The 227,251-nt window shown below is 60.0% G+C and carries 218 protein-coding genes, 9 tRNA genes, 1 other RNA gene and 1 riboswitch; of the genes, 99 read left to right on the forward strand and 129 right to left on the reverse strand.

Annotation, left to right across the window (positions count from 1 at the left end):
• The first annotated feature begins 80 nt into the window (after positions 1–80).
• The 10 genes from ABNT42_RS10465 (at position 81) to ABNT42_RS10510 (ending at position 11,357) form a co-directional block, all read left to right on the forward strand.
• Positions 81–1,553 (forward strand): hypothetical protein, encoded by a 1,473-nt coding sequence (locus ABNT42_RS10465; protein WP_348696737.1) that lies wholly within the window; start codon positions 81–83, stop codon positions 1,551–1,553.
• A complete protein-coding gene (locus ABNT42_RS10470) occupies positions 1,550–3,031 on the forward strand; it encodes a hypothetical protein (protein WP_348696741.1) in 1,482 nt (493 codons plus the stop codon). Before ABNT42_RS10465 ends, ABNT42_RS10470 begins: the two co-directional genes overlap by 4 nt.
• 38 nt (positions 3,032–3,069) lie before the next feature.
• The gene (locus ABNT42_RS10475; protein ID WP_348696742.1) at positions 3,070–3,489 is read left to right on the forward strand and encodes a hypothetical protein; all 420 of its coding nucleotides are present in this window, start codon (positions 3,070–3,072) and stop codon (positions 3,487–3,489) included.
• An 86-nt stretch (positions 3,490–3,575) separates the two neighbouring features.
• Positions 3,576–7,220 carry a tubulin-like doman-containing protein gene (locus ABNT42_RS10480; protein ID WP_348696744.1) on the forward strand — a complete coding sequence of 1,215 codons (3,645 nt, stop codon included), beginning with the start codon at positions 3,576–3,578 and terminating at the stop codon, positions 7,218–7,220.
• A 297-nt stretch (positions 7,221–7,517) separates the two neighbouring features.
• The gene (locus ABNT42_RS10485; protein WP_348696747.1) at positions 7,518–8,525 is read left to right on the forward strand and encodes a hypothetical protein; all 1,008 of its coding nucleotides are present in this window, start codon (positions 7,518–7,520) and stop codon (positions 8,523–8,525) included.
• Positions 8,526–8,552: 27 nt separating this feature from the next.
• A complete protein-coding gene (locus tag ABNT42_RS10490) occupies positions 8,553–9,269 on the forward strand; it encodes a hypothetical protein (protein WP_348696748.1) in 717 nt (238 codons plus the stop codon).
• Positions 9,270–9,277: 8 nt separating this feature from the next.
• Positions 9,278–9,490: a DUF3820 family protein gene (locus tag ABNT42_RS10495; protein ID WP_348696750.1), complete on the forward strand. Its 213-nt coding sequence runs from the start codon at positions 9,278–9,280 to the stop codon at positions 9,488–9,490.
• A 33-nt stretch (positions 9,491–9,523) separates the two neighbouring features.
• On the forward strand, positions 9,524–9,850 hold the full coding sequence (locus ABNT42_RS10500) for a hypothetical protein (RefSeq protein WP_348696751.1): 327 nt from the start codon (positions 9,524–9,526) through the stop codon (positions 9,848–9,850).
• 134 nt (positions 9,851–9,984) lie between these two features.
• Positions 9,985–11,019: a M4 family metallopeptidase gene (locus tag ABNT42_RS10505; RefSeq protein ID WP_348696753.1), complete on the forward strand. Its 1,035-nt coding sequence runs from the start codon at positions 9,985–9,987 to the stop codon at positions 11,017–11,019.
• 32 nt (positions 11,020–11,051) lie between these two features.
• Positions 11,052–11,357: a protealysin inhibitor emfourin gene (locus ABNT42_RS10510; RefSeq protein ID WP_348696754.1), complete on the forward strand. Its 306-nt coding sequence runs from the start codon at positions 11,052–11,054 to the stop codon at positions 11,355–11,357.
• 17 nt (positions 11,358–11,374) lie between these two features.
• Here the strand turns inward: ABNT42_RS10510 and ABNT42_RS10515 are convergent, their stop codons facing one another.
• The 4 genes from ABNT42_RS10515 to ABNT42_RS10530 form a co-directional block, all read right to left on the reverse strand.
• The gene (locus ABNT42_RS10515) at positions 11,375–11,740 is read right to left on the reverse strand and encodes a glutaredoxin (RefSeq protein WP_348696755.1); all 366 of its coding nucleotides are present in this window, start codon (positions 11,738–11,740) and stop codon (positions 11,375–11,377) included.
• 58 nt (positions 11,741–11,798) lie between these two features.
• Entirely contained in the window at positions 11,799–13,964 is a 2,166-nt protein-coding gene (locus ABNT42_RS10520; RefSeq protein WP_348696757.1) for an EAL domain-containing protein, read from the reverse strand.
• Positions 13,957–14,946: an HDOD domain-containing protein gene (locus ABNT42_RS10525; RefSeq protein ID WP_348696759.1), complete on the reverse strand. Its 990-nt coding sequence runs from the start codon at positions 14,944–14,946 to the stop codon at positions 13,957–13,959. Before ABNT42_RS10525 ends, ABNT42_RS10520 begins: the two co-directional genes overlap by 8 nt.
• A 107-nt stretch (positions 14,947–15,053) precedes the next feature.
• Positions 15,054–15,986, reverse strand: a complete 933-nt coding sequence (locus tag ABNT42_RS10530; RefSeq protein ID WP_348696761.1) for a LysR substrate-binding domain-containing protein — start codon at positions 15,984–15,986, stop codon at positions 15,054–15,056.
• A gap of 141 nt (positions 15,987–16,127) precedes the next feature.
• Here ABNT42_RS10530 and ABNT42_RS10535 point away from each other — a divergent pair, with 141 nt between their 5' ends.
• The 4 genes from ABNT42_RS10535 to ABNT42_RS10550 all read left to right on the forward strand — a co-directional run bounded on the left by ABNT42_RS10535 (position 16,128) and on the right by ABNT42_RS10550 (position 20,155).
• The gene (locus tag ABNT42_RS10535; RefSeq protein ID WP_348696762.1) at positions 16,128–16,829 is read left to right on the forward strand and encodes a pirin family protein; all 702 of its coding nucleotides are present in this window, start codon (positions 16,128–16,130) and stop codon (positions 16,827–16,829) included.
• A 158-nt stretch (positions 16,830–16,987) separates the two neighbouring features.
• Positions 16,988–17,641, forward strand: coding sequence for a GTP cyclohydrolase II (gene ribA, locus ABNT42_RS10540; protein WP_348696764.1), 654 nt, complete (start codon positions 16,988–16,990; stop codon positions 17,639–17,641).
• Between the two features lie 25 nt (positions 17,642–17,666).
• Positions 17,667–19,178 (forward strand): serine protease, encoded by a 1,512-nt coding sequence (locus ABNT42_RS10545; protein ID WP_348696766.1) that lies wholly within the window; start codon positions 17,667–17,669, stop codon positions 19,176–19,178.
• Positions 19,175–20,155, forward strand: a complete 981-nt coding sequence (locus ABNT42_RS10550) for an FHA domain-containing protein (RefSeq protein WP_348696767.1) — start codon at positions 19,175–19,177, stop codon at positions 20,153–20,155. Before ABNT42_RS10545 ends, ABNT42_RS10550 begins: the two co-directional genes overlap by 4 nt.
• A 38-nt stretch (positions 20,156–20,193) precedes the next feature.
• Here the strand turns inward: ABNT42_RS10550 and ABNT42_RS10555 are convergent, their stop codons facing one another.
• The gene (locus tag ABNT42_RS10555) at positions 20,194–20,502 is read right to left on the reverse strand and encodes a hypothetical protein (RefSeq protein WP_348696769.1); all 309 of its coding nucleotides are present in this window, start codon (positions 20,500–20,502) and stop codon (positions 20,194–20,196) included.
• A gap of 128 nt (positions 20,503–20,630) precedes the next feature.
• On the opposite strand from ABNT42_RS10555, the gene ABNT42_RS10560 reads away from it, so the two are divergent.
• Positions 20,631–21,416, forward strand: coding sequence for a transporter substrate-binding domain-containing protein (locus ABNT42_RS10560; protein WP_348696771.1), 786 nt, complete (start codon positions 20,631–20,633; stop codon positions 21,414–21,416).
• A gap of 28 nt (positions 21,417–21,444) precedes the next feature.
• Here the strand turns inward: ABNT42_RS10560 and ispF are convergent, their stop codons facing one another.
• The 23 genes from ispF to ABNT42_RS10675 all read right to left on the reverse strand — a co-directional run bounded on the left by ispF (position 21,445) and on the right by ABNT42_RS10675 (position 41,725).
• On the reverse strand, positions 21,445–21,933 hold the full coding sequence (ispF, locus tag ABNT42_RS10565; protein WP_348696773.1) for a 2-C-methyl-D-erythritol 2,4-cyclodiphosphate synthase: 489 nt from the start codon (positions 21,931–21,933) through the stop codon (positions 21,445–21,447).
• A gap of 13 nt (positions 21,934–21,946) precedes the next feature.
• Positions 21,947–22,666, reverse strand: a complete 720-nt coding sequence (gene ispD, locus ABNT42_RS10570) for a 2-C-methyl-D-erythritol 4-phosphate cytidylyltransferase (RefSeq protein ID WP_348696774.1) — start codon at positions 22,664–22,666, stop codon at positions 21,947–21,949.
• Between the two features lie 5 nt (positions 22,667–22,671).
• Positions 22,672–23,391, reverse strand: coding sequence for a hypothetical protein (locus ABNT42_RS10575; RefSeq protein WP_348696776.1), 720 nt, complete (start codon positions 23,389–23,391; stop codon positions 22,672–22,674).
• The gene (locus ABNT42_RS10580; protein WP_348696778.1) at positions 23,391–23,945 is read right to left on the reverse strand and encodes an NUDIX hydrolase; all 555 of its coding nucleotides are present in this window, start codon (positions 23,943–23,945) and stop codon (positions 23,391–23,393) included. Before ABNT42_RS10580 ends, ABNT42_RS10575 begins: the two co-directional genes overlap by 1 nt.
• 33 nt (positions 23,946–23,978) lie before the next feature.
• Complete coding sequence (locus ABNT42_RS10585; protein ID WP_348696780.1) at positions 23,979–24,284, reverse strand: DUF2818 family protein; 306 nt, start codon at positions 24,282–24,284, stop codon at positions 23,979–23,981.
• Positions 24,284–25,789, reverse strand: a complete 1,506-nt coding sequence (nuoN, locus tag ABNT42_RS10590) for an NADH-quinone oxidoreductase subunit NuoN (RefSeq protein WP_348696782.1) — start codon at positions 25,787–25,789, stop codon at positions 24,284–24,286. The genes ABNT42_RS10585 and nuoN overlap by 1 nt, the downstream gene beginning before the upstream one ends.
• A gap of 16 nt (positions 25,790–25,805) precedes the next feature.
• Entirely contained in the window at positions 25,806–27,311 is a 1,506-nt protein-coding gene (locus ABNT42_RS10595) for an NADH-quinone oxidoreductase subunit M (RefSeq protein ID WP_348696784.1), read from the reverse strand.
• Positions 27,312–27,342: 31 nt separating this feature from the next.
• Positions 27,343–29,442 (reverse strand): NADH-quinone oxidoreductase subunit L, encoded by a 2,100-nt coding sequence (gene nuoL / locus ABNT42_RS10600; protein WP_348696785.1) that lies wholly within the window; start codon positions 29,440–29,442, stop codon positions 27,343–27,345.
• A gap of 48 nt (positions 29,443–29,490) precedes the next feature.
• On the reverse strand, positions 29,491–29,799 hold the full coding sequence (nuoK, locus tag ABNT42_RS10605) for an NADH-quinone oxidoreductase subunit NuoK (protein WP_008450334.1): 309 nt from the start codon (positions 29,797–29,799) through the stop codon (positions 29,491–29,493).
• Positions 29,796–30,425 (reverse strand): NADH-quinone oxidoreductase subunit J, encoded by a 630-nt coding sequence (locus tag ABNT42_RS10610; protein ID WP_155434989.1) that lies wholly within the window; start codon positions 30,423–30,425, stop codon positions 29,796–29,798. Before ABNT42_RS10610 ends, nuoK begins: the two co-directional genes overlap by 4 nt.
• 79 nt (positions 30,426–30,504) lie before the next feature.
• Positions 30,505–30,993, reverse strand: coding sequence for an NADH-quinone oxidoreductase subunit NuoI (gene nuoI / locus ABNT42_RS10615; protein ID WP_155434988.1), 489 nt, complete (start codon positions 30,991–30,993; stop codon positions 30,505–30,507).
• 12 nt (positions 30,994–31,005) lie between these two features.
• On the reverse strand, positions 31,006–32,091 hold the full coding sequence (nuoH, locus tag ABNT42_RS10620) for an NADH-quinone oxidoreductase subunit NuoH (RefSeq protein ID WP_155434987.1): 1,086 nt from the start codon (positions 32,089–32,091) through the stop codon (positions 31,006–31,008).
• Positions 32,091–34,421 (reverse strand): NADH-quinone oxidoreductase subunit NuoG, encoded by a 2,331-nt coding sequence (gene nuoG / locus ABNT42_RS10625; RefSeq protein WP_348696789.1) that lies wholly within the window; start codon positions 34,419–34,421, stop codon positions 32,091–32,093. Before nuoG ends, nuoH begins: the two co-directional genes overlap by 1 nt.
• A gap of 22 nt (positions 34,422–34,443) precedes the next feature.
• Positions 34,444–35,739, reverse strand: a complete 1,296-nt coding sequence (gene nuoF, locus ABNT42_RS10630) for an NADH-quinone oxidoreductase subunit NuoF (RefSeq protein WP_348696791.1) — start codon at positions 35,737–35,739, stop codon at positions 34,444–34,446.
• The gene (nuoE, locus tag ABNT42_RS10635) at positions 35,736–36,215 is read right to left on the reverse strand and encodes an NADH-quinone oxidoreductase subunit NuoE (RefSeq protein WP_155434984.1); all 480 of its coding nucleotides are present in this window, start codon (positions 36,213–36,215) and stop codon (positions 35,736–35,738) included. The genes nuoF and nuoE overlap by 4 nt, the downstream gene beginning before the upstream one ends.
• 19 nt (positions 36,216–36,234) lie before the next feature.
• Positions 36,235–37,488, reverse strand: a complete 1,254-nt coding sequence (locus ABNT42_RS10640) for an NADH-quinone oxidoreductase subunit D (protein WP_155434983.1) — start codon at positions 37,486–37,488, stop codon at positions 36,235–36,237.
• Between the two features lie 3 nt (positions 37,489–37,491).
• Positions 37,492–38,082 carry an NADH-quinone oxidoreductase subunit C gene (locus ABNT42_RS10645; protein WP_161034871.1) on the reverse strand — a complete coding sequence of 197 codons (591 nt, stop codon included), beginning with the start codon at positions 38,080–38,082 and terminating at the stop codon, positions 37,492–37,494.
• Between the two features lie 17 nt (positions 38,083–38,099).
• Positions 38,100–38,576, reverse strand: coding sequence for an NADH-quinone oxidoreductase subunit B (locus ABNT42_RS10650; RefSeq protein ID WP_008450353.1), 477 nt, complete (start codon positions 38,574–38,576; stop codon positions 38,100–38,102).
• Positions 38,577–38,579: 3 nt separating this feature from the next.
• Positions 38,580–38,939, reverse strand: a complete 360-nt coding sequence (locus tag ABNT42_RS10655) for an NADH-quinone oxidoreductase subunit A (protein ID WP_348696794.1) — start codon at positions 38,937–38,939, stop codon at positions 38,580–38,582.
• A gap of 173 nt (positions 38,940–39,112) precedes the next feature.
• Positions 39,113–39,197, reverse strand: a tRNA-Leu gene (locus tag ABNT42_RS10660).
• Positions 39,198–39,391: 194 nt separating this feature from the next.
• Positions 39,392–39,808: a preprotein translocase subunit SecG gene (secG, locus tag ABNT42_RS10665; RefSeq protein WP_348696796.1), complete on the reverse strand. Its 417-nt coding sequence runs from the start codon at positions 39,806–39,808 to the stop codon at positions 39,392–39,394.
• Positions 39,809–39,898: 90 nt separating this feature from the next.
• On the reverse strand, positions 39,899–40,645 hold the full coding sequence (gene tpiA, locus ABNT42_RS10670; RefSeq protein WP_348696798.1) for a triose-phosphate isomerase: 747 nt from the start codon (positions 40,643–40,645) through the stop codon (positions 39,899–39,901).
• A gap of 99 nt (positions 40,646–40,744) precedes the next feature.
• Positions 40,745–41,725 (reverse strand): NAD(P)H-quinone oxidoreductase, encoded by a 981-nt coding sequence (locus ABNT42_RS10675; protein WP_348696800.1) that lies wholly within the window; start codon positions 41,723–41,725, stop codon positions 40,745–40,747.
• A gap of 185 nt (positions 41,726–41,910) precedes the next feature.
• Here ABNT42_RS10675 and ABNT42_RS10680 point away from each other — a divergent pair, with 185 nt between their 5' ends.
• The 5 genes from ABNT42_RS10680 (at position 41,911) to ABNT42_RS10700 (ending at position 46,997) form a co-directional block, all read left to right on the forward strand.
• Positions 41,911–44,280, forward strand: a complete 2,370-nt coding sequence (locus ABNT42_RS10680; RefSeq protein WP_348696802.1) for a TonB-dependent receptor — start codon at positions 41,911–41,913, stop codon at positions 44,278–44,280.
• Between the two features lie 88 nt (positions 44,281–44,368).
• Positions 44,369–45,505 (forward strand): alpha-hydroxy acid oxidase, encoded by a 1,137-nt coding sequence (locus tag ABNT42_RS10685; protein WP_348696804.1) that lies wholly within the window; start codon positions 44,369–44,371, stop codon positions 45,503–45,505.
• Positions 45,489–46,172: a Fe2+-dependent dioxygenase gene (locus ABNT42_RS10690; RefSeq protein ID WP_348696806.1), complete on the forward strand. Its 684-nt coding sequence runs from the start codon at positions 45,489–45,491 to the stop codon at positions 46,170–46,172. Before ABNT42_RS10685 ends, ABNT42_RS10690 begins: the two co-directional genes overlap by 17 nt.
• A gap of 26 nt (positions 46,173–46,198) precedes the next feature.
• Positions 46,199–46,471 carry a PepSY domain-containing protein gene (locus ABNT42_RS10695; protein WP_348696808.1) on the forward strand — a complete coding sequence of 91 codons (273 nt, stop codon included), beginning with the start codon at positions 46,199–46,201 and terminating at the stop codon, positions 46,469–46,471.
• On the forward strand, positions 46,458–46,997 hold the full coding sequence (locus tag ABNT42_RS10700) for a cytochrome b/b6 domain-containing protein (protein ID WP_348696810.1): 540 nt from the start codon (positions 46,458–46,460) through the stop codon (positions 46,995–46,997). Before ABNT42_RS10695 ends, ABNT42_RS10700 begins: the two co-directional genes overlap by 14 nt.
• A 40-nt stretch (positions 46,998–47,037) precedes the next feature.
• On the opposite strand, the gene ABNT42_RS10705 is transcribed toward ABNT42_RS10700, so the two are convergent.
• The 3 genes from ABNT42_RS10705 to ABNT42_RS10715 form a co-directional block, all read right to left on the reverse strand.
• Entirely contained in the window at positions 47,038–47,646 is a 609-nt protein-coding gene (locus tag ABNT42_RS10705; RefSeq protein ID WP_348696812.1) for a tetratricopeptide repeat protein, read from the reverse strand.
• A 20-nt stretch (positions 47,647–47,666) separates the two neighbouring features.
• Positions 47,667–48,434, reverse strand: a complete 768-nt coding sequence (locus tag ABNT42_RS10710) for a DUF2807 domain-containing protein (RefSeq protein ID WP_348696813.1) — start codon at positions 48,432–48,434, stop codon at positions 47,667–47,669.
• Positions 48,435–48,533: 99 nt separating this feature from the next.
• Positions 48,534–48,713 (reverse strand): hypothetical protein, encoded by a 180-nt coding sequence (locus tag ABNT42_RS10715; RefSeq protein ID WP_348696815.1) that lies wholly within the window; start codon positions 48,711–48,713, stop codon positions 48,534–48,536.
• 226 nt (positions 48,714–48,939) lie between these two features.
• Between ABNT42_RS10715 and ABNT42_RS10720 the strand changes: the two genes are divergently transcribed.
• The 9 genes from ABNT42_RS10720 to ABNT42_RS10760 all read left to right on the forward strand — a co-directional run bounded on the left by ABNT42_RS10720 (position 48,940) and on the right by ABNT42_RS10760 (position 62,092).
• Complete coding sequence (locus ABNT42_RS10720; protein ID WP_348696816.1) at positions 48,940–51,060, forward strand: TonB-dependent siderophore receptor; 2,121 nt, start codon at positions 48,940–48,942, stop codon at positions 51,058–51,060.
• 2 nt (positions 51,061–51,062) lie between these two features.
• On the forward strand, positions 51,063–52,682 hold the full coding sequence (locus tag ABNT42_RS10725; RefSeq protein ID WP_348696817.1) for a histidine-type phosphatase: 1,620 nt from the start codon (positions 51,063–51,065) through the stop codon (positions 52,680–52,682).
• A 147-nt stretch (positions 52,683–52,829) separates the two neighbouring features.
• Complete coding sequence (fdnG, locus tag ABNT42_RS10730; RefSeq protein ID WP_348696818.1) at positions 52,830–55,901, forward strand: formate dehydrogenase-N subunit alpha; 3,072 nt, start codon at positions 52,830–52,832, stop codon at positions 55,899–55,901.
• Positions 55,902–55,920: 19 nt separating this feature from the next.
• Positions 55,921–56,832: a formate dehydrogenase subunit beta gene (fdxH, locus tag ABNT42_RS10735; RefSeq protein ID WP_348696820.1), complete on the forward strand. Its 912-nt coding sequence runs from the start codon at positions 55,921–55,923 to the stop codon at positions 56,830–56,832.
• A complete protein-coding gene (locus tag ABNT42_RS10740) occupies positions 56,832–57,485 on the forward strand; it encodes a formate dehydrogenase subunit gamma (RefSeq protein ID WP_348696822.1) in 654 nt (217 codons plus the stop codon). The genes fdxH and ABNT42_RS10740 overlap by 1 nt, the downstream gene beginning before the upstream one ends.
• Positions 57,486–57,568: 83 nt before the next feature.
• On the forward strand, positions 57,569–58,576 hold the full coding sequence (gene fdhE / locus ABNT42_RS10745) for a formate dehydrogenase accessory protein FdhE (protein WP_348696824.1): 1,008 nt from the start codon (positions 57,569–57,571) through the stop codon (positions 58,574–58,576).
• Complete coding sequence (selA, locus tag ABNT42_RS10750) at positions 58,573–60,057, forward strand: L-seryl-tRNA(Sec) selenium transferase (RefSeq protein WP_348696826.1); 1,485 nt, start codon at positions 58,573–58,575, stop codon at positions 60,055–60,057. Before fdhE ends, selA begins: the two co-directional genes overlap by 4 nt.
• Complete coding sequence (gene selB / locus ABNT42_RS10755) at positions 60,054–61,952, forward strand: selenocysteine-specific translation elongation factor (protein ID WP_348696828.1); 1,899 nt, start codon at positions 60,054–60,056, stop codon at positions 61,950–61,952. The genes selA and selB overlap by 4 nt, the downstream gene beginning before the upstream one ends.
• 44 nt (positions 61,953–61,996) lie before the next feature.
• Positions 61,997–62,092, forward strand: a tRNA-Sec gene (locus ABNT42_RS10760).
• Between the two features lie 6 nt (positions 62,093–62,098).
• Here ABNT42_RS10760 and ABNT42_RS10765 read toward each other — a convergent pair.
• Positions 62,099–62,794 carry an alpha/beta hydrolase gene (locus ABNT42_RS10765; RefSeq protein WP_348696829.1) on the reverse strand — a complete coding sequence of 232 codons (696 nt, stop codon included), beginning with the start codon at positions 62,792–62,794 and terminating at the stop codon, positions 62,099–62,101.
• Positions 62,791–63,633: a subclass B3 metallo-beta-lactamase gene (bla, locus tag ABNT42_RS10770; protein ID WP_348696831.1), complete on the reverse strand. Its 843-nt coding sequence runs from the start codon at positions 63,631–63,633 to the stop codon at positions 62,791–62,793. The genes ABNT42_RS10765 and bla overlap by 4 nt, the downstream gene beginning before the upstream one ends.
• 113 nt (positions 63,634–63,746) lie before the next feature.
• On the opposite strand from bla, the gene ABNT42_RS10775 reads away from it, so the two are divergent.
• Positions 63,747–65,213, forward strand: coding sequence for a PQQ-dependent sugar dehydrogenase (locus tag ABNT42_RS10775; RefSeq protein WP_348696833.1), 1,467 nt, complete (start codon positions 63,747–63,749; stop codon positions 65,211–65,213).
• A gap of 56 nt (positions 65,214–65,269) precedes the next feature.
• Here ABNT42_RS10775 and ABNT42_RS10780 read toward each other — a convergent pair whose 3' ends face one another.
• The 3 genes from ABNT42_RS10780 to rpsO all read right to left on the reverse strand — a co-directional run bounded on the left by ABNT42_RS10780 (position 65,270) and on the right by rpsO (position 68,542).
• Positions 65,270–65,698 (reverse strand): DUF29 domain-containing protein, encoded by a 429-nt coding sequence (locus ABNT42_RS10780; protein WP_348696835.1) that lies wholly within the window; start codon positions 65,696–65,698, stop codon positions 65,270–65,272.
• Positions 65,699–65,919: 221 nt separating this feature from the next.
• On the reverse strand, positions 65,920–68,037 hold the full coding sequence (gene pnp, locus ABNT42_RS10785; RefSeq protein ID WP_348696837.1) for a polyribonucleotide nucleotidyltransferase: 2,118 nt from the start codon (positions 68,035–68,037) through the stop codon (positions 65,920–65,922).
• Between the two features lie 235 nt (positions 68,038–68,272).
• Positions 68,273–68,542 carry a 30S ribosomal protein S15 gene (gene rpsO / locus ABNT42_RS10790; protein WP_155434961.1) on the reverse strand — a complete coding sequence of 90 codons (270 nt, stop codon included), beginning with the start codon at positions 68,540–68,542 and terminating at the stop codon, positions 68,273–68,275.
• A 167-nt stretch (positions 68,543–68,709) separates the two neighbouring features.
• Between rpsO and ABNT42_RS10795 the strand changes: the two genes are divergently transcribed.
• Positions 68,710–69,192 (forward strand): hypothetical protein, encoded by a 483-nt coding sequence (locus ABNT42_RS10795; RefSeq protein WP_348696840.1) that lies wholly within the window; start codon positions 68,710–68,712, stop codon positions 69,190–69,192.
• 25 nt (positions 69,193–69,217) lie between these two features.
• Here the strand turns inward: ABNT42_RS10795 and ABNT42_RS10800 are convergent, their stop codons facing one another.
• From ABNT42_RS10800 to ABNT42_RS10810, 3 genes are all read right to left on the reverse strand, one after another.
• Positions 69,218–70,765: a 2-isopropylmalate synthase gene (locus tag ABNT42_RS10800; RefSeq protein WP_348696842.1), complete on the reverse strand. Its 1,548-nt coding sequence runs from the start codon at positions 70,763–70,765 to the stop codon at positions 69,218–69,220.
• 73 nt (positions 70,766–70,838) lie between these two features.
• A complete protein-coding gene (pssA, locus tag ABNT42_RS10805) occupies positions 70,839–71,711 on the reverse strand; it encodes a CDP-diacylglycerol--serine O-phosphatidyltransferase (RefSeq protein WP_348696844.1) in 873 nt (290 codons plus the stop codon).
• 171 nt (positions 71,712–71,882) lie between these two features.
• Complete coding sequence (locus tag ABNT42_RS10810; RefSeq protein WP_348696846.1) at positions 71,883–72,653, reverse strand: SIMPL domain-containing protein; 771 nt, start codon at positions 72,651–72,653, stop codon at positions 71,883–71,885.
• Between the two features lie 173 nt (positions 72,654–72,826).
• On the opposite strand from ABNT42_RS10810, the gene ABNT42_RS10815 reads away from it, so the two are divergent.
• Positions 72,827–73,690, forward strand: a complete 864-nt coding sequence (locus ABNT42_RS10815) for a prolipoprotein diacylglyceryl transferase family protein (protein WP_348696848.1) — start codon at positions 72,827–72,829, stop codon at positions 73,688–73,690.
• 130 nt (positions 73,691–73,820) lie between these two features.
• Entirely contained in the window at positions 73,821–74,099 is a 279-nt protein-coding gene (locus ABNT42_RS10820) for a type II toxin-antitoxin system HicB family antitoxin (RefSeq protein WP_348696850.1), read from the forward strand.
• A 74-nt stretch (positions 74,100–74,173) separates the two neighbouring features.
• Here the strand turns inward: ABNT42_RS10820 and ilvC are convergent, their stop codons facing one another.
• From ilvC to ABNT42_RS10835, 3 genes are read right to left on the reverse strand one after another with little or no spacing between them, the layout of a single operon-like run.
• A complete protein-coding gene (ilvC, locus tag ABNT42_RS10825; protein WP_155434954.1) occupies positions 74,174–75,190 on the reverse strand; it encodes a ketol-acid reductoisomerase in 1,017 nt (338 codons plus the stop codon).
• A 24-nt stretch (positions 75,191–75,214) separates the two neighbouring features.
• Positions 75,215–75,706 carry an acetolactate synthase small subunit gene (gene ilvN, locus ABNT42_RS10830; RefSeq protein WP_155434953.1) on the reverse strand — a complete coding sequence of 164 codons (492 nt, stop codon included), beginning with the start codon at positions 75,704–75,706 and terminating at the stop codon, positions 75,215–75,217.
• A gap of 1 nt (position 75,707) precedes the next feature.
• A complete protein-coding gene (locus ABNT42_RS10835) occupies positions 75,708–77,444 on the reverse strand; it encodes an acetolactate synthase 3 catalytic subunit (RefSeq protein WP_161034833.1) in 1,737 nt (578 codons plus the stop codon).
• A gap of 503 nt (positions 77,445–77,947) precedes the next feature.
• Here ABNT42_RS10835 and ABNT42_RS10840 point away from each other — a divergent pair.
• Genes ABNT42_RS10840 through ABNT42_RS10855 form a run of 4 tightly spaced genes read left to right on the forward strand, consistent with a single transcriptional unit; the run spans position 77,948 to position 80,283 of the window.
• Entirely contained in the window at positions 77,948–78,517 is a 570-nt protein-coding gene (locus tag ABNT42_RS10840) for an RNA polymerase sigma factor (RefSeq protein ID WP_348696853.1), read from the forward strand.
• The gene (locus ABNT42_RS10845; protein ID WP_348696855.1) at positions 78,514–78,918 is read left to right on the forward strand and encodes a DUF3619 family protein; all 405 of its coding nucleotides are present in this window, start codon (positions 78,514–78,516) and stop codon (positions 78,916–78,918) included. Before ABNT42_RS10840 ends, ABNT42_RS10845 begins: the two co-directional genes overlap by 4 nt.
• Positions 78,919–78,920: 2 nt before the next feature.
• Positions 78,921–79,739 (forward strand): DUF3106 domain-containing protein, encoded by an 819-nt coding sequence (locus ABNT42_RS10850; RefSeq protein ID WP_348696857.1) that lies wholly within the window; start codon positions 78,921–78,923, stop codon positions 79,737–79,739.
• The gene (locus tag ABNT42_RS10855) at positions 79,729–80,283 is read left to right on the forward strand and encodes an RDD family protein (protein WP_348696859.1); all 555 of its coding nucleotides are present in this window, start codon (positions 79,729–79,731) and stop codon (positions 80,281–80,283) included. The genes ABNT42_RS10850 and ABNT42_RS10855 overlap by 11 nt, the downstream gene beginning before the upstream one ends.
• Positions 80,284–80,337: 54 nt before the next feature.
• On the opposite strand, the gene ABNT42_RS10860 is transcribed toward ABNT42_RS10855, so the two are convergent.
• The 12 genes from ABNT42_RS10860 to ABNT42_RS10915 all read right to left on the reverse strand — a co-directional run bounded on the left by ABNT42_RS10860 (position 80,338) and on the right by ABNT42_RS10915 (position 89,580).
• A complete protein-coding gene (locus ABNT42_RS10860) occupies positions 80,338–81,081 on the reverse strand; it encodes an rRNA pseudouridine synthase (RefSeq protein ID WP_348696861.1) in 744 nt (247 codons plus the stop codon).
• Positions 81,078–82,100, reverse strand: coding sequence for a low-specificity L-threonine aldolase (ltaE, locus tag ABNT42_RS10865; protein ID WP_348696863.1), 1,023 nt, complete (start codon positions 82,098–82,100; stop codon positions 81,078–81,080). Before ltaE ends, ABNT42_RS10860 begins: the two co-directional genes overlap by 4 nt.
• 16 nt (positions 82,101–82,116) lie before the next feature.
• The gene (locus tag ABNT42_RS10870) at positions 82,117–83,034 is read right to left on the reverse strand and encodes an SAM-dependent methyltransferase (protein WP_348696865.1); all 918 of its coding nucleotides are present in this window, start codon (positions 83,032–83,034) and stop codon (positions 82,117–82,119) included.
• The gene (gene iscX / locus ABNT42_RS10875) at positions 83,021–83,215 is read right to left on the reverse strand and encodes a Fe-S cluster assembly protein IscX (protein WP_155434944.1); all 195 of its coding nucleotides are present in this window, start codon (positions 83,213–83,215) and stop codon (positions 83,021–83,023) included. The genes ABNT42_RS10870 and iscX overlap by 14 nt, the downstream gene beginning before the upstream one ends.
• Before the next feature lies 1 nt (position 83,216).
• Positions 83,217–83,558: an ISC system 2Fe-2S type ferredoxin gene (gene fdx, locus ABNT42_RS10880; protein WP_161034826.1), complete on the reverse strand. Its 342-nt coding sequence runs from the start codon at positions 83,556–83,558 to the stop codon at positions 83,217–83,219.
• 19 nt (positions 83,559–83,577) lie between these two features.
• Positions 83,578–85,458, reverse strand: coding sequence for a Fe-S protein assembly chaperone HscA (gene hscA, locus ABNT42_RS10885; RefSeq protein ID WP_348696867.1), 1,881 nt, complete (start codon positions 85,456–85,458; stop codon positions 83,578–83,580).
• Between the two features lie 133 nt (positions 85,459–85,591).
• Positions 85,592–86,110: a Fe-S protein assembly co-chaperone HscB gene (gene hscB, locus ABNT42_RS10890; protein ID WP_348696868.1), complete on the reverse strand. Its 519-nt coding sequence runs from the start codon at positions 86,108–86,110 to the stop codon at positions 85,592–85,594.
• Between the two features lie 6 nt (positions 86,111–86,116).
• Positions 86,117–86,440 carry an iron-sulfur cluster assembly protein IscA gene (iscA, locus tag ABNT42_RS10895; protein WP_155434941.1) on the reverse strand — a complete coding sequence of 108 codons (324 nt, stop codon included), beginning with the start codon at positions 86,438–86,440 and terminating at the stop codon, positions 86,117–86,119.
• A gap of 70 nt (positions 86,441–86,510) precedes the next feature.
• Entirely contained in the window at positions 86,511–86,900 is a 390-nt protein-coding gene (gene iscU, locus ABNT42_RS10900; protein ID WP_155434940.1) for a Fe-S cluster assembly scaffold IscU, read from the reverse strand.
• A gap of 27 nt (positions 86,901–86,927) precedes the next feature.
• Complete coding sequence (locus tag ABNT42_RS10905) at positions 86,928–88,184, reverse strand: IscS subfamily cysteine desulfurase (RefSeq protein ID WP_348696871.1); 1,257 nt, start codon at positions 88,182–88,184, stop codon at positions 86,928–86,930.
• 25 nt (positions 88,185–88,209) lie between these two features.
• A complete protein-coding gene (gene iscR / locus ABNT42_RS10910; protein ID WP_155434938.1) occupies positions 88,210–88,686 on the reverse strand; it encodes a Fe-S cluster assembly transcriptional regulator IscR in 477 nt (158 codons plus the stop codon).
• A gap of 87 nt (positions 88,687–88,773) precedes the next feature.
• Entirely contained in the window at positions 88,774–89,580 is an 807-nt protein-coding gene (locus ABNT42_RS10915) for a uracil-DNA glycosylase (RefSeq protein WP_348696873.1), read from the reverse strand.
• 205 nt (positions 89,581–89,785) lie between these two features.
• Between ABNT42_RS10915 and ABNT42_RS10920 the strand changes: the two genes are divergently transcribed.
• The 6 genes from ABNT42_RS10920 to ABNT42_RS10945 all read left to right on the forward strand — a co-directional run bounded on the left by ABNT42_RS10920 (position 89,786) and on the right by ABNT42_RS10945 (position 95,908).
• Positions 89,786–90,322, forward strand: coding sequence for a DUF4114 domain-containing protein (locus ABNT42_RS10920; protein WP_348696875.1), 537 nt, complete (start codon positions 89,786–89,788; stop codon positions 90,320–90,322).
• A 174-nt stretch (positions 90,323–90,496) separates the two neighbouring features.
• Positions 90,497–91,711: an efflux RND transporter periplasmic adaptor subunit gene (locus ABNT42_RS10925; RefSeq protein WP_348696876.1), complete on the forward strand. Its 1,215-nt coding sequence runs from the start codon at positions 90,497–90,499 to the stop codon at positions 91,709–91,711.
• Positions 91,712–91,717: 6 nt separating this feature from the next.
• Positions 91,718–92,407 (forward strand): ABC transporter ATP-binding protein, encoded by a 690-nt coding sequence (locus ABNT42_RS10930; protein WP_348696878.1) that lies wholly within the window; start codon positions 91,718–91,720, stop codon positions 92,405–92,407.
• 4 nt (positions 92,408–92,411) lie between these two features.
• Positions 92,412–93,569 (forward strand): FtsX-like permease family protein, encoded by a 1,158-nt coding sequence (locus ABNT42_RS10935; protein WP_348696880.1) that lies wholly within the window; start codon positions 92,412–92,414, stop codon positions 93,567–93,569.
• A complete protein-coding gene (locus ABNT42_RS10940; protein ID WP_348696881.1) occupies positions 93,566–94,732 on the forward strand; it encodes an ABC transporter permease in 1,167 nt (388 codons plus the stop codon). Before ABNT42_RS10935 ends, ABNT42_RS10940 begins: the two co-directional genes overlap by 4 nt.
• Before the next feature lie 123 nt (positions 94,733–94,855).
• Positions 94,856–95,908, forward strand: coding sequence for a diguanylate cyclase (locus ABNT42_RS10945; protein ID WP_348696883.1), 1,053 nt, complete (start codon positions 94,856–94,858; stop codon positions 95,906–95,908).
• A 24-nt stretch (positions 95,909–95,932) separates the two neighbouring features.
• On the opposite strand, the gene maiA is transcribed toward ABNT42_RS10945, so the two are convergent.
• Genes maiA through ABNT42_RS10965 form a run of 4 tightly spaced genes read right to left on the reverse strand, consistent with a single transcriptional unit; the run spans position 95,933 to position 99,516 of the window.
• On the reverse strand, positions 95,933–96,577 hold the full coding sequence (maiA, locus tag ABNT42_RS10950; protein ID WP_348696884.1) for a maleylacetoacetate isomerase: 645 nt from the start codon (positions 96,575–96,577) through the stop codon (positions 95,933–95,935).
• A 22-nt stretch (positions 96,578–96,599) separates the two neighbouring features.
• Positions 96,600–97,928: an MFS transporter gene (locus ABNT42_RS10955; protein ID WP_348696886.1), complete on the reverse strand. Its 1,329-nt coding sequence runs from the start codon at positions 97,926–97,928 to the stop codon at positions 96,600–96,602.
• Between the two features lie 35 nt (positions 97,929–97,963).
• Positions 97,964–98,983: a fumarylacetoacetate hydrolase family protein gene (locus ABNT42_RS10960; RefSeq protein ID WP_348696888.1), complete on the reverse strand. Its 1,020-nt coding sequence runs from the start codon at positions 98,981–98,983 to the stop codon at positions 97,964–97,966.
• A complete protein-coding gene (locus ABNT42_RS10965) occupies positions 98,980–99,516 on the reverse strand; it encodes a VOC family protein (RefSeq protein WP_348696890.1) in 537 nt (178 codons plus the stop codon). Before ABNT42_RS10965 ends, ABNT42_RS10960 begins: the two co-directional genes overlap by 4 nt.
• Positions 99,517–99,605: 89 nt before the next feature.
• On the opposite strand from ABNT42_RS10965, the gene ABNT42_RS10970 reads away from it, so the two are divergent.
• Positions 99,606–100,520 (forward strand): LysR family transcriptional regulator, encoded by a 915-nt coding sequence (locus ABNT42_RS10970; RefSeq protein WP_348696891.1) that lies wholly within the window; start codon positions 99,606–99,608, stop codon positions 100,518–100,520.
• A gap of 7 nt (positions 100,521–100,527) precedes the next feature.
• Positions 100,528–101,100, forward strand: a complete 573-nt coding sequence (locus ABNT42_RS10975; protein WP_348696892.1) for a gamma-glutamylcyclotransferase — start codon at positions 100,528–100,530, stop codon at positions 101,098–101,100.
• A gap of 63 nt (positions 101,101–101,163) precedes the next feature.
• Here the strand turns inward: ABNT42_RS10975 and ABNT42_RS10980 are convergent, their stop codons facing one another.
• Complete coding sequence (locus ABNT42_RS10980) at positions 101,164–102,318, reverse strand: PA0069 family radical SAM protein (protein ID WP_348696894.1); 1,155 nt, start codon at positions 102,316–102,318, stop codon at positions 101,164–101,166.
• A gap of 147 nt (positions 102,319–102,465) precedes the next feature.
• On the opposite strand from ABNT42_RS10980, the gene ABNT42_RS10985 reads away from it, so the two are divergent.
• The 4 genes from ABNT42_RS10985 to ABNT42_RS11000 all read left to right on the forward strand — a co-directional run bounded on the left by ABNT42_RS10985 (position 102,466) and on the right by ABNT42_RS11000 (position 108,762).
• The gene (locus tag ABNT42_RS10985; RefSeq protein WP_348696895.1) at positions 102,466–103,056 is read left to right on the forward strand and encodes a PEP-CTERM sorting domain-containing protein; all 591 of its coding nucleotides are present in this window, start codon (positions 102,466–102,468) and stop codon (positions 103,054–103,056) included.
• A 347-nt stretch (positions 103,057–103,403) separates the two neighbouring features.
• Positions 103,404–104,012: a DUF2760 domain-containing protein gene (locus ABNT42_RS10990; RefSeq protein WP_348696897.1), complete on the forward strand. Its 609-nt coding sequence runs from the start codon at positions 103,404–103,406 to the stop codon at positions 104,010–104,012.
• 5 nt (positions 104,013–104,017) lie between these two features.
• Positions 104,018–105,877, forward strand: a complete 1,860-nt coding sequence (locus ABNT42_RS10995) for an Hsp70 family protein (protein WP_348697135.1) — start codon at positions 104,018–104,020, stop codon at positions 105,875–105,877.
• On the forward strand, positions 105,874–108,762 hold the full coding sequence (locus ABNT42_RS11000) for an Hsp70 family protein (protein WP_348696899.1): 2,889 nt from the start codon (positions 105,874–105,876) through the stop codon (positions 108,760–108,762). The genes ABNT42_RS10995 and ABNT42_RS11000 overlap by 4 nt, the downstream gene beginning before the upstream one ends.
• Here the strand turns inward: ABNT42_RS11000 and ABNT42_RS11005 are convergent.
• From ABNT42_RS11005 to ABNT42_RS11015, 3 genes are all read right to left on the reverse strand, one after another.
• The gene (locus ABNT42_RS11005; RefSeq protein ID WP_348696901.1) at positions 108,751–109,485 is read right to left on the reverse strand and encodes a tRNA-uridine aminocarboxypropyltransferase; all 735 of its coding nucleotides are present in this window, start codon (positions 109,483–109,485) and stop codon (positions 108,751–108,753) included. The two genes, ABNT42_RS11000 and ABNT42_RS11005, sit on opposite strands and share 12 nt — an antisense overlap.
• An 11-nt stretch (positions 109,486–109,496) precedes the next feature.
• Positions 109,497–111,086 (reverse strand): methyl-accepting chemotaxis protein, encoded by a 1,590-nt coding sequence (locus tag ABNT42_RS11010; protein WP_348696903.1) that lies wholly within the window; start codon positions 111,084–111,086, stop codon positions 109,497–109,499.
• A 68-nt stretch (positions 111,087–111,154) separates the two neighbouring features.
• On the reverse strand, positions 111,155–111,661 hold the full coding sequence (locus ABNT42_RS11015; protein WP_348696905.1) for a hypothetical protein: 507 nt from the start codon (positions 111,659–111,661) through the stop codon (positions 111,155–111,157).
• Positions 111,662–111,930: 269 nt separating this feature from the next.
• On the opposite strand from ABNT42_RS11015, the gene ABNT42_RS11020 reads away from it, so the two are divergent.
• From ABNT42_RS11020 to ABNT42_RS11040, 5 genes are read left to right on the forward strand one after another with little or no spacing between them, the layout of a single operon-like run.
• Positions 111,931–112,581: a hypothetical protein gene (locus ABNT42_RS11020; protein WP_348696907.1), complete on the forward strand. Its 651-nt coding sequence runs from the start codon at positions 111,931–111,933 to the stop codon at positions 112,579–112,581.
• Positions 112,578–113,276 carry an ABC transporter ATP-binding protein gene (locus ABNT42_RS11025; protein ID WP_348696909.1) on the forward strand — a complete coding sequence of 233 codons (699 nt, stop codon included), beginning with the start codon at positions 112,578–112,580 and terminating at the stop codon, positions 113,274–113,276. The genes ABNT42_RS11020 and ABNT42_RS11025 overlap by 4 nt, the downstream gene beginning before the upstream one ends.
• The gene (locus ABNT42_RS11030) at positions 113,266–114,498 is read left to right on the forward strand and encodes an FtsX-like permease family protein (RefSeq protein ID WP_348696911.1); all 1,233 of its coding nucleotides are present in this window, start codon (positions 113,266–113,268) and stop codon (positions 114,496–114,498) included. The genes ABNT42_RS11025 and ABNT42_RS11030 overlap by 11 nt, the downstream gene beginning before the upstream one ends.
• On the forward strand, positions 114,491–115,225 hold the full coding sequence (locus tag ABNT42_RS11035; protein WP_348696913.1) for an outer membrane lipoprotein-sorting protein: 735 nt from the start codon (positions 114,491–114,493) through the stop codon (positions 115,223–115,225). The genes ABNT42_RS11030 and ABNT42_RS11035 overlap by 8 nt, the downstream gene beginning before the upstream one ends.
• A complete protein-coding gene (locus tag ABNT42_RS11040; protein WP_348696915.1) occupies positions 115,222–116,253 on the forward strand; it encodes a hypothetical protein in 1,032 nt (343 codons plus the stop codon). Before ABNT42_RS11035 ends, ABNT42_RS11040 begins: the two co-directional genes overlap by 4 nt.
• 4 nt (positions 116,254–116,257) lie before the next feature.
• Here ABNT42_RS11040 and ABNT42_RS11045 read toward each other — a convergent pair whose 3' ends face one another.
• The 3 genes from ABNT42_RS11045 to yiaA form a co-directional block, all read right to left on the reverse strand.
• Positions 116,258–117,061 carry a LytTR family DNA-binding domain-containing protein gene (locus tag ABNT42_RS11045; protein ID WP_348696916.1) on the reverse strand — a complete coding sequence of 268 codons (804 nt, stop codon included), beginning with the start codon at positions 117,059–117,061 and terminating at the stop codon, positions 116,258–116,260.
• A 3-nt stretch (positions 117,062–117,064) separates the two neighbouring features.
• A complete protein-coding gene (locus tag ABNT42_RS11050) occupies positions 117,065–118,135 on the reverse strand; it encodes a sensor histidine kinase (RefSeq protein WP_348696918.1) in 1,071 nt (356 codons plus the stop codon).
• Between the two features lie 130 nt (positions 118,136–118,265).
• Complete coding sequence (gene yiaA / locus ABNT42_RS11055; protein ID WP_348696920.1) at positions 118,266–118,667, reverse strand: inner membrane protein YiaA; 402 nt, start codon at positions 118,665–118,667, stop codon at positions 118,266–118,268.
• 238 nt (positions 118,668–118,905) lie between these two features.
• Between yiaA and ABNT42_RS11060 the strand changes: the two genes are divergently transcribed.
• From ABNT42_RS11060 to ABNT42_RS11070, 3 genes are all read left to right on the forward strand, one after another.
• The gene (locus tag ABNT42_RS11060; protein WP_348696922.1) at positions 118,906–119,730 is read left to right on the forward strand and encodes a delta-class carbonic anhydrase; all 825 of its coding nucleotides are present in this window, start codon (positions 118,906–118,908) and stop codon (positions 119,728–119,730) included.
• Positions 119,731–119,817: 87 nt separating this feature from the next.
• A complete protein-coding gene (locus ABNT42_RS11065; RefSeq protein WP_348696924.1) occupies positions 119,818–120,639 on the forward strand; it encodes a transporter substrate-binding domain-containing protein in 822 nt (273 codons plus the stop codon).
• Positions 120,640–120,769: 130 nt separating this feature from the next.
• On the forward strand, positions 120,770–121,243 hold the full coding sequence (locus ABNT42_RS11070) for a hypothetical protein (RefSeq protein ID WP_348696925.1): 474 nt from the start codon (positions 120,770–120,772) through the stop codon (positions 121,241–121,243).
• A 44-nt stretch (positions 121,244–121,287) separates the two neighbouring features.
• Here the strand turns inward: ABNT42_RS11070 and ABNT42_RS11075 are convergent.
• From ABNT42_RS11075 to ABNT42_RS11085, 3 genes are all read right to left on the reverse strand, one after another.
• Positions 121,288–121,363, reverse strand: a tRNA-Asn gene (locus ABNT42_RS11075).
• Between the two features lie 65 nt (positions 121,364–121,428).
• Positions 121,429–123,609: a TonB-dependent receptor gene (locus ABNT42_RS11080; RefSeq protein ID WP_348696927.1), complete on the reverse strand. Its 2,181-nt coding sequence runs from the start codon at positions 123,607–123,609 to the stop codon at positions 121,429–121,431.
• Positions 123,610–123,980: 371 nt separating this feature from the next.
• Positions 123,981–124,673 carry a DUF3334 family protein gene (locus ABNT42_RS11085; RefSeq protein WP_348696929.1) on the reverse strand — a complete coding sequence of 231 codons (693 nt, stop codon included), beginning with the start codon at positions 124,671–124,673 and terminating at the stop codon, positions 123,981–123,983.
• Between the two features lie 249 nt (positions 124,674–124,922).
• Here ABNT42_RS11085 and ABNT42_RS11090 point away from each other — a divergent pair, with 249 nt between their 5' ends.
• Positions 124,923–125,795: a TIGR02285 family protein gene (locus ABNT42_RS11090; RefSeq protein WP_348696931.1), complete on the forward strand. Its 873-nt coding sequence runs from the start codon at positions 124,923–124,925 to the stop codon at positions 125,793–125,795.
• 216 nt (positions 125,796–126,011) lie between these two features.
• Positions 126,012–126,725: a transporter substrate-binding domain-containing protein gene (locus ABNT42_RS11095; protein WP_348696933.1), complete on the forward strand. Its 714-nt coding sequence runs from the start codon at positions 126,012–126,014 to the stop codon at positions 126,723–126,725.
• Here the strand turns inward: ABNT42_RS11095 and ABNT42_RS11100 are convergent.
• From ABNT42_RS11100 to ABNT42_RS11130, 7 genes are all read right to left on the reverse strand, one after another.
• On the reverse strand, positions 126,708–127,850 hold the full coding sequence (locus tag ABNT42_RS11100) for a hypothetical protein (protein WP_348696934.1): 1,143 nt from the start codon (positions 127,848–127,850) through the stop codon (positions 126,708–126,710). The two genes, ABNT42_RS11095 and ABNT42_RS11100, sit on opposite strands and share 18 nt — an antisense overlap.
• A gap of 101 nt (positions 127,851–127,951) precedes the next feature.
• Positions 127,952–128,027 (reverse strand) — tRNA-Asn (locus ABNT42_RS11105).
• Positions 128,028–128,164: 137 nt separating this feature from the next.
• Complete coding sequence (locus tag ABNT42_RS11110) at positions 128,165–128,755, reverse strand: PEP-CTERM sorting domain-containing protein (protein ID WP_348696936.1); 591 nt, start codon at positions 128,753–128,755, stop codon at positions 128,165–128,167.
• Positions 128,756–129,048: 293 nt separating this feature from the next.
• Positions 129,049–129,124 (reverse strand) — tRNA-Asn (locus ABNT42_RS11115).
• A 129-nt stretch (positions 129,125–129,253) separates the two neighbouring features.
• Positions 129,254–129,877: a choice-of-anchor C family protein gene (locus tag ABNT42_RS11120; protein WP_348696938.1), complete on the reverse strand. Its 624-nt coding sequence runs from the start codon at positions 129,875–129,877 to the stop codon at positions 129,254–129,256.
• 169 nt (positions 129,878–130,046) lie between these two features.
• Positions 130,047–130,122: transfer RNA gene (locus ABNT42_RS11125), tRNA-Asn, on the reverse strand.
• A gap of 121 nt (positions 130,123–130,243) precedes the next feature.
• Entirely contained in the window at positions 130,244–131,446 is a 1,203-nt protein-coding gene (locus tag ABNT42_RS11130) for an amino acid aminotransferase (RefSeq protein WP_348696940.1), read from the reverse strand.
• A gap of 113 nt (positions 131,447–131,559) precedes the next feature.
• On the opposite strand from ABNT42_RS11130, the gene uvrB reads away from it, so the two are divergent.
• A complete protein-coding gene (uvrB, locus tag ABNT42_RS11135; RefSeq protein WP_348696941.1) occupies positions 131,560–133,644 on the forward strand; it encodes an excinuclease ABC subunit UvrB in 2,085 nt (694 codons plus the stop codon).
• On the opposite strand, the gene ABNT42_RS11140 is transcribed toward uvrB, so the two are convergent.
• The 20 genes from ABNT42_RS11140 to ndk form a co-directional block, all read right to left on the reverse strand.
• Positions 133,641–134,591, reverse strand: a complete 951-nt coding sequence (locus ABNT42_RS11140) for an alpha/beta fold hydrolase (protein ID WP_348696942.1) — start codon at positions 134,589–134,591, stop codon at positions 133,641–133,643. The genes uvrB and ABNT42_RS11140 overlap by 4 nt on opposite strands.
• A 23-nt stretch (positions 134,592–134,614) precedes the next feature.
• Positions 134,615–135,211: a MarC family protein gene (locus tag ABNT42_RS11145; protein WP_348696943.1), complete on the reverse strand. Its 597-nt coding sequence runs from the start codon at positions 135,209–135,211 to the stop codon at positions 134,615–134,617.
• Between the two features lie 67 nt (positions 135,212–135,278).
• The gene (locus ABNT42_RS11150) at positions 135,279–135,827 is read right to left on the reverse strand and encodes an FxDxF family PEP-CTERM protein (protein WP_348696945.1); all 549 of its coding nucleotides are present in this window, start codon (positions 135,825–135,827) and stop codon (positions 135,279–135,281) included.
• Between the two features lie 73 nt (positions 135,828–135,900).
• Entirely contained in the window at positions 135,901–136,425 is a 525-nt protein-coding gene (locus ABNT42_RS11155) for an FxDxF family PEP-CTERM protein (RefSeq protein WP_348696947.1), read from the reverse strand.
• A gap of 259 nt (positions 136,426–136,684) precedes the next feature.
• On the reverse strand, positions 136,685–137,230 hold the full coding sequence (locus ABNT42_RS11160; protein WP_348696949.1) for a phosphoribosyltransferase: 546 nt from the start codon (positions 137,228–137,230) through the stop codon (positions 136,685–136,687).
• Positions 137,231–137,244: 14 nt separating this feature from the next.
• Positions 137,245–138,555, reverse strand: coding sequence for an adenylosuccinate synthase (locus ABNT42_RS11165; RefSeq protein WP_348696951.1), 1,311 nt, complete (start codon positions 138,553–138,555; stop codon positions 137,245–137,247).
• 4 nt (positions 138,556–138,559) lie between these two features.
• Positions 138,560–139,720, reverse strand: a complete 1,161-nt coding sequence (locus tag ABNT42_RS11170) for an ATP phosphoribosyltransferase regulatory subunit (RefSeq protein WP_348696953.1) — start codon at positions 139,718–139,720, stop codon at positions 138,560–138,562.
• A gap of 195 nt (positions 139,721–139,915) precedes the next feature.
• The gene (gene hflC / locus ABNT42_RS11175) at positions 139,916–140,830 is read right to left on the reverse strand and encodes a protease modulator HflC (RefSeq protein ID WP_348696955.1); all 915 of its coding nucleotides are present in this window, start codon (positions 140,828–140,830) and stop codon (positions 139,916–139,918) included.
• Positions 140,830–142,143 carry an FtsH protease activity modulator HflK gene (gene hflK, locus ABNT42_RS11180; RefSeq protein ID WP_348696956.1) on the reverse strand — a complete coding sequence of 438 codons (1,314 nt, stop codon included), beginning with the start codon at positions 142,141–142,143 and terminating at the stop codon, positions 140,830–140,832. Before hflK ends, hflC begins: the two co-directional genes overlap by 1 nt.
• Positions 142,143–143,336, reverse strand: coding sequence for a GTPase HflX (gene hflX / locus ABNT42_RS11185; protein ID WP_348696958.1), 1,194 nt, complete (start codon positions 143,334–143,336; stop codon positions 142,143–142,145). Before hflX ends, hflK begins: the two co-directional genes overlap by 1 nt.
• A gap of 38 nt (positions 143,337–143,374) precedes the next feature.
• Positions 143,375–143,611, reverse strand: a complete 237-nt coding sequence (gene hfq, locus ABNT42_RS11190; protein ID WP_348696959.1) for an RNA chaperone Hfq — start codon at positions 143,609–143,611, stop codon at positions 143,375–143,377.
• Positions 143,612–143,805: 194 nt separating this feature from the next.
• On the reverse strand, positions 143,806–145,152 hold the full coding sequence (der, locus tag ABNT42_RS11195; RefSeq protein WP_348696961.1) for a ribosome biogenesis GTPase Der: 1,347 nt from the start codon (positions 145,150–145,152) through the stop codon (positions 143,806–143,808).
• A gap of 3 nt (positions 145,153–145,155) precedes the next feature.
• Entirely contained in the window at positions 145,156–146,292 is a 1,137-nt protein-coding gene (gene bamB / locus ABNT42_RS11200) for an outer membrane protein assembly factor BamB (RefSeq protein ID WP_348696963.1), read from the reverse strand.
• Positions 146,293–146,351: 59 nt separating this feature from the next.
• Positions 146,352–147,005, reverse strand: a complete 654-nt coding sequence (locus ABNT42_RS11205; RefSeq protein WP_348696965.1) for a tetratricopeptide repeat protein — start codon at positions 147,003–147,005, stop codon at positions 146,352–146,354.
• 55 nt (positions 147,006–147,060) lie between these two features.
• The gene (gene hisS, locus ABNT42_RS11210) at positions 147,061–148,413 is read right to left on the reverse strand and encodes a histidine--tRNA ligase (RefSeq protein WP_348696966.1); all 1,353 of its coding nucleotides are present in this window, start codon (positions 148,411–148,413) and stop codon (positions 147,061–147,063) included.
• A 17-nt stretch (positions 148,414–148,430) separates the two neighbouring features.
• Entirely contained in the window at positions 148,431–149,699 is a 1,269-nt protein-coding gene (gene ispG / locus ABNT42_RS11215; protein WP_348696968.1) for a flavodoxin-dependent (E)-4-hydroxy-3-methylbut-2-enyl-diphosphate synthase, read from the reverse strand.
• A gap of 37 nt (positions 149,700–149,736) precedes the next feature.
• Entirely contained in the window at positions 149,737–150,828 is a 1,092-nt protein-coding gene (locus tag ABNT42_RS11220; protein ID WP_348696970.1) for a helix-turn-helix domain-containing protein, read from the reverse strand.
• Entirely contained in the window at positions 150,821–151,642 is an 822-nt protein-coding gene (pilW, locus tag ABNT42_RS11225) for a type IV pilus biogenesis/stability protein PilW (protein WP_348696972.1), read from the reverse strand. Before pilW ends, ABNT42_RS11220 begins: the two co-directional genes overlap by 8 nt.
• Positions 151,642–152,826: a 23S rRNA (adenine(2503)-C(2))-methyltransferase RlmN gene (gene rlmN / locus ABNT42_RS11230; protein ID WP_155434870.1), complete on the reverse strand. Its 1,185-nt coding sequence runs from the start codon at positions 152,824–152,826 to the stop codon at positions 151,642–151,644. Before rlmN ends, pilW begins: the two co-directional genes overlap by 1 nt.
• Positions 152,827–152,914: 88 nt before the next feature.
• Positions 152,915–153,322, reverse strand: a complete 408-nt coding sequence (ndk, locus tag ABNT42_RS11235; RefSeq protein WP_155434869.1) for a nucleoside-diphosphate kinase — start codon at positions 153,320–153,322, stop codon at positions 152,915–152,917.
• 251 nt (positions 153,323–153,573) lie between these two features.
• Between ndk and ABNT42_RS11240 the strand changes: the two genes are divergently transcribed.
• Complete coding sequence (locus tag ABNT42_RS11240) at positions 153,574–154,254, forward strand: Bax inhibitor-1/YccA family protein (RefSeq protein ID WP_348696975.1); 681 nt, start codon at positions 153,574–153,576, stop codon at positions 154,252–154,254.
• 156 nt (positions 154,255–154,410) lie between these two features.
• The gene (locus ABNT42_RS11245; protein ID WP_348696977.1) at positions 154,411–154,968 is read left to right on the forward strand and encodes a hypothetical protein; all 558 of its coding nucleotides are present in this window, start codon (positions 154,411–154,413) and stop codon (positions 154,966–154,968) included.
• Positions 154,969–155,031: 63 nt separating this feature from the next.
• On the opposite strand, the gene ABNT42_RS11250 is transcribed toward ABNT42_RS11245, so the two are convergent.
• The 5 genes from ABNT42_RS11250 to ABNT42_RS11270 form a co-directional block, all read right to left on the reverse strand.
• A tRNA-Ser gene (locus ABNT42_RS11250) sits at positions 155,032–155,121 on the reverse strand.
• 60 nt (positions 155,122–155,181) lie between these two features.
• Entirely contained in the window at positions 155,182–157,266 is a 2,085-nt protein-coding gene (locus ABNT42_RS11255) for an EAL domain-containing protein (protein WP_348696979.1), read from the reverse strand.
• Between the two features lie 3 nt (positions 157,267–157,269).
• Complete coding sequence (locus ABNT42_RS11260) at positions 157,270–158,436, reverse strand: HDOD domain-containing protein (protein WP_348696981.1); 1,167 nt, start codon at positions 158,434–158,436, stop codon at positions 157,270–157,272.
• Positions 158,437–158,678: 242 nt separating this feature from the next.
• Complete coding sequence (locus ABNT42_RS11265; RefSeq protein WP_348696983.1) at positions 158,679–159,293, reverse strand: response regulator transcription factor; 615 nt, start codon at positions 159,291–159,293, stop codon at positions 158,679–158,681.
• A gap of 25 nt (positions 159,294–159,318) precedes the next feature.
• A complete protein-coding gene (locus ABNT42_RS11270; protein ID WP_348696984.1) occupies positions 159,319–160,680 on the reverse strand; it encodes a cache domain-containing protein in 1,362 nt (453 codons plus the stop codon).
• A 195-nt stretch (positions 160,681–160,875) separates the two neighbouring features.
• Here ABNT42_RS11270 and ABNT42_RS11275 point away from each other — a divergent pair, with 195 nt between their 5' ends.
• The 6 genes from ABNT42_RS11275 to ABNT42_RS11300 all read left to right on the forward strand — a co-directional run bounded on the left by ABNT42_RS11275 (position 160,876) and on the right by ABNT42_RS11300 (position 167,082).
• Positions 160,876–162,960, forward strand: a complete 2,085-nt coding sequence (locus ABNT42_RS11275) for a carbon starvation CstA family protein (RefSeq protein ID WP_348696986.1) — start codon at positions 160,876–160,878, stop codon at positions 162,958–162,960.
• On the forward strand, positions 162,960–163,160 hold the full coding sequence (locus ABNT42_RS11280; RefSeq protein WP_348696988.1) for a YbdD/YjiX family protein: 201 nt from the start codon (positions 162,960–162,962) through the stop codon (positions 163,158–163,160). Before ABNT42_RS11275 ends, ABNT42_RS11280 begins: the two co-directional genes overlap by 1 nt.
• Before the next feature lie 198 nt (positions 163,161–163,358).
• Complete coding sequence (locus ABNT42_RS11285) at positions 163,359–164,225, forward strand: ThiF family adenylyltransferase (protein ID WP_348696990.1); 867 nt, start codon at positions 163,359–163,361, stop codon at positions 164,223–164,225.
• The gene (locus ABNT42_RS11290) at positions 164,222–165,322 is read left to right on the forward strand and encodes a nitroreductase family protein (RefSeq protein ID WP_348696992.1); all 1,101 of its coding nucleotides are present in this window, start codon (positions 164,222–164,224) and stop codon (positions 165,320–165,322) included. The genes ABNT42_RS11285 and ABNT42_RS11290 overlap by 4 nt, the downstream gene beginning before the upstream one ends.
• Positions 165,322–165,981, forward strand: coding sequence for a DapH/DapD/GlmU-related protein (locus tag ABNT42_RS11295; protein WP_348696994.1), 660 nt, complete (start codon positions 165,322–165,324; stop codon positions 165,979–165,981). The genes ABNT42_RS11290 and ABNT42_RS11295 overlap by 1 nt, the downstream gene beginning before the upstream one ends.
• A gap of 153 nt (positions 165,982–166,134) precedes the next feature.
• Positions 166,135–167,082 (forward strand): PEP-CTERM sorting domain-containing protein, encoded by a 948-nt coding sequence (locus tag ABNT42_RS11300; protein ID WP_348696996.1) that lies wholly within the window; start codon positions 166,135–166,137, stop codon positions 167,080–167,082.
• A 22-nt stretch (positions 167,083–167,104) separates the two neighbouring features.
• Here ABNT42_RS11300 and ABNT42_RS11305 read toward each other — a convergent pair whose 3' ends face one another.
• Positions 167,105–168,322, reverse strand: a complete 1,218-nt coding sequence (locus ABNT42_RS11305) for a glycosyltransferase (protein ID WP_348696998.1) — start codon at positions 168,320–168,322, stop codon at positions 167,105–167,107.
• A gap of 173 nt (positions 168,323–168,495) precedes the next feature.
• On the opposite strand from ABNT42_RS11305, the gene ABNT42_RS11310 reads away from it, so the two are divergent.
• The 6 genes from ABNT42_RS11310 (at position 168,496) to ABNT42_RS11335 (ending at position 177,269) form a co-directional block, all read left to right on the forward strand.
• A complete protein-coding gene (locus ABNT42_RS11310) occupies positions 168,496–171,354 on the forward strand; it encodes a response regulator (protein WP_348697000.1) in 2,859 nt (952 codons plus the stop codon).
• A gap of 1 nt (position 171,355) precedes the next feature.
• Positions 171,356–173,542: an EAL domain-containing protein gene (locus ABNT42_RS11315; RefSeq protein ID WP_348697002.1), complete on the forward strand. Its 2,187-nt coding sequence runs from the start codon at positions 171,356–171,358 to the stop codon at positions 173,540–173,542.
• Positions 173,543–173,614: 72 nt separating this feature from the next.
• Positions 173,615–174,523 (forward strand): hypothetical protein, encoded by a 909-nt coding sequence (locus ABNT42_RS11320; RefSeq protein WP_348697003.1) that lies wholly within the window; start codon positions 173,615–173,617, stop codon positions 174,521–174,523.
• On the forward strand, positions 174,510–175,586 hold the full coding sequence (locus ABNT42_RS11325; RefSeq protein WP_348697005.1) for a radical SAM protein: 1,077 nt from the start codon (positions 174,510–174,512) through the stop codon (positions 175,584–175,586). The genes ABNT42_RS11320 and ABNT42_RS11325 overlap by 14 nt, the downstream gene beginning before the upstream one ends.
• A gap of 7 nt (positions 175,587–175,593) precedes the next feature.
• The gene (locus tag ABNT42_RS11330) at positions 175,594–176,601 is read left to right on the forward strand and encodes a hypothetical protein (protein ID WP_348697007.1); all 1,008 of its coding nucleotides are present in this window, start codon (positions 175,594–175,596) and stop codon (positions 176,599–176,601) included.
• Positions 176,602–176,603: 2 nt separating this feature from the next.
• On the forward strand, positions 176,604–177,269 hold the full coding sequence (locus ABNT42_RS11335) for an FkbM family methyltransferase (protein ID WP_348697008.1): 666 nt from the start codon (positions 176,604–176,606) through the stop codon (positions 177,267–177,269).
• Here ABNT42_RS11335 and ABNT42_RS11340 read toward each other — a convergent pair.
• Genes ABNT42_RS11340 through dnaX form a run of 4 tightly spaced genes read right to left on the reverse strand, consistent with a single transcriptional unit; the run spans position 177,266 to position 182,002 of the window.
• Positions 177,266–178,480 carry a CaiB/BaiF CoA-transferase family protein gene (locus ABNT42_RS11340; protein ID WP_348697009.1) on the reverse strand — a complete coding sequence of 405 codons (1,215 nt, stop codon included), beginning with the start codon at positions 178,478–178,480 and terminating at the stop codon, positions 177,266–177,268. The genes ABNT42_RS11335 and ABNT42_RS11340 overlap by 4 nt on opposite strands.
• Complete coding sequence (recR, locus tag ABNT42_RS11345) at positions 178,480–179,070, reverse strand: recombination mediator RecR (RefSeq protein ID WP_348697010.1); 591 nt, start codon at positions 179,068–179,070, stop codon at positions 178,480–178,482. Before recR ends, ABNT42_RS11340 begins: the two co-directional genes overlap by 1 nt.
• Positions 179,071–179,088: 18 nt before the next feature.
• Positions 179,089–179,415 carry a YbaB/EbfC family nucleoid-associated protein gene (locus ABNT42_RS11350; protein WP_161040434.1) on the reverse strand — a complete coding sequence of 109 codons (327 nt, stop codon included), beginning with the start codon at positions 179,413–179,415 and terminating at the stop codon, positions 179,089–179,091.
• Positions 179,416–179,452: 37 nt separating this feature from the next.
• Positions 179,453–182,002 (reverse strand): DNA polymerase III subunit gamma/tau, encoded by a 2,550-nt coding sequence (gene dnaX, locus ABNT42_RS11355; protein WP_348697012.1) that lies wholly within the window; start codon positions 182,000–182,002, stop codon positions 179,453–179,455.
• A gap of 156 nt (positions 182,003–182,158) precedes the next feature.
• On the opposite strand from dnaX, the gene ABNT42_RS11360 reads away from it, so the two are divergent.
• Positions 182,159–182,812 carry a hypothetical protein gene (locus tag ABNT42_RS11360; protein ID WP_348697014.1) on the forward strand — a complete coding sequence of 218 codons (654 nt, stop codon included), beginning with the start codon at positions 182,159–182,161 and terminating at the stop codon, positions 182,810–182,812.
• 53 nt (positions 182,813–182,865) lie between these two features.
• Here ABNT42_RS11360 and ffs read toward each other — a convergent pair.
• Both ffs and ubiD read right to left on the reverse strand, forming a co-directional pair.
• An RNA gene (gene ffs / locus ABNT42_RS11365) (signal recognition particle sRNA small type) lies at positions 182,866–182,964 on the reverse strand.
• Between the two features lie 15 nt (positions 182,965–182,979).
• Positions 182,980–184,464 (reverse strand): 4-hydroxy-3-polyprenylbenzoate decarboxylase, encoded by a 1,485-nt coding sequence (gene ubiD, locus ABNT42_RS11370; RefSeq protein ID WP_348697016.1) that lies wholly within the window; start codon positions 184,462–184,464, stop codon positions 182,980–182,982.
• A gap of 500 nt (positions 184,465–184,964) precedes the next feature.
• On the opposite strand from ubiD, the gene ABNT42_RS11375 reads away from it, so the two are divergent.
• Entirely contained in the window at positions 184,965–185,855 is an 891-nt protein-coding gene (locus ABNT42_RS11375) for a lytic transglycosylase domain-containing protein (protein ID WP_348697018.1), read from the forward strand.
• 69 nt (positions 185,856–185,924) lie between these two features.
• On the opposite strand, the gene ABNT42_RS11380 is transcribed toward ABNT42_RS11375, so the two are convergent.
• The 14 genes from ABNT42_RS11380 to glyA all read right to left on the reverse strand — a co-directional run bounded on the left by ABNT42_RS11380 (position 185,925) and on the right by glyA (position 198,176).
• Positions 185,925–186,476, reverse strand: a complete 552-nt coding sequence (locus ABNT42_RS11380; RefSeq protein ID WP_348697020.1) for a hypothetical protein — start codon at positions 186,474–186,476, stop codon at positions 185,925–185,927.
• A 438-nt stretch (positions 186,477–186,914) separates the two neighbouring features.
• On the reverse strand, positions 186,915–187,385 hold the full coding sequence (nusB, locus tag ABNT42_RS11385; protein ID WP_155436513.1) for a transcription antitermination factor NusB: 471 nt from the start codon (positions 187,383–187,385) through the stop codon (positions 186,915–186,917).
• Between the two features lie 94 nt (positions 187,386–187,479).
• Entirely contained in the window at positions 187,480–187,968 is a 489-nt protein-coding gene (ribH, locus tag ABNT42_RS11390; protein WP_348697022.1) for a 6,7-dimethyl-8-ribityllumazine synthase, read from the reverse strand.
• 35 nt (positions 187,969–188,003) lie between these two features.
• Positions 188,004–189,113: a bifunctional 3,4-dihydroxy-2-butanone-4-phosphate synthase/GTP cyclohydrolase II gene (ribBA, locus tag ABNT42_RS11395; protein WP_348697023.1), complete on the reverse strand. Its 1,110-nt coding sequence runs from the start codon at positions 189,111–189,113 to the stop codon at positions 188,004–188,006.
• Positions 189,114–189,271: 158 nt separating this feature from the next.
• On the reverse strand, positions 189,272–189,907 hold the full coding sequence (locus ABNT42_RS11400; protein ID WP_348697025.1) for a riboflavin synthase: 636 nt from the start codon (positions 189,905–189,907) through the stop codon (positions 189,272–189,274).
• Between the two features lie 30 nt (positions 189,908–189,937).
• Positions 189,938–191,029: a bifunctional diaminohydroxyphosphoribosylaminopyrimidine deaminase/5-amino-6-(5-phosphoribosylamino)uracil reductase RibD gene (gene ribD / locus ABNT42_RS11405; RefSeq protein WP_348697027.1), complete on the reverse strand. Its 1,092-nt coding sequence runs from the start codon at positions 191,027–191,029 to the stop codon at positions 189,938–189,940.
• A 24-nt stretch (positions 191,030–191,053) separates the two neighbouring features.
• Positions 191,054–191,617 (reverse strand): GspH/FimT family pseudopilin, encoded by a 564-nt coding sequence (locus ABNT42_RS11410; protein WP_348697029.1) that lies wholly within the window; start codon positions 191,615–191,617, stop codon positions 191,054–191,056.
• The gene (locus ABNT42_RS11415; protein WP_348697031.1) at positions 191,605–192,072 is read right to left on the reverse strand and encodes a type IV pilin protein; all 468 of its coding nucleotides are present in this window, start codon (positions 192,070–192,072) and stop codon (positions 191,605–191,607) included. The genes ABNT42_RS11410 and ABNT42_RS11415 overlap by 13 nt, the downstream gene beginning before the upstream one ends.
• Positions 192,069–194,219: a PilC/PilY family type IV pilus protein gene (locus ABNT42_RS11420; RefSeq protein WP_348697033.1), complete on the reverse strand. Its 2,151-nt coding sequence runs from the start codon at positions 194,217–194,219 to the stop codon at positions 192,069–192,071. The genes ABNT42_RS11415 and ABNT42_RS11420 overlap by 4 nt, the downstream gene beginning before the upstream one ends.
• A 9-nt stretch (positions 194,220–194,228) precedes the next feature.
• A complete protein-coding gene (locus ABNT42_RS11425; protein ID WP_348697034.1) occupies positions 194,229–194,711 on the reverse strand; it encodes a pilus assembly protein in 483 nt (160 codons plus the stop codon).
• Positions 194,712–194,737: 26 nt separating this feature from the next.
• Entirely contained in the window at positions 194,738–195,652 is a 915-nt protein-coding gene (locus tag ABNT42_RS11430; protein ID WP_348697036.1) for a PilW family protein, read from the reverse strand.
• 47 nt (positions 195,653–195,699) lie between these two features.
• Positions 195,700–196,287, reverse strand: coding sequence for a type IV pilus modification protein PilV (gene pilV, locus ABNT42_RS11435; protein ID WP_348697038.1), 588 nt, complete (start codon positions 196,285–196,287; stop codon positions 195,700–195,702).
• Between the two features lie 114 nt (positions 196,288–196,401).
• Positions 196,402–196,872 carry a transcriptional regulator NrdR gene (gene nrdR / locus ABNT42_RS11440; RefSeq protein WP_161034735.1) on the reverse strand — a complete coding sequence of 157 codons (471 nt, stop codon included), beginning with the start codon at positions 196,870–196,872 and terminating at the stop codon, positions 196,402–196,404.
• A gap of 56 nt (positions 196,873–196,928) precedes the next feature.
• Positions 196,929–198,176 carry a serine hydroxymethyltransferase gene (gene glyA / locus ABNT42_RS11445; protein ID WP_348697040.1) on the reverse strand — a complete coding sequence of 416 codons (1,248 nt, stop codon included), beginning with the start codon at positions 198,174–198,176 and terminating at the stop codon, positions 196,929–196,931.
• Between the two features lie 96 nt (positions 198,177–198,272).
• Positions 198,273–198,396, reverse strand: a riboswitch (ZMP/ZTP riboswitch).
• A gap of 176 nt (positions 198,397–198,572) precedes the next feature.
• On the opposite strand from glyA, the gene ABNT42_RS11450 reads away from it, so the two are divergent.
• The 13 genes from ABNT42_RS11450 to ABNT42_RS11510 all read left to right on the forward strand — a co-directional run bounded on the left by ABNT42_RS11450 (position 198,573) and on the right by ABNT42_RS11510 (position 210,251).
• Positions 198,573–199,322 (forward strand): SDR family oxidoreductase, encoded by a 750-nt coding sequence (locus tag ABNT42_RS11450; RefSeq protein ID WP_348697042.1) that lies wholly within the window; start codon positions 198,573–198,575, stop codon positions 199,320–199,322.
• Positions 199,323–199,450: 128 nt separating this feature from the next.
• Positions 199,451–199,873 carry a tol-pal system-associated acyl-CoA thioesterase gene (gene ybgC, locus ABNT42_RS11455; protein ID WP_348697043.1) on the forward strand — a complete coding sequence of 141 codons (423 nt, stop codon included), beginning with the start codon at positions 199,451–199,453 and terminating at the stop codon, positions 199,871–199,873.
• Between the two features lie 6 nt (positions 199,874–199,879).
• Positions 199,880–200,572 (forward strand): protein TolQ, encoded by a 693-nt coding sequence (gene tolQ / locus ABNT42_RS11460; RefSeq protein ID WP_348697044.1) that lies wholly within the window; start codon positions 199,880–199,882, stop codon positions 200,570–200,572.
• Between the two features lie 13 nt (positions 200,573–200,585).
• Complete coding sequence (locus ABNT42_RS11465) at positions 200,586–201,023, forward strand: ExbD/TolR family protein (protein ID WP_348697046.1); 438 nt, start codon at positions 200,586–200,588, stop codon at positions 201,021–201,023.
• Between the two features lie 12 nt (positions 201,024–201,035).
• On the forward strand, positions 201,036–201,947 hold the full coding sequence (gene tolA, locus ABNT42_RS11470) for a cell envelope integrity protein TolA (protein WP_348697048.1): 912 nt from the start codon (positions 201,036–201,038) through the stop codon (positions 201,945–201,947).
• A complete protein-coding gene (gene tolB / locus ABNT42_RS11475; protein WP_348697050.1) occupies positions 201,947–203,227 on the forward strand; it encodes a Tol-Pal system beta propeller repeat protein TolB in 1,281 nt (426 codons plus the stop codon). The genes tolA and tolB overlap by 1 nt, the downstream gene beginning before the upstream one ends.
• 25 nt (positions 203,228–203,252) lie before the next feature.
• Positions 203,253–203,786, forward strand: a complete 534-nt coding sequence (pal, locus tag ABNT42_RS11480) for a peptidoglycan-associated lipoprotein Pal (protein WP_348697052.1) — start codon at positions 203,253–203,255, stop codon at positions 203,784–203,786.
• A gap of 107 nt (positions 203,787–203,893) precedes the next feature.
• Complete coding sequence (ybgF, locus tag ABNT42_RS11485; RefSeq protein WP_348697053.1) at positions 203,894–204,649, forward strand: tol-pal system protein YbgF; 756 nt, start codon at positions 203,894–203,896, stop codon at positions 204,647–204,649.
• A gap of 56 nt (positions 204,650–204,705) precedes the next feature.
• Positions 204,706–204,781 (forward strand) — tRNA-Lys (locus tag ABNT42_RS11490).
• 11 nt (positions 204,782–204,792) lie between these two features.
• Positions 204,793–204,868, forward strand: a tRNA-Lys gene (locus ABNT42_RS11495).
• Between the two features lie 362 nt (positions 204,869–205,230).
• Complete coding sequence (locus ABNT42_RS11500; protein WP_348697055.1) at positions 205,231–207,729, forward strand: GTPase; 2,499 nt, start codon at positions 205,231–205,233, stop codon at positions 207,727–207,729.
• Between the two features lies 1 nt (position 207,730).
• Positions 207,731–209,407: a LeoA/HP0731 family dynamin-like GTPase gene (locus ABNT42_RS11505; protein WP_348697057.1), complete on the forward strand. Its 1,677-nt coding sequence runs from the start codon at positions 207,731–207,733 to the stop codon at positions 209,405–209,407.
• Positions 209,408–209,744: 337 nt separating this feature from the next.
• Positions 209,745–210,251, forward strand: a complete 507-nt coding sequence (locus ABNT42_RS11510; protein WP_348697058.1) for a hypothetical protein — start codon at positions 209,745–209,747, stop codon at positions 210,249–210,251.
• 30 nt (positions 210,252–210,281) lie between these two features.
• Here the strand turns inward: ABNT42_RS11510 and pelA are convergent, their stop codons facing one another.
• The 3 genes from pelA to nhaR form a co-directional block, all read right to left on the reverse strand.
• The gene (pelA, locus tag ABNT42_RS11515) at positions 210,282–211,532 is read right to left on the reverse strand and encodes a pectate lyase (RefSeq protein ID WP_348697059.1); all 1,251 of its coding nucleotides are present in this window, start codon (positions 211,530–211,532) and stop codon (positions 210,282–210,284) included.
• Between the two features lie 38 nt (positions 211,533–211,570).
• On the reverse strand, positions 211,571–212,905 hold the full coding sequence (locus tag ABNT42_RS11520) for an MFS transporter (protein ID WP_348697061.1): 1,335 nt from the start codon (positions 212,903–212,905) through the stop codon (positions 211,571–211,573).
• A 188-nt stretch (positions 212,906–213,093) separates the two neighbouring features.
• Positions 213,094–213,993, reverse strand: a complete 900-nt coding sequence (gene nhaR, locus ABNT42_RS11525; RefSeq protein WP_348697063.1) for a transcriptional activator NhaR — start codon at positions 213,991–213,993, stop codon at positions 213,094–213,096.
• 115 nt (positions 213,994–214,108) lie between these two features.
• Between nhaR and ABNT42_RS11530 the strand changes: the two genes are divergently transcribed.
• The 5 genes from ABNT42_RS11530 to ABNT42_RS11550 all read left to right on the forward strand — a co-directional run bounded on the left by ABNT42_RS11530 (position 214,109) and on the right by ABNT42_RS11550 (position 216,984).
• The gene (locus ABNT42_RS11530; RefSeq protein ID WP_348697064.1) at positions 214,109–214,474 is read left to right on the forward strand and encodes an HPF/RaiA family ribosome-associated protein; all 366 of its coding nucleotides are present in this window, start codon (positions 214,109–214,111) and stop codon (positions 214,472–214,474) included.
• 28 nt (positions 214,475–214,502) lie between these two features.
• On the forward strand, positions 214,503–215,459 hold the full coding sequence (locus ABNT42_RS11535; protein ID WP_348697065.1) for a TerC family protein: 957 nt from the start codon (positions 214,503–214,505) through the stop codon (positions 215,457–215,459).
• A 28-nt stretch (positions 215,460–215,487) separates the two neighbouring features.
• On the forward strand, positions 215,488–215,910 hold the full coding sequence (locus ABNT42_RS11540) for a TerB family tellurite resistance protein (protein ID WP_348697067.1): 423 nt from the start codon (positions 215,488–215,490) through the stop codon (positions 215,908–215,910).
• Between the two features lie 141 nt (positions 215,911–216,051).
• Positions 216,052–216,312, forward strand: a complete 261-nt coding sequence (locus ABNT42_RS11545) for a hypothetical protein (RefSeq protein WP_348697069.1) — start codon at positions 216,052–216,054, stop codon at positions 216,310–216,312.
• A 15-nt stretch (positions 216,313–216,327) separates the two neighbouring features.
• Positions 216,328–216,984 carry a VOC family protein gene (locus ABNT42_RS11550; protein ID WP_348697071.1) on the forward strand — a complete coding sequence of 219 codons (657 nt, stop codon included), beginning with the start codon at positions 216,328–216,330 and terminating at the stop codon, positions 216,982–216,984.
• Positions 216,985–217,029: 45 nt separating this feature from the next.
• Here the strand turns inward: ABNT42_RS11550 and ABNT42_RS11555 are convergent, their stop codons facing one another.
• Both ABNT42_RS11555 and ABNT42_RS11560 read right to left on the reverse strand, forming a co-directional pair.
• Positions 217,030–218,097 (reverse strand): acyltransferase, encoded by a 1,068-nt coding sequence (locus ABNT42_RS11555; protein WP_348697073.1) that lies wholly within the window; start codon positions 218,095–218,097, stop codon positions 217,030–217,032.
• Between the two features lie 211 nt (positions 218,098–218,308).
• Positions 218,309–220,291: a helicase-related protein gene (locus tag ABNT42_RS11560; protein WP_348697075.1), complete on the reverse strand. Its 1,983-nt coding sequence runs from the start codon at positions 220,289–220,291 to the stop codon at positions 218,309–218,311.
• 193 nt (positions 220,292–220,484) lie between these two features.
• Here ABNT42_RS11560 and ABNT42_RS11565 point away from each other — a divergent pair, with 193 nt between their 5' ends.
• Together ABNT42_RS11565 and ABNT42_RS11570 are read left to right on the forward strand one after the other, a co-directional pair.
• Positions 220,485–220,793 carry an NINE protein gene (locus tag ABNT42_RS11565; protein WP_348697076.1) on the forward strand — a complete coding sequence of 103 codons (309 nt, stop codon included), beginning with the start codon at positions 220,485–220,487 and terminating at the stop codon, positions 220,791–220,793.
• Between the two features lie 93 nt (positions 220,794–220,886).
• Positions 220,887–221,483, forward strand: coding sequence for a YigZ family protein (locus ABNT42_RS11570; protein ID WP_348697078.1), 597 nt, complete (start codon positions 220,887–220,889; stop codon positions 221,481–221,483).
• A gap of 6 nt (positions 221,484–221,489) precedes the next feature.
• On the opposite strand, the gene ABNT42_RS11575 is transcribed toward ABNT42_RS11570, so the two are convergent.
• Together ABNT42_RS11575 and ABNT42_RS11580 are read right to left on the reverse strand one after the other, a co-directional pair.
• Positions 221,490–221,966: a hypothetical protein gene (locus tag ABNT42_RS11575; protein WP_348697080.1), complete on the reverse strand. Its 477-nt coding sequence runs from the start codon at positions 221,964–221,966 to the stop codon at positions 221,490–221,492.
• Positions 221,967–222,026: 60 nt separating this feature from the next.
• The gene (locus ABNT42_RS11580; protein ID WP_348697082.1) at positions 222,027–223,643 is read right to left on the reverse strand and encodes a methyl-accepting chemotaxis protein; all 1,617 of its coding nucleotides are present in this window, start codon (positions 223,641–223,643) and stop codon (positions 222,027–222,029) included.
• A 14-nt stretch (positions 223,644–223,657) separates the two neighbouring features.
• On the opposite strand from ABNT42_RS11580, the gene ABNT42_RS11585 reads away from it, so the two are divergent.
• The 3 genes from ABNT42_RS11585 to ABNT42_RS11595 all read left to right on the forward strand — a co-directional run bounded on the left by ABNT42_RS11585 (position 223,658) and on the right by ABNT42_RS11595 (position 225,648).
• Positions 223,658–223,834, forward strand: a complete 177-nt coding sequence (locus ABNT42_RS11585) for a hypothetical protein (protein ID WP_348697084.1) — start codon at positions 223,658–223,660, stop codon at positions 223,832–223,834.
• 94 nt (positions 223,835–223,928) lie between these two features.
• On the forward strand, positions 223,929–225,329 hold the full coding sequence (locus ABNT42_RS11590) for a cation:dicarboxylase symporter family transporter (RefSeq protein ID WP_348697086.1): 1,401 nt from the start codon (positions 223,929–223,931) through the stop codon (positions 225,327–225,329).
• A 58-nt stretch (positions 225,330–225,387) separates the two neighbouring features.
• Positions 225,388–225,648 (forward strand): hypothetical protein, encoded by a 261-nt coding sequence (locus ABNT42_RS11595; protein WP_348697088.1) that lies wholly within the window; start codon positions 225,388–225,390, stop codon positions 225,646–225,648.
• A gap of 64 nt (positions 225,649–225,712) precedes the next feature.
• Here the strand turns inward: ABNT42_RS11595 and ABNT42_RS11600 are convergent, their stop codons facing one another.
• Positions 225,713–227,134: an OmpP1/FadL family transporter gene (locus ABNT42_RS11600; protein WP_348697089.1), complete on the reverse strand. Its 1,422-nt coding sequence runs from the start codon at positions 227,132–227,134 to the stop codon at positions 225,713–225,715.
• Between the last annotated feature and the right edge of the window lie 117 nt (positions 227,135–227,251).

The raw sequence follows: 227,251 nt of genomic DNA on the forward strand, positions 1-227,251 counted from the left end.
AAAAAAAACGGTAATATGTAACATAACACTTAAATATAAATTAACGAGATTGTGTACTAGCATCAGTAGCTGGATGAATGATGAATAACGAGAATACGATGGTCTGGCCACTGGATACAGGAAATTGGGATAGCAGCAATGGCAGCTTTCAGCTAGTCCGTACCCACCTAGGCTATGCCGTGTCGCAACAGCTACCAGCCGCTGATCTTGCCCACTTCATGCGGATGCGCAAGGCAAGCACAGACGGCAGCCTGTTTCCGCCCGAATTTAACTACTCACCGGTCGACGGCAGCACGCTGGCCGGCACCGCCAGTCCCGCCGCCGAGTCCGGCTGGATCCCCCCATTTGGCGCGCGCAGCGTCACCATGGCGCGCAGCTCGGAAGTGCTGGGGCTGCGCAAATCACAGCGCACACTGGCGCTGGCGAATCCTGCGAGCTACCACGCCGACAGCGCAGCTGACGCCAGCTTGCCGGTACCGCCACCGGGCGAATACCAGTTTATTTCCGGCCAGTTCGGCACCTCGGCCGAGGCCCTGCTGGCACTAGACCCGGCAAAAGGCAGCCTGTTTGTCTGGCTACCGGAAAGCGCACGCTGGCAGGCGGTCGAAGGCAGCAGCAATAGCCTGCTGGCAGAATCCCGTATCGCACGTGCCAGTTGGCGCTGCGAACTGCTGAGCGGCTTCCACAGCACCCTGCTACTTGGCACAGAGGCCGGTCTAGCACGTCTGGTGGTCGATCTGCCGGCCCTGCGCTATCAAGTGAGCTACTGTGGCAACGGCGTCGCCATCGGCGCACCGGTGACCTTCAATCAGCAAGTCTGGCTGCCACTGCAGCAGCCAGACGGCAGTCTGCACTTTGCCCAGACCACGGCGGACGGCCAGTCGGGCGCTACCATTAAGGTCAGCAATGCTCCAGCTAGCCTCGGCAGCGGCAGCCCGCCAGTCGCTTATGGACGTATGGCCGTATGGCTGTATGGGGAGGGGCAGTTGCATTTGCAGCAGCAGGCCGATGGCAGCGTCAGCGCACAGTTCGTGGCGTGGCCGGCCCAGGTAACTCCGGAATTCAGTTTCGGCAGTCCGTATCAGGATGCGGCAGGTAGCCTTTGGCAGCTGTGCTTTGACCATCAGGCTGGCAACTATCTGTATGTGGAACTAGGCAAGCGGCAGCCGCAGCGACAGCCGGCACTGTCGCCGCGTTTCTGTTCGGGCAGCATCAACTACCGTTTTGCCAGCAAGCTTAAGAAAAATCCGTGGGAAGAACCCGAACATGGCGATGACGGCGCCGCCAGCGAAAACGTGATTCCACTGCTGGAAGTGGGCGATAGCGGTGTCGTCGGTCTCAAGCTCGGGAACACCCAGGCCCTGGCCTCCCTGCTGGAAAATCCCGACCGTATGCGCTTGTTGATGATATGGGATGACGACGACACGGAAACTGCCTTCCATACCGGTGTGGTGGCCCAGCCCTGGCATATGCGGCTGTTCACCTATCAAGACAAACTCTGGGCCTACCATCCGCAACTGGCCCGCATCGATGGCTGGACCCTTGCCCCATGAAGAAGACGCTACCACCAATGATGCTGGCGGCCAGCTTGCTGGCCATGCTGGCCGCACCGGCCTCGGCCGCCATTCAGCAAGCCTTTCTGGTGCAGAACTCGGGCTGGATGGAGCCTTTCTATGTCGATCCCGCCTCGCAACTCAAACCGCTGGTAGCAGCGGTCGCTGCTGCTGCTGCCGAACCAGACGACCGCATCATTACCTTGGCTTTCAGCCAGAGCAGCGGTAGCCACCGCTCGCCAGAGCCACTGGGTACTGGCGATGGCGCCAGTGTAGGCCGGCTGCTGGCGCCGCTGGCGCTGGCACATAAGGGCAACGGTCCGGCACTGGCCGATACAGATTTCAAGGAAGCGATCAGCGCCACCATCGCCGGCCCACTGCAAGGGAAATCAGGCATCATCTGGATTTTCACCAACAACCGCAATAGCCCCGGCAACGATCAGGCCACGGCCGAACGTAATCGCGACTTCTACCGGCTGCTGCACCTGGAGCCGTCGATTACCAAAACCGTGGTTTTCCCCCTCAAAATGCCGGTGCAGGGTAAGCTCTACAATGCCCGCGGCCTGATGGTGTACGCGCTGGCCTATGGCGAACCAGCCGCTCAGGCGCTCAACCGCATACTGGCCAATGGCCGGCTGTCGCGCGTGCTGACGCGCCCACCTGCGCGCTTGAAACCGGTTGATCAAGATGCTTTGCGCATCGTGCCACAGGCCCTGCTGGATGCGCCCAATATGCGCGCCTCGCTGGGCAGCGACCAGCGCACCCTGCTGCTCGATGTGGATGCCACTGCACTGGTGCCAACAGTACACCTGAAAGCGGCCCTGCAAAACCAGTTCTACCCTTATGCCATCAGCAATGCCAGCGTGAGTGCCAGCCTGCATGCTGCCGGCAGCCCGAGCCAGACTATCGAAGTCACGCCGGACCGTCTGGCAGCACTGGCCCCCGGCGCCGAACAGGCAGTGGATGTGAAATTCCGACTGCCGCTCGAACAGGTGCCGTCCGCCTGGTCGGCTCAGGCCATCCGCGCCATGGGCAAGCGGCTGCAATTGCCGATGCTGGTGACGCTGGACCTGAGCGGCCAGCAACTGGCGCTGCCAGCGGAATTTCTCTCCGACATGCAGCAGCTATTCCCCGGCGATCCGCTAGCCGAAGCGCTGGTGCCGCCCAAGGAAGTGCGCAGTTCGCGCGCCCAGGTGCCGCTACTGGTCCGGGTGCAGTATCCGCTCACCCCGGTGGTGGTAGTGGTCGGCGGCATCCTGACCCTGCTGCTAGGCATCGCCGCGCTCGCCATGCTCTCCGGTAAGCGCCAGCGCTACGCGGTGCTGGTAGATGGCCAGCCGCGCCAGCTCATGCTGAAAGCCTTCAGCAGCCAGAACGTGCTCAACGATCAGGGTGTAATGGTCGGGGAAATCAAACGTGGCCTGGGCGCGCCATCCATCGTTCGCGTGACCGATGGCCACACGCTGCAACTACGCTAAATCCAGGCCTTACCTATTCATCCAAGGAGAACCTAAGAATGTCCCAAGATAGCAAAGAAAGCGCCGGCTTCACTCTGCCACCACCCGCCGACAGCGCTTCCGCGCCGGTCGCACCTGCTACCGTCAGCAGTAGCCCTGTCGCGCCTGCACTGGCGCCGGCCGATGCCGACACTTCCTCGCGCGACCTGCTGGTCGGTGTCGCCGTGCTACTGGTGCTATACATCGCCTTCTTCTTTGTGCGTGGCGCCTATGCCAATACACTGGTAGCCAAGCGTGTGCCGCCGAATAAGGCTAACGCTGCCGGCTGGTGGCTGTTCGTCTTCCTCGCCTGTATGTCAACCGGGGTGGTACTGGCGGCCGTCAATTCCGCCAAATTCATGGCACCGCTGATCATCGGCCCGCTCAGCCTGATCGCCATCGTAGCGCTGGTGCTGACCTTCGTAACGGGTCGTAAATAAACTGTGTAGTGTGAACTAAGGACGTGGGCAACATGGACAACTTGAACCAGACTGTAGGTGCGGGCGAACGCAAGCAAGAGCAAATCATGGATTTGCGCCCCACCCTATTCATCGGTATCGGCGGAACCGGCATGGAAGTGCTGATGCGGGTACGCCGCCGCATTCTTAATAGCCTGTGGGGCGGCAATGGCGAACGCACCCGGGTCGAGAGTCTGGCAGATTTTCCGGTAGCCCAGTTCATCCAGTTCGATCTCGACGCCGGTGCCGTGATCGACAGCGGCCGCGCCCAGGCCGATGATCTGCAGTTCGATCTGGTCAAATTCAGCGACGAAGACAAAATCGTCGAATCATTCGATATGGACAAGTACAGCCGCGACGACGATGCGCTGGAAAAATATCCGCATATCAAAGAATGGCTGTCGCTGACGCCCAAGAAGATCCGCGAACTGGGCATAGACCCGGCCAAAGGCGCGGGCCAGATCCGCGCCATTTCGCGTCTCTACCTGTTCGACAAATACACCAAAGTGCGCGACAAGATCCGCCTCAAGCTCAAGACGCTGAAAGCCGGCCTGTCGCATGAGGCGCAGCTGAACCGGCTGGGCCTGCGCATGGAAAACAGCAAATTCCGCATCGTCGTGGTGGGCTCCGTTGCCGGCGGCACAGGTTCCGGCGCCTTTCTCGATATGGGCTTGCTGGCACGCTGGCTGGCCAAGACCGAAGTGGGCCAGGCCGATGTTGAACTGATGCTGTTCCTGCCCACCGGCTATGCCGGCGCTAACAAAGACCGCACCGAAGCCAATGGCTATGCCGCCCTGATGGAACTGGAGTCGGCCATGCTGGGCAACAAGGGGTATGTCGGTCGCTGGGATGCCTATGACCAGCCGGAGTTGCCGCGCGAGCCATATAGTGAAGTGTATCTGATCGATTCGGGCAATCTGGCACAGCAGCACACCAAAGACATCAAAGATGTCTACCACATGGTGGCCGATGCCCTGTTCGAAGATTTTGCCTCGGGCGACTTTGCCCGCCGTAAGCGCTCTACTGCCGTCAATCAGGCGCTGCATAAGAACTTCCTGCATGACGCGCTGGTGCCCAAGTCGCGCTTTGCCGATATGCGTCTATCGTACTCGAAGCGCTATTCGGCCTTCGGCCAGGCCGTGCTCGACACCCGTCAGGAAGCCCGCCGCGACGAACAGGCCCACCGCTGGGCTGGTGCCATGCTGCAGGCTTTCTTCGGCGTGGGCAGCAGCGACGCCGCTGCCAATCGTGCCACCGACAAGCAACGCGACGATTTCATGGCGACGCAAATGGCGCTGCGCACCCATACTTTCAGCGAGTTCCCCGAGTTCTCCGATAAGCAGATCGAACTCAAACGCAGCAACGGCGAATTCCTCGACTACCAGATCGTCGACGATCTGCTGCAGGACAAGCATGGCCTGCTATTAGCTGGCGTGGAGCAGCGCGTTAGCAACAGCATCGATGCCATCCGCAACGGTTTTGACCGTGGCGAGTGGCCGGCGCAGGTACGCGATACCTTCAAGCGGCTCGAGCGCGATGCCGTGCGCGATCAGGATACCAATGCCGACACCACGGAAGACCGTATCAGCAAGCGCCGCCGCGAACTGCTCGAGCGCATCAAGCAGGCCGTGCGCGACCAGTTGTATGCCTACCTCGACAACAAGGATTTCGGTGGCCTCGAATACGTGCTGTCGCTGGTGGAACAGATCAAGGACCGGCTGGAATCGCCCGGCACCGGGCTGATGCAGGCACTCGGCACCAACGCCGAACGCTACCGCGAAATCAAGGAAGCCGTGCGCACACGCGAATACGAGCGCCTGCTGACCAATCTGGAACAAACCAAAGGCGGCCTGTTCGGTAGCGGCGAAAAGCAGGCCATCGCTGTGATGGACCACCTGCGCACGGAAATCGCCAATTCGCTCAAATTCCACCTGCGCGCCAAGGCTGCCGAGGAAAGCGTGGTGCTGATGCAGGATCTGTCGAACTGGCTGGGCCGCAAAACCGGCATCGATGGGCAGGGCCGCGCCGTCTGGGACGGGCTGGTGGGCGAGCTGCAGGCTGGCCGTGAAGCGGTACTGGAGATGCTCAGCCAGCTGCAGCAGGCCAATCATATCCTGCAGCAAGACCTCAACAAGGATCACGCCACCCTGATCGTGCTGCCAACCACGCAGGCCGTGCGCCCCATGCCGGGCCTGCTCACCCTGCGCGAATGGGCCGACGAAGCGTTCAAGGATCTGGGCGGTTCGAAAGTACTGTTCCCTATGCTGGGCGACGCCGCCCAGCGCAACGATATTCTGCTCAAAGTCAAGCGCATGGCAGAACGTCAGCTGGCACTGGCGAGTGCCAGCGAAGGTGACGTGCCAGCCACCGATCCGCTGTTCGATGCGCTCGACCAGATGAGCCCAAGCGAGCGCATGGACCGCTTCCGCAAGCTGCTGGCCTGCGCCATGCCCTGGATAGACGCCAATCTGTCCGGCGACTTCAACGTCAAGGCCGACCAGTACAAATGCTTTATCGGCGTGGCCCAGGCCGAGCAGTTCAAGCGCCGCTTCGGCAGCGAACTCGATACCTGCATCCCGACCGTGGCCGGAATTACCTCGGCCCAGCTGCAGATCGTCGAAACCGGCGTACCGGGACGGGCCGTCTGCTATTGCGAGCTATCCGGTGTACCCATGACGGTACTGCGTGGCCTGGAAGGCTGGCGCACCAGCTACCGCAAGGAGGCGGAAAAGAGCCCGACCCACACGCATATCGATTCGACCCAGTTCAGCCACCCGATTGCTCCCACCACGGACGAAATCAATCGGCTGGCCGAAGACTTTAAACAGTTCCTGCAAGCGGTGATGCTGGGCGTACTGACCCGCTCTACCCAGCGCATCGTGCCGCCCGGCCAGTACCAGTTTGCGGTCGCGCGCGGCGATGTGCGCCGTATCGGCAACGAACGGGCAGTACGCCAGAATGGCCTGCCCACTACCTACCGCGAAGCCATCGTGGCGCGCGTACAGGAGAAAATCGACGGCCTCGATGCCGTACAAACGGTGGCTTTATCGGCACTGGCCGATTACTACGAGAATGCCGTCTATACGGCCAAGCTAGTGCAGGATGCCACCGGTGCCGATGACGTGCGCAAGGGCTTTGCCAGTGCCATCGCCGGCGAAGTAAAACGCGAACTGCGCGACCGCGCACGCCGCAAAGGCATGGGCGAAGCCGATGCCAGCAAGCTGTCCGACCGCCTGCTCGACCACCTGGCCGAGTGGTGTCAGGTGGTACCCGATTCGGATGCCGACGCTTACGAATGGGAAGTGCGCGAGCCGGGCGAAGATGGTCAGCCACGCCTGAAATTCGTACTGCGCAATGAAATATTCGAGACCGCCCAGCTGCAAGCTATTGGTGTCGCGAGCGCGCCGCTTGCCGCTGCATGGCCGCCCGCCACCGGCAGCATGCCGCCACCGCTGGTGGCGCCGCCGCTGGTACCGGCCCAGCCCGAGTTGCAATACCTGCTCGGCATCAATAGCCAGCAATATGGTCCCTATACAGCCCAGCAGATTGTCCAGATGGTGCAGGCGGGACAGGTAGCACCGGCCCAGACCAAGGTCTGGCGTCAGGGAATGGCGGCCTGGACGGATCTGCTCCAGCTGGCCGAACTGGCAACGCTACTGGGCACCACGTCTGCCGCACTGCCGCCACCGCTCATGCCGCCACCACTGGCCTAAGGATAGTCTGCAATGAAGTGTGCCAGCTGTCAGCAGCCGCTGTTTAGTGCGGTTGCATTCTGCCCCTACTGCCGTACGCCACAGGCGCACGGCAGTACCGAAGCCGTTGCGCCGGCGGTGGAAGTTACGCCGCCTGTCGCCGCGCGCCCTCAGCGTGGCAAAGGTGAAACCACGCGCATTACGAAACGCCCGGAAACATCGCCTTTGCCTGAGCCGCAAAAGTCGCCCAAGCCCACTGCGCCGACCGAGCCACCAGTATCCCGGCCTGAGCCAGCAGCCACCACGCCGGCCACACGCATGCCCTCGGCTCCCCAGCAGGACAGCACACCCACTGTGCCCACCGGTGGCAAAAGCAAACCCGCCCGGCTGTGGCGCAATCTCGCCATCGGCATCTTGCTGGTGCTGGGACTGTTTGCCTACATCGGGCAGCGCGACAAGGCGCGTGCAATGGCTTGCCAAACTGCCATTAGCGCCGGTCAGCAGGCACTTGAGCATGGTGATTTGGACGGCGCCCGCCAGCAGAACGAACTTGCACAGTCGAATTGCGGCGCAGCAGACAAAGATCTGCTGGCCAAATTCCAGAAGAACCTGCAGGCAGCCGATACGGTGGAATCCTGCCGAAGCAACCAGCGTCTGCTGACCACCCAGCTTAACGAGCATAAACTGGAAAGTGCCGGCAAGACGCTAGCACGGCTAGTGCCCAAATGTGCTGCGGAAGCCAATTCCGCCAAGCTGCGGCGCCGTCTAAATCAGGCGCAAACTAGCGCGGGCAATGCGATCCAGGCCACCAGACGCGCGCTGGAGAGCCAGAATCTGGCTGCGGCCCGCCAGGGCATGACCAGCCTGATGGCCGCCAACGTCGAAGCGGCCGAGCGTGAGGAACTGGAAAACGAGATCGTGCGATTGCAGACCCTGACCGACGCCAAAAATAGTGCACCGGTTCCGGCAACGGCAGCTGTAACGCTAACGGCCCCGGCTACTACAACGCAGGCGACTCTCCCCACCGCACCGGCGAGCGTAGCGACGCCAGCACCGGCGCCTCGCCCTGCACCTGCACCGGCACCTGCGCTGGACGACAGTCGCGAGCAGAAGAGCGGCGCCGTGAACAGTGTCAAGGCAGAGATGGCGCAAACCTTTATTACCGATGCCGAGACCGCCCTGGCCCAGCGCCGCTTCGATTCCGCCCGTACCTATCTGGAAAGCGCACGCCGCATGGATCCGGCCAATCCGCGCATCGAGACACTGTCGCGCCAGATACGCGAACGCGAACGCCAGTTATTACAGCAAGACACCACGATCCGCTAAACCCGACCTCGATTGAAGGAGTACGCCATGACCAAGCACACCACCCGACTTGTGGCATCCGCACTGATACTGAGCCTGATCGCCGGCTGCGCCACGGCGCCTACCGGCGGCGGCACCCGTCAGACCGGCAACCCGCCACCAAGCAGTGCCAGTGATGATCCTTGCAGCGTCGGCAGCTCGGCGCTGGCGGGTGCCCTGGCAGGCGCATTTTTGGGCGCCCTGATCGATGGCAAGCGTGGCGCGGTGAAAGGCGCAGCAGTGGGCGGGATTGCCGGCGCCATCGGCTGTGTCGCCATCAACGCGCAGTCGCGCCAGACCAAAACAGCCGCCCAGACCGATAAGGAATACGTTGCCGCGCGCGGTGCTCTGCCACCGGAACCACAGGTCGTTTCATACGTACCGCGTCTGTCCAACAATGTGGTGCAGCGCGGCCAGCCTATGCGCATCAACACCACCGTCGAACTGGTCAACGGTAGCAAGACCCAGATCAGCGAAGTGCGGGAAGAGCTCGTGGTGTATGACACCCATGGTGATCCGTTCAAAACCAAAGCCAAGCCGCTCACCAATCGCAGCGGTGGCCGCTTCGAAAACTCCTTCGAACTGAGTCTGCCTGAGCAAGCACCACAGGGCACCTACACACTGAAAACCAATCTCTACATCAACAACAAACTGATGGCGCGACGCGACATGAGCACCCAGGTGGTGTGGGATGGCAAGACCGCGGTACAGGTGGCCGCACTATAACAGGGGTGATGGTGACGGATAGCGATAAGCTGGTGCGGCTACTGAGCTACAAAATGCCCTTCGGGAAGTATCAGAATAGGCTCATCGCTGATCTGCCCGGCCATTATCTGGCGTGGTTCGCCCGCGAAGGTTTTCCCAAAGGCGAACTGGGCGGCCTGCTGGCATTGATGTACGAACTCGATCACAACAATCTGCGCAGCCTGCTCGATCCGCTGCGCTGAGTAATGCTGCAACGCCCCTAGCCGAGAGCCGCCATGAGGATAGATCAGCCCAACGTGATTGCCACCGAAGACATGCTGTGCCTGCGCGCCGACGGTAGCCATGTGCAGATACAGGCATGGCTGGGGGCACCATATCAATGCGAGTTGGGCTGGGCCTGCCCTGCTGCGCTGATGGGCGTGGACGGGCGCTATGTCGACATCGTCGGCGTTAGTGCCTTTCAGGCCATCCGCGAGGCCACCTTACTGATACGCCGCCGACTAGGCCATCAGCTAGAAGATGGCGCCATACTCTGCCATCCGGACGATCCCGAATCTCCCTACGGCACCACGATACTGGACTGCATATTCGGTAAAGAGTAGCCCGCACCAACATCCGACAGGCTGCACAAGATCGACGGGCACACCAGACGATCGATTTGAGGCAAATCAAACGTGGCGCGCCGGCAAGGAAAAGCCGTGTATAAAGGCTGCATCGCCATGCGTAGGAGCCTGCCATGCCCTCCCTGCCCTATCACTGCGTCTGCTGCATCATACCTTCGCGCATGCTGCGCCAACTGGCAGAAGCGCCCCATCTGAGCAATACGGAACGCCAGTGCCTGCTGGACCAGTGCGAGTTATCCGCCCATCTGCGCGGCCAGCGCTCCGTCATGCCCACGCTGGCAGCCACGCAGCGCACGGGCGAACAGCGCCGCACCGTCTACGATGGCCGCCACAAAACCACCCTGCCCGGTCGCGTAGCGCGCACGGAAGGCAGCGCCGCCGTCAAGGATGGCGCGGTGAATCAGGCTTACGACAACGCCGGCCTCACCTATGATTTCTTCCGCAGCGTATTCCAGCGCAACTCGGTGGACAACAAGGGACTACGGCTCGATTCTACCGTGCACTACCAGCGCAATTTCAACAACGCTTTCTGGAACGGCCAGCAGATGGTGTATGGCGATGGCGACGGCAAACTGTTCCACGGCTTTACCGATGCCATCGATGTGGTCGCGCACGAACTGAGTCACGGCGTCACCCAGTTCGCCGTGCCGGGCGGGCTGATCTACGAAGGTCAGAGCGGCGCCCTCAACGAATCGATTTCCGATGTGATGGGCTCGCTCGTCAAGCAGTGGCGTTTGCAGCAGAAGGCATCCGAGGGCGACTGGCTGATCGGCGCCGGCATCATGGCGCCCGCCGTAGGCAAGGCCTTGCGTTCACTGGCCGATCCCGGCAATCGCACGCTCACCTGGTCGGGCGACGATCAACCGAAAAACATGGCAGACTATGTGCAGGATGGCGATGTGCATAGCAATTCCGGCATCCCCAACCATGCGTTCTACCTCACCGCACTGGCGCTGCAAGGCCATGCATGGGACAAGGCCGGCCCGATCTGGTACAGGGCACTGGGGCTGCTGACGCCGAGTGCGGGCTTTGCCGATATGGCGCGCGCCACGGCGCAGGCGGCGGTACTATTGTATGGCAACGATACGGCCGAACAGTATGCCGTTCAGCGCGCATGGCAACTGGTGGGAGTGCAGGTGGAATCCTAGCAAGGCAGGCATAGTTGATCGGAGCCAGCATCATGACACGGCTGATTTTACGGGGCTTAGGTGGCTTTACGGGGCCGGCCGGTGCGCAGACGCGCAGCATCGATCTGGCCCGACTGGCGCCGGCGCAGGCGCACCGGCTAGCCCAGTTGCTCGACGCTTGCCAATTCTTCAATCTGCCCGAGCAGCTACGCAAGATCGCGCCGCAGTCAGGTGATTTTCTCTACGAACTACAGGTCGACAAAGATGGCTGGCAGCATGCCGTGCACTACCATCTGGATGCGGCACCGCTGGCACTGCGCCAGCTCACCGACCAGCTCAACCACTTCCCGCCCGACTAGCGTCCCGCCACCGCCGCTCAAGCCAGCATGCGTGCCAGTTCACCCTGCTCGATCAGCTTCTGCAGATCATTCGCGCCGCCGATCAGCACGCCATTGACGAACACCATGGGGAAAGTCGACCAGCCCGTCCACATTTTCAGCGCAATGCGGGGACGCCAGGTATTGAAATAATTGCCGTAAGACAGATAGGTGTAGGGAATGCCGTGCGCATCGAGCAGTTTGCGCGCCTTGCGCGGATAGGGGTTCCAGCCCATGCCCACCACCACCAGCTTGTTGCTCGCCACCGCCGCCTGCACTTCCTCCACCAGCGAGCGGTGATAACTACTCACCTGCGCGCGCACGGCAGGATGGATCTGTTCTTCTGCGAGGATGTGACGGCTCATGGGTGCTTCCTTAGTCGGCGGTTAAAGACAGCAGCATAACCGCAAACGGGTGCGCGCGTCAGGCTGGCGGCAGCCGCGGCCCCAGCGTCAGGCGCCGGTCTTCGCGCACCATGCAGGCAAAATCTTCCGCCGGCACGGGTGGGCTGAACAGATAGCCCTGCAGATGATTGCAATCGATCCCGCGCAGGAAGTCCATCTGCTCCACCGTTTCCACCCCTTCCGCCACGATTTCCTGATCCAGTTCCTTGGCCATGGTGACGATCGCCCCCGCAATGGCGCAATCGTTTTTCTCGTTCGGCAGACCGATCACGAAGGAACGGTCGATCTTCAGGGTGGTAATCGGGAATTTCTTCAGATAGGCCAGACTCGAATAGCCGGTGCCGAAATCATCGAGCGCCAGCCGCAAGCCCATGGCGCGCAACTGGTTCATGATGGCGATCACACTTTCGGCCCCTTTGACCAGCAGGCTTTCGGTAATTTCCAGACTGATCTTTTCCGGCTGCACGTTATAGCGCTCCAGCACGGCAGCGATGCGCTGCGGCAGCTTGCTATCGAACTGACGCGCCGATAGATTGACGGCAATCGGCTGCAATTCCAGTCCTGCATCCTGCCATGCGCGGATCTGGCGGCAGGCTTCTTCCAGCACCCAGCTACCGAGATCGAGGATCAGACTGGTTTCCTCTGCCACCGGAATGAAAACACCCGGTGGAATCAGGCCCCGTTCCGGATGGCGCCAGCGGATTAAGGCTTCCGCACCAGAAATCCGGCCACTACGCAGGCTCACTTTCGGCTGATAGTAAAGCAGCAGTTCATTGTTCAGCAGCGCGTGACGCAGTTCGCCTTCAATACGCATCTGCTCCTTGGCGCGCTGGTTAATTTCTGCGCTGTAGAACAGCAGACCGGAATCGATGCTGCGGATAGCTTTGTTGAGCGCCACTTCGGCATGGCGGATCAGCGTCGGCACTTCGCTGCCATCTTCCGGATACACGGCAATACCGGCATGGCCATCGACCTGTAACTGATGCCGCCCCACCACAAACGGTTCGGCCAGCGTGGCAAGCAGCTTCTGCGCCACGATGCCGGCGTGTTCGCGTTTTTCGATATGCAACAGTGCGATAGCAAACTTGTGTCCGTCCAGCCGCGCCAGCACGTCCGCTTCGCGCAGCGCCTGACGCAGACGGCGGCCGATTTCGCACAGCACCTCATTGCTGACCTCGTGCCCCAGCGTGTCGCTGATCGCGCCCAGCCGGCTGATCTCTATCATCACCAGCGCACCATGCTCCTGCGAGCGTCTGGCTTCCGTCAGCGCCTGCCCCAGCAACTGGTTCAGCAGGCACAGATTGGGCAGGCCCGTCAGCGCATCGTAGTTGGCCATGCGCTGCATGCGCGCTTCTGCATCCTTGTGCAGACTGATATCGGAAAACAGCGAGAAGGTGTGGCTGATATTGCCTAGCTCGTCGCGCACGGCACTAATCGTCACCGACTGGGGGAACAGTTCGCCGTTCTTGCGCCGGCCGATGATTTCGCCACGCCATGCACCTGCACCGTGCATGGCAGCGCGCACGCGGGCACGAAACTCGGCATCATGCACGCCCGAGCGCAGCAGGTCCGGGGTCTTGCCCAGCGCCTCTTCCGGCGGATAGCCGGTGATACGGGTAAACGCGGAGTTAATCGAGACAATGCGTTCGTTCGCATCGGTAATCAGCACCCCCTGATCGGAGTCTTCGATGATGCGCGCATGCAGGTTCAGCTTGTCGGCCGGCGACAGCACCTCCACCAGCTTATAAGCCTGCACTTCCATGCCCAACGCTTCACCGCTATCGTCGAGGCGCAGATGCAGTTCCAGCCTAACCCAGATCAGTTCGCCGGACTTGGTGCGGCGCTGCACTTCGGCAGTGGTACTGGTACTCCCGTCGGCCGGCACCACCAGTTCGTCCAGCGCGCCATCATCCTCGGCATATAGCAGCAGCACGTGCTGGCCCAGCATTTCGGCCGCGCTGTAACCGAATAGGCGCTCGGCCGCATCATTCCATGCCGTGACATAGCCCAGCAGATCCAGTTGCAAAATAGCGGGAGCGCCCGGCCCTTCCGGCACCGCCGGCATGGCATCGCGGGTGGCTTGCAGCAGCGCCGCCAGTTGTCCCAGCGTCGCGCTCTGCGCCGCACCGGACTCCTGTGCCGCGCGCTCGCTTAGCGACAGACAGCGTTGCAGAATTTCACGCATCATCTTTCCCGGATTTGCCCGCCGCAATCGCCTGCATCCACAGATAGGCATCGGCCTGAATCTGGTTGTAGCCGGCGATATCGATCTGCAGCGCGCGCAGGCCGCGCGTGAGCGCCATCAGATCGGCATGCTCGGCCGCTTCCACCAGCGTCAGCAACTGGCCCAGCGTGCCGCTACGCTGCAGCAGCGCCTGCGACAGTTCTTCGCTGATGGTCAGCGGTTGCAACACTTCGGCCAGCGGCATGCCGAACAGCACGCCCAGCAAGGAGAACATACCGCCCATAAAGGCCTGCTCCTGCTGCGCCTTATCGTAGCCGGCCTCCCTGGCCAGCAACTCCATCGAACGGGCCCGCACGGCCACACGCGCCAGCAACATGGGCGAACGCTGGTCGGCTTCGCGCGCCGAGAACAGCATCAGATTGAGCCAGCGGCGCAACTGGGCGCGGCCCAGTATCAGAATGGCTTGCGAAAAACTGCTGACCTTGCGCGCCGAGCCCATGCCCAGCGAATTCACCAGCCGCAGCAAATGGTAGGACAGGGTCGGGTCCTGCTTGAGCAGGGCTTCGATTTCATGAGTATCGGCATCGGCCGACACCAGTTGCACCAGTTTCAGTGCCAGCGCGCGCGATGCCGCCTGACTGCCCACCGGCTTGGGCGGCGGCGCCAGAAACCACTCGCCTTCGATCCAGTTGGCCGTGCGCGGCAATTCCTTGAACTCGGCATCGAGTGCGGCGTTGCTATGGTGGATTTCATCGGCCGGTGCCGCCTGCCAGCCCGCATCGAGCAGAAGCTGCTGACTAGACTCGCTCAGACCATCGCGAAAATAACAGGCCATGCTGCCGGCCGCCAGTTCCTGCAGCAGCGCCAGCGGCGCCGTCTCGGGCTGCATGCCGCGTGCATCCAGCAACAGCGCGGACGGCACGCCATGGCGGTCCGCCAGCGGATGGATGAAGACGGGCGGCGTAACAGGCGTAACAGTCATGGATTTCCGGTGCGGTCAGTCAGTGATCCTATTATGTTACTCTGAATCTATTGGCACTTGCCAACATTTAACAGTTGCTGCAACACCACGGCAACGCCTGTTTTACATCAAGCGGGCAAGGCGGGACGGGGCAGATGGCCGAGCAGGCCGGCAAACCGTTGCGGTTCCTGCCAGCGCGCCAGCCACCATGCCAGCGCCGCTCCCATTTCGCCCGTACGCCACGCCAGATAAAACGTTTCCGGTGGTTTAGGCTCGGCCACGGCTTTTTCCACCAGCACACCGGCCGCAATGGCGGCTCTGGCACAGGGCGCGGGCAGGAAGCCAAAACCCATGCCGGCTAGCTGGTAGCGCAGCTTGCTCTGCATATCCGGCACACTCAGACTGTCCTGTCCCAGTAGCAGCCCCACCGTGCGGGGCGGCAGCTTGCGTGCCGAATCGGCCACGCTGATGGCGCGGTAGGGCTGCAAATGCCCCCGTTCCAGCACGGCCGTCACGGCGGCCAGCGGATGGCTGGGAGCCACGCAGAACACGAATTCCATCTGTCCCAGCGCATGGCTGACATAACCGCCACCGGCCGGTCCCTCACCGGCCGCGCCGATCAGCAGATCGGCACGCCGGTCCAGCAAGGCCTCCCAGGTGCCGGACAGGGTTTCCTGCATCACGCGCAAGCGGGTCTGCTGGCCCAGGTCGTAGAAGGACGCAATATCGTCCTGCAGCGCGCAGGCCGCGAACATGCTGTCCATGCCCACCGTCAGCTCGGTTTCCCAACCCGAAGCCACCCGCCGCACGCGATGTTCGAGATCCTGCGCGGCGCGCAGCAGATAGCGCCCTTCCTTGAGCAGCTCGGCGCCGGCTGCCGTCAGCACCACGCGCGGGCCGTGGCGCTCGAACACCTGCACACCCAGATCGTCTTCCAGCTTGTTGACGGTGTAGGAAATCGTCGAAGGCACACGGTGCAATTCCTTGCCGGCAGCGGAAAACGAACCGCGCCGGTCAATGGCATCGACAATCTGCAAGGCTTCCAGACTTAGTCTTAACATTCGATTTTTTCGATGATTGAATTGTAAATTTTCCGTTTTTTAAAACGAAAAGGAGTCTTTATACTGTCGTTCATGGATGCAGCGGTAAGAACGATGTTCAAAATTATCGCACATTAACCCGAAAAGAAATGGAGCCTTATCATGTTGCAAATTCGTCCTAGTGAAGCCCGCGGCCACGCTCAACACGGCTGGCTCGATTCCCACCACAGCTTCTCCTTCGCCCACTACCATGACCCGCTGCACATGGGTTTCGGTCCACTGCGCGTAATTAACGAAGACCGTGTGATGGGCGGTCAGGGCTTCGGTACCCACGGCCACCGCGACATGGAAATCATTTCCTACGTGCTCAGCGGCGCGCTCGAACACAAGGACAGCATGGGCACGGGCTCGGTACTGCACTATGGCGACGTGCAGCGCATGAGCGCCGGCACGGGCGTGCGCCACAGTGAATTCAACCATTCGCGTACCGAGCAGGTGCATTTCCTGCAGATCTGGATCGAGCCAGACCGCACTGGTACGGCACCGGGCTACGAGGAAAAGCACATCCCGCTGGAAAGCAAACAGGGCAAGCTGCGCCTGATCGCTTCACCTGATGGTCGTGATGACTCGCTGCACATCCAGCAGGATGCCTCCCTGTACGCCACCATCATGGCCGCAGGCGACCAGCTGGAACACCCGCTGGCAGCGGGACGGCTAGCCTATGTGCATGTGATCCGTGGCACGGTGACGGTGAACGGCGTGGCACTCAAAGGCGGCGATGCGCTCAAGCTCAGCGACGAGAATGCCGTCACGCTGGCCGGTGCCGAGGATGCCGAAATCCTCGTGTTCGACCTGCCCCGCTAAGGGGGCTGGCAGGCTGGCCGCTAGCCGCAACTGAAAGCTAGAGGCCGGCCTAAAAAAACTTTCCGCCAGTTTTGGTATCATGAGGGGCGCGCCGGGTCTGTTCGAACAGCCCGGCGCGCGTTTTTTACCTTGTAGAACACTATTTAAAGAGCAGAATTATGTCGCAGAGTGCAACAACCCCGGCTAACGTGGACCTGGAATACACGACTTCGTGCGCCCTGCCGACGCCCTGGGCCCAGTTCACCCTGCACGCTTTCGTCGAGAAAAGCACGGGCAAAGAGCATCTGGCCATGGTGCTGGGCGATGTGGGCAACGGCGAACCCGTACTGGGACGCGTGCATTCCGAATGCTTGACGGGCGACGTACTGTTCTCGCAACGCTGCGACTGCGGCGCCCAACTGGAAGGCGCGCTGCGCAAGATCGCCGAAGAAGGCCGTGGCATCCTGCTGTATCTGCGTCAGGAGGGCCGTGGCATCGGTCTGGTCAATAAAATCCGCGCCTACCGCCTGCAGGAAGCCGGCGCCGACACGGTGCAGGCCAATGTGCAGCTGGGATTCCAGCCCGACCAGCGTAACTACAGCATGGTACAACCCATGCTGGCGCAATTCGGTGTGAAATCACTGCGCCTGATGACCAATAATCCGCGTAAGATTGATGCTGTCGGCAAGCTCGGCGTGGCAGTAGCGGAACGGGTTCCCCTGCTGGTCAACCGCAATGCCTTCAACCAGCACTATCTGGACACCAAGGCAGCCAAGCTGGGTCACATGATGACGCCGCTGACGCCCGCCCCCGTGGAGGATGGCGCGCTGTAATTACCGGCCCCAGTAAAAGGATGGCATGAAGCTTCAGCGACTGATCGTTACATGGCTCCTTAGCGGCAGCGCCAGCGCTGTCTGGGCCGCATCCGGCGCGGCTGTCGGCACGGGCACTGCGGCCAGCGCTCCCGTCAGCGCTGCGGCTAACAGTACCAGCGCCAATCACGCAGCCAATAGCAAGGCACAGCGCAAGCCTGCGCCCTCTGCCCCTGCAGTTCCCGCAGCCCCTGCTGCACGTAGCAGCGATCCTGCCGCACAGGCGGCCGGCGAAGAAGACGACGCCGATAGCGCCCCGCTGCCGCCACCATCGAGCGCAGCCCAGCACCTGTATGGCGCCGCCCGCAACGATCTGCTGCAAGTACGCACCCTGCTCAAAAGCGGCCGCACCCAGTCGTCGGTCGGCTCCGGTTTCCTGATCGGCACCAGCAATCTGGTCATCACCAATTACCACGTGGTGTCCCAGTTCGCACTCGACCCCGACACCTATGTGGGCGAATGGGTCGATACCAGCGGTCAGCGCGGCAATGTGGAACTGCTGGCCGTCGATGTGCTGCACGATCTGGCCGTACTGCGGGTGAACCGCAACGGCACGGGCTTCTTCAAGATGCCGGAAAAACTCGCGCGTCTGACGCAGGGTCAGTATCTATATGCACTGGGGAATCCGCTCGATCTGGGTTTTGCCATTTCCGAAGGCGCCTACAACGGCGTGATTGCGCGCAGCTTCTACGACCAACTGATGTTCACCGGCCCGATCAACTCCGGCATGAGCGGTGGCCCCAGCGTCACCGTCGATGGCGCGGTGGCCGGCATCAACGTCTCCAAGCGGCTCGATGGTGAACTGGTGAGTTTCCTCGTACCGGCGCGCTATGCGCAAGATCTGCTGCGTCAAGTCAGCGAGCAGGCCAAGCCACCGGCCAGCTTTACCGGCATCGTCGCCGCCCAGTTGCTACGCCATCAGAGCGCCATGGTCGACCAGTTGCTGGCTGCCCCGCTGAGCCTGAAAACCATGGGGCCATATCAGGTGCCCGTGCGCGAATCGGAACAGATGCGCTGCTGGGGACGTTCCAATGTCAAGGCCGACAAGCCTTTCACGGTGGACGACGCCAGTTGCGCGATGGAGTCGGCGATTTTCGTCAGCGGCAGTCTGCAGACGGGTCAGATCGCCATCCGCCACCAGTTCCTGCGCAGCGCGGGGCTCGATCAATACCGCTTCGCCCAGTTGGCCAGCGCCTCGTTCAAGAACGAAAACTTCGGCAACAACAAGGATAGCCGCCTGACCGCGCCCCAGTGCACGGAAGATTTCGTCAACAACAGCAAGCTGCCCTTGCGCGCCGTGCTGTGCGTGCGCGCCTACCGCAAATTCGCCGGACTGTACGACTTCGCTTTGCTAACCGCCAGCACCGACCACGGCCTGATGAGTTTGCAGAGCCGCATCGATGCACGCGGCGTTTCGTATGAAAACGGCTTGCGCCTGACGCGTGCCTTCCTCGGTGCACTCACGCGTGCACCGGCGGCGAAAGGCGGTGCCCGATGAACGCCCCCTACTTCGTTGAAATCCTCGCCCGCAATGGCGACGTGCTGCACCGCCACCGCCTCCAGCAACTACCGATCCGCATCGGCCGCGGCTACGACAATGACGTGATCCTCGACGATGCCCACAGCGCGGCCAGCCACGCCAGCATAGACCTCGACGAGCACGGTCAGTTGCTCTTGCGCGATCTAGGCAGCATCAACGGCAGCTACTACGGCGGCAAGCGCTGCGAGGCCATCGCGCTGGACGGCCACCGCGTAATCCGGCTGGGCCACACCCGATTGCGTGTGCGCAGCGCCGACTTCGTGGTAGCGCCAGAACTGGCCGACACCACCATGCACAGCTGGGAAGGCGCAGCACCGGCCATCACCGGCCTGTTGCTGACCACCGCCTTCGCGCTAGTGGAAACGTGGTTCAACGATATCGAGAATTTTGCGCTGGTGCGCTATGTGCTGGCACTGGCCTCCTGCCTTGGCGCGGGTCTGCTGTGGAGCGGCGCGTGGGCGCTGGCTAACCGCCTGTTCGGCAGCCATGCGCGCTTTGGCCGCCACGTCTTTATCCTTGGTGCCGGCCTGTGTGTGATGGGCCTGTGGCGGCTCGCCAGCACCACCATGGCCTATGCGTGGGATGCCAGCATGCTGACCCGCTACGGCAATCTGGTGATACTGGCGATCGCCTGTAGCATGTTGTACTTCCACCTGCGCACCATCAAGCCGCATCACCCGCACCGCTATGCAATAGGCAGCGGCATCACCTATGCCGCCAGCGCCATGCTGCTGTTGCTGCTCAACCTGCAGGGTAGCGGCCGTGCCAGCGACGAGCTGTACATGTCGGCACTGCTACCACCGCAGTGGCACCTGAGCGCCGACCGCAGCGTGGACCAGTTCGTGGCCGATGCCGCCGCGCTGCGCAATGCAGCCGATGCAGCCCGCACCCGCGGCAGCAGCACCGGCGACGACGAAGACGAAGACAGCGAATAAATCTGCCCAGCGCGCATAGCCTCGCCGGACTCGGCCAGCTAGATCCGGCCGCGCTTGAACTCGGCCAGAAACGCCCGCGTACGCGCGGGCGACAGCACCTCAACCGCATCGCCATGCCACGCATACAGATACGGCGTGCCGCCCAGTCGGTCGGTCAGTTTGGCATCGAGCAGAAAGCAGGTCCCCAACGGGTAGACCGCGGTGTCACACAGCGCCCGCGCACAATGCACCCTTAGGCTGGGCGCAAACGCCTGCCCCGGCACGGGTTGTATCCACACATGGCGCCCATCCGACACCGACTGCACTGCCACCTGCCGGTAAGCATAAATATCTCGTGCCAACGTCATCTCCCAATTACAGGCTCAGACCTGTGCCTACACAACTCGACCCACGATCTTCATATTTGTGATTCAGGCTGCACGCTGCTGTATGGCAGAATGCCTTCCGTATTTTAGAAACCTTAGCGCCTTTTGCAATGCAGATCCGTTCTTGTCGCACCGCTATCACTACAGCGACCCTGTTTTTCCTGCTGGCCGGCCGCAGCGCAGCAGCAAGCAGCGAAGTCGCCGTCTACTTACCTGGCGAGCCGGATGCCCAGGGCCGTCCGACCCACAGCCAGCCTACCGCTCCGCGAATTATAGACCTGGTTGCCAGCAAATCGGGCCTGCCACTGGTGGCGCACCCGCTGCCATGGCGACGAGCGCTGTTCATGACCGAGACCGGTCAAGGCATCTTGTACGGTGCCGAAGCAACTCCCGAACGCCTGCGCAAATTCGAGTTCTCTGCCTCGCTAGGCTACGCCAACCAATGGCTGCTCTCGACCGAACAGGCACCGCTGGTGTTCCGCCAGTGGAACGATTTGCGCAACAAGAAAATCTCTATCATGAGCGGTGCCAGCTACGGTGCCGAATTCGAACAGCGCCGCAATAGCCTGTTCAAAGTCGAACAGAACGCTACGAATATGGCCAGTCAGATCAAGATGCTGAGGGCCGGCCGGGTGGACGCCATCATCGTCACCAGCTTGCTGAATCCGCAGCATCTCGAAGATAAGTTGAACTGCCTATTCCCCGGTGTAGGCAGGCTGCTTATCCGCGGCAAGCCTATCGAGGCCAACCCGATTACCTTTGCCATCGCCAAGGATACGCCCCTGATCAGCAAGCTGCCAGCGTTGAATAGCGCCATCGAACAGATCGTGCGCAACCACAAACTGCAGCCTCTGTTCAACGCGCCGCCTTCGACGGCATGCGCACCGCACAGCTAAGCCGTGCCTAATATCGCCGGGCGTACGCTCAGTCAGCGAGCAGCAAGGCCACGGCTTCGGCGTTGATGCCTTCTTCGCGCCCCAAATAGCCCATCTTTTCGTTGGTCTTGGCCTTGATGTTGACCTGACTGATATCGAGTCCCAGATCCTGCGCCAGATTGGCGCACATGGCGCCGATGTGCGGCGCCATCTTGGGCCGCTGGGCGATGATGGTGGCGTCGATATTGCCGATGCGGTAGCCGGTGGCCACCACGCGGCGCGCGGCCTCTTTCAACAGCGTGCGCGAATCGGCGCCCTTGAACTGCGGATCAGTGTCGGGGAAATGCTTGCCAATATCGCCCAGCGCTGCCGCGCCTAGCAGCGCGTCGGTAATCGCGTGCAGCAGCACGTCGGCATCGGAATGGCCAAGCAGCCCCAGATGGTGGGGAATCTCGACGCCGCCGATGATCAGTTTGCGGCCTTCGACCAGTTTGTGGCAGTCGTAACCCTGACCGATACGGAATGGAAGTTTGAGCATAGTCTGTCCTGTGTTATTCGCCTGCGGCCAGATACATCTCGGCGATACGGATATCGGCCGGCAGCGTGACTTTGAGATTGCGCGGATGGCCTTCGATCAGGCGCGGTGTGAGGCCCAGCAGTTCGACGGCGCTGGCATCATCGGTGATCGCGTTAGGATCGGTAGCGCGGCCCAGCGCGCGCAGCAGCAGATGGAAGCTGAACATCTGCGGCGTCTGCGCCAGCCACATGCCGTCGCGCGAAATGGTGGCAGCAGCGCACACACCGTTGGCCGACGGTGCGCTGCGCTTGACGGTATCGACCACTGGCAGTGCCAGCAGACCACCGGCCGGATCATCGCCCACGCCGTCGATCAGGCGGGCGATCAGCGCCGGCGTCAGACCGGGGCGTGCAGCGTCGTGCACCAGCACCATGTCGCTATCGGCGATCTGGTGCTGTAGCGCGCGCAGGCCATTGAGCACGCTGTCCATACGGGTGGCGCCGCCGCAGCGCAGTACTGTGACGCCTTCCAGTCCTACGGGCAGCACCTCGTCGATGTAGCCGTCTTCGGCACTCACCACCACATAGGTATGGCTGATCAGCGTACTGGCGCGGAATGCTTCGACAGCGTGGCGCAGCATGGGCTGGCCTGCCACCATCAGGTACTGTTTCGGGCAGGACGCTGCCATGCGGGCGCCCACACCGGCAGCGGGCAGCAAGGCCACATAGCGGCGCGGCAGATTGGTTTCGGTCATGATGATTATTGTCTGTGTAAGCGTTTCAGGATAGTGGCGGCGATCTCGCCGTTACATACCTTGCCCATACGGGCATATTCTTCCGGCGTATCGATCAGCGCCTGCTTGTCCTTGCCCTTGTCGAATTCGTCGCGGATAAACGGGAACCACTGGCTGCTGATTTCATGTTCGAGCGCCGACATGGCCGTGCCCGATGGCGCGTATAGCGGCTTCGCATCGAAGCGCTTGTTGAGCGCATCGCGCACCACTTTTTCCACCCGCGCGAGATTATCCATATAGGCCTGCAGGTGGCGCTGCTCATGTTCCAGTATCACCTGATAGCCGCACGAACCGGGCGCGAACTCGTTGCTCACGTAAATCAGCACAGGCGAATAATTGAGCGACAGATCGACCCGCGGCGCGATGCATTCGTAGCCGCTGGCGGCATCCTGCAAAATACTGCCGCCCAGCTTCACGCTGTACTGGCCATTGGTCACCGTCAGCCCCAGCGTTGCCATGCCATTGGCAGCGCTACCGCTGCGCGCCGTCAGCTGGTTGAACGGTAGCTGGTTGTTGATGGTGTAACCGTTGCTGCGCGAGGACAGCACGGAGACTGTCTTGGCGATGGTGTCTTCGCAACGCACCTGAAATGGGGTGCGCTCTGCCGCCGCTGCGCTGGAAGCAGTCACCCACAGCGCGGCGGCCGCAAGGCAGCCCGCCCACGCTATCAGCGCGCGCGTCGCCATTACAGCTTCCAGTCGCCCGAACGCAGCTTGTCGAGCCAGAAGATACCGATCACCGTCTTCACATCGGTAATCGATCCATCGCGCACGCCTTGCAGCAATTCGTCGATAGTAGCCGTATAGGTTTCGAGGAACTCGCCGTCATCGAGCTTCTGCTGACCAGCTTTGAGGCCGCGCGCCAGATACAGATCGAGATGCTCGTCCGAATAGGCAATCGCATTGTGGATGCGCGTGACGTACTGCCACTCGCTGGCCGTATAGCCGGTTTCTTCTTCCAGCTCGCGCTTGGCGCTGGCCAGCGGGTCTTCGTTATGGTCGATTTTACCGGCCGGGAATTCAATGAAGACCCGATGCAGCGGATAGCGGAACTGGCGTTCCATCAGCACCGTGCCATCATCGAGCAGCGGCAGAATGACTACCGCACCCGGATGCAGCACGTATTCGCGCTTGGTATGCTGGCCGTCCGGCAGTTCGATAGTATCGCGCTGGATTTTGAGGAAATGGCCGTCGTAGACCAGTTCACCGTCGATACGGGTTTCTACCAGATGTTTGTCCATGCCTGCTCCACGTCGTTGAAGAACGATAGTGTATCAGTCGTGGCGCTTGCGCAGGTAACGCAGAATAAATCCGGGGAAAGCCAGCACGATGAACAGGCAGGCGGAGATGGCGTAGAACTCCCAGTTTTGCGGGAAGCGGTTGCCGAGATGGCCTTCGAGGGCGAAGCCGATGACACCGACCGCAAAGAAGAGCACGATCATTTCGATCAGCCGCACGAACAGCGGCTTGCTCTCCCAGCGGCTGGGAACGAGCGCGAAGACGCGCTCGTTAAAGAATGGCAGGTTGGCCGCCGCAATCGCGATGACGATGACCAACCAGCTTGCTACCGAAATATCCATCAGGTGTTCAGGGTGATGGTCATGGCTTTCAGGCAGGCTGCCAGCAGCGGGCCTGGCAGTACGCCCAGCAGCACGATGGCGATCGCGTTGAGGCTCAGAGCAACGCTCATGTCAGCCTTGACGACGATAGGCGACTCGTCGGCAGCTTCATCGAACCACATTACTTTCACCACGCGCAGGTAGTAGAACGCGCCGATCAGCGAGAACATCACAGCCAGTACGGTCAGCCAGATCTGGCCGGTGCCCAGCACGGCGGTCAGAACGGAGAACTTGGCAGCGAAGCCCATCAGCGGTGGCACACCGGCCAGCGAGAACATCAGCGCCGACATGACCACGGCGAACCAGCCATTACGCTTGCTCAGACCTTTCAGGTCAGCCAGATTTTCAGCTTCGAAGCCAGCACGCGACAGCAGCATCAGCATGCCGAAGCTACCGATGGTGGTCAGCACGTAGGTGATCACATAGTACATGGCAGCGCTGTAGGCAGCCGATGCACCGGTGCGGTCGGTGGTACCGGCCACGCCAGCCAGCAGGCCCAGCAGAACGAAGCCCATCTGTGCGATGGTCGAGTAAGCCAGCATACGCTTCAGGTTAGTCTGAGCGATAGCAGTGATGTTACCGATCGCCAGCGACAGCACGGCGAGGATCATCAGCATCTGCTGCCAGTCGAATGCCAGTGGCATCAGGCCTTCCACCAGCAGGCGGATGCAGATCGCGAAGGTAGCGATTTTCGGTGCGCCGCCCAGCAGCAGGGTCACTGCCGTTGGCGAACCTTCGTACACGTCCGGTACCCACATGTGGAATGGAACAGCGCCCAGTTTGAAGGCCAGACCAGCGACGAGGAATACCACGCCGAAGATCAGTACAGTCTTGTTCACGGTACCGCCAGCGACCATGGCCGAAACGCCACGGATGTCCAGCGTACCGGTCGCACCGTACAGCATCGAGATACCGTACAGCAGGAAGCCGGAAGCCAGCGCACCCAGTACGAAGTACTTCATCGCAGCTTCGGTAGCTTTGTGGTTGTCACGGCGCAGAGCAACCAGTGCGTACAGCGACAGCGACATCAGTTCCACGCCCAGATACACGGACAGGAAGTTGGAACCGGAGATCATCACCATCTGGCCCAGCACGGTGAACAGGGCCAGCACGTAGAACTCGCCGCCCAGATTACCGCTCAGCATACCGCGATCATCAGCGTACTGGCGCGAATACACCAGCGTCAGGCCAGCCGTCAGGTAGGTGAATACCTTGAGCAGGTTAGCCATCGGGTCGGACACGAACATACCGTTGAAGGTGTAGACCGTGTGGCCGGTTACGAAGTCGTTGTAGCTCAGAACGCCGGCAACCAGCAGCGTCGCCAACGACAGCAGATAGGTCAGCGAACGCTGTCCCTCTTTGAGGAACATGTCGATCAACAGGATCGCCGAGGCACCGATCAGTAGCACCATTTCTGGGTACACCGGCACCATGTCGATAACAGCTTGTGGAATTGGAGTAGTCATTGTTTTGTTTCCGCTATCAGAACGGCAGCTTGCTCTTGGCGACGTGCGCCAGCAGGTCTGCAACCGAGGTTTGCATGGTGTCAGTGAATGGGGCTGGGTACAGGCCCATCGCCAGCACTGCAACAGCCAGGATGCCCAGCATGAAGAATTCACGACCGTTCACATCAACCAGTTCTGCTACGTGGTGGTTGGCTACTTTGCCGAAGATCACGCGCTTGGCCATCCACAGCGAGTAGGCAGCACCGAAGATCAGCGCAGTGGCAGCCAGCAGACCGATAACGAAGTTGTACTGGGTAGCGCCGAGGATCACCATGAACTCGCCGACGAAGCCGGAAGTCGCTGGCAGGCCGCAGTTAGCCATCGAGAAGAAGATGAACAGGGCTGCGAACTTCGGCATCTTGTTGACCACACCACCGTAGTCGGCGATCTGGCGCGAGTGCGCCTGATCGTACAGCACACCGATACACAGGAACATGGCGCCCGAGATGAAGCCGTGCGAGATCATCTGCACGATAGCGCCCTGCACTGCCATTTCATTGAAGATGAAGAAGCCCAGCGTGACGAAGCCCATGTGGGCGATCGACGAGTAAGCCACCAGCTTTTTCATGTCTTTCTGTACCAGTGCCACCAGACCGATGTAGATCACGGCGATCAGCGACAGGGTGATAACGAAGCCAGCCAGATATTTCGATGCGTCCGGGGTGATCGGCAGCGAGAAACGCAGGAAACCGTAAGCACCGAGTTTCAGCATGATGGCAGCCAGCACGGCGGAACCACCGGTAGGCGCTTCCACGTGCACGTCTGGCAGCCAGGTGTGCACTGGGAACATTGGTACTTTCACGGCAAAGGCCATGAAGAAGGCCAGGAAGATGAAGATCTGCTCTTTCATCGTCAGGGCAATCTTGTGCCACATCAGGATGTCGAAGCTACCGCCCGACACTTTGTACAGGTAGATGATGGCGACCAGCGTCAGCAGCGAACCGAAGAAGGTGTACAGGAAGAACTTGAACGAAGCGTACACGCGGTTTTCACCACCCCACACACCGATGATGATGTACATCGGGATCAGGGTCGCTTCGAAGAAGAAGTAGAACAGCAGGCCGTCCATGGCAGCGAACACGCCGATCATCAGACCCGACAGGATCAGGAACGCACCCATGTACTGGGCGACGCGCTTCTGGATCACCTGCCATGCCGAGATCACCACGATCACGGTAATGAAGGCGGTCAGCGGTACGAACCACAGCGACAGGCCGTCGATACCGAGCGAGTAGAAGATGTTGAAACGTTCGATCCATGGCGAGCGCTCGACGAACTGCATGCCGTGCGCGGCGTTGTTAAAGTTGGTAATCAGCGGAATGGTGGCAGCGAAGCTCACCAGAGCGCCGATCAGCGAACCAACGCGCACCAGCGCGGCGTTGGTATCGCGACCGATGGCCAGCACGATCAGGCCGAAGACAATCGGGAGCCAGATCGCGAGGCTCAGGTACGGAGGTAAGGTAGATATAGTTGACTGCATCATGGTTATCTTTATCTCTTTGCGTATCAGCTAATTAAGCGTGCCAAAACGGCAGGAAGTAGATCAGGAACCCCAGAATGCCGAGGATCATGACAAACGCGTAGTGGTAGATATAACCAGTCTGCGCCAAACGGGTCAGCGTCGAGAACCAGCCCACCACTTTGGCGCTGCCGTTGACCAGCAGGCCGTCGATCAGGGTGCGGTCGCCCACAGTCCACAGTCCGTTGCCCAGCAGGCGTGCGCCGCCGGCGAACACGGTCTCGTTGAACTTGTCCATGTAGTACTTGTTCTCCAGCAGGGTATGCAGGAACTTGAACTTCTCGTAGAACCAGGCAGGAACGCGCGGGTTGATCATGTAGCAGTAGTACGAAGTCGCTACACCGGCAATCGCCAGCCACAGTGGCAGCGAAGTCAGAGCATGGGTAGCCATGGCCACGGGACCGTGGAACTCGTGTGCCAGTTCTTCCATCACAGGGTGGTTAGCACCGAAGGTGATCACGCCTTTGAAGAAATCGCCGTACAGCATAGGGCCGATAGCCAGATAGCCGATGATGACCGAAGGGATGGCCAGCATCGCCAGCGGGAACCATACAACGAATGGCGACTCGTGCGGCTTCTGGCCCGGAGCCAGACCGTGGTGCGCGTGATCGTCGTGGTCATCGTGACCATGATCGTCATGGCCGTGGCCATCGTCGTGTGCAGCGGCTGCAGCCGGAGCATGAGCTTGGGCGTGGTGGTCGTCATGGTGAGCTTTGCCGAAGCGCTCTTCACCGTGGAACACCAGGAAGTACATACGGAACGAGTAGAACGCGGTCACGAACACGCCAGCCAGCACGGCGAAGTTGGCGAAGCCTGCGCCCCACAGGTGGCTCTCCCCTACTGCTTCGATGATCGAATCTTTCGAGTAGAAGCCGGAGAAGAACGGGGTACCGATCAGAGCCAGCGAACCCAGCAGCGAAGTGATCCAGGTGATAGGCATGTATTTACGCAGGCCACCCATGTTGCGGATGTCCTGATCGTGGTGCATACCGATGATCACCGAACCGGCGCCCAGGAACAGCAGCGCTTTGAAGAAGGCGTGGGTCATCAGGTGGAACACCGCCACCGAGTAAGCCGATGCGCCCAGTGCCACGGTCATGTAACCGAGCTGCGACAGGGTCGAGTAAGCGACCACGCGCTTGATGTCGTTCTGGATGATGCCGAGGAAGCCCATGAACAGCGCCGTAATCGAGCCGATCACGAGGATGAAGGACAGCGCCGTATCCGACAGTTCGAACAGTGGCGACATACGGGTCACCATGAAGATACCGGCGGTAACCATGGTTGCCGCGTGAATCAGAGCCGAAATCGGGGTCGGGCCTTCCATCGAGTCTGGCAGCCAGACGTGCAGCGGGAACTGGGCCGATTTACCCATCGCGCCGATGAACAGGCAGATACAGGCCACGGTCAGCAGTGCCCAGTCGGTGCCCGGCAGGGTCAGCGACACCAGCTGGTCCTTCTTGGCGAACACTTCCTGATAGTCCATCGAACCGGCGTAAGCCAGCAGCAGACCGATACCGAGGATGAAGCCGAAGTCACCCACACGGTTGACCAGGAAGGCTTTCATGTTGGCCACGATGGCGGTCGGGCGGGTGTACCAGAAGCCGATCAGCAGGTACGACACCAGACCCACAGCTTCCCAGCCGAAGAACAGTTGCAGGAAGTTGTTGGACATAACCAGCATCAGCATCGAGAAGGTGAACAGCGAGATGTAGGCGAAGAAGCGGTTGTAGCCTTCATCTTCTGCCATGTAGCCGATGGTGTAGATGTGCACCATCAGCGACACGAAGGTCACCACGCACATCATCATCGCCGACAGCGCGTCGATCTGGAAGCCGACCACCAGCTTGATGGTGCCAACCGTCATCCAGTTGTACACGGTGCCGTTGTAGCTAGCACCGCCGATCACGTCGTTCAACGTCATCGCCGACAGGATGAATGCTACCAGCACGCCCAGAATGGTCGCCGTATGCGAGACCTTGCGCCCCACCACGTTGCCGAAAAATTGTGTTCCTAACAGGCCGGCAATCGCGGAGCCGGCCAGCGGCGCCAGTGGTACGGCCAGTAGGAGATTAGGGTTAAGAGTAACCGCCATGATGAACCTTAATCGTTATTATTCGAAATTGAACTTAGCCACGAAGGATTAACCCTTCAAGCTATCCAGGTCTTCTACATTGATGGTGTCCAGATTACGGAACATCACCACCAGAATCGCGAGGCCGATTGCCGATTCGGCAGCGGCGACGGTCAGAATGAAGAACACGAAGATCTGCCCGGCCGCGTCACCCAGATAATGGGAGAACGCGATAAAGTTCATGTTCACTGCCAGCAGCATCAGTTCGATGGCCATCAGCAGGACGATGATATTTTTGCGATTGAGGAAAATACCAACGATCGAGATCGCGAACAGTATCGCGCCAAGAACGAGGTAATGAGCCAGCGATAAAGTCATGGTGCCTCCTTAACTTCTGCTTCGGCCGCGCCGCGCGTGCTGACGGCATCGACTTTGACGATGCGCAGACGGTCGTTACGCTTGACGCGTACCGCTTCCGACGGGTCGAGATATTTGATGTCCTTGCGCTTGCGCAGGGTCAGCGCCACGGCAGCGATGATAGCCACCAGCAGCACTGCTGCAGCGACTTCGAAGCCGTAGATGTATTTGGTGTAGATCAGCAGGCCCAGTTCTTTGGTGCCGCCGATATTGCCGGCGTTGACCGGTTGCTGATCCATTGCGTAGAACGAGCGCCACAGCACGGCCGCCATTTCCAGCACGATCAGCGCGCCGATGGCCGAAGCCAGTGGCAGATAGCTCCAGAAGCCCTGGCGCATCTTGTCGGTGTCCAGATCGAGCATCATCACCACGAACAGGAACAGCACCATCACGGCGCCCACGTAGACGAGTACCAGCACGATGGCGAGGAACTCCGCTTCCAGCAGCATCCAGATGCCGGCCGCCGAGAAGAACGCCAGCACCAGGAACAGTGCTGCGTGCACCGGGTTGCGGGCCGTGATAACGCGCGTCGCAGCCAGAATCATGATGGCTGAGAAGGCGTAGAACAAAGCAGTTTTAAATTCCATAACTAACCCAAGAGACGTACATAATTGAGAATCACAGTCAAACAGCGACACTGAGATGCCGGCACAGGGCCGGCAACGATCAGCGGTAAGGAGCGTCGGCTGCGCGTGCTTCGGCGATCTCTGATTCGTAGCGATCACCAACTGCCAGCAGCATCTCTTTCGTGTAGTACAGATCGCCGCGTTTTTCGCCGTGGTATTCCAGTACATGCGTTTCAACGATGGAATCGACCGGGCAGGATTCTTCGCAGAAGCCGCAGAAGATGCACTTGGTCAGATCGATGTCGTAACGGGTGGTACGGCGCGAACCGTCAGCACGCTGTTCCGACTCGATGCTGATCGCCATCGCCGGGCACACTGCTTCGCACAGTTTGCAGGCGATGCAGCGCTCTTCACCGTTAGGATAACGACGCAGTGCATGCAGACCACGGAAACGTGGCGACATCGGCGTCTTCTCTTCCGGATACTGCACGGTGATTTTGCGCGAGAACATATATTTGCCCGTCAGCGCCATCCCTTTGATCAGTTCGGTCAGCATGAAGCTGCCGATGAAATCTTTTAAACGTTCCATATTCTCTAATCCTTACTTCCAGATATTCCAGGAGGTCTGCATCACGCCTGCCACCAGTACCAGATACACCAGCGTCAGAGGGATGAACACTTTCCAGCCCAGACGCATGATCTGGTCATAGCGGTAGCGTGGGAAGGTACCGCGCACCCAGATGAACACCGAGACCAGGAAGAAGACCTTAGCGAACAGCCAGAAGAAGCCACCGAAGCCGCCCCAGAATTCGAGTGCAGCCAGCGGTGCCGACCAGCCACCGAGGAACATGATCGAAGCCAGCGTGGCGATCAGGATCATGTTGGCGTATTCGGCCAGCATGAACATGGCGTAGGCCATACCCGAGTATTCCACCATGTGACCTGCAACGATCTCCGACTCGCCCTCCACCACGTCGAACGGGTGACGGTTACATTCGGCCAGACCGGAAGTCAGGTACACCACGAACAGTGGCAGCAGTGGCAGCCAGTTCCACGACAGCAGATTCAGGCCTTGCGCCGCCATCATGCCGCGCTGCTGGCTGGCGACGATTTCGCCGAAGTTCAGCGAACCGGACACCATCAGAATCACCACCAGTACGAAGCCCATCGGGATTTCGTAGGAAATCATCTGTGCCGAAGCACGCATCGCGCCGAGGAAGGAGTACTTAGAGTTCGAAGCCCAGCCGGCGATGATGATGCCATACACTTCCATCGAGGTGATTGCCATCAGCAGCAGCAGACCGGCGTTCACATTGGCCAGTACGGCTTCAGGACCGAACGGCACCACCGACCATGCGGCCAGTGCCGGCATGATGGTCATGATAGGACCGATCACGAACAGACCAGGGTTAGCCTTGGCCGGGGTGATGATCTCTTTGAACAGCAGTTTCAGCGCATCGGCGATAGGCTGCAGCAGACCGGCAGGACCAACACGGTTAGGGCCCACACGGATCTGGATCCAGCCGATGAACTTACGTTCCCACAGGGTCAGGTAAGCCACCAGACCCATCAGCGGCATCAGTACCACCACGATACGGATCATGGCCCAGATCAGCGGCCATGCCGGGGCCAGCACACTGTTGGCGCCCATGGCATTAATAGTCGTTACGAATTCAGGCAGAGCCATTATTTACCCTCTCCTGCTTTTTCAACAGTGATAGAACCGAACATGCTACCCAGCGCAGCAGTCGATGCATGGGCTGCAGCGACACGCACGGTGCGGGCTGGCAGCGCTGCGTCGATGGCAGCAACCAGCGTGGCGCTACCGGCACCCTGGGTCACTTTCACCAGATCGCCTGCAGCCACACCCAGTTGCTGGGCCAGCGCTGCCGACAGATGCGCTTTCGGCGCAGCCGCGTCGGCGGTCTGTTGCAGCGGCTCGGAACGGCGCACGATGGCGTCGGCGAAGTAGATCGGTACATCGGCGATACGCTCGGTGCCACCGTTGCCGATTTGCGCGGCCACCGGTGCAGCGGCGCTGCGGTTGTTCAGCTTGGACGTTACGTCGGTCACGCCGGCGCCCAGCACTTCGTCGCGGATGGCTTCCGAAGTTTCATACTCGAAGCCCGACAGGCCGAGGATGTTACCCAGAACGCGCAGCACTTTCCATGCAGGGCGGGTTTCCAGCAGCGGCTTGACGGTGCCGTTGAAGCTCTGTGCACGGCCTTCGCAGTTGACGAAGGTGCCCGAAGTTTCGCTGAATGGCGACACTGGCAGCAGCACGTCGGCGTATTCCATGCCGTGCTTGTACGGCGACATGACAACCACCATGTCGGCGTTCTGCAGCGCGCTGGCAGCGGCTTGCGGGTTGTGCGCGTCGAACGCTGGTTCGGCGTTGAGCAGCAGGTAAGCTTTTTTCTGTTCGCTGAAAGCTGGTGCCGAGGCGCCGTTGGCGTTAGCGATGTAAGCGCCAACAGTATTAGCAGCTTCGGTCAGGTAGCCGAACTTGGCACCGGTCTGCTCAGCGATCCACTGGGCGGCAGCGTGCAGCGCGCCAGCCTGTGGGTGCTGGGCAGCAGCGTTACCGAGGAATACACCACGGCTCAGTGCAGCATCGCCCGACAGCAGCGAAGCAGCGATGGCGGTCGCAGCGGCATCAGCCTGTACGCCTTCGAAGCCGGCCGGAGCAGCCACGCCTTTGGCGGCAGCCACAGCAACGACGACTTGCGACAGTGCTGCCAGCCAGTCCGACGGTGCAGCGATCATCTTGTTAGCGACGTTCATCAGCAGGTCGTCGTCGGTCGCGTGCAGGATGGACAGCTTGGCGCCGCCCTTCACTGCCAGACGCAGACGCGTGGCCAGTTGCGGATGATCTTTACGCAGGAAGGAACCGATCACGAAAGCGCGGTTCAGCTGGCCGAAGTCGGCGATCGACATACCGAGCCAAGGCGCAACGCCTTGCAGCGACACGTCAGCGTGACGCAGACGGGTGTCAACACTGTCCGAACCCATGGCGCGGGTCAGTTTCTGCAGCAGGTGCAGTTCTTCCAGCGTCGAGTGCGGCGTAGCCAGCGAGGCCAGCGACTGTGCACCGTGTTCGTGACGGATGTTTTTCAGGCCGTGCGCCACGTATTCGAGCGCGGTCTGCCAGTCAACTTCTTTCCACTCGTTGCCTTGCTTGAGCATAGGCTGGGTCAGACGGTCAGCGCTGTCCAGACCTTCGTAGGAGAAGCGGTCTTTATCGGAGATCCAGCATTCGTTGACGGCGTCGTTTTCCAGTGGCAGCACGCGCTTGACCTTGCCCGCTTTCACCTGAACGATCAGATTGGCGCCGAGGCCGTCGTGTGGCGATACCGATTTGCGACGCGACAGTTCCCACGAACGGGCGCTGTAGCGGAATGGCTTGGAGGTCAGTGCGCCTACCGGGCACAGGTCGATCATATTGCCCGACATTTCCGAGGTCACGGTCTGACCGACGAAAGCGGTAATTTCGGAATGTTCGCCGCGGCCGATCATACCCAGTTCCATCACGCCGGCCACTTCCTGACCGAAACGTACGCAACGGGTGCACTGGATGCAGCGCGACATCTCCTGCATGGAGACCAGCGGGCCGCCGTCTTTCGGCGCCACTACGCGCTTGTCTTCTTCGTAGCGCGAAGTGGTCTTGCCGTAACCTACGGCCAGATCCTGCAGCTGGCATTCGCCGCCCTGATCGCAGATCGGGCAGTCCAGCGGGTGGTTAATCAGCAGGAACTCCATCACCGACTTCTGAGCCTGTACGGCCTTGTCGGAAGCAGAGCGCACAATCATGCCGGCCGCAACGGGCGTAGCGCATGCTGGCAAAGGCTTAGGCGCCTTCTCTACTTCGACGAGGCACATACGGCAGTTCGCAGCGATCGACAATTTCTTGTGATAGCAGAAGTGCGGAATGTAGGTTCCCAGTTTGTTGGCGGCGTCCATCACCATGCTACCAGCAGGGACTTCGACTTTTTTGCCGTCTATTTCGATTTCAACCATGGTGATCGTTACCTGACGCAGCTTAAATGTAAGCGGGCACTAAGCAGCGCTTGTGCTCGACGTGATATTCAAATTCTTCGCGGAATTGCTTGATGAACGCGCGCATAGGCATTGCTGCCGCATCACCCAGAGCGCAGATAGTGCGGCCCTGAATGTTGTCGCAGATCGAGTTCAGCACATCCAGATCCGAAGGACGACCCTGACCGTTTTCAATCCGGTGGATCATGCGGTACATCCAGCCCGTACCTTCACGGCATGGGGTGCACTGACCGCACGATTCTTCGAAGTAGAAATAAGCCAGACGTTCCATCGCCTTGACCATGCAACGCGTTTCGTCCATGACGATGACGGCGCCCGAACCCAGCATCGAACCCGCTTTGGAGATCGAATCGTAATCGAGGTCGGTGTTCATCATCACTTCGCCGCGGATCACCGGAGCGGACGAACCACCCGGGATAACGGCTTTGATCTTTTTACCGCCGCGCATACCGCCTGCCAGTTCCAGCAGTTTGGCAAACGGCGTACCCAGAGGTACTTCGTAGTTGCCCGGCAGCTCAACGTCGCCCGAGATCGAGAAGATCTTGGAACCGCCGTTGTTCGGACGACCCATGCCCAGATATTTTTCCGGACCCATATTCAGGATGAACGGAACGGCAGCAAAGGTCTCGGTGTTGTTAATCGTGGTTGGCTTGCCATACAGACCGAACGACGCAGGGAACGGCGGCTTGAAGCGTGGCTGGCCTTTTTTGCCTTCCAGCGATTCCAGCAGCGCGGTTTCTTCGCCGCAGATGTAAGCGCCATAACCATGGTGCGCGTGCAGCTGGAAGCTAAAATCGCTGCCCATGATCTTGTCACCCAGGAAGCCGGCCGCGCGGGCTTCTTCCAGTGCTTCTTCGAACAGGCTGTACACCTCGAAGATTTCACCGTGGATGTAGTTGTAACCGACCGTGATGCCCATGGCGTAAGCGCCGATGGCCATGCCTTCGATCAGTGCATGGGGGTTGTAGCGCAGAATGTCGCGGTCTTTGAACGTACCCGGTTCGCCTTCGTCCGAGTTGCAGACGAGGTATTTCTGGCCGGGGAACTGGCGTGGCATGAAGCTCCACTTCAGGCCGGTCGGGAAGCCTGCACCACCACGGCCGCGCAGCGACGACGCTTTCAGGTCGGCGATGATCTGCTCAGGGGTGATTTTCTCTTCCAGAATGCGGCGCAGCGCGCTGTAACCACCGCGCTTGACGTAGTCTTCCAGATGCCAGTTCTTGCCGTCCAGGCCGGCGAGAATGACGGGGTCGATGTGACGGTTATGCAGGGAGGTCATTTCTTCAGCTCCTCCACCAGTGCGTCGATTTTCTCATTGCTCATTTTGCTGCACATACGGTGATTGTTCACCAGCAGCACCGGTGCGTCGCCGCAGGCGCCCATGCACTCGCCCTCGATCAGGGTGAACTCGCCGTCTTCCGTGGTACCACGGTAGTCGATGCCCAGCTTGTCCTTGAGGTGCTCGCCGGCGCGTACACCGCCCGACAGTGCGCAAGGCAGGTTGGTGCACACAGTGATCTTGTGCTTACCGACCGGCTTGAGGTTGTACATATTGTAGAAAGTGGCCACTTCCTGCACGGCGATAGCCGGCATGCGGATGTAGTCAGCCAGTTCCTGCATGACTTCCGGCGAGACCCAGCCCAGTTCTACTTGCGCGTGGGCCAGCGCAGCCATCACGGCCGATTGACGCTGGTCGTCTGGATATTTCGCCAGCTCGCGGTCGATTTTTTTATAACACTGCTCAGATAACAACATACTTTTCTGCCTCTCGGACTTAGCGGTCAATACTGCCGAACACGATATCTTGCGTACCAATGATGGTCACGGCGTCGGCGATCATGTGGCCACGCGCCATTTCATCGAGCGACTGCAAGTGCGCGTAGTCAGGTGCGCGCAGCTTCATGCGGTACGGCTTGTTGGCGCCATCGGAAACCAGATAGATGCCGAATTCGCCCTTCGGATGTTCCACCGCGCTGTACACCTCGCCCGGCGGGACGTGGAAGCCTTCGGTAAACAGCTTGAAGTGGTGAATCAGCGATTCCATATTGGTCTTCATGTCGACGCGGCCCGGAGGCGCAACCTTGCGGTTGTCGGTCATGACAGGACCGGGATTATTACGCAGCCATTCCACGCACTGTTTGATGATGCGGTTGGACTGACGCAGTTCTTCCACACGCACCAGATAGCGGTCGTAGCAATCGCCGTTGGTGCCGACTGGAATATCGAAGTCCATCAAATCGTAGACTTCGTAAGGCTGGTGCTTGCGCAAGTCCCAGGCCACGCCCGAACCGCGCAGCATGGCGCCCGTGAAGCCCATGGCTTTCGCATCTTCCGGCGAGACCACGCCGATGCCGACGGTACGCTGTTTCCAGATACGGTTGTCGGTCAGCAGGGTTTCGTATTCGTCCACATAGGTCGGGAAACGACGGGTGAAGTCTTCGATGAAGTCCAGCAGCGAACCCTGACGGTTTTCGTTGAGCTTGCTGATCGCCTTGGCCGAACGGATGATCGACGGACGGTGCTGTGGCATCGCATCAGGCAGATCGCGGTACACGCCACCGGGACGATAGTAGGCTGCGTGCATACGCGCGCCGGACACGGCTTCGTAGCAGTCGAACAGATCTTCACGGTCGCGGAAGCAGTACAGGAACGGACCCATCGCACCGACGTCGAGCGCGTGCGCGCCCAGCCACATCAGGTGGTTCAGGATACGGGTGATTTCGTCGAACATCACGCGGATGTACTGCGCGCGCAGTGGCACTTCCACGCCCAGCAGTTTTTCGATGGCCATTACATAGGCGTGCTCGTTGCACATCATCGAAACGTAGTCCAGACGGTCCATATAAGGCACGGACTGCAGGAAGGTCTTCTGCTCGGCCAGCTTCTCGGTGCCGCGGTGCAGCAGGCCGATGTGCGGGTCGGCGCGCTGGATCACTTCGCCGTCCAGTTCCAGCACCAGACGCAGCACGCCGTGCGCTGCCGGGTGCTGCGGACCAAAGTTCAGGGTGTAATTTTTAATCTCTGCCATGTGTCACTTCCCGTAATTTTCTTCGCGGATCACGCGTGGCACGTTTTCACGTGGCTCGATGGTGACCGGCTGGTAGATCACGCGCTTCTGTTCCGGGTCGTAGCGCATTTCGACATAGCCCGATACAGGGAAGTCTTTGCGGAACGGGTGGCCGATGAAGCCGTAGTCGGTCAGGATGCGGCGCAGGTCGTTGTGGCCTTCGAACAGAATGCCCATGACGTCGAACGCTTCGCGCTCGTACCAGTTGGCAGCGCGCCACAGCGGCACGATGGAGGCCAGCACTGGCATATCGTCGTCCGGTGCGAACACGCGCACGCGCACGCGCCAGTTGTGCTTGACGGACAGCAGATGGGTCACGGCGGCGAAACGCAGGCCGTCCCAGGCGCCGTCGCCATAGGTCGAATAATCCACGCCGCACAGGTCAATCATGGTGTCGAAGCCCAGCGTCGCATCGTCGCGCAGGGTCTGCATCACGCCGTAGTAGTCGGCCGCAGCCACGACCAGCGTAATCTCACCCAGTGCAACGGTAGTAGTAACGCGATCGCCCAGGGCAGTGCCGAGGGCGTTTTGCAGTTGTTCTAAATGTGTAGTCATATTCTGAAACGACCCCGTTAGCGTGCGATCGTATTGGTACGCTTGATCTTGTTCTGCAACTGCATGATGCCATACAGCAGCGCCTCAGCCGTTGGCGGGCAGCCCGGCACATAGACGTCCACCGGCACGATGCGATCGCAACCGCGTACCACGGAGTAGGAGTAGTGATAGTAGCCGCCGCCGTTCGCGCAGGAGCCCATCGAGATAACCCAGCGCGGTTCCGGCATCTGGTCGTAGACCTTGCGCAGCGCGGGAGCCATCTTGTTGCACAGCGTGCCGGCCACGATCATCACGTCGGACTGACGTGGCGAAGGACGGAACACTACGCCGAAGCGGTCCATATCGTAACGGGCCGCGCCCACGTGCATCATTTCAACCGCACAGCAGGCCAGACCGAACGTCATCGGGAACATGGAACCCGTACGCGCCCAGTTGATCAGCTTGTCGGCCGAGGTGGTGATGAAACCTTCGTTTAATACGCCTTCAATAGCCATGGCTTATTCCCAATCAAGGGCACCTTTCTTCCAGATATACCAAAAACCGACAACGAATTCAGCAATGAACACCATCATCGTGACGAAGCCGCCCCAGCCCAGTTCGCGCATGGATACGCCCCATGGGAAGAAGAATGCCGTTTCCAGGTCGAACAAAATAAACAGAATTGCGATCAGGTAGTAGCGCACGTCGAACTTCATGCGCGCATCTTCGAACGCTTCGAAACCGCACTCGTACGGAGAAAGTTTAGCCGCATCAGGGCGCTTAGGGCCAAGGATATGACCAAGTACTTGCGGGAGTATGCCTACGCCGAGACCGACGAGGATGAACAGCAGGACGGGGAGATAATTTTCGAGGTTCACGATTGATGAGCTTATATTGAACGGTCGGTTAAAAGGACACACTGCGGTGTTTTGCGGTGCTCTTAACGTTCGCCCCAATCGTATAACAACTTAGACCAGGATCGAACGACACATCCTCGTAAAAAAGCCAGCTTAGGGTCACTTCGGTGCTCCTTATGCTGGCCTTGAATTTCTGGTGCCGACGACGAGACTCGAACTCGTACAGCTTTCGCCACTACCCCCTCAAGATAGCGTGTCTACCAATTTCACCACGTCGGCGTTAGGCCATTATTCTAACGCTTTTTCACAATCTTGTTAATGCGAATTGCGTTAAAACAAGACGAAAAACGATAAATATTTGCTGAGATACCTATTGAATTGTTTTTTTCGAGCAGAGAAACCCGCAACTGCCAAAATATTCAGCAGCCGGCTTATCAGGCCGGCAATGTCACAACTTATATCTTACGTCAGACTTACTTCGGAATCGAAGCAGCCGGGCCGCTGGCGGCCGGTGCCGCTGGTGCAGCAGGTGCTGCTGCCGGAGCCGCTGCAGGTGCAGTCGGAATAGCTGCCGTGCCGGTGACTGGCGCCGCAGGTGCCGGCGCTGCCGGTACTGCCTTATCCATGACGCCGCCACTGACGGTATCGCCACGCTGGCTCGAGATATACGACAGCGCGAGGGTGGCACTGAAGAAAATCGCAGCTGCGATGCCGGTCGATTTGGACATGAAGTTCGACGAGCCGGTGGCACCGAACAGGCTGCCCGAAGCGCCCGAACCGAAGGCGGCACCCATATCGGCACCCTTACCATGCTGCAGCAGCACCAGACCAATGATGGCGATGGCCGACAGAACCTGAACTACGATAACCAGATTGAACAAAGTGTTCATGCTATTCCATTCAAAAATAAAAGTGTTTTTACTGCTATTTACTGCTTAATACTTAATTCGACTAAGACTCAATACTGCGACTACGTCGATTTAAACGGCCTGAATAATGCCGAGGAAATCTGCTGCTTTCAGTGCTGCACCGCCAATCAGGCCGCCGTCGATATCGGGCTGCACCATCAGTTCCTTGGCGTTTTCCGGCTTCATGCTGCCGCCATACAGAATCTGCATGCTGGCTGCAGCTACCGCATCCTTGGCCGCCAGTTGTGCACGCAGCAGCGCGTGCGCTTCCTGCGCGATCTGCGGTGTTGCAGTTTTGCCCGTGCCGATAGCCCAGACTGGCTCATAAGCCACCACAATCTTGATCAGCTCGCTGTTTTCCAGCACATCCAGCACGGCCTGCAACTGGGCGCCGATCACGGCCGCCGTTTCGCCGGCTTCGCGCTGATCCAGCGTTTCACCTACGCACACCACTGGCGTCAGACCGGCTGCCAGCGCCGCACGGGCTTTCTGCGCGACCAGTTCATTGCTTTCATAATGATAGGCACGACGCTCGGAGTGACCGCACAGCACATAGCGGCAACCGAAGTCCACCAGCATGGCTGCTGCCACTTCGCCCGTGTAGGCGCCGCTGGCGTGCACGGAAAGATCCTGCGCACCCCACGCTACCGCACTGCCCTGCAGCTGGGATTCACATTGCGCCAGATAAGGCGCCGGTACGCACACTGCGCAGTCGGCACCGAAATCGTTCAGACCGGCCAGAATACCGGACAGCAGCGTGGAGTTGGCGGCACGGTTGCCGTTCATCTTCCAGTTGCCGATGACAAGTTTGCGTCGCATAGTAGCCTAAAATTCAATAACCCGTTATTTTAACGCGTTGCCGGAATACCGGTCAAACCACGGGCTGACAGCGTACCGTGCTTGCCACACTGACATCGACTATATGATCTGCAGCATGATCTTGCCGACATGCTGGCTAGTCTCCATCAAAGCGTGGGCGGCGGCGGCCTGCTCCAGCGGGAAAACCTCGTAGATTACCGGTTGCAGCTTACGCGACGCCAACAAGGGCCAGACTTTTTCCAGCAACTGGCGCGCAATCGCGCCCTTGAACGCGGGCGAACGGGGCCGCAGCGTGGAGCCGCTGATAGTCAGCCGGCGGCGCAGCACCTGTCCCAGATCCACGTTAGCCTTGGCACCACCCAACGTGGCGATCAGGCCGATGCGGCCATCATCGGCCAGACAATCGATCTCGCGTGGCAGATAGTCACCACCCACCATATCCAGAATCACGTCGACACCCCGGCCATCGGTCAGGTTTTTTACGACGGCGGCGAAATCTTCGCTGCGGTAGTTGATGCCACGCTCTGCGCCCAGTTTGACGCAGGCGGCCACCTTATCGTCGCTGCCGGCAGTGGCGAACACGCGGTGCCCCAGCGCACTGGCCAGCTGGATGGCGGTCACGCCTATACCCGAGCTGCCGCCCTGCACCAGCAGCGTTTCGCCGGCCGCTAGCCGGGCACGGTCCCAGACATTGCTCCACACCGTGAAATAGTTCTCGGGAATGGTGGCCGCTTCCAGCATGCTCCAGCCCTTGGGCACAGGCAGCACCTGCTCGATAGGCGCCACCACGTATTCGGCATAGCCACCGCCCTGCACCAGCGCACAGACAGCATCACCTATATCAAATGTGGTGTAGTCCAGATCGCCGTCGACAATCTCGCCCGCCACTTCCAGCCCCGGCAGATCGGAGGCCCCGGCGGGCGGGTTATACATCCCCTTGCGCTGCAGTACGTCGGGACGATTAATACCGGCCGCATGGACTCTGATCAGTACTTCGCCGGCACCGGCCACAGGCATAGGCCGCTCGCACAGCTGCAAAACTTCGGCCGCACCGGGCTGAACTATCTGTATCGCGCGCATCTACCCTCTCCTAGCAAACTTGGTCAAACGGCAATTGTACGCCAGCAGCGACTATGACGTCGCCACTCCCGAAATGAGAGTCAAGATGTTAATGAGATCAATTCCTATTTACATTCGCATTAAGTCTGCTTATACTCGTCGCCAACTTTATTTCCGTCCCACCCTACTTTCACGAGACGACTATTTTGAACAAGCCGAAAGCCCAACACCCGCACAGCATCCGTATGGAACAGGATAGCGCCCTGCGCAGCATGCAGAAAACCAGTCTGGCCATGGGCCTGTCCACCGCCATGCTGCTGCCGCTGGCCGCCGTAGCGCAGACCGCCAGCACCGATAAAACGGTCGACATGCGCGAAGTGCTGGTGCTGGGCAAACGTCTGGACCCGAATCCCAACGCCGAAGCGGGCACGCCCTACAAGGCCAAGACCTCGGGCGATAGCCGCCACACCCGTCCGCTAGCAGAAACCCCGCAGACTATTTCCGTGGTCACCAAGGCTGCGATCGACGATTCCGGCCTGACCGACCTGAAACAGATTCTGGCCGCGCAACCGGGCATCACGCTGGGCACGGGCGAAAACGGTAACGCTTTCGGCGACCGCTACATTATCCGTGGCCAGGAAGCCCGCAGCGACGTATTCGTCGATGGTCTGCGCGATCCCGGCATGAGCACGCGCGAAAGCTTCGCCGTCGAACAGATCGAAATTTCCAAAGGCCCGAATTCGAGCTTCGCCGGCCGCGGTACCGCTGGCGGCGCCGTCAACGCCATCACCAAACAGGCCACGCTGGATCACGACTTCACCCGCTTCTCCATGGGCGTGGGCAGCGACTCGCAGCGCCGTATCACCTCGGACGTCAACCGTGGCTATGGCGAGAACTTCGCCGTGCGCGCCAACATCCTGTGGGGTGAAGAAGATGTACCGGGCCGTTCGCCATCGAACCGCAGCCGCAGTGGATTAGCCCTGTCCGGCCTGTGGGAAGCCTCCGACACCTTCAGCCTGACCACCGACTACTACGGCCTGCGCACCAAGGACAATATGCCCGATCTGGGCGGCTACCTGGTCGGCACCGTGCCTAACCGCGTGCCAGCCACTAATGTACCCGTGTATGCCCAGAGCAGCGACTTCCTGAAGTCCGATGTCGACACCCTGACCGCACGCATCAACTGGAAGATCGCACCGCAACTCAAGCTGACCAGCCTGACCCGCTACGGCAAGTCCAGCAACGCCTATGTCACTACGGGCGCCAATATCGGCACCCGCTACAACGGCAGCAACAGCGTGCCCTTCACTGCAGCGGCGCTGGATGGCGGCCACACGGGCTGGCAGGAAGTCGATTACTTCGCGCACCAGAGCAATCTGCGCTGGGACAAGGAACTGGCCGGCCTGAAACACGAGTTCATCTTCGGCGCCGAATACACCGACCACAAAGTCCTGTCCGGCACCTACCAGATCACCAACACGGGCGCCTACAACTGCCGCACCGCAAACAATGGCGCGGCACCGGTCGGCCCGCTGAACGCCTATTGCATCAGCAACGCCTACGGCCAGAACTACGCCGACCTGAACACGCTGGCCGGTCGCAGCGCCACCCGTCTGGGCTGGAATCAGGACTGGAAAGTCAAAACCGTAGCGCTGACCGCGATGGACACGGTCGACCTGACGGAAAAACTGAGCGCCTTCGCCGGCATGCGCGCTGACTACTTCGATCTGAATCTGATTCGCCGCAATAACACCACGGGCGTGATCACGGGCGACTACGCCTACAACGATACGCTGGTCAACGGCCACTTCGGCCTGAGCTACAAAGTTGCCAAGGATGCCATCATCTACGGCAGCGTAGCCAGTGCGCAGGACATCAACGGCGGCGAAGCCGATTCGGGCACCAGCAGCGGCTACGGCGGCGCCGTGCTGTACGACGGCAAGATCGCTGGCGCCAAGCCGGAAACCTCGATTAACTACGAACTGGGCACCAAGTGGGATCTGTTCGACCACAAATTGCTGGCCACGGCCGCGCTGTTCCAGACCACCAAGAAAGACGTGATGGAAGGCGCCAACTACGACACCGTTGGCACTTTCAACACGGGCAAAAACCGCGTGCGCGGTCTGGAAGTGGGCTTTGCCGGTAACTTCACCGAGCGCCTGTCGGGTCAGATCGGCGGCAGCATCATGCAATCGGAAGTACTGGGTTCGGCCACCGCCACGAATATCGGCAAGCCGCTGTCCAACTTCGCCAAGAAATCCTTCTCGGCGCAGCTCAAATTCCAGCAGACCGATGCCTTCAGCTACGGCGCCACCGCACGCCACGAAGGCGACCGTTGCGGCGGCCAGCCTGATACGGCAGCCGGCTACACCAACGGCGTGTGCGCCCAGCCAGTACCAGCCTTCACCGTGTACGACGTATTTGCCGCCTACCGCTTCAGCCGCCGCTTCGACCTGCGCCTGAACGTCCTCAACGTGGGAAACAAGGACTACTACACGGCCGTGTACCGCTCCGGCGCCTTCCTGTACAAGGGTGATGCCCGTGCTGTGCGCCTGACCGTTAACTACGAACTGTAATCGGTCTCGAATCGCTGTATTATTTCCCCCATGCCGGATAATTTATCCGGCATTTTTTTTCGGTTCTGAATCTGTCTCTGAAGCTGCCATGTCCGCCAACACGCCATTGTCCGCACTGAACCACATACCGCCGGAAATCCGCTGCGCGCTCGATTACGAAACGCTGGCACCGCAGTTCATTGCACCGGCCACGCTAGCCTACATCGCCGGCGGCAGCGGCCATGACCGCACGGTAGCCGCCAACCGCGCTGCCTACGGGCGCTGGGCCATCACGCCGCGCCTGCTGCGCGATGTCAGCGCCGGCCATACGGCCATCACGCTGGCAGGGGTGAGCATGGCGCATCCGCTGATGCTGGCCCCGGTGGCCTTCCACAATCTGGTGCATGCCGGCGGCGAACGCGAAACCGTGCGCGGCGCCGCAGCGCTGGACTGCCCCATCATCGCCAGCACGCAGTCGTCCTGCACGCTGGAACAGCTGGCGCAGAGCGCTGGCCCGCAGCGCTGGTTCCAGATGTATCTGCAAGCGCGCCGCGCCGACACGCTGGATCTGCTGCGCCGTGCCGAAGCCGCCGGCTACAGCGCCATAGTGCTGACGCTGGATGCCCCGATACAGGTGGCCAGCCTGCGTACGTTGGCCGCCCAGTTCCAGCTACCGGCGCACTGCGTGCCAGTCAATCTGGCCGGCTATGCAGCACCACAGGAGGCTAGCGTGGCAGATGGTGCCAGCCGCATTCTGCAGGGCGTGATGGCGGCCGCACCGAACTGGGAAGAGCTGCGCTGGCTACTCACGCAGACCCGCCTGCCCGTGTGGGCCAAAGGCGTGATGCATGCCGACGATGCGCTGGCGCTGCGCGCAGCCGGCGTGGCCGGCATCATCGTCTCCAACCACGGCGGCCGCAGCCTCGATGGCGCACCGGCTACGCTGGACGTCTTGCCAGCCATCCGTGCCGCACTGGGCACCGATATGCCCATCGTGTTCGATGGCGGCGTGCGCTCGGGCGGCGATGTGTTCAAGGCGCTGGCACTGGGCGCAAATGCTGTCGCCATCGGCCGCCTGCAACTGTATGCACTGGCCGTGGCCGGCGCGCTGGGCGTGGCCCACATGCTCAAACTGCTGCGCGAAGAACTGGAAATCTGCATGGCCCTCGCCGGCTGTGCCAGCATCGATCACATCCGGGCCACGGCCCTGTTCCATCAGCGAGACCACCATGTTAATCACTATTGAAAATGTCCTGAGCAAGGACGAAGTACGGCAATTCCGCGGCTGGATGGCACAGGCCAGCTGGCAGGATGGCGCGCTCACGGGCGGCACACTGGCACGCCACGTCAAACAGAATCTGCAACTGCCCGACAACGTCGAGCCGGCCCTCAGTCTGGGCCAGCATATACTGCGTGCCTTGTCCGGCCAGCCGCTGTTCGTTTCGGCAGCGCTGCCGCGCAAGATCTTCCCGCCCAAGTTCAACTGCTATCAGGATGGCGGCACCTACGGCACCCATGTCGATAACGCCGTGATGCAGTTGCCGGGCAATCAGGGCAGCGTGCGCAGCGACCTGTCCGCCACGCTGTTCCTGTCCGAGCCCCATGAATATGAAGGCGGCGTGCTGGAAGTGGAGAGCGAATTCGGTGTGCAGTCGGTCAAGCTGGCAGCTGGCGATATGGTGCTCTACCCGTCTTCCAGCCTGCACCGCGTGACGCCCGTTACGTCCGGCGCCCGTCTGGCCTCGTTCTTCTGGATCGAAAGCATGGTGGCTGACGAAGGCGCCCGCAGCCTGCTGTTCGATCTGGATCGCGCGGTGCAGAATCTGTCGCAAACGCTACCTGCAGACCATCATGAACTGGTCAGGCTGACCGGCATCTATCATAATCTGCTGCGGCGCTGGGCGCAGACCTGAAGCGCCCTCTTTTGAAAGGAATCATCATGAAACGCTCTTACTCCCGCTTGGTGCTGGCTGCACTGCTGGCCGTCACTGCCAATCTCGCCAGTGCACACGGCAATGTGGTGTGCACCAAAGCTCCTAAATCGGAATGGAAATCGCACGAAGAACTGCAGAAGAAACTGGTTGCCGAAGGCTGGGTTATCCGCCGCATGGAAGCCACCAACTCGTGCTACGAAGTCTACGCCAAAGACCCGAAAGGCAAGCGCGTGGAAGCCTTCTTCGATCCCGTAACGTTTGCCCGTGTCGAAGAATAAGCCACTGGCGATCTGGGATCTGCCGCTGCGGCTGCTGCACTGGTCACTGGTGCTGTGCGTCGCCGCAGCATGGCTGACCAGCAGCGATACGGGGCCGCAGCACGAATACTGGGGTTATGGCGCCACCACTATTGTGGCCTGCCGTTTCCTGTGGGGCTACACCGGTAACTACTATGCCCGCTTCAGCCAGTTCGTGCGTAACAGCGCCGACACGCTGCACTACCTGCGTCAGATACTGGGCGGCACTGCGCCGCGCTACCTGGGCCATAATCCGCTCGGCGGCTGGATGGTACTGGCGCTGCTGCTGTGCGTCGCCCTGCTGGGCATTACCGGCTGGGCGCTGAATACGGATCTGCTGTGGGGTTATGCGTGGCCAGTGCGCGTGCATCAGGCACTGGGCTGGACGCTGCTAGGGCTGATTGCCCTGCATCTGGGCGGTGTGCTGTTTACCAGCTGGCAGCACCGCGAAAATCTGGTGGCCGCCATGCTGAGCGGCCGCAAAGACGCCGACGACCACTCGGCCTGAAGCGTGCAACGGCAACGGCACAGCGCCGCTGCCATGCGTACTAGCTGCCGCCGGTACGGGAGCGCTGTGGCAGCGGCGTATTCGGCTTCCACGCCGCCGACAGTGCCTGCCCTTCTTCCAGCTGTTCGGCCGTCATGTTCTTGACTACGGCCGAACGCTGCTCGGCCGCGTTGGCCGAACCATTGGCTGCGGCCAGATTCCACAGCATGTAGGCGATCACATTATCCTGCGGCAGTCCCGCTGTGTGATAGCGGTACATCAGGCCCAGCGCTTGCAGCGCTTCCGCGTGGCCCTGCTCGGCCGCTTTGCGGAACCATGCCACGGCCTGCTTGTGATCCTGTATCACGGCATTACCCGTGTAGTACATGGCGCCCACCACGTATTGCGCATCGGCCTTGCCCTGCAAGGCTGCCTTGCGGTGCCAGTCGAGCGCCTGCTTGTAATCCTGCGCCACGCCACGCCCCATGTAATACATCAGGCCCAGCAAATGCTGGGCATCGGCGTTGCCGGCCTTGGCCAGCGGCGTGATTTCTTTCAGCGCCAAGGCGTAGTTCTTGGCGTTGTAGGCCGTCGCCCCTTCGGCGAAACCGGCTTGCGCTAGCTGCGGCAGACTGAGGGCAAAGCCTAGTGCCAGTATGATTTTTTTCATATCCCCGGTGGTCCTGTCGATTACTTCCAGCTGACTTTGCCCAAACCATCCACGCTCACATTACGGTTCATCGGCTTGCCGTACACCGTGACCGAACCCAGCCCGCTCAGGCTCAGGGTGGCGTTATTACGCGCATTGACTGTGGCATTACCGAGACCACTGAGGTCCACATTCACATTCTCTGCCTGCAGCTGCTGCGCATTCAGTCCGCCCAGACCGCCCAGCGATGCCTTCAGCATCTTGCTGCGCCCGCCCAGCGTGATGTAGCCGGCGCCGCGCAGATCCAGATCGACGTTGTCGTTCTCGCTGACCCACAGGTTCATGCTGCCCACGCCGCCCAGATCGGCCTTCAGATTCTTGTAGTCGCAATTGACTTTCATGCTGCCTGCGCCATCAAGCGTCAGTTCCAGTTCGTCGCCGCTAAAGCCGCTGATATCGGTGGTGCCCACACCTTCGGATACCACTTCGCGCAGCATCGGCAGGGTCAGTTCGGCGCGCACCATATTGCGGCCTATCTTGATGCTGCGCCCTTCCGTTTCCAGATGCAGGGTGTCGCCCGTAGTAGAAGACATGGTCCTATCGAGGTAGCGCTTCTCGCCGATGATGATCAGCCCCGGCGCCGCGCCTTGTCGTACCTTGAGGTCGATCACGCCATCAAGCTTGACGCGTACCACGCGGGCATCGATCGCCACCACGCGCTTCTCGACCGGCTCTTCGGCGGCAAAGGCCGAGTTCCACAGCGCGCTACAGGTGGCCAGCAGCAGGCCGAACTGGAAAAACTTATTCATAACGATATCCTCACTGGTGTATCCCGTCCGCACAGAGGCGGCGTCGCACAATTCTAGCAGCCCTGCCAGCGCTGGCGGCAGGTGGACTTTCTGCAGCGATCAGGCGTTAGCGCTCAGACGGTGGCCCTTCACCACGACCACCTGCATGCTGGCCTGGTTCACCTGAGCCACGCTCTCCAGTTGAGCAGCCTTCTCGGCAGCGCTGCTGGTGTAAGCGAAGGTACCCAGTACCATGGTGGCGGCGAGGAAGATGGCTTCCATGTTTTTTGCGATGTTCATTTTGCTCTCCTTAAAATCGTTGCGGTATGTGAGCACTATAGACATAGGCCCTGCAAGCGTCGCGCGGATTGCGACGAAACGCAAAAAACAGGGACTGGACGGCATTTACAGCCGCTGAAAGCCCGCTCGCCCCACAACTTAGGGACTCGCCTCTACTGCCGGTCACACGCAGGTAACAGATGGTCGATACGCTTGCAGGTTTTCATTAACCAGCAATAGCCCATTTATGTTCACTGCTACCCCTTACGCAAAAACCCGCCTGACCCGCCTGCATCTGGCGCTGGCCGCCGCAGGCCTGTGCGCACTGCACGCCCCTGTCATGGCTACCGAAGATGGCAGCGAAGGTGCGCTGTCCAAAGTATTTGTTAAAGCCACGGTGGAAAAGAAAAAACTCGGTGATAGCGTCAGCGGCGGTGCGCTGGGCCGCAAATCCGAACTCGATACGCCGTTCTCCACCAAGGCTGTGAGCAGCGACGAAATCGAAGACCGTCTGGCCACCAGCATTTCGGAAGTGCTCAAGTACGATGCTTCCGTGACGGCCATCAGCCCGCCCATCAGCACCCACCCAGCCACTATCCAGATGCGCGGCCTGCGCCTCGATGACCTGAACGGCTACAAGATCAATGGTCTGGCCGCCGTCAACCGGGGCACCGAAATGCCGCTGGAAATGTTCGAAAGCGTGGAAGTGCTGAAAGGCCTGAGCGGCTTTATGTACGGCTTCGGTTCGCCCGGCGGCATCGTCAACTACGTCAGCAAGCGCCCTACTACCGATAAGAGCTTTAGTGCGGCACTGGGCTATCAGGAAGGTGGCGCGCTCAAGGAACACTTCGATATCGGCGGGCGTCTGGGCGAAGAAGGCGGCTTCGGCTACCGCCTCAATCTGCTGCATGAAGATGGCGGCGTGCAGGAGGAAAGCGGCACTATCCATCGCAATGCGGCCGGCCTGAATCTGGAATGGCGTGTCAACGACGATGTGGCACTGACTTACGAATCGCTGTACCAGCGCCGCAAGAGCGTAGGCGGTACGGATGTGGTGCTGTCGACTTCCTATGCGGTGCCGCGCCCTATCGCTGGCAACAGCAAACTCAATAGCATAGGCGCTGGCAGCGACGTGGAGTTCGTCATGTACACCATGGGCATGGATGCCCGCGTGGCGCCGGACTGGATGATGAACCTGTCCTACCGCACGTCGGACTCCACCCGCGTCTACAAGAAAGACCAGTACTACATCACCAGCGACAAGGGTGATTACAAGGATCGGGTGACCTCGGAGCTGCACGGCTACCACTTTGACCAGATACAGGCTAGCTGGGAAGGCAAGCTGCAGAAATGGGGCATGGGTCATAACATCGTAACCGGCTTCACCTCGCAGAACCTGACCTCCACTTCCTCGGCCGTTACACCCAAAACCTATCTGGGTACGGGCAATCTGTACGCCCCCGCCATCATCAATGTCAGCAGCGTCAATTGGAGTGGCGGCACCTATCTGGACGAGGCTACCCGTCAGGAAGCCGTCTTCTTCAGCGACACCGTCAAATTCAACGACAACTGGTCGATGCTGGCCGGTGCACGCTACAACCGTTTCAATGAAAACGCCTACAACAACAAGAACGTGCTGACGGCGAATTACCCTGCCAACCGCACCACCCCGACTGTGGCGCTGATGTTCAAGCCGGCCACCGACACCACCATCTACGCCAGCTATGTGGAAGCGATGGAAATGGCATCGAATGCGCCAGCATCCACCATCAACGCCAACCAGACCTTTGCACCGATCAAGAGCAAGCAGGCGGAAGCCGGCGTCAAGACGGAACGCAGTTTCTGGAATGCCAGCGCCGCGCTGTTCCAGATTAAGCGGGGCGCGCAGTACACCAATGCTGCGAATCTCTACGTGGCCGATGGCGAGACCAAGTATCAGGGGCTGGAGGTAAATAGCGTGGTACAGGCCAGCAAAAACCTGTCTATCGAGGGCGGCATCATGCTGCTCGACGCTACGCTGGAAAACGCCGCCCCCGGCTACAGCGGCAAGCGCGCCGTCGGTGCGCCACGCCGTCAGGCATCGATACAAGCCACGTGGCGCGAAGTGCTGCCGGGCCTCGCGCTGCACGCCGGTTCGCAATATCTGGGCGAACTGCCACTCGATGCGGCAAATGTCCATACGCTGTCCGGCACCACACTGTTCGATGCAGGCTTTAACTACCGTCAGCGCTACTTCGGCAAGATGGTCAGCGTACGCGCCAATATCTCCAACATCGCCAACCGCAAATACTGGACTTACTATCAGGAGAACTACCTGAATGTGGGCTCGCCACGCACGGTCAGCGTCAACCTGCGGGTGGACTTCTAAGCATGTCAGCACCACGCCTTGCGCGCGCCGCCGCCACTGCTAGCGTTGTGGCGCTGGCGCTGCTGTCGCCGGCATACGGTCAGCATTATCAGACCAAGACGCCATATCAGCCGCAGCTATCCAGCGCCAGTCTGGAGCCTGTACCGCAAGGCTACCGGCCGATCCACACCCAACTCGTGGCACGTCATGGTTCGCGCGGACTGACGGGCATGAAGGCCGATCTGGCGCTCTACAATCTGGTGCTGCTGGCCAAGCAGCAGCACGCGCTTACGCCGCTGGGCGCAGCGCTGGAAGCTGCCATCTACCAGATGATGGAAGCCAACGCGCTGCTCGGCTATGGGGTGGCGGGCATCCGCAAACCCGGCTATGGCAACGAAACCATGCAGGGCATACGCGAGCACCAGCAACTGGCGCAGCGGCTGTATCAGCGCATGGCGCCCTTGTTCCAGCTTTCAGCCAGTGGCAGCGCCTCGGCGCCACGCCAGATTCTGCTACTCACCTCAGGCAAGGATCGCGCAGTCGATAGCGGCGAATACTTTGCACAGGCACTGATCGCAATGCAGCCATCGATGCAAGCACAACTGGTACGACCAGCCTCGCTGGCACCGCGCAGCAGCGGCAGCGGCAGCGGCAGCGGCGGCAACGCAATTGGCGCCTCGAGCAGAGCCGCCAGCCCTGACCGCGGCGACCACGCCGCTGGCACCGACCGCTATCTGCTCTACTTCCACAAACTCAATCCTAAAACGGATCTGGTCAGCGACAGCAGCGATCCGCTATATGCGGGCTATCAGGCCAGCCTCGCCTACCAGGCGTGGCTACGTAGCGAAGCACTAAACCAGCGACTCGCTGCGCTGGAAACTCAGCCGGAACTGGCTCAGGCGGCGCATGCGGTGCTGGCGCGCCTGTTCAAGCCGGCCTTCCTGCGCGCCTTCGCCGCTGGCCAGCATGCAGCAGCAAATGTGGGCATCATGCAGTTCGCCAGCAAAGACGGCCAGTTCATCAGCCGCCTGACTGGCGACGGCGATACTGCACTGCATACGCCAGTCGATGCAGCGCTGGCGCTGTACGAGCTATACGCCGCTGCCGCCGACATGCAGGCCGAACTCACAACCGACTTCCAGCGCTTCATGCCACCCGCGCAGGCTGCTGTATTCGCCGCCCATGAAGATGCCGTGAACTTCTACAGCAAAGGCCCCGGCCTGCTGGAGAACGGCGCCATCAACTACGCCATGGCCCAGCCGCTACTCGACGACTTCTTCGCCGAACTGCAGGCCGTAGCGGCGGGCGATCTGCGTCATGCGGCCAAGCTGCGCTTCTCGCACGCGGAAATCATCATCCCCATGGCCGCTCTGCTCGGCCTGCAGAACATGTCCGAGCAGCTCGCGAGCACAACGCCTTATAGTTACAAAACCAGCGCATGGCGCGGCGAGCAGGTTGCCCCCATGGCAGCCAACATTCAGTGGGATGCTTATCAAAACGATCAAGGTCAAATCGCCGTGCGCATGCTGTACAACGAACGCCCAGTCGATTTCAGAAAAGACTGTGCTTACGCCAAACTTACGGCTACAAGCCAGTTCTACGAGTTTTCGCGTCTACGCCGCTGCTATCAACGCCCGCAATGATGGCCTCCGATTAATTTCTTAACTTTTCCGACAAGATTGCTCATGTTGCAGTGCATCAAAAGCAACATTTATTGCAATCGGTTCCAAAACTTCCGTTTCCGTAGTGATAAACTTGGTAAGTCTCTCTAGCTAAGAAAGGCTTATCCCATGAACCAGATGAACCGCCGCCAGTTCCTTCGGGTAACTGGCGCAGCCATCGCGGGTTCAAGTATCGCGTTACTCGGCTTTACCCCGGGCACGGCCTTGGCCGAAGTCCGGCAATACAAGCTGGCGCGCAGTACTGAAACCCGCAACACCTGCCCCTACTGCTCCGTCGGTTGCGGCATCCTCATGTATGGTCTGGGCGATGGCGCGAAAAACGCCAAGTCCACCATCATCCACATCGAAGGCGATGCCGACCACCCTGTCAATCGCGGCACGCTGTGCCCGAAAGGCGCCAGTCTGGTCGATTTCATCCACTCCGAAAACCGTCTGCTGGCACCGGAATACCGTGCCCCGGGCGCGACGGAATGGAGCCCCATCTCGTGGGACGACGCACTGACCCGCATCGCCAAGCTGATGAAAGCTGACCGCGACGCGAACTTTATCGAGAAAACCCCCGAAGGCAAAACCGTCAACCGCTGGACCACCACCGGTATGCTGTGCGCCTCCGCTGCAACCAACGAAGTAGGCTACTTAACCCATAAAACCATGCGCAGTCTCGGCATGCTGGCATTCGACAATCAAGCACGTGTTTGACACGGTCCAACGGTGGCAGGTCTTGCCTCGACATTTGGACGTGGTGCGATGACGAATCACTGGGTAGACATCAAGAATGCTGATGTCATCCTGGTCATGGGCGGTAACGCAGCAGAAGCACACCCTTGCGGCTTTAAATGGGTCACGGAAGCGAAAGCGCATCGCGGCGCCAAGCTGATCGTGGTCGATCCGCGCTTTACCCGAACCGCTTCGGTGGCGGACTATTACGTCCCTACCCGTACCGGTGCGGACATCGTTTTCCTCGGCGGTATCATCAACTACCTGCTGACCAACGATAAGATCCAGCACGAGTACGTGCGCAACTACACCGACCTGCCGTTCATCGTGCGCGAGGACTTCTCGTTCAAGGATGGGCTGTATTCGGGCTACGACGAAAAAGTCGGCAAGTACACCGACAAGAGCAGCTGGAACTACGAGCTGGGCGAAGATGGCTTTGCCAAAATCGACCCGACGCTCGAACACCCGCGCTGCGTGTACCAGCTGATGAAGGCGCATTATTCGCGCTACACCCCGGCCATGGTGGAGAAAGTCTGCGGCGTCCCGCCGGAGAAATTCAACAAGGTCGCGGAAATGCTGGCATCGACGGCCGTACCGGGTCGCGCAGCCACCATTCTGTACGCACTGGGCTGGACCCAGCACTCGACAGGCGCAGAAACCCTGCGCACGGGCGCCATGGTACAGCTGCTGCTGGGGAATATGGGTATCGCTGGCGGTGGCATGAATGCGCTGCGCGGCCACTCGAATATTCAGGGCCTGACCGACCTTGGTCTGCTGACCAATATGCTGCCCGGCTATCTCACCCTGCCCGGCGAAGCCGAACAGGAATGGGATGCCTATGTAGCCAAGCGCGCATTGAAGCCATTGCGGCCGAATCAGCTCAGCTACTACAGCAACGCCAAGAAATTCCTCGTCAGCTTCATGAAGTGCTGGTGGGGCGATGCGGCCACGGAGGAGAACAACTTCGCCTTCGACTATCTACCCAAGCTGGATAAGCCTTACGACATGATGCAGGTGTTCGAGCTTATGCACCAAGGGAAGATGAACGGCTACATCTGCCAGGGCTTCAACATTCTGGCCTCGGCACCGGACAAGCAGAAGATTACCGAAGCGCTGTCCAAGCTGAAGTATCTGGTGGTGATGGACCCGCTGGCCGTGGAAACGGCGGAATTCTGGCGTCCGTTCGGCGAGTTCCATCAGGTTGATCCGACCAAGATCATGACCGAAGTGTTCCGCCTGCCAACCACCTGCTTCGCCGAAGAACGCGGCTCGCTGGTGAGCTCCTCGCGTGTGCTGCAGTGGCACTGGCAAGGCGCCGATGGTCCGGGCCAGACCCGCAGCGATCTGGAAATCATGGCCGGCCTGTTCCAGCGCATCAAAGCGATGTACAAGAAGGATGGCGGCAAATTCCCTGATCCTATCCTCAACCTGACCTGGCCTTATGCCCAGCCGCATAGCCCTCAGCCGGAAGAACTGGCGATGGAATACAACGGCAAGGCACTCAAGGAGCTGACCGATCCTAAGGACCCGACCAAAGTCATCCTGAAGAAAAACGAACAGCTGGCAGGCTTCGCGCAACTGCGTGACGATGGCAGCACCGCCTGCGGTTGCTGGATCTTCGCCGGTAGCTGGACCGCCGCAGGCAACCAGATGGGACGGCGCGATAACAGCGATCCGTCCGGCATAGGCCAGACCCTGAACTGGGCGTGGGCATGGCCGGCCAATCGCCGCGTGCTGTACAACCGTGCTTCCTGCGACACCAAAGGCAAGCCATGGGACCCGACCCGCAAGCTGATTGCGTGGAACGGTACCAACTGGGGCGGTGCGGACATCCCCGACTTCAAGGCCGACGAACCGCCGGAAAACGGTATGGGCCCGTTCATCATGCTGGCAGAAGGTGTAGCACGCTTCTTCTCGCGTGAGGCCATGGCCGAGGGACCGTTCCCCGAGCACTACGAGCCGTTCGAAACGCCGGTGGGCCACAACCCGCTGCACCCGAACAATGCGCGCGCCACCAGCAATCCGGCTGCACGCATGTTCGCCAACGACCGCGCCAAGCTGGGTAAAGCGGCGGAGTTCCCGCACGTGGCCACCAGCTACCGTCTGACGGAGCACTTCCACTACTGGACCAAGCATGCCAAGCTGAATGCCATCATCCAGCCGGAGCAGTTTGTGGAAATCGGCGAGGAACTAGGCAACGAGATCGGCGTGAAGCACGGCGACCGCGTCAAAGTCAGCTCCAAGCGTGGCCACATCATTGCCAAGGCAGTGGTGACCAAGCGGATCAAGGCGCTGACCATAGACGGCAAAAAGACCCATCAGGTGGGTCTGCCTATCCACTTCGGTTTCAAGGGGGTTACCAAACCTGGGTACTTAATCAACACGCTGACACCGACCGTTGGTGACGGCAATTCGCAGACACCGGAATTCAAGTCCTTCCTGGTGAAAGTGGAAAAAGCATGATGACCCAAGGAGAATAACCATGCCTTTACAATCCCTTGATATCAAGCGCAAATCCGCCACCACCGTGCAGGAGCCGGTGGCCCGCACGCCCGTCATCGGTCAGGTAGCTAAACTGATCGATGTGAGCAAGTGCATAGGCTGCAAGGCCTGCCAGACCGCCTGCATGGAGTGGAACGATCTGCGTGACGAAGTCGGTGAGACCACCGGCGTGTATGACAACCCGACCGACCTGTCGCCACAATCGTGGACGGTGATGCGTTTCACCGAACACGAGAAAAACGACGGCAACCTCGAATGGCTGATCCGCAAGGACGGCTGTATGCACTGCGAGGACCCGGGCTGTCTGAAAGCCTGCCCTGCACCGGGCGCCATCGTGCAGTACACCAACGGCATTGTGGATTTCCATCAGGAGAACTGCATAGGCTGCGGCTACTGCGTGGCGGGCTGCCCGTTCGACGTTCCGCGCATCTCGAAGAAAGACGACCGCGCTTACAAGTGCACGCTGTGCTCGGACCGCGTGGCCGTCGGACAGGAACCTGCCTGCGTCAAGACCTGCCCTACCGGCGCCATCGTATTCGGCTCCAAGGAGGACATGAAAGACCATGCAGCTGAGCGCATCGAAGATCTGAAGTCGCGCGGCTATGCCAACGCCGGTCTGTATGATCCGGCCGGTGTCGGTGGCACGCACGTGATGTATGTGCTGCACCATGCGGACCAGCCGGGCCTGTACCACGGCCTGAAGGCCAATCCGTCCATTAGCCCGATGGTGGGTCTGTGGAAGGGGCTGACCAAGCCGCTGGCACTGGCAGGTATTGCTGCTACAGCGCTGGCGGGCTGGTTCCACTTCACGCGTGTTGGTCCTAACGAAATCAGCAAGGACGAAGAGACCGAAGCACTCAATGAAGCCAACCGGATCCGGGAGGGCGAATAATGGAAAATCTGCACCGCGACAAAGACGGCAATCCGCTGATCGACCGTTATTCGCCGGATGAGCGCAATCACCACTGGCTCACGGCGATCTGCTTCATTCTGCTGGCACTATCAGGTCTGGCCATGTTCCATCCGGCTACGGCGTGGCTGGCCATGCTGTTCGGTGGCGGCCAGTGGACGCGTATCCTGCACCCGTTCATCGGGCTGGTGATGTTCGGCTCCTTCGCCATGCTGGTGAAGCGCTTCTGGCATCACAACCAGTTCGAGCCGGGTGACAAAGAGTGGCTGGCCCAGATCGGTGACGTGATCAACAACCACGAGGAAAAACTGCCCAAGTCCGGCCGCTACAACGGCGGACAGAAGCTGCTGTTCTTCGTGCTGATCGCCTGCATGACGGGTCTGCTGATTTCGGGTCTGCTGATCTGGCGTGCCTACTTCTCGGGTTACTTCCCTATCGATCTGGTACGGCTGGGCGCCCTGCTGCACGCCACCTTTGGCTTCATCATCATCTGCGCCATCATTGTTCACATCTATGCGGGTATCTGGGTACGGGGTTCGATCCGTGCCATGGTGCGCGGCACGGTCACCTACGGGTGGGCGCGCAAGCATCACCCGCGCTGGTTTGAAGAAGAGGCGCGTAAATCGCGTAAATAGTCAGGCTGTCTAATCCCGTAGTTTGGGATTAGAATAGTCCGGAGCCGGCGGCGCAGTCGCCGCCGGCAATCTGGGAGAGATTTTTGGTACAACGCCTGCTTGCCCCCGGCGAGATCGAGGCACTCGATCACACCGCCATTCCACGTCTGCTGCTGCCGCAGCCGAAAGCCCTGTTCACTGCCCGTGCTGCGCGTCTGCGCCAGCTGGCCAATAACGAAATCAAAGGAATCCCCGTCGGCGAAACGCTGCGCGGCTATCTGCTGCTGATGGCGGCGCTGGTCGATGCGCAGGCTGCCGTGGCCGAATCCCTGCCGGCCGAAGTGTTTGCCCTGCCGCCGGCTGCTGCGATCGACCTATCGATCGAACATCACATGCCGCCGCTGCCCGTCAACGGCGAGCGCCCTGCTTCGTGGCGCCTCGTATTCGACGCCCTGCTCGACCATCTGGAACCGCTGGCTGCCGGCCAGCCGCAGATGGCCGCCGTGCTGGGCGAACTGCGCACGCTCGATAACGGCCAGCTGGAAGGCTGTGCCGATGCCGTGCTGGCCGAACTGACCGATGGCGTACATCCGCTGCACGCACCGTTTGTCGCCGCTGCGCTGCAACTGATGTGGACCATGCGCGCAGCCCAGCTGGACTCGCGCCGCGTGCAGCCGCTGGTCACCAATACCCTGTGCCCTGTATGCGGTGCTCATCCTGTCGCCAGCGTGATCCGCATCGGTGGCCAGTCGCAAGGCTACCGCTATCTGCATTGCAGCTGCTGCTCGAGCGAGTGGCACATGGTGCGAGTTAAATGCTCTTGCTGCGAAGGCACGGCCAAGGTGGCCTACCAGAGTCTGGAAGCGGCCGATGCGCCTACGCCGGACGATGCACCCGTCGCTACCGGCAAAGCCAACGATCCGAGTAAGGTAGCACGCGCAGAAACCTGCGACGAGTGCCACACCTACCGCAAGATCTTCAATCAGGAGCACGACTACAACGTCGATCCGCTGGCTGACGATCTGGCCAGCCTCGCCATCGACGTACTGGTCGGCGAAGCGGGCTATGCGCGCGCCAGCGGTAACCCGCTGTTATGGTTCAGTGCCGAATGAGTAACGGCACTGAAAATCAAGGCACCGAAGCCGGCAACGTGGAAGCAGGCACTATCCGCCTGCCCGCCGTTCACCTGCTGCTGTCCGATCCGGCCTGCGCAGAACTGATAAGCGAATTTGGCCGTGTGCAGACGCTGGAGACGGCACGCCTGCTGCTGGCCGAGCTACGTAGCCTGATGCTGGCCAGTCGTCGCGATGGCGCTGCCATGCCAGCTGCGCCCGATATTCCCGCCGTGCTGGCGCAACTGGGCGAGCGCCTGCGCGCCAACAACCGTTCGCCGCTGCGCCCCGTGTTCAATCTGACGGGCACCGTGCTGCACACTAATCTAGGCCGTGCCCTGCTGCCTGATGCTGCCGTGCAGGCAGTAACGGAAGCACTGCGCTGGCCCATGAATCTGGAATGGGATATCGAAACGGGCAAACGGGGCGACCGCGATAACCTGATCGAAGAACTGCTGCTGGAACTGACGGGTGCCGAAGCGGCTACCATCGTCAACAACAATGCCGCCGCCGTGCTGCTGATGCTTAACACCGTCGCACAGGGTAAGGAAGTGATTGTCTCGCGCGGCGAACTGGTGGAGATTGGCGGTGCTTTCCGCATCCCCGACATCATGACGCGCGCCGGTGCTGTGCTGCGCGAAGTAGGCAGCACCAACCGCACCCACCTCAAGGATTATGCCGAAGCGGCCGGACCGCAGACGGCGCTGATGATGAAAGTCCATTGCAGTAATTACGCAATCACGGGCTTCACCAAAAGCGTGGAGCTGCCGGAACTGGCGCCACTGGCGAAGAAAGCCGGTGTGCCACTGGCCGTCGATCTGGGCAGCGGCACGCTGGTCGATCTGGAACAGTATGGCCTGCCGCACGAAACCACGGTACGCGAGACTATCGCCGGTGGCGCCGATCTGGTCACCTTCAGCGGCGACAAGCTGCTCGGTGGCCCGCAGTGCGGCATCATCGTTGGCCGCGCCGACCTGATTGCGCAGATCAAAAAGAATCCCCTCAAACGCGCACTGCGCGTGGGCAAACTGACGCTGGCGGCACTGGAGCCAGTGCTGGCCTTGTACCGCGCACCGGATCTGCTGCCGGAGCGTCTAACCACGCTGCGTCTGCTAACCCGCCCTGCCAGTGCCATGCACGCGCTGGCGCAGGAGATTGCACCCGTCATGCAGGCTGCACTGGGTGCACAGTATCAGGTAGACAGCGAAGCGATGATGAGCCAGATCGGCAGCGGTGCACTGCCGGTGGATCAGTTGCCTAGCTATGGTCTGGTGATACGCGCCAGCGTAGATAAAGCTGCCAGCAAAAGTGCCGGTCAGCGCACCAGCAACCCGCTTGGCGCACTTGAGCAGCGTTTGCGTGCCCTGCCCGTGCCTGTCATCGGCCGCGTGGCACAGGATGCGCTGTGGCTGGATCTGCGCTGCCTCGACGAGCATCAGCGCCAGCGCTTTATCGATCAACTGGCACTGCTGCGCGCATGATCATAGGCACGGCAGGTCATATCGACCACGGCAAGACCACGCTCACCCGCGCCCTCACGGGCGTGGACACCGACCGTCTCAAGGAAGAAAAAGCACGCGGTATTTCCATTGAACTCGGATATGCCTACACGCCGCTCGACGATGGCGACATCCTCGGCGTCATCGACGTCCCCGGCCACGAAAAATTCATCCGTACCATGGCCGCCGGTGTGACCGGCATCGACGCAGCACTGCTGGTGATCGCTGCCGACGACGGCATCATGCCGCAGACGCTGGAGCATCTATCCATCCTGCGCCTGCTAGGTGTACGGCGCGGTGCGGTAGCCCTCACCAAAGCTGACCGTGCCGATGCGGCACGACTGGAACAGGTCGAACAGGAGATCCGCAACCTGCTTGCGCCCACCGCTTTTTCCGATGCCGCCATCTTCCGTACCAACGCCAGCGCTGCTAATGATGCGGGTGTGCAGGCACTGCGCCAGCATCTGGCGCAGTTGGCCAAGACTTTGCCCGCCAACGACGAGCGCCGCTTGTTCCGTCTCGGCGTAGACCGCGTGTTCACCTTGCAGGGACAGGGTACCGTGGTCACCGGCACCGCACTGGCGGGCCGTGTGCAGATCGGCGATGTACTGCAATTGGCACCTAGCGGATTGCAGGCGCGCGTACGCAGCATACACGCCCAGAATCGCAGCGCGGAAGCTGGCCATAGCGGCCAGCGGCTAGCGTTATGCCTGAGTGGTGTGAGCAAGGACGATATTGCCCGGGGTAGCTGGGTAGTAGCCCCCGCACTGGCCGAATGCTCCGAGCGCTTCGACGCTACGCTAACGCTGACGTCCGATTGCGCCCAGCCGCTCAAGCCCTGGTCGCCCGTGCACGTGCATCTGGGCGCCGCACACCACACTGCAAACGTGGTGCTGCTAGACGGCGAATATCTGGCGCCGGGTCAGACGGCACGTGTACAGCTGGTACTCGATGCTCCCGTCCATGCTGTTGCAGGCGACCGCTTCGTGATCCGCAATGCGCAAGCCACGGCCACCATCGGCGGCGGTACGGTGCTCGATCCCTTTGGCCCTGCGCGCAAACGGCGCAGCAGTGCGCGACTGGCATGGCTGCAGGCCATGGCAGAATTCATCGACAGCGGCGACAGCGGCACGCTGCTGGCGCGCTCGCCGCTCGGTCTGCGCGCATCGGCGCTGGTGCGCCTATCCCAGCTACCGGCCGCACAGTTAGACATCCCCGCCGACACACTGCGTCTGGCTTTGCAGGGCGGCGACGAACTGTTGCTGGCCGCAGCCGAATCCGAGCGCCTGCAGCAGCAAATACTCGCTGCGCTGGCAGCCTTCCACGAAAAAGCACCGGACGATGCAGGTCCCGAACTGTGGCGCCTGAAACGCATCGTTTCGCCCGAGATGGAAGATCGTCTGTGGAGCCGCCTGGTCGACAATTTGCTGGCGTCAGGTCAAATCTGCCAGCGTGGCCGCAGCCTGCATCTGCCCGATCATAGTGTAGAACTGAGTGCAGAAGAACAGACCATTGCAGCGCCTCTGCTGGCGGCACTGCTGGCTGGCCGCTACGATCCGCCATGGGTACGCGATCTGGCGCGCGATCATGCCATCGCCGAAGCGGAAGTACGGCGTTTGCTGCGCAAGCTGGCCAAGAGCGGCGATATCAGTCAACTGGTGCCGGACCTGTTCTATCACCCGCAGCCGCTAGCCGAACTGGCCGGACTGGTAGCCACCCTGCCGGAAGTTCAAGCGGCCTCGTTCCGCGATGCCACAGGACTGGGACGCAAGCGCGCCATCCAGATCTTGGAGTTCTTCGATAGGGTCGGCTATACTCGACGCGTAGGCAATGTGCACATGGTGCGTCCCAACGCAGTCTGGGCCTATAGCGCATAATGACATCGCATTAGCACTAGTCGCAGCAGTAATCTCACCAGCACGGAAGGCATACTTATCCGGTGATGGGGCCGGGCTTCAAACCCGGTGGGGGGCGTCAGCCGCTCTCCTGTAAGTTCGACTCTTACTGCCTTCCGCCATCCCCGCTACTTCAATACCCCGCACACCATATCGATGGCGGCTTCCAGCCGCGCTGGCTGCTCGGCCAGTAGCGCCCACAGGTAGTTATGCTGCGCGCCTTCCACCACATGCAGTTGTGCCGATTGCGCCCGCGCTGCGGCGGCCACTAGCCGTTCCGGTATCTCCAGCGGGATCGTCGCATCATGCTCGGCGGCGATCACTAACAGGCGCCCCTGGAACTGGCCCAGTATGTCCCACGCATCGCTGTCAGCCCAGCTACGCGGCTGCCGGATCACGGCAGAAAAATCCGGCCCGAACGGCACTTCATAAGCGTTCGGTGTGTACACGCCCGGCACAATCAGCACCAGCGCATCGACCGCATGGCTTTGCGTCATGCGGATAGCGTTGTAGGCACCCATGCTGGCGCCCACTACGGCCAGCGGCTGCGGCAATGCGCGCGCTTCCGCTACGGCCTGCGCCTGCCGGGTGCGGCTCGCCACCGAGGACTGCGCCAGCGCACCACCAGTGTCACCGTGACCTATGCAATCGAAGCAGGTACTGCCGATGCCACGCTGCTGCAAAGCCCCGCGCAGCACACGGTGGCCGTGGCGGCTGCTGTTGCCAGCGCCATGCAGGTACAGCACGCGGTTGCTATCGGCGCCCACATACTGGTCGCCCTGAAGCAGAGCCTCGCCGAACGGCACGGTGAAATCAACGATCATTTAGCGGCTTCCTCGGCCAATCGCTGCTTCAGCTCTGGCTGCATGGTCGCCACCAGTTTCTGGCAGGCGCTAGGCTGGCCGGCCACTACAGCAACCGGCTGACCGGACGACAGTTGCGGCCACTGCTCCGAGAACGATGGATGCGCCGTTACCAGTATGTCGCACGGGGCTGCGTTCAGTGCCGCGTAGCTGCGCTCAAACTGCGCCACTACCTCGGGGTGATCGCTAAAGCGGTAGCCCTTGCCACGCACCGGATAGATGCTGTCGGCATACACCAGATTACGGCAGCTATCCTGCTCGCATGACTGCCAGCGCCAGCTTGTACCGCCCGCCGTATGGCCGGGCGTTGCCATCGCCGTCAGCGCCAGCGACCCCACCCGCACCACTTCACCATCCACCACCGTACGCACGTGTTTGACGGGCGCATACGGCGTATTACCGATGAACTGGGGATCATCCTTATCCATGCGGCCGCGTTTGAGCGAAGCCGCCGTCGAGGCGCTAGCCACTACCGTTGCCCCCGTCATGCGCTGCAGCGCGGCGATGCCACCAGCATGATCGACGTGGTCGTGCGAACTCAGAATCAGCTTCACATCGCGCAGCTTGAAACCCAGCTTGCGGATGCTGGCGGCTATCAGCTTGGGCGATTCCGGCAAAGCGCCATCGAGCAGAATATGGCCTTGCGGCGAAGTCACCAGCACGGAGCTCAGGCCGGCCACGCCAACGTAATAGGTATTGCCGTAAATGCGGAATGGATCGCGCGGCTGGTTCCAGTCATCGTCTGCGTGGGCAGCGTGGGAACCTAAGGCAAGCAAGGCAGCAAGCAGAATTTTTTTCATGGCGCAGTGAGGTTGAGGAATTTTCAACATTGTAATGCCAGCGTTCCACAACGCACAGGTAGAAATTCAGCGCACATGGCACAATACCGGCTTCACTTAGAAGGAACCCTGCCATGAAACCATACGCACTGCGTAGCGCTACTCAGGCCGGCCTGAGCGCCCTGCTGCCTGCCCTGTTTGTCGCCCTCGCACCTGCCCACGCCGCCGAAACCATCGCCAGTGCCGAACAACTGTATCAGACCCATTGTGCGGCCTGCCACGGCAGCGCCATGCAGGGCGCTATCGGCCCGACGCTGGGTGCGCACAAATGGCTGCACGGCGCGCCGACCAAAGCCAATCTGGTCAAAGTCATCACGCGCGGAGTGCCGGAAAAGGATATGCCTTCGTGGGGCAAGACGCTGAGCGCGGCGCAAATCGAACAACTGGCCGGCTATATTGCGGCCAATGCGAATAAGCCTGCCGTAGCACCCGAAGTTGCCGCCGCAAGTGCCACGACGCCAGCAACGGCAGCCGCCATTGCTGCTGCCAAGGCCCAGCAGAACATCCCTGACCTGAACGGCTTCAAGCTGCCGAAAGGCTTCCACATCAGCGTGTATGCCGATCAGGTGGCGGCTGCACGCAGCATGGTGGTGTCGGATAGCGGCATAGTCTACGTGGGTTCGCGCAAGGCTGGCAAAGTCTATGCGTTGGTGCCGCGCGCTGACAAACAGCAGGCCGACGTCATCACGGTAGCAGAAGGACTGGAGCATCCGATCGGCGTCACGCTGCTCAACGGTGCACTGTACGTGGGCGAAATCAGCCGCGTGATCCGCTTCGACCAGATCGACAAGCACTACGCCAGCAAGCCTGCCTACACCGTCCTCAACGTGAAACTGCCCAACGATAAATGGCACGGCGAAAAAGTCCTCAAAGCTGGCCCCGACGGCAAGCTTTATATCCCAGTCGGTGCACCATGCAATGTGTGCGAGACGGAAGACACCAAGCACGCCAAGATCTACCGCATGAATGCCGATGGCAGCGGTCTGGAAGAATATGCACGCGGCGTGCGCAATACAGTAGGCTTTGACTTCCACCCGACCACGAAAGCGCTATGGTTCACCGATAATGGCCGCGACGAAATGGGCGACAACACCCCGTCCTGCGAACTGAATATCGCACCCAAGCCCGGCCTGCACTTCGGCTTCCCTTACTGCCACGGTGGCGTCGTACCCGACCCTAACTTCTCCCATGGCCGTAGCTGCGAAGAGTTCGAAGCGCCGGTCGCCAAACTGGGCCCGCACGTGGCGCCGCTGGGCATGACCTTCTACACGGGTAGCCAGTTCCCTGCCGCCTACCGCAATCAGGCTTACATCGCCGAACATGGCTCGTGGAACCGCAGCACCAAGAGCGGCTACAGCGTACGTCTGATCACGCTCTACAACAGCAAGGTAGTCACCGACACCGCCTTCGTCGATGGTTTCCTGCGCGGCGAAGAAGTAGTCGGCCGCCCTGTCGATCTGGTCACGCTGGCCGACGGCTCCATGCTGATCTCCGACGACTACGGTGGCCGCATCTACCGCGTCACCTACGACGGCAAGTAAGCACCTCGACGAGCTAGCGTTACGGCTAGTTCTGCCCCCTCTGCTGCCCTGCCTTGTCAGGGCAGCCAGTCCGGCCTAAGTACCTGTTCTAGCGTCCATGGGCACGCTGCAGGGATATTGTCCAGCTCCGTTTCATGTACCAGCAACAGCACCGCGTCATGCCAGACACCCAGCCAGAATTCCGGCTGTCCGGCCGTATGCTTGAGGCTAGGTGCTTTATCCAGCAAGGCCAGAACCTGTAGGCGCTGCACCCGTATTGTGGTCAGCCAGCTTTTGCCCTGCCGCTCAGGCTGCATCTGCCATTTATAGAGATGCTCGACCAGCACGGCTAGCCGGTGCGCCAGTGCACGTCGCTCGCTCTTGCCCACATCCTCGATCTCCTCTGCCAGATGTTCCACATCGAGCTGCAGCCACCTACCGCTGCGCAGTAGCTGCGCCTGTTCCTGCGCCCACGCCACCACATCCGCCTCATAGTTCTGCTTCATACTCCCTCCAGACAAGTTGGAGCGAATCGGCCCGACAAAGTTCCAAGTCCGGGGTCAGGTCGGGCATTGGCGCAGAGTACGCTAGAGTTATGGCGAGCTCTGCATCGATGCCCGACCTGACCCCTGCACTTTGCCCGACCTGACCCCAAAATAGACCCCAAAATAAAAAAACCGCCGGGCTTGCGCTCCGGCGGTTTTACTTTCGGCCTGAGCCGGAAGGATTACTGTGCTGCGGCAGCTGCTTCTTCAGCAGCAGCTTTCATCGACAGTTTCAGACGGCCGCGGTCGTCGGTTTCCAGAACCTTGACGCGTACAGCCTGACCTTCTTTCAGGTAGTCAGCCACGGCGTTCACGCGCTCGTTGGCGATCTGCGAAATGTGCAGCAGACCGTCTTTGCCCGGCATCACTTGCACGATCGCGCCGAAGTCCAGCAGCTTCAGAACCACGCCGTCGTAGCTCTTGCCTACTTCTACCGAAGCAGTCAGTTCTTCGATACGACGTTTGGCTTCCTGACCTGCAGCAGCGTCTACGGAGGCGATGGTGACCACGCCTTCGTCGCTGATGTCGATCTGGGTCCCGGTTTCTTCGGTCAGAGCGCGAATCACGGCGCCGCCTTTACCGATCACGTCACGGATCTTCTCTGGGTTGATCTTGATGGTGATCAGACGTGGTGCGAAGTCCGACAGTTCGGTCTTCACGGTAGGCATGGCTTTCTGCATTTCGCCGAGGATGTGCTCGCGGCCTTCTTTGGCTTGCGCCAGTGCCACTTGCATGATTTCCTTGGTGATGCCCATGATCTTGATGTCCATCTGCAGTGCCGTGATACCGTTGCGGGTACCGGCCACTTTGAAGTCCATGTCGCCCAGGTGGTCTTCGTCACCCAGAATGTCGGACAGCACAGCGAACTTGCCGCCTTCCTTGATCAGACCCATGGCGATACCGGCCACGTGTTCTTTCATCGGAACGCCAGCGTCCATCAGTGCCAGGCAGCCGCCGCAGACGGAAGCCATCGACGAGGAACCGTTCGACTCGGTGATTTCCGACACGAGACGCACAGCGTAGCTGAACTCTTCTTGCGAAGGCAGCGCAGCGATCAGTGCACGCTTGGCCAGACGGCCGTGGCCGATTTCGCGGCGCTTAGGCGTACCCACGCGGCCCGTTTCGCCGGTGGCGAACGGTGGCATGTTGTAGTGCAGCATGAACGGGTCGGTGAATTCGCCCATCAGTGCGTCAATCTTCTGGCTGTCACGCGCGGTACCCAGCGTAGCAACGACCAGCGCCTGGGTTTCACCACGGGTGAACAGGGCCGAACCGTGGGTACGTGGCAGTACCGAAGTACGGATCGAGATCGGACGTACGGTGCGGGTATCGCGGCCGTCGATACGTGGCTCACCGTCCAGAATCTGCGAACGCACGATCTTGGCTTCCATTTCGAACAGGATGTTGCCAACTTCGGCAGCGTCCACGCTGGTGCCAGCGGCAGCAGCTTCGGCGTTCAGGTCAGCCATGATTTCAGCCGAAGCGGTTTTCAGCTTGGCGGTACGTTCCTGCTTGTCTTTCACCTGATAGGCAGCCGACAGTTTGTCGCCAGCGAAGTGCGCCACGCGGGCGATCAGTGCTTCGTTCTTGGCAGGTGGCGCCCATTCGACCTCTGGCTTGCCGCCGTCGCGTACCAGATCATGGATCGCGTCGATGACAGCTTTCATCTGCTCGTGGCCATACACCACGGCGCCCAGCATGATTTCTTCCGACAGTTGTTGCGCTTCCGATTCCACCATCAGCACGGCGGTTTCGGTACCGGCAACCACCAGATCCATCTGCGAGGTTTTCAGTTGTTCTACGGTCGGGTTCAGGATGTACTGGCCGTTGGCGTAACCCACGCGGGCAGCGCCGATAGGACCATTGAAAGGCACGCCAGCCACGCACAGAGCGGCCGAAGCACCGATCATCGAAGGGATGTCCGGATCGATTTCAGGATTGACCGACAGCACGTGAATGATCACTTGCACTTCGTTCAGGTAACCTTCTGGGAACAGAGGACGGATCGGACGGTCGATCAGACGCGAGGTCAGCGTTTCCTTTTCCGATGGACGACCTTCACGTTTGAAGAAACCGCCAGGAATCTTACCGGCTGCATAGGTTTTTTCAACGTAATCGACGGTCAGCGGGAAGAAATCCTGACCTGGCTTGGCGTCTTTACGCGCTACCACGGTGGCCAGAATCACGGTATCTTCAACCGATACCATCACTGCGCCGGAGGCCTGACGAGCGATCTCGCCGGTTTCCAGCGTGACGGTGTGTTGACCGTACTGGAAGGTTTTCGTAACTTTATTAAACATGGGTAATCCCTTTCTATTTGCCGACAGATTTTCAGGGGCTGTCGTTCACCTCACCACAGGCAGCCTCGCGGCCACCTCTACTGCTTTTTACAACGCACTACAAACTACAAAATCGGAATTCCATGCTGCCTTGCCAAGAGCGTATGCTGCCTAGCAATTTTTGCCCTGCTTGAAAGACAAAATGCCCGCGTCAGAAAACTGGCGCAGGCATTTCGTTAAGCCGGATGATGCAATATTACTTACGCAGACCCAGTTTAGCGATCAGATCGCGGTAACGGGTAGCATCTTTGCCCTTCAGGTAGGACAGCAGCGATTTACGACGGTTAACCATCATAATCAGACCACGACGCGAGTGGTGATCTTTGGTGTGTGCTTTGAAGTGGGCGTTCAGTTCGTTGATGCGTGCGGTCAGCAGTGCAACTTGAACTTCTGGCGAACCGGTGTCTTTTTGACCACGGGCGTTGTCCGCAATGATAGCGGCTTTGTTGATGTTTTCTACGGTCATGATATTACCTTTCACATGCGGTGCGCGGAGTCTGAACCCTGCCCACCGTGAGCTTCAAAAAAAATCTGATCGGAAGACCAGACCCGCGATTATAACGGAATTTCGCGCCCCTGTATCCTGATTTGACTACAATCGTTCTATCTTCTGCATGGCGCGTGGGGTTTTTCATGAAAAACATTGTTATTGCAGCAATATTCACCCTCATCCTGAGCGCCTGTGCAGGCCTGCAAGCCCCGCCAGTTGGCTCCAGTGAAGCGGCGGTGCTGGCCAGTCTGGGGCAGCCCACGGGGCGCTATCCGCTGGATGGCAACACCATGCTGGAATATGCGCAGGGCCCGCTAGGCCAGACGACCTATATGGCCAGACTGGGGCCGGATGGTCGCCTGCTCTCGTTCGAGCAAGTGCTGACCAGCGAGAAATTTGCCAGCGTCGCGCTGAAGCACGACACCAAGCAAAGCATCCTCGCCCGCTTTGGTCGCCCCAATGATGTGGTGCATTACTCCAGCGTCGAAGGCGATGTCTGGCTGTATCGCTACAAAGAGCAGAAAGTATGGGATTCGATGATGCACGTCGAATTCGACCGCAGCGGCGTGGTGCAGGCCATGGTGAATGGCCCCGATCCCGACCGGCAGGGACGCCAGCTGCGCTAGGCAGCCGCGCGCCCCGCCCTGTGCATCACACTTGCGGGTTGACCCGCTCGACTTTCGAGTGCAGCTTGTTGAGCGCCGACAGATAAGCCTTGGCCGAGGCCACGATGATGTCCGGATGCGCGCCCACGCCATTGACGATACGGCCATCCTTGGACAGACGCATGGTCACCTCGCCTTGCGACTGGGTGCCCGTACTGATCGCATTCACGGAGAACAGCACCAGCTCGGCGCCACTACCCACTTCCGATTCGATCGCATTCACCGTCGCATCGACCGGACCATCACCACGGCCTTCCGAGGTGTGTTCTTCGCCATCGATCGTGAACACCACTTTCGCGCTCGGCGTGGTGCCCGTATCGGACTGCTGGGCCAGACTGATAAAGCGGTAGTACTCGCTATCCTGCGACTGCTGCTCGTCCGATACCAGCGCCAGAATATCTTCGTCGAAGATATCGGCCTTGCGGTCGGCCAGTTCCTTGAAGCGCACGAAGGCGGCATTGATTTCCGCTTCCGACTCCAGCTCGATGCCCAGTTCCGTCAGGCGCTGCTTGAAGGCGTTGCGGCCCGACAGCTTGCCCAGCACGATCTTGGTGGCAGTCCAGCCCACGTCTTCGGCGCGCATGATCTCGTAGGTCTCGCGCGATTTCAGCATGCCGTCCTGATGGATGCCCGATGCATGCGCGAAGGCGTTGGCGCCCACCACCGCCTTGTTAGGCTGCACGGCAAAGCCGGTAATCTGCGACACCATTTTCGAGGCGGCCACGATCTGGGTAGTATCAATGCCGACATCCAGATTGTAGTAAGCGCGGCGGGTGCGCAGCGCCATCACCACCTCTTCCAGCGCGGTGTTACCGGCTCGCTCGCCCAGACCGTTGATGGTGCACTCGATCTGGCGCGCACCGCCTATCATTACGCCGGCCAGCGAGTTGGCCACGGCCAGACCCAGATCGTTATGGCAGTGCACCGACCAGATGGCCTTGTCCGAATTCGGAATCCGTTCGCGCAGGCGGCGGATGGTTTCGCCGAAGATCTCCGGTACCGCATAGCCTACCGTGTCAGGGAAGTTAATCGTGGTGGCACCTTCTTCGATCACGCCTTCCAGCACGCGGCACAGGAAGTCTTCATCCGAGCGGCTGCCGTCTTCCGGACTAAATTCGATGTCATCGGTATGCTGGCGCGCGAAGCGCACGGCGTTACGGGCTTGCAGCAGCACCTGCTCCGGCAGCATGCGCAGCTTCATCTCCATGTGCAGCTTGGAAGTGGCGATAAAGGTATGGATACGTTTGCGCTCGGCCGGTGCCAGCGCTTCGGCGGCACGGGCGATATCGCGGTCATTGGCGCGCGACAGCGAGCAAATGGTCGATTCACGTACTGCCGTAGCAATCGCGCGGATCGATTCGAAGTCCCCCTGCGAGGCGGCAGCAAAGCCAGCCTCGATCACATCGACGCGCAGCCGTTCCAGCTGCTTGGCGATGCGGACTTTTTCGTCCTTGGTCATGGAAGCGCCCGGCGATTGCTCGCCGTCGCGCAGGGTGGTGTCAAAGATAATCAGGCGGTTGGATGAGTTGCTCATAATAGCTCCGTGGCTTTTGCTTCGTTGCTTGAATTCTCAGGGCCTGCCGCCCTCAGGTCTTTTTAATCTAGGCTTAGCGGCGTTCGCTGGGATCACTGGTTTCCTGCTCGGTCTGGATCAGACTGACTTTCTTACCCTTGGCCAGACGCCAGATGGAGATGACATAACCGGACAGGCCGTAAGCGATGAAGATAGGGAACAGCACTTTAGGCGGATCGATCGATACCAGTGCAAACACCAGCGCAATCAGGAACACCGCAATGAACGGCACCGACTTGCGGAAATTGATGTCTTTAAAACTGTAGAACGGCACATTGGTCACCATGGTCAGACCGGCGAACATGGCGATACTCCACGACACCCAGCGCAGATCGGTTCCAGCTACTTCCTGATCCACCATCAGCAACACGAACCCAGCCACCAGCGCGGCAGCGGAAGGCGATGGCAGCCCCTGGAAGAAGCGCTTATCCACCACCTGAATATTGGTATTGAAACGGGCCAGACGCAACGCGGCGCCGGCGCAGTAGACGAAAGCGGCGATCCAGCCCAGCTTGCCCAGACCACGCAGCGACCATTCGTAGATCACCAGTGCCGGCGCCGCGCCGAACGACACCATATCGGACAGACTGTCGTACTGGGCGCCGAATTCGCTCTGGGTATTGGTCAGACGGGCGACGCGGCCATCGAGGCCGTCGAGCACCATGGCAATGAAGATCGCCCATGCTGCATGTTCGAATTTCAGGTTCATGGCCATCACGATGGCGTAGAAACCGCAGAACAGCGCTGCCGTCGTAAAGGCATTCGGCAGCAGATAAATGCCGCGATGACGCGGCCGATCCAGATCCTCCCCGCGGGCACGACGGGCAAAGCGGGCAAAGCGCGACATCTGCGGCGTTTTTGCCAGATTGACGCCAGCCTTGGCGCGGCGGCGGGGGAATTTAGCCATAGTGTTGTGTTTCCTGAAAGCTGAAGTTAGTGCGCCACCATTATAGTGGAGCCGACCATAAAAAAGGGGGATAGTCGCACCATCCCCCTTGATTCTGACGTGATCGGCCGACTAAATCGGCCTACCCGACCGATTCTGCCCCGCCCGTCCCTGACTGACGCCAGTCGCCGCTTATTTGAAGCGCACTTTGGCCACCAGTCCCACCTGCACGGTGGTTTCACCGGGCTCGAAACTAGGCTCGGCCACGGCACTGTCGTCGGCCATTTTGGCCGTACGCATCATCAGTGGCGCCGGCGCAGCATACTGGGCTTCACGCAAGTAGTTACCAGTACCTTCAAAGTCAACCGCCTCCAGCACGGCATCGCTGGCACTGCGGCCCATCGCCTTGGCCATGAAGCCGACTCGATCACTGAGGTTGCGATAGGCGGCGGCAATCCGCGCTTCATCGAGCTGACGGGTGGTTTCCGGCGTCAGACCGAACTGCAGATTATTCAGTGCCAGCAGTTTCTGCGCGGCCGCCACGGTTTTGGGCAGCTTATCCAGACTGGTGGTGGTCATCTGCACGTACTGGCCCACGCGCCAGCCGGTAATCACGCGCTGACGTGCCGGCTGGCCGTTCAGCTGCGGACGCTCTTCCGAATACACGGGATAGGTGTAGTACCCCTGCGTTTTCAGACTGGCGACGGGATCTTCCTTCTTCAGGATTTCCAGCCCCTGACGCATCTTGGTGTTCACGCGCGAAGCGGCCACCGCCTTATCCTTATCCTGCTCCTCGATGGCCAGCGTCGCCACTACCTGATCGTTGGCGTGGCGCACCTCGCCCGAAGCAGGCACCACCACTAGCGTGCCCGTGGTCTGCACCATGGATTCCGGCCCTGCAGCGGCGGCAGAAAAGGCCAGCGTTGCAGCCGAAACAGCAAGCATCGATTTAAGAACGGTCATAGCAGACTCCATAGCAAGTTTAACAACGAGGCCTACTGTACCTGATTTCTCTAAGCCAACCAGTAACACATGGTGAGCGTTTGTAACAATTCCCGCCAAAGAAATCCACCGCCAGATGCTGCACTCGCGTCCGGCTATGGTACATTCGCCCCACTTCGACTGCGAAAGTGCCCATGTCGTACCCATTTCTGAGCGACGTCATACAGGCGGCCACCGGCTATGCCCTGCCCTTGCCGCTGGCGACCTTCGGCCTGTTCGTAGCACTGGGCGCACTGGCTGCAGGCGCCAGCTTTCGTGCCGAACTCAAGCGCCTGTATGAAGCGGGCCGCATCGGCCCTGCCTATGTGAGCGGCCTGTCGCGCCCGCCGCAGGAAGTGGTGAGCGACTTCATCATCGTAGTGCTGATTGCCGGCGTACTGGGCGCACGCCTATTCCACATCCTCGACCATCTCGAACAATTCTTTGCCGACCCGCTGGGCATGCTACTCACGCGCTCCGGCCTGAGCATCTTCGGCGGCCTGATCTTCGGCACCTTTGCCGGCATGCTGTGTGCGCGCCGCTGGCGTTTGCCCATCACCCCGCTGCTCGACGCTGCGGCGCCCGCCCTGATGCTGGGCTATGCCATCGGCCGTATCGGCTGCCAGATTTCCGGCGATGGCGACTGGGGCATCGCCGCCAACATGGCACTCAAGCCGGACTGGCTACCTAGCTGGCTATGGGCCCAGACTTATGACAACAACATCTACGGTGAACTGATCGCCGCACCGGGCGTCTACCCGACACCCATGTACGAAACCGCGATGGCACTGCTGTGCTTCGCCGTGCTGTGGGTCGCGCGCCGTCACCCATTCCGCATCGGCTGGCTGTTCTCGCTGTACCTGCTACTGGCCGGTGCCGAGCGCCTGCTAATCGAACAGATCCGCGTCAATCCCGTAATCAATCTGGGCAGCCTGCATGCCACCCAAGCGGAACTGATCGCCAGCACTCTGATCGCCCTCGGCCTGCTCGGCCTACTCATCAACCGCCAGCGCCGCTAGTCATTTCGATACAACCCAAACAAACAGAATGCCGCGCCTCAAATGAAAAGCGCATCATATTGCCAAGGCTTTGTAGATTTGATCTGAATAAAACGAAACACTAGATCGAATGACCGCAAGGGGAAAAGAAATGTTTGACTATCCCGTGACACTAACGCCCGACGATGGCAGCGTACTCGTGACTTTTGCCGACGTACCTGAAGCCATCACCTTCGGCATCAATGAAAAGCACGCACTGAGTAAAGCTGTCGATGCACTGGAAACAGCTCTATCGTTTTACGTCGATGCAGGTAAGCCACTTCCGCAAGCCAGCCAAGCAGCAGCCGGGCAAAAAACCGTTCGTCCATCCGCACTGGAATTGACCAGACTCGTCACCTATCAAGCCCAGACGGAGCAAGGCGTCGACTAGTCAAAAACTGGATGGCAAATAAAAACGGGGCAGACCCTGCGGCCTGCCCCGTTTTACGTTAGCGCGAAGCTAGCTTAGTTCTTCGACTGGTCAACCATCTTGTTCTTGGCGATCCAAGGCATCATGGCGCGCAGTTTGGCACCCACTTCTTCGATCTGGTGCTCAGCGGTCAGACGACGACGCGAGATCAGGGTCGGTGCACCGGCTTTGTTTTCCAGGATGAAGGACTTGGCGTATTCACCGGTCTGGATGTCTTTCAGGCACTGACGCATTGCATCTTTGGTCGCTGCGGTCACCACACGTGGACCCGTCACGTACTCGCCGTATTCGGCGTTGTTCGAGATCGAGTAGTTCATGTTGGCGATACCGCCTTCGTAGATCAGGTCAACGATCAGTTTCAGTTCGTGCAGGCACTCGAAGTAAGCCATTTCTGGAGCGTAGCCAGCTTCTACCAGCGTTTCGAAACCGGCTTTGATCAGTTCAACTGCACCACCGCACAGAACAGCCTGTTCACCGAACAGGTCGGTTTCGGTTTCTTCACGGAAGTTGGTTTCGATGATACCGGCACGGCCGCCGCCGTTAGCCGAAGCGTACGACAGAGCGATGTCACGGGCGATGCCGGACTTGTCCTGATACACAGCGATCAGGTGTGGCACACCGCCACCCTGGGTGTAGGTTGCGCGCACGGTGTGGCCTGGTGCTTTAGGAGCAACCATGATCACGTCCAGATCGGCGCGTGGCACAACTTGGCCGTAGTGCACGTTGAAGCCGTGGGCGAAGGCCAGAACAGCGCCTTGCTTGGCGTGTGGCGCAACGTTTTCGTTGTACACCTGAGCGATGTTTTCATCTGGCAGCAGGATCATGATGACGTCAGCGGCTTTCACTGCGTCGTTGACTTCTGCCACTTTCAGACCGGCTTTCTCTACTTTGCTCCACGAGGAGCCGCCTTTGCGCAGGCCAACGGTCACGTTGACGCCCGAGTCGCTCAGGTTCTGTGCGTGGGCGTGGCCTTGCGAGCCGTAGCCGATGATGGCAACGTTTTTGCCTTTGATCAGGGAGAGGTCAGCGTCTTTGTCGTAGAAAACTTTCATGGTCATTCCTTTGGATAAATTTGTTTACACTTTGAGGATGCGTTCGCCGCGGCCGATACCGGAACCGCCGGTACGTACCGTTTCGAGGATGGCAGTACGGTCGATCGAGTCGATGAAGGCGTCCAGCTTGGACTTGGCCCCCGTCAGTTCGATCGTGTAGGTCTTTTCCGTGACGTCGATGATGCGGCCGCGGAAGATGTCCGCCGTACGCTTCATTTCTTCACGCTCCTTACCTACGGCGCGCACCTTGATCAGCATCAGTTCACGTTCGATGTGCTGGCCTTCCGTCAGATCCACCACCTTCACCACCTCGATCAGGCGATTCAGGTGCTTGGTGATCTGTTCGATGATGTCGTCCGAGCCGGTGGTGACAATCGTCATCCGCGACAGGGTGGCATCTTCGGTTGGCGCAACCGTCAGCGTTTCGATGTTGTAGCCGCGGGCCGAGAACAGGCCCACCACGCGCGACAGCGCGCCGGCTTCGTTTTCCAGCAAGACAGAGATAATGTGTCGCATGTTATAAGTCCTCCGAACCCAACAGCATTTCAGAGAGCCCTTTGCCCGCTTTCACCATCGGCCAGACGTTTTCCGATTGATCCGTGATGAAGTTCATGAAGACCAGCTTGTCTTTCATGGCGAAGGCGTCACGCAGTGCGCCGTCCACATCACCGGGTTTTTCGATGCGCATGCCGACGTGGCCATAGGCCTCGGCCAGCTTCTCGAAGTTAGGCAGCGAATCCATATACGATTCCGAGTAACGCGAACCGTAATCGATCTGTTGCCACTGACGAACCATGCCGAGGAAGCGGTTGTTCAGCATGATGATCTTCGGCGTCAGGTGATACTGTTTGCAGGTCGCCAGTTCCTGGATACACATCTGTATCGAACCCTCGCCCGTGATACAGGCGACGGTGGCATCCGGATTAGCCATCTGCACGCCCATGGCGTATGGCAGACCGACGCCCATGGTGCCCAGACCACCGGAGTTGACCCAGCGCTTAGGCTTGTCGAACGGGTAGTACTGCGCCGCCCACATCTGGTGCTGGCCCACGTCGGAAGTGATGAAGGCATCGCCCTTGGTCACTTCCCACAGTTTCTGCACCACCGATTGCGGCTTGATCACCAGATCGGACGGGGCGAATTTCAGGCACTCGCGGCCACGCCATTCGTTGATCTGCTTCCACCAGTTCTTCAGCGCAGGCGCATTCGGCTTGGCATCGGCAGCGTCGAGCTGGGACAGGAACTCGATCAGCACGTCTTTGACGTTACCGACGATAGGAATGTCCACTTTCACGCGTTTCGAGATCGACGATGGGTCGATATCGACGTGAATGATCTTGCGCGGGTTGGTAGCAAAGTGTTTCGGGTTACCGATCACGCGGTCGTCGAAACGGGCGCCGATGGCGATCAGGACGTCGCAATGCTGCATCGCCATATTCGCTTCGTAGGTCCCGTGCATACCCGGCATACCGACGAATTTGTCGTCGCTGGCGCGGTAGGCGCCCAGACCCATCAGTGTGTTGGTGACGGGGAAGCCGAGTTTATCGACCAGCTTGTTCAGTTCCGGCGACGCATGCGCCAGGATCACGCCACCACCCGTGTAGATCATCGGGCGTTCAGCTTGCAGCAGCAGCTGCACAGCCTTGCGGATCTGACCGGCGTGACCTTTGTCGACCGGTTTGTACGAGCGCATCTCTACCTCTTTCGGGTAGGAATACGTCGTTTTATGCATCGAGATATCCTTCGGAATATCCACCAGCACAGGGCCTGGACGGCCGGTACGGGCGATGTAGAAGGCTTTCTTGACGGTTTCCGCCAAATCCTTGACGTCTTTGACGAGGAAATTGTGCTTGACCACGGGACGGGTAATACCCACCGTGTCGCATTCCTGGAAAGCATCCTGACCGATGGCGTGACTAGGCACCTGGCCCGAAATCACCACCATAGGGATGGAATCCATGTAAGCGGTAGAAAGACCTGTAACGGCATTCGTCACGCCCGGACCGGACGTTACCAGCGCTACACCAACTTTATCGGAACTGCGCGAATAGGCGTCGGCTGCGTGTATCGCGGCCTGCTCGTGTCGCACCAGTACGTGTTGGAATTTGTCTTGTTTGAAGATGGCGTCGTAAATGTACAGTACCGCACCACCTGGATAACCAAAGACGTGTTCTACGCCTTCGTCAGCCAAGCAGCGGACGAGTATTTCCGCGCCAGTGAGCAGATTTGCTCCCTGCGTTGCTTCGGTATTCATGAAACATTCCTTTCAAGGTCCATTGGAGATTGATCGGATGTTCTTTCCTAGCGAAGTATGGATACCGCTACAGCTTGGACCTGCACCCCTGTCTTTGATGCGCTTACACCAGCCTCTTCCGTCAACCGTAGTGACGTGCAAAGCGGTGCTCAACGCAAACTCGTTGGCGAGATCTGTCTGTAGTGGTTGTACATACCTCTCGCGCTTGTGGCGCGGGTTAGAACAAACTGCCTACATATGAAAGCGCGTCGGATCGATTGCGGCGTTGTGTGCCAGCGGCGATCTGACCTTTAGCTTCGGGGTGTTCAAAGCGTCCCATACGGTACACCGCCGCGCACGTTTGAGCAAGCGATAATTGGAAAAAATCGCGGCATCGCAGCATTTTCTTGCTAGCGTGCGGCGAAAAGTCTGCAGAAAGGACTATTTTTTGCTAGCATGCGCTCAGTTCCAGAGCCGCTCAAGCGGCCCAGCGCCGGCTTTCCGGCGAGCTTATTCCACTACGCATGGCCACAGACAAAGAATTATCCGACTTCCTCGAAAGCGTCGAACGTCGGGCCTATAAACAAGCCGTGTATGCCGTCCGCAAGGACGAGTCGGCGCTGGATATCGTGCAGGACGCGATGATCAAGCTTGCCGAAAAGTACGGCGACAAACCGGCAGCCGAGCTGCCCATGCTGTTCCAGCGCATACTCCAGACCACCATCCTCGATTATTTCCGCAGGGAAAAAGTTCGCAATACCTGGGTCAGCCTGTTTTCCGGCATGGGCCCCAGCGGCGACGAACACGAAGATTTTGATCTACTTGAGTCCTATGCGGCCGAACAGGGCAGCGCCGCGGCCGAGTCCAGCGCCGACCAGCTCGAGCGCGGTCAGGTGCTCGCGATCATTGATGCAGAAGTGCAAAAACTGCCTGCGCGTCAACGGGAAGCCTTCCTCATGCGTTATTGGCAGGATATGGACGTGGCCGAAACGGCCCTCGCAATGGGTTGTTCTGAAGGCAGTGTGAAGACACATTGCTCCAGAGCAACGCATGCGCTCGCCGAAACGCTGAAAGCCAAGGGAATTACACTATGAACACCGAAGAGCTGAATTTCGCTTACAAAGTGCGCCATGCACTGAACGAAAGACTGGATGACTTGCCACCTGCCACCACCGACCGGCTGGCCCAGGCTCGCCAGATGGCACTCGCGCGCAAAAAGCCGGATGGTGCAGCGCGCCGTACCGCGCCCGTAGTGCGCAGCGAACTGGCTGGTGTTCAGGGTGGTAACTGGTCGTTCTCGTGGTTCAACCGCATGGGCGTGGCCCTGCCCCTGCTGGTGCTGGTGGCTGGCCTGATCGGCATTTACCAGTATGAACAGCAGGAACATATCGCCGAAATCGCCGAACTGGATGCTGCCGTGCTGTCCGACGAACTGCCGCTGTCCGCCTATCTGGACCACGGTTTCAACGCTTACCTGAATCAGAGCGAGCAATAAGTATGGCTTTAAGTCGTCAGGCAAAGTGGAGTTCTGTCGCGCTGGTGCTGATTTTCGGCTCTGCCGCCGGCCTGCTTTGGTTCGGCAATCAGCCCGACGCCCCGCCCGCCATCGCCCAGCCGCTGGCCAAGGCTGGTAGCGCGCTCGGGGTGGCCGGTAAAGGTAGTGTCGCCGACAAAACGCACTGGAAAGACCTCACGGCCGAGCAGCAGCACGCGCTGGCACCACTGGCCGCCGAATGGGATCAGATGGAGCCGCTGCGACGGCAGAAATGGCTGGGCATCATCAAGCGCTACGCGTCGATGAAGCCGGACGAGCAGGCGCGTGTGCAGGAACGCATGCGCGAATGGGTCAAGCTGACGCCGGAAGAACGCCGTCAGGTGCGCCAGAACTTCGCCCGCGCCAAGAAGATCGAGCCTGCGCAGAAGAATACCCAGTGGGAGTCCTACCAGCAGTTGTCGGACGATGAAAAGAAAGAACTAGCGGCCAAGGCAGCAGTGAAGCCGCAAGTGGCCAACCTGCCCACGGCGGCCCAGAGCAAACTCAAGACCGTGGCCCCGATCAAGCCACTGGTGGTGACGGAAAACGGTTCGGCCAGCGCCCCTGTGCTGCCGCCACCAGCACCGTTGCCTGCCCCGCTGCTGCCACCTGCCAGCAATCTCGCTACGCCTGCGGCGAGCGGCGCAGCTAATCCGGCCGCTTCAGGCAGCAATACCGGCAGCCCCGCCGCTGGCGATAGCAGCCAGCTTCCGAATGCCTCCAACGTAGCGCCAGCCCCTGCGCCGGCCGCCGCACAGCCAACGAGCAGCAATGTCAAATAAGCCAGCTACCACCCTGCCTGTCACCGAACCTGCAGTAACTAATCCGGGCGTGGGTCGCCGCCTGATCTCGATGGTGTATGAAACCCTGCTGGCCTTCGCCGTACTGTTTCTGCCCTTCCTGATTTTCGAATTCATCGTGCAGGCGCGCCACACGCCCGCGCTGGAGCATACGCGTCAGGCCCTGCTGTTCCTTGTGCTGGGTGCCTATTTCATCCACCAGTGGAGCCGTGAAGGCCAGACGCTGGCCATGCGCACATGGCGGCTGAAAGTGGTACGTCCCGGCCATCCCCATCTGTCGCTGCAGACGGCTGCAGTACGCTATCTACTGAGCTGGATGTGGATACTGCCCGCACTGATCGTCAGTGCCGTACTGCATCTGGAAAAATGGCAGGCGCTGGGCGCTATCGGCGTCGGCATATTGGCGTGGGCTATGACGGCTTTCCTCGATGCCGACCGCCAGTTCCTGCACGATAAGCTGACGGGCACCCGTCTGGTACAACTGCCGCCACTGCCAAAGAAAAAGAAACAGGCCAGCGCCGCCTGAGCGACACTGACCTGCTGTAGCCTTTGAACTAAGGCCGCGTTCTTGCGGCTGCGCCTAGAAACGCTCGTGTGGCTGCAGATAGCGCCACTCGCCTTGCGGCAGGCTGGACATGGCGATGCGGCCGATGCGGATGCGCTTCATCGCTACCACGCTGAGTCCCACCATCTTGCACATGTGCTCGATCTGCCCCGGCTTCGGGCCTTTCACGGCAAAGCGCAGACGGCGCTCGTTCTGCCAGCTCACTTTGATCGGTGGCAGCGGCTTGCCATTGAATGGCAAGCCATGGTTGAGTAGCGCCAGACCGTTCTCGGCAATCTCGCCACTCACTTCGACGATAATCTCCTGTTCCATGCGCGCCGCTTCGTCCGTCAGCTTGCGATTGACGCGGAAGTCCTGCGTCAGCACCAGCAGACCGCTCGCTTGCGTTTCCAGCGGCAGCGTCAGCGCCAGATTGGCCAGATGGCGCTTGAGGAAACGCTGTGACGGTGCCGTGCGCGTCAGCGTCTCAGGCTTGATCTGGTGCAGCGCCGGCAGACCATCTTTGCCGACGCCGCCGTTCACGCCTACCGCCTTATGCAGCAGCAGCGTGACCGGTACAGCTTCCAGTAGCGTCGCATCGGCTGCAATCGTAATCTCCTGCTCGGGCGTGACGCGGGCGCCCGCCTCCTCCACCACCACGCCATCCACGCTGACGTAGCCCCCTTCGATATACAGTTCGGCTTCGCGGCGCGAGCAAGGGCGCATCTCGGCCACGCGCTTGGCGAGGCGGACGCTTTGATCAGTGGTGGGCTCGGTCATCCGAAGAAATCTCCAAAAACAGTAATGGCGCGCTCGATATCGTCACGCGAAGTATCCATGTGAGTAACGATGCGCAGACGGGGCGCCATCGAAACGCGGATACGGGTCAGTTGCAGTACGTCGTTGAGGCCGCGGCAGGCGTCGGCCGGAATATCGACGTAGAAAATATTGGTCTGCGGCGTAGACACGGCAATGCCCTTGACCTTGGCTAGTTCGCTCGCGAAGTAGGCTGCATTCTCATGATCCTCGGCCAGTCGCGCGTACTGGTGCTGCAAGGCGTACAGGCCACCAGCGGCCAGTATGCCCGCCTGCCGCATGCCACCGCCCAGCATTTTGCGCCAGCGCTTGGCTTCCGCGATCAGCGGCTTGCTACCGCACAGCACCGAACCGACCGGCGCGCCCAGACCTTTGGACAGGCACACGGACACGGAATCGAAACCGGCGACTGCCGCGCGCGGACTGACACCCAGTTTGACAGCCGCATTGCAGATGCGCGCGCCATCGAGGTGGGTAGCGAGGCCGCGCTCGTGCGCGAGTGCCGTGGCCTGCTGCAGATAGTCGAGCCCCAGCACTTTGCCGCCGATAGTATTTTCCAGCGCCAGCAAACGGGTACGGGCAAAGTGAATATCGTCCGGTTTGATCTGTGCCGCGATATCGGCCAGCGCAAGGCTGCCGTCGGGCTGATTGCTGATCGGCTGCGGCTGTATGCTGCCCAGCACCGCCGCGCCACCGCCTTCGTAGCGATAGGTGTGGGCTTCCTGCCCCACCAGATATTCGTCGCCACGGCCGCAGTGCGCCAGCAGGGCTAGCAGATTACTCTGCGTACCCGATGGTGCGAACAGTGCCGCTTCGTAGCCGAACAGGTCAGCCGTATAGTCCTGTAACTGGTTGACGCTAGGGTCATCGCCATACACATCATCGCCAACTTCGGCCGCGTGCATGGCAGCGCGCATCGCCGCGCTGGGGCGGGTGACGGTGTCGCTGCGTAAATCCAGCCATTGTTCATTCAGCCCGCTCATCTTCTGCACTACCCTCTTAGCTTGATTGCGCGGCCACTTGCTGCGTATAGAAACGCTGGCCCATTTCTTCCAGCCCCAGCGTCTCCAGCACTTCCTGCAGTCGCTGCGAAGGCCGCTGGCGCGGCAGGTCTTTGTAGGTGGCGATGATCAGCTCATTCTTCATCGAATGCTCCCAGCCCACCAGTTCCGTCACGTTGACCTGATAGCCATGCGCTTCCAGTTGCAGACAGCGCAGCACGTTGGTGATCTGGCTGCCGAATTCGCGCGTATGGATAGGGTGACGCCAGATTTCCGTCAGCGCCGATTTGGCCAGCGACTTGCCCTTGTTCTTCTTCAGCACAGAAGCCACTTCGGCCTGACAGCAAGGCACCAGCACCATGTAGCGCGCCTTCTTCTTCAGCGCGAAGTCGATGGCATCATCGGTGGCCGTGTTACAGGCGTGCAGCGCGGTGACGATATCGATCTGCTCGGGCAGCAGCTTCGACTCGGTGGACTCGGCTACCGACAGCGGCAGGAAGGACATGCCGGGGAAGTTGAATTGCTGCGCCAGTTCCTGCGAGCGCTTGACCAGTTCTTCGCGCGTTTCGATACCGTAGATGTGCGAGCCATCCGAGCCAACATTAAGCGCCTTGAAGAACAGATCGTAGATGATGAAGCCCAGATAGGACTTGCCAGCACCGTGATCGACCAGCGAAATACTGCCCTTGGCTTCCAGCAGTTCTTTCAGCAGCGGCTCGATGAACTGGTACAGGTGGTAGACCTGCTTAAGCTTGCGGCGGCTGTCCTGATTCATCTTGCCGTCGCGCGTGAGGATGTGCAGTTCCTGCAGCAGCGCGACCGTCTGGCCTTCGCGGATTTCCGGCATATTGTCGGCGCCCGTGACGGTTGCGCCGATCTTGGCAGCTCCTGCTGCCTTGTTCTTATTTGGCTTCATCGATCCACGCCTGTTGGATTGCTTCGAGTACCTTCTCGCCACCACGCGTGTGGTCATCGTCGAACTCTTCCAGTTCGACGATCCAGTTATGCAGATCGGTAAAGCGTATCGTCAGCGGATCGATATCGGGAAACTTGTCGTAGAGCGCTTCCGCAATCGCGCTGATGTCCGTCCACTTCATCTCAGTGACCGCCTTCGCTAGCGTGGTTGATGGTGTACTTCGGAATTTCAATGACCAGATCTTCATCGGCCACTACGGCCTGACAGGACAGACGCGACACCGCTTCCAGCCCCCATGCCTTATCCAGCTGGTCTTCTTCGTTCTCGCTCGCTTCGCTCAGCGAATCGAAGCCTTCGCGCACCAGCACGTGGCAGGTGGTGCAGGCGCAGGACTTCTCGCAAGCGTGTTCGATGTGGATGTCATTTTCCAGCATGATGTCGCACAGCGTTTTGCCAGCGTCAGCTTCGATGACGGCGCCGTCCGGGCACAGTTTGGCGTGGGGCAGGAATACGATTTGTGGCACTTGTAACCTCTGTAAATGTTTAAACGACCTGATCCAGCTTCTTGCCGGCCAGTGCGCTGCGCACGCTGCGATCCATGCGGCGCGATGCAAATTCTTCCGTCCCCTGCGCCAGCGATTCCACTGCCGCCTTCACGGCACTGTGATCGACCGCACCGGTCTGCGACTGCGCAACCACGCCGCGCACGCTGGCAATCAGCGCGTCCAGCGCTGCGCGCTCGTCAGCCGACAGCAGTGCGCCGTCTTCGGCCAGCGCCGATTCGGTCGCGAGGATGATGCGTTCCGCTTCCACCTGCTCTTCGCGCAGGGCGCGTGCCTTCATGTCCACGTCGGCTGCCTGATAGGAATCCTGCAGCATGCGTGCCACGTCGTCATCGCCCAGACCATAGGACGGCTTGACGCTAATCGACGCTTCCACGCCCGAGCGCAGTTCGCGTGCCGAGACGGACAGCAGACCATCGGCATCGACCTGATAAGTGATGCGGATACGCGCTGCACCAGCGGCCATCGGCGGAATGCCGCGCAGTTCAAAGCGCGCCAGCGAACGGCAGTCCGTCACCAGTTCGCGCTCGCCCTGCAGCACATGCACGGCCAGCGCCGTCTGACCATCCTTGAAGGTGGTGAACTCCTGCGCACGCGCGCAAGGAATGGTGGAGTTACGGGGGATAATCTTCTCGACCAGACCGCCCATGGTTTCGATCCCCAGCGACAGTGGCGTTACGTCCAGCAGCAGCCAGTCGTCACCGGCAGCGCGGTTACCGGCCAGCAGATTGGCCTGTATCGCAGCACCCAGCGCCACTACTTTGTCCGGATCGATATTCGCGTGCGGGATGGTGTGGAAGAAATCGCTCACGGCGCGCTGCACGTGCGGCATGCGGGTCGCGCCACCTACCATCACCACGCCATCCACGTCGTCTGCATCGACATTGGCGTCGCGCAGCGCTTTCTTGATGGCGTTCATGGTCTTGGTAATCAGGTGCTTGGTGATCTCGTGGAAAGTCTCCGCCGTGATCTTCAGATGTACTTCTTCGCCCGAACTGAGTACTGCATCCACCGTCACTTCATCCTTGGTCGACAGCAGTTCCTTGGCTTCGCGCGCCTTCACCATCAGCACGGCCGTATCTTCTTCCGACAGCGGCGCCAGCTTTTCTTCCTGATGGATGTAGCAGAACAGACGGTGGTCAAAGTCGTCACCACCGAGCGCCGAATCGCCGCCCGTGGACAGCACTTCGAACACGCCCTTGCTCAGTTTGAGGATGGAGATATCAAACGTACCGCCGCCCAGATCGTACACGGCGTACAGACCTTCCGAACCGTTATCGAGGCCATACGCAATCGCTGCCGCCGTCGGCTCGCTGAGCAGGCGCAGCACGTTCAGACCGGCCAGCTGGGCCGCATCCTTGGTAGCCTGACGCTGGGCGTCATCGAAGTAGGCGGGCACAGTAATCACGGCGCCCACCAGATCGTCGCCGAGCGAATCTTCCGCGCGCTGGCGCAGCGTGGCCAGAATCTGCGCCGACACTTCCACTGGGCTCTTCACGCCAGCGATGGTCTTCAGCTGCACCATGCCGGGCGTGTCGAGGAAATCGTAAGGCAGGTTTTCCGCATAGGCGATATCAGCCAGACCACGGCCCATGAAGCGCTTGACCGACACGATGGTGTTCTTCGGATCGGTGGTCTGCGCAGCCTGCGCCTTGTAACCGATGTTGGCATGGCCGTTAGGCAGATAGCGCACTACGGATGGCAGCAGCGGGCGGCCATCCTCATCGCTCAGCACTTCGGGTATGCTGCTGCGCACAGTCGCAACCAGCGAGTTGGTGGTGCCCAGATCTATCCCTACCGCCAGCCGGTGCTGGTGCGGTGCAGTGGACATGCCGGGTTCGGAAATTTGCAGAAGGGCCATGTAGTGTATGCCGTGCGGCTCTGATTAAATGATGATGCCGGGACATGCCCGGCCTGAGTCTCTCTGTACTGCCAGCGTCTAGACTGGCCTTGCTGTGGCGGGGCTGGCTGTGCCGCCCGACTGCCGCGCCCTCTCAGGCGTCTTCCAGCAGGCTCAGTGCACTGTCTATCTCTTGCTTCAGCTTTTCGATGAACATCAGCGCGCGCACACCCTGAGCTGCCTGCGCATAATCGTTGCTCCCGATCTGCTGCTCGATGGCGGCCAGCTGCGTCTTGCGCTCGCGCCGCAGTTGCTGATCCAGCCCTTCCAGTGCGTCCACGTCTTTCGCTGCACGCGCATCGCCCAGCTCTTCGCGCCACTCCATCTGCTGCATCAGGAACGCCATCGGCATGGCCGTATTCGATTCCGTCTGCAGATCCACGCCAGCCAGTTCGCACATGTATTGCGCGCGCTTCTGGGGATTCTTCAGCGTCTGGTATGCCTCGTTGGCACGGGTGGCCCACTGCATGGCGACGCGCTTTTCGGCGTCGGTGGCACTGACGTATTTATCGGGATGGACACGGTTCTGCACGTCGCGGTAGGCGCTATCAAGCGCCGCCGCATCGACGGCAAATTGCAGGGGCAGATTGAACAGCTCGAAGTGGTTTTGCATGGCTGGTCAGATGCGGAAGCTTTCGCCGCAACCGCAAGCGTCTTTCTGATTCGGGTTGTTGAACTTGAAGCCTTCGTTCAGACCTTCGCGGGCGAAGTCCAGTTCGGTGCCGTCGATATAGGGCAGGCTTTTCGGGTCCACGAACACTTTCACGCCGTGCGATTCGAACACATTGTCCTCATCGGCCACTTCGTCCACATATTCCAGCTTGTAGGCCAGTCCGGAGCAGCCCGTCGTGCGCACGCCAAAACGCAGGCCTATGCCTTTGCCGCGGCGCTCGATGTAACGGTTGATGTGTTTCGCTGCTTTTTCGGTCAGGGTGATAGCCATTTGATTCTCCCGCGCCGCGCCACGGTGGTGGCAGCGGCGTGATTGTATTACGAGCTAAAGCTCAGCAAACTTAGGCGCTAGCCGGATGTTTGTTCTGGTAGTCCAGAACCGCTGCCTTGATGGCGTCTTCGGCCAGAATCGAGCAGTGGATTTTCACTGGTGGCAGTGCCAGTTCTTCGGCGATTTCCGTGTTCTTGATGGCCAGCGCCTGATCCAGCGTCTTGCCCTTGACCCACTCCGTTACCAGCGAGCTGGAAGCGATGGCCGAACCGCAGCCGTAGGTCTTGAATTTCGCGTCTTCAATCTTGCCATCGGCGCCCACTTTAATCTGCAGCTTCATCACGTCGCCGCAAGCTGGCGCGCCCACCATGCCGGTGCCAACGCTGTCATCGCCTTTTTCGAAGGCGCCCACGTTGCGCGGGTTTTCGTAGTGATCGAGTACTTTTTCCGAGTAAGCCATTTTAATGCTCCTAGTAATTCTTAAAAATTAGTGCGCTGCCCACTGGATCGAATTGATGTCGATCCCTTCTTTGAACATATCCCACAGTGGCGACAGTTCGCGCAGCTTGCCCACTTTGGATTTCATCAGATCGATCGCGAAATCGATGTCGGCTTCGGTGGTGAAGCGGCCGATGGTGAAACGGATCGAGCTGTGTGCCAGTTCATCGCTGCGGCCCAGTGCGCGCAGCACGTAGGACGGTTCCAGACTGGCCGAAGTACAGGCCGAACCGGACGACACGGCCAGATCTTTCACCGCCATGATCAGCGATTCGCCTTCTACATAGTTGAAGCTGACATTCAGGTTATGCGGTACGCGGTGATCCATATCGCCATTGATATAGGTCTCCTCGATTTCCTGCAGGCCCTTGGCCAGACGGTCACGCAGCGCCTTGATGCGGACGATTTCCGTTTCCATCTCGACCTTGGCCAGACGGAAGGCTTCGCCCATGCCCACGATCTGGTGGGTCGGCAGCGTGCCCGAACGCAGGCCGCGCTCGTGGCCACCACCGTGCATCTGCGCTTCGATACGTACACGCGGCTTGCGGCAGACGTACAAGGCACCGATACCTTTCGGGCCGTAGGTTTTGTGCGCGGTAAAGGTCATCAGATCGACCTTGGTCTTCTGCAGATCGATTGCCACCTTGCCCGTTGCCTGCGCAGCGTCGCAGTGGAAGATAATGCCTTTCGAGCGGCACAGTGCGCCGATTTCGTCGATAGGCTGGATTACGCCGATTTCGTTATTCACCAGCATCACGGAAACCAGAATGGTGTCCGGACGGATGGCTGCGGTCAGCTGTTCGATGGTGATCAGGCCGTTGTCCTGCGGTTCCAGATAGGTCGCTTCGAAGCCGATACGCTCCAGTTCACGCACCGTGTCCAGCACCGATTTGTGCTCGGTCTTGACGGTGATGATGTGCTTGCCCTTGGTCTTGTAGAACTGCGCCGCACCCTTGATTGCCAGATTGTTCGATTCGGTAGCACCCGAGGTCCAGATGATTTCGCGCGCATCGGCGTTCACCAGCGCCGCCACGTGGCCACGTGCCTCTTCTACGGCTTTCTCAGCCGTCCAGCCATACATATGGCTACGCGAAGCAGGATTACCGAACTGTTCGCGCAGGTAAGGAATCATCTGGTCGGCCACACGTGGATCGATCGGCGTGGTGGCCGAGTAGTCCATGTAGATCGGGAAATGCGGGGCCGTCTGGAACTGTACAGGCGCGATATTTTTTTCAGGGGCGTTCATCTGGTAACTCCGGGTTAGGGGTCGCTCAACCGTGAGCGGCGTGATTGCGGTGCAACACCACGACGTTCTGTTCAGCGTTCTTCAACTTCTGCTGATCGACCAGATCCTGCAAAGACACGGAATCGAGGTAATCAACCATTTTTTCATTCAAAGTGGCCCACAGTTCGTGGGTCATGCAGCGGGCGCCGCTGGCGATGTCGGCGCCATGGCAGTTTTCCTTGCCGCCGCACTGGGTGGCGTCCAGCGGTTCGTCCACGGCGATGATGATGTCGGCCACGGTGACCTTGTCGGCGCGGCGCGCCAGACTGTAGCCGCCGCCCGGGCCACGGATGGATTCGACGATCTCGTGGCGGCGCAGCTTGCCGAATAATTGCTCAAGATAGGACAGGGAAATGTCCTGACGCTGGCTGATGCCGGATAGCGTGACGGGACCTTTGCCCTGGCGCAAAGCCAGATCTATCATCGCAGTCACAGCAAAACGGCCTTTGGTGGTCAGACGCATCACTACCTCGGTTGGGTTAAAATATCGACTCTTCAGCATCCCTGAATAAGCGGATTAGTTGATCGAATTAGTCAAGTATACCAAACTTTAAAGAAGTCTGCCCGCTGGCTGCCCCGCCCGCCCCTGCAATAGCTTCATGGGCCCGAACAGCGCATGCATGTCGGCATTGCCAATAAAGCTCAGGTTATACGGGTGCTCAGCCCGGATCTGAGGGAATTTTTGCATTAACGGCAACTTGCTCAGTATTTCCGCGATCTTGCCCCACAAAATAAGGGTCGGCACCACCTTGGCCTGCTCGGCCAGCCCCGCCATCACCGTCTCGAAGAAGGGCAGCCATGCCTTGGCATCTTTCGCCGGCGCCACATGATGACGGAACACTAACGCTGCGTTCAGCAGCAGAAAACCGTGCTCCGTTAGTCGCTCCTGCAGTTCGGCCAGCGTGCGGATATGGCTGCCATTACCCTCTTGCGCACGCAGCGCGATGGCAGCCATCGCGCTGCCGCCCGTATCATCCAGATCAAGTTGACCGTCCGCCACCAGCAGCATTTTCATAAAATTGCGCAGCGATGTGGCTTTATTCACGGGCTTGGACAAGCCACCACCTAGCTGGTCGGACCACAGGCTGCCCACCGCACCGTCCATGAAACTGACGCCCGTAGCGCTTTCCGCACGCGGGTAAGGCCCCTCCCCCACCAGCACATAGCGCACTTGCTCCAGCGGCAAGGCAAACGCGGCGAACAGGCGCTGTTCCGTGGGCAGGTAATCATCCTGCGCCAGCTGCGGCAGATAGTCGGGCGTGGCCGCCATCATTGCCTCCAGCCCCCGCACCAGCAGCGGTCGCCACGAGACATGGGCATGGTTCAGCGCAACGAGGAAATGATCGGGAATCTTCATGGTGCAGCACGCCTGAGAGCAAAAGACGAAATTGTAGCCCACCCTATGGCATCCCCTCGCACCAGCCACTCCCTCCCTTGGTGGGAACGGGCCTCATGACGACAGAAATTAGTTACCTTAAAGGAATCTTAAAAATAATTTTGACAACTCAATATATCTTCGGATAACATTCTTCCTATCAACAAACATTACCGGAGAACAAACAATGCTGCTCAAGAAATCGCTACTGCTGGCCGCCCTGCTGGGTGCAACTCTGACCGCACAAGCTGACGTTGCCATCGTCGGCAGCAAGATCGTCGTCAAAGACACGGGCACTGTTACCGCAACCTTCCTCGGTTCCGCTGCCGGCTACAACGACGTAGTATTCTTCGACAACACTGGTACCAAACTGTTCAGCGGCCACTACACTGCAGCCAACACCACCATCGATCTGGGGTCCTACACTGCCGGCACCGTCCTGAACTTCAGCATTCACGTCGACAACACCGGTGACGACTTCTACATGGGCCCTGCATCCGTCAACAAGGACAACGTATTCCACGCCGCCGTGACCCAGACCAGCAGCAACACCGCCGTAGTCGGTTTTGAAGATCTGTATGGCGGCGGCGACCGCGACTACAACGACATCCAGTTCAAAGTCACCAACGTGACGGCCGCTGTTCCAGAACCAGAAACCTACGCAATGCTGCTGGGTGGTCTGGGCCTGATGGGTCTGGTGGCACGTCGCCGCAAAGCCAAGTAATTCCGCGTATTGCACTTCACGCAATACTCTCCATTTTCAGAACGGCGTAACGCAGGTCATCTGCGCTACGCCGTTTTTTTGTATGGGCGCTTCACTCCCTGCTGGCAGGCTTGATGTTTGCATAATTTTGCAGCACTATCTCAAGCACCCTAGACCTTACTTGCAGAGGCAAGCGTGACCGCTCCCGATATCTCCAAACTCAAGATCGAACGCCATCCTGCCGCAGCCCATGCGCGCCCGCAGCGCCGGCGCTGGGTACGTCCCGTGATTGCAGGTGCCGTCCTGCTAGCCATTGCCGGTATCGCCAGCAAACAACTAGGCGGCAAGGTCAGCGTCGAAACCGTCACCGTGGCCCAGTCCTACCCTGCGCAGAGCTACACCCTGCTCAATGCGACCGGCTACGTGGTGGCACAGCGCAAAGCTTCGCTATCGTCCAAAGCCACCGGCCGGCTGGAATGGCTGGGCGTGCTGGAAGGTAGCCAGATCAAGAAAGACGAAGTAGTGGCGCGACTGGAGAACCGCGATGTTTCCGCCACACTGGGGCAGGCGCAGGCCAATATCAAGGTGGCGCAGGCCAATCTGGAACAGGGGCAGGCCGAACTGGCCGACGCGCAGGCAAACTTCAACCGCACAGGCGAACTGCTGGCGCAGAAATTCATCACGGCCTCGGCCTACGATGCCGCGCAAGCGCGCCTGAACAAGGCCAAGGCCAATATCGCCGGCTACCAGGCCGCTATTGCTGCCGCCCGAGCCAGTGCACAAGTGGCACAGGTGGCCTTGGACCAGACCCTGATCCGCGCACCGTTCGATGGCGTGGTACTGACCAAGAACGCCAACGTGGGCGATAACATCACGCCCTTCTCGTCGGCAGCCGACAGCAAGGGCGCCGTGGTCACCATCGCCGACATGAGCACGCTGGAAGTGGAAGCTGATGTATCGGAGTCCAACCTGAGCAAGATCCGCGTCGACCAGCCGGCCGACATCACGCTGGATGCCTTCCCCGAACTGCATCTGGCCGGCACGGTCTCGCGCATGGTGCCCACCATCGATCGCAGCAAAGCCACCTTACTGGTGAAAGTACGTTTTAGCGAACGTGACCCGCGCGTGCTGCCCGACATGAGCGCCAAAGTAGCCTTCCTGTCCAAAGCAGTGCCGCCGGAAGACCGCCAGTCCGTCACCACCGTGCAGGCCGCAGCCATCACGACACGCGACGGCAAAGCTGTGGTGTTCCAGCTGGATGGCGACAAAGTCAGGCAGGTGGCGATTACGCAGGGCCGCAAGCTGGGCGAACTGGTAGAAGTGAAAGGTGTGAAGGCGGGCGACAAAGTCGTGCTGACGCCGGACGCTAAACTGCAGGACGGCGCAGCCGTTAGCCTCAATAAAAAATAAGCGGCCATGAGCGAACCACTGGTACTGATAGAACATCTGGCCAAATCCTATCGCCGTGGCGATCAGATCGTCGAGGTGCTGCGCGATATCAGCCTGAATATACGGGCAGGCGAATTCGCCGCGCTGATGGGGCCTTCCGGCTCGGGCAAAAGCACGCTGCTTAATCTGATTGCCGGCATCGACAAGCCCGATAGCGGCGTGCTGCGCATCGATGGGCAGGATATCGCCGGCATGGGCGAATCGGATCTGGCCCGCTGGCGCGCCCAGAACGTGGGCTTCATTTTCCAGTTCTACAATCTGATGCCGGTAATGACGGCTTATGAAAACGTGGAACTGCCGCTGCTGCTCACGCCCCTGTCGCGACGCGAACGGCGCGAGCGGGTCGAGCTGACGCTGTCCATGGTCAATCTGGCTGACCGTATGGACCACACCCCCAACGAACTGTCCGGTGGCCAGCAGCAGCGCGTGGCCATTGCCCGCGCCATCGTCACCGATCCCACCTTGATCGTGGCGGACGAACCGACTGGCGATCTGGATCGCGCATCTGCCAGCGAGATTCTGGCGCTGCTCCAGCAACTCAACCAGCAACTCGGCAAGACCATCATCATGGTCACGCACGACGCTACGGCCGCAGCCCAAGCCCGTACGCTAATCCATCTGGAAAAGGGCGAACTGATCGCCGGACAGGCGGCCTGACATCATGTATTCGCTGCGGCTGATCTTCAAGAACGCCATGCGCCACAAGCTGCGCACGGGACTGACCGTGCTCGGTCTGGTGGTGGCGATCTTTTCCTTCGGCCTGCTGCAGACCGTAGTGGATGCATGGTATGCCGGCTCGGAGGGCGCTTCCAACACCACCCTGATCACCCGCAACAAGACTTCGCTGGTCTTCCCCTTGCCGCTGTCCTACCAGTCACGCGTGCGCGCCGTGCCCGGCGTAACGGGCGTGGGCTATGCTAACTGGTTTCAGGGCGTGTACAAAGACCCCAAGAATTTTTTCGCCCAGTTTGCCATTTCCGGCGCCAGCTATCTGGACATCTATCCCGACTTCCTGCTGCCGGCCGATCAGCGCGCGGCCTTCCTGCATGACCGCAAAGGCTGCATCGTCGGGCGCAAACTGGCCGACCAGTATGGTTTCAAAGTGGGCGACACCATCCCGCTCAAGGGCACTATCTACCCCGGCAACTGGGAACTGGTAGTGCGCGGCATTTACGATGGGCGTCAGAGCAGTACCAATACCGCCACCCTGTTCTTCCACTGGGACTACGTCAACGAAACCATCAAGAAAACCATGCCGCGTCGCGCCAACCAGATCGGCGTATATGTGGTACAGATCAACCAGCCGGAAAATGCTGCTGCCATTTCCGCTGCCGTGGATAAGGAATTCGCCAACTCGCTGGCGGAAACCTTGACCGAAACGGAGAAAGCCTTCCAGCTCAGTTTTGTCTCCATGTCGGAAGCCATCGTTATGGCAATCCGCGTGGTCTCCTTCGTAGTGATCATCATCATTGCTGCCGTGATGGCCAACACCATGGCCATGAGCGCACGCGAACGGCTGGGCGAATACGCCACCCTCAAGGCGCTCGGTTTCGGCCCCGGTTTTCTCAGCCTGATGATCTTCGGCGAATCCATGCTGCTGGCACTGGTGGGCGCGGCCATCGGCATCGCTCTGCTATTCCCCTTCGCTGTATTCCTCGGCAAAGTCATGGGCACCATGTTCCCCGTGTTTCAAGTGTCGCACATGACGGTGCTGCTGCAAGTGGTGGCCGCCCTTGTCATCGGCGCGGTGGCTGCCATCGCACCTACCGTGCGCGCCGTGCGCATCAACATCGTCGACGGACTGCGGAGCATAGGATGAAGATTCCACTGTCCTATGTGGCACGCAATCTGTGGGCGCGCCGCCTGACCACGGCGCTGACGGGTGCCGGTCTGGCGCTGGTAGTATTCGTGTTTGCCACCGTGCTGATGCTGGACGAAGGGTTGCGCAACACCATGGTCACCACCGGAGAATATGACAACGTGGTGCTGGTGCGGCGCGGCGCCGAAACGGAAGTCCAGAGCGGCATCGACCGCGTGCAGGCCAACATCGCCGCCAGCCATCCGGCAATCGCGCGTGACGTGGCAGGACAGCCGTGGCTATCCAAGGAAACTGTGGTGCTGATTTCCCTTATCAAGCGCGATTCCGGCAAACCTTCGAATGTCATCATCCGCGGCATTGCCCCTAACGCGCTGACGCTGCGCCCGCAGGTCAAGCTGACCGCAGGTCGTATGTTCCGCTCCGGCGCTTCGGAGATCATCGCCGGCGCCAGCGTGGCGCGCCGCTTCAACGGTGCCGGCATCGGCGAAAAGATCCGCTTCGGCCAGCGCGAATGGACCGTGGTGGGCTTGTACGATGCCGGCAATAGCGGCTTCGATTCGGAAATCTGGGGCGACGCCGACCAGCTCATGCCAGCGTTTCGCCGCAACGCCTATTCGGGCATGGTGCTGCGGCTTGCCGATAGCCGCCAGTTCGAGCAGTTCAAGCACGACATCGAGAACGACCAGCGTCTTACACTAGATGCCAAGCGCGAACAGACTTTCTATGCCGACCAGTCCAAGGCTTTGTCCACCTTCATCAGCGTGCTGGGCCTGATACTGTCGGTGATCTTCTCCATCGGCGCCATGATCGGTGCGACCATCACCATGTATGCCTCGGTAGCCAACCGGGTTGGTGAAATCGGCACCCTGCGCGCACTGGGCTTCCAGCGCCGCAGCATCCTCGCCGCTTTCCTCAGCGAATCCATGTTGCTGGCCGTGGTGGGCGGCGCACTGGGGCTGACCTGTGCCTCGCTGATGCAGTTCATCTCCTTCTCGACTACCAACTTCCAATCGTTTTCAGAACTGGCTTTCGGCTTCCGCCTGACCGGCGCCATCATCGTCAAAACCCTGCTGTTCTCGCTTGCCATGGGCGGCATAGGCGGCTTCCTGCCGGCCTTGCGTGCAGCCCGCATGCCTATCGTGGACGCCCTGCGCGCAGCCTGAGCCCTGCCTGCTGGCGCCAATGCGGCAGCTTTACCACAGCGCCAGACGCAGATCCCCGCAAAGCGTGCTAGACTCGAAAAGAGATAGTTCATACGACAACGATAGCTACCCAAGCAGGCCAGCATGCCACACCAGCGCCGCCCAATTGTTGCCTCCAGCGCCAGCCTGCTGCGCGTCGTCGTGCTAATGATCGCATGCAGTGCGCCCCTGCATAGTCAGGCCGGTTCGCCGAATGGTACGCAAATACCCGGACGGCTACCCTTGGCCGACTACCTGCGCGAGCTACGCCAGCAACTAGGCCAGAAGAGCGAGCCGCAGCGGCGTCACTGGCGCAACGCTGACAGCCTGCGCCTGCCGATTCCCGCTCCGCCCGACAGTGCCAGCGGTCTGCTGCCCCATCAGCAGACCCAGCCACGCGCCAATCTGCAGCACACGCCAGTTAGCGGCAGCTGGCCGGACGCTTCATCGTCTATCTTCGAGCGCTACTGGTGGCAGATACTACTAGGCGGCTCGCTGATCATTCTGCAAGGCCTGCTGATTTCGGCGCTGATTTTTGCCCTGCGTTCGCGCCGCGTCACACTCGATGCTCTGCACGATGAGCGCAACCAGCTGGAAGCCCGCGTACTGCAGCGCACGCAGGAGCTGATGGAGGCCAACACCAAACTGGAACAGCTGGCCACGACCGACCCGCTGACCGGCATCGGCAACCGGCGCCGCATGACGGAGCAGATCAACCGCGAGCTGGATCGGGGGCGCCGCTTCGGCCACCCGCTGTCGCTACTGATGGCCGACATCGATCACTTCAAGAACGTCAACGACCAGTATGGCCACGAAGCGGGCGACCGTGTCATCATCGCCGTCGCCAAGGCGCTAGCCGACGGCGTACGCAATATCGATATGGCTTCGCGTTTCGGTGGCGAGGAATTCGTGCTGCTGATGCCGGAAACATCAATCGAAGTGGCCACCAGCGCCGCCGAACGGCTGCGCCAGCACATCGCCGAACTGGAGGTCAAAGGCGACAAAGGCGAAAGCATACGCTTCACCATCAGCATAGGGGTGGCCACGGCGCCACCGGGGAACACCATGGACACACCGTCGACACTGGTATCGCGTGCTGACAAAGCGCTGTATCAGGCCAAGGACGGAGGCCGCAACCGCGTGGTCCGCAACGGCTAGCGCATCAGGCCAGGCGCAACAGCCTTATTCCGCATCCGGCTGCTGCGCCGGGTGGGCCTGCTGGAAGGCCGGCAGTTCGGCACAGGCTGAGTGGATACGCATGATGGTGGGATAAGGACTCAGATCCAGCTGGAAGCGCTGGGCGTTGAATACTTGCGGCACCAGACAGCAATCGGCCAGCGTGGGCGTATCGCCGTGGCAGAAACGGCCGGTGCGCGCATCCGTTGCCAGCAACTGCTCGAAAGCGGCCAGCCCAGTGCCCATCCAGTGGTGTAGCCATGCCAGCTTCTGTTCTTCCGTCACATTCAGCACACCGGTCAGATACTTGAGCACACGCAGATTACCCAGCGGGTGAGTATCGGCGGCAATGGTCAGCGCCAGCGCGCGCACGCGCGCACGGCCTGCGGCATCGGCAGGCAGCAGCGGCACATCCGGCCGGCTCTCGTCCAGATATTCGATGATGGCCAGCGACTGGCCGATGGTAGCCGCACCGTCGTCCAGCGCCGGCAGCAGACCGGCAGGATTGACGGCACGGTAGGCTGGCTGCAACTGCTCGCCGCCATCGCGCAGCAGGTGCACGGGCACGGCGTCGTAAGCCAGTCCTTTCAGATTCAGGGCGATGCGCACACGGTAGGCGGCGGAGCTGCGGAAATAGGTATAGAGCTTCATAGTCGGATCCGGAATGATACGGTTAGTTGTTGCCATCCTGCCCTGCGGCGGGCGCCATCTGCCACAGCATCAGGGCAGACAGCAGCGCCGGTACGGCAGCGATCAGGAAGATGGTGCTGTTCGGCCAGTTCATGCGCAGCAACTCGCCGCCGATGAGGGGGCCAACAATCGAACCGATGCGGCCCACACCCAGACTCCAGCCTATGCCGGTCGAGCGCAGACTGGTGGGGTAGTAGCTGGCTGCCAGCGCGTTGACGGCAGGCTGGCCACCTACGATGCAGAAGCCGGCCACCAGTATCGCCACGCACAGCAGCGCCAGCATCTGCTGCGACTGGCCGATCAGCGCGATCGCCACGGCAGCGATCAGGAAGCCGGGAATCAGTACGCGACGGAAGCTGGAACGGTCGATCAGCTGACCCATGGCCAGCGTGCCGATGGTGCCGCCCACGGGCAGGATGGTTGCGGCCAGCACGGCCGCACTGGTGGATAGTCCAGCATCCTTGAGGATGGTCGGCAGCCAGTTGGACAGAAAATAGAGGTTCAGCAGATTCAGGAAGTTCACCAGCCAGAGCAGCAGCGTGGTGCGGGCCCGTCCCGCTTTGAACAGGGCCGCAACGGAACCACGGCTATCGGTCTGCTGCGCCAACAGATAACCCTGCCCGTGCTGCGGAACGAACGCCGGATCGATGCGGCGCAGCCAGTGCCCTACCCGCTCGATACGCTTGCCGCTGAGGACCACGAACTGCATGGACTCCGGCAGCATCCACAGCATCAGCAAGCCTATCACCAGCGGCAACGCGCCGCCGATGTAGAACACCGCATGCCAGCCATAGAGGGGCATCACGGCAGCGGCGACCAGCCCGCCCAGCACAGCGCCCACCGTGAAACCGCAGGACACCAGCATCATCAGCGTAACGCGGCGCCGGCGCGGGCTGTATTCGCCTGCCAGTGCCATCACATTCGGCATGATGGCGCCTAGTCCGATGCCGGTGATGAAGCGCAGCCACTGCAATTGTTCCAGCGTGCGGCAGGCTGGTGTAAGCAGCATACAGACCGAGAAGAACAGCGTGGCAGCAATCAGCACGGGGCGGCGGCCCAGCTTATCGGCCAGCACGCTGAAGATCAGCGAACCAGCCAGCATGCCGAACAGGCCTGCGCCGAATACCGGCCCCAGACTGGCTTTGCTGACCTGCCACTCCTGTATGATGGCCGGCGCCACATAACCCATGGCCTGCACATCGAAGCCATCCATCAGCACGCACAGGCCGCACAGCAAATACACCCCGAACTGGAACCGGCTGATGGGGTTGCGCTCGATCAGTGCGCCGATATCGACGGGAGCAAGCTGCATCTACTGTGCTGCCTTTCTGCGTAAAGTACGCCGCCTTAGCGTTCCGAGTAGTGAGTGATGGTCTGCTCGATGGCGCCGAAAATGCTGCTGCCCTGACCATCGTGCATCTCGATACGCACGGTATCGCCGAAGTGCAGATAGCTGGTCTGCGGCTTGCCCGTTTCGATGGTTTCATACATGCGCACTTCGGCCAGACAGCAGTAGCCTACGCCACCGTTAGCGATGCTGGAACCATGCAGGCTGCCCTGCTTGTTGGACACCGTGCCGGAACCGATGACGGTACCCGCAGCCAGTTCGCGCGTGGTGGCAGCATGGGATACCAGCTGGGCGAAATTGAAGGTCATGTCCTCGCCTGCATTGGGCTTGCCAAACGGCTGGTGATTGAGTTCCACCAGCAGCGGCAGGTGCACTTTGCAGTCAGCCCAGTGCGCGCCCAGTTCATCCGGCGTTACGGCCACCGGCGAGAACGCGCTGGCCGGTTTGGACTGGAAGAAGCCGAAGCCTTTGGCCAGTTCGTTCGGGATCAGGTTACGCAACGAGACATCGTTCACCAGCATCACCAGACGGATCGCCTTGGCGCAATCATCCAGACTGGCCCCCATGCGCACGTCGCCCGTAATCACGGCCACTTCCGCTTCCAGATCGATGCCCCATTCTTCTGACAGTGCATAGACGGGATCGCGCGGACCGACGAAGCTGTCCGAACCGCCCTGATACATCAGCGGATCCGAATAGAACGAGGCTGGCACTTCCGCGTTACGGGCTTTGCGCACCAGTTCCACGTGGTTGATATAAGCCGAACCGTCGGCCCACTGGTAGGCACGTGGCAGCGGCGAATGGCAGAAGCTCTGGTCAAACGGCTGGGTATCCAGAAGTTCGCCCGCGTTCAGCGCGGCGTACACCTGCTCCAGACGTGGTGCCACCAGATCCCAGTTATCCAGTGCGTGCTGCATGGTGGCAGCGATTTTCGGTACATGCTGGTAGCGCGACAGATCGCGGCTGACCACTACCAGGCGGCCGTCACGGCTGCCATCTTTCAGTGTTGCGAGTTTCATACCTTGGCCTCCGGTGCGTGCATCCACGCGGCGTGTGTTGGTGCTTTACGGGTCTGAGCCCATTCTTCCAGCATGTCCCATTTGACGGCGTCGAGACGCTGCATCATTTCCGGCGTACCCGTATTGGCCGCCAGTTCCAGCCGGTGGCCGTTAGGGTCGAAGAAGTAGATCGATTTGAAAATGGTGTGATTGACCGGGCCGATCACATCGATGCCAGCGGCCACCAGTCGCTCTTTGGCGGCCAGCAGTTCGTCCATCGAATCGACTTCCAGCGCCAGATGCTGCACCCAGTTCGGGGTGTTGCGGTCGCGGTCCATCGGTGGCTGGGTCGGCAGTTCGAAGAATGCCAGAATGTTGCCATTTCCTGCATCGAGGAACACGTGCATATACGGGTCCGGCGCCTTGGTAGACGGTACTTCGTTCTCGGCGATGGCCAGAACAAAATTCATATTCAGGTGTTTGCCATACCACTCGACAGTCTGTTTCGCGTCGATGCAGCGGTAGGCGACGTGGTGTACTTGCTTGATTTTCATAATTGCCTCCAACTAGGACATACGCCATTAAAAGCCAATTTCAGATATCATACAAACAGTATTTTTCACCCTATTTATCAGATTTTCCGATGAATCCCAATTTACGCCAGATGCGCGCCCTTGTGGCCGTTGCCAAGACGGGCAGCTTCACGCTGGCCGCCGAGCACCTCAACGTCACCCAGTCGGCGCTGAGCGGCCAGATCAAGGAACTGGAACAGCTACTAGGCGTGCGCGTGGTCGAACGTACCACACGCAAGGCGCAGCTGTCTGAACTGGGACGGGAACTGACGCCCCTGTTCGACAAGATACTGCAGGATCTGGACCGCGCCATGGGCGATATCGCCAAACGGCGTGCGCTCAAACAGGGCTCGGTGCGGATTGCCGCACCGCAGATGCTGTCCTGCACCCTGCTGCCGGAGGTGATTGCCGCCTACCGCGCGCGCTATCCCGATGTGCAAGTGCTGCTGGCCGATAGTCCGGTAGAGCTGGTGGCCGCGCGCGTTTTCAGTGGCGAGACGGACTTCGGCATCGGCCCCGAACGCGATGCCGCCACCGAAATCGAAGCCCAGCAACTGTTCGAGATGCCCTTCGTGGTGGTATTCCCGCCCGACCACCCGCTCGACCAGCTGGAACGTATTACCTGGACCGACGTGATCGACTACCCCATGATTTCGCTGCAGGGCCAGTTCACCGAACGGCTGTTGCGCGACATGCACGCCTCCTTCCGCGAACAGTCCATCACGCCCTACAATGAAGTGACGTTCATGACGACAGCGCTGGCCATGGTGCATGCGCGGCTAGGCATCACCGTCTGTCTGCCCTATGCAGAAAAGATGGTGCAGTTGTATGGCCTGCGCATGCGTACACTGGAATCGCCGTCGCTAACACGCCGCTTCTTCGTTTATACCCGCAATGCACGGGCGCTGTCGCCTGCTGCGGAAAGCTTTGTCAGCTTCCTGCAGGAGTTCGCTGCTGCCCACGAATGGAATGTGCCGCAAGGCTGATCTCGCTATGACTGCAAACACCATCGCCATCAACCAGCAGATGGACGACTTCGACGGCCACCACAGCGTCTGGCTGTTCGGCTACGGTTCCCTCATCTACAAGGCCGACTTCCCCTATCTGCAACGTCAGCCTGCCAGCATCAGCGGCTGGACCCGGCGCTTCTGGCAGGGTTCGCACGACCATCGCGGTACGCCGCAGGCACCGGGCCGCGTCGTCACGCTGATCGAACAGACCGACGCCATCTGCCACGGCATGGCTTACCTGATTACGCCGGAAGTGTTCGCCCACCTCGACCACCGCGAAAAGAACGGCTATCTACGCCTCGCCACGCCCATCACTTTCAGTGACGGCCGAAGCGAACGTGGCCTCGTGTATATCGCCATGCCCGACAACGCGGCCTATCTGGGCGCTGCCAGCGAACAGGCGATTGCCCGCCACATCGCCAGTTCTGCCGGCCCCAGCGGCCCGAATGCGGACTACCTCAAGCTGCTCGCCCATGCTCTGCGCGAGATGGGCCAGAGCGATCCCCATGTGTTCGCCATCGAACAGCATCTGGCCGACTTGAACCACTGCGACTAAGCGTGTTCGCCCCGCCAGCCTTGGGTGCTGATGCCGGTGTGACCTGCCTCCCCGTCCATCCCATCAGAATAGATCGAGTTGCCCCGTATCGGCAGGCCGCGCCCGCGCACCCAGCGGCGGCACCACTAGCGGCCGCGTGAACCGGCTGGTATCCATCTCGTGAAAACGGCTGCTATGCCCGCCTAAGCCCAGCCGCGCGCTGGCGATCTTGAAACGCTGGCGTATCATGTCGGCCCACACGCCCTCACCCCGCATACGGCTGCCAAAGTTGCTGTCGTAATCCTTGCCGCCGCGCATATCGCGCACGCGATTCATCACCCGCTGGGCCCGTTCCGGAAAATGCGCCTCTAGCCACTGCTGGAACAGCGGTGCCACTTCCAGCGGCAGGCGCAATACCGTGTAATGGGCGCTCAGGGCGCCCGCTTCGCGCACGGCTTCCAGCAGATGCTCGATTTCCGGCTCTGTCACAAAGGGAATGATGGGGGCGATGCTGACCGCCACAGGAATACCGGCGGCGGTCAGCGTGCGTATGGTGCGCAAACGCCGCGCCGGTGCGGCAGCGCGCGGTTCCAGCGTGCGCGCAATGGCAGGGTCCAGCGTGGTCAGGGTAATCGCCACGGCTGCCTGCTGCTTGCCCGCCATGTCGGCCAGAATGTCGATATCGCGCTCGATCAGGGCCGACTTGGTAATCAGCCCGACGGGATGCTGGCATTCCTGCAGCACTTCCAGCACGCGCCGCGTCAGCTTGCGCTCGCGTTCGCACGGCTGATAGGCATCGGTATTCACGCCCAGCGCAATCGGCTGCGGCACATAACTGGCCCTGGCCAGTTCGCGCCGCAACATTTCCGGTGCGTTGACCTTGGCCAGAATCTTGCTCTCGAAGTCAATACCGGGCGACAGGCCCAGATAGCTGTGGGTGGGCCGAGCATAGCAATAAATGCAGCCATGCTCACAGCCCCGATACGGATTGAGCGAAACACTGAAAGGCAGATCCGGCGATTCATTGCGGCTCAGTATGGATTTGCAGTACTCATCCGTTACTTCCGTTTTGACCGGCGCGACAGCGTCGTCCTCATGCTCCCAGCCATCGTCATACGGCTCGCGCAACTGCCCCTCGAAACGCCCCTGCAGATTGCTCACGGCGCCACGCCCTTTCTGCCCCTTGAGTGAGCTTGGCGGCAGCATCACTTGGGGCTGCTGATTTTCATCATGGGACATGAAACTCGCTCCGATGTTGTAGGAAGCCAATCAAGATCATTGTTAGACGGAAATTAGTGATGGTCAAAATACAACTTAGATGATATTATGGAAAAACTATTGTAGAAATTAGATCTCATTTCGATAACTAAGCACTTGGGGGAAACAATGAAGTTCATGAAAAAAGTCGCACTGGTCGCAGCAACCACCCTGTCTCTGGTATGTGCAGCAAACGCTGTCGCTGCTCCATTGCAATACGACATCAAGGGCACGGGATCGGGCAGTATCGGCTCCTACACCTTCACCAACCAGGCCTTCGACATCAGTTTCATCGGCGACGCTGCCGCCAATCCGCGCCTGATTGATCCGCTGACCCTGGCCAAAGTTACCGTCAACGGTTTCGGCACCACCACTCTGAACATTGCCACCCGCGTTGGCGTTGCATCGAACACCGTCGTGTACTTCAGCCGCTCGGAAAGCATAGGCGGCGCCGATCTGTTCGATTTCTTCCTGGACACCCCGCTGTACAACCTGGACTCGGCCTTCTCGCTGACTGGCCGCAACGTTTTCGCGCTGACCCAATTTAAAAACGTCGATAGCACGCTGGGTTCGCTGACCTTCAGCTCCTCCTCGAACGTGGTATTTTCCAGCTCGGCAGTCGCCGCTGTACCAGAACCAGAGACCTACGCTTTGCTGTTGGCCGGTCTGGGCCTGGTCGGTGTCGTCGCACGCCGCAAAACCAGCAAAAACGCTGCTTAAGCAAACTACTCAGTCACAGGGCGGGCGGCCACCATGCCTCTCGCCCTACAGCGCCGCTGGAGCCATTCTCGCTCCAGCGCTTCACTACTCTACGCACCCCTCACATCTACTCTAGCTCACGCCCCGGCTGCTATAGGTGCTGCACTAGGTACCGCACGCATAAAATACTGTTTTTATATACAGTATTTTAGACTCAAAGACATCTCTGGGCAAGCGAAAAGGCAAACGTGCGGCCCCGCCGTCTTGGGCGCTCCGAGCCAAGCTGGTATCATGCTCGCCTTTCGGGGGTATGGTTGATCCCTGCGCCCAGCGCGCCCCCACGCCTGATTACCTACATGAGCCTAGACATGAACACTCAAGCCCAGCCGTCCTTTGCCAGCCGGATTTCCATCGCCATCGGCGCGTTCTTGCGCGCTCTCTCCGATGCCGACTATGCGGCCCGCCTGCGCGATATCGACCGCGTGCCTGCCGCTGCGCCCGTTTCTGCCCCAGTTTCTGCGCCCGCCCCTGCTGTGGCAGCCGCCGCACCAGCGCCAACGCCAGCACCAGCGCCGGCACCTATCGTGCTGCGCGAAGCCACGCCCGACGCCGCCCTGCAGTTGCTGACGCTGTTCCAGCGCGAAGCCCGCCTGATCGACTTCACCCAGGAAAATCTGGCTGCCTACTCGGACGCCGACATCGGCGCCGCTGCCCGCGTGGTGCATGAAGGCTGCAACAAAGTGCTGCGCGAACACTTCAGCATCGAAGCCGTACGCAGCGAAGCAGAAGGCAGCCGCATCGTGCTGGAAGCAGGATTCGACGCGGCTAACGTACGCCTGACCGGCAATGTCGTTGGCAGCGCCCCATTCCGCGGCGCTCTGAGCCACCGCGGCTGGCGTGCCACCAGCGTGCGTCTGCCTAAACTGGCCGAAGCCCACGACGCCAGCATATTGGCTCCGGCCGAGGTGGAACTGTGAGCGAGATGAACCACGCCCGCTACGCCATCGGTATCGACCTTGGCACCACGCACAGCGCCCTGTCCTACGTCGATCTGCAGGCCAGCGAAGGCGAAAAGACCCAGCAATCCGTGTTGGCGATTCCGCAGGTCACGGCACCGGGCACGGTAGAACAACTGCCGCTGCTGCCGTCCTTCCTGTACCTGCCGCACGCGGAAGAACTGGTCGCAGGCGACACCACCCTGCCGTGGCTCGCCCCCGCCCATGAACAGCACAGCGTGGCCGGTGAAATGGCGCGCAGCCGTGGCGCCACCACGCCTATCCGTCTGGTTTCCAGCGCCAAGAGCTGGCTGTGCCACGCCGGCGTGGATCGCCGTGCCGCCATCCTGCCGGCCGACGCGCCGGAAGAAGTGCAGCGCGTGTCGCCGCTGGAAGCTTCCACCCGCTACCTGTCGCACCTGCGGCAGGCATGGGATCAGGCTCACCCCGATGCACCGTTCGGCCAGCAGTCCGTCACCGTCACCATCCCCGCTTCGTTCGATCCGGGCGCGCGCGAACTGACAGCCGATGCGGCCCGCGCTGCCGGCTACACCAACCTCACCCTGCTGGAAGAACCGCAGGCCGCGCTGTATAGCTGGATCCAGGGCAGCGAAGGCCGCTGGCGCAAGGAAGTCAAACCCGGCGACATCATCCTCGTCGTGGACGTGGGCGGCGGCACCAGCGACTTTTCGCTGATCGCCGTGCTGGAACGCGACGGCGTGCTGGAACCGCACCGCATCGCCGTGGGCGACCACATCCTGCTAGGCGGCGACAACATGGATCTGGCGCTGGCTCATCTGGTGGCACGCAAGCTGGCCGCCAACGGCACCCAGCTGGACGCATGGCAGATGCGCGCCCTCACCTACGGCTGCCGCAGCGCCAAGGAAAAGCTGCTGGCCGATGCCAGCGTGGAGAGCTACCCTATCGTCGTGCCTAGCCGTGGCTCCAAACTGATCGGCGGCTCGATCCGCACCGAACTCACGCGCGCCGAAGTCACCACCTTCATCCTCGACGGCTTCTTCCCGCAGGTGGAAGCCTCGGCCCGCCCTGCCGTGCGTACCCGTGCCGGGCTGACCCAGCTGGGCCTGCCGTATGCGCAGGATGCCGGCATCACGCGCCATCTGGCTGCCTTCCTCGCACGCCAGCTAGGCGCCACCAGCGAGCTGCAAGGCTATGCCGGCAAACAGTCAGCCGAGGCCAGCTTCCTGCATCCGACCGCCGTGCTGTTCAACGGCGGCGTGTTCAAGTCCGAGCTGCTGGCCCAGCGCGTCATGGCCACCATCAACGACTGGCTCTACATGGAAGGCGCCGAAGCAGCACGCATGCTGGCTGGTGCCGATCTGGATCTGGCCGTGGCGCGCGGCGCGGCCTACTACAGCTATGTACGGCGCGGTGCCGGTGTGCGCATCCGTGGCGGCACGGCGCGCTCCTACTACGTCGCCATCGAATCGTCCATGCCCGCCATCCCCGGCATGGAACCACCGATACAGGCGCTGTGCGTGGCACCGTTCGGCATGGAAGAAGGCAGCGAAGTGGAACTGCCCGACCAGGAATTCGGCCTCGTCGTGGGCGAGCCGGTGCAGTTCCGTTTCTTCGGCTCCTCCGTGCGCCGTCAGGACCAGATCGGCACGCTGCTGGACTTCTGGGCGCCGGATGAACTGCTGGAACTGAACGAGATTCAGGCCAATCTGTCGCCGGACGGCCGTCAGGCCGGTGAGGTCGTGCAGGTGCGCCTGCATGCCATGGCCACCGAATCGGGCACGCTGGAACTGCTGGCCGTGGCCAATGATGGTCAGCGCTGGAAAGTCGAATTCGACGTACGTTCGGGAGCCTCTGGCGCAGCATGATGTCAGCCACTCAGCCAGCCATCGTCAGCATCGATCTGGGCACCACCAACACGGTGCTGGCGTATGCCTTAGCTGGCAGTAGCGAGATCCGCCTGTTCGAGATCGAACAACTGACGGCTGCCGGCGAAATCGGCAGCGCAGCCTTGCTACCTTCGCTGCGCTATCATCCGGCAGCGGGCGAACTGGCAGACAGCGCACTGCAACTGCCATGGCCCGCGCAGGATGTAGCCGGCCTGACGCAGGTCGTGGTGGGCAAGCTGGCACGCCAGCTCGGCGCACAGGTGCCGGGCCGGGTGGTAGCCAGTGCCAAAAGCTGGCTGTCGCACCCGCAGGTCGACCGCACGGCCGCCATTCTGCCCTGGGGTGCCGAAGCCGAGGTGCCCAAAGTCTCGCCCGTGGCGGCCAGCGCTTCCTATCTGGCGCACTTGCGCAACGCCTGGAACAGCCGCCATCCCCAGCTGCCGCTGGAACAGCAGCAGGTCATACTCACCATTCCCGCTTCGTTCGACGAAGCCGCCCGCGCCCTGACGCTGCAAGCAGCCAAACTGGCTGGCCTGCCACAACTGCGCCTGCTGGAAGAACCGCAGGCCGCCTTCTACGACTGGCTGTACCGCCAGCGCACCAGCCTCGCCAGCGATCTGGCCAGCACCCGTCTGGTGCTGGTAGCCGACGTCGGCGGTGGCACCACTGACTTCAGTCTGATGAAAGTGGCGTTACAGGATGGCCAGCCGGTGATCGAACGCATAGGCGTGGGCAACCACCTGATCCTCGGTGGCGACAATATGGATCTGGCGTTGGCCCATCTGATCGAAAGCCGCCTAGCCAGCAGCGACGCCAGCGCGGCACCGCGCCTTTCGGCCAGCCGGCTGGCGCAACTGGCAGAACGCTGCCGTGCTGCCAAGGAGATCCTGCTGGCCGCAGATGCGCCCGACCACGTCAGCGTCACCCTGCTAGGCAGCGGCTCGAAACTGATCGGCGGCAGCCGCTCAGCCCAGCTCACCCGCGCCGAGGTACAAGCGCTGGTGGTCGATGGTTTCTTCCCCATCAATAGCGAACGTGAAGCCGCGCGGCGCGGCCGTGCTGCGCTAACCGAATTCGGCCTGCCTTACGCCAGCGATGCCGCCATCACCCGCCATCTGGCCGGCTTCCTGCGCCAGCACGCTGCAGCGGCACGTGCTGCACTGGGCCTCGCACCGGATGACAGCAGCATTCCTGTGCCCGATACCCTGCTACTCAACGGTGGCGTATTCCGCGCCCCTGCACTGGCGCAGCGGCTGGAACAGGTGCTAGCCGCATGGCGTGGCCAGCCACTGACACTGCTCCACAACGACAATCCCGACGTGGCTGTCGCACGCGGTGGCGTAGCCTACGCGCTGGGTCAGGCCGGACAGGCACCCATGATCGGCGGCGGTTCGGCGCGCAACTACTACCTGCTGCTCGATGATGGCAGCCGTGCCGGCCAGCCGCGCCGTGCCATCTGCCTGCTGCCACAAGGTAGCCCCGAGAACAACGAAGTACTGCTGACGGAACGCAGCTTTGCCCTGCGCTTAGGCCGCCCCGTGCGCTTCCACCTCGCTGCCAGCAGTGGCGCAGAGCACATCCCACAGGCGGGCGAGCTGGTACAACTGACGCCAGACGAGTATGTGGCACTGCCACCTCTCGCCACCGTGCTGCGCGATGCGCAGGCCGACACGCGCAAGGAAATCACCGTGCGCCTTGCCACCACGCTCAGCGAAGTCGGCACGCTGGAAATGCACTGCGTGGCACAGGACAGCGCCCAGCGCTGGCTGCTGGAATTCCAGTTGCGTGACGACGGCGCCAGCGTCGATGCAGACGCTACCGACGCAGCAGCAGCAGAAACGCCTATGCCAGCCGGCTTTGCCGCCGCCATGGAGCGCATAGACCGTATCTTCGGCAGCCGCGCCCAGCAGGTTGAGCTAAAAGAAGTGCGCCAGCTACGCAGCCAGCTGGAACAACTACTAGGCAGCCGCGAAAGCTGGCCTACCGCCCTGCTGCGCCGCCTGTTTGACGCATTACTGGAGCGCAGCAAAGGCCGGCGCCGTTCGGCTGATCACGAACGCGTCTGGCTCAATCTGAGCGGCTACTGCCTGCGTCCCGGTTTCGGCGCGCCACTCGACGCGTGGCGCATCGAACAGCTATGGGCCATGTACGAAACCGGCATCCAGTACCACAAGGATGCGCAAGCCTATGCCGAATGGTGGACGCTGTGGCGCCGCGTGGCCGGTGGCCTCGACGTGCCCATGCAGCTGCGTGTCCTCGACGATTTCGCTTTCAACGTACAGGCCGATGAAGCCGAACGGGGACGCCGTCCCGTCACGCTGGTCAACGGCAGCGAAGAAGACATGCTGCGCCTCGGCGCTTCGCTGGAGCGCATACCGGGCAACTACAAAGCAGAAATCGGCGCATGGATGATGGGCCGCCTGCAAGCCATGGCACGCAGCGCCGCCAAGCGCGCAGCGATTGGTAGCCGCACTTCCGCGCAGGATGCCGCCAAGGCGGAAGCGGTGATGGCGCGCTTCCTGTGGGGCTTGAGTCGCGTCGGCGCGCGCCAGCCCTTCCACGGCAGCGCGCATGACGTCGTAGAGACTGCCACCGTTACCGCATGGCTGGCGCAGATACAACAGCTGGACTGGAAAAAACTGGAAGCTGCAGCCTATGCAGCGGCGCATCTGGCACGTATGACGGGCGACCGCACCCGCGACATCGATGACACACTACGCGCCGAAATCCTGCGCCGCCTGAGCGGCATCGGCGCACCAGCCAGCTGGAGCGCGATGGTGCGCGAAGTGGTGCAACTGGATCAGGCCGACGAAAAGCGCCTGCTGGGCGACGCCCTGCCGCCCGGCCTGAAGCTAATCGCCTGAGCCGTGTGACTTGGGCGACGCAGCTGGCACAAACGCCGCCTGCTGTGCGACAAAGCCGTCGAACGCGGCAATCAGCGCATCATAGCGCTGCGGCGCCAGCTCCAGCTGCGCCAGCGCATACACGGTGGCCTCCAGCGTGGAAAGCTGGTCCGGCAGATGGGCTTTGCGGATCAGATAATGCGATGGCGGCGTGGCCTTCAGCGGCAAGCGCGGCAGGCTTTGCAACACAGGGTTAAGGTAGAGCATCTTACGGCTCTTGCGCCACGTACCATCGAGCACGATCAGGCGCAGCTGCTGCGGCTGTAGCAGCCATGCAGGATCGAGTGGCTGCGCTGGCGCCATGCCTAGCGACTGCTCGCCTGCCATCTCCGGATACAGCAAAATATTCCGCCGTGGGCCCGCCAGCAGTTGTGCCAGTTGCTCGGGCGCGAACTGTTCGCCTACCACCAGCTGGCTGGCAGCCAGACTCAGATGCAGCAGACGCGCACTGCCCTTGGCTTGCTGTACTTCGAGCGGATGCTGGAGTATCAGCACTTCCACTTGCGGCGTATGGGGTGCTATCCACTGGCAGATGCAGCTACGCTGCGGACGCAGACAGCGCTGACACAGGCTGCGCGCAGCCGAACCTACTGGCGGCGCGCGCAACACTGGATTGGTCTGGCTGACAGGTGCCGACAAGTTTGCGGCGATGGGGCGCGCCGCATCGCCACCACGGCTATGCATAAGCCGCTATGTTACTGCAAGCGCAGAGTCGGTGTGCGCGACTGGCTCAGGCGCTGCTGGGCAGGGTCTAGTTTGAACACGGCTACCAGTTCATGCAGCTTGCCGGATTGCTCCTGCAGCGATTCGGCCGCGGCAGCAGCCTCCTCCACCAGGGCGGCATTCTGCTGGGTCACCTGATCCATCTGGGTAATCGCATCATTGACCTGCGCGATGCCCAGACTCTGCTCCTCGCTAGCATTGCTAATCTGGCTCATGATGGCGGTAACCTTGCCGATGCTGTCAACGATTTCGTGCATGGTGGCGCCTGCCTTGTCCACCAGTTCGGAACCCAGCGTCACGTTCTGCACCGAGGCATCGATCAGACTCTTGATATCCTTGGCCGCAGCGGCCGAACGCTGCGCCAGCGTGCGTACTTCAGAGGCTACCACGGCAAAGCCGCGCCCTTGTTCACCCGCACGCGCGGCTTCCACCGCCGCATTCAGCGCCAGAATATTGGTCTGGAAAGCGATCCCGTCGATCACGGAAATGATGTCGACAATCTTGCGCGAAGATTCGTTAATCGCCCCCATGGTCTGCACCACTTCGCCCACCACGGCACCGCCACGGCTGGCGATTTCAGACGCCACATTGGCAAGCTGATTGGCTTCGCGCGCATGTTCGGCATTGAAGCGTACGGTCGACGTCAACTGCTCCATCGACGACGCAGTTTCTTCCAGCGAGCTAGCCTGCTGCTCGGTACGGGAAGACAGATCCAGATTACCGTGCGCGATTTCGCTCGATGCGTTGGCTATCAGTTCCGTGCCATTGCGTACCTGACCGACGATGTTGACCAGATTGCCGTTCATAGTTTTCAGCGCGTGCATCAGCTTACCCGCCTCGTCATCACTCTGCACCTGAATATCGCTAGTCAGGTCGCCCGAGGAAACGGTTTCTGCTACTTTCACAGCGTAGTTGATCGGTTCCGTAATCGAGCGGGAAATCCACCATGCCGCCGTCACGCCCAGCACGATGGCGGCAACACCGAGCGTAATCAGCAGCATGCGGCCACTGGTGTACTGGCTCTTGATTTCGGCTGCCGCCTCATCCAGTTCTTCGCTCTGGCGGTCGGAAAACTTCTTCAGCGCATCCAGATAGACTGTGCGGCTACGCGTCATATCCGTCTCGTGCAGCTTCTTGGCACCTTCCAGATCGCCGCCCGCCTTCAAAGCAAATACCGACTTGCGGATATCGGTATAGCTCTTACGCGCAGCCAGCAATTTCTCGAACAAGGTTTTCAATTCAGGATCGTCGATATTCTTGCCAATCTCATCCTGTATCTTGGTCGCGGCAGCGGAAGATGTCGCCATCAGCCCTTCTAACGCCTTCTGGTCAGCCGGATCGGACGCCATTACAGCACCCATGGTGCGCGCGGCATTCACTTCGATGATCTTGCCCCAGTCGGCAATCATGCGTTCGTCGCGGATGCGCACATTGATCATTTCTTCCGTGAGCGCACTAGCATTACTCAGCCTCAGCAAACCCACCACCGTCATCGCTAGCAGCAGCAATAACACCAGCGCAAAACCTATCCCTAAGCGTGTCCCGATCTTGAAATTATTCATGTGTGCCTCACCGAAATAATCTGTCCTTAAATCCTAGCATTATTTCTTGGCAACTTCGAATCATTTCGTTAATCGGTGCCAGCCACTCCGAGCAAGCTTTCCAGTTGGGCTAGCTGGCCACTATCCTTAACGACTTCTTTCAGCCAGTCGTGCAAGGGTAACTCTCCCCAGCGCGCGGCCTGCTCGGCGAGGTAGGCGACGGGACTGTGCGGCTCTGCGCTACGGAAATACGCGGCCACGCGGCGCAATTCGCCCAGCGCCTGCTGGCGGTTGCGTATCAGGCCACCGGCCGTAGCTTGCATATTACTAAGTGCAATTTGATCCATGGCAAGCGCTGTAGCTTGCACGTCAGAATCCAGTCCGCGTACTTCCAGCGCCTGTAAAGCTTCGCGCGCTGCGGTAAAACTTGGTCCGGCACTGCCCAGCCGCCGATCGCAGACCTGCTCTAGCTGCGCCAGCATGGCGGCGCAATGGCGGACCTCATCTTGCGGCACTGCACCATGCAACTGCTGCCACTGGCGCAGCAAGGCCGGTGCGCGGCCCAACAGCCAGCGCAACGGCATGATAGAAGGCATGCTATGCCGCAGTCGCATCTGCGCAGGGCGCTGGGACAGCAATCAGGCCTGCCGCCAGCCTGCTGCCATGTCCGGTGCCAGCGCGCGGAAGTAGCACGCCGGACTGCCCTCCCTCGAACCAGCTTCCCATTCAGCTCCCGCCCCGGCATTTTTTCGCGCCATGGCGGGGCGGTTTCGGCGCCGCAAAAGCCGTTTTCATCGCACGGGCGTAGTGCCTAGCCGTTGGCATCGATAGTCTGCAGGCTATCGATCACCCAACGGAGAACATCATGAAACACACTGCCATCGCCCTGTTTATCAGCCTGCTCTGCGCTGGTACTAATGCTAGCGCCGCAGCGCAGGAAGTCGCCACAGCCAGCTTCGTTCAGGCACGCCAGCATTTCATGGCCGCCGTCGAAGGCAAGAGCAATGCCGCCGATAGCGCCATCGAAGCCTTCCACGTACTGGCCACCCGCCAGCCCGAACATCCTTTGCTGATGGCCTACGAAGGCGCAGCCTACACCCTCAAGGGGCGCGATGCCAGCATGCCTTGGGACAAAATGAAATACACCGAGAAAGGTGCCGATCTGCTGGAAAAGGCCGTCGCCCTGCTCACCCCTGCCCACGACGAAGCCCTTTTTAACGGCACGCCGGAGAGTCTGGAAGTGCGAATAGTGGCGGTCAATACCCTGATGTCGCTGCCGGAGTTCATGAACCGGCGCAGCCAGGGCAAGCGCGCACTGGAAGCAGCGCTGGCCTCGCCCGCACTGGCACTAGCGAGCAACCAGTTGCGCGCCAACTTGTATGCCGCTGCGGCGCGGCTGGCCGGCAAGGAACAGCGCAGCAAGGATGAAATCAGCTGGCTGCAGAAAGTCACCGCCCTGCCGGAAACCAGCCAGCACGCCCGTGCCGCAGCCCGTCTGAAGGAGCTGGGCCTGTGAACCATACCGACACCCTGCTCTCGCTGCGCGCCGTACGCAAAAGCTACACGCTGGGCAGCGACACCATCCACGCCTTGCGCGGCATTGATCTGGACCTCGCGCAGGGCGAAATCGCCGCCATAACGGGACCTTCCGGCAGCGGCAAAAGCACGCTGCTCAATCTGTGTGGTCTGCTCGATAGCGCCGATGCGGGCGAAGTCCGCTACGACGGCAGCAGCGTCGCCGCTGGTAACGAAGCGGCACGCACTGCGCTGCGCCGCCAGACCATAGGCTTCGTATTCCAGAGCTTTAATCTGGTGCCCGTGATGAGCGCACACGATAACGTCGACTTTCCGCTCTACCTGCTGGGTCTCCCCGCCAGCGAAAGACAGCGCCGCGTGGCTGCAGCACTGGATGCCGTCGGTCTGGCTGCATTCGGCCAGCACCGCCCTGACCAGCTATCCGGCGGTCAGCGCCAGCGCGTCGCTATCGCCCGTGCCATCGTCAAGCAGCCGCGCCTCGTCATCGCCGATGAACCGAGCGCCAATCTGGATGCCGTCACGGCGGCCCAGATCGTCGCGCTAATGCAGCGACTGGCGCACGAACACGGCACCACCTTTCTGGTCGCCACTCACGACGAGCGGCTGCTGGCGCACTGTGACCGTGCCCTGAATCTGGACGACGGCGTACTGGCGGGAGGCGGCTATGCGCATTGAATTTCCATGGCTGGCCATGGCGCTGAAAAACGCCTTGCGCAACCGTCGTCGTTCGCTCGTCACACTGGTGATCGCCGCCACTGGCACCGCGGCGGCCCTGCTGGGTGGCGGCTTCGCGCTGTACACCTATCAGTCGCTAGCGGAAGCGTCGGCGCGCGATACCGGCCATGTAGTGGTGGCAGCGGCACACTACTTTGATGGCGCGGAAAACACTCCGCTCGAATTCGGGCTGGAACATAGTGGTGCGCTGGCCCAGCGCCTGCTGGCCCGCGCCGAAGTAAAACGGGTGCTGCCACGCTTGCAGTTCTCCGGCCTGATCGGCAATGGCGAGCGCAGCGAAATCTTCATCGGCACCGGTGTCGATCCGCAGCAGGAATTCCTTGTCAAAGGCCCGTTCATGCAGACCGTGGCGGGTGAAATGCTGGACGCCCAGCCGGCCGAGAAAGGCCCCGGCATCGTACTGGGCAAAACACTGGCGCGCACTCTGAACGCCCGCCCCGGCAGCAGCCTGACGCTGATGTCCTCCACCGTCACGGGCAGCCTGAGTGCCGTCGATGTCACCGTTACCGGCATCGTCTCGAGCGGCATTGGGGAAATCGACAAGCGGCTGGCCATGGTCGATATCGGCACTGCCCAGACCCTGCTGGCTACCGACAAAATCAGTTCGCTGCACGTCTATCTGAACGAGATGGCCGATACCGCCAGCATTGCGGCACAACTGCGGCAGGATGGCGCCGCCAAACTGGACGTACGCGACTGGCTGCAAATGGCACAGTTCTATCAGAGCGTGAAAGACCTGTACAACCGCATCTTCGGTTTCCTCGGCATCATCGTGCTGGTGATCGTACTGTTCGCCGTGGGGAACACACTGGCCATGGCCGTGATGGAGCGCACCCGCGAAATCGGCACGCTGCGCGCCATGGGTGCCACGCCAGCGGAAGTGACCCGCGTATTCACGCTGGAAGGCATGGCGCTGGGCGCCGGCGGCGCCGTCGGCGGCATGCTGCTGGCCGCGCTGATCGCCTACCTGCTGCTGGCCCTGAACGTGCAGATGCCACCACCACCCGGCCGTAGCCAGGGCTATCCGCTGGTGATCGAATTGTCGCCCCAGTTATTCATCGTCGCCGGTATTGCCGTCACTCTGCTGTCGGCACTGGCATCCCTGCTGGTCAGCCGCAAAGCGGCGCAGCAATCCGTTGTGGAGGCTTTAGCCCATGTTTAAATCAACTGCCATGGCAGCCGCCCTGCTGTCGCTCGCTACACTGGCACAGGCCAGCGATGTGGCCACCATACTCAAAAAAGCCGATGCCTTCCGCCAGACCGATAGTTCGGCCCAGATCGAAACGCTGGTGCAGACCTACAAGAACGGCGAACCGGATAAAGAGAAGCGCTATCAGGTGCTGATACGACCGGGCGGCAAAAGCCTGATCCTGTTCCGCTCGCCCGGCGAAGTGGGCCAGAAGGTGCTGATGTCGGGCGACGATTTCTGGATGCTGCTGCCCGGTAGCGCGCGCCCCATGCGCATTACCCCGCTGCAGAAACTGCTAGGCGATGCCTCCACCGGCGATATCGCCACCATGACATGGTCAGGTGATTACGACGGTAGCATCACGAGTGAAACCAGTTGCGCAGGCCAGCCCTGTCTGGAGCTGGAGCTGACGGCTACCCGCAAGACCCTGAGCTACCAGCGTGTGGTGCTGCATGTGGCCAAACAGGATTACCGCCCGCTGCACGCTGACCTGTACGCGGCATCGGGACGCAAACTCAAACAGGCTACCTATCATATCGAACAGCGTGACGGCCGCCCCAGCGTCACCCGCATCACCCTGCGTGACGAGGTGCAGACGGCACGCGAAACCGTGGTGACTACCTTGAGCAGCAAACCGCGCCAGTTCGGCGATGAACTGTTCAATGCCATGTACCTGAGCCGCAACGACATCAAATTATGAAGCCTTCCCTACTCGCGCTGGCCTGCCTGTCACTATGTCAGTGCTTTACAACGGCGCAGGCCAGCAACGAACTCTCGGCCAGCGTGCTGGCCCAGAGCGAAGCCCGTCAGGCCAGCGATGGCAACCCGCTGGGCCTGCGTGACAGCCAGCGCCACCTGCAGCAAGCCGACCTGCGCTGGCAACTGGATGGCCCGTGGCAGCAGGCTCTGCGCGGCAACTTCAGCGCGCAGCACGATCAGACGGGCAGCAGCATGCTGCAAGTGAACGAGCTGACGCTGGAAAGCCCGCTGGCTGGGGGCTTTCTCACGGCAGGAAAAAAGATCATGAGTTGGGATGTGGGCTATGCCTTCCGTCCGCTCGACGTGGTGCAGCAGGAAGACCGGCGCGCGCTCAATCCGGCACGGCTGGAGGGCATCCCCATGCTGGCGCAGGAAGTGTTCGATGAAGACCATGCCCTGACCATGGTGCTGACGAATCCGGGCCGCGGCAAAGCCGCCCAGCCGCGCGATGACGAAGCGATGGCGCTGCGGCTGTACCGCCATCGCGGCGAGCGTGATGAATATGCCGTGTTGCGCGTCTCTCAGCGCAACGGCATGGAAGCAGGCGCTTCGTTTTCGCATGTGCTCAATCAAGGCACCGAGCTGCATGCATCGCTGCTATGGCAGCAGCGGCATGAGGAATGGCGCCAGCAGCGCTGGATGGCCGCCGGACGTGGCGGCAAGGCGCTGGCCGGTTTTACCTGGACCACGGAACAGCAGTTCTCGCTGATCGCGGAAGCATGGCTGGACCGCAGCGTCGCGCCGGAACAGCAGCGCAATCTGTTTGTACGCGCGGCGCAGAACTGGGATAACGTCGACCTTGCAGCCGACCTGCTGTGGCAGCCCTCCAGCCACAGCAAGATAGCCACCGTGTCGGCGTCCTACAAGCAGGGAGCGTGGCTGTTTTCCGCCAGCCTGCGCCAGTACCAGGGCATGGCCGGCATACTCACCCACCGCCTCGCCATTGCCAGTATCCAGCGCAGCTTCTAGCGCGCTACATCTGCCGGAACAGGTGCGCGTACAAGGGACTGACGCGCACTTTCTCATTGCGGTGCTTGAGGTTGAGCGAGATCTTGCCCGCTTCATCGCGCACGGCACTGAGCACGCAGGACGCGTTGACGATGGTGCCGCGATGGACTTGCCAGAACACTTTATCGTCCAGTTGCGGCAGCAGTTCGCGCAAGCTGGTACGGATCAGCGCTTCGCTATCGGCCGTCACCACATTGACGTACTTATCCATCGCTTCCAGATACACCACATCGGCCACCGGTATCATGCGTACGGTATTGCCGACTGCGGCGCGGATGATGCTCAAGCGCTCGACCTGCTCCACGGCAGCGAGCGGTGCGGCCGGTGCCAGTGCACGCAACTGGGCGATCAGCGCCTCCATGCCCCCCGCCCCGCCTTGCGCCGCTTGCTGTTGCAGCCTGTCCTTGAGACGCTGCACGGTGCGTGCTAGACGCTCGGCGCTGACTGGCTTCAGTACATAGTCCGCCGCCGATCGGTCAAACGCCTGCACCGCATATTCGTCATACGCGGTGACGAACACGATCTGCGGGAACGGCTGCGGCCCGCTCCACTGTTCGGCCAGTTCTTCCGCCGCTTCCAGCCCGGTCTTGCCGGGCATCTTAATATCGAGGAACAGCACCTGCGGGCGCAGCGCCAGACTTTGCTCCAGCGCGCTCACGCCGTTGGGGCAAGTGGCGACTATCTGTAGTTCCGGCCACAGCGCTTGTAGCGTGTGGGCTAGCGTGGCGGCCAGTATCGGTTCGTCTTCGGCGATCAGTGCAGTGGTCATAGGTCAAAGTGGTAGTGTGAGTCGGGCGATGGCACCGCCCTCGCTGGCAGCGTCCAGCGTAACGCTGGCAGCTGCCCCGTATAAGGCCTTGATGCGTTCGCGCGTGTTGTGCAGTCCCAATCCGGTGCCCGGTTTGCCTGCACCGGCATGTGGGCCACGACCCGTGTCGCTAACGGTCAGCACCAGCATGCCATCCTGCCGTGCTGCGCTGATGGTAATGCTGCCGCCATCGATATTCGGCTCGATGCCGTGGGCAATGGCGTTCTCCACCAGTGGCTGGAGCAGCATGGGCGGCACACGCACGCTGCGCAAGTCGGCAGGCAGTTCGAAGCGATAGCGCAGGCGTTCGCCCATACGCACCGCCATCAGACCCAGATACGCTTGCAGCAAGGCGAATTCCTCGGCCAGCGTGGTGCTTTCGGTGCGCGAAGAACTGAGGGTGGCGCGCAGAAACTGGATCAGTTGATCCAGCATCTGCTGCGCCCGTGCTGGATCGATGGCGATCAGCCCCTGCAGGTTGGCCAGCGTGTTGAACAGCATATGCGGTTCGATCTGCGCGCGCAGCAATTGCAACTCGGCCTGCAGTGCCTGGCGCTGGATCGATTCGGCTCTGGCCTTTTCCAGCGCGGCGGCCATTTCGGCACGACGAGCGCGGTCACGGTTGTTGAACAGAGTACTGGCAATGACGGTGGCCACCAGCGTAATCAGCAGCATGCTGTTTAGTCTGCCGCTGCCGAAAGCTTCCAGCGACACGGCATCGGTGCCCACCAGCCAGTTGGAAATTTGCGAGCCGGCCAGCGTACCGAAAGGTACGCCGGTAAGTATCACGGGGAACAGCAATAGCCAGTTGATGCGCTGCGACTGCTGACGGCAAAACAGCAAGCGCAAGCCATCGATATAGAAAAACGAGCACAGGCCGATGCAGTTGGTGGCAACCAGCGTCAGCCAGAAATGCCGGCCATGGCTGAAGAAATAGGTCAGCACAATGGCGAGCAGCAAATTAAATCCCAGCATATACAGGGTATCGGCGCCTAGGCGGCGCCACGGGAACGGCGGGCGTTTCTCGGATGGCATGCAAAACTTTCCAGTTGGGCTTGCCATATTGTCACCGAGTCACGCCCTTGCTGGCAACCGCTATGCGATCAAACCACAGCAGCGCGGCGCGAAACGCCCATGCTGTGGCGCCAGACTGGGCCACAGCGCTTCAGGCGGAACTCTGGGCCAGTGTGTCACGCACATTTTTCTGCACGGCGACCGCGGCGAACAGGCTCAGCACAAACGACATGGCATAAAAGCCTTTTTCACTGGGTGCCAGCGTGGCATGCCAGAGACCTATGGTCAGCAGCAGAATGGCCGAAGCGAGCGATAGCCAGCACAGACCAAAATAGATGCCTGTGACAGCAGTGCCCTCGATCCGGTCGCGTACGGTTTTCTGCAGCGAAACGGCGGCGAACAGGCCATACATCAGCAAAGTAAAGTAATAGCCTTTTTCGTTAAGAGCCATGGTGGCGTTCCACAGCCCTATCAGGTAAGTCAGCATACCGGCAAACAAGGCTGCCCACGAGGCGCCTATAAACGCAGACGACGGACCACTTTTCGGATTCATATTTTCTCCAAGGCGAACAGGTGGATGCATGACCATGCCCGCGCCGCATCAAGCCGCAGGGCCACTGTGATTGTCGGTAATGCGCGCAAGCGTCATATTGGCGCCACTCAAACTATGCCCATTTCGACGCCGAGCGCTGCATCCGTGTTTCAGCAGCACCACCTCAAAAGGCAGATCGACGCGGCCGTCCAGACAGCATAGAATTCGACTCCCCCAATTTCGCTACGGAGACTATGCGATGAAAACGCCTTATGCCCTGACCATGCTCGCTCTTGCACTGAGCGTGCCAGCCTTTGCGAGCGACGCCCAGCACGGCGGCAGCGACACGGTAGCCGCCCAGAACGCGGCGCTTTCCCGTAACACGGAGGGTAAAGGTTATGGCCCGCAAGCACCACGCGACCTGAACGCCAAAGGCGGCAGCAATCTGCGTGTGTTCACTGCGGCACCGCCTGCATCGAAAATGAATCTTTGCAACATCCACTTCCACAAGAACGCCGAGCACAAAGGGGGAGAATTCACCGTGCCAGCCGATAGCGGCTTCAAATATGCCGGCAAGCTGACGCCCGCCGAAGCGGCACCGCTCAGCGCCGAGGTGTGCCCTAGCGAACACGGCGGCCTGCAGGCTGGCGACACTATCGAACTGCATTATGTCCACAGCACGGCGCAGGTAACGCCCGGCCCCACCCTGAATTCCTGCCTGAGCGAAGCGGATAGCAATCCGCAATTGCGGGTGGAAGCACAAGTCATGGTACTGGTCAACGATGCCAAGGCAGCCGATTTTGCCCAACTGACCAAGCTCGGTGAAGTGGGTGGGTACCAGCAGGCGCTGCACATCCCTAAACACATGGGCAAACCTATCCAGTATGCCGGCTCCACCACCGGCCCCAGCTACAACGAGAAAGGCTCGCCCCTGCAAGTTTCGTGGAGCGTGCGACCCAAAGTGCTGAAAGTAAATGCCGAATCCGTCGGTGCGTGGTGCAAGGCCAACGTGTTCAAGGAAGACCACGGCCACGGTGTACGCAACCTGGTGATCGATGCCAAGCTGCTGGCACCGATGAACTAAAGGTGCAGTAGGCGCTGAGCCCCCCTCCCCGCCTGATTTATCTGGTTATAATATAAGCAATATGACCGATGAATCAGGGGGGAGACTATGTGGTTTGCCACCGTTACGCTTGCAACGCTGGCCATGGCGGCACCGGCCGCGCAGGCTGCCACGCCCGTCAAGATGGGTCTGCAAAGCGTGGTCGCGCCGTTTGTACTGCCCGATAATACCTCTGGTCTGCTCGTCGATGTAGTACGCGCTGCCTATGCCACACAGCAGGTGCCTGTCGAATTCCGCTACCTGCCGAATGCCCGCTTCGACGACCAGATGCGTCAGGGTCTACTCGATATCACACCCACGACCGGAACCGAGGCCTCCCAAGTTGGCTACCTGAGCCGCTGGCCCGTGACGCATTTTCACAACGTGGCCATTACGCTGCGCAGCAAGATCCCTACGCTGTCCCGCCTGGAAGACCTGAAAAAGTACCGTGTTACCGCCTTTCGCGGCGCCAGCACCGTACTGGGACCGGCCTACGCCGCGGTTGTCAGTGCCAATCCCGATTATCGCGAAGTGGTCACCATGCCTTCCGGCACCCTGCTACTGGGGCGCACCGACATCATCATTTCCCAGCCTGACATTTTTCAGTACTACCTGCGCCAGCAATTGCCGCGCCAGCGGGCCGGCGAAGATGTGCTGGCCTATCACGACGTGCTAGGGCCGGGACGCTTCTACTGGATGCGCTTCCGCACCGAGGCGCAGCGCGATGCGTTCGAGCGCGGTATCGCGCAACTGTATGCCTCCGGTGAAATCGACCGCATTCAGCAGCGCTATGCACGCGACTACGGCCTGACGCGGGACTTCTTCGTCGCACTCGACTGCCAGTTCCGGCCCGAGCAGACGCCACAGAAATGCAAGAAAATCAAAGAGTAGACCAGACCCTCGAACGAATGAGGAAGTTCCCGCCCTAGCCCGCTGCTGATCGCGCATGGGCTTTGTGCTTACGCAAGACGGCAAGCGCTAGCCACGGAAAAATCAATGGCTCATCCTCAGGAGCGAGCACATGGAACCCAGCGCAAACGAATCGCCGGTCAAACCGGCGTATGATAATCCGGAGCCTCGTCTGACCAGATTGGAGGAAGTGGTGACGACTTTGCAATGCGACCATGCCTTACTCGTGCACAGAATGAACAGCGGCTTTGAGGCTGCTCAGGCACAACTTGCGCTTACGGAAGAAAAACTTCGGCGGGAATTCCAGCAGGGACTGCACCATCTGGAGCAAGAGCTCAGTGCCAAGATCGAAGCGCAGGCCCAACGCCTAGAAAGCCGGATCGTCAGCGAAGTGCAGAATTTGACCGCCAGACTGGATCATCAGGATGCTCGGCTAGACCGACAAGATACCCGGCTGGATCGCATGGAGGCAAGAATGGACCAACTCGATGCCAAAATCGACCAGCTAGCCAAATGGATGATCGCCACACAGCTAACCACGCTAGCGCTCATCGTCGGCATCGCCGCCCAGCTCTTCCTGCGCTGAAAAGCAAAAAACCCAGCCGCTAAGGGCTGGGTTTTTCAGTGTTCTGGCTCCCCGACCTGGACTCGAACCAGGGACCTGCGGATTAACAGTCCGTCGCTCTACCGACTGAGCTATCAGGGAAAAGAGGCCGCATTATATACGGCCAATTTCTAGCTGTCTAGGCTAGCGGGAAATTTTCTGAAAAATCAGAAGCTACCCTTGAACTGCACACCGAACTGACGTGGCTCGTTGACGAAGCCGGTCAGGTTGTTGAAGTCGATCGCGCCGATGATGCGCTCGGTGTTGGTGATGTTACGGGCATAGCCAGCCACTTCATACTTGCCGCCGGCCCAGTTGTAACCCACGCGCAGACCACCTTCCACCATAGGCTTGCCGGTGAACTCTTTGGCTTCGTACAGGAAGAAGTTGATCTTGCTGCGATACGACCAGTCGGTCAGCACGAACAGGTTGCCGTTTTCCAGCGCCCAGTTGTAGCGTGCGGTGGCGTTCAAAATGTATTTCGGTGCCTGTGGCAGCGGGTTGCCGTCGATCACCACGCGACCAGCCGCATTCAGCGGATCGGTGATGGTGCAGGAACCGCACTTGGCCACGGACAGCGATGCATCCTTGATTTCGGTGAAGTTGTACGAACCGCCAGCCGTTACTTTGAAGTCCGGCGTGACGAAGGCTTCGAAGTCCGCTTCCAGACCGCGACCGGTGGTCTTGGCAGCATTGATCAGCTTGGTGACGTTGGAGTTACCACCCACCACGGTCAGCTGCTGGTTCTTGACGTCGTAGTTGTACACGCTCAGCGATGCACGGGCACGGCGGTTGAACAGGTCAGCCTTCACACCCGCTTCGTAGGAAGTGATGGTTTCCGCATCGGCCACGGTGATCGGCACGGAAGCGCTGGCAGCCGCGATACTTGGGGCACGGAAGCCGGTCGCTACGCGGGCGTAGGTGCTGATATCCTTGCTCACTTTGTAGGTGGCGCTCAGATCCCAGTTAGTCTTGTGCCTGCTTTCGTCGACCGACTTAGGACCGATCTGGGTGACGTTGATGGCTTCCACCGTGCGGAAATCCTTCTTGTCCTGGGTGTAACGCAGACCGCCGCGCAGTACCACGCTGTCCGACAGATCGTAGGTTACCGAACCGAACAGCGCCGAAGCGGTGTTGTTCTGATGGCTCTGCAGGTGCGAAGTCTGCGCCTGAGTGGTGCTGTCGTAGTTGTTGCTATAGCCTTCGCCGCTTTCCTTGAAGAAGTACACGCCGCTCTGCCAGTTCAGCGGACCAGCGTTCTTCGATTCGACGCGGAATTCCTGGCTGTACTGGTGCAGCCAGCTCAAGCCTCCACCGGTCTGTACCTGGAACGGAATGAAGCCCGGACCGGTTGGCGTACCGCCGTCGATGTCGCCGCGGCTGTAGTACTCGTCCACACCTTCGTAGCCGGTGATGGAGAACAGCTTGACCGCACCCAGATCCCAGGTCAGGCGGGCATTGGCGCCATTGGTGCGCAGGTTCTGGCCGTTCAGGCCATTGGTGTTGAGCTTGGTGAAGTCGTAGCCATCAGCGAAGTCGTTAGTGCCCTTCTTGATGATGTTAGCGCGGAACAGACGGGCCGAACCGGTGGTGCTACGGGCATGCACGTTGAACAGTGCGTTGAAGGTGGTGCTAGGGGTGTACAGGAACTGTACGCGCTCGGCGTGTTCGTTGTAACCTTCCAGCACATCGTTCTGCTTGGTAAAGGTGTTGTCGACGAAGTTGTCGCGGTGCTGGCGCAGGGTCGAAACGCGCATTGCCCACTCGTTCGACAGCGGCACGTTGGCAGCACCTTCCAGATTCACGGTATTGTGGGTAGCCCACGATACGTTGTAATAGCCTTCAACTTTCTTGGTGTTCGGTTTTTCCGATTCAAACTTGACCACGCCAGCCGGGGTGTTACGGCCGAACAGGGTGCCTTGCGGGCCGCGCAGCACTTCCACGCCAGCCACGTCAAAGATAGGGAAGCCTTTCAGAATGGCGTTTTCCTGCACCACGTCGTCATACACCAGCGAAACCGGCTGCGATGCGAAGGTAGAGAAGTCGGTATTGCCATAGCCGCGGATGTAGAAACGGGGGAAGGTACGGCCGTTGGAGGATTCCACGTTCAGCGACGGCACTTTACCGGCCAGCAGACGGATATCCTGACCGCCGGAAACCAGCACGTCGAGTTTTTCATCTTTCAGCAGGGTAACGGAGACCGGCACATCCTTGATGTTCTCGGCACGGCGCTGCGCCGTCACGGTCACGGTTTCCAGTTGTGGTTCGCTCTGGGCCAGCGCGGAACCGATAGGCATAACGGCGCTCAGCGCCAGCAGGCGCTTATGCATCTTCGACAGTTTGATCATTCAATTTCCCGATGAGTGGTAATGCAAAGAGTTAAAAACAGTGTCTCCTGTTCTCTCTTTATTTGAATCTGTCCAGTCATCTGACGTGACCGTGGCAGCACAAGCGGAGGCTGAACCGTACAACGTTGGCTAGAATGCACCGGCTTGCGAAAGGGCAGTATTTTCTTTCATTGATACCATGTATTGCAAGCGCAATATAACCAGAATGCCATTTACTGTTAGAAATTTGGTGAGCCCAGTACCGGCGCTGAATATTCGCAGGCCAGTCCGCTTCGGCTAGCGCAGAAATAGCGCTGAGGAGATTGGTATAAAAAAAGCATCTGTGACATTTATGCCACAGATGCTTGCATGATTCGCGTAATAGCGTGCAGTTACATACCTAAAGAGCGTAGCAGCTCCTCGTTGGCAGCCTCTTCGTCGGACTGGCTAGGTGCGCTGGTTGCAGCATGGTTATCGCGCTCCTGGTCCATCAGTGCGTCCGGATCAGCCACTTCGCTGGAGTCGAAATCATGCAGACGGATGAATTCGGTGCGATCAATTGCCAGCTCCAGATAGAAGATATTGCTCTTCTCCGTGTAGAACGTCACACGGCGCATTTCCGGACGGTCCAGCGGCGTATCCACACTCAGCATGACCTGCTTGTTCAGCACCAGCATTTTCGGCTGGTTCTGGGTGATATTGGTCTGCAGTTCGCGCCGCACTTTGCCGGTAAAATCACCGACGATCTGGTTCATCAGTTCGCCCATGATGTTGGAAACTTCGTCCGACGTATGCGAACCGGCCAGCTCCGATTTAGGCATACCCATGTGGAGCATATAGCGCTCATAGATTTCCATCGCCGTATCGGCAGCAAAATTCAGTACCACCAGTCCGGTAAATCCACCATCGAACAGCACGAAGCAACCGATATCGGGTTTCAGGCCGATCTTGGTAATCCGTTGCACCATGCCCGAGTAATTCACTTTGCTCTGGGTAGCGACATTCAAGACACGGATCACTGAATTACACAGACTCATCAGCAAGTCTTCAGTGCCGTACACTACATCCTTGTTTTCCCCACTCATGTTCTACCTCTATTTATTTTCTACAAAATCTCGCTGACAGCAGGCTCTGCTGGTCAGAAATAGGTTTCAGAATACCCACGCGCAAGATTTCCGTCTACCGGAATCGCGCAAAACCGTGCGTTTATGGTGCGAATCTGCGCTAACAGGGGCACGAAGGCAACGCCTACCAGCGATTTTAAAAAATTTTCATTGCACCATTGTGATTTCCGGCAGGACAATCAAAACTCTCCTTAGCAATCCCGCGACACCATGCGACTGCTTTGCTTCGTTCCGCTTATTTTGCTGCCCGTCACGGCGCTGGCGCAGAACGTCATGACCTGGCTGATGACCGACCTGCCACCGGCATCGATCCGGCGCAACGGGCTGCCCAGTGACGGCATAACGGACCAGCAGATCGCCTTCATCCGCGCACACTGGCCGGAAGTCGAGCATCGCGTGGTGTACGCCAATCTGAAACGCAGCTGGGCCTTGCTCGATGCAGGCCAGCAAGCCTGCTACAGCTTTACCCTAATCACGCCGCAGCGGCTGGAACGGGCCCATATCGTCCCCACCAGCCTGCTCCCGCCGCCGCAGCTGATCTTTCGCCGCGACGCCCTCGCTACCCTGCCCCTGAATGCCCAGCGCGAAGTCGAACTGGACCGGCTGCTGGCGCAGCGACAGTTGCGCGGCTTGCTGAGCGAAAAGCGCAGCTTTGGCCTGACCATTGACCATGCTTTACAGCAACGCCCCGCGGGTGCCCTGCTGGAGGTCACACCGGTAGGCAGCTTTGGCGAAAACATTTTTGCCCGCCTGCTGGTCAACCGCTCGGACTACACCATCGACTATGAATTTGTGTATGCCTATTACCTGAAGCGCGACCCCATGCTGCGCGAATTGCAGACCCTGCCCATTGCCGGCAATACCGCCCCCATCCGGGTCGGCTTTGCCTGCCCCAGAACAGCATGGGGTAAAGCCACAGCGCTCAAGATCGGTAGCATACTGGCCACGCGCGAAGGCGTGCAGATGCTACGCCAGAGCACCGAACGCTGGCTCAGTACGGAAAGCCGGCAGCGTTACAATGCCATGCTGGAAGACTTCTACCATGCCCGTGAAAACCCGGCACTGGGGCTGACACCGCCCTGACCCATCACCATGCCCGACGACCTGTTGAAACGACTCTGTATCGTCCTATGCGCTGCTGTGCTGGGCCTGAGCACATCGGCCCGGGCAGAGGATATCTATCTGCCGCGCTCAAACGACCGTGAGCCTTGGGCACCCTATATAGTGCAACTCTTGCAGGCAGCGCTGGCCAGATCGCCCGCCGCCACACCGGACCGGCTGCATTGGCAGGAAACCCATATGACGCAGGACCGGGCGTTTACCCAGTTGCGCACCAACCAGAAGCTCGATGTTTACTGGAGTATGACTTCGCAGGCACGCGAACAGGGCGTCATCGTAATCCGCATTCCCCTGCTCAAAGGCTTGCTGGGGCAGCGCCTGCTGGCCATCCGCGCCGAATCGGCCAGCCGTTACGGGCAGGTGCGCACGCTCGATGATCTGCGCCGCGATTTCATACTAGGCCAGGGCCACGACTGGCCGGACACCGCCATCCAAAAGGCGGCAGGCCTGAACACCGTCACCTCCTCCTCGTACGATACGCTGTACCAGATGCTGGCAGCCAGACGCTTCGATGCTATTCCACTCGGCATCAATGAAATCGACGACGAAATACGCAAACACAGCGATATGAATCTGATGGTGGAAAAGAATCTGGCACTGGTATATCCCGCCCCCGTGTTTTTCTTTGTGGCGCCACAGAAGGCAGCGCTGGCTGCCCGTATCGAAAACGGACTAAACCGCATGCTGGCAGACGGCAGCTTCGACGCCATGTTTGACAAGCGCTGGAGTAAAACTCTGCTCTCCAAAAACATGAAGAATCGCCTGATTTTCCAGCTATCCAATCCCCTGCTATCGACCGAAACTGCCGAGATGATACGACGTCACCCCGAGTACTTCCTGTTTCCGCCCAAAGTGGACGGCAGTCTGCCCACCGCCTCAGGTTTGCGGCAATAGGTTTTTGAGCGCTTGCAGATAGGCGTAGCGTGCCGTCTGGGTAATGGCCAGATCGCGCTGCAGTTCCTGCGCCCGTTGCTCGCTCATGCGCAACATCTGTAATTGCTGACGCGCTGCCTCCGACAATGCAGCCAGCGGATATTGTTTGCCATCGATAGTCAGATTTTCTGATTGGTCCATAACTTTCTCGTCAAGAATACAGATAGGGGTGGCCTGGGTTGCAGTGAAGAGCAACTGGTTGAGGCGTCCCACCTTTTGCAGCATGTGATTCAGCCTATGCATCGAGTTCTCGTGCACGCTGCGACGCAGGGTCCGACATGCCGCCAGCGCGCGCATACGGCCACTGGCCGGATCGGCTGCCAGCTCGCCATGTCCTGCCAGCGCAGCGCTCACTTGCTGGAACAAGGCCAGCGGCAATTCACCTTGCGCCAGCACCTCTTCGCTGGGACGGAAGCCACCAGCCCAGGTTAGCGCCAGCATATACGAACTGGCCTCGGCCAGCATCAGGGCACCATCATTCCGACGGTATATCAGTGGGCAATATGGCGCGATTTCCGGCAACACATGATTGGGATAGACCTCCACTTTCCAGTAGCGCTGGGCGATGCGACTAAAATGCTGGAAGTCGCGGATAGGAATAAAGCGGGCATCGACAAACGGCAGAATCTCCACCTTCGGTTTGGTGGGGGTAACCGTATCATTCGACACATCGACGTACAGGCTCCCCAGCTGGAAGGCGTTCTGAAAAAATTCGCCGCGCAAATCTCCCCAGACCTGGCGTAGCGTCCCACCTGCGCGCCGGAACGCCAGAAAAGCCCGATGGCCCGCCTGTGCAGCGGGGGAATCTAGCATGGCAGGGTCGATCGCCTTGAGCATCTGCTGAGCTTCCAGGCTGATTTCCAGACACTGCCCCAGCGGGTAGGGCTTGCCCAGTTTATAGGGACAGAGCGGCAACAGCTTCTCGTCTATCCGTGCCCGTACTGTCAGGAAAAAAATTTCCAGCTCTGTAAGCCACGGCTGCAGATAGCTTGCCGTCAGCGCAGCCTGTCGCTGCGCATCGATAATCCGCGGCTCATTCGGCAACACGGCATGGCGCACTTTCCGTGCTATGGAATGCTTATACATGTAGGCAGTATTACCGCGAAAAACTGAGCGGGCAGAAAAAAACCTCCGTTTACTGATTGCGCAAGCTTACGCTATCAGCCCGTCTGGAGGTTTCTGTATTCTGGCTCCCCGACCTGGACTCGAACCAGGGACCTGCGGATTAACAGTCCGTCGCTCTACCGACTGAGCTATCAGGGAATTACGGCCGCAACTATAGCTGCAAACTAAAATTTAACCAAATTTTTCATCGTCTGACATACGCACACTCGATCTGGCACTCAAAAAAAAAGGCCCGCATTAATGCGGGCCTCCCCTTTTCCCAGCTAGCGCCAGAATTATTTGGCCTGCTTCTTACGGCGTGCGGCCAGACCTACCAGACCCAGACCTGCCAGCAGCATGCCATAGGTTTCCGGTTCAGGTACGGCGCCAACCACGTAAGTCGCGCCTAACATGGTCAGGTTGCTCGAACCGAAGTCACCACCGTTCAGGGTATTACCTGCAGCGGTGGAAGACGTCAGTGTATAGGTCCAGGTCAGCGTATCGAAATTAATCGTTTTCGAAGCGATCACTTCCTGAGGAATGTGAACATATTGCGAACTCTTGCCAAACGAGGCGCCACTATCAACAGTGGTCCCCTGACGCAGGAAAGTCCAGCTCAGATCACCTATACGGTCACCGGTTTCATTCATGCCCTGCGGAGTCCAGATTTGCATGCCAGCATCAACATGCCAGTAGCCGCCACTAGCCGCATGGAAAGTGGCCGTGACAATATCGCCTGCCACAATCGCGCTACCAGCGGCCGACTGGTTGACTGTCACGCTATTACCATTATAGGTGTAGTCGAACGTGTAAGTAGCAGCGTTGGCAACCTGGGCCAGCAGCAGCGCGCAGGTGGTGCTCAGGAACATTACAAATTTCTTGGACATGAAATATCTCTCCGGAAAAATATTATTGAAATTTATTTTCAAAACAACAATTTATTTTAATTCCGGCTTTACAAGAATGCAAACAAATTATCAATATAGCATTCAAATAACGCACTAAACCGCAACAGTGGGAGGCAACCAGTCCCTTCGATCGCTTAGAGAGCGACTGCCGCCCATCGACAGCAGTTTCGAGACCAGCTCCCGCAGCGGAGTAGCGCCGCCCGCGCTCGCTATCGCCTTAAAACGAAAAAGGGGTTACACGCATCAGCATGTAACCCCTTTATTCACAATTCTGGCTCCCCGACCTGGACTCGAACCAGGGACCTGCGGATTAACAGTCCGTCGCTCTACCGACTGAGCTATCAGGGAATTGAGGCCAGAATTATAGCCGCCAAATCCAATTCTTCCAAATTTTTTTTTCGCGTTATTGCCAGTTCTAAAAGCAAAAAAAAAGACCCGCGCATTGGCGGGTCCTCAGGCTGACCTAAAAGGCCGGTATTACTTAGCCTGTTTTTTGCGGCGAGCAACCAGACCTACCAGGCCCAGACCTGCCAGCAGCATGCCATAGGTTTCTGGCTCAGGTACGGCGGCCGTTACTTTAACGTTGTCCAGCGCGACGCCGTAAGCGCCATTGCCAGCAAAGCCGGAGAACGACAGGATCGAGGTGCTGCTGTTAGCCACGAAGTCAAAGCTCTTGGTGGTCCAGCCCATATTGGTGTTCGATTTGCCGGTGGTATCGATGAACAATGCGCCCACATAGCTACCAGCACCCATCGACAGGATCTTGGTGTTGCCGCCGCCGTTGGCATTGCCAGCAACGTCGAACGACACAGTATAGGTCTGGCCTACCACCGTCGCGAACGCTTGCTGAATGCTACCAGCCTGAGTGCCATTCAGATCCAGGCTGTAATGGCCTTCCGAGTTGGTCCAGTAGGTGTTGATCAGGTCTACGCTGCCCGACACCACATTCCAGGCACCCAGCGAACCACCGGCGCTCACCGTGTCGAACTGGCCGCTGTAGTTGCTCGATTCGAAACCGCCGTTGCTGATGCCGGCAGCTTGTGCCATCGGGGTCAACAGGGCCAGAGCGGCGATGGCAATACCAGCTTTCAGTTTTAGCATGTGTAACTCCCGAGGGCAGAGGATTAATTAACGTGAAGCCATTATCAAATTAAAATCAGACAATGTCAAATAATTATTTAAGTTTCCAATAAGAAAACATCGCATCAGCATGGCAGGCACCATGCAAAAAGCCCATGTGGCATTGCTGCACACATGGGCTTTCGAATTCTGGCTCCCCGACCTGGACTCGAACCAGGGACCTGCGGATTAACAGTCCGTCGCTCTACCGACTGAGCTATCAGGGAATTGATAGCAACATTTTATACTGTTTAGATCATTTCGACAAGATTGTTATCGAATCAAACTCAACACTACACTCTGCTGCCTATCGGCTGCACCGTGCGATGCAACCGAAGAAGCAAGATCTTAAAGCACTTTTGCGATGGCGTCAATCACCACATCGATATTGCGCGAATTCAGCGCTGCCACGCAGATACGGCCCGTGTCCACGGCGTAGATCGAGGAAGCGCGCAGTTGCTCGACTTGTGCCTTGCTCAGGCCCGAGTACGAGAACATGCCCACCTGATCACGCACGAAGGCGAAATCGTGTGCCGGTGCTTTGGCTTTCAGCTTGGCCACGAAGGCTTCGCGCATTTCCTTGATACGTACGCGCATGCCAGCCAGTTCGTCTTCCCACATCTGGCGCAGTTCCGGCGTGGTCAGTACAGTGGCCACGACTTTACCGCCGTGTACTGGCGGGTTGGAGTAATTGGTACGCACGACGCGCTTCAGCTGCGACATCAGACGGGCCGCCTCTTCGCTGCTGGCCGCTACCACGCTCAGAGCACCCACGCGCTCGCCGTACAGCGAGAACGATTTGGAGAACGAATTCGATACCAGCAGCGGGCCGCCAGCGGCAGCAAAGCGGCGCACCACGGCGCCGTCTTCGGCGATGCCGGCGCCAAAGCCCTGATAGGCCATGTCGAGGAACGGTACCAGACCGCCCGCGGTAACAGCGGCGATTACCTCATCCCACTGAGCCGAGCTCAGATCGGCACCGGTCGGGTTGTGGCAGCAGGCGTGCAGCAGCACGATGGAGCCGCGTGGCATGGCTTTCAGCGCAGCCAGCATGCCGGCGAAGTTCACGCCGTGGGTAGCTGCATCGTAGTAAGCGTAGTTATTCACGGTGAAACCGGCGCTCTCGAACAGAGCGCGGTGGTTTTCCCAGCTTGGGTCGCTGATGTAGACCTGCGCATCGGGAGCGAAGCGCTTGAGGAAGTCGGCGCCGATTTTCAGGGCACCGGTACCACCGATCGCCTGCACGGTGACAGCGCGTTTTTCCAGCACCACAGCGCTGTCCGCACCGAATACCAGCTCCTGCACGGCCTTGTCGTAAGCTGCCAGACCTTCGATCGGCAGGTAGGTACGCGGCGCTGGTGCAGCGATCAGGATTTCCTCGGCTTTCTGCACGCACGACAGCAGCGGTACTTTGCCGTTATCGTCATAATAGACACCCACACCCAGATTGATTTTGGCTGGATTTTGGTCGGCGTTAAATGCTTCGGTGATACCCAGAATTGGGTCGCGTGGGGCCATGTCGATGGCGCTGAACAAGCTAGGATTCGTCATGATAAGATTCGATTCGATTGGAAGCGGTTCACTGCGGTTGAAGGTAGACAGCGCGCCCCAAAATTTGCTTCAGGCCGCTGGCAGGCCATTATTTTAACAAAGGTCGGTACACGATGGCTGATTTACCCGCAGAAAACGCGACAGATAACTCCACAAAGGCAACGGTTGTCACCTTTCCGGACTCACCGTTCCGTCTGCATCAACCTTTTCCGCCTGCCGGCGACCAGCCCACGGCCATCAACCAGCTGTGCGAAGGCATCAACGACGGCCTGTTCTATCAGACCCTGCTGGGGGTAACAGGCTCCGGCAAGACCTACACCATGGCCAATGTGATCGCCCGTATGGGCCGCCCCGCCATCGTGTTTGCCCCCAATAAGACCCTTGCAGCCCAGCTGTATTCGGAGTTCCGCGAATTCTTCCCCGAAAATGCGGTCGAGTATTTCGTCTCCTACTACGACTACTATCAGCCGGAAGCCTATGTGCCGCAGCGTGACCTGTTCATCGAGAAAGATTCCTCGATCAATGAACACATCGAGCAGATGCGGCTGTCCTGCACCAAATCGCTGATGGAACGGCGCGATGTGGTGATTGTGGCCACCGTGTCGGCCATCTACGGTATCGGTAACCCCACCGAATACCACCAGATGATTTTGACGCTGCGCGCCAAAGACCGCGTCTCGCAGCGGGACATCATAGCCCGTCTGATCCAGATGCAGTACACCCGCAACGAAGTCGATTTCGGCCGCGGCACTTTCCGCGTACGGGGCGATACGCTGGATATCTTCCCTGCCGAGAATGCGGAACTGGCCGTGCGGCTCGACCTGTTCGACGACGAACTGGAATCGATCCAGCTATTCGACCCGCTGACAGGGCGCGTCAAGCAGAAGATTCCCCGCTTTACCGTGTATCCCGGCTCGCACTATGTCACGCCCCGCTCTACCGTGCTGCGCGCGATCGAAACCATCAAGGACGAACTGCGCGAACGGCTGGACTTCTTCCGCCGCGAAAACAAGCTGATCGAAGAACAGCGGCTGGAACAGCGCACCCGCTTCGATCTGGAAATGATGGCGGAGATCGGCTTCACCAAGGGCATCGAAAACTACTCGCGCCACCTGAGTGGCGCACTGCCGGGCGAACCGCCACCGACGCTGGTGGACTATCTGCCCAAAGATGCGCTGATGTTCCTCGACGAATCGCACGTGCTGGTGGGCCAGCTCAGCGCGATGTATAACGGCGACCGTTCGCGCAAGACCAATCTGGTGGACTACGGTTTCCGTCTGCCCTCGGCGCTGGATAACCGTCCGCTCAAGTTCGAGGAATTCGAACAGAAAATGCGCCAGACCATCTTCGTTTCCGCCACGCCGGCCGACTACGAAAAAACCCATGCCGATCAGGTAGTGGAACAGGTCGTGCGGCCTACCGGTCTGGTCGATCCGCAGGTGATCGTGCGCCCGGCCCTGTCGCAGGTGGACGATCTGATGTCGGAGATCACCCTGCGCGTACAGCGCAACGAACGCGTGCTCGTCACCACGCTGACCAAACGCATGTCGGAGCAGCTAACCGAATATCTGGGCGACCATGGCATCAAGGTACGCTATCTGCACAGCGATATCGAAACGGTGGAACGGGTAGAACTGCTGCGTGACCTGCGCATCGGCACTTTCGATGTGCTGGTGGGGATTAACCTGCTGCGCGAAGGGCTGGATTTGCCCGAAGTGTCGCTGGTGGCCATTCTCGACGCCGACAAGGAAGGCTTCCTGCGCTCCGAGCGCTCGCTGATACAGACCATAGGCCGTGCCGCGCGTAACCTGAATGGCGTGGCGCTGCTGTATGCCGACCGCATGACCGATTCGATGGAGCGCGCGATCGGCGAAACGGAGCGCCGGCGCGCCAAGCAGATCGCCTTCAACGAAGCCAACGGCATCGTCCCGCGCGGCGTGCACAAGGTCATCAAGGACATGATCGATGGCGTCTACAGTCCGGAGCAGGCCACGGAAGAATTGCAGGTGGCCCAGCAGACCGCCAAGTACGAGGCCATGAGCGAGAAGCAGATCAGCAAGGAAATCAAGCGCCTGGAAAAAGCCATGCTCGATCACGCCAAGAATCTGGAGTTCGAAAAAGCGGCACAGGTACGCGATCAGTTACATGTCCTCAAGCAGCAACTGTTCGGCGCACCGGGTGCCGATACGCTGGGCTAGTGCGCTAGCTGGTCGATAAAACTGCGCACACTTTCGAGCAGTTGCGGCGCCACGGGAAATGCCGGGCTGCCATAGGATTGGCGCTGCAACTCGGCATCCGTGCCGACCATTTTCAACAGATGGTTCATGCCTTCGATCACCTGCAGGCGTGCCCGTGGTGCTGCGGCGGCCAGCGTCTGCGCTTCGCTGACGGGCACTTGCAGATCGGCCGTGCCCTGCACGATCAGCAGCGGCATGTTCAAACCAGCCACCGCCTTGCGTGGATCGTGCTGCAGCCATGAAATCAGATAGGGCTGCACCGATGCATGGTACAGCGCCTGCAGCGGTGCCGGCACATCCGGCACGGGCTGGCCCTGCTTAAGCGCCGTCAGGATGCGCTCATTTTCGACCAGTAGAGGCGGTGGTAACTGCTGCGCCAGCTGGGCACGCAGCAGCTCGTCGGCAGTATGTCCGGCACCAGCCAGCAGCACGCATCCATCGGCTTGGGCGATGGCGCAAGCTTCCGCCACGATCTGCGCTCCTTCGCTATGCCCTATCAGTATCACATGCGAGAAACGGGGATCGGCACGCAAGCGGGCCGCCCACGCGGCAGCATCGGCAATATAGTCATCGAAGCGCAAGTCCTGCTCGCGCCAGCCCGGAAACGCACTGGCACCGATGCCGCGCTTGTCATAGCGCACCGAAGCGATACCATGCAGTGCCAGCCCTTCGGCCAGCATCTTCAGCGCATCATTCGGTCCCGGCAACAAATGGCTATTGCCATCGCGGTCAGTCGGCCCCGAGCCCGCATGCAAGAGCACCACCGGCACCCTGCCCTGCACACCATCCGGCGTCAGTTCAGTGCCATACACGGCCGCCCCACCCACCGCCAGCGATACCGGCACTGAAGCGGCCAGCGCGGAACAGGACAAGCACAACAAAGACAACCATGACAGCATTCGTTTCATCGCACTGCTCCGGCCTTGATCGCTTACAGCGTTTTGACGAATTCACGTATGCCGCCCAGCAGCATCTCGATCGACATGGCAGTCAGAATCAGCCCCATCAGGCGTTCGAAGGCGGTCATTACTTGCGGGCCCAGCACTTTCTGCAGACGCTCGGCACTGAGGAACACCGCCAGCCAGACCACGCCTACCGCGGCCAGCGCCGCCACGTGCACCAGCACTTCGCCCGTGCTTTCGCGCGAAAACAGCAACACCGTGGCCAGCGCCGAAGGCCCTGCCAGCGCAGGAATCGCCAGCGGAACGATGAAAGGCTCGCCCCCTTCGGTGCGGCCCAGCACCCCGTCAGGATGGGGGAAGATCATGCGGATCGAGATCAGCAGCAGAATCACGCTGCCGCCTATGCGCAGCGACACTTCGGACAGCTGCAGCGCCGTGAGGAAATGGCGCCCGAAAAACATGAAGATCAGCAGCAGCACAAAGGCAATCGCACATTCACGCATGACGATGCGGGGACGGCGCGCCGCCGGTACGGGATTGAGCACGCTGGCAAACAGCGGCACGTTGCCAAAGGGATCTGTGACCAGCAGCAGCAGGATAAAAGTCTGGAAGAAATTCTGGGTCATGGGTGCGCTCGCATAAACAAAAAACGGGAGCCGCAGCTCCCGTTTCTAGTGTACCACCAGATTCAGCTTATGCCGACTTGCGGCGGCGCGCGATGGCACCAACCAGACCTAGGCCGGCCAGCAGCATGGCGTAGGTTTCCGGCTCAGGAACTGCCGTTACATTCAGGTTACCGGCATAGGTTGCGGAACCGGTCGTAATACCCGAAACGCTGAGCGTGTATGCCACGCCATTGTGCAGCGTGACGGACGATGGCAACGCCCATGCCTCAGCGTTCTTGTCTGGGCTGGTCATCACGAAGTTATAGGTGTTACCACCACCCGTCAGCGAGATACTGGTGAAATCGATGTTCTTACCAGCGTTCGCAGTCTGCGTAAAAGTAGCCACCAGTGCATCATTCGCGTCCGGCACACTGAAGGAATACACATCGGTAAATGCCGTGTAACTAAGGTTATTAATCACTTGCACGGCGCCAGTCTTGAGCGGGGTGTTACCTATTGCTGCGACGTGGTTGGCAATAGTCACGGTGCCTGGCTTTTGAACCTGAACTTTGGCTGCCATGGCGGAGCCTGCGGTCGCAGCCATTAAGGTTGCTGCGACGATCAATTTCGCACTCATCTGAATTCCCTTCTTATAAATATCAATTTCCTGCGCATCACAGCGACGCCGTGAGCACACTTGGCAAATCCGCTTAGTGAGCCTTGCGACGACGTGCCGCAAAACCAATCAGGCCCAGACCAGCAAACAGCATTGCATAGGTCTCAGGTTCCGGCACTGGCGCTGCCAGCGACAATTCACCCGAATACAGCAGGGAGTCATTGTCAGAATGACCAACCAGGTGCAGCGTGTACTGCTTGCCTGCTTGCAGCGTGAAGCCACTCAGAGCATAGGTCTGTGCGTCGCTCGACGATTGCACAAAATCAAAGTGATTAACACCATCATCGATGTACACCGGTGCGCTACCGCCATTGCTGAAACTGATTTTCATGTTCAGGCCTGCCGCGCTACCAACACTACCGGATACCAGATTCAGCGCATACGGCAGAACATCCAGACTCCAGTATTCGTGGAAATCGCCCGTACCAGGTGCGCTGGCAAAGCTTGCGGTGTGGGTATCGCTATCAAAGCTGATCGTGTCGACGAAAACAGGCGTCGCTGCAAAAGCAGCACTCGCAGACAGGGCCAACATGGTTGCAGCAGCAATTTTCTTCAGCATATAAACTCCAATAAATGTTTGTATGACAACCGATACAGGCCCAGCCTTGATGCAAAGAACTAAAAGGGGCTATTTCAAGTCAGTGGAAGAATCATATCACAAAACTACCAACTATTATCAATAAGAAATGTAAAATGTCTCAATTACATTGATATTTCTTTTGAGTAATTTTTTTTCACTGCCAGCCTAAGGCCTGGGTGCGCAAGCGGCAATAAAAAAAGCGACCCTGAGGTCGCTTTGGGGGAAGCAAAAAACCGGCTTATTCGCCGCTCTCGCCTTTTTTGATCCACGCGGCCAGCTGGTGCGGACGCAGGCCGTCATAGTCTTCGAACGGCTGGTGGATCCACGGATTGTGTGGCAGTTCTTCCATCTGGTAATCCGGCTTGAACACCGAGCACCCCTTGGTCCAGATCACAGCCGAACGCACTTCCGTAACGCCCGGGAAGTTTTCCTTCAGGTGCTTCATGACTTTCACCAGCGTCACGCCAGAATCGGCCAGATCGTCCACCAGCAGAATACGGCCGCTCAGTGGGCCCTTGGTCATCGTCATGTATTTGGCGATATCCAGATCACCTTGCACGGTGCCCGCTTCTTCACGGTAAGAACTGGTCGACAGAATGGCCAGCGGCACATCGAAAATACGCGAGAACACATCGCCCGGACGCACGCCGCCGCGCGCCAGACACAGCACCTGATCAAACTTCCAGCCCGATTCATGGACTTTCAGTGCCAGACGCTCGATCAGACGGTGGTATTCGTCCCAGCTGACCCAGAGGTGTTTTTCATTCGATTGTGGGGTGTTCATAAGGTCTTCCTTGATTACTCGAACGGATGACGCAGTACGATCGTTTCTTCACGATCCGGACCGGTCGATACCATGTCGACCGGCACGCCGACCAACTCTTCGATACGTTTGATGTAGGCACGGGCGGTGGCTGGCAGCGCTTCGAGGGTTTTAGCGCCCACGGTGCTTTCCTTCCAGCCCGGCATTTCTTCGTACACTGGCACGCAACGCGCTGCCTCTTCCGCGCCGGACGGGAAGATGTCCACGGCCACGCCGTCGATGGTGTAGCCGGTGCACAGCTTCAGGGTTTCCAGACCATCCAGAACGTCCAGCTTGGTCAGGCACATGCCCGTCACGCCGTTGATCTGTACCGAGCGGCGCAGCAGCGCAGCATCGAACCAGCCGCAGCGGCGGGCACGGCCCGTCACGGTGCCGAACTCGTGACCCACTTGGGCCAGATGGTGGCCGACGCCAGCATCGGTCGGCAGTTCCGAAGGGAACGGACCGGAACCCACGCGGGTGGTGTAAGCCTTGGTGATGCCCATGATGTAGTGCAGCATGTTCGGGCCCACGCCAGCACCGGCAGCGGCATTACCGGCCACGCAGTTGGACGAGGTCACGAACGGATAGGTGCCGTGGTCGACGTCCAGCAGCGAACCTTGCGCGCCTTCGAACAGCAGGTTGGCACCGGCTTTGTGGGCAGCGTACAGAGCGCTGGAGACGTCGGTCACCATAGGACGCAGACGCGGCACGTAGGCCAGCGCGTCGTCCAGCGTTTTCTGGTACTCGACCTTCGGTGCTTTCAGATAGTTTTCCAGCACGAAGTTGTGGTAGTCCAGATTTTCCGCCAGCTTTTCAGCGAAGCGTTTTTCGTTGAGCAGGTCAGCCACGCGAATCGCGCGACGGGCTACTTTATCTTCGTAGGCCGGGCCGATGCCCTTGCCGGTGGTGCCGATCTTGGCAGCGCCACGGGCTGCTTCACGGGCCAGATCCAGTGCCGAGTGGTACGGCAGAATTACTGGTGCCGCATCCGACACTTTCAGACGCGATGCCACTTCCACGCCGACTTTCTCCAGCTTGTCGATTTCGCGCAGCACATCCGGCACCGACACCACCACACCGTTACCGATGTAGCAGGCCACGCCCGGACGCATAATGCCCGAAGGGATCAGTTGCAGCGCAGTCTTGACGCCGCCGATCACCAGCGTATGGCCGGCGTTGTGACCGCCCTGGAAGCGGACCACACCCTGTGCATGATCGGTCAACCAGTCGACGATCTTGCCTTTACCTTCATCGCCCCATTGGGTACCGATGACGACGACGTTTTTTGCGTTTTTATTTGACATCACACTAACCTAAGTTTTTAAGAATCCAGTTACTACCATTATCGTCGAGCACCAGCGCGCGATCGCACTCGAACTCGTCCAGTTCGTTGCTGTGACCCGGCAAACTCTGGATCACCACTTCGCCGGACTTGCGCAGCTCGGCGATTTTTTCCTTCAATTCCGGCGCATTGCCCCATGGTGCACGGATCGAATGCTTACGTTCCGCCGTGGGCAACAGGCGCGCCAGTTCGCGCAAATCGAGCGAGAAGCCGGTGGCGGGACGTGCCCGGCCAAACGCCTCGCCGACATGATCATAACGGCCACCGCGCGCTACCGCATTCGGCAGGCCGGGCACGTACAGTGCAAACATCGCACCACTTTCATATTGGTAACCGCGCAGGTCAGCCAGATCGATCGCCACTTCGGCCCGACCCAGTGCCGACGCTGCCAGCGCGGCCAGTTCGGCCAGCGCCTTGCTAATGCCCGGCAACTCCGGCAGCACCTCACGGGCGCGACCCAGCACTTCCACGCTACCGTACAGACTAGGCAGAGCCAGCAGCGCGTCGCGCACCACCGGCGTGTAGTCGCGCGTCAGCGCCTGCAGGCCCGGCACATCCTTGGCGCGCAATAACTGCACGATCTGCGCCGCATCGCGGGTAGCCGCTGCATCACCCTCGGTGATGGCGCGCAGCACGCCGACATGGCTCAGGTCCAGACGGGCGCTAGTGAAACCGGCCAGTGCCAGCGAAGCCAGCGCCAGTTCCTGAATTTCCGCATCCGCTTCCAGTCCTGCATGGCCATAGATCTCGGCGCCGATCTGCAGCGGCTCGCGGGTAGCGTGCAGACCCGATGGACGGGTATGCAGCACGCTGCCGGCGTAGCACAGACGGGTGACGCTGGCACGGTTCAGCAGGTGGGCGTCGATACGGGCAACCTGCGTGGTCATGTCGGCACGCAGACCCAGCATGCGGCCCGACAGCTGATCGACCAGCTTGAAGGTGCGCAGATCGGTATCTTCGCCTGCGCCCGTCAATAGCGATTCGAGGTATTCGAGCAGTGGTGGCATCACCAGCTCGTAACCGTACAGACGGAAGTTATCCAGCATCAGACGACGCAATTCTTCAATCTTGCGTGCTTCCGACGGCAAAACGTCGGCGATATTCTCGGGCAAAAGCCAATTTGGCATGGGAAACTGGTACGGAATATTTAATTAAATAAAGAGCAATATGCAGCAATGGGCTGCACGGCCGGCGACCGACAAGCGGTAGGCCGAACCTGATATTTTACGCGAAAATGGATTTTAAGACGAGAAAAGATGCGTAAAAGCACCTGAAAACGGCGCTGCCGGACTGCCATCAGGCAGCCCGGCAGGCTGGCGACTTTACTTCTTGCCGCCGGCAGGGGCAGCGGCCGGTGCTGCGCCCGTGCCTTTAAAGTACTTGAAGAAGTCCGAGCTGCTATCCATCACCATCACATCACCGTGATTTTTGAAGGTGGCGCGGTAGGCTTCCAGACTGCGGTAGAACTTGTAGAACTCGGGATTCTTGCCGAATGCTTCGGCGTAGATGGCCGATGCTTTGGCATCGCCCTCACCCTTGATCTGCTCGGCATCGCGATAGGCTTCGGCCAGAATCACCGAGCGCTGACGTTCGGCATCGGCACGGATTTTTTCCGAATCCGCCGAACCGGTCGAACGCAGTTCGTTGGCCACGCGCAGACGTTCGGCCTTCATACGGTCGTACACCGAGTTATTAATCTGCTCGACATACTCGACCCGCTTCAGACGCACGTCGATGATCTCCACGCCGATCTGGGCCGCCTCCGCCACCACCTTGGTGCGGATGCCTTCCATTACTTTGCCGCGCTGGCCGGAAATCACTTCGCCCACAGTGCGCTTGGTGATTTCTTCGTTCAGTGCCGCCTTGATAATCTGCGACATGCGGTCACGTGCGCGGTTCTCATCGCCGTTGAAGGTGACATAGTACAGCTTAGGCTGACCTTCGGAGCGACCGATACGCCATTTGACGAAGCTGTCGACCAGAATATTCATCTTCTCGGCCGTGATGAAGCGCTCGGCATCGGGCGACTCGATGGTCATGATGCGGTTATCCAGATAGATCACATTCTGGAACGGTGGCGGTAGTTTGAAGTGCAGGCCCGGCTCGCGGATCACTTCCTTGATCTGGCCCAGCGCGAACACGATCGCATACTTGCGCTGATCGACCACGAACACCGTGGACGACAGCAGCAGGAAGGCGACGAAGCCCGCAACAAGAATACTAGCTATGCGATTCATTAACGGCTCTCCCGGTCACGTAAGGCTTCGCGCGAACGCGGATCGCGCGGACGGTTCACTTCCACCGTCTGCATGGTTTCGCTGCTGACCGAGCTGGTCGCACTATTGCCAGCAGCTGCCTTGGCGGCACTGGCGCTGCTCGCTGCTGCGTCGGTCGCGGCGGCCTGCGCAATCAGCTTGTCCAGTGGCAGATACAGCAGATTGCTGCCCGACTTGGCATCCACCATCACCTTGCTGGTGCTCGAATAAATCTGCTGCATGGTCTCCAGATACATACGGTCACGCGTCACGGCCGGCGCTTTCTGGTATTCAGTCAGCACTTGCTTGAAGCGGGCAGCGTTACCGGTCGCGTTTTCCACTACCATGGAACGATAGCCTTCCGCTTCCTGCAGCAGGCGCGAAGCGGTACCGTGCGCCTTCGGAATAACGTCGTTGGCGTAGGCCTGACCTTCATTCTTCTGACGTTCGCGATCCTGCCCTGCGCGCACCGCATCGTCAAACGCCACTTGTACCTGCTCGGGTGGCTGCACCGCCTGCAGCGTAACGTTCGAGATCAGCACGCCGGAAGCGTAGCGATCCAGAATCTGCTGCATCAGCTGCTGGGTTTCCAGCGCCACTTTGTCACGCCCTTCGTACAGCACGAAGTCCATCTTGTTCTTGCCGACGATTTCACGGATCGAAGTCTCGGCCACCTGACGCACGGTATCTTCCTCGTCACGGTTATTCAGCAGCCATGCCACCGGATCTTTCAGCTTGAACTGCACGGCAAACTGGATATCGATGATGTTCTCATCGTCCGTCAGCATCAGCGATTCGCGCGCCTGCTTGTTCTTGATATTGCCCCGATAGCCGATTTCCACCACCCGCATCTGCGACACTTTGACCACTTCGTCGCTCTGGAACGGGTAAGGCCAGCGCCAGTTGAAACCGGCACCGGTGGTGTGGCTGATCTTGCCGAAGGTGTAGACCACGCCGGTCTGGCCTTCCTGCACGATGAAAGAACCGCTGGCCAGCCAGATCAGACCAGCCACCACGGCTACGGCACCGGCCGTAGCGCGCAGACCGCCCGCATCGGGACGGCTAGGCGGCAGGCCGCCGCCATTATTGCCACCGTCGGGACGGTTCTTCTGGCCGAACATGCTGTTCAGGCGCTGATTGAAATCGCGCCACAGCTGTTCCATATCGGGCGGGCCTTCGCCCGGCTTTTTGCCTTCATTGGCTTGCGGCTTGCCGTCCTGCTTATCCGAGCCCCAGTGCGGGTCGTTCAGATTGGCTTTCAGGCCTAGACGTTTGAATATCGAGGAGACACGCATCAGTGTGATCCAACTTGAGTGAGGGTGGGACTGCTTTCGGCTGCTTCGGCGTCATCGGCCAGTTCGGCGTCGTCAGCCAGCTCTTCTTCATCAACTACATACGACTGGTTCAGGCGCGCGCCGGGCGCACTCATAGCCCATTCGACGATGGCGCTGCGCAGCAGATCCAGTCCGGCGCCCGTACGGGCACTGAGGAAAACGCGGGAAATCTTATCATATTCATCGCGCTCTACCGACGGCTCCAGCTCGGCAGCGTCGATCTTGTTCCACACCAGAATCTGCGGAATATGATCGGCACCGATTTCCTTGAGCACCAGATTGACCTGCTCGATCTGCTCCATGCGCACGGGCGAGGAAGCATCCACCACATGCAGCAGCAGATCGGCGTGGATGGTCTCTTCCAGCGTAGCGCGGAAAGCGGCCACCAGCTGGTGCGGCAGCTCGCGCACGAAGCCCACCGTGTCGGAGATCACCACATTGCCCACTTCCTGCCCCATGTAGACGCGGCGCGACGTGGTATCGAGCGTCGCGAACAGCTGGTCGGCCACGTACACGCCGGCCTTGGTGACGGCATTGAACAAAGTGGATTTGCCGGCATTGGTGTACCCCACCAGCGATACAGAGAAAGTCTGGCTGCGGCCACGCGAACGACGCTGGGTTTCATGCTGCTTGCGCAGCTTGCCCAGACGGGCACGCAAGGCTTTGACCCGTTCGCCGATCAGACGACGGTCAGTTTCCAGCTGGGTTTCACCGGGGCCGCGCAGACCGATACCGCCCTTCTGCCGTTCAAGGTGGGTCCAGCCGCGGATCAGGCGCGTGGCCAGATGCTGCAGCTGGGCCAGCTCGACCTGCAGCTTACCTTCATGGGAAGCAGCACGCTGGGCAAAAATATCGAGAATCAGGCTGGTACGGTCCAGCACCCGGATATTCAGGCGCTTTTCCAGATTACGCTGCTGGGCAGGCGACAGAGCGTGATTGAAAATGACGATTTCGATGCGGTGATCCTGCACCGCCATAGCGATTTCGTCGGCCTTGCCGCTGCCGACGAAATAGGCGGCGTCAGGCGCCGCCCGCTTGGCCGTAATCGTCGTAATCGGTTCTGCACCGGCCGAGCGGGCCAGTAACTGCAGTTCCTCGACGCTGGCGGCAAAGTCGCCCTGACCGAAATCGATACCAACTAAAGCTGCACGCATACGGTCAGGCTAGAAAAATGTAGCGGTAAGGCAAATGCTTATTCCGCGTCCGAGTCAACGCTGAGGTTGACGGCGCGGGCTGGCACCACGGTGGAAATGGCGTGTTTGTACACCATTTGCGTTACGGTATTGCGCAGCAGCACAACGTATTGGTCGAAGGACTCGATATGACCTTGCAGCTTGATGCCGTTGACCAGATAGATCGAGACAGGCACGTGCTCTTTACGCAAGGCGTTGAGGAATGGGTCTTGTAACAGTTGCCCTTTGTTGCTCATAACAGCTCCATTTTTGTGTTGTTGTGTTCGAATTTGGAGGCGAAACGCTTAATTTCAAGTACGTGGCTCAGCGAAAGTCAAATGATTTTCGCTGAAACACCGCTCGCCGAATGAAGAATGGTGCTTCTAAGCCACTGTAACCTGTTTTGACTTTTTTTGCTTTGTGTACTGCAAAAAAAGTCCTTAAAAACGCCTTATTTTGCTGCCGTCTTGGCAAACGGGTTCTTACCGGTACGCAGTTCGATGCGCAGCGGCGTACCGACCAGCGCAAACGTATCGCGGAAATGCTTTTCCAGATAGCGCTTGTAAGGCTCGCCTACCGCGTCCAGTGCATTACCGTGTATCACGATCACGGGCGGGTTCATACCGCCCTGGTGAGCATAGCGCAGCTTAGGACGGATACCGCCCTTACGGCGCGGCTCCTGCTTCTCGACCGCTTCGATCAGGGCGCGGGTCAGCTTAGGCGTCGACAGATCGGACATGGCCGCCGCATACGCCGCATCGACCGATTTCATCAGCGGGCCTATGCCCTGCGCGCGCAGTGCCGAAATGAAGTGGGTCTTGGCGAACGACAGAAAGTCCAGTTTGCGGTCGATATCGATCTTGATTTCGTCACGTTCATCGCTGCGCAGGCCATCCCACTTGTTGACGGCGACCACCAGCGCGCGGCCCGTCTCCAGCACGAAGCCGGCAATGTGGGCATCCTGCTCGGAGATGTCCTGCTGGGCGTCCAGCAGCAGCACCACCACGTTGGCTTCGGAAATCGACTGCAGCGTCTTCACCACCGAGAACTTCTCGATCGCTTCGAACACCTTGCCGCGGCGGCGGATACCGGCCGTGTCGATCAGGGTGTACTGCTTGCCATCACGCTCGAACGGAATTTCGATCGAATCGCGCGTGGTACCCGGCATGTCGAAAGCGATCACGCGCTCTTCACCCACCAGCGTGTTGATCAGGGTGGACTTGCCCACGTTAGGACGCCCCACCAGCGCGATCTTGATACCGCGTTCGTCTTTTTGCAGCTCTTCCGGATCTTCCGGACGCTGGGCAAACGCCAGATCGAGCGCTTCCTGCACCAGATCGGCCACGCCGTCGCCGTGCGCCGACGAAATCGAGTACGGTTCGCCCAGACCCAGTTCGTAGAAGTCGGCTACCACGCTGGTATAGCGCATGCCTTCCGATTTATTCACCACCAGCATGACCGGACGACCGCTCTTGCGCAGGAAGTCGGTAATGGTTTTATCGTGCGGCGTCAGACCCTGACGGCCGTCGACCAGAAACACGACCACGTCGGCTTCGGCCACGGCCTGCTTGGTCTGCAGCGCCATCTGATACATGATGCCTTCCTTGGCCACGGGTTCGAAACCACCCGTGTCGATGACGAGGAAGGGACGTTCGCCGACACGGCCCTCGCCATAGTGACGATCGCGCGTCAACCCAGGCAAGTCCGCCACCAGCGCGTCGCGCGAGCGGGTCAGACGATTAAACAAGGTCGATTTCCCTACATTGGGTCGACCCACTAGTGCGATTACCGGCTTCATTTTTTACTCGACTGCGAGTGCAGTCACTGTCCCTGATTGGGTTTGGAAAATCAAATTCGCGCCAGCGATGACAGGGTCCGCTTGAATCGGGCTGCCATCGGTCGCGGCGCGACCTATAAATGCGCCATCTTCCCGCGAGAGCAGATGGACATAACCCTGGAAGTCACCCACTGCCACGGCACGGCCATACGACACAGGGGTCGACAGGCGGCGATAGGACAGTTTGTCGTTCTTCCAGGCGTTGCTGCCGTTTTCACGGCTATAGGCTGCAACTTCACCTTTGTCGTCGGAGACGAAGACGAAACGCTGATCGACCGTCACGCCCACATCGGACGATGCCGGTTTGCTCCAGTGCGGAGCGCCCGTCAGCGCATCAAAACAGGCCACACGGCCCTGATACGATACAGCACACACATCTTTTTCGAAGATCACCGGCGTGCCGGCGATGTCGGTCACGCGTTCCAGTTCGGTCGCGCCACGCGGCTCGCCTACCACTACTTCGAAGCGTTGCAGGCCGGTAGCCAGCACCAGCACCAGCAGCTTGCCGCCCGGCTGGGCCACATACACATTAGGGCCGTTGATCACCATGCCCGGCGCATTGCGCAGCGTCAGTGCAGGCGTGGTACGCGCCACACTCCAGCGCTTGGCACCGCTCTTGGCATCGAATGCCGTGATCTGGTTATCCACGCTGCGTACTACCACCATGCCGCCGCCTACTACAGGCGAAGACAGTACTTCGCTACTAGCCTGCGCCTTCCACAGTTGTTTGCCGCTGGCGTCATACGCAAGGATAGCACCCTTCACGCCACCCACTGCCACTACCTCGCCATCGCTGCCCACACCGGCCGTCAGATCGGTGCCGGTCTTGACGCGCCACAGCTCCTTGCCACTGGTGGCATTCAGGCGCGCCAGCACGCCGTCGCCGTCCGCCACAAACAGATTGTCGCCCACCAGTGCCGGCGTGAATACGGCATTACCGGCTTTACCCAGCGAGTATTTCCACACCGTGCGCGGGGTAACGCCGCCCTTCAGATCCACCAGCGCTGCCGGCTGGATCTTGGTATCTTTCGACGAGAACAAGGAACAACCGGCCAACAGTGCCAGCAAGCTTGCAGTAATAACTTTTTCGGTAATACGCATATTTCAACCTTGATCGTAAGGCGCCGCAGCGAGGCTGGCGGCACCTGAATATTCATGCATTAAGCGGCGTCTTTAGCGGCTGGCACGGAGCCGCCGATGGCTTCGAATTTCAGCTGGATCAGCTGACGGGCCGGAGCCTTCTTGTCGCTGGCATCAAGCGCAGCCTGATAGGCGGCACGGGCTTCCGCCAGCTTGTTCTGGGCCACCAGAATATCGCCCTTGCGATCCGCCACGGACGCTGCGAACTGGGCTGGCACATCGCCGGCCAGCACTTTCAGCGCTTCATCGTAAGCTTTTTCATCCAGCAGCACACCGGCCAGGCGTACTTTGGCCACCGCCTTGAAGTCGTCGCCGCCATGCTCGATGGTCCATTGCAGCTGGGCTTTGGCCGCTTTCACGTCGTTCGCATCGAAGCTGCTCTTGGCCGCAACCAGTGCGCTCATAGGCGCATAGGTGGTGCTGCCGAATTTGCTTTCCATGTCGCCGGCGGCACGCAGCACCTTGGCATTGTCTTTGGCGTCGACGGCAGCGGTCAGCTCGTCGTACAGGGCGGCAGCCTGGGTGGCCTGATTACGCTGGTAGTAGTTCCAGCCGTTGTAACCGGAGTACGCTGCCAGACCGGCGATTACCACCCACGAGGTCAGATTGCCGTACTTTTCCCACCATGCTTTAAGGGATGCAATTTGTTCTTGTTCTTCGAGATCGTATGCCATGTCAGTGTGTCTGCTAGTTGTAAGAGTTATTCAAAATGAGGCTGCTATCACGCGATCAGTGCTCGCAGTTCTCGTCATGTACGTGGTGGTGATGATCGCCGCTTTCGGTGATCTGGTCCACTACGAAATCGACTACTTCGTCGAACGGCACGGTGCTCTGCTGCTGCTCGCCTTCGGCGGCACGCATGGCTTTCACTGCCGCCGTATGGTTGGCCACTTCGTCTTCACCGATAATCACGGCAAAAGCGGCACCGGCGCCGTCGGCCTTCTTCATCTGCGATTTGAAGCTGCCCGCGCCGGCCGGCGTCGAGCCATGCATGATCACGTCCAGACCGGCGTCGCGCAGACGCTCGCCCAGCACGAAAGCCTGCAACTGGGCCGCTTCGCCCTGATGCACGAGGTAGACGTCGCACTGGTTAGGCTGTTCCGGTTCGCCGGCCGCTTTCAGCAGTTCCAGCAGACGCTCGATGCCCATGGCGAAACCGACCGCCGGCGTCGGCTTGCCGCCGAAGGAAGCAATAAGCGGATCGTAACGACCACCGGCACACACGGTGCCCTGCGAACCCAGCGAATCGGTCACCCACTCGAACACGGTACGGTTGTAGTAGTCCAGACCGCGCACCAGACGGGTATTGATCACGTAAGGAATGTTGTTGTGGTCGAGGATCTTGCGCACGCCGTTGAAGTGCGCCAGCGATGCTTCGCCCAGATAGTCGAGCAGCTTCGGTGCCTGATTGACCATCTCCTGCATGGCAGGGTTCTTGGTATCGAGGATACGCAGCGGGTTGGAATGCAGGCGGCGCTTGGCTTCCGCATCCAGAATCTCTTCGTGCTGTTCCAGGTAGGCGATCAGGTCGACGCGGTGGCGCGCACGCTCTTCCGCATCACCGATGGAATTCAGTTCCAGACGGATGTTTTCCAGACCCAGATCGTCCCACAGACGGCGGCACATCATGATCATTTCGGCGTCAACGTCCGGGCCGGTAAAGCCCACGGCTTCGCAACCGAACTGGTAGAACTGGCGATAGCGGCCGCGCTGCGGACGCTCGTGACGGAACATCGGGCCCGTGTACCACAGGCGTTTCGGGCCTTCGTACACCAGATTGTGTTCGATCACGGCACGCACGGCGCCGGCCGTACCTTCAGGGCGCAGGGTCAGCTGGTCGCCGTTCATGGAATCGGTGAAGGAATACATTTCCTTCTCCACGATGTCGGTCACAGCGCCGATGGCGCGCGCGAACAGCGCGGTGTTTTCCACGATAGGGGTGCGGATCTGCTGGAAGCCGTAGCTCTGCACCACCGACTGGGCGGTGTTCTCGAACAGCTGCCACAGATGGGAGTCGGTCGGCAGGATGTCGTTCATGCCTTTGATGGCAGTGATTTTTTCAGCTTTCTTTATTTCGGACATATCAGTTCTTTTCAGCTTCAGGCAGCCTGCGGCTTGCCATAGTTATTCTTCACGTAGTTCAGGACGATATCCTGGAACTCTTCCACGATGCGCTCACCGCGCAGCGTCGCCACTTTGGCGCCATCGACAAACACGGGCGCAGCAGGCGATTCGCCCGTGCCCGGCAGGCTGATGCCGATATTGGCATGCTTGGATTCACCGGGACCGTTGACAATGCAGCCCATCACGGCCACGTTCATGGCTTCCACACCCGGATAGATTTTTTTCCATTCCGGCATTTGCTCGCGCAGGAAGGTCTGGATGTTGTCCGCCAGTTCCTGGAACGTCGTGGAAGTAGTACGGCCGCAACCCGGGCAGGCGATTACCATCGGGGTGAATTTGCGCAAACCCATGGTTTGCAGGATCTCCTGCCCCACCACCACTTCACGGCTACGGTCACCGCCCGGTTCGGGGGTGAGCGAAATACGGATGGTATCGCCGATACCTTCCTGCAGCAGCACCGACAGCGCGGCTGTCGATGCCACGATACCTTTGCTGCCCATGCCCGCTTCCGTCAGACCCAGATGCAGCGGATAGTCGCAGCGACGCGCCAGTTCACGGTACACGGCGATCAGATCCTGCACGCCGGAGACTTTGCAGGACAGGATGATCTTGTCGCGACCCAGACCCAGTTCTTCCGCGCGCACGGCATTCTCGATGGCCGAAGTAATCAGCGCCTCGTACATCACTGCCTGCGCCGGCCATGGCTCGGCGCGGGCGGCGTTTTCATCCATGATGCGGGCCAGCAGAGCCTGATCCAGACTGCCCCAGTTGACGCCGATACGTACTGGCTTGTCGTAGCGTGCCGCCACTTCGATCATCTGGGCAAACTGGGTATCACGCTTGGCGCCCTTGCCCACATTACCGGGATTGATGCGGTACTTCGACAGCGCCTTGGCGCATTCAGGATAATCGGTCAGAAGGGTGTGGCCGTTGTAGTGGAAGTCGCCCACCAGCGGCACATCGATATCCATCTTGTCCAGCTGTTCGCGGATGTAGGGAATCGCGGCGGCCGACTCGGGACGGTCCACCGTCAGACGCACCAGTTCGGAACCGGCGCGCGCCAGCTCCTTAATCTGGATCGCCGTTTCCACCGCGTTGGCGGTATCGGTATTGGTCATCGACTGCACCACCACGGGCGCGTCGCCACCGACCCAGATCTTGCGCTGGCCGTGGGCGATCAGCACGCTGCGGCTGGCGCGACGCGGCGAAGGCCCCGCTGGAATGGCTGTAAGGCTAGAAGACATAAAATTCTGCTTGGTTAAATCAGTCGGATCAGTCAGTTCACTTGATGTTCACGCGCGAAATCGTGCCGCCCGCTACCGGCGGCAGCGCCAGCGCATTGCCGCCCAGCGTAGCTTCCACACCGGCCGGTTTGCCAATGATCAGCAGCGCCGGTTCCTTGATATCGAAGGTCTCGGTGCTACCCGCTTTAACGGTACGCGAAATCAGCGAAGCGGCGCCGGGGCGACGGATCTCTACCCACGAATCTTCGTTCACTTTCAGCACCAGCTGGTTAGCGCTCGGCGCTGGTGCAGCTGCCGGTGCTGCCGCGGCTGGCGTAACGCCGGCCGGCACTTTGGCGGCGGGCGCCGTCGTTGCCGCTGCAGTTCCAGCCGCAGGGGCGGTGGTTGCTGGTGGCGTTACTGGCGCCGTTGCGGGCGCCGTTGCAGGTACTGCAGCAGGCGTCGCTGCCGGCGCAGTAGCGCCAGCCGTAGTAGCTGCATCAGCGCCAGGGGCCGGCACAGAAACCAGTGGCACATTGGTGTTCTGCACAGCAGAGCCCTCTTCGCCCGGCTTCACCAGCGTGGTTTCGATCGGCGTTACCGCTGCTTCGGCGGCCTTGGCGGCATCGGCTACGGCACTGGCGCCATCGGCGTCGGAACGCTGGAACATCGACAGCGGAATGATGCCGCTCTGGTAGGCATACACACCGCCCGCCACCAGTGCAACGGCAGCAGCGGCGCCGGCCAGCCAGGCTACCGGACTGGTAGGCCGCGGTGTCATCGACGGGAAGCGCGATTCGGTAAACTTGGGCGCCGCTTCCTTGCGCGGTGGCGCAGCTTCATAGCTGGTCGGCGACACCACTTCGATCATCGCCACCAGCGGGGTGGCATCGAGCTTGACCACTTTGGCATAGGCGCGCACAAAGCCGCGCACTACAGCCATATTCGGCAGTGCTTCGTAATCACCGGCTTCCAGTGCGCGCACCTGACGCGTCGCCAGTTTCAGTTGATCCGCAATCTGCTCTACTGTCAGCCCCAGCGCTTCACGCTGTGCTGCCAGTTGCGCGCCGGGCGTGGCCACGCTGGGTACTGCCTGTTCCTGCGGCGTATCAACCCACTCTGAATTCATCGATTCCCCTGTATCACTCATCAAACGCCCCACGTTGATAAGCAGCATACTCGGCCGAGCCGGCATGATGACGACGCAACTGGGTCGCCCACGCTGCTTCGGCACCGGCATCGCCGAGCTGGTGCTGCACTTTAATCGCTAGCCATAGCACATCGGCCGTCAGCGTTTCCAACTTCGCCACCTTGTTCAGGCGCGTGATGAAAAAGCTGGCGCGGACCATATCGCGCTTTTCAAAATAGACCTTCGCCAGATTGGCGTTGGTCGCCGGCAGGTCGGGCGTCAGCTGCAAGGCTTGCAGCAGATAACGCTCCGCGCTGGCGTAATCCTTCACTTTCAGTGCGCACGCGCCGGCGTTATTGGCCGCGCTGGCCGGTGCACGGTAAGCACGGTTGGCCAGCGCCGCATCGAACAGCGGCATAGCTTCCTTCACACGCCCTTGCTGGCACAGGAAGGAACCGTAGTTATTCGCCAGATCGGGATTGCCGGGCGCCAGTTTGCGCGCCCGCACAAAGTTATCTTCGGCCAGCGCCAGCTCACCCAGCTGCTGGTAGATCAGGCCGCGCATGCCATAACCATCGGCATACTGGGGATCGGCCGCCAGTGCCAGCTTGACTTCATCGAGCGCCACCAGATACTGGCCCTGCTCGTAGTAGCCTACGGCTAGCTGCATGCGGATATCCACCTTGCGCTGGATCGCCGTCTGATCGGAGACGGTACTCAGTTCAGCCTGACCGCTATGGCCGGGATTGGGGCCGGACGAGGCGCAACCAGCCAGCAGCGCACCTGCACACAGGGCGACTAGACTGGACTGGCAACGCTGCGCCAGGGCGATCATCAGGAACGGATCTCCACGATCTTGCCGAAATTGGCACCGAACTTCTGCTGGTATTCGCTCATCTTTTCCATGCGCTCCTGCACGCGGGTGCGGTCCTGCACTTCGCCGGCCAGCTGGCCGCAGGCCGCGTCGATATCATCGCCACGGGTTTTGCGGATGGTGGTGACGATGCCGGCGTCAAGCAGAATCTGGGCGAACGCCTTGATACGGGGATTCTTCGAGCGCAGCAGGCCCGATTCCGGGAAGGGGTTGAACGGAATCAGGTTGAATTTGCAGTTCACGCCCGTCTGGCGATCCTGCACCAGCGCCACCAGTTCGCGCGCATGTTCGTCGCTGTCGTTGACACCGTCCAGCATGCAGTATTCGAAGGTGATGAAATCGCGCGGCGCGAATTCCAGATAGCGCTTGCAGGCCGCCATCAGTTCTTTCAGGGGGTACTTCTTGTTCAGCGGGATCAGACCGTCGCGCAGCGCATCGTTGGAGGCGTGCAGCGAGACCGCCAGCGCCACCGGCACTTCCTGCGACAGCTTGTCGATCATCGGCACCACGCCCGAGGTGGACAGGGTCACGCGGCGGCGCGACAGGCCGTAGGCGTTATCGTCCAGCATCAGCTTGAGGGCGGTGGCGGTCGGCTCGAAGTTCAGCAGCGGCTCGCCCATACCCATCATCACCACGTTGGTGATCTGGCGCTCGCCTTTCGGACCGGGCTCGATGCCCTTGGTGCGACGCAGTTCGAATTCGGCCATCCACAGCTGGCCGATGATTTCACCCACCGTCAGGTTGCGCGAAAAGCCCTGCTTGCCCGTCGAGCAGAAGCGGCAGTTCACGGCGCAGCCGGCCTGAGTGGAAATACACAGGGTGCCGCGGGTTTCTTCCGGAATGTACACGGTTTCCACGGCATTGCCGTTGCCCACATCAACCAGCCATTTACGCGTACCGTCACTGGAGGTGTGGTCGCTGATGATGGCCGGTGCCTGAACGTAGGCGCGGGTCTTGAGTTTGTCGCGCAGCGATTTGGCCAGATCGGTCATGCTATCGAAATCCGACGCTCCGAACTGGTGTATCCAGCGCTGCAATTGTTTGGCACGGAACGGTTTCTCCCCCAACTCGGCGCAATAAGCGGTGAGCTGCGCGGGATCGAAGTCCAGCAAGTTGGTCAGAGGTGCGTTCACGGTGTTGCCCATTCTATCTAAAACAATCTACTACAAATGAAAAACCGTTTCTGCGCGCCGCGCCAGGCACAGCGCGACAGAAACGGTGGTACGACTAGTATTAAGCGCCGAAGAAGTAGGCGATTTCTACTTTAGCAGCTTCAACAGCGTCCGAACCGTGCACGGCGTTCGCGTCGATCGAATCAGCGAAGTCAGCGCGGATGGTGCCCTTGTCGGCTTTCTTAGGATCGGTAGCGCCCATCAGTTCGCGGTTTTTCAGAACGGCGTTTTCGCCTTCCAGAACCTGGATCATGACTGGACCCGAAACCATGAAGTCCACCAGATCTTTGAAGAAGCCGCGCTCTTTGTGAGCAGCGTAGAAACCTTCGGCATCTGCACGCGACAGTTGCTTCATTTGAGCAGCGACGATCTTCAGACCATTGCTTTCAAAGCGGCTGTAGATTTGGCCGATGACGTTTTTTGCAACTGCGTCTGGTTTGATGATCGACAGGGTGCGTTCGATTGCCATTTGAAAAACTCCAATAAAAAGAAAGGTTTAAAACAAAATTGATAACTCAATCAACCTTTAATTTTAGCATAGAACACCCCAACTACCGAGTATCGGGGTCAGATAAGCTTGCATTAGCGGCAATTTTAGCCTGTTCCAGCCCGTTTTAAGCCTAACCTAAGGGCTGCAACACCCGATCTTTGCGCAATTTTGCACAGACATGCTATGCTTTTGGCAAGCAGTACTCGAATCATCAAGAGGGAGATAAGCTCATGAATAATATGCAAAATACTTACGACCTGTCGTCTAGTCGCCAGCTCGTCCAGCACAAAGTGCTGCGCAATACCTACTGGCTGCTGGCCCTGTCCATGGTGCCGACCATCTTCGGCGCTGCGCTGGGCGTGTCGCTGCACCTGCCGCTGGGCGGTGGTCTGATGGCCCTGCTGTTCCTTGGCATTGCCTTCGGCTTCATCTGGGGCATCGAAAAGAATAAGGATTCCGGTCTGGGCGTAGCCCTGCTGCTGGGCTTCACCTTCTTCATGGGCCTGTGGCTGACCCCGCTGCTGTCGCGCATTCTGGGTTTCTCCAACGGCGGCTTCCTGATCATGACTGCCTTCGGCGGTACCGCTTCCGTGTTCGCCGTGCTGGCCAGCATCGCTACCGTCTCCAAGCGCGATTTCTCGGGCGTAGCGAGCTGGGCGTTTGCCGGTCTGATCGTGATCCTGCTGGCCTCGATTGCCAACATCTTCCTGGGCATTCCAGCGCTGGCCATCGTGATCTCGGTAGTGGCCATTGCCATCTTCTCGGCTTACATCCTGTACGACGTGCAGCAGATCGTGAACGGCGGCGAGACCAACTACATCCGCGCCACCCTGAGCATCTATCTGGACATCTACAACATCTTCACCAACCTGCTGTCGCTGCTGGGCATCTTCGGCGGTAGCCGCGACTAATCCAGTTCGCACCTCACGCAAAAGCCGGCTCAATGCCGGCTTTTTTATTGCTCACTCCCGTTAGCAGCCACACGATTGAGCCTGCACAAACCCACGACTCCGCGCACGAACAGAATGGACTGCATCCCAGCCACCCCATGATTGGGGAGCCCCATCATGAATAAAGCACCGCGCCTTATCAACACGCCACACCTCCCGATAGTGCCGAACCGCGAGCAGAATTCAATTGACTCTCGAACGAAATCGGCCGAGGATAAAACCATGGAAACGTCGATACCAAAACCTGCCGCAGACCTTGAAGTGTTGACCAACGATCTAGCGCTGATCAAGGCAAATTACGCCACGCGCAGTGACATTACCACGGCAAAAGCTGAACTCACCGTCGAAATTGCCGAGGCAGAAAACAGGCTTAGAGTCGAGGTCAAGGATACGGAAAACCAGCTCAGAACTGAAATCAAGGAAACTGAAAACAAACTCAGAACTGAAATCAAGGAAACTGAAAACAAGCTCAGACTGGAAATTAAAGAGACAGAATCGAGGCTGCTCGTTGTGATCAACGAAGCCAAGGTGGAATTCAAGACCGAGTTTGCGAAGCTTAAATATGAGTTGAAAACGGAGATACTGGAATCCAAAAGCTCCATCATCATTTGGGTAGTCTCGGCAATATTCCTCGCCCAACTGATACCGGCATTCCTGAAAAAATTCGGTCTCTAGGCAGCTAACTGGCGCCAGAATGAAAAAGGCCATTGACGTATCAATGGCCTTTTTCATGGATTCTGGCGGAAGCGGTGAGATTCGAACTCACGAACGGCGCAAACCGTCGGCAGTTTTCAAGACTGCTGCCTTCAACCACTCGGCCACGCTTCCAGAACGAGCGACATTATACATTCTTCATCCGTAATTGGGGCGCTTTCCACCCTCAATGCTTCAGGCAGCGCGGCTAGCCGGCTGTGCCGCCAGATTCTTGCGCATCGCCAGTTCGAAGGCATCGGCCTCCAGCGGACGCGAGAACAGGTAACCCTGCACCTCGTCGCAACCGGACTGACGCAGGAATTCCAGCTGCTCCGCCGTTTCCACCCCTTCCGCAATCACCTTGTGCTTGAGCTGCTGGGCGATGCTGATAATCGTATTCGCGATGGCGCAATCATTGGCATCCCCGGGGATGCCGATGGTGAAGGAACGATCGATCTTCAGCGTATCAATAGGGAAGCGCTTGAGATAGGACAGACTGGAATAGCCGGTACCGAAGTCGTCGAGCGACAGGGTCACACCCAGCGCAGCGATCTGATCCATGATGCCGATCACGCGCTCGATATTGTGCATCAGCGTGCTCTCGGTAATCTCCAGCTCCAGCCATTCGGGCGCCAGACCATAGCGCTCCAGCGTAGCCTGCACCCGCCCCGGCAGACTGGCCGTGAACTCGCGTGCCGAGACATTAACGGCCAGCCGCACCGGCGCCAGCCCCGCCAACTGCCAGCGCTGCGCCTGCGCGCAAGCCTGCTCCAGCACCCACTCGCCCACCTGCACCACCAGCCCCGTGGCTTCGGCCAGCGGAATGAACTCGGCCGGCGGCACCAGCCCGCGCTGCGGATGACGCCAGCGCACCAGCGCTTCGGCACCAATAATGCTGCCGCTGGCAATATCGAACTTGGGCTGATAATGCAGCAGCAGTTCGCCATTACTCAGCGCCTGCCGCAAGCCCGTCTCGATGCGCATGCGCTCCTGCATGCCCTGATTCATATCCTGACTGTAGAACGCCACATGATCGCCTTCGGCGCCTCCTTCCTGCTTGGCGCGGTACATGGCAATGTCGGCCAGCCGTAGCAAGGTTTCCGCATCACTGCCATCCTGCGGATACACGCTGATGCCGATGCTGCCACCCACGCGCAGATCATGGCCATCGATCAGGAAGGGCGTATTCAGCGTACCCAGCAGCTTCTGCGCCACCATGCTGGCTTCGAAGTGCTGGCCGATATCGAACAGGCCGATAGCAAATTCGTCGCCGCCTAGGCGCGCTACCAGATCCTGATCGCGCAGCACGGTACGGAAACGTCGCGCCACTTCGCGCAGCAGTTCATCGCCGACCGCACGCCCCAGCGTATCGTTAATCAGTTTGAAGCGGTTCAGGTCGATGAACAGCACGCAGCCATGCAGCTTGCTGCGCTGGGCCACCGTCAGCGCCTGATCGACCAGCTTGGTCAGCAGCGTGCGGTTGGGCAGATTGGTCAGCGCGTCGTAATAGGCCAGATGGTGAATGCGCTGTTCCGCCAGCTTGCGTTCAGTAATGTCGGTCAGATAGGCAATCAGGCCGATCGGACGGCCACGCGCATCACGCAGCGGCGACAGCGACAGGCTGGCCCAGAACACTTCGCCCGACTTTTTTTTGCGCCGCACTTCCATCAGCCGGCCTCCCTGCTCGAGGAAGGTATCGTCGATGCTCTCGTCCTCATCTTCATAGAGGAACAGAATATTGCGGCCTATGGCTTCCACCGAGCTGTAGCCGAACAGCCGCTCAGCCCCTTTGTTCCAGCTGATGATGAAGCCGTTCATATCCATGGTCAGCACGGACTCATGAATATGGTCGAGTATCTGCGCCTGATGCTGCAGCTGATTTTCCACCTGCGCATAGGCATGGGTGGAACGCTGCGCCAGCGACTGGCTATGCAGCACGCCCGCCGCCAGACTGGCCAGCGCGTGCAGATGATTACGATCCTGCTCGGTGTATTCCAGCCGACCCGACACCACGAAACGGCCGAAGCTCTGCCCGTCGTAGCAGATCTCCTGCGTCAGACTCGGAACGGCCGCATCATTCGCCGCCAGCACCTCGATCACGGGCGGCTCCAGCAGCAGCGCCTGCTCGTCTACAGGGATGAACTCGCCCAGCGGGCTGTGCATCACGCTGCGCACGATGCGCCCCAGTTCCTCGCTGAGTGCCGTGCCGCGCAAGCGCAGCACCGCGTCACATAGTGCCGCGCTGTAACTCAGAAAATCGGAGGATGGAGGCGCGAGCATCGCTTATATATTCCGGCTCACCTGAATCGCCCACTGGTAGGCTTGCAGCTGCGTGCTCCAGTAGTCGGCCGGATCAATGCCAGCCTGCTCTAGTGCCGCACGGTCGGCCCGCTCGACCAGCTTGAGCAGCTCGCCCAGATCGCCACCGCGATCGAGCAGCGCCATCACCACGTCGAGGTCCAGACTCAGCGCCGCGACAATCTCCGTCATCGGCATGTCCAGCAACACATCGAGCAGCGAGAACACGCCCGTCACAAAAGCCATATCCAGCTGGTCACGGTCCCAGTCCAGCAACTTGCCCAGCGCTTCCATCTGGGCCGCCCGCACTGCCGCCAGCGGCAGCAGGGGATTGGCTTTGCCGTCGTCTTGCTGGCGTGCGTACAGCAGCAATTGCAGCCAGCGCTGCAACTGGCGCCGGCCCAGCACATTGATGGCCTGACCGAAGCTGTGGATAGGCGAACTGAGCGCAAACGCTGCCGAGTTCACCAGTTTCAGTAAATGATAGGACAGGGCCGGATCCTGCTTGAGCAGCACTTCCAGTTCGCGCGAATCGGCATCGCGTGCCAGCAAGCCCAGCAGCGCCAGCAGGCGCTTGCGCGACGTGCCATCATTGGCATTCAGGTCGCGTGGCGGGTGCAGCGCGAAATCACCGCTGAACCACGAGAAGCCAGCCTTGGCACATTCGGCGATGCGCTGCTCGCTCTGCATATTGCTGGCCAGATGAGGGCCGGGCTGGCCGATCAGCGCCAGCACGGGCGGCAGCGAAGTCGATGCGTCATACATCAGCGATTTGGCGCCGCTCAGGGTGGCGGCCATGCCGGCCAGACCGTCGATCATGATGCGGTAACCGGCTTCCGTGTAGCTGGCCAGCTTTTTCTGCACCGGCACTTCGGCCACCGCCGTCGCCGGCACGCGCAGGATCAGACGATTAGGCGGCAAGCCTTCCAGCTGCGACAGTTCCAGCTGGGCTGGCTGCGGCACGGGCAGTATGCAATCGAGCGGCACGAGAGACTCCAGCACGTCGCTGGTTTTTAGCAGCGACAAAGCACTCTGCCAGACATCGCCTGCGTCTTCGGATGGTTCCAGAGTCAGCGCGACCCACTCGTTATGCGCATTGGATACTGCTTGCAAAGCAACCAGCGGGAATAGGCTCGATTCAGACGCAGACATCAGATTCTCTTGGATAGTTGAGCTCACAATCTTAGTGGAAGAATTAACATAAAGCAATCAATTACCGTCTGGCAGGATTGCAATTGTTATCAAGACCAATCTAAGACCAAAAAACCACAAGCACGGGAGCAAAAAATGAACGAGCAGCAATATAACAGAGATTTTCCAGCAAACCGGCACAGTTAAGAATTGCTCAACGGAATTAGAAGCAAGTCTCTGCTTTCTTTACAACAACATCAAAGCTAGCCATTCTGTACCGCAAAACGGATGAGCTCGGCCTGCCCTTCTATGCCCAGCTTACGCTTGATGTTAAGACGGTGAGTTTCCACCGTGCGCACACTCAGATCGAGCGCGCGGGCAATCTGCTTGTTCGATTCGCCCCGTGCCAGATGGCGCAGCACTTCCTGTTCGCGGGTAGTGAGTTGCATATCAGGCAATTGCGGCTGGGCTAGCTGGCGCGCCAGCGCAGCGCTGTAATAGATGCCGCCGGACATGACCGTTTCGATCGCCACCACGATGTCTTTACCGGGAGCGTCCTTGAGCACGTAGCCGCGGGCGCCGGCCCGTATGGCTTGCGACACATATTCCAGCTTGTCATGCATGGACAGGATCAGCACGGCAATGCGGGGGAAAGCTGCACGGAACTGGGCGGTGGCTTCGATGCCATTGGTGTCGCGCATATTTATATCCATCAGCACCAGATCGATCTCGATCTGGGCCGCCTGTTCCAGCGCCTCGGCCGCACCGCCCGCCTCGGCCACCACCTGAAACTGCGGCATGGCTTCCAGCCGCGCACGCAAACCGTCGCGCACCAGCGGATGGTCGTCCACCAGCTGTATCTTGATCGTCCCCGTCATATCCCGCCTTCTCTCTACTGATGTTCTAACTATCATTGGCAGCGAACGCCGTCAGTAGCGTGCCGCCGCTGCCCGATTCGATGCTGAAACGCCCGCCGATGGCATCCATACGCTCCATCATATTGCGCAATCCGATTCCGCGCTGAGGGTGCAGGGCGATGCCCTCGGCATCGAAGCCTTTGCCATCGTCGCGGATGCACAGCGTTACACCGCCCGCGTCGCCGCGCAGGGTGATGGCGATCTGCCGTGCTGCCGCGTGGCGGCCGATATTGGTCAGGGCTTCCTGCGCCAGCCGGAACAGCACGGTATTCGCCACATCGGACAGCCCGTCCGTAGCGCCGCTGGCTTCAAACTGCACCGGCGTGCCGCTGCTATGGGTGTATTCCTGCCCCAGATGCTTGAGCGCCGCCGCCAGTCCCAGATCATCCAGTATGGCCGGACGCAGATTATGGGAAATCCGCCGTACCTCGCCCATCACATTGCTTAATTGATCTGCTGCATGTTCGAACACGCCCTGCGCCGCTTCGATCTGGCCGGGCTGGCCGGACGATAGCCGTATCATGCCCGCCTCGATCTGCAGCTTGATCGACACCAGCCACTGGCTGATGCCGTCATGCAGATCGCGCGACAGCCGCGCCCTTTCCTCCTCCTGCGATTCGACCACGCGCTGGGCCAGCACTTTCAGCTTGGCATCGGCCACCCGCAGTTCGCTGATATTCAGTGCCACCCCCGAACTGGCCACCACCACGGCAGCGGCAATCGCGATCAGGGCTATCCACAGCATGGTGTTGTGAATATTGCCGGACTGCTGGACATCGACCTTGGCCAGCGCATTCTCCACATCGTCCAGATAGATGCCGGTGCCCAGCATCCAGCCCCAGCGGGGCAGCGGAATCACATAGCCCAGCTTGGCCACCGGCTTATGGGTCGACGGCTTGATCCACATATAGCGCTCCAGCCCGCCACCTTCGCGCGCGCGCTGCAGCAGCTTCTGGATGGTGGGCTGGCCCTGTTCATCGCGCAGATCATACAGATTGCGTCCCACCAGTTCCGGCTGGCGTGGATGCATCAGCGAATTGCCCTGCATATCGTAGACAAAGAAATAGCCATCGTCGCCATAACTGAGCATGGACAGTATGCGCTTGGCTTCCTCGCGCGCGACCGGATCGTCGCGTCCCGCATCGTACAGGTGGGCGATGGAATGCTGGGCCAGCGTGACGTAATGCTTGAGCTCGGCTTCCTTACTGCTCAGATAGGCTTGCTGGATGGTCGCGCGCTGCTGCTGTGCCAGCAGTTCCGACTGGTGCCACACCGCCAGTGCGATCGCACACAGAGCGAGTATCAGTGGCGTGATCGCCAGAAACAGCACTTTTTGCCGCAGACGCATAACCATCCAGCTCCGTTGAGATACCCCGATTTTACGCGCAGGCGGCCACTTCCCACTACGTAGTTATACGCACCGCACGTGCGTATTGCTGCGCTTGTGAGCGATATGCGATTCCTGAATACTGTTCATAAGCTGCCAGCATTCCAGATTCACACCGAGTTTTCACGGAGCAGCAACACCATCCTTGGAGGAAGTATGCAAACTATCACCCCTCGTGCGCCCACCACCCTGGCCAGTCGGCTAGGCTGGGCTGCTCTCGCCCTATGCGGCGCGGCAGCGCTGGGCGTTGTTGCGCTCAAGCGCGGCGAATCCATCAGTGCCATCTGGATCGTTATCGCCGCGGTCTGCGTGTATCTGATCGCCTACCGTTTCTACAGCCTGTACATCGCCGACAAAGTACTGGGACTGGATGCGCGCCGTTTGACTCCGGCCCAGCGCCTGAACGACGGTCTGGACCACGTGCCGACCAATAAATATGTGTTGTTCGGCCACCACTTCGCCGCCATTGCCGGCGCCGGTCCGCTGGTCGGCCCCGTGCTGGCTGCGCAGATGGGCTACCTGCCCGGCATGCTGTGGATTCTGGCTGGCGTGGTGTTTGCCGGCGCGGTACAGGACTTCATCGTGCTGTTCATCTCGACCCGCCGTGACGGCCGCTCGCTGGGCGACCTGATCAAATCCGAACTGGGCCAGATCCCCGGCATGATCGCCCTGCTGGGCACCTTCATGATCATGGTGATCATTCTGGCCGTGCTGGCCCTGATCGTCGTAAAAGCGCTGGCCGGTTCGCCATGGGGCAGTTTCACCGTGATGGCCACCATCCCTATCGCGCTGTTCATGGGCGTGTACACCCGCTACATCCGCGTGGGCCGCATTGGCGAAGTCTCCATCATCGGCTTCGTGCTGCTGATCGCTGCCATCTTCGGCGGCCAGATGGTGCAGGAAAATCCTGCACTGGCACCGATGTTCACCTACACCGGCACCGAACTGACGTGGATGCTGATAGGCTACGGTTTCGTCGCTTCCGTACTGCCCGTGTGGCTGCTGCTGGCCCCGCGTGACTACCTGTCCACCTTCCTGAAAATCGGCACCATTGTCGGTCTGGCCATCGGCATCATCATCGTTGCGCCTTACCTGAAAATGCCGGCCATGACCAAGTTCATCGACGGCACCGGCCCCGTCTGGGCAGGTTCGCTGTTCCCCTTCCTGTTCATCACCATCGCCTGCGGCGCCGTGTCCGGCTTCCACGCGCTGATCTCGTCCGGCACCACGCCGAAAATGATCGAGAACGAAACCCATGCCCGCTTCATCGGCTACGGTGCCATGCTGATGGAATCCTTCGTCGCCATCATGGCGCTGGTGGCCGCATCGACCATCGAACCGGGCGTGTACTTCGCCATGAATAGCCCGGCTGCTCTGATCGGCACCACGGCTGACACGGCCGCCGCCGCCATTTCGCAATGGGGCTTCTACGTCACGCCGGAAATGCTGACCCAGACGGCCAAGGACGTGGGCGAGCACACCATCATCTCGCGTGCCGGTGGCGCACCGACACTGGCCGTGGGCATGGCGCACATCCTGTCGAACGTGATCGGCGGCCAGACCATGATGGCCTTCTGGTACCACTTCGCGATTCTGTTCGAAGCACTGTTCATTCTGACCGCAGTCGATGCAGGTACCCGTGCGGGCCGCTTCATGCTGCAGGACTTGCTGGGCGCCTTCGTACCCGCCATGAAACAGACGGAAAACGTGGTCGCCAACCTCACGGCTACCGGCCTGTGCGTGGCTGCCTGGGGCTACTTCCTGTATCAGGGCGTGGTCGATCCGCTGGGCGGCATCAACACCCTGTGGCCGCTGTTCGGCATCGCCAACCAGATGCTGGCGGCTATCGCCCTGATCCTCGGCACCTGCGTGCTGTTCAAAATGAAGCGTGCCCGCTTTGCCTGGGTCACCATGGTACCGACCGTCTGGCTGCTGCTGTGCACCCTGACGGCTGGTTTCCAGAAAATCTTCTCGGCCAATCCTAAAGTCGGCTTCCTGGCCCACGCTGCCAAGTATCAGGCAGCGTATGCGGAAGGCAAACTGCTGGCACCGGCCAAATCGATGGCGCAGATGCAGCAGGTAATCTTCAACGATTATCTGGATGCCTCGCTGGCTGGCTTCTTCGTGATCGTAGTACTGAGCATTCTCGTGTTCGGCATCCGCACCGTACTGCAAGCCCATGCAGCCAGCGGCCCCACGGCCAAGGAAAGCCCGCTGGTACTGGCCAGCGGAGCCCAGTAATGCTAGGCGAAATCGTTCAGGCAGGCCGCTATCTGGGCCAGAGTGTGCGGCTGATGATGGGCCTGCCTGAATACGACACTTATGTGAGCCACCGCGAAACCACCCATCCGGGCGAGCCCATCATGACGTACGAAGAATTCTTCCGAGAACGTCAGGAAGCCCGCTACGGCGGCGCAGGCAAGCGCGGCGGCTGCTGCTAAAGCAACACACTACGGGGTCAGGTCGGGCATTGGCGCAGAGGCCGCCTAATTGGGCCATCATGTGCCCACCTGCCCGACCTGACACCTGCACTTTGCCCGACCTGACCCCATTTTATTTTGACGCTGAGGGGGAACCTCGCGGCAGGCGCAACGGTCTTATTCTCTGGCGCGGCACGATCCGCCGCGCGGAGTCCGCCGATGCCGCCTGCTTTTTCCTATCCGCTCGCGTTTGTGCGCAACCTTGGCTGGGTCACCCCCGCCGAACAGGGCATATTGCGCAGCAAACGTATCGCCATTGCCGGTATGGGCGGCGTGGGCGGTGTGCATCTGCTCACCCTCACCCGCCTCGGCATCGGCGCTTTTCACATTGCCGACTTCGACCGCTTCGATCTGGCCAATTTCAACCGTCAGGTGGGGGCCACCGTCACCACGCTGGACCTGCCCAAAGTCGATGTGCTGGCGACGCTGGCACGTGACATCAATCCTGAACTACAACTCACCCTGTTCCGCGATGGCGTTCACCATGGCAATTTGGCCGCCTTTCTCGATGGCGTAGACCTGTATGTGGACGGGCTGGATTTCTTTGCCTTCGGTGCCAGACAGGCTGTGTTTGCCGCCTGCGCTGAACGGGGCATACCGGCCATCACCGCCGCGCCGCTGGGCATGGGCACGGCACTGCTGAACTTTCTGCCGGGCGGCATGAGTTTCGAGGCGTATTTTGGCTGGGGCGATTTGCCCGACACGGAAAAGGCGCTACGCTTTCTGGTGGGCCTGGCACCAGCGGGATTACACGGCAGCTATCTGGTCGATCCGTCCAGCATCAATCTGGCAGCCCAGCGCGGCCCCTCTACTATCATGGGCTGCGAATTGTGCGCTGGCGCGGCCGCCACCGAAGCGCTGAAGATCCTGCTGCAACGGGGTCCTGTAGCAGCAGCGCCGTTCGGCTATCAGTTCGATGCCTACCATAACCGCATGGTGCGCACATGGCGTCCAGGCGGTTACCGCAACCCCTTGCAGCAACTGGCGATGTGGGCCATCCGGCGGCGCCAGGGAGGCCGAGCATGAACCGGCCCGACGTCCCACTCGATCCCGTGCTGGAACAGATCCTCGATCTGGCCCGCTGGGCCCCCAGCGGCGACAATACCCAGCCCTGGCGCTTCGAAATTCTGGGCCCGCGCCGCCTGATCGTGCATGGCCACGATACCCGCCAGACTTGCGTGTACGACCTCGATGGTCACCCCAGCCAGCTATCACTGGGGGCACTGCTAGAAACCATGAGCATCGCCGCTACCCGCTTCCGCCTGCAACTGCATGCCAGCCGTCACACAGAAGCGCCGGAGCAGCATCCGCGCTTCAGCATCGATCTGCTGCCCGCCCCCTTGCAGGAAACCGATGTACTGAGCGATTTCATCCAGAGCCGCAGCGTGCAGCGCCGCGCCCTCAGCCGCCGCCCCCTCAGTGCGGCAGAACAGGCCGCACTGGCGGGTGCGCTACCGGCTGGCTATCAGGTGCACTGGCTGGAAGGCAGCGCAAGACGCCAGGCTGCATGGCTGATGTTCGACAACGCCGGTCTGCGCCTGACCATGCCGGAAGCGTGGCAGGTACACCGCAGCGTGATCGAATGGAACGCGCGCTACAGCACGCAGCGTATTCCCTCGCAGGCGCTGGGCGTGGATGCTGCCACGGCGCGCCTCATGCAGTGGGTGATGCAGCGCTGGGAACGGGTGGCTTTCTTCAATCGCTGGCTGGCTGGCACACTGGCGCCGCGCCTGCAGATGGATCTGCTGCCGGGACTCGCCTGCGCTGCCCATTTTGTCTTGGCCGCGCCGCGCCGCGCCCAGCGCATCGATGATTTTGTCGATGCGGGCCGCGCCGTACAGCGCTTCTGGCTCACCACCACCAGCCTCGGTCTGCAGCTACAACCACAACTGACGCCGCTGATCTTCGCCCGCTATGTGCGCGAAGGCCGCATTTTCTCCGCCACAGCCGGCATGCAGGAGCGCGCTGCCGCGCTAGCACGCCGCGGCGCCGAACTGGTCGGCGCCAGCGTCTGGGATCATGCTATCTTCATGGGGCGCATTGGCGCCGGCCCGGCAGCCCGCTCGCGCTCGCTGCGGCGGCCACTGCAGCAGTTGCTGTACGATCCGACAGGGAGTCCATAATGCGCGCTATCCGCGGCGGGCAGATCGCCCTGTTTCTGCTACTGCTGTTGCTGATACTGCTGCTCGCCCTGCTCACCACCGCCCTGCTCGACCATCCTGCGCTGGGCGACTTCCGTGCACTGGTACTGGTGGGCAGCGCCGTGCTGCTAATCTATCTGTACGCCATACTGGTCTATCGTGGACTGCTATATATTGTGCCACTTCCGCATGGTGTAGTTGCCCCGCACACGCCGCAGGAAACCATAGCCAATCTCAACATCCTGTTTTACTTGCTGCTGTTCAATTCGCTGATCCGCACCCACTTCATACCCGTGCCGCTGCTAAGGCTGGTGTATCTGGCGCTAGGCGCCCGACTAGGCAGCAACACCTATTGTGCCGGCGTGATGCTGGATCCAGCGCTGACCGAAATCGGCAGCAACAGCATCGTCGGCCATGATGCTGTGATCTTTGCCCACGTGATCGAAGGCGACCGGCTGGAACTGCAGCCTGTCCGCATCGGTAACAACGTCACCATCGACGCCACCGCCGTCATCATGGCCGGTGTACAGATCGGCGACGGCAGCATCATCTCGGCCAGTGCCGTCGTCACCAAGGATAGCTGCATAGGCGCGCGTGAAGTCTGGGGCGGCATACCGGCCCGCAAGCTCAAAGACTTGTAGCTAGCACCGTCGGAATATTTGACAGTGCGCTGTCCAAACGCGCACACCTGCATTCCAAGTACTTGATTTGACTGAACCTCCATGCACTGGCAAGGCTTTTGCTCTATCCCTGATACGACCCGATTTCCGGGTTCTCACTGATCAGGAGTGTTTATGAAACAGCTCAAACTGGCCCTAGGCAGTGCGCTGCTGGCCACCACCATGGCCGCGCACGCTGGCCCCACCGTAGGACTGGATCCCACCGGCAGTGGCAGCTACACCACCTATGCCGATCTGTGGACCAATGTGACAGACACCGCACTGGCAACCGGCTTCATCCCCGGCCTTACCGTCGGCCCCGGCGGCGCGGCCCCCTATCTGACGGAACTACGTTCGCAGATGGTGATCGGCACTATGTCGAACAGCAATATTCCTGGACTGGTTACGCCGGCTGGCCTGAACACCACTTTCGAAATCAGCAAGGTGGTGCGCTTTCAGGAACTGGTAGACGCCCAGACTCCCACCACCGCCCACTTCACCATGCCGGCCGCGCAAGCGGCAGCGATGGATGTGGACCCGCTGCGTGCGGGGGTACAGAATCTGGCCATCTTCTTCGACCAGATCGCCCCCGGCGGCGCCAGTAAAGCCGTACCCGGCAACGGTGCCAACACGGTGCGCTGCTATGGCGAGGGCGTCACCTCGGCCGGTTGCGGCGGCGTCGGCGATCCCGACGGCGACGGCATCATGATCCTGTCCGGCCATCTGGTATTCAACGACGCCAGTTTCACTGCCGCCGGTCCGGTCGGTACGGGCTCGTTCGACTCGCGCTTCATGATCGACTATGTCGATCCGGCCTATCTGGACATCATCACTGGCTCCATCTTCAATGACAAGATCACGGGCACCACCAATGTGCCGTCATTCTTTACACCGACCAGCATGTGGGATGGTGCCGTACCCACCACCGTGCCCTTCCTGAAAGTGGATTCATCGCAAAGCTTTGCTGCCGTACCGGAACCAGCCACGCTGGCACTGATCGGTCTGGGCTTTGCCGGCGTGGCTCTGGGTACGCGCCGGCGCCGTCCGGCGGCTGCGGCCATGGCGAATCTGATGGCTGCCTGAGCATCGCCAGCTGTTGCGCGGGCTAAGAGGCCGTAGCCCGCGCCCCCACTCTACCCAGCGCTGCCAGCAGACGCTGGGCCACATCATAGTGCTGGAACACCTGTACCATGTGTAGCGCTGCTGCGCGGATACCGGGATGCACCAGCATCTGCATAACGTTTTCGCGCAGCGCTCTCGCCTGCAGACGGTCCGAGCGCAGACAGCGTCCAGCGCCCACCGCCAGCACTGCCTGCATGTTCAGGTACTGATCCAGATTCCCCGCGATGCCCAGCACGGGCACGCCCGCGCCCAGCGCCTGCTGGGCCGTGGGACTCCCCCCATTGCAGATCACCAACCGGGCGCGCTGCGCAGCCAGCTCGCCCGGCAGATATTGCGCCACATAGGCATTCTCCGGCAGCGTAGCGGGCAGGCTCTGGCCCGCCGTGGCCACCATCAGGCGCAGCGGCAGGCGGGCCAGCGCATGCAGTATCAGCGGCAGTAACTCGCCCTGCCCCGAACTGCCCAGCGTGACATATACCAGCGGCAAATCGTCCGGCAAACCATGCCACCATGCCGGCTCCGGCACTGGCGGCGACCACGTCACCGGACCGAGGAATTCATGGTTGTGCGGCAAGCTACTGACAGCATACATTTCTGCCACATCGGGATATAGCACCTGATCGGCGTCGGCATACAGGCTGCGCAAATCGCAGGGCAAAGTGGGCTGACGGAAGCGGCGCCGCAACTGGTTCAGCGGCATGCTGTGCAATGCGAACGCCAGCGGCCGTACGGCGCGGAATAGCGGATTGGCCAGCGCTATCGGCAACAGGCGCGACAGCCCTAGTGCCGGCACGGTGTAGGACTGCGCGACATACGGACTCCAGTAGGCATTGATCAGACCGATATACGGCAGCGCCAGCAGGCGGGCACTCACGGCCAGCGACAGACGGAAATCGCCGATCACGGCATCGGGACGCAACCGTTCAAGCAGCCCCCGGTCTTCCTCGACATAAGCTTGCAAGGTCGCCACGTCATACACGGGCTTGCCTGCCGCCAGCGCCCGCAGAAACTGCTCGCTGGAGATGCTGTGCAGCGGCCAGTAGTCCAGACCACGCGCGGGCAGGAAGCGACGATACGCCGGTGCGCAAGCAAAGTGCAATTCATAATGCAACGGTGACAGTATGCGCGCCAACGCCAGCGGCCTGCCCACATGTGCCAGCGTGACGGCTTCCGCCACAAACAGTATTCGTTTCCGCGCCATGCCCCCAGCATGAAACGCCAAGTCGTCCGGAGTTTGCGCTGGCTCAATAGTGCGTGCCTTCGACCCAGATCAACACCGTCTGTACCTCAAAGCTATATTTTTCCAATTGGCATTTGCTTCATGCCACGCAAAGCCTAGACATTCCCGACCACCACTTGCTCACACCGCGCGCAATGCTCCAGCACGAACGCTCAGGACTTAGCCAGCAACTTACCCGCATCGCTCTGCTATCGACAGGCAGCGCCATGCTGATGGTGCTGATCGCCTTCGCCGCCCTGTCGGTCTACAGCCGCACGGATGAGGAGCGCCAGCAACTCGGCTCGCTGGCTGGCGTGATCGGCAATAACAGCGAACTGGCCCTGCTCTACGCTGACGGGCGGCAGGCGCGCAGCACACTGGCAGCGCTGTCGGCCGATAGCCGCATCCGCCGCGCCGCCCTGTACACCGCTAAAGGGCAACTGCTGGCGCAATATCAGAGCGCCACGGCGCCAGCGGCCGCCCCTGTGCCGGAGCAATTGCTGGCGCAAGCGCGCGAGGTAGTGTTGCTACGCACCGTCTATCCCGAACAGCAGCGACTGCCGGCCATGCAGTTCTATCATCCGGTGCTGCGCAACGGCCAGTACATCGGCAGCGTGATGCTGGAAGCCAGCCTGTCGCGTATGGGGCGGGATCTGCTACGCAATCTGGCCGCCTGTGCCGTTGCTGCCCTGCTGGCCTGCATGCTGGCCTTGCTGATGGCGGCCCGTCTGCGCAACAGCATTACCGGCGCGCTTAACGGACTGATCACTGCTGCCCATCAGGTCAGTCAGGGCACCCACACGGCCATGATCCGGCACCAGCGCACGGATGAACTAGGCGCTCTGATCGATAGCTTCAACGATATGCTGGCGCAAGTCGCCGCGCGTGACTCCGCCTTGCAGCAATATCGTGACCAGCTGGAACGGCAGGTCAGCGTGCGCACCGAACAGCTGGAAAAAGCCAAGAATGCAGCGGAAGCTGCCAGTCAGGCTAAAAGCGCTTTTCTGGCCACCATGAGCCATGAAATCCGCACCCCCATGAACGGTGTGCTGGGCATGACGGAACTGCTGCTGGCCACGCCACTGAGCGAACAGCAGCGCCATTACACCAGCATGGTGCAGCGCTCCGGCGAACACCTGCTGGTAATCATTAACGACATTCTGGATTTCTCCAAGATCGAAGCAGGCAAGCTGACGGTGGAATACATCCACTTTAATTTCCGCCTGCTCATGGAGGAGATCGAGCACGTGTTTGCGCCACAGGCACAGAGCAAGCAGATCCGGCTGGAACTGCAGCTGGCACCGGCCTTGCCGCTGGCCGTGTGCGGCGACCCCAACCGCCTGCGTCAAGTCATCTACAACCTGCTGGGAAACGCTGTAAAGTTTACCGACAGCGGACAGATCACCGTAGCCGTCAGCGTGACGGCCGAAGATGAGCAGAGCATAGGCTTGCGCTTCGAAGTACGTGATACCGGCATCGGCATATCCGCCGACGCCCGCGCCCACATCTTCGATTCCTTCTCGCAGGCCGACGGTTCCACCACGCGCAAACATGGCGGCACGGGTCTGGGGCTGGCCATATCCAAACAGCTGGTAGAGCTGATGGGAGGCCGCATAGGCATCGACCATGCGCTCGCGCAAGGCTCGCTATTCTGGTTCACGGTAAATTTCGATAAGCCTCGCATCGATGCCGACCAGATCAGCAGCCACACCAACCGGGAATGCCGCGCCTTGATAGTCGACGATAAGCTTGCCAGCCAGGACCTGCTGCCCCGGTTGCTGGAGCGCTGGCAGATCCCCCACAGCCGTTGCAGCGCCAGCGCTGCAGCCGCCACCCTGCGTCAGGCGCAGGAGGACGGCCAGCCCTACCACGCTGCCCTGCTGGAGATGGACTTGCCGCGCACCAGCGGGCTGGCCCTGGCCGCAGCACTGCATGCCCAGCCCGCGCTGCAGCCATTGCAGCTGATACTACTCAGCAGCGAAAAGCATGCCGCCGATATGCTGCAACTACGGGCGGCCGGCGTGGCCTATCAGCTGATCCAGCCCTTACGCCAGAGCGACCTGTTCGAATGCCTGCTGCGCCCCGGCGTAGCGGCCCAGCCGATAGCGTCCCCCCTGCCCGCCATGTCGCCCATGGACCAGCTGGCAGCGCCTGTCACCGCCCTCACCCCGCTAGTTCAAGCCGGTACGCCGCGCCCGCGCAACAGCCGCCGCGTACTGCTGGCGGAAGACAATCCCGTCAATGTGGAGGTGGCCAGTGCCATGCTGGAAAGCATGGGGCTGGATGTCAGCCGCGCCGAGAATGGCGAACAGGCACTGCACTCGGTCCAGCACGACGCCTACGATCTGGTGCTGATGGATTGCCAGATGCCCGTGATGGATGGCTTTGCGGCCACCGGCGCCATCCGCCGCCACGAACAGCAGCAGGGTCAAGGCCACAAACTGCCCATCATCGCCATCACTGCCAATGCCTTGCAGGGCGACCGCGAATCCTGTCTGGCGGCAGGCATGGATGATTACCTGAGCAAGCCTTTCACCCGCCAGACGCTCGGTCATACACTGGCACGCTGGATCAATCTGCCGCGCCAGCACAGCCAGCAGGAAGCGCCTCCGGCCATGCCAGCGCCAGCGCTGCAGCAGCCCGCCGCCGCTGATGCTGATGCCGGCATCGCCCTCGCCGCACTGGAAAATATCCGCGCCCTCAGCCCCGACCAAGGCAACGTGCTGCTGGAGAAAATCCTGCAGACCTATCTGCGCGATACGCCACTGCAGCTACAGGCCATGGCGCAGGCCATGCAACGGCAGGACGACGCCGCCTTGCGTGCGCTGGCGCACCGTCTCAAATCCGGCAGCGCAAATGTCGGTGCGCTGGCACTGGCGGCCAGCTGCAAGCAACTGGAACAGCTGGCCAGCCAGCACAGCAGCGCCAGCGCCGCCCCACTGCTGGCCACCATAGACCGGCAATTCCAGTCCGTGCGGCAGGCGCTGGAAGCGATACTGGAAAAGGAAGCCTGACATGGCTGCTGCCCCCACTACCCGGCGCGGACTGGTGCTGGTTGCCGATGATGACCCTGTGATGCGCATGCTGATGCTGGAAATGCTGGGACAGGTGGGGCTGGACACAGCCGAAGCGGAAGATGGCGCGCAAGCGCTGGCCAGCTTCCGCCGCCTGCAGCCCGATCTGGTCATGCTAGACGTGGAGATGCCGGTGATGGACGGTCTGGCCGTGTGCCGTGCCATCCGTCAGCAGGAACAGCACGCCAGCGTGCCTATCATCATGGTCACAGGTGCCGACGAACTGGCGTCCGTCACCAGCGCCTATGAAGCTGGCGCCACCGATTTCGTCTCCAAACCGATCAACTGGCCGATACTGGGCCACCGCGTGCTGTACGTGCTGCGCGCCAGCGATGCCATCACCCGCTTGCGGCTGGCCGATGCCCAGCACCGCGCCGTGATGGCCGCCATACCGGACACTTTTTTCCGCATGAACCGCGCCGGCTACTATCTCGATTACGAACAGGGGCACGAAGCCAGCAGCGTGTTCGCCAGCGAGCACTGCGTCGGCCAGCACCTGCAGCAGGTGCTGCCGCAGCCGATCGCACAGCAGATGCTGGCACAGGTGCAGAACGTGCTGACCGGCCAGCACATTGCCTCGCTCGACTACGCGCTGCCGCAAACTGGCCATGCCCATGCCCGTGCGCGCGCCGGCGAACACGCCGTTGCACCACCCGTGCGCCATTTCGAAGCGCGGCTGGTGGCCACCGGCCCCGATGAGGTATTGGGATTGGTACGCGATATCAGCGAGCGCAAACGCAACGAGGAACAGATCCGCCGTCTGGCCTATTGCGACAGCCTGACCGGCATCCCCAACCGTCAGGCCTTTCTTGAAACGCTGGAGGCGGAGCTGCGCCGCTCGCGCAAGGACAAGCACAAGTTTGCCGTGCTGTTCATGGATCTGGATGCATTCAAGCGTATCAACGACACGCTGGGCCACGATGTGGGCGATCACCTGCTCAAAGCCGTCTCGGAGCGTCTGCGTGAAACCATACGCCCCAGCGATCTGGTCTCGCGCACGGAAGCAGACGACAGCAATCTGGCACGGCTGGGCGGCGACGAATTCACCATCCTGATCCCCGATCTGGAACGGGTCGAGGATGCGCTGGCCGTGGCGCAGCGCGTCAAGGATGCCATGTGCCGCCCGTTCCAGCTGGACAGCCACGAAATCTTCGTCACCGCCAGCATCGGCATTTCGCTGTACCCGGAAGATGGCGAAGACTGCAGCAGCCTGCTCAAGTTTGCCGATACGGCCATGTACCACGCCAAGAACTGCGGCAAGAATAACGCCAAGCTGTATAGCTCCTCGCTGACCATGCAGATCATGAGCCATGTCCAGCTGGAGGTGGGCCTGCGCAAAGCCCTGCAGAACGGTGAACTGTATCTGCTATACCAGCCACAGATCGATGTCGGCAGCGCCACCATCGTCAGCGTGGAAGCACTGGTGCGCTGGCGCCATCCGGAACGCGGCATCATCTCGCCCACCGAATTCATTCCACTGGCCGAAGAGACGGGACTGATCGTACCGATAGGCGAATGGGTGCTGCGTACCGCCTGCCAGCAGGCGCGCCAGTGGCAGTGCAGCGACGAGCACCCGCTGCGCATCGCCGTCAACCTCTCGGCCCGGCAGTTCAAGGACGAGAACCTGAGCCAGATGGTGCTCTCGGCCCTGCAGGATAGCGGCATGCCGGCCGGGCTGCTGGAACTGGAACTGACAGAAGGCACACTGATGGACGATGCGCGCGCCACCCTGCAGACGCTGGAGCGTCTGCGCGCCATCGGAGTGTATCTGTCGATCGATGATTTCGGCACCGGCTACTCGTCGATGAACTATCTCAAACGCTTCAATGTCAGCGCGCTGAAGATAGACCGCAGCTTCATAACCGGTCTGCCGCAGGATAGCGAGAACGCCGCCATCACCCGCGCCATCATCGCCATGGCGCACGGCCTGAAGCTAAGCGTGGTGGCGGAAGGGGTGGAAACCAACGAACAGCTGCGCATGCTGGAACAATATGGCTGCGACATGGTGCAGGGCTATTATCTGGGTCATCCTTCGCCGCCGGAGAACATCACCCTGATGCTGGCCAACCGGCCGGTACTCGATGGCAGCGACAGCACCACAGAGAGCAAGTTCCCTGCACAGCATTGAGCCTCATCGCATGCGGTTTAGACCGTCCTTCTATGCTGAACAGACTCGAATCTGTTCTGCACGGGAGGCATTATGGAACAGCAAGAACATTCATTCCGGCTGGTATTTGCACCGGAGCGCCCAGCCTGCCGCAAGCCGCTAGTGCTGCATGCAGCTGGCATCTCGCGCCGCGTACAAGCACTGTTCAAAGCCATGGCGCACGACTATCTGCTGCGCGAACAGTTCATCACCGATCCGGCGCAGGTGCTGGCCGACTATGCCGAGGGAATCGACCTGCCGCCCCAGCGCGCCTCCGTCAGCAACCAGCTGGTCTATGCCGTGCTGGCCAGCCGCAGCATGCGCCGCTGGCTGCGCAACTATGCGGGCGAACACCAGAACCGCCCGCCATCACGCAGCGAATTCATGACAGCGTTCGGCAATGCCGTCATCCAGTACGGCGACGAGCACGCCATCATCGCGCTGATCCGCGCCGCCATGGAACGCGAATCACCGTTCGCGCTGGGCGGTATCGAGCAGGCCATGCTGTTCACCAGCAGCCCTATCTTTGCATCCGGCTTTCTGGTGCCCACCGACCATCGCACCATCAACGATTCCAACAGCACCCAGAACTTCGAGCACAGTTCGGCCACCATAGGCACCGGCCCCGGCACAGATGAAGGCACGGAAGTGGGCACGGACACAGGCACCCATACCGGCACCCACACTGGCACGGATACCGGTACGGATACGGGCACCGACACAGGTACGGATACCGGCACCGACACAGGTACGGATACCGGAACGGACACTGGCACGGACGAAGGCACAGACGAAGGCACGGACGATGGCACCGATACCGGCACCGACGATTCGGAATACGATCCCTATCGAGGGCAGGAATATATCCGCGTCACTATCGAAGCGCTGGTGCAATACGCCATCACGCTAGAAACCCGTGGCCTGCTCAATCTCACGGAAGCGCAAATGTATGAAGCCCGCTAGCGCCTCCCAGACGGACCTGCCGCGGCGCGGCCGCACCCTGTCCATCATGCCGACTTTTACCTGTCCGGCGGCCTGCACCGATTGCGGCACCCTGTCCAGCCCGCGCGAACGGGCGCACCTCGATGCCGACACCGTACTGGCAGCCATAGACGAAGCCCATGCACTGGGCTTCTGCAACATCGTCTTCACTGGCGGCGAAGCCACGCTGGAATGGACCACGCTGCTGCGCGGCATACAGCGTGCCGCCAGCTACCGCCTGCCTGTCCGCCTCGTTACCAATGCCCACTGGGCCACCAGCCCCGCAGCGGCACACGACAGGCTGGCCGCGCTGATGGCAGCAGGCCTTTCAGAAATCAATTACAGCACGGGCGACGAACATATCCGCTACATCCCGCTGGAGCGGGTAGCCCATGCCTGTGTGGCAGCCTGCGAACGCCAGCTACGCACCCACGTCATGATGGAACTGAAAGATGCCCGTACCATCACACCGGAAGCGCTACAGGAACACCCGCTGCTACAAGACCTGACACCACAACAGCGCGCCTACCTCACCATCCTGAGCAGCCCGTGGATGCCACTCAATCACAGCACCATATACCAGTATCCCCAAGGGGTCGCCTGCGACGTGCAGGCAGCGGCCATGCGCGGCGGCTGCAGCAGCGTACTCAAGACCTACACGCTGCAGGCCGATGGCCGCATCGGCGCCTGCTGCGGACTGGGCCTGCGCGTCATCCCCGAACTGAATGTGGCCACGAGCACCGATACGCCATGCCTGCAAAACGCCATCAGCGCAGCGGAACAGGATTTCCTCAAACTGTGGATACACTATCAGGGCCCTGCCAAAGTCGTGGCATGGGCGGCCAGCCACGATCCGGCGATCCGCTGGGAAGGCCTGTATGGCCACCAGTGCCAGATGTGCCAGCGGCTCTACCACGACGAGGCGATCCGCGCCGTGATCGCCAGCCACTGGCAGGAAATGCTCGGCGAAGTATTGCAGGCCGCATGGCTGGATGATGTACACATACCGGCCACACTGGCGCAACTGCTGCACGAGCAGGACTGAGCCTGCCATGTCCGCCCTGCCCAGACAGCCAGATGCGCCCCGCCTGCCGCTAGCCCAGCCGGCACCGCTCACGGTTGCCAAACTGCGCCACGATGCCGACCAGTTCGACTACCTGCTGGCGCGCGGCCTGCTCGCACCTAATTACCACGACATGGCGACACGCTACCGCCAGCTAGCCGATCAGCTATGCGCCGAGGGTGTGCGCCAACGCGCGCAGTGGCAGGCCGCGGAACTGCAAGCTATCGGCAGCAGCTACAACCGCACGCTCTACCGCCGCCCTGCTCCCAGTGTGGACCAGCCACTGGGCCAGCACTGGCAAGCTAGCGCAGTGGAGCAGGCCTATCAGGCGCAGCAGCCCGGCATCGTCATCATCGACGATTTCCTTGCGCCACAGGCACTGGCCAGCCTGCGCGCCTACTGTCTGGAATCGATGATCTGGAATTCGCTGCGCTATTCCCATGGCCGGCTAGGTGCCCTCTACCATCAGGGCCTGCGCTGCCCTTTGCTGGACCAGCTCGCGGCAGCCCTGCGCGCCGCGCTACCGAATCTGATTAGCCAGCGCCATCGCCTGACGCAACTGTGGGCCTACAAGTATCCGGCTGAAATGCCCGGTGACGACGTCCATGCCGACTTCGCCGCCATCAATGTCAATTTCTGGATCACGCCCGATCAGGCCAATCTCGATCCGTCCAGCGGCGGCATGCACATCTACGACGTGGCCGCACCACCGGACTGGCAGTTCGAACAATACAACCGCCGCCCCGACCTGATACGCCGCTTCCTGCGCGCCAGCGGGGCGAAAGCACGCTATATCCCCTACCGCCAGAACCGCGCCATCATCTTCGATTCCGACCTGTTTCACGGCACGGCGCGCTGCCGCTTCCGCGATAGCTACGAGAACCGGCGCATCAACATCACGCTGCTGTACGGCCAGCGTAACGAACAGACGGAAGCAGCGCTAGCACCATCGGGCAACTGGCGCTCGGCTGCGCTGCGCCGTCAGCGCAAAGGCTAGCCATGGCATCGCAACTGGGACAGGACTACTTCGTGCTGCAGGTGCTAGATGGCTTGCGCGGCGGCTTCTTTCTGGACACCGGCGCCACCGATGGCATCACCTCCAGCAATACTCTGCTGCTGGAACGCGAATACGGCTGGCACGGCATCTGCGTTGAACCCAACACGCGCTACTTCGCCGCCTTGCAGAACAACCGGCGCTGCCTGTGCCTGCCCGACTGTCTGGATCAGACGGCAGGTGAAGTGGAATTCGTCGAAGGCGCCGGCATGCTGGGTGGCATACGCCAGCACTATCCGGCCATGATGTGGCGCTATGTGCAGCGCCGCCATGGCGCCCATCCTGCCAGCGTGCGCAAACGCACGCGCAGCATAGGCGAACTGCTACAAGCTAGCGCAGCACCGGCCGTGATCGATTACTGGAGTCTGGATACGGAAGGCGCGGAACTGGCCATCCTGCGCGGTTTCCCGTTCGAGCGTTACCGCTTCCGGGTGCTGACGGTGGAGCACAACCGCCAGCCCGTACGCAAGGAGATCGAACAATTGCTGAACCAGCAGGGCTACCGCCGCGTACATGATTTCGGCATCGACGACGCCTATCTGAGTGCTGACCTCAGCCCGCCCGCCAGCCTGAGCACTGCATGGCGCAGCGCTGCCCTGCGACGGCGTTAAAGCACGCCGTCCTGCTTGAGTGCGGCGATCTGCTCGGCGCTGTAGCCTAGCGACTGCAGCACTTCATCATTGTGCTGTCCCAGCGCAGGACCAATCCAGCGCGTCTGTCCCGGCGTGGCCGACAACTTGGGCGAAATAGCCGGCAGCTTGACGGGCGTACCATCAGAAAACTGGTGCTGCTCGAACATCTCGCGCGCCAGAAACTGCGGGTCCGTCATCATGTCGCGCACCGAGTAGATTTTCCCCGCCGGCACGTCCGCCGCTTTCAGCACGGTCAGCGCGCTATCGATATCCATGGTGTCGCACCATGCCTGTATCGCACCGTCGATTTCTTCCGTGCGTTTGACGCGGCCATCGTTGCGTTCCAGTTCAGGATCACCAGCCATATCGATGCGGCCTATGCCCAGCATCAGTCGCTTGAAGATGGCATCGCCATTACCGGCAATCACGATATTCTCGCCATCACGGGTGGTGTAGGTATTCGATGGCACGATGCCGGGTAAAGCCCCGCCAGTGCGCTCGCGCACTACGCCCGCATGGTCGTATTCCGGCACCAGTGATTCCATCAGATTGAACACGGATTCGTACAGCGCCACGTCCACCATCTGGCCTTCGCCTTTAAGGCGGCCGCCCGTCACATCGCGGTGACGCAGCGCCATCATGGCGCCGATCACGCCGTGCAGCGCCGCCACCGAATCACCGATTGAAACGCCCACCCGCACCGGTGGACGGTCGGCGTGGCCGGACACATAGCGCAGCCCGCCCATCGATTCGCCGATGGCACCAAAGCCGGGTAAATCTTTCATCGGCCCCGTCTGGCCGAAACCCGACAGACGCACCATGATGGTGGCGGGATTGATGGCCTTGAGCTGCTCGTAGCCCATGCCCCATTTTTCCAGCACGCCGGGGCGGTAGTTCTCGATGATGATGTCGGCTTCCAGCGCCAGCTGACGGGCGATCTCGCGCCCCTTTTCACTCTTCATATTGAGCGTCAGCGACTTCTTATTACGCGACTGCACCGACCACCACAGCGACGTACCATCCTTGAGCACGCGCCAGGTGCGGATCGGATCACCGCCCTGCGGCGACTCCACCTTGATCACTTCGGCGCCGAATTCACCCAGCATGCGCGCACAAAAAGGGCCCGCAATCAGCGTGCCCAGTTCCAGTACCTTGATGCCAGCCAGCGGCATGGCCTGCTTCGACGTCATTACGTAGCCCTTCGGTCCAGCATGGCGCGGGCGATGGTGCCTGCATCCACGTATTCGAGTTCGCCACCAACGGGCACCCCGCGCGCCAGACGGCTCACGCGCAAACCACGCGCCTTCAGCATCTCGCTGATGTAGTGCGCCGTGGCCTCGCCTTCGTTGGTGAAATTGGTGGCCAGTACCACTTCCGTCACCAGACCATCGGCGGCGCGGGCCAGCAGTTTTTCCAGATGGATGTCCTTGGGGCCGATGCCGTCCAGCGGCGACAAGCGGCCCATCAGAACAAAGTACAGCCCTTTGTAGGTCAGGGTCTGTTCGATCATGAGCTGATCGGCAGGTGTCTCGACCACGCACAGCAGATGGCGCTCGCGCTGCTCATCGCTGCAGGTATCGCAGACTTCTTCTTCGGTGAAGGTATTACACAGCGCGCAGTGGTGCACCGCGCTGACCGCCTGCTGCAAGGCGCGCGACAGCATGTCCGCACCTTCGCGGTCATGCTGCAGCAAATGAAAAGCCATCCGTTGCGCCGACTTGGGGCCGACACCGGGCAGACGGCGCAAAGCTTCCGTCAGAAACTCCAGCGATTTGGACATGAGCCGGCGCGCAGCGGATTAGAAAGGCATCTTGAAGCCGGCAGGCAGATTCAGACCGGCAGTCAGGCCACTCATTTTCTCGGCGGAGGTCGCTTCGGCTTTGCGCACGGCGTCGTTGAAGGCAGCGGCCACCAGATCTTCCAGCATGTCCTTGTCGTCGGCCAGCAGCGACGGATCGATGGAAACGCGCTTGACGTCGTTTTTGCAGGTCATGACAACCTTCACCAGACCGGCACCGGACTGGCCTTCCACTTCCACCAGCGCCAGAGCATCCTGGGCTTTTTTCATATTGTCCTGCATTGCTTGCGCCTGCTTCATCAGGCCAGCCAGTTGGTTCTTCATCATGTTGGAATACTCCGTGGATTAAAAGGGTAAAGAATGATCAGTGCAGCGTGGCCGAACTAGGCGGCGGCACGATGCTGCCGGGGATGACCCAGGCATCGAACTCACGGATCATGGCATTGATAAACGGATCCTGCGCCACCGTCTGTTCGGCCGCCTTCTGGCAGGCCTCGCGGTACGCCTGCGCTTCGGCGCTGGCCGTGTACCACACTGGGCCCAGTTCCGTTTCGACCCGCACGCTGCGGGCAAAGCGCTCGTTCAGTGCTGCGTTGAGCTTTTCGACATTACCCGGCGTACGCCAGGTTTCGATCGGCACGCGCAGCTTGAACACGACGGCGTTGCCGTCCATGCTGCAGGAAATCAGTTCCGCCTGCATGGCCAGTTGCTGCGCCACGCCACGCAGTGGCAGCGTCGCTGCGACCGCCGGCCAGTTGCCGTCCCAGTTCAGTTCCGGCACCGGCGTAATCACATAGGCATACGGCGCTTTGGCCGGTGCCGCTGGCGCGCGCGCCGGCATCACCACCGCAGGCGCTTCGTCAGCATAGCCTTGTGGCGCTTCATTCATATAGGCCGGCATACCGGCCGGTGCTACCGCGCTATCGTCGGAAAATTCCGTCACCCATGGCGGCAGATCGTCTTCATCGTCAGCAGGACGGGCGGGTGCAGCACGCTGCATTGCCGGCGCAGCGACAGGCGCCTGATTCTGAGCATGAGCATGAACCTGCGCCTGCGACTGCACCGCTGGCTGGGTCTGTGCCACTGCCACTGCCTTGGGCGGCGCTTCCAGCACAGCCGCCTGCGTATCGCCTGCGGGCATATCTTCCCAAGGCGCCGGACGTGCGGCCACAGCAGGCTGCGCCTGCATGACGGGTGACGACGGCGGTGCAGGCTGCGCTGCCGGTGGCGTGTGCACCGGCGCCGCCATCATCGCACTAGGTGCCGCCGATGCAGGCGTAGTTGCCTGCGTCGTTGCCTGCGTGGTTGCCGATGCTGGTGCAGGTGCCGCTGCCGACGGTGTCGATGCCGCGCCGGAACGAGCGCCCGGGCGCGATGCTGCCCGTGCCGCTTCCAGCGCAGCATTGATCGCCAAACGCGCAGGGCTCATTGGTGCGGCGGAGGCTGCCGCAGCAGGTGCCGATGCCGATGCAGGAACTGCCGGCGCTGCCACTGCCGATGCAGGAGCAGCGAAAGCTGGAGCCATCGATGACGCAGCAGCAGGCGCTGGCGCCGCAACCACCGTAGCCGCAGGCGCCGAGGCGACAGTCGCAGGTGCCGGCATAGGCGGCATCGGACGGGATACAGGTGCAGCTTCGGCCGCGGCCAGCGCGGCAGCGGCACCAGCCACCACGGATGGTGGCGTCACGCTGGCATGGCTAGCCTGCACATGGGATGCAGCACGGCTGGGCGGTGCGGCCGCAGCGCGCACGGCGGCCACCGCAGCCTGACGCGTCATCGCTGGCGCAGCAGGGGCTGGTCCTTCGGCGCCACCGACGCCGGGGCGAAAGGCCAGCATACGCAGCAGCGTCATGGAGAAACCCGCATATTCATCGGGTGCCAGCCCCAACTCGTTACGGCCATGCACGGCGATCTGGTAATACAGCTGAACTTCTTCTGCATCGAAGGCAGCGGCAAGGCGCACCACATCGGCATATTCAGGCAGGTCTTCCGGCAGCGCCGTCGGCACCGTCTGCGCCAGCGCGATGCGGTGCAGCAGCGTACCCAGATCCTGCAAGGCACCGTTATACGACAGGCTGCGCGTGGCCATTTCATCAGCCACGGCCAGCAGATCGGCACCATCCTTGGCTGCCAGCGCATCGAGCAAGCGGATCAGATACGACTGATCGAGTGCGCCCAGCATACCCTGCACCGCTTCCAGCGTTACCTCGCCAGCCGCATAGGCAATCGCCTGATCGGTCAGCGACAGCGCATCGCGCATCGAACCGTGCGCCCCGGCCGCCAGCAGACGCAGCGCAGGCGCTTCGAAGCTGATGCCTTCCTGGCCCAGAATATTGTCGAGGTGGCCGATGATATGGCCGGGTGGCATCTGCTTCAGATTGAACTGCAGGCAGCGCGACAGCACCGTCACAGGAATTTTCTGCGGATCCGTGGTCGCCAGAATAAATTTAACGTGCTCGGGCGGTTCTTCCAGCGTCTTCAGCATGGCGTTGAAGGCGTGGTTGGTCAGCATGTGCACCTCGTCGATCATATAGACCTTGAAGCGCGCATTACTCGGTGCGTACACCGCCTGCTCCAGCAGTTGCGCCATCTCGTCCACACCACGGTTGGACGCCGCATCCATCTCTATATAGTCAACGAACCGTCCCGCATCGATCGCCGTACAGGCTTCGCACACGCCGCAAGGGGTGGCGGTGATGCCGCCCTGCCCGTCCGGCCCCACGCAATTGAGCGATTTGGCCAGAATCCGCGACAGCGTAGTCTTGCCCACCCCGCGCGTACCCGTGAACAGATAAGCATGGTGCAGACGGCCACTGTGCAGGGCATGGGTCAGTGCACGGACGACGTGCTCCTGACCGACGAGCGTGTCGAAGTTCCGGGGACGGTATTTACGGGCGAGGACTTGATAGGACATGCTGAGATTTTACCGTAGATAGCACTGACCGAGGGAGCCGCTGCAGCACAGCGGGCTGCACGATGCGAAAAAAAACAATTGTAACAAGGCGTGATGGGAATTGGTAATTCGTCCAGACTGGCCTACCATTTGTTTTTCTTTTAACTTCGTGAATAAATGAAAAAACTGGCCCTACTCCCCCTGCTGTTGCTGTCCCTCGCCGCCCACGCAGAAGAACGCGAATGGGCGCCATATAAGAAGCTGGTCGAGGACATGCGCCTCGATAAGTTCTACGCCATACCGGCTAACGAAAGGGACAAGATCAATCTATTCCTGACCATCCGCCCGCACAACAAGGCCATCAAGCCGGAAGATCTGGTGCTCACGGTGGTGCAAGGCGGCGAGCGCCATCCGCTGCCCACTCTCTCACCCGACTACCGGCTCGCGCTGGTGCCTAACCCCAAATGGCTGACCGACGACGCCAAAATCTACACCTCTTTACCGAAAGGCGAAAAATCCGCTGCCGGTTATGACATCACCACCCCGCTCCCCGCCGGCAACCAGTGGAATTACACGCCGATTATGAGCAGCGTGGAGCAGAGCAATCACGCCATCAAGAAAATGGCCGGCGCACTGAGCCTATTCGCGCCGACCATCAAAGTAGTGGTATTCAAGTTTGGCAAACCGGCCCAGCTTAAAGTAGGCAGCACGGTCTACAACACGGATGCCAAGCACCAGATCCGGCTCAAACCCGAATCGGCGTGGCTGAAGGAAAACCCTGTCATGCTGGCCTCGGAGCGCCCGCTGGAAGCGGAACTCGACACCGAATAAAGCGCCGCGCAAAACAAAAAAGCTGCCTATGGCAGCTTTTTTAATATCCCGAAGGAGACGAGCCTGATCTGCGGCACTTATGGTGAATAGCTGTGGCTGCTTCGTTCCCGACCTGACCAGGTTGGCCATGCCACAATGCGCAGGGGCCCGTCCGAGCTGATTATACCTTACAGCCCCAGTTCCTGCCAAATCTGATCGACACGGCTTTTTACCTCGGGCGACATGGTGATGGTCGTGCCCCATTCGCGCGTGGTTTCGCCGGGCCACTTATTGGTAGCATCTATCCCCATCTTGCTGCCCAGACCGCTGACGGGTGAGGCAAAGTCCAGATAATCGATCGGCGTGTTATCGACCAGCGTGGTATCACGGGTAGGATCGACGCGGGTGGTAATCGCCCAGATTACCTCGTTCCAGTCGCGGATATTCACATCCTCGTCCACCACCACGATAAACTTGGTGTACATGAACTGGCGCAGGAAGCTCCACACCCCGAACATCACGCGCTTGGCGTGGCCTGCATACTGCTTCTTAATCTGCACCACCGCCATGCGGTAGCTGCAACCCTCGGCCGGCAGGTGGAAATCAGTAATCTCGGAGAACTGCTTCTGCAGCAGCGGCACGAACACTTCATTGAGCGCCAGCCCCAGAATCGCCGGCTCATCCGGCGGTTTGCCCGTGTAGGTCGAGTGATAGATAGGGTCGCGCCGCATGGTAATGCGGTCGATAGTGAACACGGGGAAGCTATCCTGCTCGTTGTAATAGCCGGTGTGGTCGCCATACGGCCCTTCCAGCGCATGTTCGTAGCCGCTAGGGTGGTCCGGGTCGGCATAGATATGCCCTTCCAGCACGATTTCGGCCGAAGCGGGCACGCGCAGTTCGCTACCGATGGCTTTGACCAGTTCGGTACGGCTGCCGCGCAACAGACCAGCGAACTGGTATTCCGACAGACTATCGGGCACCGGCGTGACCGCACCTAATATAGTGGCGGGGTCGGCACCGAGCGCCACGCAGATAGGATAAGGCTGGCCTTTATTCTGGATCGCGTGTTCGCGGAAGTCCAGCGCGCCGCCGCGGTGGGCCAGCCAGCGCATGATCACCTTGTTAGGCCCCAGCACCTGCTGGCGGTAGATGCCCAGATTCTGCCGCTTCTTATTAGGACCTTTGGTAATCACCAACCCCCACGTAATCAGCGGCGCAATATCGCCGGGCCAGCAATGCTGGATCGGCAGTTTGCCCAGATCCACATCGGCGCCTTCCCAGACGATTTCCTGACACGGCGCACCGCGCATCTCCTTAGGCGCCATATCCCACACGGCTTTCACCAGACTGCCCATGCCCATGATGTCCTTGAAACCCTTGGGTGGTTCCGGCTCTTTCAGACGGGCCAGCACATGGCCGATCTTGCGCAACTCGCTCACGCTATCTGCCCCCATACCCAGCGCCACACGGCGCTCCGTACCGAACAGATTACCCAGCACAGGCATGCTGTGGCCGGTGGGATGCTGGAACAGCAAAGCCGGTCCACCGGCCCGCAAAGTACGGTCGCAAACCTCGGTCATCTCCAAGTGCGGCGAAACAGGCGTCAAAATGGGCTTAAGTTCGCCCATTCGTTGCAACTGAGAAATGAAATCGCGTAGATCAGAATATTTCATCGGTTTTTTACTTTTTCTTTCAAATCAGCATACTGTTTAAAAAAACAGGTCAAGTGGTTGATTTTATTGGTTTTACGCGCAATGCAAGCAAAAAAGTAAGATTTATAAGTTATAGCTTCATTGTTTGTTATCATTGACTTGATATAAAACAGCCCATAGAATCTGCCCTACTTGAAGAGAACACGGTTCTGCACGATATGCGAACCACAATAGTTGTTGCTCATTCATTCACGGAGTCGGGGCTCCACATGACATTTTAAGGAGTGTTTGCCAAAGGCGTCTGCCTTACCCCCGAAAGCAGTTGTATTGCGACTGATGTCGTTCCGAATGAGTACCAGGCGTACCAAAGGAAGCTTCAGCTCAGGCAAGCAATGATGGCGTTATGCGTACGCTCCCAGCGGCGCACAACGATGATATTTCTGATGCACGGCATTAGCACCCGGTTAGCTGCGTACAACGCTGGCGGGGAAGCGCTTTTACGGACATTTCAGGGGAAGTCTATGATTAATCGTATCACCGGTGCAACTCAGTTTGCCCACAACATGGCTCGCCAGCCAGCTGCGTGGTTGTCCAACACGCGCGTATCGGCCAAAGGCGTGCTCGCCACCGCCCAGCACACGCTGACCATCGTCGGCGTGAGCGCACTGATTATGATGGCAGTATTGTTTGTTCGTCCGGAACTGGCCAAAGACCTGAGCAACCTGCTCAACCGCACGCCAGAGGCTGAAACCGAGCCTGTCGTAGTGCCACCGCTGTCGGAACTGATGGAAGCCCCATCGAGCGCCCCGGTCGCCAATACCGAACCGCTGACGGCCGAGGAACGTGCCCTGCTGGGCACCAAGAAACAGCAGCAATGGGTGACCTCGTGGCTGTCCAAGCGTTACCGCGTAGCGGGCGATGCCGCCAATATGCTGGTTTCCACTGCCTACCTGACGGCACGTGAAATCAAACTCGATCCACTGCTGATTCTGGCGGTGATGGCGATCGAATCGGGCTTCAATCCGTTCGCGGAAAGCCCGGTCGGCGCGCAGGGTCTGATGCAGGTGATGTCGAAAGTACACCATGACAAGTTCCAGGACATGGGCGGCACCCAGGCTGCACTGAATCCGGTTGCCAATATCCGCGTCGGCTCGCTGATCCTGAAAGACTACGTCACCCGTGGCGGTTCCGTCGAAGCTGGCCTGAAAAGCTATGTAGGCGCAGGTGCCTTCGAGCATGACGATGGCTACGGTTCGAAAGTACTGGCCGAATACCAGCGCCTGAAGATGGTGTCGGCTGGTAAAAAAGTGCCGATCACTACACCAGTCATGGCCGCCGTGCCTGCCAAGCCAGCCCAGCCGCTGGCCAGCACAGAGAAATCCATCAGCGGCACCCAGATCGCCGGCCTGTAAGCACTGCTTCCTCTAATAAAAACCACCTCGCGAGGTGGTTTTTTTATTTCTGCGCCACACAGAAACGGTTCAACGGCCGCACGTGGTGATCTTGGTGCGGATGCCATCGCGAAAGGGATCACGTCCGCCCGTCAGCCCGTTGCTCTCCTTGACGGCGCAGAAGGTGGTACCTGCCCCCGTACGGATACGCGTCATCACCCGCCCATCATCGAGCGTCACACTCTCCTGCGTCATACCATCCGAGCCCGTATAGGCGCTGGCCAGCTTTTCGGCCAGCAAAGTACGCTCATTGGCAATCTTCTTATCGCGCGGATTCCATGCTTCCTTACGCAACTGCTTATCCACCGCGCCGGCACTACGGCGCGCGCGCAACATTGCATCCTCATCCTGCGCTGGCTTGGCGGGCAGCGCGAACGGATCAGCGGACGGCGCCACCAGCGTCATAGCCGGCGCCGACGCCACGGGATTACCTGGCTGATCGGCTGGCGCAACGCTGATAGCCGGCGCTGACTTGACCGGCTGCGCTTTCCGGAGTGGCTGGACGGCTGTTAGCGGCGCGCTAAGCGACTGAGCAGGGCGTACTACCGTGCGCTGCGGCTTATCCTGCTGCTGTGCCGGCAAGATATAGGTTAGCGTGCCCCGCGCAACTGGCCTAGGCGGCCCCTGATGGGGCGGCACATGCCAGCACCATACAGCCAGCAGGTGAGCCGTGCCGATCAGCGCCAGCCAGCTACGTCGCCGCCATGGCGAAGCGGATATCGAGTACAGGCTAATAATGCCACCTCAAGATTAACTATAAAACAAGTTATTCTCAACGTGCACGTACACAAAGTCAAAGCGGAATCATGCAGCGTCGCACCATAGCCCCGGCGGTAGCACCTGCTAATACCGTGGGGTCAGGTCGGGCAAAGTGCTGGTGTCAGGTCGGGCAAAGTGCACTTTTTGCGAATTGTCAAAGATCGCACCAACGCCCGACCTGACCCCTGCACTTTGCCCGACCTGACCCCGAAATAAAAAAAGCCACCGCATGCGGTGGCTTGAGATGGGGCAGCGCGCGGCTTAGCGCTTTTTGTCGGCAGCTACTTCTTCCGGACGCAGTTTGGCAGCCAGTTTGTCCAACACGCCGTTGACGTATTTGTGGCCGTCGATACCGCCGAACGATTTGGTCAGCTCCACCGCTTCGTTGATGACGACGCGATAAGGGATTTCCAGATTGTTCTTCAGCTCGTAGGCACCGATCAGCAGCACTGCGTGCTCGATCGGCGACAGTTCGGCTACGCCACGATCGACCAGCGGTGCGAAGGTGTCACGCAGCGCGACGGAATCCTTGATGGCACCGTACAGCAGTGCCGAGAAGTGGTCGCCGTCAGCCTTGTCGAAGCCGTGCGCGGAACGGATGTTGTTGACCACGGTGGCCGCATCTTCGTTATTCAGCAGCCACTGATACAAACCCTGCAACGCAAACTCGCGCGCGCGGTGACGCGGCGTACGGTTTTTACTAGGGTTGGCGTGCAATGCTTTATCTGTCATGGTTATACCTATTCTTAAATTCTTACAAAATCCGGCCTGTTGCGCCGGTGCATACCGGTGCAACACTGCATTTCCGGCCGTTTTACAAAGCAACTTACTCGTCGTCGCCCTGATCCTGATTCAGCTCTTCCAGAGCAATGGTCAGGTTCGCCATTTCTACTGCTACCCGCGCGGCATCCGCGCCCTTCTCTGCCATACGCACTTCTGCCTGCTCGTCGTTTTCCGTGGTCAGGATGGCGTTAGCGATAGGAATACCATAATCGAGGCCGATACGGGTAATGCCGGCGCCCGATTCGTTCGACACCAGTTCGAAGTGGTAGGTTTCACCACGGATCACGGCGCCCAGTGCGATCAGCGCGTCGAACTGCTGCGATTCTGCCATCTTTTGCAGCACCAGCGGCACTTCCAGCGCGCCCGGCACGGTCACGTGCAGGATATCTTCATCTTCTACGCCCAGATGCTTGAGCTCGGCCAGACAGGCCGACAGCAGGCCGTGGCAAACGTCTTCGTTGAAACGGGCTTGAACGATGCCGACGCGCAGTCCGTCGCCGGACAGGTTGATTTCATAGCTACCTACGGTCATGTGAGGCCTCTTTTTAGGTGGGTAAGGTGGGTGGTTCAGTTAGGTTTGGCCAGATAGCCGGTCACTTCCAGATCGAAGCCCGTCATCGATGGCATTTTGCGCGGGCTGGCCAGCAGTTGCATCTTGCACACGCCCACTTCGCGCAGAATCTGCGCACCGATACCGTAGCTACGCAGGTCCATGCTGGCAGCGCGGCCTTTCGGCTTGACTTCCGGCTTATCCAGCGCAGCGAACTGGGAGAAGAACTGCTCGGCAGTTTCTTCGCAGTTCAGCAGCACGATCACGCCGCGCTCGGAGGCTTTGACAGCGGCCAGCGAGGACGACAGATTCCACGAGTGGGTAGTCGCCTCCGATTCCAGCACATCCAGAATCGACACTGGCTGGTGCACACGTACCAGGGTTTCCTTGTTCTTGTCCATCTCGCCATGCACCAGCGCCAGGTGCGCCGAGCCGCTAGGCTTGTCGCGGTAGGCGATCATGCGGAATTCGCCCTGCGCGGTTTTCAGCGTGCGCTCGCCAACTTTTTCCACCAGCGATTCATTGCGGCTGCGGTACTGGATCAGGTCGGCAATGGTGCCGATCTTCAGATTGTGCTCCTTGGCGAACTCCATCAGGTCCGGCAGACGCGCCATGGTGCCGTCGGCCTTCATGATCTCGCAGATCACCGAGGCAGGCGTCAGGCCGGCCATGGCGGTCAGGTCGCAACCGGCTTCGGTATGGCCAGCACGCATCAACACGCCGCCCTTCTGGGCCTTCAGCGGGAAGATATGGCCCGGCTGAACGATGTCGGTAGGTTCCGTGTTCTTGTCTACCGCTACCTGAATGGTACGCGCACGGTCGGCGGCGGAAATACCGGTGGTCACGCCTTCGGCCGCTTCGATCGATACCGTGAAATTGGTGCCGAAGGCGGTGCCGTTACGGGCCGACATCATCGACAGGTTCAGCTGGTCGCAGCGTTCTTCGGTCAAAGTCAGGCAGACCAGACCGCGCGCATGGGTGACCATGAAATTAATGGCTTCCGGCGTGACGAAATCCGCCGCGAGCACCAGATCGCCTTCGTTTTCCCGGTCTTCTTCATCGACCAGAATCACCATGCGGCCTGCGCGCAATTCGGCGACGATTTCTTCGGTGCTGGAAATTGACATGTTAAATCCTTTGTAGCGAAGCTAGAACAGCCCGCTATTTTAAAGGATTTACGCCAGCACCACCGCAAAAGGCTGTTTTTATAGACTAAATCCCCGGTTTTCACCGGTCGATCTGGTCATAATATCAATCTTTTACGGCTGAAAACTGGCTGGCGCGCTTATTTGCCTGCCGCGCCCACGGAAACCATGCGCTCCACATAGCGCGCAATCAGGTCGATTTCCAGATTCACCTGCTTACCGGCGGCAAGGTGCTTGAGGGTAGTCATGGCGATGGTGTGGGGAATCAGGTTGATCGAGAACTGGCACACCAATTCCGCACCGCTGCCGATATCCTCGACCCGATTCACCGTCAGAGACACGCCGTTGACGACGATCGAACCCTTGAAGGCGAGGAATTTGGCCAGTTCGCGCGGCGCCTCGATCACCAGTTCCCACGATTCGCCGATAGGCTCGAACTTGCGCACCACGCCCAGACCATCGACGTGACCGGACACCAGATGGCCGCCCAGACGCTCGTTCAAGGTCAGTGCCTTTTCCAGATTCACTTCCGTCAGCGTATCCAGCCCCACCGTGCAGTTCAGGCTTTCGCGCGAAACGTCGACGCGGAAGCTGGTCTCGTCTTTTTCCACCACCGTCATGCAGGCGCCGTTGATAGCGATCGAGTCACCCAGCGCCACATCGGCCAGCGGCAGGCCGCCAGCATGGACATTCAGGCGCACGCCTGCAAACGAGCCGCCTTCGAGCGGGGTAACGGATTCGATTTTGCCGATAGCGGCGACAATTCCAGTGAACATAGCGTTGTAGTCTTAATGTTGAAAAGCGTGTTAAATAAATCGTGCAAGGATACGCAAATCTTCGCCGATCTGCTGTACCTGATGGAATTTCATGCGGCGCTGATCCGTCAGTTGCTCCAGCGCAGGCAGAGCAAACATGCCCTGCGCATCACCGAGCAAGCTAGGTGCCAGATAGACCAGCAGTTCGTCCACACAACCAGCGCGTATCAGCGAGCCGTTGAGCTTACCACCCGCTTCCACATGCAGCTCGTTGATCTGGCGCCGCCCCAGTTCGCGCATCAGTTCAGCCAGATCGACCTTACCGTTTGCATTCGGCAGCATGATCACTTCCGCGCCCAGATCCGCCAGTGCGGCCTGCTTCTCGGCATCAGGCTGCGCCGCAGCAATCCACGTGCCGCCACCCTGCAGCACCTTGGCTGACAAGTCGATTTCCAGCCGGCTATCGACCACGATGCGGCGCGGCTGGCGCGGCGTCTCGACGGCACGCACATTCAACTGGGGATCATCGGCTTTAACGGTGCCGATGCCGGTCAGGATAGCGCAGGCGCGGGCACGCCAAGCATGGCCGTCGGCACGCGCCTCTGGCCCGGTAATCCACTGGCTCTGACCATTGTGCAGCGCCGTCATGCCATCAAGACTGGCGGCGCTCTTCATGCGCACCCACGGCAGGCCACGCGTCATGCGCGAGAAAAAGCCGATATTCAGTTCATACGCCTGCTCGGCCAGCAGGCCGACGCTGGTGGCGATGCCGGCCGCCGCCAGCTTGGCCATGCCTTGCCCCGCGACCAGCGGATTCGGGTCTTCCATCGCTGCGACCACACGGCCCAGACCAGCGCGCACCAGCGCATCGGAACAAGGCGGCGTGCGGCCGTAGTGATTGCAGGGCTCCAGCGTGACATAGGCGGTGGCGCCGCGCACATCATGGCCGCGTGCCTGCGCATCTTTCAGGGCCTGAATCTCGGCATGGTCGCTGCCGGCCTGCTGGGTCACCCCGGCGCCTAGCACTGCGCCATCGCGCACGATCACGCAGCCGATATGGGGATTGGGCGAGGTGCTGTACAGCCCGCGCGCCGCCCATTCCAGTGCCAGTGTCATCCCCTGCAGATCGTTGCTGATTTTCATAAACCCCTAAAATCCCGACTTTCCCTACTCACTCGCGCTAGCGCAGCTAGCCCCTTCCTGCACCGGATCGCAGACACGTATCCGGCCCAGCATATTAATTTTGATGTTGCGCACATTTTCGCCCAGCCGCAACGTCAGCGTGCCCCAGCGGGCCATCAGGCTGCTACCAGCCTTGCATGGACGTCCAGCAGCATTATAAGCAAGATAGTCAGGCACTGCTGCGCTGGAAAACGCTGTACGCAGCACCAGACCACTCGCCAGCGGCGGATGTACCAGCAACACCGGCTCGCCCGTATCCGGATGCTGGTTGCCATCCTTATCGACAAACACGGTCCAGCCATGCTGCCACGCACCGTCCGATGCATGCGGCACCAGCAGCACGATGCTGCCACGCGCCATGGCATGGCTGCGCGCTAGCCGCAACGCCGCCAGCATATCATTGACGGCAGTCTGCAACTGCTGGCGCTGCAGTATCGCTTGAAACGATGGCACTGCCTGTGACAGCACGATGGCCAGCAATGCCAGTACCAGCATGGTTTCCACCAGTGTGCGGCCGCATCGGGTGCGGCGACGAATTATGGCCAGCATCGCGGCTCCCGTCCCGTCGCTGCTTGCTTGCCACGACTGGTGAGTATCAATTGCTGGCAAGCCTCATCGCGGAAGTGCCCGTCTACGCGGGGCGTGCCGGGCGTGGCGATCAGTTGCACACACTGGCGTATCGTCTCGCCTTCGCAGGCTTTGCCTTCAATCTCGTAGGCGCTATGCGCGGCCGCGCTGCCACTCCACCACTTGAACTGGCGCGCTTCGGCTTCCGTCGCAGTGGCCGAAAAGGACTGATAAGAATTGGCCTGCGTGTAGTAGCGCTCCTGCTGCTGCAATAGCTGCCACAGCGCCACCTGTGCCTCGGTGCGCCGTGCGCGGATGACCGCGTGCTGATAAGCTGGCAGCGCCAGCGCCAGTAGAACAGAACCGATTGCCAGCACCACCAGCAGTTCAAGCAAGCTGAAACCACCAGCACCGCGCCAGCCCTTATGCGGTTTCATTGGCTGGCCTCGTGCAGTTCGCGCCAGTGACTGATCTCGCGCCAGCTCAACCGCCCTGCACGACGTACCGCCTTGACGCGGGCCACGGCTTCCACTCTGGCTGCGCCCTGCGCGTCGTGCGTGACAACGATGTGGGTCAGTTGCTGCGTCACCTTCACGCCTGAGGTGGACGTGGGCAAGCTGACCATGCGCGTTGCAGGCAGCAGCACAGGTTTGGCGGAATACTCAGGTTGCATCAATCCTACCAGCGCCACTGCAGGATCAGCCAGCAGTGCGCTGCTGGCCGCTAAGCCAGTTAAAACATTCAAGGCATAACTACGGCTGCGGGAAGCGCCGCAAGCCCCCGCCTTCCCGTTCGGCAGCAGGGTATTGAACAGCACCATGCCATCGATCAGGCGTGCGCCATCGATGCTGCGCTCGCCGCTACGTTCCGAGCGCCAGAAATCGACCAGCCAGCCACGCTCTCCCGCCGCCATCGTCCCCGTCACATCGAACAGTCCCGCGGAATTCGGCACCAGCACGCGCTGCGCCAATTGCTGCCGCCCTGTGATTGCGGATATGGGGCGCGACAGATTATCGCGCAGCGCATAAAACGTTTGCGTGGCATAGTCCGCCTCAGCAAGGTCGGCGCGATTCAGCAAACGGCCAGTTCCGAACAGAATCAGGTAATCGCCCTCCGCGCCATAGACGATGGAGGGCTGCTGGGTGATGGGCTGGCGCCGTCCCTGTGCGTCACGTGCAGTGAACAAGCGCTCCACACCGCCCGACCAAGGCGCAGTACCATACAGGTCGAAACGCCACAGATTACCTTGCAGATCGCCCGCGTAGGCAAAACGCAGCAGGCCATCGCGGTCAGCGAGTAATGCCGGCGCACTCAAGCCGTTCGCTAGCAGTACATCGGAAATCGGGGTAAGGAATCGAAAATAATTAGCATTCATACGCCAGCCTTCCGTGGCCTGCTTATCCAGCATCAGCAGGAACAGCGCGCCCTTGCCCGCGCTACTGGCATGGCCATCGGCGCCGTAGTTATTCATGCCACTGGCAAATACCGCCACGGCTGCTTCACTACCTGTGCGCAAGCGTATGCGTGCCAGTTGCGCCGGTGTCAGCACATTGCCCACCATCGCATCGTCGGCATCGGTAAATTCCCATAGCACGGATGCGGCATCGAGTGCCTCAGGGTCAGTAACATCCAGTGCAAACACACCCTGCGCGCCCGTGCCTAAAGCTGCCAGCAACACACTGCGCCAGCCACGGGACAGTCGCACCTCACCCGCCAACAGCGGACCATCGAGATACGCTCGGTGGCGGTAGGCAGGATCTGTCAGCAGACTCAGGTAAGGCATCAGCGCGTTCGGTATGTATGCGTAGCGCTCCACGCCATCAGCCATATCGAATGCATGCAGCATACCGTCGTTTGCGCCAAGATAGACCACAGCACGACGCTGCGCATAACGCTGAAGGAATGCCGCATACGCTGCATCCTGTAGCTCTGCCGATGGTGCGGCCACCAGTACCGGCGTGCTACGCAGCGCATCGCCGAGCAAACTCTGACGGCGGCGAAAAGGCTGTCCTTCGTCACTGCGCACACCGCGCAAATACGCAAGCCGCCGTACGCCGAGGCCGTCGCTATTTCTCGCCTCAGGGCTGATCTTGTCCAGCATGTTTTGCTGGACTAACGACAGCGCCGGCCATACAAACGGTATGCCGCGCAGGCTGCCATCCCCATCCACCTGCGCTGTGTAGATGCGCCGTTCTGACGGCGCGGGCATAGCGGGCTGATCACCATCGCCCGTCAGAACACGCCCTGCCTCCCACTGCGCCGCTCCTAGCTCGACGGTCGCCCCACCTGCCGTGAATGGCGGCATGGCATAGCGGGCGAAGTAACCGCTCCAGTCGCGAAAGTCCGCGCTGGCCTGTAACCATGTCCCACTGGACTGTGCCCTTACATCGGCTGCAAAATAGGTCGCAGTACCAGTTACCCTACCAGCATTCGCCGCCTCGCTCCCAGTTCGGCAAGCCGTGGTCAGCGTCTCGGCAGCCAGCGGCACGACTGGTGGCAAGGCTAGCGTCTCCAGCGTGGTCGTCACGCCCATGAAAAGACCGACTACCAGCCGTACCGCACTTACCCGTATTCTGTGATTCATCGCGCCACCTCACTCGCCACGACCGTATATAGTCTGTAGCACCACTTCCGTATCCGCCTGCGGCCCGAAGCCAATCGCCGTAACGCGATAGCAGTAATGCGCAGGCGCTCCGGCCACGGCCTCGTCGCCGGGCTGATGGCAAACCAGACGCTCGATCAGGTAGCGCGGCCGTTTGAATGGCAGCGCACCATCCGCCACGTCGAAACTGGCACCCGTGTGAGCGCCAAACTCCACGCTGCAGGCACCGGCATCTTCGCCACCGGACAAATCCACCTTCTGCCACGCCGGTGCAGGGGTGCACGGCGTGAGTACCGCGCTGCCATTTTCAAGATCATGTTCTGCATCTGCCACAGCCGCCTCCGCCGCCTGAAATGCTACGTCCCGGTCGCGCGCAGCGCGCGCTACCCGCGTCCCCTGCAAGCTCAGTTGCGCGGCCGATGTGCCCAGCAACAGCACGATCACCAGCAGCATCAGACTAAGCAGAACCGCCATTCCGCACTGCCGCCCGCGCCGCATCGCTAGCTCCGCGTATTGCGCAAGGCAATGGTCGTCTCCAGCATCACCCGCGTTCGTCGTCGCTGCGCTTGCGGCATCCTGCGTTCGTCGATACGCACACCTTCGTCCTCGGTATGCGCATCGGCATAGCGAGCGCCGAACAGGTCAAACTGCCGACTGCCCGTGTCGGCGCGCGTTGCAACTTCGCCCCTCAGCAGCAAGGCAACACGGATGGCGCCAACGCGCTTCCAGTAAGTCTTGCGCTGCAGGTCCTGCCAGCGCTGCGCCGGATTCGCGCCTTCCAGCACCAGCGCTGCATCAAACTGCTCCAGCGCTGTGGCATTGAAATAGCCATTCGGCACACCATCCGCAGGAACATCGGTATTCACGCCATACAGCACCTGAAACGATTCGACACCACGCACCAGTGCATCACTGCCCCAGCCCGAAGCCGAGCGGTATTTGCAGCGCAATTCCGCCACACCCGCCGCATCCAGCGCCACATAGAAAATGCTCCAGCCCTGCGCGGCAAGCGTGGTGGGGGCGGCCACGCCAAAGCCGGCGCAATTCACGCTCGATCCATCGCCTGTGGCACCGCTGCCTGATCCCGCGTAGCGCAGTGCCAGCACATCGCTGCCATGCGCCACCGCGGGCAGCGGCGCAGCTATTCCTTCGCTGCTGCGCGCCAGACTGCGCCCGTCCAGGCCTGCCACGGGGGCGGTCTCACCCATCCAGCCCACAGGTGCGCTGCTGCTATCCCATTCCACATAGGCAGCCTGGCGGATAGCCTGTGCCATCACTGCCAGCGCTTGCTGTGCCGCATCGCTCAAGTCTTGCTGGTCGTTGTGCTGGCGGTAGCCGTGCGCCGCCACCAGCAGCAAACCGGTCGCCAGCAATGCCAGCAACAGGGTCAGGCTCAGTGCTATCAGAAATTCCACGAGCGTGCGACCAGCATAGGCCAAGCGATGATGTTCACAATGCGTCATTACGGCACCCGTACTGTCAGTCCCAGCGCAGGGCCAGCCGCGGATGATGCGCTGGCAACGCCGGTGTCGCCGGGGGCTGCGCCAGCAGTCCTGCCGTCGGCCAGCTTGCCTTGCCAGCCTAGCTTGATGACTAGTGGTGCGAGCGTGCCACCAGCACAATCCCAGCGCAGCCGACCTGCCTCCACAGGATGCTCGTCGCGGCAGATCCGCACACGACCAGCGGGGAAGCGATGAAACACCTGCCACTGCGCTTCGTAGCGGTCGAACTGTGCCAGTTGCAGGCCATCACAGACAGCGGCAAAACACTGCAGCGGCGGCGCAGAAGGGGGTTCTGCGCCAGCAGCATCGTAATCAAACAGATAGGGGTTGGCAGCTGACGAATCGCGCGCCACCGCAGCATTGGCACGCATCCGCTCGGCCAAAGCGCTGGCCAGATGCTGCGCCTGTCCCAAGAGCTGATCCTGATGGCTAACACGCTGCGCAACGATTTGCATAGCAGCGCTACAGACAATGCCTAGCGCCAGCAACAGCAGCGCCACCAGCACTTCGAGCAGAGAAAATCCGGCGAATGAGGAATGTGCACGCATGGCACACCTACGCGTTTCAGCAATCGATAATGCTAGAACTTACGCGCAGGAGAAAGACGATGGCTGAGCCACCTCAAAGGTGCGCCAGTTGGGAGCGTTGCAGGCCAGGCCAGGCTAGGCTTTGCGCGGTTTGCGTTCCTGCCCCACTTCGGCAATCGCATCCTGAAACTCGGCCAGATCTTCGAAGTTCTTGTAGACGGAAGCGAAACGGATGTAGGCGATCTTGTCGAGGCGTTTGAGTTCCTGCATCACCAGCTCACCGATATAGCCCGATTCCACCTCGCGCTGGCCGCTGGTCAGCAACTTTTCTTCGATGGACAAAATGGCCGCATCCACGGCAGGCGCCGCGACGGGACGTTTGCGCAGTGCCAGCATCAGACTGGCGCGCAGCTTATCGGCGGTAAATTCGGTACGGCTACCGTTTTTCTTCACCACGTACGGCATCACCAGCTCGATCCGTTCGTAAGTGGTAAAACGCTTATCGCAATTCACACAGCGACGACGCCGACGGATGGCATCGCCCTCCTCGGATACACGCGTATCGAGGACCTGAGTATCTTCATGCTGGCAAAAAGGACATTTCATAGGTGCGGAGTTCCGGTGGGTGGCGCCGATCGTGTCAGCGCCACCTTACCACGATATTACTTGGCGTAGACAGGGAACTTGTCAGCCAGTACCTTCACCGCAGCTTTCACGCGCTCGATGGTGGCAGCGTCGTGCGGATTATCCAGCACGTCGGCGATCAGGTTACCGACCTGCTCGGCTTCTGCCGCGCCGAAACCACGGGTGGTCATGGCTGGGCTGCCCAGACGGATACCCGACGTCACGAATGGCTTCTGCGGGTCGTTAGGGATGCCGTTCTTGTTGCAGGTGATGTGTGCGCTGCCCAGAATCGCTTCGGCTTCTTTACCGGTCAGATTCTTAGGACGCAGGTCCACCAGCATCACGTGCGACTCGGTGCCGCCCGAAACGATGCGCAGACCGCGCTTGATCAGGGTCTTGGCCAGTACGTCGGCATTGATCACCACCTGCTGCTGGTAAGTCTTGAACTCTGGGCTCAGCGCTTCTTTGAACGCTACCGCCTTACCGGCGATAACGTGCATCAGCGGGCCACCCTGAATGCCCGGGAAGATTGCCGAGTTGATGATCTTCTCGTGCTCGGCCTTCATCAGGATGATGCCGCCGCGCGGGCCGCGCAGCGATTTGTGCGTGGTCGAGGTCACGAAGTCAGCGTGTGGCACCGGGTTAGGATACAGACCGGCAGCGATCAGACCGGCGTAGTGCGCCATGTCGACCATGAAGTAGGCGCCAACGGCTTTGGCCACGGCAGCGAAACGTTCGAAATCGATCTTCTTCGAGAAGGCCGATGCGCCAGCGATGATCAGCTTAGGCTTGTGTTCTTTGGCCAGTGCTTCCATCGCATCGTAGTCGATGTCTTCGGCAGCGGTCAGACCGTAGGACACCACGTTGAACCATTTGCCCGACATGTTCAGCGGCATACCGTGGGTCAGGTGACCGCCTTCGGCCAGCGACATACCCATGATGGTGTCGCCCGGTTTCAGCACGGCGAAGAACACGCCCTGATTGGCTTGCGAGCCCGAGTTAGGCTGCACGTTGGCGGCTTCGGCGCCGAACAGCTGCTTCACGCGGTCGATGGCCAGTTGCTCGACCACGTCGACGTGTTCGCAACCGCCGTAGTAGCGCTTGCCCGGATAGCCTTCGGCGTATTTATTGGTCAGCTGGGAACCTTGCGCTTCCATCACGGCTGGCGAGGTGTAGTTTTCCGAAGCGATCAGTTCGATGTGATCGTGCTGACGGGTGTTTTCGTGCTGGATAGCGCCGAACAATTCCGGATCGACGTTGGCGAGGGTGTGATCTTTTGCGAACATGTAAAAACTCCAATCGAATGAGTAACTTGTTACTGGCAGGCTGGATCGAATGAGGGACGCCAATAGCGCATAGGCAGCCTCTTCGTGCTTTCCATCGATGGCTGCCCAGGCGAACGGCTGTTGAAATCTCACGTTTCCCGGTGGAGCCCCACCTTTCACTGCACGCATGATGCACTATTTTGGTGCGTCGCGCAGCTTTTCGCCAGTTACGTGAGACGTAATGGAAGCCTGATTGTAATTTATGCGCCTGAAATGAGCAAGGAAGCTATTGACAGGATGACAATGAAATGCGTGTTTTTTGTGCTGCAGTGCGGCAGCGCAAGCATTTCGGCTACAATTTTGTCGACCTTCGCATTTGCATCCAACCTCCCTCTAACTCATCCTCAAGGACAGATCATGATCGTCTTCATCACGGGCGCTAGCGCCGGCTTCGGTGCTGCCATGGCCCGCATTTTTGCCCGCAACGGCCACAAGGTACTGATCAGCGGCCGCCGCGTCGAGCGTCTGCAGGCACTGGCGACGGAACTGGGCGATCTGGCCCGGCCGGTGGAACTGGATGTGACCGACCGCCAGTCGATCGAGAAAGCGCTAACCAGTCTGCCAACCGAATGGCAGGCCATTGATGTGCTGATTAATAACGCCGGTCTGGCGCTGGGCGTAACCCCGGCGCACGAATCCTCGCTGGCCGACTGGGATACCATGATCGCCACCAACTGCAGCGGTCTGGTGGCCATGACGCGCGCCATACTGCCCGGCATGGTGGCACGCAACAGCGGCACCATCATCAATCTGGGCTCGGTCGCCGGTGAGACGCCTTATCCGGGCGGCAATGTGTACGGTGCCACCAAGGCTTTCGTCGAGCAGTTCACCCTGAATCTGCGTGCCGATCTGGTGGGCACGGGCGTGCGCGCCACCAATCTGGCGCCCGGCCTGTGCGGCGGCACGGAATTCTCCAATGTCCGCCTGAAAGGCAACGACGCAGCCGCCGCCAAAGTCTACGAGGGCACCCAGCCGCTGACGGCCGACGATGTAGCCAACACCGCTTACTGGATCGCCACCCTGCCCCCTCACGTGAATATCAACCGCATCGAAATGATGCCGACCTGTCAGGCCTATGGCCCGCTAGCCATCAAGCGCGAACTGTAAGGCCATGCTGCGGGGGTTTAGTTTGTTACTAAACAAAACGTAAGCGCTTGTTACAAAGCTTGGCATGCGGCGGGGAAAAGGCTTTACTATAGTAAAATATTGCTCATCCTCATTGTAGTCAAACAAACATGCCAGCAGAGTTTATCTGGAACGTACGGGTCTATTACGAAGACACCGACGCCGGCGGGATCGTCTATTACGCGAATTACCTGAAATTCTACGAGCGTGCCCGCACCGAATGGCTGCGCGCCTTGCAGGTGGAACAGCACGTGCTGGCACAGGAACACGGCATCCTGTTCGTCGTCAAAAGCGTGACTAGTAATTATCACGCCCCCGCAAAACTCGACGATGTACTAAAATTAACCCTTTCGATCGAAAAAATGGGGCGCGCCTCCATCCAGTTCATCCAGCAGGTGTGGTGCGGCGAAAAGCTGCTCAATACGGCTCAGGTAAAGGTGGCTTGCGTCGGCACGGACATGAATCCCTGTGCCATTCCCGCTTCGATCGTCGATAAAATGCGCAGTACCGTCAAAACAGCTAGCCCAGACTGAACTTACATGAACGTCACCCAAGACCTTTCCTTCCTGTCCCTCATCGCCAATGCACACCTGATCGTGCAGCTGATCATGGCGCTGCTGTTCGTTATTTCGCTGACCAGCTGGACCTATATTTTCAGCAAACTGTTTGCCATCCGTTCGGCCCGCCGTCTGACCATCGAATTCGAAAAAACCTTCTGGGCCGGCGGCAATCTGCACGCTCTGCACCAGAACGCCGGCAAAGACCGCGCCAGCAGCGGCCCGCTGGCCCGCATCTTCGAAGCAGGTATGGGTGAATTCATCAAGAGCAAGGCCGCCTACAGCGCCAGCCGCGAAACCATGGACCATGGCGCGATTCTGGATGGCGCCCGCCGCGCCATGCGCGCTGCCTTCCAGCGCGAAATGGATGCACTGGAATCGCATCTGGCCTTCCTCGCTTCGGTCGGTTCGGTCTCCCCCTACATTGGCCTGCTGGGTACGGTCTGGGGCATCATGAACGCTTTCCGCGGTCTGGCCAACGTGCAGCAGGCGACGCTGGCCGCTGTGGCACCCGGCATTGCCGAAGCACTGATCGCGACCGCCATCGGCCTGTTCGCGGCGATTCCCGCTTTCGTGGCGTACAACCGTTTCTCGCATGATGTAGACCGTCTGGCGATCCGCTTCGAAACTTTCGTCGAAGAGTTCTCCAACATTCTGCAGCGTCAGTCGCGTTAAGAGGGCAGCATTCATGGCTTCGTCTTTCTCCAGCAGCATGCGCGGCGGCCGTGGCCGCAAGCTGAAATCGGAAATCAACGTCGTGCCGTATATCGACGTGATGCTGGTACTGCTGATTATTTTCATGGTCATGCCATCGTCGAATGACCCTAGCGTGGTAGACCTGCCGAGCGCCGAAAAATCCACCAAGCCGCCGGCCGACTACGTGCAGATCGTGCTGAAACAGAACGGCGCGCTGTCCATCGGCATCAAAGGCAAGGACGAAGAAGCACCGGAAACGGCACCGAATCGCGATGCGCTGGTCAAAAAACTGCGCACCATTCATACCGATCATCCCGACTATCCCGTGCTGATCGCCGGTGACAAGGAAAGCAAGTACGACGACGTGATCCAGCTGATTTCGGAAGCCAAGAAAATGGGCATCAGCCGCGTAGGCCTGTCCACCAAATAAACCGTGCAGAACATGAAACCCGCAATGGCAGGCGGCCCTTACAAGGTGCCGCGCGAATCCCAAGGCTGGCGCGCTGCCGTGCTGGCTGCGGCCGTGCACGCCATTCTGCTGCTATTCCTGTGGGTGGGCGTGAGCTGGCAGAACACTACGCCAACCGAAGTACAGGCCGAAATCTGGGACATGAAAGTGCAGGACGCAGCACCGCCGGCCCCGCCTACGCCGGAACCCGAACCCCAACCCGAGCCGGAGCCGGAAACCCCGGCCGCACCGCCCACCCCTACCCCGGCGCCACCGACGCCGAAAGAACCGGACATCGCGCTCGAACGTCTGAAAGCCAAGCAGAAGCTGGAGCAGGAAAAGCTGGAAGCGGCCAAACAGGCCAAGCTGAAGAAAGAAGCGGACGAAAAGCTGGCCAAGCTGGAAGCCAAGAAACTGGCCGAGAAGAAGGAAGCCGAACAGAAAGCCAAAGAAGCCAAGGAACAGGCTGACAAGGACAAGAAAAAAGCTGCGGCTGACAAGCTGGCCAAGGAAAAAGCCGAGAAAGCGGAGAAAGCCGCCAAAGAGAAAGCGTTTGCTGCGGAGATGAGCCGCATTACCGGCAATGCCGCCAAAGGCAGCACCGGCACGGCCGAGAAATCCACTGGCGGCCGCGTCGACGGCGGTTATCAGGCAGCGATCCGCGCCAAGATCAAGAGCAACCTGATTTACGGTACGGTAGACGATACGCTCAGTGCCACCTACCAGATTACCCAGTTACCTACCGGTGAAATCATCGGCGTGCGCAAGATGAAGAGCAGCGGCTCGGCTGCTTACGATAGTGCAATCGAGAACGCGATTGCCAAATCGTCCCCACTACCCAAGAAAAAAGATGGTACGGTAGAGCGCGAATTTGTCGCCGATTTCAATATGAAGGATATGCACTGATGTACACCATGAAAAAACTCAATCAGGTATGGCTGGCTGCCGGTCTGACTTTGGCCCTGTGCGGTACGGCTCAGGCGCAGATGCGCATCGAAATTTCCGGCGTCGGCAGCAACCAGATCCCCGTAGCCGTGGCCGGTTTCGCCGACGAAGCCATTGCTCCCCAGCAGATTTCCGCCATCATCAAGGCTGACCTGGAACGCAGCGGCGCCTTCAAACTGATCGATGCTGGCGTCATCACCAGCATGAGCAACATCGATTACGCCGGCTGGAAAGCCAAGGGCGCCGACGCTCTCGTGATCGGCACCGTGGCCAAAGCGGCCAGCGGCGATTACGAAGTGCGTTACAAACTGCTGGATACCGTCAAGCAAACGGAACTGTCGCAACTGGGTCTGTCGCGCGCGCCGCAATACACCCGTTTGACCGCCCACACCATCGCCGACGATATCTTCCTCAAGCTGACCGGCGTACGCGGCGCCTTCTCCACCCGTATTTCCTACGTCAAGGAATACGACAAGCGCCACTACGAACTGCTGGTGGCCGATGCCGACGGTGAAGACGAACAGATGGCACTGCGCTCCAACGAACCTATCATTTCCCCATCGTGGTCGCCGGACGGCACCAAAGTGGCGTATGTCTCGTTCGAGCAGAAAAAGCCAGTGGTGTACATCCAGAACCTGATCACCCGTGCCCGCACCGTGGTGGCCAATGAAAAAGGCAGTAACTCTTCGCCGGCCTGGTCGCCCGCCGGTAACAAGCTGGCCGTATCGCTGTCCAAAGATGGCCACACCCAGATCTACACGGTGAACGCCGACGGCAGCAATCTGCGCCGCGTCTCGAACAGCAACGGCATCGACTCGGAAGCCCAGTTCTCGCCAGACGGCAACAGCATCTACTTCATGAGCGACCGCAGCGGCGGCCCGCAGATTTATCGCATGGGCGTGGATGGCAGCGACCCGAAACGTATCACCTTCAGCGGCAACTACAACATCAGCCCGCGCATCTCGGCCGACGGCAAGACGCTAGCCTACATCTCCCGCCGCGATGGCAACTTCCAGCTTTACACTCTGGACCTGGCCACTGGTCAGGAACAGCGCCTGTCTGACAGCACCGACGACCAATACCCGAGCTTCGCGCCGAACGGCCGCTACATCATGTACGCCACCCAGGCAGGTGGCCGCAAGTCGCTGGCTGTGGTATCGGTAGACGGACGTGTAAAACAACGCCTGACCACTCAGGCGGGCAATATCAAGGAGCCCACCTGGGGCCCGTTCATGCAGTAATTACTTATCCATCTAGGAGCACTCCATGCGTAAAATCAGCAGCTTAGCTTTCGTCCTCACCAGCGCCGCCATCCTGTCGGCCTGCTCGAGCAGCGGCGTCAAAATCAGCGATCCGGCACCTGTCGTCGAGCGTCAGGTCGAACAGAAAACTGCCCCAGCAGCCGACACCCGTACCGTGGCACCAGTAGAAACCAAATCGCTGGATCCGCTGGACGATCCAAAAGGCGTGCTGGCTAACCGCAGCGTGTACTTCGACTTCGACAGCTACGTGGTGCGTGAAGACGGCAAGCCAGTGGTAGAAAACCACTCGGCCTATCTTGGCAAAAACAAGGGTCGTTCCATCCTGATTCAAGGTAACACCGACGAACGCGGCGGCGCCGAATACAATCTGGCGCTGGGTCAAAAACGTGCCGAAGCCGTACGTAAAGCCATGACCACGCTGGGCGTGGCCGAAGGCCAGATCGAAGCCGTCTCGCTGGGCAAGGAAAAGCCTAAGGCATCGGGCTCGAACGAAGAAGCGTGGGCACAGAACCGTCGCGCCGACATCGTCTACAAGTAATCAAAAGCACTACCCTTTTGCCGGGTGACAGGCATAATACGGGGCAGCCGACGGAATTACCGTTCGCTGCCCCGTTTTCCTTTTAGAAGAGTGTGAAAGTGCCCGACATGAAGAAATTCTCCAAATCCGGCCTGAGCGCCGCCCTGCTGGCTGCACTGACCTGGCTGCCGCTGCAAGCCCACGCCGGCCTGTTCGACGACGACGAAGCGCGCCGCGCGCTGCTCGACCTGCGCGCCAAGGTAGAAGCCATGCGCAGCGAACTGAACGCCCGCATCGACACCAAATCCGACAAGTCCAGCACGCTCGATCTGGTCAGCCAGAACGAACTGACGCTGCAGGAAGTGGCCAAGCTGCGCGGCCAGATCGAAGTGCTGGCCAATGAAATCGCCACCGCCCAGAAGCGCCAGAAAGACTTCTACGTCGACCTCGACAACCGCCTGCGCAAGCTGGAACCACGCGAAGTGGTGATCGACGGCAAATCGGCCCAGGTCGATCCATCCGAGCAGAAGAATTTCGAAGCCGCCATGCAGATCTTCAAAGCCGGCGACTACAAGGCGGCCGGCACAGCCTTCTCCGACTTCGTGCTGCGCTATCCCGGTTCCAGCTATGCGGCCAACGCCCAGTACTATCTGGGCAGCGCATACTACGCCCAGCGCGACTGCAAGAGCGCCATCAACGCCCAGCTGCTGGTACTGAAGAACTATCCGGACAGCCCGAAGGCGCCGGACGCGATGCTGAACATCGCCAGCTGCCAGATCGAGCTCAAAGACAAGGCTGCCAAGAAGACGTTGCAGGACCTGATCAAGACCTATCCTGACTCGGCCGCAGCAGTTGCCGCAAAAAATCAGCTAAACGGTAAATAATTACTCGGAGGCATTTGACAGAACAGTTAAATTCCTCCATAATCTTGCTTCTTCGGGGGTCGTTAGCTCAGCTGGTAGAGCAGCGGACTTTTAATCCGTTGGTCGCAGGTTCGAATCCCGCACGGCCTACCACCGAAGCCCTTGGGTCGTTAGCTCAGCTGGTAGAGCAGCGGACTTTTAATCCGTTGGTCGCAGGTTCGAATCCCGCACGGCCTACCAAGATTCATCAAAAAAGCTCACAAGCTCCGGTTTGTGGGCTTTTTTGTTTTAGGTCGCTATCCAGTCACTCTTAAAGTGGCGCACGTCGCAACAGATCCAAGAATCAACAAACCATCATCACCCCTCCAGCCAGCAAAAGCAGTGCCAGAAAACATGCGTCGCGTGTGTGCAAGCGAAGCACGCCCCCACCCTAACGCAATTGATAAAAGGCTACCGTTGGTGACTTTTGCGATTGAATAAGCATGGCACACTAAATATAAGTGAGAAAGTGTGATTTTTTCCATGATTCAACTTGCTATCATTCTAGTGATTGTGACTTTTCGTCACTTCCACGCCGATTAGACAACACAACTGAGGAATGAATGAGTGCGGCATTGAACTACCCTTATCTCTTGGCCGCGCATATGATTTGCATTGACGGTCAGTTGCACCAACAGGAATTGCTATTCCTGAAGACGCTCGCTAACAACGTGGGAGTTGACGATGCCACGAAGGAGGCTGCCGAACTAATCTTAGCTCAGGCTGACCAGCATCTGACACTGCAAAGCGTGATTCACGCGATCACACCGGATAATCGTACGCAGGCACTGTCCCTGGCTGCGCTAGCAGCACAACTCGATGGCGTGCTGGATAGGACCGAGCAGCGTTTGCTGGACGAACTCCGGCAAAAATGGCAGATTGCGGACAGCGCTTACAAGCATATCGAACAGCTCGCGATACAGGAAGCGCAACGACTGATCGCTAGCCTGCAAACAGTGCCGCAAGAGGAAGTATCGACGGCCGCCAAACTGCTCAGTAAACTCGATACTCTGCTCGGTCGCGGCATTGTCGACAGGGTCGTCGACACGCTGGCATCCGGCACCATCAAGAAGAGCATCCAGGACTACCGCATTGAAGCCCTGCTCTCCGGCCCCAAATACGACGGCGCGATTGAAGCCTGCCGCGACGTGGGAATGAAGGACATCGAGGTTGCCGATACTTGTTTGCAGGTAAGCACTAAAGTATTGCAGGACATCGATGCTACCCTAGAGCGCAAAATCAAAGAAATGCAGGACGCGTTGGGTGACAAGTTAGCGCAGTCAGGCCGCGAGGCCCTGCACTCGATGAAGTCCGACCGTGCGACCATCGTACACCTGATCAACCATGAACTGCAGGAAATACAGGAACTGCAGATCAAGAAGCGACGCGCGATGAACTTCTACACCATCGCCTTCATGGGCCGCAGCAAGGCCGGCAAGAGCACGCTACATGCCGTTGTCACAGCCGGCGGATGGGATCAGATCGGCGTTGGCCGCCAGAACACTACCCGCCTCAATCGCGTGTACGAATGGCATAATATCCGCATCATCGATACGCCTGGCATTGCAACGCCTGGCGGCGAGGAACTCGAAAAAGTCGCTGCAAGCATCATCGACGAAGCCGATCTGATTTGCTTCGTGGTGACCAACAACAATCAGCAGGCGTCGGAGTTCGAGTTCCTCAAGCGTTTGCGCGAAAAGGGCAAGCCGCTGCTAGTACTGCTGAACGTCAAGGAAAACCTTGAGCATCCGGTTCGCCTCAAGCGCTTCTTGGAGCGTCCCGACCAATCCTTTTCACTGGACAAGGATCAACTGGGTGGCCATATAGACCGCATTCGCCGCGACGCTGAAACTTATTATGGCACCTCCCATTTCCCCATTATTCCAGTGCAATTACTAGCTGCACAAATTGCACAACAGCAGCCAGAGCACGAGCATGCTCAAGCGCTGATGAAAGCCAGTCGCCTGCAGGACTTCCTCGACTCGGTTCGGTTGTCGCTGCTGGACGAGGGCCTTCTACGGCGCAGTCAGAACCTGTTAGGCAGCACCGTCGCCGACATTGAGCGGCCGAGCCAGCAGTTGAAAGAACGCGCTGCGTTTTATCTGGACTTCGCAAAGAATATCCACACGCGTGCCGACGAGAGTACAGTGCGACTGGAAAAAGCGGTTGAGTTTCACGCGCGCCAACTGGAGCATGACCTACGTGCAGTGTTCGCCGCCCTGCTACATGAAGTTCCGGACTTTGCGGAGGACCATTGGGACGACTCCGAAAGCCGCCTGAACGACTCATGGGCGGAAAAGTTGGAACGCTTTGGCATGGAACAGAAGATTCAGGCAATTCAGGAAAACGCGGTAAATGCATTTTCGAACGATATCAAAGACTTACTGGAAGAAGTAAGTCAAGAAATAAACTTGCATCGCAAATTCTCCTTCGCCGCCGGAAAGCTGGATGAACAGGATTCGAGCGTTTGGTTACAGAAGACGCTGCAATGGGGCAGCGGGCTTGCCTCACTGGGCTTGGGTGTGATGGCTCTGGCTAACTTATGGAATCCTGGAGGTTGGGTCATGGCAGGTGTAGCGATCATCGGGATGCTTGCCTCTCTCTTCGAGTCCAAGGCCAGTAAGCGGCGTAAGGCAGTAGCAAAGATCTCCACCAGCCTTGAAACGCAGATCGAGAAACAGCAGGAAAAGATCGTCGGCGCCGCCATCAAACAGTTCCAAGAGCAATGTCAGGACGGCGCGACCGTGGTCCAGGACTACTTCCGTGTATCGGCCGAAGGCCTCGCTTTTGTTGGCAAGACTTTGACGCACGGCGTAGAACTATTGGAGGCACAACGGGACATCCTGAACATCCACTTTGCAGCCCGCGTGATCGACTTTGCGGGCAAAGCACCGTCCGAATCGTCGGCGCAGGCTGTTCGAAATCAAATCAGCGCAGTTCGCCGCAAAGTAGGCGAACGAATCGACATCGTCCCGACACCCAAGCTTCGCGCGCCAAAGAATCTGGGCATTGTTGAGCCAATCATCCAGGAAAAGATCACTCTTCAGAAAGCAGATATCTAACATGACCATCACAGCAGCAATATATGGCGAACGCCTTGAGAACGTCATCAAGCGCTTGAACGAACTACTGACGGTACCCGCATTGCGCGAGACCGCCATTGCCGCAAAACTCCAAGAGGAACTGCAGGAGTTCCGTCAACGCGGCTTCCTGACTATTGCTTTCGTCGGTGAGTACAGTGCTGGCAAGAGTTCATTGATCTCAGCTCTTACCGGCCGCCGGGATCTGGCCATTTCAGCGGATATTGCCACAGATAAGTGCAACGAATACGAATGGAATGGCGTCAAGTTGATCGATACGCCAGGCCTCTGGACCGAACGCAAGGATCATGATGCCCGGACTTACGAAGCTATCGCCAAGGCTGACTTGCTCGTCTACTGCCTGACCTATAGTCTCTTCGATACAACCACACTCGCCAATTTCAAGGAACTGGCATTCGAGCGTAATTACCAGTCTAAGATGCTATTACTAGTCAACAAGATGTCGGCTGAGGCCGGCGATGTCGAGACTCGTATCCGGCACTACACTGTCTCGCTGAAGGAATCGCTAGCGCCGCAGGATGTCACCCAATTTCCGCTGGCGTTTTGCGATGCGCGGGATCAACTTGATGGCGAAGATGAAGGGGACGCTGAACTTGCCGCGCTCAGCCGCTTTGACTTATTAAACGACCTTCTCAACGAATTCATCGCTAGCAAAGGCGCTATGGCGCGCTTAGATACACCACTGCGCATTATCCTGTCTAGCCTGGATGACGTGACCGAAGCCAGTACCCGAGACGAGGGCCGCGACAGCCAGGAAGCCTTTCTACTGAAGAAGCTCACGGGGATGGTGACTCGTCAGCGGCGCGCCCTGAGCAGTAAGGTTGATGGCGAGATCGCCAACCTCGCACACAGTATCCACAAAATGGGTGCGGGCTTTGCGAAGGATATTGGCATCAACCAGCAACTGGAGGCAGAACTGGATCTATCCCAAATCAAAATACAGAATCTGTGCCAGAAAAGCTCGGAATATCTAGAGAAGGAAATCCAGAACGCGGTCGAGCAACTACGTGAAGAAGTCGGCAAGGAATTCGAAAGTCCACTGATGGAAGACTTCCTTCACAATATGGCGCCGCCCGACAAGGTAACCGCAGTACCAAGCGATGTCGCTGATCGGCTCAAGCAGAAGGTGGCAATGTTTAGCCGTATTGCCGATACCTTGGGCATTAGCGCAAACAAAGGTTTGATCAGTGCTGCCCAGGCAAGCAAATCGGGACTAGCTACCGGAATTCGGACCGTTGGGAAATGGGTTGGTTTTAAATTCAGGCCGTGGCAAGCTGCAAACTGGGCCAAGAATCTAAGCAATGCAGTTCCCTACATCGGAGTGGCCTTGAGTCTACTTTCTCTCGCATCCGACGTAGCATCCGAGGTGGAGGAAGCGAACAACGAGGCCAAAATCAGAGAGTCGAAGCGAGATCTGCTCAACCATTTTGACAATGTAGCCGAATCGATCAGCCTCGACATGAAAAAATCGGCCTCGGCCGCAATGAACGATATCTATGGGCAGGTTGAACAAATCTTGTCCGAAATGAAGAGGGCACACGAACAAGAACTGGGCACCAACAACGAAATCGTGCGCCAGGTCGGCACTTTGCGTGCCGAATGCGAAGACCTGCTTAAACTGGTTGCACAAGCTGGATAATTCATCTGCACCACGTGGATGCCTTACAGGCAATCGGTAAGGCATCCGGTTTTGTTGCGCGATACAGTAAAGCGCATAAGTCTCATATGTGGGCAATAGCATCATTTTGCTGTCATTGGCGCTATCGACGTACAACGTTCTCATCACTCGGAACAAATCCACTGCGTTCAAACGAGAACTAGTCACCACCACCGCGGGATTCGGCGGAAGCATTGCAGCTGGCGCACTCGCGGGTTTAGCGTGTGGCCCCGGCGCTTCGGTATGTGTGACAATTGGTGCGTTTGTCGGGGGCGCGCTAGCAGCCTTTGGCGCTGGCTTTATATGGTAAAGCAAGCTCGTGAAACTACTTTCGACCTCAGAATTCGCGGCACGGCCGGCATCGCCTTACTCGGAAACAGGGCTGGTGACTTCCGAACTACTGATGGACGGCAAGCCCACTAGGCTGATTGTGACCGGAGCAGTAATGGAAGCGGCGTTGGAATGGCAAGGCTATCGCATCGCCTTCCTCACCGATGACATTCCCTTCGAAGACATGCTGCGGATTTATATGTTCGACGCCAAAATGGCATTGGTCGATGCGGCAGTGCTCGGCGCGATGTATTCCACCGGCAGGTTCACCAAGCTAAGCCTGCAGCCACCGAATACGCTTACGTTTCGCTTCTTCGGTGGCGCCGTCTGGCGCATGGTGCTGCTCGCCAAACGGGAATTTTGCATTCCTGTCCTTTCCGATCCCAGCGGCCTGAGTCGAAAGTTCCAATTCTTCAGGCACTTCCGGATTGATGGCAAGCCGCAGCCAGATGGTGTACGGGGTATCTCACGTCATTCCGACATAGCTACGTCATAAGCGCGGGGCCTGCGGCATTCTGCTCACTCTCTAGTCGCTTGCGCGACTACGATATGCCCACTTGGCATAAGCGTTCAGGGCTTTTTGGCTGGAGTTGCCATACCAGGCATAGCCGTTGCGGCGTTCCGGCGAGATCGCCATCACATCATCGTGCAGGGTCCGGTCACGATCGCCGAAGACGGGCTTACCGCTGTCTATATCGACATAACGCGACCACAGTAGAGGCGCGCCTTGATGAACCAGCAAACTATTGCCCTGCGCCGTGTGTTGCCAGACCCGGTCGGCAATAGCACTGTCGCGCAGCCACTGTATGCCCGCCTCAACGGCGCTGCGCACCTCGGTGGCCGGCTGCGGGATATGCATCAGATACACCAGCAGGCTGGCGCTCTCAGCGGTAGACAAGGCTGCCGGCTCGTAATTGCGCGCGCCCGCAAGTGCCAGCGAGACCGCTTCATGCTGCTGCCCCCAGGCGGTGAGACGGCCACCGACCCGGACTTGCGCCGCCAGAATACAACTCAAGGCCCGCTGCTCGGCGTTGGCAGCCGCTGCCCGCTGCGCAGGCGGAATAAAAGCATAGTCGCCGTCACCGCGGCCAAGGTCCGCCAGCAATCGGATGATCTCGACCATGGCGTCGTCATTGAAGGTGACGGCGTCATGATAGCCGCCGCGCAGCGGGTAGACTTGCGGCCAGCCGCCATTCGGATACTGGGCGCTTAGAATATAGTTGAGGCCACGGATGAAACTGGCGCGATAGGCATCGCCTTCGGCACCGGCAGCCTGGCTCGCCACCCGTGCGAGGAATCGCATTTCGGTAGTCGTCGCACCGTTATCGAAGGTGCCTACCCAGTCCCACGACGGCGGCTCCCCGGCCGCTAGAGCGTGGCCCGCCACGTAGGGTTGTCCCGGCTGGCGCAGCGCCCCATCGCGACGCATGTTCTTGGACCAGCCGCCGGCCGGCGTCTGGAAGCTGACGATGACATCGGCCACGTGACGCGCAGCGGGCGTGGCATACCATGCAGCGGCGCGATCAAGCGGCATGCTTCGATTGCTGCCGGGAGCCGCTACCGCAGCCACAAGCTGGCCCTGCGGACGCTCGGCACGTAGCGCAGCTTGATCGGCAAGCATCAGCGCACGCGAGCGCGCCAGATAAGCTTGCCAGTCAGCTTTACCCGCCAGCTCAGCATCAGTGAGGGCGCGGGCAGGAACCGTATGGCCGACCAGTGCCGCGTAGGCCGGCAAGGCCGCCATCAGAACGGCGCACAACAGGCTGTGTTTAAGCATAAGTGTCCACTTTACGGTACGGTTGCGGGCGCCTATCGTTAGCCGTGCACCGGGCTCTTGAATTCGAAACGCTTAATTTCACCCACCATCAGGGTGTAGCACAGGATCGCCACGGCCGCATTCGCGCCGACAAACACCAAGGCGCCGGCGAAGGATCCGCTTTGCTGCAAAATATAGCCGATCACAATGGGCGTGGTAATCCCAGCCGTATTACCAAAGGTATTGAACAATGCCCCGCTCAAGCCGCCCGCATCCTTGGGCGAAGTGTCGGCCACCACGGCCCAGCCCAAGGCCCCGACACCTTTACCGAAGAACGCCAGCGACATGACCAACACCACCAGCCAATCGGCCGCCACGTAATTGCAAACGATCATAGTCATCGCCAGCAACATGCCACCCACGATAGGAATTTTACGTGCCTTGGATAGGCTGTAGCCCCGCTTGATCAGGCGGTCAGAAATAAGCCCGCCTAACACCCCACCAAGGAAGCCAGCCACGGCAGGCAACGCCGCCACAAAGCCAGCCTTGAGGATGGTCATGTGACGCTCGCTCACCAGATATACGGGGAACCACGTCAGGAAGAAATACGTGAGCGTGTTAATGCAATACTGACCTATATACACCCCGAGTAACATCCGGCTGGCCAGCAACTGGCGTATCGCCGACGCCGTACGAATCGTGCCGCTGGTGGCCGCCCGATTTTTACTCTCCAGATCTGTCAGTGCGCCACCCGCTTCGATATACGCCAGTTCGCTCTGATTGACCAGCGGGTGCTCCTTCGGTCCGTACACAGTTTTAAGCCAGACAAACGAGATGGCGATACCCAGGCCTCCCATCACATAAAACACACTCTCCCAGCCAAAGCTGTGCACCAGCCAGCCCATAATCGGCCCAAACAATACCGTCGCAAAATACTGCGCGGAATTGAAAATGGCTGCCGCCGTACCGCGCTCGTTGGTTGGAAACCAGGCCGAGGCAAGCCGACTATTGCCCGGAAACGAAGGCGCTTCTGCCGCCCCGATGGCCAGCCGCAAGCCAAATAGCAGCGCCAGTGCTGTCGCCCCCGCGACTAGGCCGACGGTTCCCATCAGCACGGTCAACAGTGACCACAGAAAAATACTAAAGAAATACGTCATCTTGGTGCCAAAGCGGTCGAGCAACCAGCCGCCCGGCAATTGCGCCAGCACATACGACCACGCAAATGCAGAAAACACGAAGCCCATTTCAACTGGCGACAGGCCGAGCACCCGTTTAAGCTCGGGGCCGGCAATCGCGATGGTGGCGCGATCGGCGTAATTGATCGTAGTAACCGCGAACAATATCGCCAGTATCAGCCAGCGCACCCTGGTAGGCTTGTTTTGCAGCGTCGTCATGCGTGGGTCTCCTTATTTTGTATAGAAGACGATAATAACGCAGAGGTACGACATCCTACAACATATATAAAAAAGACTTATAATTCTTGTGGAGATTTACAAAAATATCCCAATGCCTTTGAAAATCAATAGGTTAATTTAAAACCTCCAACAGCATGTTGTATGACAACCATGCAATCTAAGCAAACTCAGGCTGACAGCGTTTCCAGCGCGGCTAACCGGATCGCCTGCGTGGCCGGATGGCTGATGCGGCGCTCCGTGGTGATGGCGTAGACCTGCTCGCGTAGCGCGGGTATCGTACCGATCAGCTGCACGCCATACTGGGCGCAGATGGCAGCGGCAATCGCCGCCGGCGCAAAGAACACGCCCGCGCCAGCCTGACCAAAGGCTTTCAGCATGGCGCTATCGTCAAACTCGCCGATCACCTGCAAGTACGGTACCTGCTCGTGCAGCCACTGCATCAGCCGCGCCCGGATCGCAAAGTCTTCGCCGGGCAGCAATAGCGGCGCGTGATTCAGGCAAGCAGGAAAGTCACCGTGCAAGCGCTCACGCAACTGCGGCGCGGCAAACACGCCTAGTTCGCTTTCGCCTAGCAAGTGGTTATAGCCGCGCACACTCAGATGGCTGGGCATGATACGGTCGGCAATAATCAAATCGAGCTTATGCACCGCCATATCGGCCAGCAGCGCGGCCAGCCGGCCTTCGCGGCAGATCAGCCGGGTGGGTGCGGCCAGCGACAGTGCCGGCGCCACCAGTCGGCAGGCCACGGCCTTCGAGACGGAGTCGGACACACCGATACGGAAGGTCGTCACCTGTGCCGCCGTCTGATCGCGTACCAGTTCCAGCAAAGCGTCGCCGGCACTGAAGATCTCATCCGCATGGCGCAGCACGCGGTTACCTGTCTCCGTGACTTCCAGCCGCCGCCCCACCTTGCGGAACAACTCCACCCCTAGCGTATCGGCAAACTCGCTGAGCTGCCCCGAAATTGATTGCGGCGTCAGGTGCAGTTGCTCGGCCGCCTTGGCGATACTGCCGCAGCGCGCCACCGTCCAGAAATAGCGCAGATGTTTGTAATTGAGCGTGGCCATGCCCCCTCCTTCATTCATCGATTTTTTCGAGCATTTAAGAAAGTATATTCGAATTGTACGAATGATTGTCCGTCCCTATCATAGGTTATGTCATCAACCACGAAAGGCAACGATCATGAACATCGCGATTCAATCCAACGGTCTGGTTCTCACCGAAAGCCTGCGTGCCTATGTGCACCGCCGCCTGCAGACGGCACTGGGCTGGGCACTGACGCGCCGGCTGGCCGTGTGGCTGTCGGACATTAACGGTCCCCGTGGCGGGCGCGACAAGCGCTGCAAGATCCAGATCAGCCTCGACCATGGCAAGACCATCATCATCGAAGATACCGAAGAAGATCTGTACGCCGCCATCGACCTCGCCGCCGAACGGGCCGACCGCGCACTGGTGCGCCAGATGGCCAAGAACCGTGCCTACTCGCATGACAAAGTGAACTCGCTGGCAGCGCCCGAGCCGGAAACCGGCGACGCTGACCCGCGCTGACCTGCACAACAAGAAAAGGAAATAAGCCATGACTGGAACGGAACATATCGGCAGCGCCACCATGTGGGCGGGCTTCGTCGCCTTCGTGCTGCTGATGCTGGCGGTCGACCTGTGGGTATTCGGCGGCAACAAGTCGCACAAGGTAACGGCGCGCGAAGCCGGTGCCTGGTCGCTGGTCTGGTTCGGCCTCGCGCTGGCCTTCAATGGCGGCCTGTGGTGGTATCTGCAGGGCAGCGTGGGCGCCGAAATCGCCGAGCAGAAGTCGCTCGAGTTCCTGTCTGGCTACCTGATCGAGAAAGCCCTGTCGGTCGATAATATCTTCATCTTCCTGCTGATCTTCTCGGCCTTCCAGGTCAAGCCCGAATACCAGCGCCGTGTGCTGATCTACGGTGTGCTGGGCGCCATCATCATGCGCGCCATCATGATACTGGCCGGTGCATGGGTGGTGAGCGAGTTCAGCTGGGTGCTGTACCTGTTCGGCGCTTTCCTGCTGTACACGGGCGTGAAGATGTTGAAGGCCGTCGATCACCAGCCTGATGTGCGCAACAACCCCGTGCTGAGGTTTGCACGGCGCCACCTGCCCGTGGCAGAAGGCGAGCATGGCGAGAAATTCGTCATCTGGAAAGACGGCAAACGCTATGTCACGCCCTTGCTGCTGGTGCTGATCCTGATCGAAGCAACGGATCTGGTGTTTGCAGTCGATTCGATTCCGGCCATCTTTGCCATCACGTCGGATCCGTTCATCGTGTTCACTTCGAACATGTTCGCGATCCTGGGCTTGCGGGCGCTGTACTTCCTGCTGGCCGATATCGCCGAGCGCTTCCACCTGCTCAAGTACGGACTGGCACTGGTGCTGTGCTTCATCGGCCTGAAGATGCTGCTACTGCCATGGCTGCATATTCCCGTGCACGTCTCGCTGTCTGTCGTGGCTGTGCTGATCGCCAGCAGCGTGATTGCCAGCCTGTATGTCACCCGTAAAAACTGACCTTACCGAATTTTCTAGGAGAACTGCAATGCGACATTACGAAACCGATAGCGCCAGCGCGGCTGGCCGTATTCTGGCCCTGAGCATGGTGGTGGATGGCAACCTCGCCCCCGCCGAGCTACGCGCGCTGCAACGTTCGCGTTTGCTCGAATACATCGATATCGACATCGATACCTTCCATGACCTCGTCAGTGACCTGTGCCACGATATGCTCAGCACTTCCGTCAAGCACGAGCATGTGGTGCTCGATGAAACCACCATCGATGCGCTACTGGGCGAGATCCACGATCCCGAGCTGCGCCGCGAACTGCTGCGCGCCATGTGGAGCATCGCCGATGCCGATGGCGTACTGGCTGACGCCGAAGCCAAGCTGCTGGCGCGCGCCTGCGCCGTCTGGTCGGCCGAGTCGCGTTTCGTCAAGGAAGAAGCAACCAGCCTCGCGCTCGACTAAACTGCCACCCAGGACTATCGCCTGAACCGCCCGCGCACTACGCCTGTAAGGGCGGCGTGCGCGGGCAAAATGCTAGAATGCCGCCTGACCGATGCGGGCAACCCAGCCATCGGCATCCACACAGGCACATGAAAGCACCCCATGAGAAAAACCGATCTGGCCAAATACGACGCCAAGAAACTGATGAATAAAATGACCGTTCCCGGTACGGAGTTCGGCAAGGCCGTCGTCACCATCGACAAGCGCGAACAGCGCCGCCTCGATCAGGCTGCCGGACTGGTACCGTTTGCCACCAAACTCAATGGGGAACTGGTGGCCCAGCTGCACGCGCTGGCCAAAGAACAGGGCAGCGACGTCGGCACCGTCATCACCACCCTGCTGAAGAAAGCGCTCGCTGCCTGATACCGCGTCGGCCCCATGCAGCTCGATCATATCTTTCTGCGCACGCCTGCGGGCGCACCGGAAGCGGCACTGTTGCTGGAACTGGGGCTGACTGAAGGCAGCCCCAACCAGCACGCGGGGCAAGGCACGGCCAACCGCCGCTTCTTTTTCCACAACGCGTTTCTGGAACTGCTGTGGATCGCCGATCCGGCCGAAGTGGCCAATGCCACCACCCGCCCTACCCAGCTAGCGCAGCGGCTCGATCCTGCACAGTCGGCATCGCCGTTCGGTTTCTGCTTCCGGCCAACGGAGGCCACTGGCACTGCGCCGTTTCCCAGCTGGGCCTACTGCCCCGGCTATCTGCCGGCCGGCATGCAGGTCGATATCGCCAGCGATACGCCTTTGCACGAACCCATGTGGTTCTTTCTGACGCAGGCTGTAGCACCAGCACAAGCGCCGCTGGCACGACGCCAGCCACTACAGCATACACTGGGCGTGCGCGCCATCACCGCCGTGACGCTCACCATCCCGACCGCGTGCAACTGGTCAAGCGCCGCACAGATAGCCAGCGCCAGCGCAGGCATCACGCTGCAGCGCGGCAGCAGCCATCTGCTGGAACTATGCTTCGATTATGGCGTGCAGGGCCGCAGCATCGATCTGCGCCCTGCCCTGCCGCTCCTGCTGCGTCTCTAGACTAGCGTATCGAACGTGCAGACTCCGGCACTGCCGGAAGCGTGATTAGGCAGTTGCCGAGCGGGCACCCAGCTGAGCGCCGGTAGCTTCCATCAGGCGGCCCAGCGGCAATTCCACCCAGCGGTGGAACACGGCGCCCGCCATCAGGCTCAGCATCCATGCCGCCAGCATGCCCAGCGCTTGCGGCAGCGGTTCGGCCGGCGCAAAGCGGGTGAAGGCGGCGTTCACCAGCAGGCAGACGGGGAAGTGAATCAGGAATACGGCATAGGAAATCTTGCCCATGCCATGGATGGCGGTCCAGAACGCGCCGCGTGCGGGCACCTTGATGCGGCCACCTACCATCAACAACATCGCCACCAGCAGGGCCAGTGCGATGCGGCTACGGAAATCTACCAGCAGGGCCAGCAACGCTGGCAGCAAAGCCATCAGCACCAGCAGCGTCACGGCCAGCGGCTTGCGGCGCGCATCGCTGCCCCACCATGCCAGCAGGCCCAGACCATAGCTGCCGAAGAAATACGGCGCCCAGTCATCCCAGTCAGTATCGAGGTTGAAATGCAGCAGCGACAGCGTTACGCCCAGCGCCATCAGTATAGGCACCAGCCAGCCCAGACGGCGTGCGCCCGTGCTGCGACCGACTAGCCACAGCACCAGCACCACCGAGCTATACAGCTGGAAGTCGATCGCTACATACCATGCGCCGGCCGACAGCGAAGGATAGCCCAGCACACTATGCAGCAGCAGCGCATGCGCGCTCAGCTGGCTGAGCGTAGCCGGCTCGGAAATCGAATGGTGGCTCATCCACTGGGCGGCAAAGTAGGTGGCAGCGGCCGCGAACAGGGTGGCAGCAAAGAACGGCGGCGCCAGCTTGGCATAGCGGCGCCAGATGGCGGACAGCGGCTCGATGGCACCGGCATGGCCGGACGGCGCCAGCGATTTAGCCACCAGAAAACCACTGATCACGAGGAAAACCTGTACCGCAATACGGGCGTTCCCGCTCAGGAAGGAGAACAGTTCCGGCCACAGGATACGGGCGTGATCCGACATCGGGCCATAAAAGGCCAGATGGTGCAGCACGATCAGTTGCGCCGCGCCTGCTTTTAACAGATTGATCAAACCAAATTGCGGCGGCGTCGATGCATGTGCCGCAGAATTTTCCCGTGCTACTACCGTCATTCACTTCCTCGAACTTACCGGCCCAATTAAGGGATAAAACGAAAGGCCGATATGATAGCCGACCTTCTCCCCTCGTGGCGCACTGCTGGCCCCGGCAGTCATGAAAAACGTGACTTTATTCGGCTGATGGCCCCTTCGGCCTTGCGATTGTTTAACGACGGAAGCGCTTGGGCTGCCGCTTGCGGGCAGCCGAGTTCTGCTCGTGCAGTAACGCATCCACCCGCTCGGAGGCCTGCCGCGATAATTGCTGCGCCAGCTCCGTATCGGGGAAGTGCTCGGGCTGGCGGTAGGCCAGCCACGCATAGGCCGAATACAGCCGGCAGGCATCTTCCACTTCCTGCAGCGACATATAGTGCAGCGGCATCTGCACCGCCTTCAGCTGAGTAATTTTTTTTGCCGCCAGCGCCGTAGCCCAGTGCTCCCACGCACGCTGCAGCGACGGCACTTTGCTGGAGATGGGCACCAGCGAAAGGGCAAATTTCTCGGCCACCGTGAGATCCAGCGTATCGAGCCACGCGGCCCGTTCGAACTGCTCCTCGGTAATGCGCGGATAGAAGAAACCATCGGGCACGTCGATGTTGTGCACGAAGCGCTTGAGCAGACGGGCCAGCGACTGTTCCTGCGTCACCGAAGAAATCCGGTGCAAGTGTTCCAGCGTGGGCGCCACGGCAAAACCATTCGTCTTGATAGGCTGGGGCTTTTCCTTCAGCAGCGAGCGCATCACGTTATGCGTTTCGTTGTCGTAGCCGGCCACCAGCCCTTCCTCGTGCACACCGAAGCGCCCTGCCCGTCCCGCGATCTGGCGCGCCAGCGCGGCCGGAATTTCTTCTTCCTCGTAACCGTTGTACTTCACCGTGGTGGTCATGACGATGCGGGCGATGGGCATATTCAGGCCCATGGCGATGGCATCCGTGCCCACCACCACATCGGCCGCGCCTTCGCGGAAACGCTGGGCCTGCGCACGCCGCACTTCGGGCGACAGATTGCCGTACACGGTGGCCACCGACAGGCCCAGTTCCGTCACCATATCGCGCCACATCAGCACTTCACGGCGCGAGAAGCAGATCACCGCATCGCCGCGGCGCAGATTGCCCAGCTTGCGCACGGCCGTCGGCTCCATGCTGAGCGGCCCCTTACGCTTGAGGACATGCACTTCCAGCTCGCATTCGAGCCGCGCCGCCAGCGCTTCGATGGCGCGCCGGGCTTCCGGCGCGCCCACCAGATACACGGTATGGGCCGGCGCACCGCAAACAGCCGCCGTCCATGCAGCACCGCGCTCACGGTCGGCCAGCATCTGGATCTCGTCGATCACCGCCACATCGACTTCGGTGCGGGTATCGAGCATTTCCACCGTGCTGGCCACATGGGTAGCACCGGGCACCAGCCGGCGCTCCTCGCCCGTTACCAGACTCACGGCCAGTGGCTTGCCGCGCGCCTGCATGCCTTGCAGACGTTCGTAGTTCTCCAGCGCCAGCAGACGCAGCGGCGCCAGATACACGCCGCTAGGCGCCTTGGCCAGCGCTTCGATGGCCATATGGGTCTTGCCGGAATTGGTAGGCCCCAGCACGGCAATGAAACGCCGCTTGATGCGGCGCGCCACCTCGAAGGTGGCCGGATATTCGGCCAGATTGATGCTCTGGCGGGTGCGCTCGGCATGCTGTTCCTCCATCTCGCGTTCGACCGCATGTTCCAGCCGCTGGCGCAGCCGGTCGAACACGATGCCGGCCGGTTCGGCCAACTGCATGCTGGCCAGCGCATCGAGGAAAGGCGCGGCATCGATATCGCAGTCGTCGCAGGCTTCGGCAATTTCCACCACAAAGGCCGCCACGTCGGCCTGCAGCGCAGCCGTCGCTTCGACGCTGGCGCGCTCGCGCAGCGTGGCGCTACGGGTGGCCACATCCATCTTGCGCCATTTCGAGGATTTGGCCAGTACGCCGTAGGCCGGCACCAGATCGTAGGCCACGCTGCGGCCCGCATAATCCACACTTCCGCCAAAGCGCAGGAACACGCGGCCCTCCTGCCGCGCCAGCTGCACACCCTGTGCGCCCAGGTCAAGCTGACGCATCAGCTCATCGTCCTCCAGTTGTTCGGGATCGACAGCGGCGACGGCAGATGGACGGGAATGGGTCGACATGATGGGTATTTTCAGCAAATTCTGTAGAAGGGGCGGAATTTTAGCAGGTGGTGAGAGTTGGTGAGAAAGCCACAGTCAGCGCCCCACTATAATCTTGCGCTAGCCAGTGATGGCTGGCTCACTTATGCTGTCACGCATGCGTACGCTAGATTCACCTGCATAACAATAACCGATCTGGAAGGATTTTATGGGCATGGTATTCTGCCGCGGCTGCGGCAAAGAGATTCACGAATCAGCACCGTCTTGCCCGCACTGCGGCGCACCACAGCATCTCGGCAAAGATACTGGCCCACGTTCGGAAAAAGACTTCATCGTTACCGTCTTGCTGTGCTTCTTCCTAGGCATGTTCGGAGTGCACCGCTTCTACGTAGGCAAGGTCGGCACCGGCCTGCTGATGCTGTTCACATTCGGCGGCTTCGGCATCTGGACCCTGATCGATTTCATCATCATCGTGCTCGGCAACTTCACCGATAGCGATGGTCTGAAAGTCAAAAACGGCTAATCCACGGGCGAACCTGCCTCTCCCCTGCTTTGTATTTCACGGGATTTCTGGCACCATAAGCCGGTTTACACCGGTTTCCTGCCAGAAGTCCTCATGCCTTATTCCATTGCTGCCCCCGTCCACAGCGAGCTGATCATCAAGAAAAGCCGCTTCATTGCCTGTGTCCAGCCGATGACCGACCGCGCCGCCGCGCAGAAAGTGGTGGCCGATCTATGGGCCCAGCATCCGGGTGCCGTGCATGTATGCTGGGCGCTGCTGGCGGGCGGACAATCGGCTGCCGTCGATGATGGCGAACCCAGCGGCACTGCCGGCCGCCCCATGCTCGATGTGCTGCGCCATCAGGATCTGGAAGGTGTGCAGGCTACTGTCGTGCGCTATTTCGGCGGGATCAAGCTGGGTGCGGGCGGCCTGGTGAGGGCCTATACAGATAGCGTGGCACAGGCCCTGCTGAAGGCTGAAAAAGTGGCCATCATCAAGCTGCAGCATCTGCGCTGCTGTGCACCGTATGCCATGGAAGGCATGGTGCGGCGTGAAATCGAACTGGCTGGCGCCACGCTGGCGCAAGTGACGCACAGCGATCAGGTACAGTTTGAATTCCATTTGCCCGACACGGCGGCAGCAGCACTGGTCAGCCGTCTCAACGAAGCAGGCCACGGCCGCCTGCAATGGCTGGCGGACGAGGACCTGTAACACTGCTTACTTGATGCGCTTCACCCGCGGCGCGCTGCTGGCACCTTCGATGTCCATATAGATCGCACCCAGCATGCCTTTTTCCAGTCGCACTTTGGGATTGACCAGATCCAGATTGGCCTGGCTGTCATCGACGATCATCCACACCTGACCATTGGCCAGACGGATGCGCTGCTTGGGCACCCAGCCATCGAACTCGCCAACGATGGACGTTTCGATGAATTCCAGTTTGGCGGCCGGGCTGTTATGTTCGTTGCCGAAACCCCGCTCAAGATCGGCCTTGCTGGGCACGTAGGGCGTGCCGGCAGCCGGTGCTGCCACTGCGACGCTGCCGGCAGCAGCACCCGCTGGCGCAGCGAGCGGTATCGCGTCATAGCAGCTAAGCCGCGCCGGTCCATCACTAAGCTGACGACAGCGCTGCATGGCAGCATCGTCGGCCATGGCCGCACCGGAAACAAATAACAGAACCCACAGTGATTTCATTGCAGCACTTTCAAAGTGTAGAAGGTGCCACGATTATATCGTCGAAAGCGACCGCCGTGCCTAGGCAGCGGCCAGTGCCGGCGCTGGCCGCGCCCGTCTGGCGACAGCGTTCGGCACCGCCTGCTGATCGAGCCGGAACACACTGACCATCTGCTCCAGGTGCGCGGCCTGCTGCTTGAGCGCATCGGCTGCCGCCGCAGCTTCCTCTACCAGCGCGGCATTCTGCTGGGTCACCGTATCCATTTCCGACACGGCCTGATTAATCTGCTCGATCCCAGCACTCTGCTGCTCGCCTGCGGTGGAAATTTCACCCATGATGCTGGTCACCCGCTCCACGCTGGCCACCACTTCCGTCATCGTCACCCCGGCCTGCTCCACCAGCTTGCTGCCCGTACCGACCCGCTCGACCGAGTCGCCGATCAGCTCCTTGATTTCCTTGGCCGCCGCTGCCGAACGATGCGCCAGCGTGCGCACTTCGCTGGCCACCACGGCAAAGCCGCGCCCCTGCTCGCCAGCGCGGGCCGCCTCCACGGCCGCATTCAACGCCAGAATATTGGTCTGGAAGGCTATCCCGTCGATCACGCTGATGATATCGACGATCTTGCGCGACGATTCATTAATGGCGCCCATGGTTTCCACCACCCGGCTCACCACCAAGCCACCCTGCTGGGCCACGCTCGATGCCGACTGGGCCAGCTGGTTGCCATGCTGGGCATTCTCCTTATTGTGCTGGACGGCTGCCGTCAGTTGCTCCATGGCCGAAGCAGTTTCCTCCAGCGCCCCCGCCTGCTCTTCTGTGCGATTCGACAGATCCTGATTGCCATGGGCAATTTCGGTAGTGGCCGCAGCGATCGCCACCGTGCCGCCGCGCACTTCGGCAACGATGTTGTACAGCGAAGCGCGCATGGTTTCCAGCGCATGCAGCATGCTGTGCTCGTCATCCGGTTTGATACGGATGTGTACCGTCAGATCTCCCTCGGCGATACGGTTGGCCACCTTGACGGCAAAAGCGGGCTCGCCCCCCAGCTGGCGCAGCAGCGAACGGCTGATCAGCAAGGCTGCGCCCAAGCCCACCAGCAAGGCCAGCACACTCAGCGCCAGCATACTCTGCTCCGCCCGTGCATAGGCCTGCTCGGCATGCTCGGCATCTTCGTGATTATTCTTTTTTTGCTGTGCGATGTAATGATCCATTTCATCCTGCCAGTGCTGCACGGCGGGGGCTGCCTCCTTGAGCAGCACTTCCAGCGCTTCCGCATCCTGATTGGCACGCGCCAGCGCCACCACTTTATCCGTCAGTGGCAGGCTACGCCGGGCAGCAGCCTCGATCTGTTTGCGCAGTGCAGCCTCGTTAGCGTCGGCATCGAGCTTGTCCAGCGCATCATGGGCCTGCTGATAGGCGCTGCGAGCATGCTGCAGCTTGCCCAGTTCCGCGTCGATAGCGGCCGCCTCCGTCAGCAGCACCACGGTGTTGCTGATGCGCGCGATCGTATGCACGGCTTCCGACATATCCTGCACCTGCGCTGTCTTGGCGACATTGCTATGCAGAATTTCTTCCAGCTTGGCATGGATCATGCTCATCCCATACAAGCCTAATCCCGCTATCAGAAACAGCAGGGCAAGCACCAGCCCGAAGCCAGCGCCCAGACGGGCGCTAACTCGCATGTGATCAATCGACATAGAACCGCCCTTCCATGAAAGAAGCCCAAAAATTCAGTAGTGGAAATCCTGTTAAACCGCTAAGACCAGCCGTAACAATTTCCACAGAAAAACTTTTAGTTACGAAGTTAGCCGATCCGGCGGGGTTTGTATATGAATATAGCGAAAAAATCGCGCTCAAAGCCTCAGTTTGCCGCGCTGCTGTCGGATAGGAGACGCTACAATGCCTCCCAGCATTTTTAATGAAATATCAATCTGCTATAAGCAACAAATAAGCAACCAGCCTGACTAGCGAAGCCCATACCTATGACCCTCAACCTGCTTTTCAATCTGCTGGCGGCCAGCGCGCTGCTGCTACTGCTGTATGTGCAGCAACGCCATACCTCGTCCTTTTCGGTGCGCGTATTCACCGGCATGGGGCTGGGCGTGCTGCTGGGGGCTGCACTGCAAGCCATCTACGGCGCCAGCCATGCCGACCTGATTACTACTGGCAACTATCTCGACATTGTCGGTAGCGGCTATGTGAAACTGCTGCAGATGGTCATCGTGCCACTGATCATGGTGTCCATCATAGGCGCCATCCTCAAACTAAAAGGCATCGATGCACTGGGCAAGATCAGCGCACTGACTATCGGCACGCTGATGGCCACCACGCTGGTGGCCGCCGGTCTCGGCATACTGATGGCCAAGTTGTTCAGCCTGACGGCAGTGGGTCTCACGGCCTCGGCAGCCGACATCGCGCGCGGCGTCTATCTACAAGGCAAAGTCGAAGCGGCCCAGGCGATTTCCCTGCCCAGCATGCTGCTGAGCTTCATTCCTGCCAATCCCTTCCTCGACATGACGGGTGCACGCAAGACCTCCACCATCGCCGTGGTGGTGTTTTCGGTCTTCATCGGCGTGGCGGCTACCGGCATCCACGCCGAAAAGCCGGCGCTGTACGCCAGCTTCGAACACTTCATTCAAGTGGCCCACGCGCTGGTCATGAAGCTGGTACGCATGGTACTGCGCCTCACGCCATATGGCGTGTTCGCCCTGATGGCGCAAGTGGTGTCCACTTCCAGCTACACCGACATCCTGCACCTGATCGATTTCGTACTGGCCTCCTACAGCGCCATTCTGCTGATGTTCGGCGTGCATCTGGCTCTGGTGGCCGCCTGCGGCCTGAATCCCCTGCGCTACGTAAAGAAAGTACTGCCGCTACTGACCTTCGCCTTCACCTCGCGCAGCAGCGCCGGCGCCATACCCATGAGTGTACAGACCCAGACGCTGCGTCTCGGCACGCCGGAAGGCATCGCCAATTTTGCTGCCTCGTTCGGCGCCACCATAGGCCAGAACGGCTGCGCCGGCATCTATCCCGCCATGCTGGCCGTGATGATCGCCCCCACCGTCGGCATCGATCCCTACACCCTCAGCTTTATCGCCCCCCTGCTGGCCATCATCACCATCGGTTCGGTCGGCATTGCCGGCGTGGGGGGCGGTGCCACTTTCGCCGCCCTGATCGTGCTCTCCACCATGAACCTGCCGGTGGCACTGGCTGGCCTGTTGATCTCCATCGAACCGCTGATCGACATGGGGCGCACCGCGCTCAACGTCAGCGGTTCCGTCACAGCCGGCACGCTGACCAGCCGTATCCTCGGTGAAACCGATCAGCAAGTCTTCAACAGCGACGCCGACCTGCCCGTCGATCAGGACCAGACGGCTGCCTGAACGGAACCCGCTAGCAATCAGGTGGTCTAACGAGTTCTTCTTACTGAAAGGAACCGTTATGACCACCTTCCCTCGCACACCCCACCTGCTGCTAATCGCCATCCTGTCTGTCGCTGCGCTAGCCGCCTGCAACAAACGTCCGGTCGACCAGCCGCCCACCCCCACCACCGCGCCTGAACCCGCCAGTCCGGCTCCGGCCACACCAGCCGCTACGCCGGACACGCTGCCACCGGCTGGCACCAATCCGGCCAGTAATCCAGCCAACAATCCTACCCAGACGCCACCAGCCAGCGTGCCGCCCCCCACCACCCGCCAGTAGGCTGGTCGCTTTCCGCGGACGAAAAAAAAGGGCCCGAGGGCCCTTTTCGCTGCTCAGGACTAGCTTAGAACTTGTAGTTGTACGACAGGCCGATCAGTTGCAGATGGGTCTGGTAAGTACCACGGGTGGTCTCGCCATTGCCGGTGCAGGTGGTCATCAGCGGGTTGCACTTGTTGGTGTAGTTGATGCTGGCATCCTTGAAGTTCAGGTAGCTGTAGGCCAGATCGATGGAAGCATTGTTCGCCACCTTCCAGTTAGCACCGAACGAGTACTGGATGCGGGTGCTGTCTGGCAGCGCCGGATGGGTCAGCTCTGCGCTCTTGACTGGCGATTCGTCATACGCCACACCGGCGCGCAGGGTCAGCTTTTCGTTGTAAGCGTAGTTGCCGCCCAGCGAAACACGGATGGTGTTTTTCCATTGCTGACGGATCACTTCCGCGCCTTCGGTAGTGCCCGGGAACTGGATGTCCAGATCGCCCAGACGGTTGTGGCGCACGAAGGTGATGTCAGCCATACCGGCCAGTTTGGAATCGAACTGGTGGAAGACGTTGGCCGACAGGGTTTCCGGCGTACGCAGTTCCACCAGCGCAGCCGAATTGACTTTGTGCGAAGCGGCCGACAGCACGCCATTCACGACGGGATCGGCGGTGACTTTGGAGAAGTCCCAGATGGTGCTGCCGCGCAGTTTGTGCACAATCGACGAACGATAGGACAGACCGAAGCGGGTGTTCTGGTCCAGCGTGAACAGGTAACCCAGATTGAAGCCCCAGCCCCAGTCTTTACCATCGTTGGAACCGTGTGCATCGCCAGCCGTGCGCAACAGCGCAGGATTGCCGCCCAGTGCAGCGATCTGCTTGGCCAGTGCGGCGCCCTGTGCTGCGGCAGCACCGGTCGACAGTGCAGCGATCGAGCCCGGCACGTCCACTGCCTGACCCAGTTCCGCTTTCATGAACTCGGCATCGATACCGAAGCCGAAGGCGTGCTGTTCATTCAGTTTGAACGACGCCGATGGGTTCAGCGTCAGCGCTTGCAGTTTCACATCGGTCAGCGCGTAACGGCCAGTCCAGGTGTTGCCGTAGGTGATTTTCGTACCATATGGCACGAAGGAACCCAGACCCACGCTCCACTGATCATTCAGCTTCTTGCTCAGGTAAAACGATGGTGCCATCACAGCAGTCGGCACATAGTCATCTGCGGCGGTACCGCCGGTGGACTGGCCGGTGAAACGGGTCGAACCGGCGTCGGTGAAGGTCGAGTGCGGCACCACCACGGTTGCGCCTACGCTCATCTGCATGCCATCCAGACGCGACAGACCGGCCGGGTTGGCGAAGATGGTGGTAGCGTCATTGGCTTCGGCGCCATTGGCTTCGGCCGTGCCTTGGGCCGCCACGCTTTGCGAACCGAAACGGTAGCCCGACGCTTGCGCGCCGACCGACATGGCGCCGAGGGCGACAGCAATCATCAGGGAAAGGGTTTTGTGTTGCATGATGGTCTCACTTTATGTAGGGCGCGGTGCGCCGGGTTCTTCTGGTCTCAGCATCGCAAAAGGTGCAGAGAGGCCAGCAGCATACTACACATATAAAACAAACCAAAAGGCAAGACC

Source organism: Duganella fentianensis (assembly GCF_964031615.1).
Taxonomy (GTDB): domain Bacteria; phylum Pseudomonadota; class Gammaproteobacteria; order Burkholderiales; family Burkholderiaceae_D; genus Rugamonas; species Rugamonas fentianensis_A.

Coding starts and splice junctions, on each gene's coding strand:
- ABNT42_RS10465 (WP_348696737.1), top strand. CDS start 81: ATGAATAACGAGAATACGATGGTCTGGCCACTGGATACAGGAAATTGG.
- ABNT42_RS10470 (WP_348696741.1), top strand. CDS start 1,550: ATGAAGAAGACGCTACCACCAATGATGCTGGCGGCCAGCTTGCTGGCC.
- ABNT42_RS10475 (WP_348696742.1), top strand. CDS start 3,070: ATGTCCCAAGATAGCAAAGAAAGCGCCGGCTTCACTCTGCCACCACCC.
- ABNT42_RS10480 (WP_348696744.1), top strand. CDS start 3,576: ATGGATTTGCGCCCCACCCTATTCATCGGTATCGGCGGAACCGGCATG.
- ABNT42_RS10485 (WP_348696747.1), top strand. CDS start 7,518: ATGCCCTCGGCTCCCCAGCAGGACAGCACACCCACTGTGCCCACCGGT.
- ABNT42_RS10490 (WP_348696748.1), top strand. CDS start 8,553: ATGACCAAGCACACCACCCGACTTGTGGCATCCGCACTGATACTGAGC.
- ABNT42_RS10495 (WP_348696750.1), top strand. CDS start 9,278: ATGGTGACGGATAGCGATAAGCTGGTGCGGCTACTGAGCTACAAAATG.
- ABNT42_RS10500 (WP_348696751.1), top strand. CDS start 9,524: ATGAGGATAGATCAGCCCAACGTGATTGCCACCGAAGACATGCTGTGC.
- ABNT42_RS10505 (WP_348696753.1), top strand. CDS start 9,985: ATGCCCTCCCTGCCCTATCACTGCGTCTGCTGCATCATACCTTCGCGC.
- ABNT42_RS10510 (WP_348696754.1), top strand. CDS start 11,052: ATGACACGGCTGATTTTACGGGGCTTAGGTGGCTTTACGGGGCCGGCC.
- ABNT42_RS10515 (WP_348696755.1), bottom strand. CDS start 11,740: ATGAGCCGTCACATCCTCGCAGAAGAACAGATCCATCCTGCCGTGCGC.
- ABNT42_RS10520 (WP_348696757.1), bottom strand. CDS start 13,964: ATGCGTGAAATTCTGCAACGCTGTCTGTCGCTAAGCGAGCGCGCGGCA.
- ABNT42_RS10525 (WP_348696759.1), bottom strand. CDS start 14,946: ATGACTGTTACGCCTGTTACGCCGCCCGTCTTCATCCATCCGCTGGCG.
- ABNT42_RS10530 (WP_348696761.1), bottom strand. CDS start 15,986: ATGTTAAGACTAAGTCTGGAAGCCTTGCAGATTGTCGATGCCATTGAC.
- ABNT42_RS10535 (WP_348696762.1), top strand. CDS start 16,128: ATGTTGCAAATTCGTCCTAGTGAAGCCCGCGGCCACGCTCAACACGGC.
- ribA (WP_348696764.1), top strand. CDS start 16,988: ATGTCGCAGAGTGCAACAACCCCGGCTAACGTGGACCTGGAATACACG.
- ABNT42_RS10545 (WP_348696766.1), top strand. CDS start 17,667: ATGAAGCTTCAGCGACTGATCGTTACATGGCTCCTTAGCGGCAGCGCC.
- ABNT42_RS10550 (WP_348696767.1), top strand. CDS start 19,175: ATGAACGCCCCCTACTTCGTTGAAATCCTCGCCCGCAATGGCGACGTG.
- ABNT42_RS10555 (WP_348696769.1), bottom strand. CDS start 20,502: ATGACGTTGGCACGAGATATTTATGCTTACCGGCAGGTGGCAGTGCAG.
- ABNT42_RS10560 (WP_348696771.1), top strand. CDS start 20,631: ATGCAGATCCGTTCTTGTCGCACCGCTATCACTACAGCGACCCTGTTT.
- ispF (WP_348696773.1), bottom strand. CDS start 21,933: ATGCTCAAACTTCCATTCCGTATCGGTCAGGGTTACGACTGCCACAAA.
- ispD (WP_348696774.1), bottom strand. CDS start 22,666: ATGACCGAAACCAATCTGCCGCGCCGCTATGTGGCCTTGCTGCCCGCT.
- ABNT42_RS10575 (WP_348696776.1), bottom strand. CDS start 23,391: ATGGCGACGCGCGCGCTGATAGCGTGGGCGGGCTGCCTTGCGGCCGCC.
- ABNT42_RS10580 (WP_348696778.1), bottom strand. CDS start 23,945: ATGGACAAACATCTGGTAGAAACCCGTATCGACGGTGAACTGGTCTAC.
- ABNT42_RS10585 (WP_348696780.1), bottom strand. CDS start 24,284: ATGGATATTTCGGTAGCAAGCTGGTTGGTCATCGTCATCGCGATTGCG.
- nuoN (WP_348696782.1), bottom strand. CDS start 25,789: ATGACTACTCCAATTCCACAAGCTGTTATCGACATGGTGCCGGTGTAC.
- ABNT42_RS10595 (WP_348696784.1), bottom strand. CDS start 27,311: ATGATGCAGTCAACTATATCTACCTTACCTCCGTACCTGAGCCTCGCG.
- nuoL (WP_348696785.1), bottom strand. CDS start 29,442: ATGGCGGTTACTCTTAACCCTAATCTCCTACTGGCCGTACCACTGGCG.
- nuoK (WP_008450334.1), bottom strand. CDS start 29,799: ATGACTTTATCGCTGGCTCATTACCTCGTTCTTGGCGCGATACTGTTC.
- ABNT42_RS10610 (WP_155434989.1), bottom strand. CDS start 30,425: ATGGAATTTAAAACTGCTTTGTTCTACGCCTTCTCAGCCATCATGATT.
- nuoI (WP_155434988.1), bottom strand. CDS start 30,993: ATGGAACGTTTAAAAGATTTCATCGGCAGCTTCATGCTGACCGAACTG.
- nuoH (WP_155434987.1), bottom strand. CDS start 32,091: ATGGCTCTGCCTGAATTCGTAACGACTATTAATGCCATGGGCGCCAAC.
- nuoG (WP_348696789.1), bottom strand. CDS start 34,421: ATGGTTGAAATCGAAATAGACGGCAAAAAAGTCGAAGTCCCTGCTGGT.
- nuoF (WP_348696791.1), bottom strand. CDS start 35,739: ATGACCTCCCTGCATAACCGTCACATCGACCCCGTCATTCTCGCCGGC.
- nuoE (WP_155434984.1), bottom strand. CDS start 36,215: ATGTTGTTATCTGAGCAGTGTTATAAAAAAATCGACCGCGAGCTGGCG.
- ABNT42_RS10640 (WP_155434983.1), bottom strand. CDS start 37,488: ATGGCAGAGATTAAAAATTACACCCTGAACTTTGGTCCGCAGCACCCG.
- ABNT42_RS10645 (WP_161034871.1), bottom strand. CDS start 38,082: ATGACTACACATTTAGAACAACTGCAAAACGCCCTCGGCACTGCCCTG.
- ABNT42_RS10650 (WP_008450353.1), bottom strand. CDS start 38,576: ATGGCTATTGAAGGCGTATTAAACGAAGGTTTCATCACCACCTCGGCC.
- secG (WP_348696796.1), bottom strand. CDS start 39,808: ATGAACACTTTGTTCAATCTGGTTATCGTAGTTCAGGTTCTGTCGGCC.
- tpiA (WP_348696798.1), bottom strand. CDS start 40,645: ATGCGACGCAAACTTGTCATCGGCAACTGGAAGATGAACGGCAACCGT.
- ABNT42_RS10675 (WP_348696800.1), bottom strand. CDS start 41,725: ATGCGCGCGATACAGATAGTTCAGCCCGGTGCGGCCGAAGTTTTGCAG.
- ABNT42_RS10685 (WP_348696804.1), top strand. CDS start 44,369: ATGTCCGCCAACACGCCATTGTCCGCACTGAACCACATACCGCCGGAA.
- ABNT42_RS10690 (WP_348696806.1), top strand. CDS start 45,489: ATGTTAATCACTATTGAAAATGTCCTGAGCAAGGACGAAGTACGGCAA.
- ABNT42_RS10695 (WP_348696808.1), top strand. CDS start 46,199: ATGAAACGCTCTTACTCCCGCTTGGTGCTGGCTGCACTGCTGGCCGTC.
- ABNT42_RS10705 (WP_348696812.1), bottom strand. CDS start 47,646: ATGAAAAAAATCATACTGGCACTAGGCTTTGCCCTCAGTCTGCCGCAG.
- ABNT42_RS10710 (WP_348696813.1), bottom strand. CDS start 48,434: ATGAATAAGTTTTTCCAGTTCGGCCTGCTGCTGGCCACCTGTAGCGCG.
- ABNT42_RS10715 (WP_348696815.1), bottom strand. CDS start 48,713: ATGAACATCGCAAAAAACATGGAAGCCATCTTCCTCGCCGCCACCATG.
- ABNT42_RS10720 (WP_348696816.1), top strand. CDS start 48,940: ATGTTCACTGCTACCCCTTACGCAAAAACCCGCCTGACCCGCCTGCAT.
- ABNT42_RS10725 (WP_348696817.1), top strand. CDS start 51,063: ATGTCAGCACCACGCCTTGCGCGCGCCGCCGCCACTGCTAGCGTTGTG.
- fdxH (WP_348696820.1), top strand. CDS start 55,921: ATGCCTTTACAATCCCTTGATATCAAGCGCAAATCCGCCACCACCGTG.
- ABNT42_RS10740 (WP_348696822.1), top strand. CDS start 56,832: ATGGAAAATCTGCACCGCGACAAAGACGGCAATCCGCTGATCGACCGT.
- selA (WP_348696826.1), top strand. CDS start 58,573: ATGAGTAACGGCACTGAAAATCAAGGCACCGAAGCCGGCAACGTGGAA.
- selB (WP_348696828.1), top strand. CDS start 60,054: ATGATCATAGGCACGGCAGGTCATATCGACCACGGCAAGACCACGCTC.
- ABNT42_RS10765 (WP_348696829.1), bottom strand. CDS start 62,794: ATGATCGTTGATTTCACCGTGCCGTTCGGCGAGGCTCTGCTTCAGGGC.
- bla (WP_348696831.1), bottom strand. CDS start 63,633: ATGAAAAAAATTCTGCTTGCTGCCTTGCTTGCCTTAGGTTCCCACGCT.
- ABNT42_RS10775 (WP_348696833.1), top strand. CDS start 63,747: ATGAAACCATACGCACTGCGTAGCGCTACTCAGGCCGGCCTGAGCGCC.
- ABNT42_RS10780 (WP_348696835.1), bottom strand. CDS start 65,698: ATGAAGCAGAACTATGAGGCGGATGTGGTGGCGTGGGCGCAGGAACAG.
- pnp (WP_348696837.1), bottom strand. CDS start 68,037: ATGTTTAATAAAGTTACGAAAACCTTCCAGTACGGTCAACACACCGTC.
- rpsO (WP_155434961.1), bottom strand. CDS start 68,542: ATGACCGTAGAAAACATCAACAAAGCCGCTATCATTGCGGACAACGCC.
- ABNT42_RS10795 (WP_348696840.1), top strand. CDS start 68,710: ATGAAAAACATTGTTATTGCAGCAATATTCACCCTCATCCTGAGCGCC.
- ABNT42_RS10800 (WP_348696842.1), bottom strand. CDS start 70,765: ATGAGCAACTCATCCAACCGCCTGATTATCTTTGACACCACCCTGCGC.
- pssA (WP_348696844.1), bottom strand. CDS start 71,711: ATGGCTAAATTCCCCCGCCGCCGCGCCAAGGCTGGCGTCAATCTGGCA.
- ABNT42_RS10810 (WP_348696846.1), bottom strand. CDS start 72,653: ATGACCGTTCTTAAATCGATGCTTGCTGTTTCGGCTGCAACGCTGGCC.
- ABNT42_RS10815 (WP_348696848.1), top strand. CDS start 72,827: ATGTCGTACCCATTTCTGAGCGACGTCATACAGGCGGCCACCGGCTAT.
- ABNT42_RS10820 (WP_348696850.1), top strand. CDS start 73,821: ATGTTTGACTATCCCGTGACACTAACGCCCGACGATGGCAGCGTACTC.
- ilvC (WP_155434954.1), bottom strand. CDS start 75,190: ATGAAAGTTTTCTACGACAAAGACGCTGACCTCTCCCTGATCAAAGGC.
- ilvN (WP_155434953.1), bottom strand. CDS start 75,706: ATGCGACACATTATCTCTGTCTTGCTGGAAAACGAAGCCGGCGCGCTG.
- ABNT42_RS10835 (WP_161034833.1), bottom strand. CDS start 77,444: ATGAATACCGAAGCAACGCAGGGAGCAAATCTGCTCACTGGCGCGGAA.
- ABNT42_RS10840 (WP_348696853.1), top strand. CDS start 77,948: ATGGCCACAGACAAAGAATTATCCGACTTCCTCGAAAGCGTCGAACGT.
- ABNT42_RS10845 (WP_348696855.1), top strand. CDS start 78,514: ATGAACACCGAAGAGCTGAATTTCGCTTACAAAGTGCGCCATGCACTG.
- ABNT42_RS10850 (WP_348696857.1), top strand. CDS start 78,921: ATGGCTTTAAGTCGTCAGGCAAAGTGGAGTTCTGTCGCGCTGGTGCTG.
- ABNT42_RS10855 (WP_348696859.1), top strand. CDS start 79,729: ATGTCAAATAAGCCAGCTACCACCCTGCCTGTCACCGAACCTGCAGTA.
- ABNT42_RS10860 (WP_348696861.1), bottom strand. CDS start 81,081: ATGACCGAGCCCACCACTGATCAAAGCGTCCGCCTCGCCAAGCGCGTG.
- ltaE (WP_348696863.1), bottom strand. CDS start 82,100: ATGAGCGGGCTGAATGAACAATGGCTGGATTTACGCAGCGACACCGTC.
- ABNT42_RS10870 (WP_348696865.1), bottom strand. CDS start 83,034: ATGAAGCCAAATAAGAACAAGGCAGCAGGAGCTGCCAAGATCGGCGCA.
- iscX (WP_155434944.1), bottom strand. CDS start 83,215: ATGAAGTGGACGGACATCAGCGCGATTGCGGAAGCGCTCTACGACAAG.
- hscA (WP_348696867.1), bottom strand. CDS start 85,458: ATGGCCCTTCTGCAAATTTCCGAACCCGGCATGTCCACTGCACCGCAC.
- hscB (WP_348696868.1), bottom strand. CDS start 86,110: ATGCAAAACCACTTCGAGCTGTTCAATCTGCCCCTGCAATTTGCCGTC.
- iscA (WP_155434941.1), bottom strand. CDS start 86,440: ATGGCTATCACCCTGACCGAAAAAGCAGCGAAACACATCAACCGTTAC.
- iscU (WP_155434940.1), bottom strand. CDS start 86,900: ATGGCTTACTCGGAAAAAGTACTCGATCACTACGAAAACCCGCGCAAC.
- ABNT42_RS10905 (WP_348696871.1), bottom strand. CDS start 88,184: ATGAACGCCCCTGAAAAAAATATCGCGCCTGTACAGTTCCAGACGGCC.
- iscR (WP_155434938.1), bottom strand. CDS start 88,686: ATGCGTCTGACCACCAAAGGCCGTTTTGCTGTGACTGCGATGATAGAT.
- ABNT42_RS10915 (WP_348696873.1), bottom strand. CDS start 89,580: ATGAAGATTCCCGATCATTTCCTCGTTGCGCTGAACCATGCCCATGTC.
- ABNT42_RS10920 (WP_348696875.1), top strand. CDS start 89,786: ATGCTGCTCAAGAAATCGCTACTGCTGGCCGCCCTGCTGGGTGCAACT.
- ABNT42_RS10930 (WP_348696878.1), top strand. CDS start 91,718: ATGAGCGAACCACTGGTACTGATAGAACATCTGGCCAAATCCTATCGC.
- ABNT42_RS10935 (WP_348696880.1), top strand. CDS start 92,412: ATGTATTCGCTGCGGCTGATCTTCAAGAACGCCATGCGCCACAAGCTG.
- ABNT42_RS10940 (WP_348696881.1), top strand. CDS start 93,566: ATGAAGATTCCACTGTCCTATGTGGCACGCAATCTGTGGGCGCGCCGC.
- ABNT42_RS10945 (WP_348696883.1), top strand. CDS start 94,856: ATGCCACACCAGCGCCGCCCAATTGTTGCCTCCAGCGCCAGCCTGCTG.
- maiA (WP_348696884.1), bottom strand. CDS start 96,577: ATGAAGCTCTATACCTATTTCCGCAGCTCCGCCGCCTACCGTGTGCGC.
- ABNT42_RS10955 (WP_348696886.1), bottom strand. CDS start 97,928: ATGCAGCTTGCTCCCGTCGATATCGGCGCACTGATCGAGCGCAACCCC.
- ABNT42_RS10960 (WP_348696888.1), bottom strand. CDS start 98,983: ATGAAACTCGCAACACTGAAAGATGGCAGCCGTGACGGCCGCCTGGTA.
- ABNT42_RS10965 (WP_348696890.1), bottom strand. CDS start 99,516: ATGAAAATCAAGCAAGTACACCACGTCGCCTACCGCTGCATCGACGCG.
- ABNT42_RS10970 (WP_348696891.1), top strand. CDS start 99,606: ATGAATCCCAATTTACGCCAGATGCGCGCCCTTGTGGCCGTTGCCAAG.
- ABNT42_RS10975 (WP_348696892.1), top strand. CDS start 100,528: ATGACTGCAAACACCATCGCCATCAACCAGCAGATGGACGACTTCGAC.
- ABNT42_RS10980 (WP_348696894.1), bottom strand. CDS start 102,318: ATGTCCCATGATGAAAATCAGCAGCCCCAAGTGATGCTGCCGCCAAGC.
- ABNT42_RS10985 (WP_348696895.1), top strand. CDS start 102,466: ATGAAGTTCATGAAAAAAGTCGCACTGGTCGCAGCAACCACCCTGTCT.
- ABNT42_RS10990 (WP_348696897.1), top strand. CDS start 103,404: ATGAACACTCAAGCCCAGCCGTCCTTTGCCAGCCGGATTTCCATCGCC.
- ABNT42_RS10995 (WP_348697135.1), top strand. CDS start 104,018: ATGAACCACGCCCGCTACGCCATCGGTATCGACCTTGGCACCACGCAC.
- ABNT42_RS11000 (WP_348696899.1), top strand. CDS start 105,874: ATGATGTCAGCCACTCAGCCAGCCATCGTCAGCATCGATCTGGGCACC.
- ABNT42_RS11005 (WP_348696901.1), bottom strand. CDS start 109,485: ATGCATAGCCGTGGTGGCGATGCGGCGCGCCCCATCGCCGCAAACTTG.
- ABNT42_RS11010 (WP_348696903.1), bottom strand. CDS start 111,086: ATGAATAATTTCAAGATCGGGACACGCTTAGGGATAGGTTTTGCGCTG.
- ABNT42_RS11015 (WP_348696905.1), bottom strand. CDS start 111,661: ATGCCTTCTATCATGCCGTTGCGCTGGCTGTTGGGCCGCGCACCGGCC.
- ABNT42_RS11020 (WP_348696907.1), top strand. CDS start 111,931: ATGAAACACACTGCCATCGCCCTGTTTATCAGCCTGCTCTGCGCTGGT.
- ABNT42_RS11030 (WP_348696911.1), top strand. CDS start 113,266: ATGCGCATTGAATTTCCATGGCTGGCCATGGCGCTGAAAAACGCCTTG.
- ABNT42_RS11035 (WP_348696913.1), top strand. CDS start 114,491: ATGTTTAAATCAACTGCCATGGCAGCCGCCCTGCTGTCGCTCGCTACA.
- ABNT42_RS11040 (WP_348696915.1), top strand. CDS start 115,222: ATGAAGCCTTCCCTACTCGCGCTGGCCTGCCTGTCACTATGTCAGTGC.
- ABNT42_RS11045 (WP_348696916.1), bottom strand. CDS start 117,061: ATGACCACTGCACTGATCGCCGAAGACGAACCGATACTGGCCGCCACG.
- ABNT42_RS11050 (WP_348696918.1), bottom strand. CDS start 118,135: ATGCCATCCGAGAAACGCCCGCCGTTCCCGTGGCGCCGCCTAGGCGCC.
- yiaA (WP_348696920.1), bottom strand. CDS start 118,667: ATGAATCCGAAAAGTGGTCCGTCGTCTGCGTTTATAGGCGCCTCGTGG.
- ABNT42_RS11060 (WP_348696922.1), top strand. CDS start 118,906: ATGAAAACGCCTTATGCCCTGACCATGCTCGCTCTTGCACTGAGCGTG.
- ABNT42_RS11065 (WP_348696924.1), top strand. CDS start 119,818: ATGTGGTTTGCCACCGTTACGCTTGCAACGCTGGCCATGGCGGCACCG.
- ABNT42_RS11070 (WP_348696925.1), top strand. CDS start 120,770: ATGGAACCCAGCGCAAACGAATCGCCGGTCAAACCGGCGTATGATAAT.
- ABNT42_RS11080 (WP_348696927.1), bottom strand. CDS start 123,609: ATGATCAAACTGTCGAAGATGCATAAGCGCCTGCTGGCGCTGAGCGCC.
- ABNT42_RS11085 (WP_348696929.1), bottom strand. CDS start 124,673: ATGAGTGGGGAAAACAAGGATGTAGTGTACGGCACTGAAGACTTGCTG.
- ABNT42_RS11090 (WP_348696931.1), top strand. CDS start 124,923: ATGCGACTGCTTTGCTTCGTTCCGCTTATTTTGCTGCCCGTCACGGCG.
- ABNT42_RS11095 (WP_348696933.1), top strand. CDS start 126,012: ATGACGCAGGACCGGGCGTTTACCCAGTTGCGCACCAACCAGAAGCTC.
- ABNT42_RS11100 (WP_348696934.1), bottom strand. CDS start 127,850: ATGTATAAGCATTCCATAGCACGGAAAGTGCGCCATGCCGTGTTGCCG.
- ABNT42_RS11110 (WP_348696936.1), bottom strand. CDS start 128,755: ATGTCCAAGAAATTTGTAATGTTCCTGAGCACCACCTGCGCGCTGCTG.
- ABNT42_RS11120 (WP_348696938.1), bottom strand. CDS start 129,877: ATGCTAAAACTGAAAGCTGGTATTGCCATCGCCGCTCTGGCCCTGTTG.
- ABNT42_RS11130 (WP_348696940.1), bottom strand. CDS start 131,446: ATGACGAATCCTAGCTTGTTCAGCGCCATCGACATGGCCCCACGCGAC.
- uvrB (WP_348696941.1), top strand. CDS start 131,560: ATGGCTGATTTACCCGCAGAAAACGCGACAGATAACTCCACAAAGGCA.
- ABNT42_RS11140 (WP_348696942.1), bottom strand. CDS start 134,591: ATGAAACGAATGCTGTCATGGTTGTCTTTGTTGTGCTTGTCCTGTTCC.
- ABNT42_RS11145 (WP_348696943.1), bottom strand. CDS start 135,211: ATGACCCAGAATTTCTTCCAGACTTTTATCCTGCTGCTGCTGGTCACA.
- ABNT42_RS11150 (WP_348696945.1), bottom strand. CDS start 135,827: ATGAGTGCGAAATTGATCGTCGCAGCAACCTTAATGGCTGCGACCGCA.
- ABNT42_RS11155 (WP_348696947.1), bottom strand. CDS start 136,425: ATGCTGAAGAAAATTGCTGCTGCAACCATGTTGGCCCTGTCTGCGAGT.
- ABNT42_RS11160 (WP_348696949.1), bottom strand. CDS start 137,230: ATGAACACCCCACAATCGAATGAAAAACACCTCTGGGTCAGCTGGGAC.
- ABNT42_RS11165 (WP_348696951.1), bottom strand. CDS start 138,555: ATGTCAAATAAAAACGCAAAAAACGTCGTCGTCATCGGTACCCAATGG.
- ABNT42_RS11170 (WP_348696953.1), bottom strand. CDS start 139,720: ATGCCAAATTGGCTTTTGCCCGAGAATATCGCCGACGTTTTGCCGTCG.
- hflC (WP_348696955.1), bottom strand. CDS start 140,830: ATGAATCGCATAGCTAGTATTCTTGTTGCGGGCTTCGTCGCCTTCCTG.
- hflK (WP_348696956.1), bottom strand. CDS start 142,143: ATGCGTGTCTCCTCGATATTCAAACGTCTAGGCCTGAAAGCCAATCTG.
- hflX (WP_348696958.1), bottom strand. CDS start 143,336: ATGCGTGCAGCTTTAGTTGGTATCGATTTCGGTCAGGGCGACTTTGCC.
- hfq (WP_348696959.1), bottom strand. CDS start 143,611: ATGAGCAACAAAGGGCAACTGTTACAAGACCCATTCCTCAACGCCTTG.
- der (WP_348696961.1), bottom strand. CDS start 145,152: ATGAAGCCGGTAATCGCACTAGTGGGTCGACCCAATGTAGGGAAATCG.
- bamB (WP_348696963.1), bottom strand. CDS start 146,292: ATGCGTATTACCGAAAAAGTTATTACTGCAAGCTTGCTGGCACTGTTG.
- ABNT42_RS11205 (WP_348696965.1), bottom strand. CDS start 147,005: ATGGCATACGATCTCGAAGAACAAGAACAAATTGCATCCCTTAAAGCA.
- hisS (WP_348696966.1), bottom strand. CDS start 148,413: ATGTCCGAAATAAAGAAAGCTGAAAAAATCACTGCCATCAAAGGCATG.
- ispG (WP_348696968.1), bottom strand. CDS start 149,699: ATGTCTTCTAGCCTTACAGCCATTCCAGCGGGGCCTTCGCCGCGTCGC.
- ABNT42_RS11220 (WP_348696970.1), bottom strand. CDS start 150,828: ATGAGTGATACAGGGGAATCGATGAATTCAGAGTGGGTTGATACGCCG.
- pilW (WP_348696972.1), bottom strand. CDS start 151,642: ATGATCGCCCTGGCGCAGCGTTGCCAGTCCAGTCTAGTCGCCCTGTGT.
- rlmN (WP_155434870.1), bottom strand. CDS start 152,826: ATGGGCAACACCGTGAACGCACCTCTGACCAACTTGCTGGACTTCGAT.
- ndk (WP_155434869.1), bottom strand. CDS start 153,322: ATGGCAATCGAACGCACCCTGTCGATCATCAAACCAGACGCAGTTGCA.
- ABNT42_RS11240 (WP_348696975.1), top strand. CDS start 153,574: ATGAATAATATGCAAAATACTTACGACCTGTCGTCTAGTCGCCAGCTC.
- ABNT42_RS11245 (WP_348696977.1), top strand. CDS start 154,411: ATGAATAAAGCACCGCGCCTTATCAACACGCCACACCTCCCGATAGTG.
- ABNT42_RS11255 (WP_348696979.1), bottom strand. CDS start 157,266: ATGCTCGCGCCTCCATCCTCCGATTTTCTGAGTTACAGCGCGGCACTA.
- ABNT42_RS11260 (WP_348696981.1), bottom strand. CDS start 158,436: ATGTCTGCGTCTGAATCGAGCCTATTCCCGCTGGTTGCTTTGCAAGCA.
- ABNT42_RS11265 (WP_348696983.1), bottom strand. CDS start 159,293: ATGACGGGGACGATCAAGATACAGCTGGTGGACGACCATCCGCTGGTG.
- ABNT42_RS11270 (WP_348696984.1), bottom strand. CDS start 160,680: ATGCGTCTGCGGCAAAAAGTGCTGTTTCTGGCGATCACGCCACTGATA.
- ABNT42_RS11275 (WP_348696986.1), top strand. CDS start 160,876: ATGCAAACTATCACCCCTCGTGCGCCCACCACCCTGGCCAGTCGGCTA.
- ABNT42_RS11280 (WP_348696988.1), top strand. CDS start 162,960: ATGCTAGGCGAAATCGTTCAGGCAGGCCGCTATCTGGGCCAGAGTGTG.
- ABNT42_RS11285 (WP_348696990.1), top strand. CDS start 163,359: ATGCCGCCTGCTTTTTCCTATCCGCTCGCGTTTGTGCGCAACCTTGGC.
- ABNT42_RS11290 (WP_348696992.1), top strand. CDS start 164,222: ATGAACCGGCCCGACGTCCCACTCGATCCCGTGCTGGAACAGATCCTC.
- ABNT42_RS11295 (WP_348696994.1), top strand. CDS start 165,322: ATGCGCGCTATCCGCGGCGGGCAGATCGCCCTGTTTCTGCTACTGCTG.
- ABNT42_RS11300 (WP_348696996.1), top strand. CDS start 166,135: ATGAAACAGCTCAAACTGGCCCTAGGCAGTGCGCTGCTGGCCACCACC.
- ABNT42_RS11305 (WP_348696998.1), bottom strand. CDS start 168,322: ATGGCGCGGAAACGAATACTGTTTGTGGCGGAAGCCGTCACGCTGGCA.
- ABNT42_RS11310 (WP_348697000.1), top strand. CDS start 168,496: ATGCTCCAGCACGAACGCTCAGGACTTAGCCAGCAACTTACCCGCATC.
- ABNT42_RS11315 (WP_348697002.1), top strand. CDS start 171,356: ATGGCTGCTGCCCCCACTACCCGGCGCGGACTGGTGCTGGTTGCCGAT.
- ABNT42_RS11320 (WP_348697003.1), top strand. CDS start 173,615: ATGGAACAGCAAGAACATTCATTCCGGCTGGTATTTGCACCGGAGCGC.
- ABNT42_RS11325 (WP_348697005.1), top strand. CDS start 174,510: ATGAAGCCCGCTAGCGCCTCCCAGACGGACCTGCCGCGGCGCGGCCGC.
- ABNT42_RS11330 (WP_348697007.1), top strand. CDS start 175,594: ATGTCCGCCCTGCCCAGACAGCCAGATGCGCCCCGCCTGCCGCTAGCC.
- ABNT42_RS11335 (WP_348697008.1), top strand. CDS start 176,604: ATGGCATCGCAACTGGGACAGGACTACTTCGTGCTGCAGGTGCTAGAT.
- ABNT42_RS11340 (WP_348697009.1), bottom strand. CDS start 178,480: ATGACGTCGAAGCAGGCCATGCCGCTGGCTGGCATCAAGGTACTGGAA.
- recR (WP_348697010.1), bottom strand. CDS start 179,070: ATGTCCAAATCGCTGGAGTTTCTGACGGAAGCTTTGCGCCGTCTGCCC.
- ABNT42_RS11350 (WP_161040434.1), bottom strand. CDS start 179,415: ATGATGAAGAACCAACTGGCTGGCCTGATGAAGCAGGCGCAAGCAATG.
- dnaX (WP_348697012.1), bottom strand. CDS start 182,002: ATGTCCTATCAAGTCCTCGCCCGTAAATACCGTCCCCGGAACTTCGAC.
- ABNT42_RS11360 (WP_348697014.1), top strand. CDS start 182,159: ATGAAAAAACTGGCCCTACTCCCCCTGCTGTTGCTGTCCCTCGCCGCC.
- ubiD (WP_348697016.1), bottom strand. CDS start 184,464: ATGAAATATTCTGATCTACGCGATTTCATTTCTCAGTTGCAACGAATG.
- ABNT42_RS11375 (WP_348697018.1), top strand. CDS start 184,965: ATGATTAATCGTATCACCGGTGCAACTCAGTTTGCCCACAACATGGCT.
- nusB (WP_155436513.1), bottom strand. CDS start 187,385: ATGACAGATAAAGCATTGCACGCCAACCCTAGTAAAAACCGTACGCCG.
- ribH (WP_348697022.1), bottom strand. CDS start 187,968: ATGACCGTAGGTAGCTATGAAATCAACCTGTCCGGCGACGGACTGCGC.
- ribBA (WP_348697023.1), bottom strand. CDS start 189,113: ATGTCAATTTCCAGCACCGAAGAAATCGTCGCCGAATTGCGCGCAGGC.
- ABNT42_RS11400 (WP_348697025.1), bottom strand. CDS start 189,907: ATGTTCACTGGAATTGTCGCCGCTATCGGCAAAATCGAATCCGTTACC.
- ribD (WP_348697027.1), bottom strand. CDS start 191,029: ATGAAAATCAGCAACGATCTGCAGGGGATGACACTGGCACTGGAATGG.
- ABNT42_RS11410 (WP_348697029.1), bottom strand. CDS start 191,617: ATGCTGGCCATAATTCGTCGCCGCACCCGATGCGGCCGCACACTGGTG.
- ABNT42_RS11415 (WP_348697031.1), bottom strand. CDS start 192,072: ATGAAACCGCATAAGGGCTGGCGCGGTGCTGGTGGTTTCAGCTTGCTT.
- ABNT42_RS11420 (WP_348697033.1), bottom strand. CDS start 194,219: ATGAATCACAGAATACGGGTAAGTGCGGTACGGCTGGTAGTCGGTCTT.
- ABNT42_RS11425 (WP_348697034.1), bottom strand. CDS start 194,711: ATGGCGGTTCTGCTTAGTCTGATGCTGCTGGTGATCGTGCTGTTGCTG.
- pilV (WP_348697038.1), bottom strand. CDS start 196,287: ATGCGTGCACATTCCTCATTCGCCGGATTTTCTCTGCTCGAAGTGCTG.
- nrdR (WP_161034735.1), bottom strand. CDS start 196,872: ATGAAATGTCCTTTTTGCCAGCATGAAGATACTCAGGTCCTCGATACG.
- glyA (WP_348697040.1), bottom strand. CDS start 198,176: ATGTTCGCAAAAGATCACACCCTCGCCAACGTCGATCCGGAATTGTTC.
- ABNT42_RS11450 (WP_348697042.1), top strand. CDS start 198,573: ATGATCGTCTTCATCACGGGCGCTAGCGCCGGCTTCGGTGCTGCCATG.
- ybgC (WP_348697043.1), top strand. CDS start 199,451: ATGCCAGCAGAGTTTATCTGGAACGTACGGGTCTATTACGAAGACACC.
- tolQ (WP_348697044.1), top strand. CDS start 199,880: ATGAACGTCACCCAAGACCTTTCCTTCCTGTCCCTCATCGCCAATGCA.
- ABNT42_RS11465 (WP_348697046.1), top strand. CDS start 200,586: ATGGCTTCGTCTTTCTCCAGCAGCATGCGCGGCGGCCGTGGCCGCAAG.
- tolA (WP_348697048.1), top strand. CDS start 201,036: ATGAAACCCGCAATGGCAGGCGGCCCTTACAAGGTGCCGCGCGAATCC.
- tolB (WP_348697050.1), top strand. CDS start 201,947: ATGTACACCATGAAAAAACTCAATCAGGTATGGCTGGCTGCCGGTCTG.
- pal (WP_348697052.1), top strand. CDS start 203,253: ATGCGTAAAATCAGCAGCTTAGCTTTCGTCCTCACCAGCGCCGCCATC.
- ybgF (WP_348697053.1), top strand. CDS start 203,894: ATGAAGAAATTCTCCAAATCCGGCCTGAGCGCCGCCCTGCTGGCTGCA.
- ABNT42_RS11500 (WP_348697055.1), top strand. CDS start 205,231: ATGAGTGCGGCATTGAACTACCCTTATCTCTTGGCCGCGCATATGATT.
- ABNT42_RS11505 (WP_348697057.1), top strand. CDS start 207,731: ATGACCATCACAGCAGCAATATATGGCGAACGCCTTGAGAACGTCATC.
- pelA (WP_348697059.1), bottom strand. CDS start 211,532: ATGCTTAAACACAGCCTGTTGTGCGCCGTTCTGATGGCGGCCTTGCCG.
- ABNT42_RS11520 (WP_348697061.1), bottom strand. CDS start 212,905: ATGACGACGCTGCAAAACAAGCCTACCAGGGTGCGCTGGCTGATACTG.
- nhaR (WP_348697063.1), bottom strand. CDS start 213,993: ATGGCCACGCTCAATTACAAACATCTGCGCTATTTCTGGACGGTGGCG.
- ABNT42_RS11530 (WP_348697064.1), top strand. CDS start 214,109: ATGAACATCGCGATTCAATCCAACGGTCTGGTTCTCACCGAAAGCCTG.
- ABNT42_RS11535 (WP_348697065.1), top strand. CDS start 214,503: ATGACTGGAACGGAACATATCGGCAGCGCCACCATGTGGGCGGGCTTC.
- ABNT42_RS11540 (WP_348697067.1), top strand. CDS start 215,488: ATGCGACATTACGAAACCGATAGCGCCAGCGCGGCTGGCCGTATTCTG.
- ABNT42_RS11545 (WP_348697069.1), top strand. CDS start 216,052: ATGAGAAAAACCGATCTGGCCAAATACGACGCCAAGAAACTGATGAAT.
- ABNT42_RS11550 (WP_348697071.1), top strand. CDS start 216,328: ATGCAGCTCGATCATATCTTTCTGCGCACGCCTGCGGGCGCACCGGAA.
- ABNT42_RS11560 (WP_348697075.1), bottom strand. CDS start 220,291: ATGTCGACCCATTCCCGTCCATCTGCCGTCGCCGCTGTCGATCCCGAA.
- ABNT42_RS11565 (WP_348697076.1), top strand. CDS start 220,485: ATGGTATTCTGCCGCGGCTGCGGCAAAGAGATTCACGAATCAGCACCG.
- ABNT42_RS11570 (WP_348697078.1), top strand. CDS start 220,887: ATGCCTTATTCCATTGCTGCCCCCGTCCACAGCGAGCTGATCATCAAG.
- ABNT42_RS11575 (WP_348697080.1), bottom strand. CDS start 221,966: ATGAAATCACTGTGGGTTCTGTTATTTGTTTCCGGTGCGGCCATGGCC.
- ABNT42_RS11580 (WP_348697082.1), bottom strand. CDS start 223,643: ATGTCGATTGATCACATGCGAGTTAGCGCCCGTCTGGGCGCTGGCTTC.
- ABNT42_RS11585 (WP_348697084.1), top strand. CDS start 223,658: ATGAAAGAAGCCCAAAAATTCAGTAGTGGAAATCCTGTTAAACCGCTA.
- ABNT42_RS11590 (WP_348697086.1), top strand. CDS start 223,929: ATGACCCTCAACCTGCTTTTCAATCTGCTGGCGGCCAGCGCGCTGCTG.
- ABNT42_RS11595 (WP_348697088.1), top strand. CDS start 225,388: ATGACCACCTTCCCTCGCACACCCCACCTGCTGCTAATCGCCATCCTG.
- ABNT42_RS11600 (WP_348697089.1), bottom strand. CDS start 227,134: ATGCAACACAAAACCCTTTCCCTGATGATTGCTGTCGCCCTCGGCGCC.